The sequence below is a fragment of the Bradyrhizobium sp. USDA 4510 genome (assembly GCF_054059095.1).
On sequence record NZ_JBSSBT010000001.1, the window covers coordinates 5,724,950 to 5,948,959 of the forward strand.

General features: G+C 65.1%; 209 protein-coding genes, 2 tRNA genes and 6 pseudogenes (2 of these 217 only partly in view). 90 read left to right on the plus strand and 127 right to left on the minus strand.

From position 1 onward, the window contains the following. Window positions 1-1,985, plus strand: partial view of a malto-oligosyltrehalose synthase gene (gene treY, locus ACVMDN_RS26650; RefSeq protein WP_076823923.1) — the 3' portion only. It extends 796 nt beyond the left edge of the window; only the last 1,985 of its 2,781 coding nucleotides appear in the window; its start codon lies off the left edge, out of view; it ends in the stop codon at window positions 1,983-1,985. A gap of 9 nt (window positions 1,986-1,994) precedes the next feature. Here the strand turns inward: treY and ACVMDN_RS26655 are convergent, their stop codons facing one another. Next, window positions 1,995-2,303 carry a polyhydroxyalkanoic acid system family protein gene (locus ACVMDN_RS26655; RefSeq protein ID WP_038382949.1) on the minus strand — a complete coding sequence of 103 codons (309 nt, stop codon included), beginning with the start codon at window positions 2,301-2,303 and terminating at the stop codon, window positions 1,995-1,997. 168 nt (window positions 2,304-2,471) lie between these two features. Here ACVMDN_RS26655 and ACVMDN_RS26660 point away from each other — a divergent pair, with 168 nt between their 5' ends. After that, on the plus strand, window positions 2,472-2,636 hold the full coding sequence (locus tag ACVMDN_RS26660; RefSeq protein WP_076823921.1) for a DUF3309 family protein: 165 nt from the start codon (window positions 2,472-2,474) through the stop codon (window positions 2,634-2,636). Window positions 2,637-2,715: 79 nt separating this feature from the next. Here the strand turns inward: ACVMDN_RS26660 and ligD are convergent, their stop codons facing one another. Continuing rightward, complete coding sequence (gene ligD / locus ACVMDN_RS26665) at window positions 2,716-5,358, minus strand: DNA ligase D (protein WP_076824211.1); 2,643 nt, start codon at window positions 5,356-5,358, stop codon at window positions 2,716-2,718. Window positions 5,359-5,474: 116 nt separating this feature from the next. On the opposite strand from ligD, the gene ku reads away from it, so the two are divergent. Beyond that, window positions 5,475-6,362 carry a non-homologous end joining protein Ku gene (ku, locus tag ACVMDN_RS26670; protein ID WP_057015087.1) on the plus strand — a complete coding sequence of 296 codons (888 nt, stop codon included), beginning with the start codon at window positions 5,475-5,477 and terminating at the stop codon, window positions 6,360-6,362. 112 nt (window positions 6,363-6,474) lie between these two features. On the opposite strand, the gene ACVMDN_RS26675 is transcribed toward ku, so the two are convergent. From ACVMDN_RS26675 to ACVMDN_RS26705, 7 genes are all read right to left on the minus strand, one after another. After that, entirely contained in the window at window positions 6,475-6,717 is a 243-nt protein-coding gene (locus tag ACVMDN_RS26675; RefSeq protein ID WP_076823917.1) for a DUF6496 domain-containing protein, read from the minus strand. Window positions 6,718-6,865: 148 nt separating this feature from the next. Continuing rightward, entirely contained in the window at window positions 6,866-7,555 is a 690-nt protein-coding gene (locus tag ACVMDN_RS26680; RefSeq protein ID WP_057014875.1) for a response regulator, read from the minus strand. Next, window positions 7,552-10,263, minus strand: a complete 2,712-nt coding sequence (locus ACVMDN_RS26685; protein WP_076823914.1) for a sensor histidine kinase — start codon at window positions 10,261-10,263, stop codon at window positions 7,552-7,554. Before ACVMDN_RS26685 ends, ACVMDN_RS26680 begins: the two co-directional genes overlap by 4 nt. Before the next feature lie 39 nt (window positions 10,264-10,302). Then, entirely contained in the window at window positions 10,303-10,908 is a 606-nt protein-coding gene (locus ACVMDN_RS26690) for a K(+)-transporting ATPase subunit C (RefSeq protein ID WP_057014873.1), read from the minus strand. Window positions 10,909-11,021: 113 nt separating this feature from the next. Next, on the minus strand, window positions 11,022-13,133 hold the full coding sequence (gene kdpB, locus ACVMDN_RS26695) for a potassium-transporting ATPase subunit KdpB (protein ID WP_076823911.1): 2,112 nt from the start codon (window positions 13,131-13,133) through the stop codon (window positions 11,022-11,024). A 23-nt stretch (window positions 13,134-13,156) separates the two neighbouring features. Then, on the minus strand, window positions 13,157-14,860 hold the full coding sequence (kdpA, locus tag ACVMDN_RS26700; RefSeq protein WP_456834834.1) for a potassium-transporting ATPase subunit KdpA: 1,704 nt from the start codon (window positions 14,858-14,860) through the stop codon (window positions 13,157-13,159). Between the two features lie 119 nt (window positions 14,861-14,979). Next, window positions 14,980-15,069, minus strand: a complete 90-nt coding sequence (locus ACVMDN_RS26705) for a K(+)-transporting ATPase subunit F (protein WP_016846764.1) — start codon at window positions 15,067-15,069, stop codon at window positions 14,980-14,982. Window positions 15,070-15,561: 492 nt separating this feature from the next. Here ACVMDN_RS26705 and ACVMDN_RS26710 point away from each other — a divergent pair, with 492 nt between their 5' ends. The 6 genes from ACVMDN_RS26710 (at window position 15,562) to ACVMDN_RS26735 (ending at window position 19,977) form a co-directional block, all read left to right on the plus strand. Next, window positions 15,562-16,026, plus strand: coding sequence for a hypothetical protein (locus tag ACVMDN_RS26710; RefSeq protein WP_057014870.1), 465 nt, complete (start codon window positions 15,562-15,564; stop codon window positions 16,024-16,026). 13 nt (window positions 16,027-16,039) lie between these two features. Continuing rightward, on the plus strand, window positions 16,040-16,315 hold the full coding sequence (locus tag ACVMDN_RS26715) for a hypothetical protein (RefSeq protein WP_028332704.1): 276 nt from the start codon (window positions 16,040-16,042) through the stop codon (window positions 16,313-16,315). Between the two features lie 174 nt (window positions 16,316-16,489). Then, on the plus strand, window positions 16,490-16,744 hold the full coding sequence (locus ACVMDN_RS26720) for a hypothetical protein (protein WP_057015086.1): 255 nt from the start codon (window positions 16,490-16,492) through the stop codon (window positions 16,742-16,744). 21 nt (window positions 16,745-16,765) lie between these two features. Continuing rightward, window positions 16,766-17,695, plus strand: coding sequence for a 4-hydroxy-tetrahydrodipicolinate synthase (dapA, locus tag ACVMDN_RS26725; RefSeq protein WP_076823904.1), 930 nt, complete (start codon window positions 16,766-16,768; stop codon window positions 17,693-17,695). A 114-nt stretch (window positions 17,696-17,809) separates the two neighbouring features. Next, window positions 17,810-19,219 carry an NfeD family protein gene (locus ACVMDN_RS26730; protein ID WP_076823902.1) on the plus strand — a complete coding sequence of 470 codons (1,410 nt, stop codon included), beginning with the start codon at window positions 17,810-17,812 and terminating at the stop codon, window positions 19,217-19,219. Next, window positions 19,216-19,977 (plus strand): slipin family protein, encoded by a 762-nt coding sequence (locus tag ACVMDN_RS26735; protein ID WP_028332707.1) that lies wholly within the window; start codon window positions 19,216-19,218, stop codon window positions 19,975-19,977. Before ACVMDN_RS26730 ends, ACVMDN_RS26735 begins: the two co-directional genes overlap by 4 nt. 218 nt (window positions 19,978-20,195) lie before the next feature. Here the strand turns inward: ACVMDN_RS26735 and ACVMDN_RS26740 are convergent, their stop codons facing one another. Together ACVMDN_RS26740 and ACVMDN_RS26745 are read right to left on the minus strand one after the other, a co-directional pair. Beyond that, window positions 20,196-20,360, minus strand: coding sequence for a hypothetical protein (locus ACVMDN_RS26740; RefSeq protein WP_158074157.1), 165 nt, complete (start codon window positions 20,358-20,360; stop codon window positions 20,196-20,198). A gap of 1 nt (window position 20,361) precedes the next feature. Continuing rightward, window positions 20,362-20,637 carry a hypothetical protein gene (locus ACVMDN_RS26745; protein WP_076823899.1) on the minus strand — a complete coding sequence of 92 codons (276 nt, stop codon included), beginning with the start codon at window positions 20,635-20,637 and terminating at the stop codon, window positions 20,362-20,364. A gap of 263 nt (window positions 20,638-20,900) precedes the next feature. On the opposite strand from ACVMDN_RS26745, the gene ACVMDN_RS26750 reads away from it, so the two are divergent. Then, window positions 20,901-21,308 carry an Hsp20/alpha crystallin family protein gene (locus ACVMDN_RS26750; protein ID WP_028332710.1) on the plus strand — a complete coding sequence of 136 codons (408 nt, stop codon included), beginning with the start codon at window positions 20,901-20,903 and terminating at the stop codon, window positions 21,306-21,308. 11 nt (window positions 21,309-21,319) lie between these two features. Then, entirely contained in the window at window positions 21,320-23,698 is a 2,379-nt protein-coding gene (gene lon / locus ACVMDN_RS26755; RefSeq protein WP_076823896.1) for an endopeptidase La, read from the plus strand. A gap of 81 nt (window positions 23,699-23,779) precedes the next feature. Here the strand turns inward: lon and ACVMDN_RS26760 are convergent, their stop codons facing one another. The 5 genes from ACVMDN_RS26760 to ACVMDN_RS26780 all read right to left on the minus strand — a co-directional run bounded on the left by ACVMDN_RS26760 (window position 23,780) and on the right by ACVMDN_RS26780 (window position 27,489). Then, entirely contained in the window at window positions 23,780-24,028 is a 249-nt protein-coding gene (locus tag ACVMDN_RS26760; protein WP_028342462.1) for a hypothetical protein, read from the minus strand. Between the two features lie 151 nt (window positions 24,029-24,179). Continuing rightward, entirely contained in the window at window positions 24,180-25,835 is a 1,656-nt protein-coding gene (locus ACVMDN_RS26765) for an OFA family MFS transporter (protein ID WP_076823893.1), read from the minus strand. A 325-nt stretch (window positions 25,836-26,160) separates the two neighbouring features. Then, on the minus strand, window positions 26,161-26,430 hold the full coding sequence (locus tag ACVMDN_RS26770; protein ID WP_057014863.1) for a sulfurtransferase TusA family protein: 270 nt from the start codon (window positions 26,428-26,430) through the stop codon (window positions 26,161-26,163). A gap of 54 nt (window positions 26,431-26,484) precedes the next feature. Further along, entirely contained in the window at window positions 26,485-27,030 is a 546-nt protein-coding gene (gene mobB / locus ACVMDN_RS26775) for a molybdopterin-guanine dinucleotide biosynthesis protein B (protein WP_141339621.1), read from the minus strand. A 159-nt stretch (window positions 27,031-27,189) separates the two neighbouring features. Beyond that, window positions 27,190-27,489, minus strand: coding sequence for a hypothetical protein (locus ACVMDN_RS26780; RefSeq protein ID WP_210262749.1), 300 nt, complete (start codon window positions 27,487-27,489; stop codon window positions 27,190-27,192). A gap of 527 nt (window positions 27,490-28,016) precedes the next feature. On the opposite strand from ACVMDN_RS26780, the gene ACVMDN_RS26785 reads away from it, so the two are divergent. Together ACVMDN_RS26785 and ACVMDN_RS26790 are read left to right on the plus strand one after the other, a co-directional pair. Then, the gene (locus ACVMDN_RS26785; RefSeq protein ID WP_311988559.1) at window positions 28,017-28,274 is read left to right on the plus strand and encodes a hypothetical protein; all 258 of its coding nucleotides are present in this window, start codon (window positions 28,017-28,019) and stop codon (window positions 28,272-28,274) included. Window positions 28,275-28,489: 215 nt separating this feature from the next. Beyond that, window positions 28,490-31,021, plus strand: a complete 2,532-nt coding sequence (locus tag ACVMDN_RS26790; RefSeq protein ID WP_076823888.1) for a fused MFS/spermidine synthase — start codon at window positions 28,490-28,492, stop codon at window positions 31,019-31,021. Between the two features lie 256 nt (window positions 31,022-31,277). Here ACVMDN_RS26790 and ACVMDN_RS26795 read toward each other — a convergent pair whose 3' ends face one another. Both ACVMDN_RS26795 and ACVMDN_RS26800 read right to left on the minus strand, forming a co-directional pair. Beyond that, on the minus strand, window positions 31,278-33,227 hold the full coding sequence (locus ACVMDN_RS26795) for a molybdopterin biosynthesis protein (RefSeq protein ID WP_076823884.1): 1,950 nt from the start codon (window positions 33,225-33,227) through the stop codon (window positions 31,278-31,280). Window positions 33,228-33,236: 9 nt separating this feature from the next. After that, complete coding sequence (locus ACVMDN_RS26800) at window positions 33,237-34,358, minus strand: molybdopterin-binding protein (protein ID WP_076823882.1); 1,122 nt, start codon at window positions 34,356-34,358, stop codon at window positions 33,237-33,239. 185 nt (window positions 34,359-34,543) lie between these two features. Between ACVMDN_RS26800 and ACVMDN_RS26805 the strand changes: the two genes are divergently transcribed. Further along, a complete protein-coding gene (locus tag ACVMDN_RS26805) occupies window positions 34,544-35,755 on the plus strand; it encodes an ABC transporter substrate-binding protein (RefSeq protein WP_076823879.1) in 1,212 nt (403 codons plus the stop codon). Between the two features lie 126 nt (window positions 35,756-35,881). On the opposite strand, the gene ACVMDN_RS26810 is transcribed toward ACVMDN_RS26805, so the two are convergent. Next, window positions 35,882-36,850, minus strand: a complete 969-nt coding sequence (locus tag ACVMDN_RS26810; RefSeq protein ID WP_057014857.1) for a TAXI family TRAP transporter solute-binding subunit — start codon at window positions 36,848-36,850, stop codon at window positions 35,882-35,884. Between the two features lie 119 nt (window positions 36,851-36,969). Here ACVMDN_RS26810 and ACVMDN_RS26815 point away from each other — a divergent pair, with 119 nt between their 5' ends. Together ACVMDN_RS26815 and ACVMDN_RS26820 are read left to right on the plus strand one after the other, a co-directional pair. Continuing rightward, complete coding sequence (locus ACVMDN_RS26815; protein WP_057015085.1) at window positions 36,970-37,938, plus strand: Bug family tripartite tricarboxylate transporter substrate binding protein; 969 nt, start codon at window positions 36,970-36,972, stop codon at window positions 37,936-37,938. Between the two features lie 191 nt (window positions 37,939-38,129). Then, window positions 38,130-38,205 (plus strand) — tRNA-Ile (locus ACVMDN_RS26820). Between the two features lie 20 nt (window positions 38,206-38,225). Here ACVMDN_RS26820 and ACVMDN_RS26825 read toward each other — a convergent pair. Continuing rightward, window positions 38,226-39,023: a helix-turn-helix transcriptional regulator gene (locus tag ACVMDN_RS26825; RefSeq protein ID WP_057021007.1), complete on the minus strand. Its 798-nt coding sequence runs from the start codon at window positions 39,021-39,023 to the stop codon at window positions 38,226-38,228. Between the two features lie 161 nt (window positions 39,024-39,184). Between ACVMDN_RS26825 and ACVMDN_RS26830 the strand changes: the two genes are divergently transcribed. Beyond that, the gene (locus ACVMDN_RS26830; RefSeq protein WP_076823877.1) at window positions 39,185-39,376 is read left to right on the plus strand and encodes a hypothetical protein; all 192 of its coding nucleotides are present in this window, start codon (window positions 39,185-39,187) and stop codon (window positions 39,374-39,376) included. A gap of 246 nt (window positions 39,377-39,622) precedes the next feature. Continuing rightward, on the plus strand, window positions 39,623-39,793 hold the full coding sequence (locus ACVMDN_RS26835; protein WP_244558641.1) for a hypothetical protein: 171 nt from the start codon (window positions 39,623-39,625) through the stop codon (window positions 39,791-39,793). Between the two features lie 115 nt (window positions 39,794-39,908). Here ACVMDN_RS26835 and ACVMDN_RS26840 read toward each other — a convergent pair whose 3' ends face one another. The 20 genes from ACVMDN_RS26840 to ACVMDN_RS26935 form a co-directional block, all read right to left on the minus strand. Further along, window positions 39,909-40,094 carry a hypothetical protein gene (locus ACVMDN_RS26840; RefSeq protein ID WP_158074156.1) on the minus strand — a complete coding sequence of 62 codons (186 nt, stop codon included), beginning with the start codon at window positions 40,092-40,094 and terminating at the stop codon, window positions 39,909-39,911. Window positions 40,095-40,428: 334 nt separating this feature from the next. Further along, window positions 40,429-41,412 (minus strand): dihydroxyacetone kinase subunit DhaK, encoded by a 984-nt coding sequence (dhaK, locus tag ACVMDN_RS26845; RefSeq protein WP_076823874.1) that lies wholly within the window; start codon window positions 41,410-41,412, stop codon window positions 40,429-40,431. Window positions 41,413-41,449: 37 nt separating this feature from the next. After that, window positions 41,450-41,872 carry a hypothetical protein gene (locus ACVMDN_RS26850; RefSeq protein ID WP_057021010.1) on the minus strand — a complete coding sequence of 141 codons (423 nt, stop codon included), beginning with the start codon at window positions 41,870-41,872 and terminating at the stop codon, window positions 41,450-41,452. Beyond that, window positions 41,865-43,484 carry a phosphoenolpyruvate--protein phosphotransferase gene (gene ptsP / locus ACVMDN_RS26855; protein WP_076823870.1) on the minus strand — a complete coding sequence of 540 codons (1,620 nt, stop codon included), beginning with the start codon at window positions 43,482-43,484 and terminating at the stop codon, window positions 41,865-41,867. The genes ACVMDN_RS26850 and ptsP overlap by 8 nt, the downstream gene beginning before the upstream one ends. 1 nt (window position 43,485) lies before the next feature. After that, entirely contained in the window at window positions 43,486-43,788 is a 303-nt protein-coding gene (locus tag ACVMDN_RS26860; RefSeq protein ID WP_233475452.1) for an HPr family phosphocarrier protein, read from the minus strand. A 31-nt stretch (window positions 43,789-43,819) separates the two neighbouring features. Next, window positions 43,820-44,212, minus strand: a complete 393-nt coding sequence (dhaM, locus tag ACVMDN_RS26865; RefSeq protein WP_028163196.1) for a dihydroxyacetone kinase phosphoryl donor subunit DhaM — start codon at window positions 44,210-44,212, stop codon at window positions 43,820-43,822. Further along, window positions 44,209-44,832, minus strand: a complete 624-nt coding sequence (gene dhaL / locus ACVMDN_RS26870) for a dihydroxyacetone kinase subunit DhaL (RefSeq protein WP_057021013.1) — start codon at window positions 44,830-44,832, stop codon at window positions 44,209-44,211. Before dhaL ends, dhaM begins: the two co-directional genes overlap by 4 nt. A gap of 21 nt (window positions 44,833-44,853) precedes the next feature. Further along, window positions 44,854-45,879, minus strand: coding sequence for an ABC transporter ATP-binding protein (locus tag ACVMDN_RS26875; protein ID WP_076823867.1), 1,026 nt, complete (start codon window positions 45,877-45,879; stop codon window positions 44,854-44,856). After that, window positions 45,872-46,969 (minus strand): ABC transporter ATP-binding protein, encoded by a 1,098-nt coding sequence (locus ACVMDN_RS26880; protein ID WP_057021015.1) that lies wholly within the window; start codon window positions 46,967-46,969, stop codon window positions 45,872-45,874. The genes ACVMDN_RS26875 and ACVMDN_RS26880 overlap by 8 nt, the downstream gene beginning before the upstream one ends. Window positions 46,970-46,973: 4 nt before the next feature. Further along, window positions 46,974-47,192: a hypothetical protein gene (locus ACVMDN_RS26885; protein WP_057021016.1), complete on the minus strand. Its 219-nt coding sequence runs from the start codon at window positions 47,190-47,192 to the stop codon at window positions 46,974-46,976. Next, on the minus strand, window positions 47,189-48,166 hold the full coding sequence (locus ACVMDN_RS26890) for a carbohydrate ABC transporter permease (RefSeq protein WP_016843403.1): 978 nt from the start codon (window positions 48,164-48,166) through the stop codon (window positions 47,189-47,191). Before ACVMDN_RS26890 ends, ACVMDN_RS26885 begins: the two co-directional genes overlap by 4 nt. Then, on the minus strand, window positions 48,163-49,137 hold the full coding sequence (locus ACVMDN_RS26895) for a carbohydrate ABC transporter permease (RefSeq protein ID WP_141339626.1): 975 nt from the start codon (window positions 49,135-49,137) through the stop codon (window positions 48,163-48,165). Before ACVMDN_RS26895 ends, ACVMDN_RS26890 begins: the two co-directional genes overlap by 4 nt. Window positions 49,138-49,203: 66 nt before the next feature. Next, complete coding sequence (locus ACVMDN_RS26900; RefSeq protein WP_028335636.1) at window positions 49,204-50,562, minus strand: ABC transporter substrate-binding protein; 1,359 nt, start codon at window positions 50,560-50,562, stop codon at window positions 49,204-49,206. 674 nt (window positions 50,563-51,236) lie between these two features. Further along, window positions 51,237-52,274, minus strand: a complete 1,038-nt coding sequence (locus ACVMDN_RS26905; RefSeq protein WP_076823861.1) for a tagatose 1,6-diphosphate aldolase — start codon at window positions 52,272-52,274, stop codon at window positions 51,237-51,239. Then, window positions 52,271-53,185, minus strand: coding sequence for a sugar kinase (locus ACVMDN_RS26910; RefSeq protein WP_244558640.1), 915 nt, complete (start codon window positions 53,183-53,185; stop codon window positions 52,271-52,273). The genes ACVMDN_RS26905 and ACVMDN_RS26910 overlap by 4 nt, the downstream gene beginning before the upstream one ends. A 41-nt stretch (window positions 53,186-53,226) precedes the next feature. Then, window positions 53,227-54,300, minus strand: a complete 1,074-nt coding sequence (locus ACVMDN_RS26915; RefSeq protein WP_141339628.1) for an ABC transporter ATP-binding protein — start codon at window positions 54,298-54,300, stop codon at window positions 53,227-53,229. A 6-nt stretch (window positions 54,301-54,306) separates the two neighbouring features. Next, window positions 54,307-55,311 carry a zinc-dependent alcohol dehydrogenase family protein gene (locus tag ACVMDN_RS26920; protein ID WP_076823852.1) on the minus strand — a complete coding sequence of 335 codons (1,005 nt, stop codon included), beginning with the start codon at window positions 55,309-55,311 and terminating at the stop codon, window positions 54,307-54,309. Window positions 55,312-55,318: 7 nt separating this feature from the next. Beyond that, window positions 55,319-56,146, minus strand: coding sequence for a carbohydrate ABC transporter permease (locus ACVMDN_RS26925; protein ID WP_076823849.1), 828 nt, complete (start codon window positions 56,144-56,146; stop codon window positions 55,319-55,321). 4 nt (window positions 56,147-56,150) lie between these two features. Next, a complete protein-coding gene (locus ACVMDN_RS26930) occupies window positions 56,151-57,038 on the minus strand; it encodes a carbohydrate ABC transporter permease (protein ID WP_076823847.1) in 888 nt (295 codons plus the stop codon). A gap of 58 nt (window positions 57,039-57,096) precedes the next feature. Beyond that, entirely contained in the window at window positions 57,097-58,398 is a 1,302-nt protein-coding gene (locus ACVMDN_RS26935) for an ABC transporter substrate-binding protein (protein WP_076823843.1), read from the minus strand. A gap of 180 nt (window positions 58,399-58,578) precedes the next feature. Between ACVMDN_RS26935 and ACVMDN_RS26940 the strand changes: the two genes are divergently transcribed. The 4 genes from ACVMDN_RS26940 to ACVMDN_RS26955 are packed head-to-tail and all read left to right on the plus strand — an operon-like array spanning window position 58,579 to window position 62,412. Beyond that, entirely contained in the window at window positions 58,579-59,613 is a 1,035-nt protein-coding gene (locus ACVMDN_RS26940; protein WP_057021071.1) for a LacI family DNA-binding transcriptional regulator, read from the plus strand. Window positions 59,614-59,628: 15 nt separating this feature from the next. Then, complete coding sequence (locus ACVMDN_RS26945; RefSeq protein WP_057021024.1) at window positions 59,629-60,363, plus strand: SDR family NAD(P)-dependent oxidoreductase; 735 nt, start codon at window positions 59,629-59,631, stop codon at window positions 60,361-60,363. Continuing rightward, complete coding sequence (locus ACVMDN_RS26950) at window positions 60,360-60,620, plus strand: SUMF1/EgtB/PvdO family nonheme iron enzyme (RefSeq protein WP_057021025.1); 261 nt, start codon at window positions 60,360-60,362, stop codon at window positions 60,618-60,620. The genes ACVMDN_RS26945 and ACVMDN_RS26950 overlap by 4 nt, the downstream gene beginning before the upstream one ends. Window position 60,621: 1 nt before the next feature. Next, entirely contained in the window at window positions 60,622-62,412 is a 1,791-nt protein-coding gene (locus tag ACVMDN_RS26955) for a chloride channel protein (protein WP_076823840.1), read from the plus strand. A 10-nt stretch (window positions 62,413-62,422) separates the two neighbouring features. Here ACVMDN_RS26955 and ACVMDN_RS26960 read toward each other — a convergent pair whose 3' ends face one another. Genes ACVMDN_RS26960 through ACVMDN_RS26970 form a run of 3 tightly spaced genes read right to left on the minus strand, consistent with a single transcriptional unit; the run spans window position 62,423 to window position 65,896 of the window. After that, the gene (locus ACVMDN_RS26960) at window positions 62,423-63,145 is read right to left on the minus strand and encodes a GntR family transcriptional regulator (protein ID WP_028335658.1); all 723 of its coding nucleotides are present in this window, start codon (window positions 63,143-63,145) and stop codon (window positions 62,423-62,425) included. 28 nt (window positions 63,146-63,173) lie between these two features. Next, window positions 63,174-64,769 (minus strand): GMC family oxidoreductase, encoded by a 1,596-nt coding sequence (locus ACVMDN_RS26965; protein WP_076823838.1) that lies wholly within the window; start codon window positions 64,767-64,769, stop codon window positions 63,174-63,176. Continuing rightward, window positions 64,769-65,896: a mandelate racemase/muconate lactonizing enzyme family protein gene (locus ACVMDN_RS26970; RefSeq protein ID WP_076823831.1), complete on the minus strand. Its 1,128-nt coding sequence runs from the start codon at window positions 65,894-65,896 to the stop codon at window positions 64,769-64,771. The genes ACVMDN_RS26965 and ACVMDN_RS26970 overlap by 1 nt, the downstream gene beginning before the upstream one ends. A 120-nt stretch (window positions 65,897-66,016) precedes the next feature. On the opposite strand from ACVMDN_RS26970, the gene ACVMDN_RS26975 reads away from it, so the two are divergent. From ACVMDN_RS26975 to ACVMDN_RS26985, 3 genes are read left to right on the plus strand one after another with little or no spacing between them, the layout of a single operon-like run. Continuing rightward, the gene (locus ACVMDN_RS26975; RefSeq protein WP_225163506.1) at window positions 66,017-66,772 is read left to right on the plus strand and encodes an ABC transporter permease; all 756 of its coding nucleotides are present in this window, start codon (window positions 66,017-66,019) and stop codon (window positions 66,770-66,772) included. Next, window positions 66,769-67,578: an ABC transporter ATP-binding protein gene (locus ACVMDN_RS26980; protein ID WP_076823827.1), complete on the plus strand. Its 810-nt coding sequence runs from the start codon at window positions 66,769-66,771 to the stop codon at window positions 67,576-67,578. The genes ACVMDN_RS26975 and ACVMDN_RS26980 overlap by 4 nt, the downstream gene beginning before the upstream one ends. 21 nt (window positions 67,579-67,599) lie before the next feature. Then, a complete protein-coding gene (locus ACVMDN_RS26985) occupies window positions 67,600-68,595 on the plus strand; it encodes an ABC transporter substrate-binding protein (RefSeq protein ID WP_057021030.1) in 996 nt (331 codons plus the stop codon). A gap of 23 nt (window positions 68,596-68,618) precedes the next feature. On the opposite strand, the gene ACVMDN_RS26990 is transcribed toward ACVMDN_RS26985, so the two are convergent. The 10 genes and pseudogenes from ACVMDN_RS26990 to ACVMDN_RS27035 all read right to left on the minus strand — a co-directional run bounded on the left by ACVMDN_RS26990 (window position 68,619) and on the right by ACVMDN_RS27035 (window position 80,127). Next, the gene (locus ACVMDN_RS26990; protein WP_076823824.1) at window positions 68,619-70,127 is read right to left on the minus strand and encodes a glycerol-3-phosphate dehydrogenase; all 1,509 of its coding nucleotides are present in this window, start codon (window positions 70,125-70,127) and stop codon (window positions 68,619-68,621) included. After that, window positions 70,124-70,852: a class II aldolase/adducin family protein gene (locus ACVMDN_RS26995; protein ID WP_076823820.1), complete on the minus strand. Its 729-nt coding sequence runs from the start codon at window positions 70,850-70,852 to the stop codon at window positions 70,124-70,126. Before ACVMDN_RS26995 ends, ACVMDN_RS26990 begins: the two co-directional genes overlap by 4 nt. A gap of 17 nt (window positions 70,853-70,869) precedes the next feature. Beyond that, window positions 70,870-71,910, minus strand: coding sequence for a 2-hydroxyacid dehydrogenase (locus tag ACVMDN_RS27000; RefSeq protein ID WP_076823817.1), 1,041 nt, complete (start codon window positions 71,908-71,910; stop codon window positions 70,870-70,872). Continuing rightward, window positions 71,903-73,483, minus strand: coding sequence for an FGGY-family carbohydrate kinase (locus ACVMDN_RS27005; RefSeq protein ID WP_076823813.1), 1,581 nt, complete (start codon window positions 73,481-73,483; stop codon window positions 71,903-71,905). The genes ACVMDN_RS27000 and ACVMDN_RS27005 overlap by 8 nt, the downstream gene beginning before the upstream one ends. 2 nt (window positions 73,484-73,485) lie before the next feature. Next, window positions 73,486-74,601: an ABC transporter ATP-binding protein gene (locus ACVMDN_RS27010; RefSeq protein WP_371852070.1), complete on the minus strand. Its 1,116-nt coding sequence runs from the start codon at window positions 74,599-74,601 to the stop codon at window positions 73,486-73,488. 12 nt (window positions 74,602-74,613) lie between these two features. Next, entirely contained in the window at window positions 74,614-75,717 is a 1,104-nt protein-coding gene (locus ACVMDN_RS27015) for an ABC transporter ATP-binding protein (RefSeq protein WP_076823807.1), read from the minus strand. A gap of 4 nt (window positions 75,718-75,721) precedes the next feature. After that, a complete protein-coding gene (locus ACVMDN_RS27020; RefSeq protein ID WP_018273209.1) occupies window positions 75,722-76,579 on the minus strand; it encodes a carbohydrate ABC transporter permease in 858 nt (285 codons plus the stop codon). A 14-nt stretch (window positions 76,580-76,593) separates the two neighbouring features. After that, window positions 76,594-77,524 (minus strand): annotated as a pseudogene (locus ACVMDN_RS27025) (carbohydrate ABC transporter permease). Window positions 77,525-77,641: 117 nt separating this feature from the next. Further along, window positions 77,642-79,081, minus strand: a complete 1,440-nt coding sequence (locus tag ACVMDN_RS27030) for an extracellular solute-binding protein (RefSeq protein WP_057021038.1) — start codon at window positions 79,079-79,081, stop codon at window positions 77,642-77,644. A gap of 29 nt (window positions 79,082-79,110) precedes the next feature. Further along, the gene (locus tag ACVMDN_RS27035) at window positions 79,111-80,127 is read right to left on the minus strand and encodes a sugar-binding transcriptional regulator (protein WP_076823802.1); all 1,017 of its coding nucleotides are present in this window, start codon (window positions 80,125-80,127) and stop codon (window positions 79,111-79,113) included. Between the two features lie 134 nt (window positions 80,128-80,261). Here ACVMDN_RS27035 and ACVMDN_RS27040 point away from each other — a divergent pair, with 134 nt between their 5' ends. From ACVMDN_RS27040 to ACVMDN_RS27050, 3 genes are read left to right on the plus strand one after another with little or no spacing between them, the layout of a single operon-like run. Further along, the gene (locus ACVMDN_RS27040) at window positions 80,262-81,542 is read left to right on the plus strand and encodes an FGGY-family carbohydrate kinase (RefSeq protein WP_057021039.1); all 1,281 of its coding nucleotides are present in this window, start codon (window positions 80,262-80,264) and stop codon (window positions 81,540-81,542) included. After that, window positions 81,539-82,408 (plus strand): TIGR01459 family HAD-type hydrolase, encoded by an 870-nt coding sequence (locus ACVMDN_RS27045; RefSeq protein ID WP_076823799.1) that lies wholly within the window; start codon window positions 81,539-81,541, stop codon window positions 82,406-82,408. Before ACVMDN_RS27040 ends, ACVMDN_RS27045 begins: the two co-directional genes overlap by 4 nt. An 11-nt stretch (window positions 82,409-82,419) precedes the next feature. After that, a complete protein-coding gene (locus tag ACVMDN_RS27050; RefSeq protein WP_076823795.1) occupies window positions 82,420-83,448 on the plus strand; it encodes a class II aldolase/adducin family protein in 1,029 nt (342 codons plus the stop codon). Between the two features lie 21 nt (window positions 83,449-83,469). Here ACVMDN_RS27050 and ilvA read toward each other — a convergent pair whose 3' ends face one another. From ilvA to ACVMDN_RS27075, 5 genes are all read right to left on the minus strand, one after another. After that, window positions 83,470-85,017, minus strand: a complete 1,548-nt coding sequence (ilvA, locus tag ACVMDN_RS27055; protein WP_057021042.1) for a threonine ammonia-lyase, biosynthetic — start codon at window positions 85,015-85,017, stop codon at window positions 83,470-83,472. A gap of 330 nt (window positions 85,018-85,347) precedes the next feature. Beyond that, entirely contained in the window at window positions 85,348-86,538 is a 1,191-nt protein-coding gene (locus tag ACVMDN_RS27060) for a M24 family metallopeptidase (RefSeq protein WP_076823791.1), read from the minus strand. A gap of 18 nt (window positions 86,539-86,556) precedes the next feature. Next, window positions 86,557-87,975, minus strand: coding sequence for an MFS transporter (locus ACVMDN_RS27065; RefSeq protein WP_076823789.1), 1,419 nt, complete (start codon window positions 87,973-87,975; stop codon window positions 86,557-86,559). 18 nt (window positions 87,976-87,993) lie between these two features. Beyond that, window positions 87,994-88,785 (minus strand): alpha/beta fold hydrolase, encoded by a 792-nt coding sequence (locus tag ACVMDN_RS27070; protein WP_076823786.1) that lies wholly within the window; start codon window positions 88,783-88,785, stop codon window positions 87,994-87,996. A gap of 11 nt (window positions 88,786-88,796) precedes the next feature. Further along, on the minus strand, window positions 88,797-90,416 hold the full coding sequence (locus ACVMDN_RS27075; protein WP_076823783.1) for an FAD-dependent monooxygenase: 1,620 nt from the start codon (window positions 90,414-90,416) through the stop codon (window positions 88,797-88,799). Window positions 90,417-90,527: 111 nt separating this feature from the next. Here ACVMDN_RS27075 and ACVMDN_RS27080 point away from each other — a divergent pair, with 111 nt between their 5' ends. The 8 genes from ACVMDN_RS27080 to ACVMDN_RS27115 all read left to right on the plus strand — a co-directional run bounded on the left by ACVMDN_RS27080 (window position 90,528) and on the right by ACVMDN_RS27115 (window position 96,206). After that, window positions 90,528-91,424 carry a LysR family transcriptional regulator gene (locus tag ACVMDN_RS27080; protein ID WP_076823781.1) on the plus strand — a complete coding sequence of 299 codons (897 nt, stop codon included), beginning with the start codon at window positions 90,528-90,530 and terminating at the stop codon, window positions 91,422-91,424. Window positions 91,425-91,665: 241 nt separating this feature from the next. Beyond that, the gene (locus ACVMDN_RS27085) at window positions 91,666-93,039 is read left to right on the plus strand and encodes an aromatic ring-hydroxylating oxygenase subunit alpha (RefSeq protein WP_076823778.1); all 1,374 of its coding nucleotides are present in this window, start codon (window positions 91,666-91,668) and stop codon (window positions 93,037-93,039) included. Continuing rightward, window positions 93,039-93,554: an aromatic-ring-hydroxylating dioxygenase subunit beta gene (locus ACVMDN_RS27090; protein WP_076823774.1), complete on the plus strand. Its 516-nt coding sequence runs from the start codon at window positions 93,039-93,041 to the stop codon at window positions 93,552-93,554. The genes ACVMDN_RS27085 and ACVMDN_RS27090 overlap by 1 nt, the downstream gene beginning before the upstream one ends. A gap of 8 nt (window positions 93,555-93,562) precedes the next feature. Beyond that, window positions 93,563-93,889, plus strand: a complete 327-nt coding sequence (locus ACVMDN_RS27095; protein WP_076823771.1) for a non-heme iron oxygenase ferredoxin subunit — start codon at window positions 93,563-93,565, stop codon at window positions 93,887-93,889. Between the two features lie 37 nt (window positions 93,890-93,926). Then, a complete protein-coding gene (locus tag ACVMDN_RS27100; protein ID WP_083714857.1) occupies window positions 93,927-94,256 on the plus strand; it encodes an MFS transporter in 330 nt (109 codons plus the stop codon). After that, window positions 94,250-95,239: an MFS transporter gene (locus ACVMDN_RS27105; RefSeq protein WP_083714856.1), complete on the plus strand. Its 990-nt coding sequence runs from the start codon at window positions 94,250-94,252 to the stop codon at window positions 95,237-95,239. Before ACVMDN_RS27100 ends, ACVMDN_RS27105 begins: the two co-directional genes overlap by 7 nt. 77 nt (window positions 95,240-95,316) lie before the next feature. Beyond that, complete coding sequence (locus ACVMDN_RS27110) at window positions 95,317-95,829, plus strand: MarR family winged helix-turn-helix transcriptional regulator (protein WP_076823768.1); 513 nt, start codon at window positions 95,317-95,319, stop codon at window positions 95,827-95,829. 95 nt (window positions 95,830-95,924) lie between these two features. Next, complete coding sequence (locus ACVMDN_RS27115) at window positions 95,925-96,206, plus strand: hypothetical protein (RefSeq protein ID WP_057021052.1); 282 nt, start codon at window positions 95,925-95,927, stop codon at window positions 96,204-96,206. Window positions 96,207-96,334: 128 nt separating this feature from the next. Here ACVMDN_RS27115 and ACVMDN_RS27120 read toward each other — a convergent pair whose 3' ends face one another. The 18 genes and pseudogenes from ACVMDN_RS27120 to ACVMDN_RS27205 form a co-directional block, all read right to left on the minus strand. Beyond that, window positions 96,335-98,437, minus strand: coding sequence for an adenylate/guanylate cyclase domain-containing protein (locus ACVMDN_RS27120; protein WP_076823766.1), 2,103 nt, complete (start codon window positions 98,435-98,437; stop codon window positions 96,335-96,337). Window positions 98,438-98,458: 21 nt separating this feature from the next. Continuing rightward, window positions 98,459-99,484: a SphA family protein gene (locus tag ACVMDN_RS27125; protein ID WP_141339636.1), complete on the minus strand. Its 1,026-nt coding sequence runs from the start codon at window positions 99,482-99,484 to the stop codon at window positions 98,459-98,461. 49 nt (window positions 99,485-99,533) lie between these two features. Continuing rightward, window positions 99,534-100,553 carry a DUF1254 domain-containing protein gene (locus tag ACVMDN_RS27130; protein ID WP_143270681.1) on the minus strand — a complete coding sequence of 340 codons (1,020 nt, stop codon included), beginning with the start codon at window positions 100,551-100,553 and terminating at the stop codon, window positions 99,534-99,536. Continuing rightward, entirely contained in the window at window positions 100,550-102,013 is a 1,464-nt protein-coding gene (locus ACVMDN_RS27135; RefSeq protein ID WP_076823761.1) for a DUF1254 domain-containing protein, read from the minus strand. Before ACVMDN_RS27135 ends, ACVMDN_RS27130 begins: the two co-directional genes overlap by 4 nt. Before the next feature lie 41 nt (window positions 102,014-102,054). Continuing rightward, window positions 102,055-103,488, minus strand: coding sequence for a DUF1254 domain-containing protein (locus tag ACVMDN_RS27140; RefSeq protein WP_076824205.1), 1,434 nt, complete (start codon window positions 103,486-103,488; stop codon window positions 102,055-102,057). 15 nt (window positions 103,489-103,503) lie between these two features. Next, entirely contained in the window at window positions 103,504-104,445 is a 942-nt protein-coding gene (locus ACVMDN_RS27145; RefSeq protein ID WP_253589457.1) for an HlyD family secretion protein, read from the minus strand. After that, window positions 104,445-104,687: a DUF3302 domain-containing protein gene (locus tag ACVMDN_RS27150; RefSeq protein WP_057021056.1), complete on the minus strand. Its 243-nt coding sequence runs from the start codon at window positions 104,685-104,687 to the stop codon at window positions 104,445-104,447. Before ACVMDN_RS27150 ends, ACVMDN_RS27145 begins: the two co-directional genes overlap by 1 nt. Then, window positions 104,684-105,742: an HAD family hydrolase gene (locus ACVMDN_RS27155; protein ID WP_076823754.1), complete on the minus strand. Its 1,059-nt coding sequence runs from the start codon at window positions 105,740-105,742 to the stop codon at window positions 104,684-104,686. Before ACVMDN_RS27155 ends, ACVMDN_RS27150 begins: the two co-directional genes overlap by 4 nt. After that, window positions 105,739-107,133, minus strand: a complete 1,395-nt coding sequence (locus ACVMDN_RS27160) for a BatD family protein (RefSeq protein WP_076823752.1) — start codon at window positions 107,131-107,133, stop codon at window positions 105,739-105,741. The genes ACVMDN_RS27155 and ACVMDN_RS27160 overlap by 4 nt, the downstream gene beginning before the upstream one ends. Beyond that, on the minus strand, window positions 107,130-108,650 hold the full coding sequence (locus tag ACVMDN_RS27165) for a VWA domain-containing protein (RefSeq protein WP_076823749.1): 1,521 nt from the start codon (window positions 108,648-108,650) through the stop codon (window positions 107,130-107,132). Before ACVMDN_RS27165 ends, ACVMDN_RS27160 begins: the two co-directional genes overlap by 4 nt. Next, window positions 108,643-109,641 carry a vWA domain-containing protein gene (locus ACVMDN_RS27170; protein ID WP_076823747.1) on the minus strand — a complete coding sequence of 333 codons (999 nt, stop codon included), beginning with the start codon at window positions 109,639-109,641 and terminating at the stop codon, window positions 108,643-108,645. Before ACVMDN_RS27170 ends, ACVMDN_RS27165 begins: the two co-directional genes overlap by 8 nt. Further along, the gene (locus tag ACVMDN_RS27175; RefSeq protein ID WP_076823744.1) at window positions 109,634-110,125 is read right to left on the minus strand and encodes a DUF4381 domain-containing protein; all 492 of its coding nucleotides are present in this window, start codon (window positions 110,123-110,125) and stop codon (window positions 109,634-109,636) included. The genes ACVMDN_RS27170 and ACVMDN_RS27175 overlap by 8 nt, the downstream gene beginning before the upstream one ends. Further along, a complete protein-coding gene (locus tag ACVMDN_RS27180) occupies window positions 110,118-111,104 on the minus strand; it encodes a DUF58 domain-containing protein (protein ID WP_057021076.1) in 987 nt (328 codons plus the stop codon). Before ACVMDN_RS27180 ends, ACVMDN_RS27175 begins: the two co-directional genes overlap by 8 nt. A gap of 7 nt (window positions 111,105-111,111) precedes the next feature. After that, window positions 111,112-112,069, minus strand: a pseudogene (locus ACVMDN_RS27185) (AAA family ATPase). Window positions 112,070-112,151: 82 nt separating this feature from the next. Next, window positions 112,152-114,626 (minus strand): fused MFS/spermidine synthase, encoded by a 2,475-nt coding sequence (locus ACVMDN_RS27190; RefSeq protein ID WP_076824203.1) that lies wholly within the window; start codon window positions 114,624-114,626, stop codon window positions 112,152-112,154. A 128-nt stretch (window positions 114,627-114,754) separates the two neighbouring features. Further along, window positions 114,755-116,398 carry an arylsulfatase gene (locus tag ACVMDN_RS27195; protein WP_141339640.1) on the minus strand — a complete coding sequence of 548 codons (1,644 nt, stop codon included), beginning with the start codon at window positions 116,396-116,398 and terminating at the stop codon, window positions 114,755-114,757. A gap of 2 nt (window positions 116,399-116,400) precedes the next feature. Further along, a complete protein-coding gene (locus tag ACVMDN_RS27200) occupies window positions 116,401-117,420 on the minus strand; it encodes a formylglycine-generating enzyme family protein (protein ID WP_141339642.1) in 1,020 nt (339 codons plus the stop codon). 21 nt (window positions 117,421-117,441) lie between these two features. Next, window positions 117,442-117,693: a hypothetical protein gene (locus tag ACVMDN_RS27205; RefSeq protein WP_244558638.1), complete on the minus strand. Its 252-nt coding sequence runs from the start codon at window positions 117,691-117,693 to the stop codon at window positions 117,442-117,444. Window positions 117,694-118,440: 747 nt separating this feature from the next. On the opposite strand from ACVMDN_RS27205, the gene ACVMDN_RS27210 reads away from it, so the two are divergent. Both ACVMDN_RS27210 and ACVMDN_RS27215 read left to right on the plus strand, forming a co-directional pair. Beyond that, window positions 118,441-119,394, plus strand: a complete 954-nt coding sequence (locus ACVMDN_RS27210; protein WP_076823731.1) for an AraC family transcriptional regulator — start codon at window positions 118,441-118,443, stop codon at window positions 119,392-119,394. 174 nt (window positions 119,395-119,568) lie between these two features. Then, a pseudogene (locus ACVMDN_RS27215) lies at window positions 119,569-120,329 on the plus strand (IS5 family transposase). Window positions 120,330-120,373: 44 nt separating this feature from the next. Here the strand turns inward: ACVMDN_RS27215 and ACVMDN_RS27220 are convergent. Further along, a complete protein-coding gene (locus ACVMDN_RS27220) occupies window positions 120,374-121,240 on the minus strand; it encodes a DUF2066 domain-containing protein (RefSeq protein ID WP_076823726.1) in 867 nt (288 codons plus the stop codon). 204 nt (window positions 121,241-121,444) lie between these two features. Here ACVMDN_RS27220 and ACVMDN_RS27225 point away from each other — a divergent pair, with 204 nt between their 5' ends. Next, a complete protein-coding gene (locus ACVMDN_RS27225) occupies window positions 121,445-122,458 on the plus strand; it encodes a zinc-dependent alcohol dehydrogenase family protein (RefSeq protein WP_057021064.1) in 1,014 nt (337 codons plus the stop codon). A 249-nt stretch (window positions 122,459-122,707) separates the two neighbouring features. Here the strand turns inward: ACVMDN_RS27225 and ACVMDN_RS27230 are convergent, their stop codons facing one another. Beyond that, window positions 122,708-123,481 carry an enoyl-CoA hydratase-related protein gene (locus ACVMDN_RS27230; protein WP_026193208.1) on the minus strand — a complete coding sequence of 258 codons (774 nt, stop codon included), beginning with the start codon at window positions 123,479-123,481 and terminating at the stop codon, window positions 122,708-122,710. 104 nt (window positions 123,482-123,585) lie between these two features. Here ACVMDN_RS27230 and ACVMDN_RS27235 point away from each other — a divergent pair, with 104 nt between their 5' ends. Together ACVMDN_RS27235 and ACVMDN_RS27240 are read left to right on the plus strand one after the other, a co-directional pair. Then, a complete protein-coding gene (locus ACVMDN_RS27235; RefSeq protein WP_076823724.1) occupies window positions 123,586-125,175 on the plus strand; it encodes a gamma-glutamyltransferase in 1,590 nt (529 codons plus the stop codon). A 308-nt stretch (window positions 125,176-125,483) separates the two neighbouring features. Next, window positions 125,484-125,885 (plus strand): PaaI family thioesterase, encoded by a 402-nt coding sequence (locus ACVMDN_RS27240; RefSeq protein WP_244558637.1) that lies wholly within the window; start codon window positions 125,484-125,486, stop codon window positions 125,883-125,885. Window positions 125,886-125,897: 12 nt separating this feature from the next. Here the strand turns inward: ACVMDN_RS27240 and ACVMDN_RS27245 are convergent, their stop codons facing one another. The 7 genes from ACVMDN_RS27245 to ACVMDN_RS27275 form a co-directional block, all read right to left on the minus strand. Beyond that, window positions 125,898-126,593 (minus strand): class I SAM-dependent methyltransferase, encoded by a 696-nt coding sequence (locus ACVMDN_RS27245; protein ID WP_083714852.1) that lies wholly within the window; start codon window positions 126,591-126,593, stop codon window positions 125,898-125,900. A gap of 7 nt (window positions 126,594-126,600) precedes the next feature. Continuing rightward, window positions 126,601-127,095 (minus strand): hypothetical protein, encoded by a 495-nt coding sequence (locus ACVMDN_RS27250; RefSeq protein WP_057015167.1) that lies wholly within the window; start codon window positions 127,093-127,095, stop codon window positions 126,601-126,603. A gap of 47 nt (window positions 127,096-127,142) precedes the next feature. Then, the gene (locus ACVMDN_RS27255; RefSeq protein WP_076823719.1) at window positions 127,143-130,370 is read right to left on the minus strand and encodes an adenylate/guanylate cyclase domain-containing protein; all 3,228 of its coding nucleotides are present in this window, start codon (window positions 130,368-130,370) and stop codon (window positions 127,143-127,145) included. 80 nt (window positions 130,371-130,450) lie between these two features. Further along, window positions 130,451-131,743, minus strand: coding sequence for an NAD(P)/FAD-dependent oxidoreductase (locus ACVMDN_RS27260; RefSeq protein ID WP_076823716.1), 1,293 nt, complete (start codon window positions 131,741-131,743; stop codon window positions 130,451-130,453). A 14-nt stretch (window positions 131,744-131,757) separates the two neighbouring features. Next, the gene (locus ACVMDN_RS27265; RefSeq protein ID WP_076823713.1) at window positions 131,758-132,489 is read right to left on the minus strand and encodes an amino acid ABC transporter ATP-binding protein; all 732 of its coding nucleotides are present in this window, start codon (window positions 132,487-132,489) and stop codon (window positions 131,758-131,760) included. Then, on the minus strand, window positions 132,486-133,139 hold the full coding sequence (locus ACVMDN_RS27270; protein ID WP_057015170.1) for an amino acid ABC transporter permease: 654 nt from the start codon (window positions 133,137-133,139) through the stop codon (window positions 132,486-132,488). The genes ACVMDN_RS27265 and ACVMDN_RS27270 overlap by 4 nt, the downstream gene beginning before the upstream one ends. 171 nt (window positions 133,140-133,310) lie before the next feature. After that, on the minus strand, window positions 133,311-134,078 hold the full coding sequence (locus ACVMDN_RS27275; protein WP_057015171.1) for an ABC transporter substrate-binding protein: 768 nt from the start codon (window positions 134,076-134,078) through the stop codon (window positions 133,311-133,313). Between the two features lie 182 nt (window positions 134,079-134,260). Between ACVMDN_RS27275 and ACVMDN_RS27280 the strand changes: the two genes are divergently transcribed. After that, entirely contained in the window at window positions 134,261-134,920 is a 660-nt protein-coding gene (locus tag ACVMDN_RS27280) for a cupin domain-containing protein (RefSeq protein WP_057015194.1), read from the plus strand. Window positions 134,921-135,132: 212 nt separating this feature from the next. Further along, a pseudogene (locus tag ACVMDN_RS27285) lies at window positions 135,133-136,117 on the plus strand (IS30 family transposase); the annotation flags it as partial. A 54-nt stretch (window positions 136,118-136,171) separates the two neighbouring features. Here ACVMDN_RS27285 and ACVMDN_RS27290 read toward each other — a convergent pair. From ACVMDN_RS27290 to ACVMDN_RS27300, 3 genes are read right to left on the minus strand one after another with little or no spacing between them, the layout of a single operon-like run. After that, window positions 136,172-138,439, minus strand: a complete 2,268-nt coding sequence (locus tag ACVMDN_RS27290) for a xanthine dehydrogenase family protein molybdopterin-binding subunit (protein WP_076824355.1) — start codon at window positions 138,437-138,439, stop codon at window positions 136,172-136,174. A gap of 3 nt (window positions 138,440-138,442) precedes the next feature. Next, entirely contained in the window at window positions 138,443-139,489 is a 1,047-nt protein-coding gene (locus tag ACVMDN_RS27295; RefSeq protein WP_076824357.1) for an FAD binding domain-containing protein, read from the minus strand. Beyond that, window positions 139,486-139,983 (minus strand): (2Fe-2S)-binding protein, encoded by a 498-nt coding sequence (locus tag ACVMDN_RS27300; RefSeq protein ID WP_076824359.1) that lies wholly within the window; start codon window positions 139,981-139,983, stop codon window positions 139,486-139,488. Before ACVMDN_RS27300 ends, ACVMDN_RS27295 begins: the two co-directional genes overlap by 4 nt. Window positions 139,984-140,135: 152 nt before the next feature. Between ACVMDN_RS27300 and ACVMDN_RS27305 the strand changes: the two genes are divergently transcribed. After that, entirely contained in the window at window positions 140,136-140,768 is a 633-nt protein-coding gene (locus ACVMDN_RS27305; protein ID WP_076824361.1) for a TetR/AcrR family transcriptional regulator, read from the plus strand. A gap of 119 nt (window positions 140,769-140,887) precedes the next feature. On the opposite strand, the gene ACVMDN_RS27310 is transcribed toward ACVMDN_RS27305, so the two are convergent. The 4 genes from ACVMDN_RS27310 to ACVMDN_RS27325 all read right to left on the minus strand — a co-directional run bounded on the left by ACVMDN_RS27310 (window position 140,888) and on the right by ACVMDN_RS27325 (window position 142,921). After that, window positions 140,888-141,277 (minus strand): hypothetical protein, encoded by a 390-nt coding sequence (locus tag ACVMDN_RS27310; RefSeq protein WP_057015176.1) that lies wholly within the window; start codon window positions 141,275-141,277, stop codon window positions 140,888-140,890. 263 nt (window positions 141,278-141,540) lie between these two features. Continuing rightward, window positions 141,541-141,729 carry a hypothetical protein gene (locus ACVMDN_RS27315; protein WP_057015177.1) on the minus strand — a complete coding sequence of 63 codons (189 nt, stop codon included), beginning with the start codon at window positions 141,727-141,729 and terminating at the stop codon, window positions 141,541-141,543. A gap of 36 nt (window positions 141,730-141,765) precedes the next feature. Next, window positions 141,766-142,209: a hypothetical protein gene (locus tag ACVMDN_RS27320; protein WP_076824364.1), complete on the minus strand. Its 444-nt coding sequence runs from the start codon at window positions 142,207-142,209 to the stop codon at window positions 141,766-141,768. 373 nt (window positions 142,210-142,582) lie between these two features. Continuing rightward, the gene (locus ACVMDN_RS27325) at window positions 142,583-142,921 is read right to left on the minus strand and encodes a hypothetical protein (protein WP_076824366.1); all 339 of its coding nucleotides are present in this window, start codon (window positions 142,919-142,921) and stop codon (window positions 142,583-142,585) included. Window positions 142,922-143,067: 146 nt separating this feature from the next. Between ACVMDN_RS27325 and ACVMDN_RS27330 the strand changes: the two genes are divergently transcribed. From ACVMDN_RS27330 to ACVMDN_RS27340, 3 genes and pseudogenes are all read left to right on the plus strand, one after another. Beyond that, a complete protein-coding gene (locus ACVMDN_RS27330) occupies window positions 143,068-143,271 on the plus strand; it encodes a hypothetical protein (protein WP_016844551.1) in 204 nt (67 codons plus the stop codon). A 374-nt stretch (window positions 143,272-143,645) separates the two neighbouring features. Then, window positions 143,646-146,766, plus strand: a pseudogene (locus ACVMDN_RS27335) (efflux RND transporter permease subunit). A 281-nt stretch (window positions 146,767-147,047) separates the two neighbouring features. After that, window positions 147,048-148,211, plus strand: a complete 1,164-nt coding sequence (locus tag ACVMDN_RS27340) for an IS4 family transposase (RefSeq protein ID WP_057015126.1) — start codon at window positions 147,048-147,050, stop codon at window positions 148,209-148,211. A gap of 107 nt (window positions 148,212-148,318) precedes the next feature. On the opposite strand, the gene ACVMDN_RS27345 is transcribed toward ACVMDN_RS27340, so the two are convergent. Together ACVMDN_RS27345 and ACVMDN_RS27350 are read right to left on the minus strand one after the other, a co-directional pair. Beyond that, the gene (locus tag ACVMDN_RS27345; protein WP_076824368.1) at window positions 148,319-149,584 is read right to left on the minus strand and encodes a D-amino acid dehydrogenase; all 1,266 of its coding nucleotides are present in this window, start codon (window positions 149,582-149,584) and stop codon (window positions 148,319-148,321) included. A gap of 106 nt (window positions 149,585-149,690) precedes the next feature. Next, on the minus strand, window positions 149,691-151,019 hold the full coding sequence (locus tag ACVMDN_RS27350) for an aspartate aminotransferase family protein (RefSeq protein WP_035631725.1): 1,329 nt from the start codon (window positions 151,017-151,019) through the stop codon (window positions 149,691-149,693). Between the two features lie 160 nt (window positions 151,020-151,179). Here ACVMDN_RS27350 and ACVMDN_RS27355 point away from each other — a divergent pair, with 160 nt between their 5' ends. Beyond that, window positions 151,180-151,728 (plus strand): cupin domain-containing protein, encoded by a 549-nt coding sequence (locus tag ACVMDN_RS27355; RefSeq protein ID WP_018273259.1) that lies wholly within the window; start codon window positions 151,180-151,182, stop codon window positions 151,726-151,728. Between the two features lie 67 nt (window positions 151,729-151,795). Further along, window positions 151,796-153,328 carry a lysozyme inhibitor LprI family protein gene (locus ACVMDN_RS27360; protein WP_083714866.1) on the plus strand — a complete coding sequence of 511 codons (1,533 nt, stop codon included), beginning with the start codon at window positions 151,796-151,798 and terminating at the stop codon, window positions 153,326-153,328. A 301-nt stretch (window positions 153,329-153,629) separates the two neighbouring features. Here the strand turns inward: ACVMDN_RS27360 and ACVMDN_RS27365 are convergent, their stop codons facing one another. Together ACVMDN_RS27365 and ACVMDN_RS27370 are read right to left on the minus strand one after the other, a co-directional pair. After that, a complete protein-coding gene (locus ACVMDN_RS27365) occupies window positions 153,630-154,382 on the minus strand; it encodes a Crp/Fnr family transcriptional regulator (RefSeq protein ID WP_057015183.1) in 753 nt (250 codons plus the stop codon). A 121-nt stretch (window positions 154,383-154,503) separates the two neighbouring features. After that, entirely contained in the window at window positions 154,504-154,830 is a 327-nt protein-coding gene (locus ACVMDN_RS27370) for a hypothetical protein (RefSeq protein ID WP_456834831.1), read from the minus strand. A 203-nt stretch (window positions 154,831-155,033) separates the two neighbouring features. Between ACVMDN_RS27370 and ACVMDN_RS27375 the strand changes: the two genes are divergently transcribed. Continuing rightward, entirely contained in the window at window positions 155,034-155,438 is a 405-nt protein-coding gene (locus ACVMDN_RS27375) for a DUF4864 domain-containing protein (RefSeq protein ID WP_076824372.1), read from the plus strand. Between the two features lie 7 nt (window positions 155,439-155,445). Here ACVMDN_RS27375 and ACVMDN_RS27380 read toward each other — a convergent pair whose 3' ends face one another. Continuing rightward, entirely contained in the window at window positions 155,446-156,681 is a 1,236-nt protein-coding gene (locus ACVMDN_RS27380) for an MFS transporter (protein WP_076824390.1), read from the minus strand. Window positions 156,682-156,815: 134 nt separating this feature from the next. Next, window positions 156,816-157,298, minus strand: coding sequence for a hypothetical protein (locus ACVMDN_RS27385; RefSeq protein ID WP_456843660.1), 483 nt, complete (start codon window positions 157,296-157,298; stop codon window positions 156,816-156,818). Between the two features lie 250 nt (window positions 157,299-157,548). Here ACVMDN_RS27385 and ACVMDN_RS27390 point away from each other — a divergent pair, with 250 nt between their 5' ends. The 5 genes from ACVMDN_RS27390 (at window position 157,549) to ACVMDN_RS27410 (ending at window position 163,071) form a co-directional block, all read left to right on the plus strand. Then, the gene (locus ACVMDN_RS27390) at window positions 157,549-158,178 is read left to right on the plus strand and encodes a DUF1326 domain-containing protein (RefSeq protein WP_057015186.1); all 630 of its coding nucleotides are present in this window, start codon (window positions 157,549-157,551) and stop codon (window positions 158,176-158,178) included. A 44-nt stretch (window positions 158,179-158,222) separates the two neighbouring features. Continuing rightward, the gene (locus ACVMDN_RS27395; protein WP_076824374.1) at window positions 158,223-158,996 is read left to right on the plus strand and encodes a DUF2182 domain-containing protein; all 774 of its coding nucleotides are present in this window, start codon (window positions 158,223-158,225) and stop codon (window positions 158,994-158,996) included. A gap of 657 nt (window positions 158,997-159,653) precedes the next feature. Next, the gene (locus ACVMDN_RS27400; protein WP_028341258.1) at window positions 159,654-159,950 is read left to right on the plus strand and encodes a hypothetical protein; all 297 of its coding nucleotides are present in this window, start codon (window positions 159,654-159,656) and stop codon (window positions 159,948-159,950) included. 402 nt (window positions 159,951-160,352) lie between these two features. Next, window positions 160,353-162,485, plus strand: a complete 2,133-nt coding sequence (flhA, locus tag ACVMDN_RS27405) for a flagellar biosynthesis protein FlhA (protein ID WP_050383751.1) — start codon at window positions 160,353-160,355, stop codon at window positions 162,483-162,485. A 385-nt stretch (window positions 162,486-162,870) separates the two neighbouring features. Further along, window positions 162,871-163,071 carry a hypothetical protein gene (locus tag ACVMDN_RS27410; RefSeq protein ID WP_016848568.1) on the plus strand — a complete coding sequence of 67 codons (201 nt, stop codon included), beginning with the start codon at window positions 162,871-162,873 and terminating at the stop codon, window positions 163,069-163,071. Between the two features lie 280 nt (window positions 163,072-163,351). Here ACVMDN_RS27410 and ACVMDN_RS27415 read toward each other — a convergent pair whose 3' ends face one another. The 4 genes from ACVMDN_RS27415 to fliI form a co-directional block, all read right to left on the minus strand. Further along, complete coding sequence (locus tag ACVMDN_RS27415) at window positions 163,352-164,320, minus strand: anti-sigma factor (protein WP_076824378.1); 969 nt, start codon at window positions 164,318-164,320, stop codon at window positions 163,352-163,354. A 3-nt stretch (window positions 164,321-164,323) separates the two neighbouring features. Then, a complete protein-coding gene (locus ACVMDN_RS27420) occupies window positions 164,324-164,869 on the minus strand; it encodes a sigma-70 family RNA polymerase sigma factor (protein ID WP_028335734.1) in 546 nt (181 codons plus the stop codon). Between the two features lie 211 nt (window positions 164,870-165,080). Further along, window positions 165,081-165,500 (minus strand): flagellar export protein FliJ, encoded by a 420-nt coding sequence (fliJ, locus tag ACVMDN_RS27425; protein WP_016848565.1) that lies wholly within the window; start codon window positions 165,498-165,500, stop codon window positions 165,081-165,083. Window positions 165,501-165,608: 108 nt separating this feature from the next. Continuing rightward, window positions 165,609-166,934: a flagellar protein export ATPase FliI gene (gene fliI, locus ACVMDN_RS27430; RefSeq protein WP_028335735.1), complete on the minus strand. Its 1,326-nt coding sequence runs from the start codon at window positions 166,932-166,934 to the stop codon at window positions 165,609-165,611. 367 nt (window positions 166,935-167,301) lie between these two features. On the opposite strand from fliI, the gene ctrA reads away from it, so the two are divergent. From ctrA to ACVMDN_RS27455, 5 genes are all read left to right on the plus strand, one after another. Beyond that, window positions 167,302-168,003, plus strand: coding sequence for a response regulator transcription factor CtrA (gene ctrA / locus ACVMDN_RS27435; RefSeq protein WP_016848562.1), 702 nt, complete (start codon window positions 167,302-167,304; stop codon window positions 168,001-168,003). Between the two features lie 166 nt (window positions 168,004-168,169). Next, a complete protein-coding gene (locus ACVMDN_RS27440) occupies window positions 168,170-168,574 on the plus strand; it encodes a DUF350 domain-containing protein (RefSeq protein ID WP_057015189.1) in 405 nt (134 codons plus the stop codon). A 16-nt stretch (window positions 168,575-168,590) separates the two neighbouring features. Continuing rightward, window positions 168,591-169,025, plus strand: coding sequence for a hypothetical protein (locus tag ACVMDN_RS27445; protein WP_076824380.1), 435 nt, complete (start codon window positions 168,591-168,593; stop codon window positions 169,023-169,025). A gap of 73 nt (window positions 169,026-169,098) precedes the next feature. After that, window positions 169,099-169,353: a hypothetical protein gene (locus ACVMDN_RS27450; RefSeq protein WP_141342805.1), complete on the plus strand. Its 255-nt coding sequence runs from the start codon at window positions 169,099-169,101 to the stop codon at window positions 169,351-169,353. Between the two features lie 33 nt (window positions 169,354-169,386). Further along, a complete protein-coding gene (locus ACVMDN_RS27455) occupies window positions 169,387-170,544 on the plus strand; it encodes a glutathionylspermidine synthase family protein (RefSeq protein ID WP_076824384.1) in 1,158 nt (385 codons plus the stop codon). Window positions 170,545-170,703: 159 nt separating this feature from the next. Here ACVMDN_RS27455 and ACVMDN_RS27460 read toward each other — a convergent pair whose 3' ends face one another. The 6 genes from ACVMDN_RS27460 to chpT form a co-directional block, all read right to left on the minus strand. Next, window positions 170,704-171,576, minus strand: a complete 873-nt coding sequence (locus ACVMDN_RS27460) for a CheR family methyltransferase (protein ID WP_076824386.1) — start codon at window positions 171,574-171,576, stop codon at window positions 170,704-170,706. Beyond that, entirely contained in the window at window positions 171,573-172,739 is a 1,167-nt protein-coding gene (locus ACVMDN_RS27465) for a protein-glutamate methylesterase/protein-glutamine glutaminase (RefSeq protein ID WP_057015193.1), read from the minus strand. Before ACVMDN_RS27465 ends, ACVMDN_RS27460 begins: the two co-directional genes overlap by 4 nt. Before the next feature lie 130 nt (window positions 172,740-172,869). Continuing rightward, the gene (locus tag ACVMDN_RS27470; protein ID WP_018273268.1) at window positions 172,870-173,235 is read right to left on the minus strand and encodes a response regulator; all 366 of its coding nucleotides are present in this window, start codon (window positions 173,233-173,235) and stop codon (window positions 172,870-172,872) included. Window positions 173,236-173,298: 63 nt separating this feature from the next. Next, entirely contained in the window at window positions 173,299-173,769 is a 471-nt protein-coding gene (locus ACVMDN_RS27475) for a chemotaxis protein CheW (RefSeq protein WP_076824388.1), read from the minus strand. Window positions 173,770-173,791: 22 nt separating this feature from the next. Next, a complete protein-coding gene (locus ACVMDN_RS27480) occupies window positions 173,792-176,506 on the minus strand; it encodes a hybrid sensor histidine kinase/response regulator (protein WP_253589452.1) in 2,715 nt (904 codons plus the stop codon). Between the two features lie 202 nt (window positions 176,507-176,708). Then, window positions 176,709-177,356, minus strand: coding sequence for a histidine phosphotransferase ChpT (chpT, locus tag ACVMDN_RS27485; protein WP_057019328.1), 648 nt, complete (start codon window positions 177,354-177,356; stop codon window positions 176,709-176,711). Window positions 177,357-177,612: 256 nt separating this feature from the next. On the opposite strand from chpT, the gene cysQ reads away from it, so the two are divergent. Beyond that, window positions 177,613-178,440 carry a 3'(2'),5'-bisphosphate nucleotidase CysQ gene (gene cysQ / locus ACVMDN_RS27490; protein ID WP_076830787.1) on the plus strand — a complete coding sequence of 276 codons (828 nt, stop codon included), beginning with the start codon at window positions 177,613-177,615 and terminating at the stop codon, window positions 178,438-178,440. Here the strand turns inward: cysQ and ACVMDN_RS27495 are convergent, their stop codons facing one another. Continuing rightward, a complete protein-coding gene (locus ACVMDN_RS27495; RefSeq protein ID WP_076830784.1) occupies window positions 178,441-178,905 on the minus strand; it encodes a YHS domain-containing (seleno)protein in 465 nt (154 codons plus the stop codon). It lies immediately after the preceding gene. Between the two features lie 153 nt (window positions 178,906-179,058). Between ACVMDN_RS27495 and ACVMDN_RS27500 the strand changes: the two genes are divergently transcribed. The 3 genes and pseudogenes from ACVMDN_RS27500 to ACVMDN_RS27510 all read left to right on the plus strand — a co-directional run bounded on the left by ACVMDN_RS27500 (window position 179,059) and on the right by ACVMDN_RS27510 (window position 181,378). Continuing rightward, the gene (locus tag ACVMDN_RS27500) at window positions 179,059-179,664 is read left to right on the plus strand and encodes a DUF1134 domain-containing protein (protein ID WP_076830782.1); all 606 of its coding nucleotides are present in this window, start codon (window positions 179,059-179,061) and stop codon (window positions 179,662-179,664) included. Window positions 179,665-179,901: 237 nt separating this feature from the next. Beyond that, a pseudogene (locus tag ACVMDN_RS27505) lies at window positions 179,902-181,190 on the plus strand (hypothetical protein). Between the two features lie 113 nt (window positions 181,191-181,303). After that, window positions 181,304-181,378, plus strand: a tRNA-Val gene (locus ACVMDN_RS27510). A 215-nt stretch (window positions 181,379-181,593) separates the two neighbouring features. On the opposite strand, the gene ACVMDN_RS27515 is transcribed toward ACVMDN_RS27510, so the two are convergent. Continuing rightward, window positions 181,594-181,899, minus strand: a complete 306-nt coding sequence (locus ACVMDN_RS27515; protein WP_057019307.1) for a hypothetical protein — start codon at window positions 181,897-181,899, stop codon at window positions 181,594-181,596. 177 nt (window positions 181,900-182,076) lie between these two features. On the opposite strand from ACVMDN_RS27515, the gene ACVMDN_RS27520 reads away from it, so the two are divergent. Next, window positions 182,077-182,448 (plus strand): DUF4118 domain-containing protein, encoded by a 372-nt coding sequence (locus ACVMDN_RS27520; protein WP_057019306.1) that lies wholly within the window; start codon window positions 182,077-182,079, stop codon window positions 182,446-182,448. A 70-nt stretch (window positions 182,449-182,518) separates the two neighbouring features. Here ACVMDN_RS27520 and ACVMDN_RS27525 read toward each other — a convergent pair whose 3' ends face one another. Continuing rightward, window positions 182,519-182,659: a hypothetical protein gene (locus ACVMDN_RS27525; protein ID WP_168858519.1), complete on the minus strand. Its 141-nt coding sequence runs from the start codon at window positions 182,657-182,659 to the stop codon at window positions 182,519-182,521. Window positions 182,660-182,830: 171 nt separating this feature from the next. Between ACVMDN_RS27525 and ACVMDN_RS27530 the strand changes: the two genes are divergently transcribed. After that, window positions 182,831-183,067, plus strand: a complete 237-nt coding sequence (locus ACVMDN_RS27530; RefSeq protein WP_244558911.1) for a hypothetical protein — start codon at window positions 182,831-182,833, stop codon at window positions 183,065-183,067. Window positions 183,068-183,492: 425 nt separating this feature from the next. Here ACVMDN_RS27530 and ACVMDN_RS27535 read toward each other — a convergent pair whose 3' ends face one another. Continuing rightward, window positions 183,493-184,029 carry a hypothetical protein gene (locus ACVMDN_RS27535; protein WP_076830771.1) on the minus strand — a complete coding sequence of 179 codons (537 nt, stop codon included), beginning with the start codon at window positions 184,027-184,029 and terminating at the stop codon, window positions 183,493-183,495. A gap of 50 nt (window positions 184,030-184,079) precedes the next feature. Continuing rightward, window positions 184,080-185,627, minus strand: a complete 1,548-nt coding sequence (locus tag ACVMDN_RS27540) for an acetolactate synthase large subunit (protein WP_057019302.1) — start codon at window positions 185,625-185,627, stop codon at window positions 184,080-184,082. A gap of 388 nt (window positions 185,628-186,015) precedes the next feature. Here ACVMDN_RS27540 and ACVMDN_RS27545 point away from each other — a divergent pair, with 388 nt between their 5' ends. The 3 genes from ACVMDN_RS27545 to ACVMDN_RS27555 all read left to right on the plus strand — a co-directional run bounded on the left by ACVMDN_RS27545 (window position 186,016) and on the right by ACVMDN_RS27555 (window position 189,161). Next, complete coding sequence (locus ACVMDN_RS27545; RefSeq protein WP_038378145.1) at window positions 186,016-186,591, plus strand: L,D-transpeptidase; 576 nt, start codon at window positions 186,016-186,018, stop codon at window positions 186,589-186,591. 107 nt (window positions 186,592-186,698) lie between these two features. Continuing rightward, window positions 186,699-187,499 (plus strand): DUF2927 domain-containing protein, encoded by an 801-nt coding sequence (locus tag ACVMDN_RS27550; RefSeq protein WP_057019301.1) that lies wholly within the window; start codon window positions 186,699-186,701, stop codon window positions 187,497-187,499. A gap of 666 nt (window positions 187,500-188,165) precedes the next feature. Beyond that, window positions 188,166-189,161, plus strand: a complete 996-nt coding sequence (locus ACVMDN_RS27555; RefSeq protein ID WP_057019300.1) for a LysR family transcriptional regulator — start codon at window positions 188,166-188,168, stop codon at window positions 189,159-189,161. Between the two features lie 14 nt (window positions 189,162-189,175). Here ACVMDN_RS27555 and ACVMDN_RS27560 read toward each other — a convergent pair whose 3' ends face one another. Beyond that, on the minus strand, window positions 189,176-189,388 hold the full coding sequence (locus ACVMDN_RS27560) for a hypothetical protein (protein WP_057019299.1): 213 nt from the start codon (window positions 189,386-189,388) through the stop codon (window positions 189,176-189,178). A 441-nt stretch (window positions 189,389-189,829) separates the two neighbouring features. Between ACVMDN_RS27560 and ACVMDN_RS27565 the strand changes: the two genes are divergently transcribed. Next, window positions 189,830-190,978, plus strand: coding sequence for an ABC transporter substrate-binding protein (locus ACVMDN_RS27565; protein ID WP_057019298.1), 1,149 nt, complete (start codon window positions 189,830-189,832; stop codon window positions 190,976-190,978). A gap of 25 nt (window positions 190,979-191,003) precedes the next feature. Here ACVMDN_RS27565 and ACVMDN_RS27570 read toward each other — a convergent pair whose 3' ends face one another. After that, the gene (locus ACVMDN_RS27570; RefSeq protein ID WP_057019297.1) at window positions 191,004-192,122 is read right to left on the minus strand and encodes a M48 family metallopeptidase; all 1,119 of its coding nucleotides are present in this window, start codon (window positions 192,120-192,122) and stop codon (window positions 191,004-191,006) included. 4 nt (window positions 192,123-192,126) lie between these two features. Further along, entirely contained in the window at window positions 192,127-193,278 is a 1,152-nt protein-coding gene (locus tag ACVMDN_RS27575) for a DUF898 family protein (protein WP_141341156.1), read from the minus strand. 266 nt (window positions 193,279-193,544) lie between these two features. On the opposite strand from ACVMDN_RS27575, the gene ACVMDN_RS27580 reads away from it, so the two are divergent. From ACVMDN_RS27580 to ACVMDN_RS27595, 4 genes are all read left to right on the plus strand, one after another. Beyond that, complete coding sequence (locus ACVMDN_RS27580; protein ID WP_076830813.1) at window positions 193,545-193,919, plus strand: hypothetical protein; 375 nt, start codon at window positions 193,545-193,547, stop codon at window positions 193,917-193,919. 242 nt (window positions 193,920-194,161) lie between these two features. Then, entirely contained in the window at window positions 194,162-195,433 is a 1,272-nt protein-coding gene (locus ACVMDN_RS27585) for a cytochrome P450 (protein WP_076830768.1), read from the plus strand. Between the two features lie 30 nt (window positions 195,434-195,463). Next, window positions 195,464-196,738, plus strand: coding sequence for a cytochrome P450 (locus tag ACVMDN_RS27590; RefSeq protein WP_076830764.1), 1,275 nt, complete (start codon window positions 195,464-195,466; stop codon window positions 196,736-196,738). Window positions 196,739-196,963: 225 nt separating this feature from the next. Beyond that, window positions 196,964-198,679 carry a class I SAM-dependent methyltransferase gene (locus ACVMDN_RS27595; protein WP_076830811.1) on the plus strand — a complete coding sequence of 572 codons (1,716 nt, stop codon included), beginning with the start codon at window positions 196,964-196,966 and terminating at the stop codon, window positions 198,677-198,679. A 239-nt stretch (window positions 198,680-198,918) separates the two neighbouring features. On the opposite strand, the gene ACVMDN_RS27600 is transcribed toward ACVMDN_RS27595, so the two are convergent. Then, entirely contained in the window at window positions 198,919-199,428 is a 510-nt protein-coding gene (locus ACVMDN_RS27600; protein ID WP_076830808.1) for a MarR family winged helix-turn-helix transcriptional regulator, read from the minus strand. A 105-nt stretch (window positions 199,429-199,533) separates the two neighbouring features. Here ACVMDN_RS27600 and ACVMDN_RS27605 point away from each other — a divergent pair, with 105 nt between their 5' ends. Further along, window positions 199,534-200,433 carry an alpha/beta fold hydrolase gene (locus ACVMDN_RS27605; protein ID WP_076830762.1) on the plus strand — a complete coding sequence of 300 codons (900 nt, stop codon included), beginning with the start codon at window positions 199,534-199,536 and terminating at the stop codon, window positions 200,431-200,433. Window positions 200,434-200,502: 69 nt separating this feature from the next. Next, window positions 200,503-201,306 carry an isocitrate lyase/PEP mutase family protein gene (locus tag ACVMDN_RS27610; RefSeq protein WP_076830759.1) on the plus strand — a complete coding sequence of 268 codons (804 nt, stop codon included), beginning with the start codon at window positions 200,503-200,505 and terminating at the stop codon, window positions 201,304-201,306. Between the two features lie 83 nt (window positions 201,307-201,389). On the opposite strand, the gene ACVMDN_RS27615 is transcribed toward ACVMDN_RS27610, so the two are convergent. Together ACVMDN_RS27615 and ACVMDN_RS27620 are read right to left on the minus strand one after the other, a co-directional pair. After that, the gene (locus tag ACVMDN_RS27615; protein ID WP_057019326.1) at window positions 201,390-202,343 is read right to left on the minus strand and encodes an ABC transporter substrate-binding protein; all 954 of its coding nucleotides are present in this window, start codon (window positions 202,341-202,343) and stop codon (window positions 201,390-201,392) included. Window positions 202,344-202,522: 179 nt separating this feature from the next. Beyond that, complete coding sequence (locus ACVMDN_RS27620) at window positions 202,523-204,241, minus strand: adenylate/guanylate cyclase domain-containing protein (protein ID WP_141341152.1); 1,719 nt, start codon at window positions 204,239-204,241, stop codon at window positions 202,523-202,525. A 368-nt stretch (window positions 204,242-204,609) separates the two neighbouring features. On the opposite strand from ACVMDN_RS27620, the gene ACVMDN_RS27625 reads away from it, so the two are divergent. Together ACVMDN_RS27625 and ACVMDN_RS27630 are read left to right on the plus strand one after the other, a co-directional pair. After that, on the plus strand, window positions 204,610-205,170 hold the full coding sequence (locus tag ACVMDN_RS27625) for a thiamine pyrophosphate-binding protein (protein WP_141341151.1): 561 nt from the start codon (window positions 204,610-204,612) through the stop codon (window positions 205,168-205,170). Next, entirely contained in the window at window positions 205,170-205,763 is a 594-nt protein-coding gene (locus ACVMDN_RS27630; RefSeq protein ID WP_076830756.1) for a thiamine pyrophosphate-dependent enzyme, read from the plus strand. Before ACVMDN_RS27625 ends, ACVMDN_RS27630 begins: the two co-directional genes overlap by 1 nt. 111 nt (window positions 205,764-205,874) lie before the next feature. Here ACVMDN_RS27630 and ACVMDN_RS27635 read toward each other — a convergent pair whose 3' ends face one another. Then, entirely contained in the window at window positions 205,875-206,798 is a 924-nt protein-coding gene (locus ACVMDN_RS27635) for a LysR substrate-binding domain-containing protein (protein WP_028334965.1), read from the minus strand. A gap of 152 nt (window positions 206,799-206,950) precedes the next feature. Between ACVMDN_RS27635 and ACVMDN_RS27640 the strand changes: the two genes are divergently transcribed. The 6 genes from ACVMDN_RS27640 (at window position 206,951) to ACVMDN_RS27665 (ending at window position 212,543) form a co-directional block, all read left to right on the plus strand. Then, entirely contained in the window at window positions 206,951-208,120 is a 1,170-nt protein-coding gene (locus ACVMDN_RS27640) for an acyl-CoA dehydrogenase family protein (RefSeq protein ID WP_076830754.1), read from the plus strand. An 11-nt stretch (window positions 208,121-208,131) separates the two neighbouring features. Next, window positions 208,132-209,232, plus strand: coding sequence for a CaiB/BaiF CoA transferase family protein (locus tag ACVMDN_RS27645; protein ID WP_057019286.1), 1,101 nt, complete (start codon window positions 208,132-208,134; stop codon window positions 209,230-209,232). Between the two features lie 27 nt (window positions 209,233-209,259). Further along, entirely contained in the window at window positions 209,260-210,114 is an 855-nt protein-coding gene (locus ACVMDN_RS27650) for an FAS1-like dehydratase domain-containing protein (protein ID WP_057019285.1), read from the plus strand. 103 nt (window positions 210,115-210,217) lie between these two features. After that, the gene (hisC, locus tag ACVMDN_RS27655) at window positions 210,218-211,270 is read left to right on the plus strand and encodes a histidinol-phosphate transaminase (protein WP_076830803.1); all 1,053 of its coding nucleotides are present in this window, start codon (window positions 210,218-210,220) and stop codon (window positions 211,268-211,270) included. Between the two features lie 86 nt (window positions 211,271-211,356). After that, window positions 211,357-212,247 (plus strand): MBL fold metallo-hydrolase, encoded by an 891-nt coding sequence (locus ACVMDN_RS27660; protein ID WP_076830751.1) that lies wholly within the window; start codon window positions 211,357-211,359, stop codon window positions 212,245-212,247. 107 nt (window positions 212,248-212,354) lie between these two features. Further along, the gene (locus ACVMDN_RS27665; protein ID WP_038386258.1) at window positions 212,355-212,543 is read left to right on the plus strand and encodes a Rossmann-fold NAD(P)-binding domain-containing protein; all 189 of its coding nucleotides are present in this window, start codon (window positions 212,355-212,357) and stop codon (window positions 212,541-212,543) included. Window positions 212,544-212,562: 19 nt separating this feature from the next. On the opposite strand, the gene ACVMDN_RS27670 is transcribed toward ACVMDN_RS27665, so the two are convergent. The 4 genes from ACVMDN_RS27670 to ACVMDN_RS27685 are packed head-to-tail and all read right to left on the minus strand — an operon-like array spanning window position 212,563 to window position 215,569. Continuing rightward, window positions 212,563-212,856, minus strand: a complete 294-nt coding sequence (locus ACVMDN_RS27670) for a putative quinol monooxygenase (RefSeq protein WP_057019283.1) — start codon at window positions 212,854-212,856, stop codon at window positions 212,563-212,565. Between the two features lie 35 nt (window positions 212,857-212,891). Further along, on the minus strand, window positions 212,892-214,259 hold the full coding sequence (locus tag ACVMDN_RS27675) for an epoxide hydrolase family protein (protein WP_076830748.1): 1,368 nt from the start codon (window positions 214,257-214,259) through the stop codon (window positions 212,892-212,894). Further along, on the minus strand, window positions 214,256-214,906 hold the full coding sequence (locus tag ACVMDN_RS27680) for an isochorismatase family cysteine hydrolase (RefSeq protein WP_076830745.1): 651 nt from the start codon (window positions 214,904-214,906) through the stop codon (window positions 214,256-214,258). The genes ACVMDN_RS27675 and ACVMDN_RS27680 overlap by 4 nt, the downstream gene beginning before the upstream one ends. Before the next feature lie 57 nt (window positions 214,907-214,963). Then, complete coding sequence (locus tag ACVMDN_RS27685) at window positions 214,964-215,569, minus strand: VOC family protein (RefSeq protein ID WP_076830743.1); 606 nt, start codon at window positions 215,567-215,569, stop codon at window positions 214,964-214,966. Between the two features lie 122 nt (window positions 215,570-215,691). Here ACVMDN_RS27685 and ACVMDN_RS27690 point away from each other — a divergent pair, with 122 nt between their 5' ends. From ACVMDN_RS27690 to mdlC, 4 genes are all read left to right on the plus strand, one after another. Further along, window positions 215,692-216,189: a winged helix-turn-helix transcriptional regulator gene (locus tag ACVMDN_RS27690; RefSeq protein ID WP_141341155.1), complete on the plus strand. Its 498-nt coding sequence runs from the start codon at window positions 215,692-215,694 to the stop codon at window positions 216,187-216,189. 112 nt (window positions 216,190-216,301) lie between these two features. Further along, window positions 216,302-216,685 (plus strand): tautomerase family protein, encoded by a 384-nt coding sequence (locus tag ACVMDN_RS27695; RefSeq protein WP_016848571.1) that lies wholly within the window; start codon window positions 216,302-216,304, stop codon window positions 216,683-216,685. A gap of 128 nt (window positions 216,686-216,813) precedes the next feature. Beyond that, window positions 216,814-217,701, plus strand: a complete 888-nt coding sequence (gene blaBJP / locus ACVMDN_RS27700) for a BJP family subclass B3 metallo-beta-lactamase (RefSeq protein ID WP_076830738.1) — start codon at window positions 216,814-216,816, stop codon at window positions 217,699-217,701. Between the two features lie 264 nt (window positions 217,702-217,965). After that, window positions 217,966-219,594, plus strand: coding sequence for a benzoylformate decarboxylase (gene mdlC / locus ACVMDN_RS27705; RefSeq protein WP_076830735.1), 1,629 nt, complete (start codon window positions 217,966-217,968; stop codon window positions 219,592-219,594). Window positions 219,595-219,718: 124 nt separating this feature from the next. Here the strand turns inward: mdlC and ACVMDN_RS27710 are convergent, their stop codons facing one another. Further along, complete coding sequence (locus tag ACVMDN_RS27710; RefSeq protein WP_057019275.1) at window positions 219,719-221,263, minus strand: 4-hydroxyphenylacetate 3-hydroxylase family protein; 1,545 nt, start codon at window positions 221,261-221,263, stop codon at window positions 219,719-219,721. 91 nt (window positions 221,264-221,354) lie between these two features. On the opposite strand from ACVMDN_RS27710, the gene ACVMDN_RS27715 reads away from it, so the two are divergent. Further along, window positions 221,355-221,969, plus strand: coding sequence for a TetR/AcrR family transcriptional regulator (locus tag ACVMDN_RS27715; RefSeq protein ID WP_229190944.1), 615 nt, complete (start codon window positions 221,355-221,357; stop codon window positions 221,967-221,969). 113 nt (window positions 221,970-222,082) lie between these two features. Here ACVMDN_RS27715 and ACVMDN_RS27720 read toward each other — a convergent pair whose 3' ends face one another. Both ACVMDN_RS27720 and trhA read right to left on the minus strand, forming a co-directional pair. Beyond that, window positions 222,083-222,877 carry an SDR family oxidoreductase gene (locus ACVMDN_RS27720; RefSeq protein ID WP_076830800.1) on the minus strand — a complete coding sequence of 265 codons (795 nt, stop codon included), beginning with the start codon at window positions 222,875-222,877 and terminating at the stop codon, window positions 222,083-222,085. A 148-nt stretch (window positions 222,878-223,025) separates the two neighbouring features. Beyond that, a complete protein-coding gene (trhA, locus tag ACVMDN_RS27725) occupies window positions 223,026-223,721 on the minus strand; it encodes a PAQR family membrane homeostasis protein TrhA (protein WP_057019273.1) in 696 nt (231 codons plus the stop codon). A gap of 194 nt (window positions 223,722-223,915) precedes the next feature. Between trhA and ACVMDN_RS27730 the strand changes: the two genes are divergently transcribed. After that, window positions 223,916-224,010: the start of a YcjX family GTP-binding protein gene (locus ACVMDN_RS27730; RefSeq protein WP_076830732.1), read on the plus strand. The gene runs 1,369 nt beyond the window's last position; 95 of the gene's 1,464 nt are visible here — the first part of the coding sequence; it begins with the start codon at window positions 223,916-223,918; its stop codon lies off the right edge, out of view.

Sequence of the window (224,010 nt, forward strand, 5' to 3'; positions counted from 1 at the left end):
ACTACAAGCTCGGCCACTGGCGGCTGGCGTCCAGCGACATCAACTATCGCCGCTTCTTCGACGTCAACACGCTGGCCGGCCTCAGGGTCGAGGACGCCGCGACCTTCGAGGCGAGCCACAACCTCGTGAAGCGGCTGATCGCCGAAGACCGGCTGCAGGGCCTGCGGCTCGACCATATCGACGGCCTGCGCGATCCCGCGCAGTACTTCCAGCGGCTGCGCCGCCTGATCCGCTCCGCGCAGGGCGCGAAGGCCAGGCCGTTCTACATGGTGATCGAGAAGATCCTCGGCGAGGACGAGAAGCTGCCGAAATTCAGCGGCGTTCACGGCACCACCGGCTATGAATGGATGAACACGATCAGCCAGGCACTGGTCGACGGTCGCGGCCTCGATCCGCTGAACGAGATCTGGCGCCAGATCAGCAACCAGTCGCCGAACCTGACGCCAGTGTTGCGCGAGGCCAAGCAACGCGTGCTGGAGACACTGCTCACCAGCGAATTCACCGTGCTGGCGCGGCTGCTCGCGCGCATTGCCAGCGGACACTACTCGACCCGCGACTTCTCCGGCGACAGTCTGCGGCAGGCGCTCGAGCTCTATGTGCTGCACTTTCCGGTCTATCGCACCTATCTGACCGCTTCCGGCCCCGCCGCGCATGACCGCACGCTGATCAGCGAGACCATCGAGCGCGCTCGCGCCGACTGGTTCGCCGCCGACGAGGGTATCTTCGATTTCCTGCGCGATGCCTTGACCATGGACCTTTTGCAGCCCGGCCGGCCGCCGCATGGCGCGCCGCGGGTGCGACGCTTCGCGCTGAAGGTGCAGCAATTCACCGGGCCGATGATGGCGAAGTCGCTGGAGGATACCGCCTTCTATCGCTATCACCGGCTGCTGGCGCTCAACGAGGTTGGCGGCGATCCGGCGGCGGGTGCGATCGCAGCGGAGGCCTTTCACGCCATGATGCAGGCCCGCGCCCGCGAATGGCCGCACGGCATGACGGCGACCGCGACCCACGACACCAAGCGCGGCGAGGACGCCCGCGCCCGCATCATGGCGCTTGCGGAAATCCCCGGCGAATGGACCAGCGCGGTGGCGCGCTGGAAGGTGCTGAATGCGCCGCATCTGGTGCTCGACGGCGAGATGCGCGCGCCATCGGCGACGTTCGAATACATGCTGTATCAGGCCCTGCTCGGCGCCTGGGATCCCGATGATGCGTCGCTCGCCGCCCGCATCCAGGCCTACGCGCTGAAGGCGGCGCGCGAGGGCAAGCAGGAAACCAGCTGGCTCAATCCGCACCAGCCTTACGAGGCCGGCGTGAAAGCCTTCATCGAGCGGATCCTCGATCGCAAGACCTCGCCGGAATTCCTCGATGCGCTGGGGACGCTGGCGCAACGGACCGCGTTGATCGGCGCGCTGAATTCGCTCAGCCAGATCACGCTGAAGGCAACCATGCCGGGCGTGCCGGATTTCTACCAGGGCACCGAAAGCTGGGATCTTTCGCTGGTCGACCCGGACAACCGCCGCCCGGTCGACTTTGCCGAACGGGCGGGAATGCTCGCAGCACTGGAGACGCCGGATTGGGATGCGCTGGCGCAAGACTGGCGCGACGGCCGCCTCAAATTCGCATGGACGCGGCATCTGCTCCGGCTCCGCAACGAGATGGCCGATGTGTTCACCAGCGGCGACTACGTGCCGCTCGCGGTCAGCGGCCCGCACCGCGATCACGTCATTGCCTTCGCGCGGCGCCATGGCCGCGAGGCGGCCATCGTTGCGGTGGCAAGGTCATTCGCCCCGTTCACGCAGGGCGGCCGCAGCTGGCCGCGCCCCGAGGCTTTTGAAGGTGAAATCGACGCGGCTGGATATGCGCTCAGGGATGGCGCAACCCGGATTCAGCTCCCGGAACTGTTCGGCAATCTGCCGGTTGCCGTGCTCAAGACAAAGGTCGCGGGGACGAAACGCACCGCAAGGCCGGCCCGCTCGCACGCCTGACGTCCTGCGTCAGCGCTTGGTCAGCAGCAATTTCCCGCGCTTCTGGATCGCCACCTGCGCGACCTCGGCGAACCGTTGCAGCAGCCACGGCAGCGTCACCTCGACGCGCACATGGGCATCCTCGACATCGACATGCCCGGCCGCGACCTGCCCCAGCGCCCGGACACGAAAGCTCATCCGGTTGTCGTCCCAGCGCTCCTCGTCGACGCTTATGACCGGCAGGTTCGCCGTCGCGCGCGACAGGCCCGTTTTCAAGCGGCGCATCGCCTCGTCGCGGCCGAGGCTATGGGGTATCGAAACGATCAGCGGCGCCGACATTGCGATGCACTCCTCCGTGGGTTTGGTTGATGTAGTTCTGTTCCAAGGCAAACGGAAGAACCACACAGGTTTATCACAGCGCCAACTCCGGAACCTTCACAGTTACGGGTTGTTTTCCTTCCCGAAGGGCAGAAACGAGACGGGCCCGCGGGGCTGAGGAGACGCTAGATGTCAATTGGAACGATCATTCTCATCATCCTGGTCATTGCGCTGCTTGGCGGCTTCAGCGGCATCGGCGGCGGACCGTTTTACGGTACCGGCTATTACGGCGGCGGCGGGCTCGGCCTGGTCGTCGTGATTCTGCTGATCCTGCTCCTGATGGGACGACTGTAGCCCTTGGTAGCGTTGCGTCCTGCCGATATCGACGACCAGCATCACCCGCGAAAGCGGGTGGTGCTTCGTTGGACGGCGCTTACTTGGCCGCGAGCTTCTTCATCGCCGACTTGATCGACGACGCTGCGTCCTCGTAGCCATCCCAGGCCTTCGTCTTCGCGAGCAAGGCCGGCACGGTGCGCAGCGTGAATTTCTTCGGATCGAGATCACCGCGCAGCTGCGGCCAGGTCAGCGGCATCGACACTGTCGCCCCCGGACGCGCCCGCGGCGACAACACCGCGACCGCCGTCGACATCCTGTCGTTGCGCAAATAGTCGAGGAAGATCTTTCCCGTGCGCTTGGCCTTGGACATGTTGATCAGATAGCGCTCGGGATCGTCCTGCGCCATCCACTGGCAGACCGCCTGTGCGAACGCCTTGGCTTCCTTCCACGTCACCTTGTCCCTGCTGCCTGCGAGCAGCGGTGTGACGACGTGCAGCCCCTTGCCGCCGGTGGTCTTGCAGAAGCTTTCGAGGCCGACCGCGGTCAGCCGTTGCCGCATGTCCTTGGCGGCGTCGATCACGTCGGTGAATGCAACATCGGGCGCGGGATCGAGATCGAACACCAGCCGGCCCGGCGTGTCATAGGCATCGGGCGCGCAATTCCAGGGATGCAGCTCGAGACCGCCGAGCTGCGCGACTGCTGCCAGGCCCTCGATCTGGTCGATCTGCAAATAGGGTTTACGGTCGCCCGAGACCTTCGCAAGCTTGAGCAGTTTTGATGTGCCGGCCATCGCATGACGCTGGAAGAAGGTCTCGCCCTTGATGCCGTCGGGCGCACGCACGATCGAGCACGGCCGGCCCTTGAGATAGGAGATCATCCATTCGCCGACCGCCTCGAAATAGTTCGCGAGGTCGAGCTTGGTCACCGGCTCGCCATCGCCCGCATCGGGCCACAGCGCCTTGTCCGGGTGCGAGATGACGACGCCCATCACCTCGCTGGACGCCTTCCCGGTACCCTTCTTCGCCGCGCCCTTGGCCATCGGCTTCACCACTTTGGTTACAACCGGCCGCTCGGCCTCGACCTCGTGCGCCGGCTTGTCCTGGCGCAGGCCCTTGAAGGCGGCCTGGCGGATATTGCCGGCGTCGGTCCAGCCGGCGAACTCGATCTCGGCGACCAGCTCCGGCTTGAGCCAGTGCACGTCGCGGGTCTTCTTCGGCGCGTCCTTGCCGCCGAACGGGTTCTTGTCCGCCTCCGCCGCCTTCAGTGCCGGCATGATGCGGCGGACCGTGTCCTGGCCGAAGCCGGTGCCGACGATGCCGACAAACGCCAGATGATCGCCGCGATAGACGCCCGCCATCAGCGAGCGAAATTTGCCATTGGTGGTCTTCCAGCCGCCGAGCACCACCTCATGGCCGGCGCGGATTTTTGCCTTGGTCCAGTCGTCGGAGCGACTGGAACGGTAGGCGCCGTCGAGCCGTTTGGAGACGATGCCTTCGAGGCCGAGCTTGCGCGCGGATTCCAGCACCGCCTCGCCGCGCTGCTCGAAATGTTCGACATAGCGGATCAGAGGGTTCTTGCCCTTGCGCGCCGCGAGCAATTGCTTCAGCCGCGTCTTGCGCTCGGCGAGCGGCAGCGGGCGCAGGTCCTCGGTGCCGGCGAACAGCAGGTCGAACGCGTAGAAGATCAGCCGATCCGTCTTGCCGTCGGAGAGCGCGGCCTGCAGCGTCGAAAAATGCGGCGTGCCGTTCTTGTCGAGCGCGACGATCTCGCCATCGATCAGCGCGTCGGGCAGCTTCTCCGCCTCCTTCACGATCGCGCCGAACTTGGCGGTCCAGTCGAGCCCCTTGCGCGTCTTCAGCACGGCCTCGCCGTCTTCGACGCGGAGCTGCACGCGGTAACCGTCGAACTTGATCTCGTGGCACCAGCCCGTGCCATTGGGTGGAGACTCCACCGCGGCGCAGAGCTGCGGCGCGACGAAATCGGGCATCTCCGATACCTGCTTCGGTTTCGCCTGCCGCGTCACTTTCAGCCGCTCCTTGGGCGCCGGCGCCTTGGTCCTGGCGCGCGCGTCCGCAGCCATGCCGTGGTTGGACTGCCAGACCGCGTCCGCCTTGGCCTTGCCGTTGCCCTTGGCCAGCATGAACGGCTTCGGCGCCCGGCCCTTGCCGGCCGCGATCTGCGCCATCGAGCGTCCGGAGGCGACCGAACGGTCCTCGTCGAGGATCTCCTCGCCGTTGCCGTCAACGGCATATTCGTCGCGGTGCTTGATCAGGAGCCAGTTGGTGCGCTTGCCGCCAAAGCGGTCGCCCTTCATCCGCACCAGCACCCAGCTGCCGTGCAGCTTGTCGCCCTCAAGCGTGAACTTCAGGTCGCCCTTCTTGAAGCCGCGCTCGGGATCGTCCGATTCCCAAGTGCCGCGATCCCACAGCTGCACCGTGCCGCCGCCGTACTGGCCTTCGGGAATGGTGCCTTCGAAATCGCCATAGTCGAGCGGATGATCCTCGACCTCCACCGCCAGCCGCTTGTCATGCGGATCGAGCGAGGGCCCGCGCGTCACCGCCCAGGACTTGAAGACGCCGTCGAATTCGAGCCGCAGATCGTAATGCAACCGCGTCGCGTCGTGCTTCTGGATGACGAAGCGCCGCTGCTTGCTCGGTGCGACCTTGACGTCGCCCGACGGCTCGTTGGTCTTCTCGAAGTCGCGCTTCTTGCGATAGGTGGACAGGTTTCTCAGCGACACAACAAACCTCGGCAAACCCTCGGCGCAAACGACGGCCGCCGCCTCCGTGCGGCCATCAGGAACCAAAACCCACGGTATCCGTTCAAGTTCCAAACTCAAGCTGTTTGGAGGCGATCATGGCCGCTCCCCGCGCCTACTGGAAAGGCACGCTCAAGCTCTCGCTGGTGTCATGCCCGGTGGCGCTCTACCCGGCCTCGACCGCGGTCGAGAAGACCCGCTTCCACATGATCAACCGGGAGACCGGCAACCGGCTGAAGCAGCAGATGGTCGATACCGAGACCGGCGACGTTGTCGAGGGCGATCAGAAGGGCCGCGGCTACGAGGTCAGCAAGGGCAAATATGTCGAGATCGAGAAGGACGAGCTCGAAGCGGTGCAGATCGAGAGCAACCATACCATCGACATCGACAGCTTCGTGCCCGAGGGCGAGATCGACAAGCGCTATCTCGACCACCCCTACTACATCAGGCCCGACGGCAAGGCCGGCGTCGACGCGTTCGCGGTGATCCGCGACGCCATGAAGGATCAGGACCGCGTCGCGCTGGCGCGGATCGTGCTGACCAACCGCGAGCATGTGATCGCGATCGAGCCGCTCGACAAGGGCATGCTCGGCACCACCTTGCGTTACCCCTACGAGCTGCGCGACGCCGACGATTATTTCGACGACATCAGGAGCCCGAAGGTCACGAAGGACATGATCGAGCTCGCCGGCCATATCCTCGACAGCAAGGCCGCGCATTTCGATCCGTCGAAATTCAAGGACGAGTACGAGACCGCGCTGAAGGCCCTGGTCCGCCGCAAGGCGGCCGGCAAGCCGATCAAGGCCGCCGAGCGCGAGGAGAAGCCAAGCAACGTCGTGAGCCTGATGGACGCGCTGCAGCAGAGCCTGAAAGGCGGCAAGAGCGGCGCAAGGCGCTCGCGCTCCACCGCGCGCCGCCCGACCCCGCATCGCCGCGCCGCCAAGAAGGCGCACCGGTCAAGCGCGCGGCGACGCAAGGCGGGATGAGATCTCTCGTCCTTGCGAGCGCAGCGAAGCAATCCATCTCTCCACATACGCGGAGGGATGGATTGCTTCGTCGCTACGCTCCTCGCAATGACGGATGGATGCAACTCGTCCGCTACTTCTTCTTCGAGCTCTTCCGCTTCTTGGCAGTCTTGCGCTTCTTCGCCGTCTTCTTCTTTGACGACTTCTTCGGCACTTTCCTGCCCTTGGCGCGTGCCTCGGACAAGCCGATCGCGATCGCCTGCTTGCGGCTCTTCACCTTCTTCTTGGAGCGGCCGCTGCGCAGCGTGCCTGCCTTGCGTTTCTTCATCGCGCCCTCGACATCGCGCGATGCCTTCCGCGAATATTTCCTTGCCATGGGTTTTCTCCCGGTGAGGGAAAACAAGCCTCGATGGCAGCGAAAGTTCCGTTTGGTGTCGTCGGACGCCGGCACCAACGTAGCCCGCATGAGCGCAGCGACATGCGGGAGATGCCCCGGATATCGCTTCGCTCATCCGGGCTACCTGTTAGTCCGCCGCGCGCAGCCGATAGCCGATGCCGGTCTCGGTCAGCACGAATTGCGGACGCTCCGGGTCGGCCTCGATCTTCTGGCGGAGCTGGCGCACATAGACGCGCAGATATTGCGCGTCGGTCAGTTCGTCCCACAATTCCTTCAAGAGGAAGCGGTGGGTCAGCACCTTGCCGGCATGCTGAACCAGCACGCGCAACAGGTCATATTCCTTCGGCGACAGCTTGATCTCTTTGTCGCCGACCTTGACGATCCGGCGCACCAGATCGACCGAAAGATCGCCGGAGCGAAACACCGGCCGCTCGCCCTGCACCTGCAACTGGTGCCGCAGCGCCGCGCGCAGCCGCGCCAGCAATTCGTCCATGCCGAACGGCTTGGTCAGGTAGTCGTCGGCGCCGAGATCGAGCGCCTGCACCTTGCCGGCCTCGTCGCCGCGGCTCGACAGCACCACGATCGGCACGCTCTCGTTGCGGCCGCGGATCATGCGCAAGAGGTCATGGCCCTGAATGTCGGGCAATCCGAGGTCGAGGATGATCAGCGCCGGTCCCTCACCCAGCATCTCCAGCGCCAGCTTGCCGTTGGATGCCTCGAGGATGTCATAGCCCTGCGTGCTCAGCCCCATCCGCAGCAACTTGCGGATCGGCGGCTCGTCGTCGATGACCAGGACCTTGATCGGCGTCGCGTTCATGCAGCAGTGTCCAGCGCGTTGGTGTCGGCAGGGATCGGCAGGCGGATGGTGATGACGGCGCCGCTGCGGTCGGCGCGGTTGGCCGCCGCGATCGTGCCGCGCATCGCCTCGACGAAGCCGCGCGAAATCGCAAGCCCGAGGCCGGTACCGGGACGGACATGGTCGCCCTTCTCGGCGCGATAGAATTTGTCGAACACGCTTTCGAGCTCGGCCGCGGGAATCCCGTTGCCTTCATCGAGGATCTGCAGCGCGATGGTGTCGCGATCGCGGGCGCCGCGGATCGAGATCGTGGTGTCCGACGGGGCGTATTTGGCAGCGTTGTCGAGCAGGTTGAACAGCACCTGCTCGAACAGCACGGCGTCGAGCTCCAGCATCGGCAGATCGGCCGCGAGCTCCAGCGACACCCGGTGATGCACCAGGATCTTGCTCGCCCGCCGCAGCGCGCTGCCGACGATCTCGCCGACATCATGGCGCGCCGTGTTCGGCACGATCGCGCCGGATTCCAGCTTGGTCATGTCGAGCAGATTGGCGATGAACCGATTCAGCCGCTCGGACTCGTCGATCACGGTGGCGAGCAGATCGTGCTTCTGCGCATCGCTCAGGTTGGCGCCGAGGTCGCGCAGCGCCGAGGCCGAGCCGAGCACCGAGGCCAGCGGCGTCTTGAGATCGTGCGAAATCGAGGTCAGGAGCGCGCCGCGCAGCCGGTCGGATTCCACCGTGCGCTTGACGCGGTCCATGTCCTCGACCAGCAGCACGCGCTCGATCGCCAGCGCGCCCTGATCGACCAGCGCATCGAGCAGCCGGCGCTGGTCCGGCGTCAGCAAGGGCCCGGTGCGGTCGTCGTCGATGCCGATCACCCCGATCGGGCCGCGGCCGGTGCGCATCGGCAGGAACAGCCGTTTTCCCCCCGGCAGCGTGTCGGAGCCGCGGCCGGCCGGACGGTCGTTGCCCCAGGCCCAGTTGGCGGCGGCAAGATCGGCCTGGTCGAGCTGATCCTCCGGCGGATAGCCGCTCTTGACGGTCAGCATGCCGTCCTCCGGCAGCAGCAGCACCACGCGCACCTTGAGCATCAGCGCAATCTGGTAGGCGGTCGCCCACAGCACGTCGTCCAGTGTCGCGGTGCCGGCGAGCTTGCGGCTGAAGGCGTAGAGCGATTCGGTGGTGCGGACCCGGCTGATCGCGGTGTCGGCCTGGGTGCGCACCCGCGCCGCGACGTTGGAGACCAGCAGCGCGATCAGCATGAAGAAGAAGAACGCCGCGACATTGGTCGGGTCGGTGATGGTGAAGGTATAGACCGGCGGCAGGAAGAAGAAATTGTAGCACAGCGAGGCCGCGACGCTCGCCAGCAGCGACGGCCCGAGGCCGTAGCGCGCCGCGGCGCCGACCACGGCGGTGAGGAACACGAGGTCGACATTCTCGATGCCGAAGAACGGCTGGATCAGCTTGGCCGCGCCGAGCCCGAGCGCCGCCAGCAGCAGCGCCATCAGATAGGGCCGCGGATTGAACGGCTCCTGCCGCTGCGCGGTCTGCACCGCCGCCTTGCCGACCGGCAGCTCGTCGCCGGCGATCACGTTGACGCTGATATTGCCGGCGCGGCGCACCAGATCGTGCACCACGGACCCATGCGTCAGCTCGAACCAGCGCGAGCGCGTCGACTTGCCGATGATGATCTGGGTGACGTTGTTGGCCTGGGCGAAATTGATGACGTCGTCGGCGATACGGCGGCCGACGCCGGGCAGCGTCAGCGCCTCGCCGCCGAGCGATTCCGCGAGCCGCATGGTGTCGGCCAGCCGGTCGCGCTGCTCGTCGGAAAGTTGCAGGCTGCGCCGCGTCTCGATGCTGACCGCGGTCCATTGCGCATGCAGCCGGTCGGCGAGGCGCTTGGTGTAGCGCACGAGGCCGGCCGCGCGCGGATCCTCGCTCAGGCAGACCAGGATGCGCTCGCCGGCGGCCCAGGGTCCGGCAATCGCATTGGCCTGCATGTGGTTGAGCAGCTGCTCGTCGACCCGCTCGGCCGTGCGGCGCAGCGCCAGCTCGCGCAGCGCGGTGAGATTGCCGGGCGAGAAATAGTGTTCCAGCGCCCGCTCGGCCTGCTTGGGCACATAGACCTTGCCCTCCTTCAGCCGCTGGATCAGGTCGTCGGGCGTCAGGTCGATCAGCTCGATGGCATCGGCGCGATCGACCACCGAGTCGGGCACCGTCTCGCGCACCCGTACATGGGTGATCTGCGCGACGACGTCGTTGAGGCTCTCGATGTGCTGGATGTTGATCGCGGTATAGACGTCGATGCCGTGCGACAGCAGCTCCTCGACGTCGAGATAGCGCTTGGGATGCCGGCTGCCCGGCGCGTTGGTATGGGCGAGCTCGTCGACCAGCGCGAGCTGCGGCCGCCGCGCGATCAATGCATCGAGGTCCATCTCCTCTAGCGTCTGGTCGCGATAGGTCAGCCGCTTCCGCGGCAGCACCTCGAGACCCCTGAGCAGCGTCTCGGTCTCGACCCGACCGTGGGTTTCGACGACGCCGACCACGACGTCGACGCCCGCCTTCAGGCGGGCGTGGGCGCTCGAGAGCATCTCGTAGGTCTTGCCGACGCCGGGGGCGGCGCCGATGAAGATCTTCAGCCGTCCCGATCGATCGGTCTCCCGGCGCGCCGCCTCCAGCAGCGCATCCGGCGAGGGTCGTTTGTCAGGGTCGCGCTGATTGGCCATACCGCAATATAGTCATCCTGCGAGGGGCAGCCTACTCTCCTATTTTGGCTTTGCCGCGTCGAGCGCCAGGTTGAGCGCAAGAACGTTAACACGGGGCTCGCCGATCACGCCGGCGAAGCGGCCCTGCGTGTTCTGCGTCACCAGCTCACGCACTGCGTCCTCGGACATGCTGCGCGCTTTGGCGACCCGCGGCACCTGGAACAGCGCGGCGTCCGGCGAGATATCCGGATCGAGCCCGCTGCCCGACGTGGTCACAAGATCGACCGGCACGCTGGCGGACGGGTTCTCCGCCTTCAGCTTCTCGACATCCTCCTTGACCCGGTCGTTCAGCGCCTTGCTGGTCGGGCCGAGGTTGGAGCCGCCGGAATTGGCCGCGTTGTAGGGCGCCGGCACTGTCTTCGTGGAGTCGTTCGGATCGGGCGCGACCGTCGCCGACGGCCGGCCATGGAAGTATTTATCTTCCTTGAACTCCTGCCCGATCAGGGCGGAGCCGATCACCTTGCCGTCCTGCTCGATCAGGCTGCCTTGCGCCTGGCGCGGGAAGATGACGCCGGCGATGCCGGTGATGGCGAGCGGATAGGCAAGGCCCGTGATCGCGGTCAGCAGGACCAGCACGAGGATGGCGGGGCGGATTTCTTTCAGCATGACTGGTCTCCTAAATCTCTTTCGTCATTGCGAGCGAAGCGAAGCAATCCATGGATCGGCATAACGGATGGATGGATTGCTTCGTCGCTTCGCTCCTCGCAATGACGTTGTGGTTAAGCCAGGCCCAAAGCGGCGACGACGAGGTCGATCGCCTTGATGCCGATGAACGGGATGACGATGCCGCCGAGACCGTAGATCATCAGGTTACGGCCGAGCAGCGCGCCGGCACCCACCGCGCGATACTTGACGCCCTTCAGCGCCAAGGGAATCAGCGCGATGATGATCAGCGCATTGAAGATGATCGCCGACAGGATCGCGCTTTGCGGACTCGCCAGGTGCATCACGTTCAGCACCTGAAGCTGCGGATAGAACGCGAGGAACATCGCCGGGATGATCGCAAAGTACTTCGCGACGTCGTTGGCGATCGAGAACGTGGTCAGCGCGCCGCGGGTCATCAGCAGCTGCTTGCCGATCTCGACCACCTCGATCAGCTTGGTCGGGTTGGAATCGAGGTCGACCATGTTGCCGGCCTCGCGGGCGGCCTGCGTGCCGGTGTTCATGGCGACGCCGACATCGGCCTGCGCCAGCGCCGGCGCGTCGTTGGTGCCGTCGCCGCACATCGCGACCAGCTTGCCCTTGGACTGCTCGTCGCGGATCAGCTTGAGCTTGTCCTCGGGGGTTGCCTGCGCCAGGAAGTCGTCGACGCCGGCCTCGGCCGCGATCGCGGCCGCGGTCATCGGGTTGTCGCCGGTGATCATCACGGTGCGGATGCCCATGCGGCGCAGTTCGGCAAAGCGCTCGCGGATACCGCCCTTGACGATGTCCTTCAGGTGCACGACGCCGAGCAGCTTGCCGTCCTTGGCGACGGCCAGCGGCGTGCCGCCGGCCTTTGCGATCTCGTCGGCGATCGACTGGATCTCGCGCGCTTCGGCGCTCATCGTCGCCGCGAGCGCGCGGACGGTGTTGCCCGAGGCGACGGTGCGGGGCGAGCCGCCGTCGATATAGGCAAGGATCGCGTCCACCGCGCCCTTGCGGACCGACGACGTGCCGGCATCGATGCCGCTCATGCGGGTCTGCGCGGTGAACGGCACGAAGGTCGCGGCAAGCTCATGCATGTCGCGTCCGCGGATGCCGTATTTCTCCTTGGCGAGCACCACGATCGAGCGGCCTTCCGGCGTCTCGTCGGCCAGCGAGGCAAGCTGCGCTGCGTCGGCGAGGTCCTGCTCGGCGACGCCGCGGATCGGACGGAATGCGGTCGCCTGGCGGTTGCCGAGCGTGATGGTGCCGGTCTTGTCCAGCAGCAGCGTATCGACGTCGCCGGCAGCCTCCACCGCGCGGCCAGACATCGCCAGCACGTTGAAGCGCACCAGGCGGTCCATGCCGGCGATGCCGATCGCCGACAGAAGCGCGCCGATCGTGGTCGGGATCAGCGTCACGAACAGCGCCACCAACACCACGACCGAAATCGAGCCGCCGGCATAGGCCGCATAGCTCGGGATCGTCACCGTCGCGAACACGAAGATGATGGTGAGGCCGGCCAGCAGGATGTTGAGCGCGATCTCGTTCGGCGTCTTCTGCCGCTCGGCGCCCTCCACCAGCCTGATCATGCGGTCGATGAAGGTCGAGCCCTGGGCTGCGGTGATGCGGACACGGATCCAGTCCGACAGCACCTGGGTGCCGCCGGTGACCGCGGAACGGTCGCCGCCGGACTCGCGGATCACGGGCGCGGATTCACCCGTGATCGCGGCTTCATTGACCGAGGCCACGCCTTCGATCACCTCGCCGTCGGACGGGATGTTGTCGCCGGCCTCGACCAGCACGACGTCGCCGACCTTCAGCGAGGTGCCGGGCACCATGCGATAGGTCCGGTCGGTGCCGGTGAGCAGCTTGGCCTGGCTCTCGGTGCGGGTCTTTTTCAGCGATTCCGCCTGCGCCTTGCCGCGGCCTTCGGCAACGGCCTCGGCGAAGTTGGCGAACAGCACCGTGAACCAGAGCCAGAGGATAATCTGGAAGGTGAAGCCGAGATTGGCGCTGCCGGTGACGAGGTCGCGGACGAAGATCACCGTGGTCAACGCGGCCACGACCTCGACCACGAACATCACGGGGTTCTTCGCCATCAGCCTAGGATCGAGCTTGACGAAGGCCGAGCGGATCGCCGGCACCAGGATCTTCGGGTCGAACATGGTCGACGCCGTCACCTGCTTTTGCAGTCTTGTGGTTTCCATGGTTGTCACTCCGGACAATTCGATCAGAACAGGGTGTTGGCGTTCATGGCGAGGTGCTCGACGATCGGCCCGAGCGCCAGCGCCGGGAAGAAGGTGAGACCGCCGATGATCAGGATCACGCCGATGACGAGGCCGACGAACAGCCCGCCGGTGGTCGGGAAGGTGCCCGCCGAGGCCGGGATCGACTTCTTCTCGACCAGCGAACCTGCAATGGCCATCGCCGGCACGATCATGAAGAAGCGGCCGACGAACATCGCGGAGGCGAGCGTCAGATTGTAGAACAGGGTGTTGCCGGTGAGGCCCGCGAAGGCCGAGCCGTTGTTGCCGGTCGCCGAGGTGAACGCGTACAGCACCTCGGTGAAGCCGTGCGGGCCGGAGTTCGCCATCGAGGCCACCGCCGACGGCAGTACCACGCCGACCGCGGTCCAGCCGAGATACATCAGCGGCAGCACCAGGATCGCGAGCATCGCCATCTTGACCTCGCGCGCCTCGATCTTCTTGCCGACATATTCCGGAGTGCGGCCGACCATCAGGCCGGCGACGAAGATCGCCAGCACGACGAACAGCAGCATGCCGTAGAAGCCGGCGCCGACGCCGCCGATGATGACCTCGCCGAGCTGCATGTTGATCAGCGGGATCATGCCGCCGAGCGCGGTGAAGCTGTCATGCATGGCATTGGCCGCGCCGCAGGAGGCGGCAGTCGTGACGACGGCGAACAGCGAGGACGCGACGATGCCGAAGCGGACCTCCTTGCCCTCCATGTTGCCGCCGGTGAGACCGAGCGCGTGCAGCGCCGAGGTGCCGTTGGCTTCCGCCCAGTAGGTGACGGTGACGCCGGCGACGAACAGGATGCCCATCACGGCGAAGATCGCCCAGCCCTGGCGCTCGTTGCCGACCATGCGGCCGAACACGTTGGTCATGGCGGCGCCGAGTGCGAAGATCGAGACCATCTGCACGAGGTTCGACAGCGCGGTCGGATTCTCGAACGGATGCGCGGCGTTGGCGTTGAAGAAGCCGCCGCCATTGGTGCCGAGCATCTTGATCGCGACCTGCGAGGCCACGGGCCCGAGCGCGATGGTCTGCTTGCCGCCCTCCAGCGTGGTGGCGTCGACATAAGCGCCGAGCGTCTGCGGCATGCCCTGCCAGACCAGGAACAGCGCGTAGACGACGCAGATCGGCAGCAGCACGTAGAGCGTGCAGCGCGTGACATCAACCCAGAAATTGCCGACGGTGCGCATCGACGAGCGGGTGAAGCCGCGGATCAGCGCCATCGCCAGCGCGATGCCGGTCGCCGCCGACAGGAAATTCTGGTGGGTGAGGCCGACCATCTGGACCAGATAGGACAGCGTGCTCTCGCCGCCGTAGTTCTGCCAGTTGGTGTTGGTGATGAAGGAGATCGCGGTGTTGAAGGAAAGGTCCTCGGCGACCGCCGACTGTCCGGCCGGGTTGAACGGCAGCACCGCCTGCAGCCGCATCAGGCCGTAGATGATGGCGAAGCCGCCGACATGGAACAGCAGCATGGCGACCGTATAGGTCAGCCAGTGCTGCTCGCGCCGCTCGTCGACGCCGCCGACCCAGTAGATGCCGCGCTCGACCGGGCGCAGCACGGGCGCCAGGAAGGTGCGCTCGCCGTTGAACACGCGGGTCATGTACCAGCCGAGCGGTTTGACCAGCGCGGCAACGATCGCGCAGAACAGAATAATTTGAATCCAGCCGATGACGGTCATTGCGTCAAACCTTTCGAATGGGAGCGAAGCGCAGCATCGACGCGAACAAGCCGAGCAACAGCCCGGTCAGCATCGCGTCGGCTAACAGAATTGTGCAAAGCGCTGACATCGCGGGCCGCCTAGAAGCGTTCGGGCCGCAGCAATGCGTAAGTGAGGTAGAACAGCAGGCCGAGCGAGACGAGGCCGGCGAGCGAGTAATCGAAGATCATCGCCGCCTCCGTTACAGCCGTTCGCAGGCGTAGGCGTAGCCGATGCCGGCCGCGAAGAAGCCGATCGCAAGCGCCGCCATGAGAATGTCCATCATGTGAGACTCCTATGCGTCACAGGGCGCGGGCCATTGCATAGGCGTCCCGCGCCGGATGGCCGTGAGGTGCCATCCGGGACATAGGTTTTCGAGAGGTGGCGAGTAAGGACGTTATAGGAATCCTATAAGTGCCACGAGCTGCGCAGCCGTCGTCCCGGCGAAGGCCGGGACCCATAACCACAGGGCCGAGTTTTGTGATGGCTGGGCCCAGCGCGACACGAAAACTGAAATCGGTGGTTATGGGTCCCGGCCTTCGCCGGGACGACGTGTCTTTATGGAATGCCTATATCTCCGTCCCCCGCCTCATCTCGTTTTCAAATGGCACTCCGGCCATTTTGAGCGTGCGGCCAATGCCTTGAGCTTGGATTTCTTGGGCCGCGCAAGACGAGATGACGCCATGTCCGTACTTTCCCAGAACACCTCCATCGATCTCGGCGACCGGCTGCGCGACGCCTATGCGGTGACAGCCGAATTCATGGCCGACATCATCAGCCAGACCTGCCGGCGCTTTCCCTCGGTCGGACAGAGCGGCAAGACCCGCCAGGTCGAGCGGCTGATCCAGTCGGGCGCCTGGACCGACGCCGCGATCGCGCTGCTCGATCTGGAACTGCCGCAATGGCAGATCCGCCGCCTGGTCTATGACGAGGGCGAGTGGCACTGCGCATTGTCACGCGAACGCGAGCTGCCGGACTGGCTCGACCAGTCGATCGAGACCCACCACACCGATCTTGCACTCGCGATCCTCAGCGCCTTCGTGGAGGCGCAGCGCATCTCGACGCCCGATAGCCGAACCAGCGTGCCGACCGTCCGTCGCGACACGCGCGCGCTGTACGAGCCGCTGTTCGTCGACAATATCGGCTGACGGCGGCGCGGCCGTGGACACCAAACAACTGCCGCGGCAGCTGCAGTCGGTCCAGGTCATGGTCCGCTTCGGCTTCCGGCTTGCCATCATGATCGGCTTTGCCGTGTTCGCCGGCGCCGGCTTCGGCAAGGGCCTCGTCACGCTGTTGTGGATGTCGGCCGTGATCTGCGCCTTCGCCGGGATCGCCAAGCGCGAAATGCCGTTTGCCGCAAACCTCAATCACTGGGACGAGATGACCGCCTATGTCGCGCTGTGCGCGCTCGGCACCGGCATCGTCCAGCGCCTCTAGACCATCCTCACAAATCCTATGCCGCTCCTATGAAGTCGCTGCTCGCACGCGCTCGATTTCATATCCCGCAAATCAGACATTGATCGCGTGACCGTGACTGAAGCGTTTTCGAGCGAGCCGGATACCGGTTCGCGCGAGGAAAACGCGTCAGAAACAAAAAGAAGGACCACCACCGTGAAACTCGTCGAACCTCCCTCGTGTAGCGCCGCGTCCACCGTCGTCTTCATCGGCCGCAACCATCGCGGCCAGTGGGTCGCCCAGCAACAGAACGGCCTCTATGGCGGCCTGTTCGTCAACCGCGCCCAGGCCGTCAAATACGCGCTGTTCGAAAACGGCCAGCATCCTGAAATGATCGTCGAGCTTTCGCGTGAGATCGAGCTCGATATGCGCGGCGAGACCGCGAGCTTTCCCGCGATCCGCGTGGCGTGAGCCACCCATGACTTGACAAACATGACCTGGCAAACGGCTGCGAAAGCCGACACGGCCGGATGGCTGTCGGGCTTCATCCCCGATCTTCCGACCCCCTTCAACCATCGGGGCGAGATCGACGTGGACGCGTTCGGCCGGCTGTGCGAGCGCCAGATCGCGGCCGGCGCCACCGCGCTGGTGGTCGGCGAGACCGCAGGTGAAAGCGCGACGCTGGAGCCCGCGGAACGTGCGCAGCTGGTCCGGATCGCGGCCGGCGTCGCGCGCAAGCGGGTTCGCATCATCGCCGGCGCCGGATCGAACGCGACCGATCGCGCCGTCACATTCACCCGGGCCGCGGAAGCGGCCGGCGCCGACGCCGTCATGTCGGTCGTACCCTATTACAACAAGCCTATGCCACGGGGCACGGCGGCGCATTTCCACGCGGTCGCCGCGGCCACCACGCTGCCCGTCATCCTGCACGACATTCCGTCGCGCACGGTCAAGGGCCTTGCCAACGAGACGCTGCTCGAGCTCGCCGCATCGCCACGCTTCGTGGGATTGCGCGATGGCAGCGGTGACGTTGCCCGGCTGGCGCGCCTGCGCTCACGCCTGCCGGCGACATTCCGAATGCTGACCGGCGACGACGCCTCCTCGTTGGCCTGGCTCGCCGCCGGTGGCGATGGCTGCATCTCGGTCGTGACAAACGTCGCGCCCGATCTGTACGTGGCCGTTCACAGGCATTTCCGCGAGGGACGGTTGTATCAGGCGCGGGAGTTGCACCAGCGGCTGGTGCCGCTTGCGACCTTGCTGGAGCGCGAGCATCCCGCCGCATTGAAGTTCGCGCTGTCGCTTCTGGGATTCATGCCGCCGACGACGCGGCTGCCGATCGTGCAATTGAACGGGTCGGCAAAGGCCGAGGTCTCGCAGGCGATGGCTGAGCTTGCCGACGAGTACCTCGCAGCCGCGCATTGAGGTTTGCCGACCCGACGGAAGCCATCGCAATGCACAATGCGATGAGCACACGGTGCCCGTGACGCGGCGCCAACTTGAGGTTCCGAAACGGCGCCCCATATCCACGGCAAGGGAGTGCTTGCCGTGCACACCACCTTCAAGGCGGCCCTCGTTGTTGCGACCGTCCTGGTCGCTCTGGTTGTCTCCATCCGTCCCGGTCCGGCCGCGGACAACAGCCATCTTGGCCTGACCATTTCAATCGACGGGGCAATTGGGCCGGCAGCGGCCAGCTACGTCAAGGACGGCCTGGCCAAGGCCGCCGAGCGCCACGCCGAAATTGTTATCCTGCGTTTGAATACGCCGGGCGGCCTCAGCACCAGCATGCGTGAGATCATCGCCGACGTGCTGGCCTCGCCCGTTCCCGTGGTCGGCTACGTTGCGCCATCCGGCGCCCATGCCGCGAGCGCCGGGACCTATATCCTCTATGCGACCCATCTCGCGGCCATGGCGCCCGGCACCAATATCGGCGCCGCGACGCCGGTGCAGATCGGCGGCCCGATACCGGGGCTGCCGGGCAGCACCCCGGACAAGGGCGACAAGGACCAGAAGGACGGCGGCCATCCGTCCGAAACCAAGGATGCCATGACGGCGAAGGTGACGAATGATGCCGTTGCCTTCATCCGCAGCCTGGCCGAATTGCGCGGCCGCAATGCCGACTGGGCCGAGAAGGCGGTGCGCGATGCCGCCACCCTCTCCGCCAACGCAGCGCTGCAGGCCAACGTCATCGATCTCACCGCGCGCGATCCGGCCGACCTGCTCAGGCAGGTCGATGGCCGGACCATCGAGCTTCCCGGCGGCAAGACGCAACGCCTGGCGACCACGGACACCGCGATCGAGGCCATCGATCCCACCTGGATCGCGCGCGCGCTTGCGGTCATCACCGACCCCAACATCGCATTCATTCTCCTGATGGTCGGCATCTACGGCCTGATCTTCGAGTTCATGTCGCCCGGTGCCGTGGCGCCCGGGGTTGTCGGGACGATCTGCCTGCTGCTCGGTCTGTACGCACTCAACATGCTGCCGATCAACTACGCGGGCTTCGCCCTGATGCTGGTCGGGATCGCGCTGCTCGCAATCGAAGCCTTCAACCCGACCGTCATGATCGGCCTCGGAGGAATAGTCGCCTTCGTGCTTGGAGCAGCCATGCTGTTTCGGATCGAGGCGCCCGGTTACCGGCTGTCATGGCCGGTCATCGGCATCATCGCCGCGATGTTCACCGGGCTCATTCTCGTCGTGCTCGGCGCGCTCCGCCGGGCGCGCAAGGGCCCGGTGCGGATCGGTGCGCAAGCCATGCGCGGGCTATCGGCCGAGGTGCTCGACTGGTCCGAGACCACGGGTCACGTCTTCACCAACGGCGAACGCTGGCAAGCGCGCAGCACCGAGACATTCACGGCGGGAGACACGGTCGAGGTCGCCAACATCATCGATTTGACGCTGGTGGTACGGCGCACGCCGGCCTCTCCCGGCGAGGGAGGTAAGGCATGATGCTTGATTATTTCACCTATGCGGCGATCGCGCTGCTGATCATCGTATTCCTGACCCAGGCCGTGCGCGTGCTGCGCGAATACGAGCGCGGCGTCATCTTCACGCTCGGCCGTTTCACCGGGGTGAAGGGCCCGGGGCTCATCATCCTGATTCCGGTGGTGCAGCAGCTGGTGAAGGTCGATCTCAGGGTGGTGGTGCAGGTGGTGCCGCCGCAGGACGTGATTTCGCGCGACAACGTCTCGGTCAAGGTCAACGCCGTGCTCTACTTCCGCATCGTCGATCCCGAGCGCGCCATCATCAAGGTCAGCGACTACATGGCTGCGACCAGCCAGCTTGCGCAGACCACGCTGCGTTCGGTGCTCGGCAAGCACGAGCTCGACGAGATGCTGGCGGAACGCGACAAGCTGAACGCCGATATCCAGGAGACCCTCGACAGGCAGACCGACGTCTGGGGCATCAAGGTCACCGGGGTCGAGATCAAGGATATCGATCTCAATGAGACGATGGTGCGGGCGATCGCCAAGCAGGCCGAGGCGGAACGGCTGCGGCGCGCCAAGGTGATCAACGCGATGGGCGAGCAGCAGGCCGCCGAGAAGCTGGTCGAGGCCGGCCGGATCCTCGCCCAGGAGCCGCAAGCGATGCAGCTGCGCTACTTCGCGGCGCTGCACGACATTGCCGGCGAGCGCTCCTCGACCGTGGTCTTCCCGCTGCCGATGAACCTTCTCGATCACCTGGCGCCGCGACGTGAAGCGACGTGAACTGGTTTGGGAGTAGAAACGACGGTCGCTCAAGGTCGGCGCGCTCGGGATCGTGGGTCTCGTAGGCGCCGCGGCCTCTGCACGTCACTGCGAGCCAACGGGCCGCGCGAACGTGCGCCCGATGACAGGCTCCGCGAAGCAATCCATCGCGCCACATGCGGAGATATGGATTGCTTCGTCGCCATGCTCCTCGCAATGACGCGGATGGGTTCGGGGGCTTAACGCCCGCGATGCTTGGCCCGCCACGCAGGTCCCGGACCGCGCATGTAATGCGCCTCGGGCCGGTAGCCGCCGATCGGCTCCTCGCCGATCCAGGCGAGGAATGCGAGCAGCCCTTCTGCGGCGCGGCGCGGCAGGGCAGCGATGAACAAAACTGTGCGCATCTCAGTAGTCCCACTTCTCGCCGAGCACGACCGGCGCCCGTGGATATCTCTCGGCGTCGCCGCCGAGCATGCCGACGTTGAGGTTGGTCCGCGCCCAATCCTCGTGGCCGCGATGCAGCAGCAGCTCATTGCGGAGCCGATGAATCTTGGCGGCGGCGATCGCACGGTGAACAGTCCTGAAGACGAGGCCGATCCGCCGGAACGTCCGCCGCAGCATCAAGGGCATGGCGCCGGCCGAACCGTGCGGCCGGGCATCGTGGTAATGGAGCAGGGTCATGTGCCACCTTCCCGTTTGGCGGCGCGCGCGAGCGCACCGCATCACGGCAAAAGATGCGGGGAAGGCCGTAGGAATTCGAGAGCAGCCGCGGTCCTGTCACATAGCCGCGGCATAAGCGTCCGGCTGCGGTCCGTGCACCGCCGTCATGCCGCGAATCGCGACATTTCGGACAATTTTACCCTCGATCAGCGGCGCGAGGGGCAGGTTTACGGTCGGCGGCAAGACCGGTAACCTTGCCTCCCAATGCGACGTGGAGAGTGCCCATGCGGCCCAAGGATCAGATCAACTGGATGCTGTCGGATGCGATCGAGGCGCTCGCCCGCGCCGAACGGCTGCACCAGAGCTTCCTCAATTTGCACCCGCGCGCGGGAAGCACCGAGCCGAGCTGGGAACCGCCGACCGACGTGATCGAGACCGAGGATGAAATCCTGATCCTGGTCGCGTTGCCGGGGGTCGATCCCGACGAGGTCGAGGCCGCGCTCGACGGCGGCACGCTGGTGATCTCCGGCCGCCGCACCCTGCCCCCTGAACTCCGCAACGCCCGTATCCTGCGCCTCGAACTGCCGCAGGGCCGGTTCGAGCGCCGCATCGCGCTGCCGACCGGCCGCTACACGATCAGCCGCTTTGCCGCGCATGGTTGCGTCGGCCTGCGGCTCGGAAAGTCGAGCTAAAGGATTTCGACATGGCTGCCTCAGACGTTTCAAGCCCAGCTTCAACTTCGACGCCGATCCCGAGCGACGCGCTGATCATCGTCCCGGTGCGCAACACCGTGCTGTTTCCGGATGTCATCATTCCGATCACGATCGCCCGGGCGACCTCGATTGCCGCGGCCCAGCAGGCGGTGCGCGAGCAGCGGCCGATCGGCATCCTGCTGCAGCGCGATCCCGAGACCAACGATCCCGGCCCCGACGGGCTTTACCGCGTCGGCACCACAGCCAACATCGTGCGCTACATCACCGGTGCGGACGACAGCCACCATCTGGTCTGCCAGGGCGTGCAGCGCATGCGCGTGCTCGACTATCTGCCGGGCACGCCGTTCCTCGCGGCCCGCGTGCTGCAAATCCCGGAGCCGACCACCACCTCGCCCGAGATCGAGGCGCGCTTCCTCAATCTGCAGCGCCAGGCTCTGGAGGCCGCGCAATTGCTGCCGCAAGTGCCGCAGGAGCTGATCGCCGCGCTGCAGGGCACCACCTCGCCGGCAACCCTTGCCGACCTTGCGACGTCCTACATGGACATCAAGCCGTCGGAGAAACAGGACATCCTGGAAACCATCGATCTCGTGGCACGGATGGACAAGGTGTCGCGTCACCTCGCCGAACGTATCGAGGTGCTGCGGCTGAGCCAGGAGATCGGGCAGAAGACCAAGGCCGTGTTCGACGAGCGGCAGCGCGAGGCGATCCTGCGCGAGCAGATGGCGACGATCCAGCGCCAGCTCGGCGAAGGTGACGGCAAGGCCGCGGAAGTCGCCGAGCTGACCAAGGCGATCGTCGAGGCCAAGATGCCGCCGGAGGCCGAAAGCCAGGCGCAGAAGGAACTGCGCCGCTACGAGCGGATGCCGGAGGCAGCGGCCGAATCCGGCATGGTGCGCAGCTATCTCGACTGGCTGATCGATCTGCCCTGGAGCATTCCGGAGGAGAAGCCGATCGACATCGCGGAGGCGCGCAAGATCCTCGACCAGGACCATTATGGCCTCGAGAAGATCAAGAGCCGCATCATCGAATATCTCGCGGTGCGCAAGCTCGCGCCCGGCGGCAAGGCGCCGATCCTGTGCTTCCTCGGGCCGCCCGGGGTCGGCAAGACCTCGCTCGGCCAATCGATCGCGCGCGCGATGGCGCGGCCGTTCGTCCGCGTCTCGCTCGGCGGCGTGCATGACGAGGCCGAGATCCGCGGCCATCGCCGCACCTACATCGGGGCGCTGCCTGGCAACATCATCCAGGCGATCAAGAAAGCCGGCGCACGCAATTGCGTGATGATGCTGGATGAGATCGACAAGATGGGCCGTGGCATCCAGGGCGATCCGTCGGCCGCGATGCTGGAAGTGCTCGACCCCGAGCAGAACAGCACCTTCCGCGACAATTATCTCGGCGTGCCGTTCGACCTCTCGCGCGTCGTCTTCATCGCCACCGCCAACATGCTCGACGGCGTCCCCGGCCCGCTGCTCGACCGCATGGAGCTGATCAGTCTCGCCGGCTACACCGAGGACGAGAAGCTCGAGATCGCCAAGCGCTATCTGGTCCGCCGCCAGCTCGAGGCCAACGGCATCAAGGCCGAGCAGGTCGAGATCGATCCGGATGCGCTGCGGCTGATCATCCGCAGCTACACCCGCGAGGCCGGCGTGCGCAACCTGGAGCGCGAGATCGGCAAGGTGCTGCGCAACGTCGCGGTGCAGATCGCCGAGGGCAGCACCAGCCACGTCACCATCGCGCCGAAGGACATCGTCTCGCTGCTCGGCCAGCCGAGGTTCGAGAACGAGATCGCGATGCGCACCAGCATCCCGGGCGTTGCCACCGGGCTGGCCTGGACCCCGGTCGGCGGCGACATCCTGTTCATCGAGGCGTCGCGCACGCCGGGCCGCGGCGCGTTGATCCTCACCGGCCAGCTCGGCGAGGTGATGCGCGAGAGCGTGCAGGCCGCGCTAACCCTGGTGAAGAGCCGGGCCTCGCAGCTCGGCATCGACCCCGGCGTGTTCGAGAAGAGCGACATCCACGTCCACGTTCCGGCCGGCGCGACGCCGAAGGACGGTCCGAGCGCGGGCGTTGCGATGTTCACCGCCCTCACCTCGCTCCTGACCGATCGCACGGTGCGCAGCGATACCGCGATGACCGGCGAGATCTCGCTGCGCGGCCTGGTGCTGCCGGTCGGCGGCATCAAGGAGAAGGTGGTCGCGGCCGCGGCCGCCGGCCTGACCCGGGTGATGCTGCCGGCGCGCAACAAGCGCGACTTCGACGACATCCCCGCCGGCGCCCGCGCCAAGCTGGAGTTCATCTGGCTCGAACGGGTCGACGAGGCGATCGCAGCCGCGCTGGAGGCCGCCAAGACGACGCCCGCCGCCGCGGAGTGACCGCGTCTCGAACGCAACAAGAGGGCGTGACAGCGATCGCCGTCACGCCCTCTTGCGTTGCAGATAGCGGAGCGGTGCCGCTCAGCTCTTGCCCATGCATTCTTCGATGTAGAACCAGCGGTCGTCGCCGGTCAGGCCCTTCGACTTCACCTCGGCGCGGCAAGCCTTCAGCTTTGGCTTGTTGGCCTTCCACTTCGCCTTCATGTCCTTCAGCTTCTGCATGGTCAGCTTGACCTTCGACGGCTTGGCCTCGGTGGTCTGGGCTGACGCGGTGTGCAGCGAGCCGGCGAGAAGCAGGGCGGCCACAAGACAGCTTGCGGTACGAAACATGACTGAAATGTCCCTTGATTATCTGTTGATTTGAACGGCGTAGAGCTTCTTGTTTGACGCGTCTTCTTCACGCGAACCGGCATCCACTTCGCTCGAAAACGCTTCAGGCCGCGCGGGATACCAGATGGCCCGCGCGCGGCCTGAACTGCGATCAGAGGATTTTGACCGCGCTGAGCAGCGTCATGTAGACGCCCCACGCCAGCGGAATGCCGACGAACAGCCAGAACAGCGCCGCCTTGGCGTCAAGCCCGCCGAACCCGATCCCGTAGGAACCATGCGGTCCGGCCGCCGCGGCGCTGGCGCTCGCATCCTGCAGTTTGGCAACCTCGGCGTCGCTCATATGCCATTTCGCATCGACCGGCTTGATCAGGTAGTTGCAGATCAGGCCCGCGATCAACATGGCGCACAGGATGTACATCGTGGTGTTGTAGAGCTGGTCGCGCGGCACGCCTGCGGCCAGCTGGAACTCACGGATGTAGTTCACCACGACAGGACCGATGATGCCGGCGGTCGACCATGCCGTCAGCAGACGGCCGTGGATGGCGCCGACGAACTGGGTGCCGAACATGTCGGCGAGATAGGCCGGCACGGTGGCGAAGCCGCCGCCATACATCGACAGGATGATGCCGAAGCCGAGCACGAACAACAGCTTCGATCCCATCGCGGCGAAGGTCGGCGCCAGCGCGTAGAGCGCGATGCCGAGGATGAAGAACGTGTAGTAGGTGTTCTTGCGGCCGATCTTGTCCGACAGCGACGCCCAGAAGAAGCGGCCGCCGATGTTGAACAGCGACAGCAATCCGGCAAAGCCGGCCGCGATCGCCGCGATCTGCGCCTTCTGTCCGGCATCGAGCTGGTTGAAGCCGACATTGGGCAGGCCGATCAGCTTGCCCGCGAAGATCTCCTGCAGCATCGGCGAGGCCATGCCGATCACGCCGATGCCCGCCGACACGTTCAGGCAGAGCACCCACCAGATCAGCCAGAATTGCGGCGTCTTGTGCGCGTTGTCGAGATGGACGTGCTTGCTCGAGATCATCGCGTTGGCCTTCGTCGGCGGCGTCCAGCCTTCGGGCTGCCAGCCGGCCGGCGGGATGCGATAGCGGAACGCGCCGATCATCATGAACACGAAGTAGATCGCGCCCATGGCGAGGAAGGTCTCCCAGACGCCGACCGAGGTCGGGGTCTTGAAGTAGTTCATCAGCCTGTCGGCGAGCGGGGCGCCGATCATCGCGCCGCCGCCGAAGCCCATGATCGCCATGCCGGTCGCCATGCCGCGCCGGTCGGGGAACCATTTCACCAGCGTCGACACCGGCGAGATGTAGCCGAGGCCGAGGCCGACGCCGCCGATCACGCCGGAGCCGAGCCACATCAGCCAGAGCTGGTGCGTGTAGACGCCGAGCGCGCCGATCACGAGACCGCCGGCCCAGCACAGCGCCGCGACGAAGCCGGCCTTGCGCGGACCGACCTTCTCGAGCCAGCCGCCCCAGATCGCGGCGGAGACGCCGAGCAGCACAAAGAACAGCGTGTACATCCACCCGAGGCTCGCGACCTTCCAGTCGCAGGTGGTGGTGAACAGCTCCTGCACCAGCGAGATGTCGGGGCACGCCTTCGGCGCGGTCAGGCCGATCGCGCGCGACAGCGGCAGCCAGAACACCGAGAAGCCGTAAGCCATGCCGATGCACAGATGGATGCAGAGCGCGGCCGGCGGCACCAGCCAGCGGTTGAAGCCGGCGGTCGCGATTGTATGTTCCTTGTCGAGGAAACCTGCGCTTGTCGCGGATACGCGTCCGGCACTGCTCACTGTGGTCATTGACACCTCCCCTGCAGTCGCCATTACGACAGGCGCATCTGCGTCTTCGATCCCGTCTCAACCCATTGCGGCCAGCGTCAGCCGGCAGCTCCGCACATTTCCTCAATGCGTCGGGACCAACCACGCACATTCCGGAAATGCTAACCCCCAATACGGCCGGATATGCCCGGCCGTGCAGCCCGTGATCTGGGCACGGGCCCAGTCGTTGTCCGTCGATGCGCCCACACTCGAGCACAACGCCATCACCACAAGCCGGCGGACATTATCAATTCGCGCAGAATGGAAAATAGGTGTCGATAGGCAAAAGGTAGATATCAAGCTGCATCTAGCGCGTACGCGGCAACGCAGCATTCGAATTGCCTATCGCTCCATTGATCTTCTCGATCAAGAAAACGATCCGGGCGTCGCTTCGTTCGGTGATCTCGACCTTGTCGCCGGTCTCCTGGATGAGGGCCGGGATATCGATCACCGAAAGCGGATCGGTGCAGTGCACCTCGAGGAAATCTCCCGCCGTCACGCTCCGGAGGGCCTTGCGCGTCTTCAGCGCCGGCAGCGGGCATTTCAGGCCGGTGAGATCGAGCTTCGTCGTTGTCATGGTTCGACCATGGCGAAGCCGTCCTGCATCGTCAACGCCGCCTCCCCGTCCACGTCAGCCTTCGGCCGGAGCCGACGCGAGCACGTCGTCGACGGGAATCGCGGCGCGCAGCATCAATTCGGCAACGTCCTCGATGTCGTCGAGATGCGCGACCGGCAGCGTGGTTGCAACGGCGACATCGCTGGCAATCCCGACCACGCGCGGGTCGTCGGGAAACAGCAGCGGCTTGCCGTTGGCGGCGCGGTACACCTCGATCTTGTTGACCGGCTCGCGCTTGAAGCCTTCGACCACGACCAGATCGACCTGCGCCATCTTGGCGAGCAGCTCCGGCAGCCGCGGCTCATCGGCGCCGCGCAGCTCGTGCATCAGCGCCCAGCGCCGCGTCGAGGACACCAGCACCTCGGTCGCACCGGACTGCCGGTGCACCCAGGAGTCCTTGCCGGGCACGTCGACATCGAATTCATGGTGGGCGTGCTTGATTACGGAGACGCGCAGGCCGCGGCCCAGCAGGCAGGGGATCACCCGCGACAGCAGGGTGGTCTTGCCGGCACCGCTCCAGCCCGCGAGGCCAATCACTTTCATACGCGTCTCCGAAGACATGCCAATCGTTAGGGTATCCACGCCCGCGGTTCCGCCCGACATGGATGGCCGGGACCAGCCGTGACGGCGGAAAGCCGCGACTTGCGCCCAACGCTGCTTATATCAGCCTTGGAGCAATGTCATGCCAGGCTCGCCGGCGGATGAGGATGGGCTGGCGCGCTAGAGGACCGCCCTCGGAAACTCCTGCAGCAGCTGCGCCCACAGCACCGCGAACGCGATCAGGCCACACCCAAACGCCGCGGTGAATCTCGGCAATCGGCCGATGGCGACGAGCAGCCAGGCCGGCAGGAAGAACAGGCCGAACACCATGCCGAGCGGAAAGACCGCCAGCCACTGGAAGCCGGTACCGTCGCCAGGCGGCACATGGGCGATGGCGTAGAAGGTGTAGAGCCAGAACAAGGTGCCGGCCGCCGCGACGAGCGCGGCAATCTTACGGAAGTTGGCGGTGTCGAATGCCATGATGGATTGGTCGCCGCAATCGGCGAACCCGTTCACGGGCCGCCGCGCAAGTTGGGCTCGGCGCGCTATCCCGCAGGGTCAGTCGTTTCGTTGACTGACAGGCCGCCCCGGCTTGGCCAGCCTTGCCGATCGGCTCTCTCTCGGGGGCTGGTCACGCATCCGTAGCCTCTTCCGCGGCCGCTGCGTATCGACTGCCAGCACTTCTTCCAGCGTTGTATTCCTAAAACGAAGCCTTCTTAACATCGCTCCGCTCCTCGAGCGGGTGGGAGCCCCATCGGTCGCTCAACCACCGACATCCACAACAGGGCCCATGTCGGTGACAAGAGATAACCAGCGACGGGACGGTTTGCTCCAATGCATGTTGCAGCCCCCGCTCACGTCACGCGCGATCCCGCTATCCAGCGGATTTACCTCGAAATTTCCGATACGCAGGGCGATCGGAACACGATAATGTGCAGCATGGAGGACTATGTATGCCTCGCTCGCCTTCGATTGTGCCGCATTCAATCGATCACGACACCTATCTGGTGCTGAACGATTTTGGCCGACTGGGCCGTGCCTGGAGCGAAACCGACGAAGAAGGCACTGACCGGAAAACGCTGATCCGCCGCCTGCTGGATGACCAGTACAGCCGTCCGGTCCGCATCGTGGCCTTCAATACCAACGAAGGATGGTCGCGCGACGTCACGACCGACATTGCCGACGAGCTTCGGCGCCGTTTCGTCGAATACGAAGAGGTCCCGCGCTCCGTGCTGGAGTTCGTGGAGACGGCGATGCGGCATTGAGCTGGATCCGCAACGCAAAAGGCCCTCTCACAGCGCGATCGTTCGGCCCCCTGCAAGCATCCGCCAAACGGCAATTTTACGAGCAATTTCAACGGGATCCGGCGGCCGCGCAGCGCCGCTCCGCCATAAGGCAATATTAAGAGCATTCGCCTTACCTGTTCTCCGTTCAACGGGAGAGCGGTCCAGTGCGCAATCGTGGTGACGTTCGAGACGCCGTGAGCCTGAAAAACCGGGTTCTGGTCACGGCGATCTTTCTGGCATCGGGCGCGGCATCGCTGATCCTGCAGGTTCTCTGGTTCAAGCAACTGCAATTCGTGCTGGGAAGCGCGACCGTCTCCGTCAGCGTCACGGTGGCAAGCTTCTTTTTCGGTCTCTCGCTGGGCAGCGCCCTGGGAGGCCGGATCGCCGACACCGTCAGCCGCCCGCTGAAAATTTACGGGCTGCTCGAACTCGCCCTCGCCCTCGTTTCTCTCGCGGTCACCGCGTTTCTGTCGCATTGGCCGACATGGGTGGGCTGGCTGTCACCGATGCTGGATCTGGAGTCGCCATTCCGGCTGCCTCTCATGGTCGCCGTGTCGCTCGCCATCCTGTCGCTACCGACGATGTTGATGGGCGCGACCCTGCCCTTCCTGGTGAGATTCCTGACCCGCACACAAACCGACCTCGCCAATCGCATCGGTCTGCTCTACGGGTTCAATACCCTCGGCGCCGCCATCGGCACCCTGGCGGTCGGCTTTGTGCTGATGGGCCTCTGGGGCATCGCGGGATCAAGCCTGGTTGCGGCAGCGCTGTATGTCTGCGTCGGCGTCGTTGCCCTGTTCGTTGCGCGCGGCGCAAGCCCGCTCTTGCCGGTCGCGGCACAGGCGCCGGTGCAAACCGCCGCGACCGCGCGTGGCAGGACGTCGATCCTGATCTGGATTTTCGCGTGCTCCGGTTTTGTATCGATCGCCTATGAGGTCGTCTGGTTCCGATTCCTGACCAATGTCAGCACCTCGAGCGTCTACGCGTTCTCGGGCATGCTCGGCGTTTACCTGCTGGGGCTCGTGATCGGCGCCCTGATCTGCGCCAGGCTACTCGCCCCCCGCAAGGATCAATTGCTGCGATACTTCGCCGTGACGCAGCTGCTGATCGCGGTTGCAGCCACGCTGACCGTCGGAATGCTCGGCAAGGCGCGGACCATGGGAGTAGCGCTGTCTCCCATCGTATCGGGCCTGCTTCCAGTCCCGGTGCAGGAGCTGTTGGGGGGTGACGTTTCATTCTTCCTGGTCTGCGCTGTTGCGCTGTTGCTGCCGACGACGCTGATCGGCATCAGCTTTCCCCTGGCCAGCGAGCTGACCGTGATGCAGATGAGCGCGCTCGGCCGCAGGATCGGCACGCTCTACGCCTTGAACACGATTGGCGGCGTCGTGGGCTCGCTGGCGGCGGGCTTTCTGCTGATCCCGTATCTGGGCAGCCAGGGCGCGCTCACCGCGCTGATTGTCGTGAACGTCCTGCTGTTCGTCGCGACCACCGTGTCGCAGCCGGATCTTCTGAGAGAAAGGAGCCTGTGGCGGCAGGGGACGATCGCCGCGAGCGTCATAGCCGTAGCACTGCTGCTCTTCACTCCGCACTATCTGGAGCGGGTCCTGACCGCGATCGAAGGCGCCAATGTGCTCGAGTTGCGGGAAACCCGGCAAGCGACCTTTGCGGTGGTCGAGTATCGCGAGAAGGCGGCTGGCACCTATCAGCAGTTGGTGGTGAATTCGAAGAGCTACGCCAACAACCGTCCCGAGGGCAGACGCTACATGGCCGCGATGGGGCATTATCCCGTTCTGCTGCACCAGGGCCCGGTTGAAACGGCTGTCGTCATTTGCATCGGGACCGGAACCACGGTGGGAGCGGTGAGCACCCATGAAGAATTGCAATCCATCGACGCGGTCGATCTGGCATCAACGGTGTTCGAATTCGCGCCCCGCTTCGTGCCGATCAACAAGCAATTCTATCAAAATCCCAAGGTCCATCAGATCGTCGCGGACGGGCGCCACTTCCTGCTGGGGACCAAGGAGACATTTGACGTCATCACGCTCGAGCCGCCACCGCCCCATGATGCCGGCGTCATCAACCTCTACACGGAGGAATTCTATGCGCTGGCAAAGCAGAGGATGCGTCCCGGCGGCGTTCTCGCGCAATGGGTGCCGCTGGATTTCAACCGCGGCATCCTTCCGAAGATGATACTCAAGGCCATGATGGGCCAGTTCAAGCATGTCTCGCTGTGGCTGCCGTCCAGAATGGAAGGCGTGGCGATCGCCTCCGATGAACCGTTGAACATCGATCCGCACGAGCTCGCCATGCGCATGTCGAAGCCCGCGGTGGCTGAAGACCTGACGGCGAACGGCCTCGGCTCGCCCGAGGATTTCCTGGCGACATTCATCGCCGCCGATGAAAAACTCGCGGCCTTTGTCGGGGATGTGCCGACCCTCACGGATGATCGGCCGCGTCTCGAATATTACAACTGGTATCCGCTGGGTTCGGTCAGCGTGGACGAACTGAAGCGCCTCCGCGAGCCGGTGGAAGCCTATCTTGCCGACCGTTCCATCGACGAGGCCCGTCTCGACACCGCGCGCACGGTGGCCAATGCGATCCTGGACGAGCACAAGGCCACGGCCGACGGCGACAAGTCCGCCGCCCGGGCCGCGCTTCGCCTGGCCGTCAAACTGGACCCGGACAATTCCTACGTCGACTTCCTGGACCGCAAGCTGAGCGAGTGATCAGGGTGCCTTCGGCACACCGCATCAGGAAGTCCCCGAATGTCGCGAGAATGCGGATGTTTTGACTCACAGCTAGCGCAACAAGCTCAGTGTCGTCCCTGCGAAAGCAGTGCGAAAGCAGGGACCCATAACCACAAACGCAAATTGTTACGCGATGCTGGAACGGCGAGGCCCGCCTGTAACGCCCGCCGCGGCGTATGGGTTCCTGCTTTCGCAGGGACGACAGCTGTGATGGTGCGGCAGAGCGGCACACCGGCTACGCCGGCCTGAACCCCGCCTTCGTCAATGCAGCCCGCCCTTCATCCGACGCCAGTGCGTCGAGAAAGGCCTGCACTGCGGGCCGCTGCTTGCGCGCCGTCACCAATGCGAAGTCATAATGCTCTTCGGCGAGCGGTATGAAGCCGAGTCCGGACGCATCGGCGACCGGCGCGATGGTCATGCCCCAGTCGGCGCGGTGCTGCGCCACCGCGGCCGCAACCGCATTGTGCGAGCGCGGCTGATTCCAGTAACCGTCGGGCCGGCTGCCCGCCAGCAAGCGATCGATCAGGATGCGGGTGCCGGCGCCCTGGTTGCGGTTGACCATGATGCAGGCGGGATCGGCGAGCGCGGCGCGCACCGCCTGTTCTGCACTCAAGCCGGCAAAGCGCGTGTCGTCCTTGCGAAACACGATGCCCTGCATGCGCCGCCAGCCCGGCACCAGTTCGAGCCCGTCGGCCAGATACGGCGTGTTGTAGGTCTCGGTCTTGTCGTCGAACAAATGGATCGGGGCGAGATCGCATTCGCCGCGCTTGGCGGCAGCGAGCCCGCCGAGGCTGCCGACCGCGATCGAGCGCACCACGAGACCGGCATGCGCCAGCGGCGCGGTGACGAGATCGAGCCCGGTGCAATGGCTGCCGACGATGACGAGATCGGGCACCCGCACATGCGGCGTGAACAGCGTCACCTCGGCCTCGCTGCCGGCCGGCAACTGGTCGGCCAGCGCCTCGATCTTCAGGAAGCCGTCGGCCTGCGCGAACGAGGTGATCGCGCCCGAGCCCTTGCCGCCGGGATAGGCGATCAGGCCGTCGGCGCCCTCGACCAGCGACACCATCACGAACTCGGTACGCCCGAGCTCGGAGGCGATGCGCACCGGCACCTTCGCCGCCACCTTGGCATCCGATCGCGGCGGCAGCCCGGCCATCCGCCGCAGCACCGGCACGATCATGTCGTGGAAGGTGAACATCGCCGAGGTCGGAAAGCCCGGCAGGATGACCACCGGCTTGCCGTCGCACACCGCAAGGCACAGCGGCTTGCCGGGCTTCAGCGCCACGCCATGCGCGATGATGCCGGGCTTGCCGAGGCGAGCGATGATCCGGTGCGAGACGTCACCCGCGCCCTTAGAGGTGCCGCCCGACAGCACCAGCATGTCGCTGTCCGCCAGCGCCTTGCGCATCGCGGCCTCGAGCGTCGCCTCATTGTCGGCGATCGCGCCAAGGAACGACGCGTCACCGCCGTTCTCGGCAATCGCCGCGGTGACGATCGCACCATTGGTGTCGTAGATCGCGGCCGGCCGAAGCTTCTCACCCGGCTGCACCAGTTCGTCGCCGGTCGAGAGGATCGCGACGCGCGGACGGCGCGTCACCGCAACCTCGGCGATGCCACAGGCCGCGAGCATGCCGATCTCGCGCGACCCGATCATCGTTCCCGCGCGCAGCAGGGCCTCGCCGCGCGCGATGTCGGAGCCGGCATAGGACACGAACTGGCCGGGCGACGCCGCACGCCGGACCTCGATGGTGCCGTGGCCGGCAGGCTGGGTGTGCTCGACCATCACGATGGCATCAGCGCCGCGCGGTACCGGACCGCCGGTCGCAATCGCGGTTGCAGTACCCGGGAGCACCGGCATGGTGGGCGCGGTCCCGCACGAAATCGTCTCGTCGTTCAGCGCGAGCTGCACCGGCGCGGCCTCGCCGGCGCGCGCCAGATCGGCCGAGCGCACCGCAAAGCCGTCGACATTGGAGCGATCGAATGGCGGCACGTCGATCGGCGCCACCACGTCCTCCGCCAGCGCACGGCCGAGCGCATCGGCGAGCAGCCGTTTCTCGGACGGCAATTGGCGCGGGAACAGCGCCGCCTCGAAGCGCGCGAGCGCCTCCTCGCGCGACAGGATGGTCAGGAACTGGTCCTGCTCGACGGAAGGGTTGGGTTTCGGCGTGAACGTGTTGCTCATCTCGGGAACTCACTCCCGCAACATATAGGCATCGACCACCGTGCCCGCACCAAAGCCCTCGGCATCGCCAGGCACGATCAGCAGGGCTTCGGCGCGCGCGACGGCATCGAGCGACAGGTCGCCGATGGCAAGTGCCGCCCAGGAATCCTGTTGAGTACCTTGCGCACGTATCAGCAGCACGACCTCGGCAACGCCGACGCCGGAGGCGATCTTGCGTTCCAGCGGCAGCGCCAGTGTTTTGCGCGCGCGCCGGCCCGACAGGCGGTCGAGCAGGGGAAGCGCAATCGCCCACCAGGCCGCGAAAGCCTGATCCGGCGCGCCCGGCAAGGCGACGACCGGCGTTGTGTGGATACGGCCGACCGCTGCGGTGCGCCCCGGTTGCAGGGCAATGCCGTGCGCGATCAGTGCGCCACGCGTTGCCAGCGCATTCACCGCGGCATCGGTGTGACCAACGCCGGTGCCGCCGATCGTGACCATCAGATCGCAGCCGTCTGGTTCGAGTGCGTTTGCAATCGCCGCCACATCGGGTGCCGCCTCGATGCCGACGACCTCAGCGCCCGCGAGGCGCGCGGTGTCAGCGATCAGTTGTGCGGTCAGCTCACCATTGGCGACGTTGACGATGCGAAGCCGCGGCCGTCGCACGCGCAACATCTGCAGTCCGGCCGCGCGCGCGAGCAGCAGGCCGCGCGGCAGCAGCGGCTCCCCTGCTGCGATCACGGTGCGCCCAACGGCGATGTCGCTGCCGACACGCCTGACGCCCTGCCCCGGGATTGCTTCGGCGAGCACCTGCGCAAGCGGACCGGAGGTATCGACGGCATCGGCATCGACCACGCAGTCGGTGCCATCAGGCATCGCAGCGCCTGCCGCCACCCAGACCGGAGGTTCGGCCAGCGGCAACGGCGCATAGGACGACGCGCCGACCAGGTCATTGGCGCGCATCGCCCACCCGTCGCTGACCGCGACATCGCGCGGCGGATAGGCGCGCAAGGCCGGCATCTCGGCCGCAATGCAGCGCAAGGCGTCGGCCGGCGGCAACGCGATCGGCTGGACCGGCCCGACGTCGCGCAGCACGGCAGCCAGTGCCGCAACGAGCGGGGTGAGCGAAGGCGGAAGGCGCTGGGCGGTGACCATGGCCCGCTATGAACTGAATCGGCCCCGAAAGAAACTGTCTCTCGCCGCACCGGGGCTGCGTCATTAGACCGATGGCGCGTTGACGCGGTCCCCAATATAGTTGCAAAAGAAACCAATATGACCGGGTCGCCGAAGGCCCGGCACAACCAATAATGGCCAATGCGCCAATTCAGGAGGGAGACAGAATGAAGGCCACCAGATTAGCCATGTTCGGGACGCTCGCAGCCACGCTGCTGGCCTCCCCGAGCGTATCGGCGCAGGTATCCGACGACATCGTCAAGATCGGCGTGCTGACCGACATGAACGGCCCCGCCTCGACGCCGACCGGCCAGGGCTCGGTCACCGCCGCGCAGATGGCCGTCGACGATTTCGGCGGCAAGGTGCTCGGCAAGCCAATCTCGGTGATCGTCGGCGATCACCAGCTCAAGCCGGATATCGGCGCGACCATCGCGCGACGCTGGTATGACGTCGATCAGGTCGACCTCATCGTCGACGTGCCGGTCTCGGCGGTCGGGCTCGCGGTGCAGAACATGGCCAACGAGAAGAAGAAGCTTTTCATCACGCATTCGACCGGCGCGACCGATTTCCACGGCAAGTTCTGCTCGCCCTACGCGATACAGTGGGTATTCGACACCAGGGCGCTCGCGGTCGGCACCGCGCAGGAGGTGGTGAAGCGCGGCGGCGACAGCTGGTTCTTCATCACCGACGATTATGCGTTCGGTCACTCGCTGGAGAAGGACGCCTCCGCGATCGTGACCAAGAACGGCGGCAAGGTGCTCGGCGCGGTGCGGCCGCCGTTTGCGACGCCCGATCTGTCGTCCTTCATCCTGCAGGCGCAGGCCTCGAAGGCCAAGATCATCGGCATTGCCGGCGGACCGCCCAACAACACCAACGAGATCAAGACCGCCGCCGAGTTCGGCGTCTTCGCCGGCGGGCAGCAGATGGCGGCGCTGCTGGCGCTGATCACCGACATCCACTCGATCGGGCTGTCGGCCGCGCAGGGCCTGCTGCTGACCACCTCGTTCTACTGGGACATGGACGACAAGACCCGCGAGTGGTCGAAGCGCTATTTCGCCAAGATGAACCGGATGCCGACGATGTGGCAGGCCGGCGTCTACTCCTCCGTGACCGCCTATCTGAACGCGATCAAGGATGCCGGCACCGACGATCCGCTCAAGGTCGCGGCCAAGATGCGCGAGAAGCCGGTCGAGGACTTCTTCGCCCGCAACGGCAAGCTGCGCGAGGACAATCTGATGGTGCACGACCTCTGGCTGGTGCAGGTCAAGACCCCGGCCGAGTCGAAATATCCGTGGGACTATTACAAGATCCTGGCCAAGATCTCGGGCGAGGACGCGTTCGGCCCGCCGGACCCGGCCTGCGCGATGGCGAAGAAATGACGACCGAAGGTCGTCATTCCGGGGCGATGCGTCAGCATCGAACCCGGAATCTCGAGATTCCGGGTTCGCGCTTCGCGCGCCCCGGAATGACCTCTGCATAGACGCGATAGCGCGTCCATGCAGAAGTCATTTCGCCGCCCCGATCTCGCGGAAATATCTGAGCACGCCGGGGTGGATCAGGTTGATATCAGGCGCGGCGGCGAGCGTGTTCGCCGCCGTGGTCTCGCACGCCTGGGCGAGCTTCGTGCAGAAGGTCGCTTCGATGCCGTGCAGCGTTTTCGCCAGCCGGTAGGCGACGTCGTCGGGCAAGGTCTCGCGCACCAGGATGTAGCTCCAGGAGCCGACCGAAGAGATTGCCGCGGTCTGCTTCGGATAGCTGCCGGCGGGGATCGTCAGCGGCTTGAGGAACGTGTGCTTGGCGCGGATGCGGGCGATCTCGTCCGCGGTCGGCGCGATGAAGCGCGCGCCGGTGGCGCTCTCGGCCATCTTGGTGAAGCCGGGCCAGCCGATGCCGGCGCCCCACAGTGCGGCGGCGCGGCCATCCTCAACCATCGCGGGCCCGTCGCCGGCGCGATCGAGATAGATCGACTTGAAGTCCTCGTCCTGCTTCAGCCCGATGCCGTCGAGGATGTAGCGCGACAGGATCGGCAGGCCGGAGCCCTTGGCGCCGAACGCGACGGGCTGGCCGACCAGGTCCTGGATAGTCTTGTAGGGACTGTCCGCGCGCACCACGAACATGCCCGGGCTCGAATACATCGCGGTGAGGATCTTCAGCTTCGTGGCCTTCGGCCGGCCGATGCCCATGAAGGCTTCATAGGACGGCTCGCCCGCCACGGTCGCGATATCGACGTTGCCGGCCTCGAGCAGCGGGATGTTCTCATTGGAGCCCTTGGTGTTGCGCGGCTCGATCGACAGCGTCGGGTCGGCCGCATTCATCACCTCGGCGAAGGCATTGCCATAGAGCGGAAAGCCGCCACCCGGCGTCGCCGTGGCGAAACTGATCGTGGTCTTGGAAATGGTCTTGCTCCCCTCTTGCGCCGCCGCCCCGTCCGCGAGCAGCAGCGCGCCGGCGCACATCATAACAGCGAATTTCATCCCGAGCCTCAAGCATTCCACACGAACCCGACTATCGTCGCACGGGCGACGTCGTAGGCAAAGCCAGCGTTTTGTGAAACCATGCCGGCAACAGTCACAAGAAAATGACGGGAGAGACGATGATCCAGTTCGCGCGTGTCGCCTTGCTTGGTTTGATTTGCTGCCTCGCCTCGATTGCCCCCTCATCCGCATCCGACTATCCGAACCGCCCGGTGCGCTGGGTGATCGGGTTTGCCGCCGGCGGTCCGGTCGACATCGTCGCCCGCATCATGAGCCAGTGGCTGTCGGATCATTTCGGCCAGCAATTCATCGTCGAGAATCGCACCGGATCGGGCGGCAACATCGCCGCCGCGGCCGCTATCAACTCGCCGGCTGACGGCTATACGCTGTTGTTCGTCGCGCCCAACAATGCGATCTCGACCTCGCTCTACAAGAAGCTGCCGTTCGACTTCCTGCGCGATACCACCCCGGTCGCGAGCATCATGCAGCTCACCAACATGCTGGTGGTCTCGAACGCGATGCCGGTGAAGACCGTCCAGGAGTTCATCGACTACTGCAAGGCCAATCCGGGCAAGATCTCCTATGCCTCTTCGGGCAACGGCACCTCGGTGCACATGTCGGCCGAGTTGTTCAAGGCGATGACCAAGTGCGACATGCTGCATGTGCCGTATCGGGGATCCGCGATCGCCTTCCCCGACATCATCTCCAACAAGGTGCAGCTGATCTTCGACAATCTGCCGTCGGCGCTGGAGCAGGCCCGCGGCGGCAACGTCCGCGCGCTCGGCGTCACCTCGCCGAAACGCTGGGCGAGCGTGCCCGACGTGCCGGCGATCGCCGAGACCGTGCCGGGATTCGAGGCGGTCGGCTTCTACGGCATCTCGGCGCCGAAGGGCACCCCGCCCGAGATCGTCGATGCGCTCAACAAGGCGGTCGGCGAAGCGCTGAAGGACCCCAAGCTCGTGGCGCGCCTCGCCGAGGTCGGCGGCATCCCGAAGCCGATGGCCCCGGCCGAATTCGGCAAGCTGGTGGCCGACGAGACCGAGAAATGGCGCAAAGTCGTCGAGTTTGCAGGCGTCTCAGTGGATTAGGGCGCCGGTCGCCAGAAAGACGGAGGGCCAGGCAGGATGGCTGCCGGCCGCTGTTCCAGCATGCCAGCCGCGAGACGTGGCTGCCCGGCGGCGATGGCAGGGACGCGGGGGCGGCATTGCCGAAACCGCAGCCAGCCTGTAAACGGAGCCCGCACCGTTGCCGGCCGCGCCCCACGGCCCGCAAGGCGGCGGGGCCTGTAGCTCAATGGTTAGAGCCGGCCGCTCATAACGGTCTGGTTGCAGGTTCGAGTCCTGCCGGGCCCACCAGCAAATCAACTGTAAGTTCGTTATCGCAGCTTGCCGAGCCACAGCGCGGTGAGCGCCGAGCGATTACGCACGCCGAACTTGGCGTAGATCGACTTGACGTGGAAATGCGTGGTGTTCGGACTTTGGTCAAGCCTCTGCGCGATCTGCTTTTCCGTGTGCCCGTCGAGCAGTGCGAGCAACACCCTGCGTTCAGCAGGTGTCAGGGGTGCATTGGCGATGAGCAGGCCGTGGCTGAGCAGTTGCTGACGGTGAAACCATCTCAACCCGCGCATCACGAAGCCCAGACGCTGGCCGTCCTGTGCCGAGAAGCGAGGGGCCTCCGCATCGCGAAATACGAACAGGCGAATCCTCACGTCGTCGTTGAGCGCAATGCGCACGGAGATGCTGTCGGCGAATCCGACGTCCAGATAGTGCCGCCGATAGTGCTCGCCCTCGAACCATTCCGGCGGCAGCGCTTCGAACAGCAGGCGGACCCGGAACGGCTCATCTCCCGACATGGAAAGGATCTGAGACAGGTCGACGTCGCGGGACCAGAGCGTATCGAACTGCTTCTGCACGGATGCTGCCACCGCCGGTATCGGGTCCAGCACCCGGACGAGGCGCGGACGCCAACCGAGCAAGGGATCGGCCCGCTTCGGCGACGGCAATCGCACGACCACACCCCATAGCACATTGCGTGCCGACAACATGGTACGCAGTGCGGCTAGCAGATGTGTCAGTGCGGCGTCGCCGTCGCCGACGGAAAACTCGGCCAGCCGATCCCAGAGTGCATAGACATCTTGATTCTGCGGATTGGTGGAATCCGTGGATAGATACATGTCCCCCCCCCCGAAACGAGTGCGCAGATCACCGACCTTCGAGCATAGGAGACACCGGACCACCTTTCTAGGTAGTTCCCAGACGCATCAACTGGCGAGATATTCAGTGCGGGTGTTGGGAAGACTGGCCTTCTCACCGTCACGATATTCGGAGATTAACGATGCGCACAGCAACGGGCGCGCGCCGGCTTGACACGCCCGACGACGACCGGACGCAGCGGCGGTGGCGTCTCGGCTTTTTCATCGCCCTATTATGCGCCGTTTTGATTGCACTCGCGGCCTTCACGCAGGAGCAACCTGCTAAAGCGTTGATCCGCCCCACTGGCCCGCTGCCGGCGATCAACATTCCCTGATCGAGGCGCTGTTGGCGCACCATTTGCCTGGAGCCGAGATTTCATTTGCATTGGAAATTGTGGATCCAGACCGTTCACGATCGGGCATCTTTGCTCATGCTGATTTCGGTTTGCCTTTGGCCCTGCTTTGTCTGGGCATTCTGGGAGATCGAAGAAGCCCCCGTCGCCGAGAGCCGAATCGCGGGCTCGTGCGTGAAGCACGATGCTCGCTGACGCCCAGTCATTAACCAACTCCTGGAGATCATCATGCGCGCCGCTGCAGCTGCTGCGATTGCTAACGCTTTTGTCCGGGTATTCCCCGCATCGTCATTGCAGGCAAACGTCCTCAAGGAGACCGCGTTGTTCTGTGGAGCCGCCCTCTTGGTGTGGCTGCTGTCGATGACTTATGGGCTGGATCTTAGTGCCGGATTCTTCTAGCCGATCAGCATCTGATTTTGCGCTTGCTTCGGTATCCAAGCCCGTTGAGCCACATGTGCAGGGCTCGTCGCGCTCTTCAGGGTCAAGTTCATAGAAGGACGCGGAAATGCGCTGCTCAGACGTTTTGCTCTGCGGCTCGAAATCCTGGGTTGAAGCCGCCGGCTATCTCGCATCTCTTCTCGTCTTCGCCACGTTTTGCATGAAGACGATGCTCCAGCTCAGGATCACGGCCATCTTGAGCAATGTCGCGTTCATCGCATATGCGTTCTTCGACGGCTTGTATCCAATCCTCATCCTTCACTCGGTTCTGCTGCCTCTTAACGCTGTCCGAACAGTCCAAATGCTCCGCATCAGGCGAATTGTGGAGCAAGCATCCAGGAGCGAATTCACAACCGAACCGCTATGCCCGTTCATGGTTGCAGGTTCGAGTCCTGCCGGGCCCAGCAATAAATCAATGGCTTGGCACTCACGATCGCCGAAGCCCTTGTCTCCTCCACGCAAAAAAGATGCCGCGCCCGAAGGACACGGCAAGTTTCAGGGAGGGTGAACCGGCAGACTTCCGGTGCATGCCTGAGACCCCGGCCCATCGTCGATCGGGGCGCAATCTGAAAATCAGCGGCCGCCCACCACAGCAGTCACCATTTCAATGCGGCCGTACGCACGGGATGATCCCAGAGCCCGGTGGTCTCGCTGTCGAGCAGGCTTACGGTGAGCGAGCAACCCGCCATGTCCAGCGATGTGACATAGCTGCCAACCAGCGAACGGGCGATGCGCAGGCCCCGCTCCTCGAGCATCCGGCGCGTCGCGTTGTACATCAGATAGAGCTCGATCGTCGGCGTGCCGCCGAAGCCGTTGACGAGCAGCAGGGCCTCGGAGCCCGCGGGCGCCGCGAGATCGCCGGCGATCGCTGCCGTCATCTCCGATGCGATCGCATCGGCCTCTGCGAGCTTGACGCGGCGGCGGCCAGGCTCGCCGTGAATGCCGACTCCCATCTCCATCTCGTCTTCGGCAAGTGCAAAGGTCGGCGTGCCCGCAGCCGGGACGGTGCAGCTGGTCAGCGCAACGCCCATCGAGCGCGTCTGTGCGTTGATGCGCTCGCCGAGCGCCACGCAGGTCTTAAGATCGGCGCCCTTCTCGGCCGCGGCGCCGACGATCTTCTCGACGATCAGGGTGCCGGCGACGCCGCGCCGCCCGGCGCTGTAGGTCGACTTCTCGACCGCGACATCGTCATCGGTCACGATGGTGGCGATGCGACCCTCGGCGATCTCGGCTGCCATCTCGAAGTTCATGCGGTCGCCGGCATAGTTCTTGACGATGAACAGGACGCCGGCATCGCCCGCGACCGCCTGTGCGGCCTCGACGATCTGGTCCGGCGTCGGCGAAGTGAACACCTGGCCGGGACAGGCGGCATCCAGCATGCCGTAACCGACGAAGCCCGCATGCAGCGGCTCGTGCCCGCTGCCGCCGCCCGAGACCAGCGCAACTTTCTTCGAGTTCAGCTCGCGGCGGCGGACGAATTTGCGCTCGGCGCCCAGCACAACCAGATCGGCGTGCGCGGCCGCGAAACCGTCGAGGCTTTCGCCGAGCACGTTGTCGACCGAATTGATGAACTTCTTCATGGTGTCCTCCCCGCTTGGTCCGTTTGGCGTTTCTCGCCTATTTTTCCCGCATGATGTCAATCAGTCGCCGCGTGAACTCCTGGAGCAGCGTGTCAAGCTCGGCGTTGCGCTTGGTGCTGCCGAGGTCCGGCAGATGCAGCGTCAGCGTCCGCTCGTGCGAGCCTTCGCTCAACCGGCCGACGCGGCGCGGATGTGCGCGCGCATAGGCGCGAAGGAAGGCTGCCTTCGCCTGTGGCGGGAAGTGGCAGACATCGAAGATCGTGTTGAGATGCTGCACCGGGATCGGCACCGGATATGCGGGATTGCTGATCTGGCTGACGAAGCTGCGGTTCTTGCCCATGGCATGGGCCAGTCGAAGCCGCATGCCGGACGGGCGGCTCTCAAGGACTTCCTTGAAGATGCGCTTGTAGACCGCAACCGCGCCCGCTTCGGGCGCTTCATCGGCCGCCGTGTCAGCCAACGCTGCCTCCGCTGCTCAGCCGGTCAATGGTGTGCTTGATCTGCGCCAGCGCCGAGGCGTTCACGGACAATTCGCGCAGTCCGCAATTCAGCAAGGCGGGCAGGCAGCGCTGATCACCGGCCATGTCGCCGCAGAGGCTGACACTGATGCCGGCGCGGCGGCCGTGCTCCGCGGTCCGCGCGATCAGTTCGAGCACTGCGGGATGCAGAGGGTCCATCAAGGGGGCGAGAGCTCCGTTGGAACGATCGCAGGCCAGGACATATTGCGCGAGATCGTTCGAGCCGATCGAGAAGAAGGCGGCCTTGAAGCTAGATACCGCAAGGGCCGCCGCCGGGACTTCAACCATGATTCCCAGATCGGGAAGCATTGCGGCAATGCCGTCCGCCTGCAAGCGCTGCACGGCATCGGCGAACAGCTTCCGTCCCGCCTCGAGCTCGTCCGCCGAGGTGACCATCGGGAACATGACCTTGAGATTGCCGCGCACCGCGGCCCGCGCCAGCGCGCGGAGCTGAACCGCAAAGATCTCGGGCCGGGCGAGGCACAGGCGCAGGCCGCGCACCCCGAGGAACGGATTGGCTTCGCCGTCCACCGTGAAGCCCGGCACCGGCTTGTCGCCGCCCGCGTCAAACGTGCGAATGGTGACCGGTCGCCGGTCTGCCCAACGCAACACCGCATCGTAAGCCTGAAACTGTGTCTCTTCGTCGGGCAGGCCACCGCGCTCCGTCAGCAGGAACTCGGTGCGCATCAGGCCGATGCCGTCGGCATATTGCGCGTCGGCATGCTCGAGATCCTCGACGCGCTGGATATTGATGAAGAGCTTGATCCGCTCGCCGCGCCAGGAGGCTGTCGGCCGCCGCAGGATTGCGCGCGCGGATGCCCTGCTCTTGAGATGGCTGTCGCGCCGCTTCTCGAAAGTACGGACCTGTTCGGCATTGGGATCGAGTTCCAGCATCGCGCCTTCGCCGTCGAGCAACGCCATGGTGCCGATGTCTGGAATTGAACCGAGCTGCACCACCATCGGGATGCCGCGCGCGCGCGCCAGCATCGCGACATGGCTGGTCGGGCTGCCGCGCAACAGCGCCAGGCCGCCGCCGCCGGACCAGTCAATCTCGAGGAATCGCGATGGCGGCAGATCGTCGGCGCAGACCACGCCCCCGCTCGGGATCTTCAGCGGCTGCCCCTGGTCGCCGCGCAGAATGTGGACCACGCGGTCGCGCAAATCCGCAAGATCGGAGGAACGCGCTTTCAGATAGTCGTCCGGTGCGGAATTGTAGTCGGCGATGTGCGCGTCGAGCGTCGAACGCCATGCGACATCGGCCGGACGTCCCTCGCCGATCGACGCGAAGATCGCCTCGATCAAATCCTCATCCTCCAGCAGCGCAACCTGGAATTCGAGAATCTGCGCAGCTTCGCCGCCGGCGCTGGCGGCAAGATCCGCGATCTGGCCACTCGCGACGTCGATCGCATTGCGCAAGGCCAGCGCCTCCTCGACCAGTGTGCCGGCCACGCGCTCGCCGGCCGCGCCCGCATCGACACGGACAAACGGGCCATGGGCAAAGCCGATCGAGGCGGTCCTGCCGCGGTAGGCCAGACCTGCAGCGCCGCCCTGCATGCTATGGTGCTCCATCCGGAAAATCGCTTGCGATCAGATCGACCAGCGTCGCGACCGCAGCCTCGGCATCGCTACCGGAGGCCTTGATCTCGATCGTGCTGCCATGTGCCGCGCGCATTGCCATGATCTTGGCCACGCTCTTGGCATTGATCCATTCAGGCGCGCCCGCGACCCGCACCGAGATCTGAGCCTGGAACTTCTTGGCGAGCTTGGTCAGCTTGACCGCGGGGCGCGCGTGCATGCCAACCGCATGCACCAACCGCACACTGCCGGTGAAGATCTGTTCGTCCGCTTTATCAAGCATGCTCATCATCCATCATCGCTTCCCCGCCGGCTCAGTCGGCAGAGAGTTCCTCGGCCACGGCCCTGACCTGGGCCAGCGAGCTGCCGCCCGCAGCTTCGGTCGCCGCCATGACGGCGCCCTCGACGATCGGGGCGTTGCAGACGACAACGAGATCACGCCGCGCCGGCTCCAGCATTTCGACCGCCATTTCGCTGTTCGTCTCGGCGCCGCCGAGGTCGACAAGCACAGCAACGCCTTTTGATGACCAGGCATCGTTGATGGCGTCGATGATCAGCGGCACGCTGGTGCCGAGACCACCATCGGGATTGCCGCCGCAGAAGGCGACCTTGACCTCGCTGCCGACCATCTGCCGCACCATGTCCGCGGTTCCCTTGGCGATATCCCGGGAATGCGAGACGATCACGATCCCTACGGTATCGGTCATTGCCGCGCCTCCAGGCCAGCGCACACAGCGTGCAGCAGAACGCAGCTCGATCGTGCCCCCGGATCGACATGACCGACGCTGCGCGCACCGAGGAACGACGCCCGGCCCTTGGTGGCTTGCATCGGCACTGTGCGCTCAACCGCTTCAGCCGCGGTGATGCGCACCCGCTCGATCAGATCGGGCTGGCCGGCGCCCGCTTTCAGTGTCTCCAGCACCGGAACGAGCACATCGAGCATCGTCTTCTCGCCGGCCTGCGAGCGGCCGCGCGCGCTCACCGCGTCCACTCCGCTACCGAACACGTCGGCGAGATCGTCGGGCAGGTGTTTGTCTTGCGACAGCGCCTCGCCCGCGGCGAGAAAGAAACTGCCATAAAGCGGGCCGGAGGCGCCGCCGACCGTCATGACAAGGGTCTTGCCAATCGCCTTGAATGCCTCGTTGAGCGGCTGCGCCGAAATGGCATCGAGCTTGCCGAGCACGGCTTCGAAGCCGCGCTTCATGTTGGTCCCGTGGTCGCCGTCGCCGATCGCCTGGTCCAGGCTCGTGAGCTCCGGCGCGCTGGCGATGACCTGCTCGGCGGCCGCCTTGAGCAGCGACTTGAATGTCTCCGGTTGCACAGACATCTATCTGAACCTCTCGCTCCCCTATTGGACCATCGCGCCGATGCGTTGCCCCGCCCGGTCGAAACACAGCGGACGCACCAGTTGCAATTCAACCTCCTGGCCGGCCCGCAGCGGTTGGTGCGGATCCGCCAGCGTCACCAGCGTTTCGCCCTTATAGTCGAGGTGAACGTGATTCTGCTCGCCGAGATGCTCGACGCGATGCACCCGACCGACCATCTGCCCGCCGTTGCGCGCGGCGATCTGAAGGTGCTCGGTGCGGATGCCGACCGTCTCCGTTTCCGGCGGTATCGCCACATCGGACAGCAGCCGTGCGGGCAGGAAATTGATCTGGGGCGTCCCGAGCCGCGACGCGACGTAGCTGCTGGATGGATTTTCGTAGACCTCCCTCGGCGTGCCGAGCTGAAGCAGCCGGCCGTCCTTGATCACGCCGATCCTTGACGCCATCGTCATGGCTTCGACCTGGTCGTGGGTCACATAAAGGATGGTCGCGCCGAGCTCGAGCTGGATCCGCTTCAGCTCGAGGCGAAGCTCGGCGCGGAGCTTTGCATCCAGCGACGACAGCGGCTCGTCCATCAGATAGATCGAGGGATCGCGCACCAGCGCACGGCCGATCGCGACCCGCTGCATCTCACCTCCCGACAGGCGGGTGGCACGATTATTCAGCTTGCTGGCGATGTGCAGGAGCTCCGCGGTCTGCTCGACACGCTTCCGGATCAGCGGCTCCGGCACGCGCCGTGCCGGAGAGCGCAGCGGGAATGCGAGGTTGTCATAGACCGACAGATGCGGATACAGCGAATATTGCTGGAACACGAATGCGATGTCCCGTGAACCCGGCGGATCATGCGTCACATCGCGCCCGCCGATCATGACCGAACCGGCGTCGGGGCTCTCGAGCCCGGTGATCAGCCGCAGCGTCGTGGTCTTGCCGGCACCGCTCGGCCCGAGCAGGACGAGGAACTCACCGTCGTTCACGGTCAGCGAGAGGTCGCGCACTGCCTCCACCGCGCCGAAGCGCTTGCTGATGTTGCGTAAGCTGACGTCAACCATGGCGCCCCCCCTCCTCGCCGGCGGTCCTGATTGCAAGGCCGCTGCCGGCATCGAACAATGAGAGCCGACCGGAGTTGAATTCGAGGCCGACGGTCTCTCCGATCTGCACCGAGGCGCTCGACGGCAGCCGCGCCGCGACCCGTCCATAGGCCGTGTCGATCGTGACGATCTGCGTCGTGCCGAGATATTCCGCGCCGAACACCTCGCCGCGAACGGATCCGGCGTCGGTGAATCGAATATGTTCTGGACGAATCCCGAGGGCCAGCGCAGCGCTGGGGCGGTCCTCGCGGATCTCGGGCACCACGAGCCTGGTGTCGTGAAAATTGATCGCCCGGTCACCAGATCGCAGGCCGCCCTCGAAGCGCAGGAAGTTCATCGGAGGCGAGCCGATGAAGTCGGCCACGAACATGCTGGCGGGCCGGTCGTAGACCTCCTGCGGCGTGCCGATCTGTTCCACGCGCCCCTTGTTCATGATCGCAATCTGGTCGGCCATCGACATCGCTTCGAGCTGGTCGTGGGTGACATAGACCGTGGTCGCCTTGATGCGATCGTGCAAATCGCGCAGCTCGCCGCACATCAGATGACGAAACTCGGCGTCGAGCGCGCCCAGCGGCTCGTCCATCAGGAAGGCCTTCGGGCGCCGCACCATGGCTCGCCCGAGCGCGACACGCTGGCGGTCGCCGCCCGAGAGCTTTGATGTCTTGCTCGACAGCAGATGCTCGATCCGCAGCATCCGCGCGGTCTCCTGCACCCGCTCGCGAATCTCGTGCCGCGCCATGCCCTGGCACTTCAGCGGGAAGCCGATATTCTGCCCGACATTCATATGCGGATAGAGCGCGAACAGCTGGAACACGAACGCAATATCGCGGGCGGCGGCGCGGTGGAACGTGACGTCCTCCCCGTCGAGCAGGATCTTGCCCTCGGTCGGCAGCTCGAGGCCAGCAATCATGCGTAAGGTGGTGGTCTTGCCGCAGCCGGAAGGGCCGAGCAACGCGAAGAAAGTGCCGTCGTCGATGGTGAAGGTCGACCCTTCCACCGCGGTGAACTGATCGAACGACTTGCGAAGATTTTCGATGCGGATCTGAGCCATGTCCCTATTCCGGAAAGTGGCTGACGACGACGAAGCCTACCGTGCCGGCCAGAATCGTCACGAATGAATAGCTGTAGAGATCGATCGAGAAGGGCTGCACCAGCATGAAGATGCCGCCCCCGATCAGGGTCATCGCAACGGCCTCCCAGCGCCCGCGGCTGAAGAAGCGGTGCAATGTCCCCTTGGTTCCCTTGGCCTCCTTAACAACAGCTGAACCGCTCATTTGCGCACCGCTCCGAAGGTGATGCCGCGCAACAGATGCTTGCGGAGCAGCACGGTGAACATGACGATCGGGACGACGAACAGCGTGGTCGCGGCGGCAACCGCCGGCCAGTCCTGCCCGCCCTCACCGATGATGAAAGGGATGAAGGGCGGCATGGTCTGCGCCTCGCCGCTGGTCAGCAGAACCGCGAAGGCGTATTCATTCCAGGAGAAGATCAGGCAGAAGATCGCGGTCGCCGCAATTCCGGTGACGGCCTGCGGCAGCACCACCTTGCGCAGCGCCTGCAGTCGCGTGTAGCCGTCGACGAGGGCCGCCTCCTCGTACTCGCGTGGGATCTCGTCGATGAACCCCTTGAGCAGCCAGACCGCGAGCGAGACGTTCACGGCGGTATAGAGCAGGATCATTCCGAGCCTGGTGTCGGTCAGGTTGAGCTGCCGGTACATCAGATAGATCGGGATCGCGACCGCGACCGGCGGCATCATCCGCGTCGACAAAATGAAGAACAGGAGATCGTCCGCCAGCGGAATGCGGAAGCGCGAGAAGGCGTAGGCCGCGAGCGTACCGAGGAAGACGGCGAGGAAGGTCGAACCGAACCCGATGATGAGCGAGTTGACGAAGCGCGGGACGACTTTGGACGGTCCGGCAATGACCATGTCATGCTTGCGGACCAGCTTGTCATACCAGGTCTCCGGGGGCGGCAACTTGGCGATGAAATCAGGTGTCTGGCGGGTGCGCACCGTGAACAGGTTGACATAACCTTCGAGCGTCGGCTCGAAGATCACCTTGGGCGGATAGGCGATGGCATCGCTTTGCGACTTGAAGGCGGTGGCGACGATCCAGACCAGCGGCAGGATCGTGATCAACGCATAGAGGATGACGAGAGCACCAGCGAATGCCTTGGTGCGCGGCGAGGCCTCGACGATCGAGTGTGCGCTGGATCTGGCCAGGACCGATTTGGCTACGGCAGCGGTCATCGTTGCTTCACCTTGTTGAGCGCTTTGACGTAGATGTTGGCGGCCCCGAACACTGTCACGAACAGGATGATGGCGAGCGCGGACGAATAGCCGGTGCGCCACTTCTCGAATGCCGCACGCTTCAGCGTGATCGATACGAGCTCGGTGGTCGACCCCGGCCCTCCCGAGGTCAGCAGGTTGACCATGTCGAACATCTTGAAGTTCTCGATCGCGCGAAACAGCACCGCCAGCATCAGGAACGGCACCGTCATCGGCAGCGTGATCGACCAGAACTGCCGCCAGGCCGAGGCACGATCGACTTCGGCCGCCTCATAGATATAATCCGGGATCGAGCGCAGCCCGGCGAGACAGATCAGCATCACGTACGGCGCCCACATCCAGGTGTCGACGAGCACGATGGTCCATGGCGCGAGCGCGACTTGCCCTGTCATGCTGAAAGAGCTCGGCGGCACACCGGTGAACAAGCTGATCAGATAGTTGAACGGGCCGATCTGCGGCTGCAGCAGCAGCGTCCAGAAATTACCGACAACCGCCGGCGACAGCATCATCGGCAGCAGGATGATCGTGGTCCAAAAGCTGTGGCCGCGGAACTGACGGTTGATCAGAAGCGCGAGCCCAAAGCCGACCACGACCTGCAAGGCGACCGAGCAGATCACGAATTGCGCGGTGGTCTGGAGCCGGAACCAGACGTCCTCGTCGTTGAGTATGTCGCTGAAATTGTCGAGCCCGACAAACCGCAGCGGCAGATAGGACATGCTGAGGTTGAGGCTGGTGAAGGACAGCCGGATCATCCAGACCAGCGGAAAGATGTTGATCGCGAGCAGCAGCGCAATCGTCGGCGCGACGAACAGCCACGCGATGGTCCGGTCGGACAGACCATGGCCGCGGCGCACGGCGCGGGATTTGGCGGGCTCGCTCACGCCCGGGATCGTAGCATGGTCGGGTTGCAGGATCGTCGTCATCTTGTCCATCGGCTGGTTCGTCTTCCCCGAGGCTGACCTCGGGGAAGCCAGTTCAGTTGGGACGCGGCGTTCGGGCTATTGCGAGGCGACTTGCTTGCCCTGTTCCTTGAACACCTTGGTCCAGTCCTTGACCAGGAGATCGAGCGCCTGCTGCGCCGTGCCCTTGTCGGCGACGACGTAGTCGTGCACCCGCTTCTGCATATCAAGCAGCAGCTGGGCGTAGGACGGCTCGGCCCAGAAGTCCTTGACGATACCCATCGACTCCAGGAATTGCGGCGCGAACGCCGCGCTCTTCGGGAAGTCCGGCGCGTCGACCACCGCCTTGAGCGCCGAGTAGCCGCCGATCTGCCACCATTTCTGCTGCACGGCGGGCTGCGCGAACCACTTGATATAGGCGAGCGCGTCGTCCTTGCGGTCGGAGGTCGCAACCACCGAGATGCCTTGTCCGCCGAGCTGGGTGAAGTGCCCGTTCGGGCCAGCCGGATTGACGAAGAAGCCGATCTTGTCGCCGCCCACATTCGGATCCTTGTAGAGGCCGGGGAAGAAGGCGAACCAGTTCATCTGCATCGCCACCTGGCCCGACTTGAAGGCATCGAGCCCTTCCTGCATGTAGGCGTTGGTCATGCCCGGCGCGGTGCAGCACTTGTAGAGCTCCTTGTAGAATTCGAGCCCCTTGGCCGCCTCGGCGGAATTGACGATGCCCTGCATCTGGTACGGCTTCTTCGGATTGTCGTAGCTGAAGCCGTAATTGTAGAGGACGTTGGTCACGCCCATCGTGATGCCTTCGGAGCCGCGCTCGGTGAAGATGTAGGCGCCGTAGACCTTCTTGCCGTCGATCTCGCGGCCCTGGAAGAACTCCGCGATCTGCTTCAACTCGTCATAGGTTTTCGGCGGCGCCAGATCACGACCGTACTTGGCCTTGAAAGCCGACTGAATGTCGGGCCGCGAGAACCAGTCCTTGCGATAGGTCCAGCCCACGGCGTCGGCCATCGCCGGCAGCGCCCAGTAGTTCGCCGAATTCTTCGGCCACTGCGAATAACCGACAACGGTCGCCGGGACGAAGTCGTCCATCGAGATGTGCTCTTTGTCGAAGAAATCGTTGAGCTTGACGTACCACTTGTTCTCGGCGGCGCCGCCGATCCACTGGCTGTCGCCGATGATCAGGTCGCAGAGCTTGCCGTGGGAGTTGAGCTCGTTGAGGAAGCGATCCGCGTAGCTCGTCCAGGGGACAAACTCGTACTTCATCTCGATGCCGGATTGCTTGGTGAAATCCTTGCCGAGTTCGACCAGCGCGTTGGCCGGATCCCATGCCGCCCAGCACAGCGTGAGCTGCTTACCCTGGGCCGCAGCTTCGCCTCCGCCAAATATCCCCAGCAGCGCCGCCCCGAGAACCGTGGTGGCCGCTGAGCTTCTCAGCCAATTGAATGTCCGCATATCCGTTTCCTCTCTCGTTGAAGCGTCCAACCCGCTCAGCGCGCCCTGCCGGAGCGACGCCAAGACCCTGAAACCGAGTTTGAGGAGCGATGAGTGAAGGACGAGACGGACCGCTGCCGGAGACGGCTCCGGCATGGCTTGGGCTCCTCCTGCACATCGGCGCTCGATGCGCGATGTTTAGTTTTTGTATTACTAAACGTAGTACTAAATTTTTTGGCCCGTCAAGCCGGTTCTCGCGACCTTGGCGAAAATATTCCCGACGCTCGCACGCGCAAGCGTCGACGTTTGCAATGCAGCAAATTTCCCCATAATTGCAGCGAATGCGGCGAACAACGATTGCCGATCTGGTCCGGAGGACGCAATTCGGTCCGTCCCGATAACAGGGAAGCCGGAAGGTCAGCCGCAGCCAGCATGTTTAGTATGCGACTTTACTGAACGTTCAACAAAGCGATTGGGCGCGCGAGCAGCCTCAGCTTCGGCCGAAATCCGCCATTGCCGCGAACCGCACCGGTTTCGCGCCAGAAAACGACCTCACCAAAGCGCGACGAACGCCATCGAACTCAAGCATGGTGCAGCTTGATCAACGAAGCTGATCTTGCTCCGCCGCTCACAACGGTCTGGTTGCAGGTTCGAGTCCTGCCGGGCCCACCAAGACACGTGGAGCCGTCACCGTTTCAATAGGCGCGCGCGAAGTCACCCTCCTGCTTGATGTCAGTGAATACCGGAAAGCGCGCCTTCCACGGCGTGCCCTTGGCCGTCGTCAGCTTGTTGAGCCGCTCAAGCACGCCGAGGCCGTCCTTGCGCAGGCTCGCCGAAACCGCCCCAAGGTCCGGGAAATTCTTCAGGACGGCATCGAGCCAGATGGTGCGACCGGCCAGGAAACCGCCCGCGCCCGCGGCATAGGCGAAGTCGAGGACGCGTTCGAATTTTTCCGGCGCGGCGCCGCCCGACAGCAGGACCCAGGGAATGCTCCGCTCGCGGCAGATATCGCCGATTGCATCGAATTCCTTCTGCGCGGCCTTGGCTTCGGCGCTGCCGTCACGGGCCGGCAGGCTGTTGGCCGCGAGGGGACTCTCAAGCTTCAGGAGATCGACGCCGTATTCGGGCTTGGCAAACTCGCGCACGCTATCGATGACGAGGCTCGGCAGCTTGCCGGGCGATTCCACATAATCGGCGGTGTGATTGGCGCTGCCAAGGAACGGATAGACCAGCAGTTCAAGAACATAGGGAACGTCGTGGCGGGCGCACTCCTCGCCAATCTCGCGCACGAAGCGCTTCTGATGCTCGTTGACCGCGGCGTCCGCATCCGGCCGATACCAGGCCAGCACCTTGACGGCGTCGCCGCCCATGGCGCGAATTTTCTCCACACTCCAGTTGGCGATCGCGCGCGACTTGCGACCGCCCGCGGTCTCCTCGACGCGATGCTCCTCCAGCGTCATGATCAGGCCGCAGCGCGGCGGCAACAGATCGATCGCTGCGGGCACGGCAAAATTCGGGTCGAACAACATCGAGCTGCAATGCGGTGCGAGGTTCTCCACGAGGAGCCGCTTGGCCGCCGTGACGTCGGAATATTCGACCTGATCCCGCGTGATTCCCTTCGCCTTCGCAATGGCATCGAACAGCGGCGGCCGCTGATCCAGCGCGACCATGCGAAAGTGGCCTTCCGCGTCAGCAAGGCGGCCCAGCCCGCGGTTCTTTCCAATCGTTCTCATGGCTTCGTCCTCATGAATGCAAGACAGTCGTTGATGGTGGGGATTCCGTTGCGGCCACCGGCGTGGCGACATTTCATCGCGGCCGTGGCTGCAGAAAACGCCATGGCGTTGCGCACATCGAGGCCGACGCCGATCGCAAGGGCATAGGCGCCATGGAAGACGTCGCCGGCGCCGGTGGTATCGACGACATCGACGGCATAGGCGGCGCGCCGGTGCAGCTGGCCATTCTCGTACCAACTGACGCCACCCTCGCCGCGCGTGACGGCGATGACACTGCAGCCCAGCCGCGCCAGTGCTGCGAGAGATTCGTCTTTGGCAGATCCGGCGAAAGAAGCGAGCGCAGGCTCGGAAAAGATCGCGTGGTCGGTCAGGGGCAGCAGTCGCTCGAATACCTCGGCATCAGCCATATCGCCGTCGAGCACCGTCGGAATGCCGCGCGCACGCGCCTCGCGAAACAGCGTCGCAGCACCCTCCACCCAGCGCGGATCCGCCAGCACCGAGGATGCGCGAGCGACGGCTTCAAGCGGAAGCCAATCGGCCGCTTCCGGAAAGAGACCACGGAAGTTCACGATCTGCCGCTCGCCCGAACTGTCGACGATGATCCCCGAGACCGATGAGCGGCCATCAGGGAACAGCCGGAAATTCTCGACGTCGACGCCTTCGGCCGCAAAAGCCGACCGCATCTCGTGCCCGGCGGCATCGTCCCCTGCCCGCCCCCAGAACGCGACGGAGGCACCGAGCCGTGCGACCGCGACCGCGGCATTGGCGGCCATTCCGCCGCCAAGGGTACCGTAGTCGATGGACTTTATCTTCTCGCTGTTGCCCGCAAAGAGCCGATCGACGCGCCAGACCTGATCGAGCGCGGATAGCCCAAGGCAGATCACCTGGACAGGCCTGGCCTCGGACGCCACGTCTGCGAGCGCCGAAAGAGCTGCTATGTTCGCCGACGCGCTCACCGCAAAACCTGCCCGTTCGCTGCATCGAACAAATGCGTCTTGCCCGGCTGCGGCCGCAAACTGAGGCGATCGCCGAGCTTTGGTCGCAGCGCTGGATCGACCCTTGCGATCGCGGAGACGCCGGCGAGATCGAAATGGATCAGGGTATCCGAGCCGAGCGGCTCGACCAGCTTGACGTTGATGGCGATGCCGTCTGCCGCATCGGTCGTGACGGCAAAATGTTCAGGACGGATGCCGAGCACGGCATTTCCCGCCTGCTGCAGACGGCTTGCGGCCTCACCGTCCAGCGGCACCGCCGTTGCGCCTTGCGAAAGGATCGCGCGCTCCTCACGCCATTCGACCGGGAAGAAGTTCATGGCGGGCGAGCCGATGAAGCCGGCGACGAACTGGTTGGCCGGCCGCTCGTAGACCGTCTCCGGCGTGTCGTATTGCTGGATCGTCCCGTTCTGGAGCACCACGATCCGGTCAGCCATCGTCATGGCCTCGATCTGGTCATGGGTCACGAAAACCATGGTGGTCTTGAGCTCCTGCGATAGCGCCTTGATCTCGGCCCGCACCTGTCCGCGCAGTTTTGCGTCGAGGTTGGACAACGGCTCGTCGAACAGGAACGCCTTGGGATTGCGCACAATCGCACGGCCCATGGCGACGCGCTGGCGCTGTCCGCCGGAGAGCTCCTTCGGCTTGCGGTCGAGATAGGGCTCGATGTGCAGGAGCGCGGCGGCACGCTTCACGCGCGCATCGATCTCCGCCTTCGGCGTTCCCCGCAACTCCAATGCGAACGACATATTGTCGTAGACGCGCATGTGCGGATAGAGCGCGTAGTCCTGGAACACCATCGCGATGTCGCGCTGTGCAGCTTGCACGCCGTTGACGCGCTTGTCGCCGATGTAGAGGTCACCCGACGTGATCGGCTCGAGACCCGCAATGATTCGCAGCAGGGTCGACTTGCCACAGCCGGACGGCCCCACGAAGACGACGAATTCATGGTCCGCGATCTCCAGATTGAGATCGGGGATCACAGTGAAACTGCCGTAGCGCTTGACGAGGTTGCGGATCGAGATCGAGGCCATGATCGCTTAATCCAGCGCCAGTACCGGCTTGATCAGCTCGCCCCTGGCAAAGCGGGCGAAATTCTCAGGCAGGGCCGACAGGCCGAACTCGCCGTCGACGAGGACGCGGTATTCGTCCTTGAACTTGCGCAGCAGCTCGATGTTCGGCTCGAAATCCGAGACCGGAAAGTAGAAGGTCCGGATCATGTAGAAGTCCTTGCGGCGGAACACCTTGCCCTCCTCGATGGTCCAGGGCGCGGCGTTCTCGCCGACCAGCACCAGCGCGCCGCGCGGCAGGACAAGCTCGATGCCGAGATTGCGCGCCGCATGCGCGCCGGAGCATTCCATGATGAGAGCAAAGCGCTTCGAGGTGTCGCCCACGGGATACGCCTTCGCGCCGAAGGATTGCGCGATCTTCAACCGCGTCGCATTGGGGTCGGCAACGTAGATGTCGTTGTAGCCGAACGCACGGAGCGCCAGCACGACGCCGAGGCCGACCGGCCCGGCGCCCATGACAAGAACAGGTCCGGCCTCACCGGGCGTCACCACGCGGCTGACGAAACGCACGGCGTGGCCCGACGTGCCGATGGTGTCGAGCAAGAGCGGCGCAAGGCTGTCCTCGATGTCATCGGGCACCGGCAGCAGGCAATTTTCCGGCACCGGCACGTATTCGGCGTAGCCGCCCGGCCGGTTCCAGCCGATCAGGCTGGAGACCTCCAGGCACATCTGGGTATCGCCGCGCTTGCAGGCCGCGCAATGGTCGCAGTGGAGTGGAATATAGACGGCACAGCGGCGACCATGTAGCCGGTGACCCGGCTGCTCGACCACGCCGAAAATCTCATGGCCGGCGGTGAACTCTGCGCCCTTGTGCCAGAGCTTGAAGTCAGAACCGCACAGCGCGGTGCGCGAAACGCGCACGAGCACTTCACCTGTGCCGGCGTCAGGCATTGCCACGCGCTCGATGGTGATGCGGTCGCCGCCGTGGAAGACCGCGGCCTGCATGATCGAATTCGGACGGGGTGACACGTTCATCAGATACCTAGCCTTTCACCGCACCGAGCGTCAGTCCGGACACCAGCCAGCGCTGAACCAGGGCAGCCAGCACCAGCGGCGGCAGTGCGATCAGCGTCGCCGCGGCCATGAGAGCGCCCCATTGCGTCGAGCCTTCGCCGATGAAGTTGAAGGCCGCCGCGATCAGCGTCTTGGTGTCGCCGTTGGACAGCACCAGCGCAAACAGGAAGTAGTTCCATGAGAAGACGAAGGCGAGGATCGCCGAGACGGCGACGCCGGACGCCACCAGCGGCAGCGCGATGCGCCAGAGGATGCGCGTGACGCTGCATCCGTCGACCTGCGCCGCCTCGAAGACGCTGCGCGGGATGCCGTCGAAGGATGGCAGCAGCACCCAGATCACGATCGGCAGTGTGATGACCGCGTGGCTCAGGATCAGCGCCGTGTAGGAGCCGATCATCCCGACCTGCCGGAACATGACGTACCACGGCAGCAGGAACAGCGTGCCCGGCGCCATGCGCGCCGCGAGCGTCAAAATCGCGGGCCATGAGATCCGTGTCCAGGAGACGGCGAAAGCGGCGGGGATGCCGAACAGTAAGCCGAGCGCCGTCGAGCCGACGGTGACGATGAGGCTGTTGAGCGCATAGCTGAGGAACGGCGTGGTCTTGGTCAGCTCGAAATAATTGTCGAGCGTCGGCGTGAAGATCAGCGTCGGTGGATAGGCGGTGACCTCGAACGACGGCTTGAACGAGGACAACACCATCCAGACCGTCGGCGCCATGATGAGCACGCCGGCGAGCACGAGCTGCACGGTGTTGAGCCAGCGGATCCAGCGGTCGGTGTTGGCGGCATCCGTCATGACATCACCACGCCACGGCGCCGCGCAGGCGGTTGAAGGCGAGCACGGCGCCGAACACGATCGCCGTGAGCGTCAGCATCAGGGCGCTGGCGTAACCGATGTTGAAGAATTCGAAGCCGACCCGGAAGCCGTAGATGTTGAGCGTGTTCGAGGCGTTGCCGGGGCCGCCCTGGGTCGTGATGTAGATGATGTCGAAGAAACGCAGGAGATCGACGCTGCGCAGGATGGCCGCGGTGACGATGGTCGGCAAGAGCAGCGGCAAAGTGATGCGCTGGAAGGTCTTGAACGGCGATGCCCCGTCGATCTGCGCGGCCTCGTAGACGCTCGGCGGCAGGGATTGCAGGCCGCCCAACACGATCAAGGCGACGTAAGGCGTCCACTGCCAGCTGTCGATCAGAGCGACGGTCGGGATAACCCAGGTCGGCGACGCCAGCCAGTCCGACGGCGGCAGGCCGAACGACTGGAGGATGTAATTGGCCGCGCCCAGCGAAGGATCGAGGATCACCAGCCACATCATGCCCGCCACCACTGGCGGCATCATGAACGGGGAGATGAACAGCGAGCGCACGATTCCCGGCAGGCGCCTGGCGTGAAACAACACCAGAGCCAGCCACACGCCGAAGACGAGTTGGAGCACCAACGATAGCACATAGAGCGCTATGGTGATCCAGAGTCCGTGCCAAAACTCGTAGTCGGAGATCAGCTTTGAATAATTGGCGAGGCCCGCAAAGGACTGCTTGCCGGTCGAGGAGAATGTCTGGAAGCCGAGCCAGATCGTATAGACGACCGGAAACGCGATCATCGCGACCGTAAAGATCACGGCCGGCGCCGAGAGCGCCGTCATTTCCAGCTTCTGCCGGTCCTGCGTGAGTGTCGCAGCCGCGTCCGACATGCGTCCGTTTCCTTGAGAGTGAGGCGCCGGCAGGCATAAGCCTGCCGGCATCAAGCGGTTACTTCTGGGCGATCAGCGCATCGAGCGCCTTGTCGGCATCGGCACAGGCCTGGTCGATCGGCTTCTGCTTCAAGATCAGGTCCTGCACGGCCTGGCCGATGAACTCGCGCGATTCCGGATTGGCGATGATGGGATAGCCGACCTCGGAGGAGCCCTTCGTGGCCAGCACATCGAGCGCAGCCTGCCATTCCTTGCGGACGGGTTCTTCGTCGATCCATTTGCGGTACTCAGGATCCTTGGCAACCGACGGCCGCGGCGGGGCAATGCCCTGGAGCGCCATTTTCTTCTGCACCTCGGGGCTGGTTGCCCACTGCACGAAGTACCAGGCCGCGTCCGGCTGCTTGCTGTGCGAAGACACCGCCATGCCCCAGCCGATCGTGGTCGGCACCTGGCCGGCCTCGCCTGCCGGGAACGGCAACAGGCCGGTGTCCTTCAGGCGCGCGCCGCCCTCCATCACCGTGCGCAACTCATTCGAGGATTCGAATGCCATCGCGGCGCGGCCGCTGCGGTAGAGCGCCGAAATCTGCTGGAAGCTGTAGTTGACCACACCCGGCGGACCGAAGTCGCGCAGCAGCCGGCTATAGGTGTCGAGTGCTTCCTTGCCCTTGGCCGAGCAGAGGTTCGACTTGCCGCCTGCGATGTAGCTGCCTCCGACGTTGTGCAGCATGTTGCTGAAGGTGTAGGCGACCGCGGGCTTGAGGCCACGCGAGACAAAGGGCGTGACAGCGCTGTCGCAGGTCTTGATCTTCTCGGCCGCCGCCTCGACATCCTTGATGGTCTTCGGCGCCTCAATGCCGCACTTCTTGAAGATGTCGGTGCGGTAATAGAAGATCGGACCTTCGATGTTCATCGGCATGCTGGTCAGCTTGCCGCCGAAGGTCGCGGCCTTGAGCAGGGCCTGGCTCAACCCGGCCGGGTCGTATTCCTTGGCCACCTCGTTCTTGGCCATCGCAGTGAGATCGCCGTACCAGCCGGCCGCGGCGAACTGCTCGCCCTCGCGCGAAGGCAGCGTCATGAACACGTCGACCTCGTCGCTGTTCGCATTCATGACGGTGACCAGACGCTGGCGCATCTGTTGTTCCTGATAGCCGTCGACCTTCAGGGTCATGCCGGTCAGCTTCTCGAAATCGGCCTTGTAGGTCAGCAGTGCCTGCGCGACCGGATTGTTATTGGCGAGAAAGGTGACGGTCCTGCCCTTGAACTTCATCCAGTCGAAATCGGCCGCATCAGCCTGCGCGCTGACGGCGACAAGCGCGAGAACGGGCAACGCGACGTGCGTCGCGAGCATCCTGACCTTCATCGAACTCTCCTCCCGGCTGGCCGCCTTAAGCTGGGGCCATTTTGAACGAGGCTTGAAAACGGTTACAATCTAGACCTCACATCGGTTGTGTCAAGCAATGGACAAACCGGATATTCTGCGGCAAATTTACGAGATTACCGCTACCACGCGGTTTGCCTCATCGAATGTAACGTTACATTGATACGATTGACCAACGCCAAATCCGTGAAACAGGGCATCCGCGCCGTCGCAGCCCGTGCCGGCGTCTCAACGGCCTCGGTGTCGCGCGCGCTCAACAATCCCGATGCGGTGAGCCCTTCCCTGCGGGCGCGCATCGAACAGGCCATCGACGCGCTCGGCTACATTCCGCATGCGCCGGCGCGCATCCTGTCGTCACGGCGCTCGCGCACGCTTGGCGCGATCGTTCCGACCATCGACAACACGATGTTCGCGCGCGGCATCGCCTCGCTGCAGCAGTATCTCTCCTCGGTCGGATACATGCTGTTTCTCACCACGAGCGGCTACGATCTCGACGTCGAATTGCAGCAAGCGCGCAATTTGATCAGCCGCGGCGTCGATGGACTTGTGCTGCGCGGTGATTGCCATCACGAGGGACTGCGCAAGTTGCTTGCGGACAACGCGGTTCCCTTCATCAATGTCGGCATCTACCAGCCTGATCGACCCCACCCGTGCGTCGGAACCAACAACGAAGCGGCCGCCCATCGCGCCGCTGCGCATGTCATCGAGCTTGGCCACCGCCGCATCGGGATCGTCTCGGCGCTCCAGCGCAACAACGACCGCGCCAGCGCTCGCGTCGCCGGCTTTCGCCGCGCGCTCACCGAGAACGGCCTGGAGCTTCCGCCGCAATGGCATGTCGAGGTGCCCTACACGCTGGATGACGCGCGCGAAGCGGCCCGCTATCTCCTCAACCTGAAGGATCGTCCGACCGCCGTCGTCTGCGGCAACGATGTGATCGCCTACGGCGTGTTGCTCGAGGCGGAGCGCGATGGATTTTCGGTGCCGCGTGACCTGTCGGTGGTCGGCTTCGACGATCTCGACTGGAGCCGCCACTTGCGGCCGAGCCTGACCACGATCCACGTACCGACCGGAGAAACCTGGCAGCGCGCCGGGGAATATCTGGTGCGCAGCCTCGCCGGCGAGCAGACCATCATGCATCGCGAGATCGACTTCTCCCTGGTGGTCCGTGAATCGACGGCTCCCCCTCTCAAATCCTGAAGCGAGACCCCTCCAATGCGCTCAAACTTCTCTCTTGCGTCCGACTTCCATGCCGTGGTGATCGGCGGCGCCGGCGACATTGGCGCCGCAATCAGCAATCAGTTTTGCGACCTCGGCGCGACAGTGACCGCAACGGCGGCCAACGAGACCGATCTGGCGCGCACTTTGCTGAAATCGCGCGCCGGCCTCACACTCGCGACGCTCGACGTCACGAACGACGACGCTGTCGCTTCTTTTGCCCGACAGCAAAAGCGCGTCGATGCGCTGGTCAACTGCGCGGGAATCCTCGCCCGCGACAAGGAATACGAGATCGAGACCTTCATGAAGGTGCTCGACGTCAATCTCACGGGCACTTTTCGAACCTGCATGGCGTTCCGCCCGCTTCTCACCGAGAGCAAGGGCTCGATCGTCAATCTTGCCTCGATGAACGCGACCTTGGCGCTGCCGCGAATCCCGGCTTATTGCGCCAGCAAGGGCGGTGTCGTGATGCTGACCAAGGCGCTCGCGTTGGCATGGGCCGAGCAAGGCATCCGGGTCAATGCGGTTGCGCCCGGCTATATCGAAACGGCGATCAATGCGGCCGGCCGCACCGATCGCGCGCACTATCAGCGCATCGCCGACCGCACCGCGTTCAAGCGCTGGGGTCAGCCGGAGGACATTGCGGGAGCCGTCGCATTCCTCTGCATGCCGGCATCACAATATGCGACCGGCACCGTCGTCGCGGTGGATGGCGGGTTTCTTGCCGGATGAGCCAGGAAACCAACGGATACGGCCTGCATAATGTCGCCGGAAATGTTTGGGAATGGTACGAGGACCGCCTCGCACCGTCGGGAGTCCCCTTGAATCGCGAGCCTGCACCGAACCGCTCGACGCGCGGTGAATCCTGCCTCGAGTCCCACGGCAGCCGCCACCGCTTCGCAGCGCGAAACCCGAACGCGCCGGTCGGCTCGTCGGGCACGACCGGCTTCCGTGTCGTGCGCACCGGGCAGCTGCGGGATTCGGCATAGGATGACGCTGGCGACAAATGCCGCGAAGCCGGCCCCTGCTCCCGGCACCCGTCTGTTGCCGCAGTTCTTGCGCAATTTCGTGCGCAATCGCGAGACCGGCCTCGTGCTGGTCGGCATTGTCGTCGGGTTGCTGAGCGGCGTCCTCGTTGCCGCGATCTCGGGCCTCAGCCAGGCTTCGCACGCGCTGCTGTTCGACATTCCCCTCGACGCACATCTGAGCGCCACCGGCGTGATTTCCTGGCAGCGCACGCTGCTGATCCCGGCAGTTGGCGGCCTGGTCCTGGCGCTGATCGGGCTGTACTTCGCGCGGCGCGTCAAGGGACAGCAGCTCGCTGACGCGATCGAAGCCAACGCGCTCTATGGCGGCCGGGTGTCGTTCCGCGGCAGCCTGCTGATCTCGATCCAGACTCTGCTGTCCAACGGGTTCGGCGGATCGGTCGGACTGGAAGCGGGATACACGCAGATCTGCTCGATGTTTGGCTCCCATGTCGGCCAGCGCCTCGCCGCCCGCCGCAACGACATGCGGCTGTTGGTGGCCTGCGGCGCGGCGGGGGCGATCAGCGCAGCCTTTTCGGCTCCACTGGCCGGCGCCTTCTATGCCTTCGAGGTCGTGCTGGGAGCCTACACCTCGGCCGCCCTCGTGCCCGTCATCGCCAGCGCCGTCACGGCCTGGCTGGTGGCGCGGGGGTTGACGCATCAGTCCTTTCTGATGGTGCCGGGCTTCCCATCGCCCGTGTCCGTCGAGATGATCGGACAGACCGTGCTGATCGGCATCATTTGCGCATTCGTCAGCATCCTCGTCATGCTCGCGGTCGCATTTTCCGAACGTTGCTTTCAGCGGGTCACGCTTTTCAGCGGCTTCGTGCGCCCGATCCTCGGCGGCCTGCTGCTCGGCGGCCTCGCCCTGCTGACGCCGACCGTGCTCGGCGCCGGCCACGGCGCAATGCAAATCCTGCTGGTCAGCAATCCGAGCTGGCTCCTGCTCACGACGACCATCGTGCTCAAGATCCTGGCATCGGCCGTCTCGCTCGGCTCCGGCTTTCGCGGCGGACTGTTCTTCGCCTCGCTGCTGCTCGGCGCGCTGATCGGGCAGCTCTACAGCGTCGTGCTGACCGGCCCCTTCCCCACGCTCGCGCTTCAGCCCGGCACCGCCGCCATCGCGGCTCTCGCCGCACTCGGAACCGGCGTACTGGGCGCACCGTTCAGCATGGTTTGTCTCGCGCTCGAAATCACTGGCGATTTCTCCGTGACCGTCGGGGCGGTGGTCGCATCATCGGTCTGCGCGCTCATCGTCCGCGAGTTGTTCGGCTACAGTTTTGCGACATGGCGCTTCCACCTGCGCGGCGAGGTGATCCGCGGTCCGCAGGACATCGGCTGGGTCCGTCAGATGAGCGCGGCCTCCCTGATGCGCGCCGACTTCGAGAATGCGCTGACGACCATGCCGATCGGCGAGGCGCAGAAGCTGTTCTCGCCGGCGCAGGTCCGACAGGTCGTGCTGCGCGATCCGAACGGCAGCTATGCCGGCATCGTCGCGGCGGCGACGCTGCATTCCGTCACCAATCGGGACGACGATCCGCTCGGGTCGCTGGCCCAGCAGCAGGATGAATACCTGCTTCCGAGCACGTCGGTTCGCGAGATCCTGAAGGCCTTTGAACGGAGCGAAGCCGACGTCCTCGCGGTCATCGACCGTGCCGACCATCGCGTCACGATTGGCACCTTAAGCGAATCCCATGTGCTGCGCACCTATGGGGAAGAGCTCGAACGCCGGAACCAGGAGCTGTTTTCGCGGTGATGCTTGCGCGCTATGGCCTTAGATCCATATCGATCCGCACAAAATCGCCGCGATAGGTGACTTCACCGAGATAGATCACGGTGCGATCGCTCGCCGTGAAGACACGGCGGACTTCGGCGACCGGCGAATTCAAAGGCACGCGCAGCAGCCGCGCCGCCTCGATGTCCGCGGTTCCGATGGTCAATGTCTGGCGGGCGCTGGCGATCGCCGGATCCCTGAGATCGTTGAGGATCGGGATCACCGTCTCGTTGCGAAAGCGCTTGGGAGACCTGCGAAAGATCTTCTCATCGAGATAGATGGAAATGACGCAATAAGGCTGCTTCTGGCGCGAGTGCAGACGGCGCATGAAGACATATTTCTCGGCCGGCTTGCCGTCTTCGGGAAGCAACGGCGCGTCGCTCCGGCTTTCCGAGATGTTGATGATCTCCGGCGAGGTGTCGCGGTACATGTCCGCGAGATCGGACAGTGTGGTCTCGACCTTGAGCCAGCGGTCCTGTCGCACAGTCCCGGTGACGAAGGTGCCGCGGCCCTGCTGCGCCTCGATGACACCGTCGCGGGCGAGCAGTTCGACGGCCTGCCTGATGGTAACGCGCGAGACGCCGAACTCGGCCGCCAGATCCTCGTTGGCCGGCAGGCGAAAACCTTGACTCCAGACACCGCGCGCAATCCGCTGGCGAAAGATATCGGCAATCTGCGCGTATTTGGGGACGTGACTGTCGGAACTCAATTCCATCTCGCCCTCCGGAAATCAAGCGGCCCAATCACGGCATGACAAGGGCTGCACCGCGTTCCCCGATCATCAGGCTGGTCGCATTGGTGTTGGCCGAGGTGATCTGCGGCATCACCGAGGCGTCGATCACGCGCAGCCGCTCGACGCCGCGCACCCGCAGCTGCGGATCGAGTACTGCCCGCTCGTCGCTGCCCATGCGGCAGGTGCCCACGCAGTGAAACACCGTGCCGCCGGTGTTGCGCGCAAACTCCCACAGCCCGGCATCGTTACTTGCGGCCTCGCCCGGCACCATTTCGACGTCCCAGAGCGGGCGGAACGCCTTTTGCTGATAGATCTCGCGCAAGATCTTCAGGCCGGCAACAATGGTCTTGCGGTCGATCTCCTCGGCGAAATAATTGGGCGCGATCAGCGGCTGCTCGAACGGATCGGCCGAGCGGATCGCGAGCTGTCCGCGCGACCGGCCGTGGCATTGCCAGACCGAGGCCGTGAAGCCGGAATAGCTGTGGAGGGGTTCGCCGGGCTTGTCGACGGAGAGCGGCATCACGTTGAACTGCACGTCGGGACGGCCGCCGACCGCATATTCGGTACAGGCCGCTCCGCCCACCTGTCCCGCCCCCACCGTCAACGGCCCTCGCCCGGCCAGCATCCATTGCAACCCCATCTTCGCGAGTTCGACAGGATGGCGGACCTGGTCATTGAGCGAGATCCGCTCCTTCAGGCGCACGATCAGCCGCGCCTGGTAGTGGTCCTGCAGATTGGAGCCGACTTCGGGCGAGTCGGTGACGACGGCAATGCCGTGCTTGCGAAGCAGGTCGGCCGGACCGATCCCGGAAAGCTGGAGGATCTGCGGCGATTGCAGCGCGCCGCCCGACAGGATCACCTCGCGATCGGCTGTCGCGCGATGAACCTGCCCTTTGCTGATCCACTCGACGCCGGTCGCGACGCGGCCGTTGAAAGTGAATTTGCTCACCTGCGCATGCGTCATGATGGTGAGGTTGCGCCGGTCGGTAATCGGTCGAAGAAAGGCGGATGCCGAGCTGGTCCGCCAATGCCGCCCGATGCCAAGCTGATAGGAACCGACTCCGAGCGTCGTCGCGCCGTTGAAGTCGGGATTGCGCGGCAACCCGAACTGCACGCCCGCCTCCACCCAGGCCCTCGACGCCGGATTGTCGTTCCGGAGGTCGGAGACCTCGAACTCACCGAGGCCGCCGTGATACTGGCTCTCGCCGCCGCGATAGCGCTCGTAGCGCCGGAAATAGGGCAGGACGTCGCGATAGTTCCAGCCGTCGGCGCCGAGACGTTCCCAGTCGTCAAAATCCTCGTGCTGGCCGCGGATGAAGATCAGGCCGTTGATCGACGACGATCCGCCGAGCACGCGGCCACGCGGCCAGACGATGGCGCGGCCGCCGCTTCCTTCCGACGGCTCGGTCTTGAACAGGCGCGAGAAGCGCTCGTCGTAGATGGTCCGGTAATACCCGACCGGCAGCTTGAGCCAGAAATTCCGGTCCGATCCGCCGGCTTCGAGCAACAACACGCGGCAGGCAGGATCGGCCGACAGTCTGTTTGCGACCACACAGCCGGCCGCCCCCGCACCGACGATGATGTAATCGTAGCCAAGCCCCGACATCACGCGGTCCGGTATTGTTCGATCGAGGCAAGATCGGGCGCAATGCCGAGACCCGCCTCGTCGCCGAGCTCGATCATTCCATCGCTGACGTGAAGCACGGGGCCGCAGAATTGATCCCGCAGCGGGTTCTCGTTGCTGTCGACCTCCAGCAATCCCTCGCCGCCGACGCCCGCCAGCAGATGCGCCGACGCCAACAGGCCGATGCCGGCGCCGAGATAGTGCGGACAGAACATCTTGCCTGACGTCAGGATGTCGCGGGCGATGCCGGCGCAAGCCGAAAGCCCGCCCCACTTGGCGATGTCAGGCTGGACGACACCGAGAACCGGCTCGCTCAGCACCTCGGCAAAGCCGGCGTAGCTCGCGATGTTCTCACCGGCCGCGAGCGGAAAACGGATCGTCTCGTGCAGCTGCTTCCATTCCTGCCGCGGACGGTCCGCGCGGATCGGCTCCTCGAGCCAGGCAAGGCCGAACGGCTCCAGCTGCGGCGCGTGCTCGAGCGCCTGCGCGATGGTCCAACCCTGGTTGACGTCGGCCGCAAGCATGCCATCGCCGACGACGCGGCGCAGCGCGGCGAGATTGGCCTGGTCGCCTGCCGGATCGAAGCCGATCTTCAGCTTCAAGGCGCGATAGCCGCGGCCGAGCGCTGCTTCCGCCGCTCGCTCCGATCCGACCGGATTGATGCCGCTGGCGTAGACTTTTATCCGCTTCCGCGATCCGCCGAGCAGTTTCCACAACGCTACGTTCCGGCGGCGCGCATGGAGATCCCAGACGGCGAGATCGATGCCGGCGATCGACTGCGCGAATGGGCCCGCTTCGCCGGATTGCAACGCGAGCACCGAAGTTCCCTGCGTCAGCCGCTCGAATGCGGCACCAGGTTCGCTTGCCCTGAATCCGACAAGCGCCGGTGCCAGGACCTCATTGACCAGCCGAACACGATGCTCGGCGCCCGGCGCGGGAAAGTTGCACCAGACCTCGCCCCAGCCCACGTAACCGTCCGTGTCCTCGACCCGAACGAACACGGCAGGCCGGTCCCCCATCCGCCCGAACGAGGTGATGACCGGTGTCGTCAGAGGATAGCGAAAGCCAAAGGCCTGGACGCTCCGGATGGTGAAAGGCGGCGGTGTCATGCGCGGAAACCTGCGGCGCCTATGACCAAAGCGGCGCTTGTATGGTCATCCTATTTATAATATGACTTGGGCAAACATCAACTGCAATCTGGGTGGACGCGTCGAATGGACGGAGCTGGCGTGAGACGCTTTGGTCTCGGGTTGATACCGTGGGTCGGTGCGATCCTGCTCTGGTATGCCGTGCGCTGGAGCGGCTTCGTCAACGCATCGCTGATCCCCGCCCCGCACCAGGTCGCCGCGAAGTTCGTCGAGCTTCTCACCAAGGAAGGCCTCCTGATCGACATCTTCGCCTCGACCAGGCGCGTCTTTTTCGGCGTCTCGCTTGGAATTCTGGTCGCGGTGCCGGTCGGCTTTCTGCTCGGATGGTATCGCCCGGCCCGCACCTTCGCCGACCCTATGATCAACTTCTTCCGCGCGCTGCCGCCGATCGCGCTGATCCCGCTCGTCATCGTCTATTTCGGCGTCGACGAGCTCGCAAAGCTCGTCATCCTGTTCTACGCCTCGTTCTTCTCCGGCGTGATCGTCATGTATGAGGGGGTCTCGCAGATCACCCCGCTCTATATCCGCGTGGCGCAGACGCTCGGCGCCAATCAGGCGGAAATCTTTCGCAAGGTGATCATTCCCCTCACCGTTCCGCACATCCTCACCGCGCTGCGGGTCGCGCTTGGCGTGGCCTGGGCGACGCTGGTGGCATCCGAACTGATCGCGGCCCAGCGTGGGCTTGGCGCCATGATCCAGAATGCATCGACCTACTTCCTGCTCGACGTCATCTATGTCGGCATCATCTGCATCGGCCTGATCGCGCTGATCATGGACATGATCCTGCGCAAGATCACCGCCCGGTTGCTGGTCTGGCAGGATCGGGCCATCGCATGACCACGCGTGCACAGTTCGACAAGGTTTCGCTTGCCTTCGAGACCCCGAAGGGACGCCTCAACGTCGTCGAGAATGTCAGCTACGATATCAACGATGGCGATTTCATCGCGGTGATCGGCCCTTCAGGCTGCGGCAAGACCACGATGATGAGCATGCTCGCGGGCTTCCAGAAGCCGACGACCGGAAGCGTGCTGTTCGACGGGCAGCCCGTCACGGGTCCCGGTCCCGAGCGCGGCGTCATCTTCCAGGAATATGGCGTCTTCCCGTGGCTGACGGTGAAACAGAACATCGCTTTCGGCCTGACGCTCCGAGCCAATCACGTCGCGGCCGGTGAGCGCGATTCGATCTGCGATCACTATCTCGGCCTGATGGGGCTGTCCGACTTCGCCAACTCCTATCCGAAGCATTTGTCCGGCGGCATGCGTCAGCGGCTCGCGATCGCGCGGGCTTACGCGGTCAAGCCGCAGTTCCTGCTGATGGACGAGCCGTTCGGTGCGCTCGACGCCCAGACCCGTTCCAACATGCAGAACCTGCTGCTCAAGGTGCTCCAGACCGAAGGCAAGACGGTCATGCTGATCACCCACTCCGTGGAGGAGGCGATCTATCTCGCGTCCCGCATCGTGGTCGTGACCGCGCGGCCGGCGCGGATCAGGCAGATCATCGACGTGCCGTTCGCCTATCCACGCGATGAATCGATCCAGGAACGGCCCGAATTCGGCGAGCTGCGAAGCTATATCAAGCATCTGGTGATGGACGAGTATCGCGCCCAGCAGGCGCAGATGCGTCCGGTCTCATTCTCGGAATAACAACACAGCGGAGGACGACCTATGGATCGGCGACAATTTCTGACCACGACGGCCGGGCTTGCCCTGGGGTCCTTCACCGCCGCAGCCCCTGCGATTGCTCAGGCAAAAACAAAAGTTCGTGTCGGCTATCTGCACACCGTTGCCGTCGACGGCCAGATCTGGACCGGCATGGACCGCGGTTCCTTCGAAAAGCAGGGACTGGATCTCGAGCTGCGGCAGTTCAATACCGGCCTCGAAATCTTCCAGGCGCTGATCGGCGGCAGCCTCGACGTGCTGGCGACGGGCGCTGTGCTCTCGAACTTCCCCGCCCGGGGCCAGGGCAAGGTCTTCCTCATCAACGACATCGAGGTCGCGACCGCACAGCTCTGGGTGCGCGGCGATCAGGGCATCAAGTCATTCGAGGACCTGAAGGGCAAGCGGATCGCAACCGCGACCGGCACCACCGCGCATGTGTTCCTGGACACCGCGCTGCGCGCGAACAAGGTCGATCCCAAAGCGGTCGAACTCGTCAACCAGACCATGCCGGCCGCCGTAACCGCCTTCATTTCAGGCGCGGTGCCCGCCGTCGCGCTCTGGGTGCCTTTCAACGTGACGGTTCGCGACAAGGTGCCGGGCGCGGTCAAGCTCGCCGACGCCTCAGCCTATTATCCAAAGGCCGCGATCATCGGCGGCTGGGCCGCGGCCAATGACTATTACGAGCCCAACAAGGAAACGCTGGCGAAGCTGATCCGTGGCTGGGCCGATGCCAATGACTACATCATCGCGAACAGCACCGAAGCGATGGAAAAGCTGCAGAAGGGCCATTACAGCCAGACGCCGATGGCCGACATCGACGAATCGTTCAAGGCGCAGAAGATGTTCTCGTCGCGGGACTGGAAGCGGATGTATTCCGACGGCACGGTCACCAACTGGCTGCAGCAATCGACCGACTTCTTCATGGCCAATGCCGGCATCAAGGACTTTACCCCGGCAAGCAAATATTTCGATCCGAGCCTATATTTGAAAACGATTGCGTGACGCACCTGGACGCAAATCGCGTCCTAGAGGTAGCTCTCGAACGCGACCCGCTGCGCGGGCGTCAAGTGCAGGCCGTGCTTGGTGCGCCGGTCCAGGAAGTCGGCAGGCTGCCTTGCCCACTCATTCTCGCGGAGATACGCCGCTTCGCATTCATAGAACTCGCCGCCGAAATGACGGCCCAGGTCTGCGGCGCTGCGGACCGGACCCAGCAGCTGGCGCGCGCGCGTCCCATAAAGACGGGCATAGTGATGGATGAGCGTTCGCGGCAAATCGGGATAGTCGCGTGCCAGCCGATTCGCGAATTCATCGAAACTGCCGCCGATGTCGCCACCCGGCAGCGGCCGATCCGCGGTCCAGGCCGACGACAGCTTCGGAAACCACGGCGCGAGGCGCTGCAGCGCCTGCTCCGCCAGCCGGCGGTAGGTCGTGATCTTGCCGCCGAAGATCGACAGCAGCGGCGGCACATCCTGCGCGCCGTGAACCTCGAACACATAGTCGCGCGTCACGGCCGACGGATTGTCGGCGTTGTCGTCGTAGAGCGGCCGGACCCCGGAGAACGCGTGCACGATCTCGCCCGCTTGCGGCGGCGTTCGGAAATAGCGGCGCAAGACCTGCAACAGGTAATCGGTCTCGTCCTCTCCGATCGCGACGTCCTCGGCGCGGCCGTGATAGGGAATGTCTGTGGTGCCGATCAAGGCGAGATCGTCCTCATAGGGATTGACGAAGATCACCCGGCGATCGCTGTTCTGCAGCAGATAGGCCTGCGGCCCGCTCCAGAATTTCGGCACCACGATATGGCTGCCCTTGACCAGCCGTACGCTCTGGGCCGAGTTCAGGCCCGCCACGCCCTGGATGACATCCTGAACCCACGGCCCGGCGGCGTTGACCAGCGCGCGCGACCGCACGACCTGCGTTGTGCCGTCGTCGCCGTGCATTTCGAGCAGCCAGGTCTCGCCGTCGCGGCGCGCGCGCACCGCCCGCGTGCGCGGCAGGATGCAGGCGCCGTTCTGTGCGGCATCGATCAAATTGAGGATCACCAGCCTGCTGTCATCGACCCAGCAGTCCGAATATTCGAAGCCTCGCCGGAACTCCTGACGCAGCGGCGCGCCCTCCGGAGCGTGGGACAGATCCAGGCTGCGGCTCGCCGGCAACTGCTTGCGGCCACCGAGATGGTCGTAGAGCAACAGCCCGGTGCGGACCAGCCACGCCGGCCGCTGCTCCGGCGAATGCGGCAGCACGAAGCGCATCGGCCAGATGATATGCGGCGCCGACGCGAGCAGCACCTCGCGCTCGATCAGCGCCTCGCGCACCAGGCGGAACTCGTAATATTCGAGATAGCGCAGTCCGCCATGGATCAGCTTGCCCGAGCGCGACGAGGTGCCCTCGGCGAAATCATCCTTCTCGCAGAGCAGCACTTTCAGTCCGCGGCCGGCGGCGTCGCGGGCGATGCCGGCACCGTTGATGCCGCCACCGATGATGGCGATATCGACCAGCCCGTGATCCGTACCTGCGACCGGCGCAGTGCCCGTCATCGCTTGCTGCTGCGCCTTTTCTCGGCGCGGCGCGGCGCCGCCTTTGCGGTCGCGCGGGCCTTGTTCGGCTTCGGCGCCTGCAGACCGTAAGTGGAGAACCCCTTCGCGGTGTCGGCAATCTCCTCGTCGGTCAGGATGACGCGCGAATCGAGCGCCAGCGAGAGGTAGTACTGACGCGCGATGGTCTCGAGCTCGACCGCGAGCCACATCGCCTTGTCGAGATTGGCGCCGAGCGCGATCATGCCGTGATTGGCGAGCAGGCAGCCATTGCGGCCTTCGAGCGCCGCAATCGCATGATCGGACAATTCCTTGGTGCCGTAGCGCGCATAGCCGGCGCAGCGGATTTCGGTGCCGCCGAACGCCGCCATCATGTAATGGCAGGCCGGGATCGGCTTGCGCGCGATCGCGAGCACGGTCGCGTAGGTCGAGTGGGTATGGACGATGGCGCCGACATCGGGCCGGGCGCGCGTGATGTCGAGATGGAAGCGCCATTCGGTGGACGGCTGCAGCGGCCCCTCCCACGCACCATAGTCGCCCTCGAGCAGCATCGAGGCGATCATCTCCGGCTTCATCGAATCGTAGGGCGTCGCCGACGGCGTGATCAGCATCCGGTCCTTGTAGCGGGCGGAGATGTTGCCCGATGTCCCCTGGTTGAGACCCGACGCATTCATCCACCGGCACTTGGCGATGATCGCCTCGCGCAACTGTCGTTCCTCACGGGTCATACGAACTGCCTTTCTCTTCAGCACGGATTGCGTGGCGGCTCGCCGGCCAGGAAGCGACGAACCTCTTCGGCCGCCTGTCCGGCGGCCACGGTGACGGTACGCACGGAGGCGCCGGCGATGTGCGGCGTCAGCGTGACGTTGGGAAGTCGCAGCAGCGGCCAGTCCGCCGGAACCGGCTCGACCGCGAAGGTGTCGAGCATGGCGCCGCCGAGATGCCCCGATGCCAGCGCATCATGCAGCGCTTCGTAGTCGACCAGCGGACCGCGCGCGGTGTTGATCAGGAACGCGCCCGGCTTGATCCGTGCCAGCGCCTCGCGCCCGATGAAACGGGTGGTCTCCGGCGTCACCCGGGCGTGCAGCGTGACGACGTCGGCGCGGCCGAGCAATTCGCCGAGCGCGACATGCTCGACGCCGTCATTGCGGTCCTGCGCGCTGAGCTGGACATAGGGGTCGGCGACCAGGATCTTGCAGCCGAATGCCTTCAGCAGCTTGACCACGCGGCTGCCGATCGCGCCGTAGCCGACAATGCCGACCGTCATCTCGCCGAGCTCGCGCCCGGTGCGATCGGCGCGATAGAGATCGCCGCGCCATTCCCCGCCTCGCAGCGCCTCGTGACCACTGCGGATCAGGCGTGTCTCGGCCAGAATGGCGCCGATCGTGAACTCCGCGACCGCACCCGCATTGCGGCCGGGCGTATTGACCACCAGCACGTTGTGGTCGCGCGCCGCCTGCATGTCGATGTTGACCGGGCCGCCCCGCGACACCGCGATGAACTTCAGCTTCGGCAGCCGCTCCAGCATCGACCGCGAGATCGGCGCCAGATGGGTGACGAGCAGTTCGGCATCGCCGATGAAGCCGATGATCTCGTCGGGCTGCCCCATGAATTCCTTCAAGCCATCGAGCTTCGAGCCGGCGTAACCGTGTTCCATCGGCTCGTCCGGCCAGGGCTGCTCCAGGGTGCGAATGTCGAGGCCATCGCCGCAGGCTGACCGGATGTGCTCGGCGAACACCGAGGGCAGCATGAAGCGGTCGCCGACAATGGCGATGGACTTAGACATGATCGCCTCCGGCGCGCAGCGCAGCGAGTTGCTTCCAGACCGGCCGCGACGCCAGCCTTGCCTCGAGATAGGTCGGGAAGATGCTGGCATAGCGCTTCGCCAGCGCAGCGTCCGGCGATTGCGGCGCACTTAGATGCGGCGCGACCCACTGCTCGGCGCAGGCGCGCATGTCGGGATAGGCATCGATCGCGACCGCCGCGATCATCGCAGCGCCCGCGGCGCCGGCCTCGGCGCGGCTGCAGATCCGGACGTCGCAATCCAGCGCGGCCCCGAGGATGGCGCCAAGCGCACGGCTCTTCGCCGCGCCGCCTGTGATCCTGACATCGCGCGGCAGCGACCCCATCGCCGTGTAACAATCCCGTGCGGCGAAGGCCAGGCCCTCCATCACGCCGCGCATCAGGTCGCCATAGCGGTGGCGCGACCGCAAGCCGAAGAATTGCGCGCTGGCCTCATGCGCGACGAACGGACCACGCTCGCCGGCATCGGAGATGAACGGGTGGAACAGCACCTCGCCGGGCCTCGCCCGCAGCACCTGATCGTCGAGCCGGCGGATCAGTTCGGCGCGCGTGCGCGTCACGCCTTCCGCCGCCAGCATGTCGCAGGCGAGATCGAGCATCCAGTCAATGTTCAGCGTCGCCGCCATGTTGGACTGCATTTGGGCATAATGACCGGGCACGGGGAACGGCATGGTATAGCCGGTTGCCTCCCGATTCAGTGTCACCGCGTCGGCGCTCGGTACCAGCCGCATATGCATGCCGGTCGACCCGATGATGGTGCAGCCGACATCGGGTGACGGATCGTAGAGCCCGGCGCCGAGCGCATTGCAGATCACGTCCACATAGCCGAGGCAGACCGGCACACCTTCCGGCAGGCCGATCTCGATGGCGGCGGCCGCGGTCAGCGGATGCGTCATGACCGCGCCGTCAACGACCGGCGGGAACAGGCGCGTCAGGTCGGCGATACCGATCAACCGCGCGGTCTCTGCGTCGAATGCTCGCTTGCGGAAATCGCCGCAGGAGAACGTGGCTTCCGACGGATCGGTTGCGCGTTCACCGGTGAGCAGGAAATAAAGCCAGTCCTTGCAGTGGAAGGCCGTGGTCGCGCCGGCGATCGTGTCGGGCATGTGGGCCTGCAGCCACGCCAGTTGCGGCCCTTGCTGGCAGGCATTGAGCCCGGAGCCGGTTCGACGGTAAAGGATCGCGTTGTGCTCGCCGCCGCGAATCGCCTCGACCAGCCGCCCGGCGCGCGAGTCGAGCCACAGCAGCGCCGGCGCGACCGGCCGGCCGTCGTCATCGATCAGCCAGGTGCCGTCGCCCTGCCCGGTCACCGCGACGGCCGCGATCCGCGCCGACAGGTCAGGCACGGACTTCGCCAGCGCACGAATGACCGCGACCGTATCGCTCCAGGTCTGCGCCATGTCCTGCTCGACATGGCCGCCGGCCAGGCTGCTGTACGCATTCGGCCGCGAGACATCTGCGAGTTGCTCGCCGGTCAGCGTGAACGCCACCGCCTTGATCAGGGAGGTGCCGGCGTCAATGCCGATGATAACGTCGCGGCTGGCCGAAGCGGTCATCGTCACGCTCCCTCCGCATGGCGAATGTAGGTTCCGTCGCTGCCAAAGATGTGCAGGTGACGCGGCTCCAGCGCAAACGAGATGATCTCTCCCGGCCGCGCGGCGACACGGCCCGGTATGACCGCGATCAGCATGCGGCCACCGCAATCGCCGGCGACATGCGATTGATCGCCGAGCCACTGGTTGGAGACGACCTTGACCCTGACGTCACCGGTCCCGACCACGATCTTCTGCGGACGAATGCCGATCCGCACCTGCGGCGTGGCCGCGAGCGTCTTCGCCGCCTCAACGTCGAGTCCGGCGCCGGCGATATCGAAACCCATGTCGGTTCCGACCGACAGACGGAAGCCACCATCGGACCGCGTCACCTCGGCGTCGAGCAGGTTCATCGGCGGCTCGCCGATGAAGCTTGCAACGAACAGATTGGCCGGTCGGCCCTTCAGCTCCTTCTCGCTGGCGAACTGCTGCAGCAGGCCGCCTTCCATGACAGCGATGCGGTCGGCCAGCGCACTCGCTTCGGTCTGGTCGTGGGTGACGAAGATCGCGGTCATGCCGCGCTCGGCAAGCAGGCTCTTGATCCGGCCGCGCAGCACCGCGCGCAGCTGCGGTTCGAGCTGCCCCATTGGCTCATCGAGCAGATAGAGATCGGCGTCGCGCACCAGCGCCCGCGCCAGCGACACGCGCTGCTGCTGGCCGCCTGAGATCGCGCGCGGATAGCTGTCGAGGATGTCCTCGATCTCGACCAGACGGGCGATCTCGCCGACGCGACGCGTCACCTCGGCTCGCGGCAACTGGGCAGATTTCAGCGCGAACGCGATGTTCTCGCGGACCGTGAGCGGCGGATAGAGCGAGTAGCCCTCGAACGCCATCGCGACCTTGCGCCGCGCCGGCGGCAGCTCGTGGATCCGCCGCCCGCCGAGCGCGATCGATCCGGCGGAGACGTCCTCGAAGCCTGCGATCATGCGCAATGTCGAGGTCTTGCCGCAGCCCGACGATCCCAGCAGTGCGACGATCTCGCCTTTTTCGACCGCCATGTCGAGCGCGCGCACCGCGTGCACCGGCTCCTTGCCGCGGCTGCGATAGACCTTGTCGATGCCCCGAAGCTCGAGCATGTCCATGACCATTCGCTCCTATGCCGCCTTGAGCCGGTGCGACGCCCCGATCCGCAGCCCGGTGGCGCGATCGAACAGCATCGCGGCGTCGGGCGCAAAGCGAACGAAAATAGCATCGTCAGCCGCGCCTTGCGGCGCATCCGGCGGTAGCGCCGCCAGCCACTCCGTGCCGTCGGCAAGACGGAGCAGCAGCACCGCCTTCTCGTGCATCGGCGTGATCGCGAGAATGCGCGCCGGGATGGCGTCGTCGGTGGATGCAGACGAGACCACGAGATCCTCAGGCCGGACGCCCAGCCAACATGCACCGGCAGGTGCTGCGCCATCGGCCGCGCCGAGCCGGATCCTGGCGCCGGCGATGTCAGCCGACAGCATGCCGTGCTCCGCTACTGGCGAGACTTCCGCGAGGTTGACGGTCGGATCGCCGAACAGGCGCGCGACCGCGACCGATGCGGGTTGGGCATAGATATCGGCAGGCGTCGCGACCTGCGCGAGCCGGCCGTCGATCAAGACCGCGATGCGGTCGGCGATCGCCATCGCCTCGCGATAGTCCTGGGTGACGTAGAGCACGGCGGCGGTGCCACGCCGCAGCAGGTTCGGGAGCTCGAGCCGCATCTCGTAGCGCAGCTTGGCGTCGACATTGCGCAGCGGATCATCCAGCAGCAGCACATCCGGATTGCCGATCAGCGCCCGCGCCAGCGCCGTGCGCTGCTTCTGTCCGTTCGACAATTCGCGCGGCGCGTGACCGAGCACGTGCTCGATCTTGAGCAGCCTGCTGATCGCGGCAACGCGGACGGCGACATCGCCGCCGCCGGCCCTGGCGCGCAGGCCGCTTGCGATATTGTCGCGGGCGGTCATGTGCGGGAACAAGGCAAAGTTCTGGAATGCCATGCCGATCCCGCGCCGCTCGGGCGGAGCACCGACGACCGAGCGGCCGCCGACCAGGATGTCGCCGTCGTCGGGCTCGAACATGCCCGCGATCATGCGCAGCAGCACGGTCTTGCCGCTGCCGGACGGTCCGAACACCGCCACGATCTCGCCTGGCTCGACCGCCAGCGACAATCCGTCGGCGGGCCGTGCCGCACCGAATGCTTTGCTCACCGAGTTGATCTCGAGACGCGCCATTGGATCAGCCTTTCACCGCGCCGAGCGAGAGACCCTCGACCAGGTAGCGCTGTGCATAGAGCGCGAGCAACAGGGTCGGCGTCACCGACAGCACGATCGCCGCCGCGATCTGGCCGTACTGAATACCTGACGCGGTGACGAAGGCGAGCGCGCCGACCGTCACCGGCTGCTTGTCGGCGGAGGCCAGGATCAGCGCGAAGACGAAATTGTTCCAGCAGAAGATGAACGACAGCAGCCCCGCCGCGGCGATCCCCGGCCCCGCCAGCGGCACCGCGATCCTGGTGAAGGCCTCGCGCCAGGAATGCCCGGCCAGTCGGTAGGCATGCTCGATATCAGGGCTGATATCCTCGAAATAGCCGCGCACGATCCACAGGATCAGCGGCAGCGCGATCAACTGATAGACCCAGACGATCCCGAAATAGGTGTCGTTCAGTCCGAGCTCCTGGTAGTACAGCGACAGCGGCAGCAGCACGAGCAGCGGCGGCGCAAAGCGGAACGACAGCAGCGTGAAGGCGATGCTCTCGCCGAGGCGGAATTTGAAGCGCGCAAAGGCGTAGGCCGCCGGCACGCCGAGCAGCAGCGCCAGCAGCACCGCCGCGCTCGACAGCACGACGCTGTTGAAGAGGTTGCGCATGAAGGAGATCTGCAGATTGCCGGCCGCGGTGCGCAGCTGGCCGGAGATCAGCGCCTCGTAATTGGCAAGCGTCGGCTCGAACAGGATCCGCGGCGGGATCCGCAGGATCTGCTCGTTGGTCTGGAACGACATCAGGAAGATCCAGACGATCGGAAACATGAAGAAAATCAGGATCAGCGTGAGCGCCACGCCGCGGAAGATGCGACCGGCAAGGCTGGAATGTTCCATCGCGCCCCTCCCCGTCACGCGTGGCCGTGCGCACGCTCGCGCAACCGCAACCAGTTCTTGATGAAGATATTCGACAGGATGTTGGTAATCAGCCAGAGGATCATCAACAGCGCCGCCGATCTGCCGACATTGGTGTACTGGAAGAATTCCAGATAGGCCTGCACCTGGAATACCATCAGCCGGTCACCCGGCCCGCCCTGCGTCATCGCATAGATGATGTCGAACTGCTGGATCGAATCGAGCAGCCGGAACAGCGACGCCGTGATGATGTAGGGCGCCAGCATCGGCAGCGTGATGCGGAAGAACACGAAGCTCGCCGGCACGCCGTCGAGTGCAGCGGCTTCGAACGGCTGCCGCGGCAGCGAGCGCAGCCCCCGCCAGCAGCAGGATCATGATGAAGGGCGTGTAGACCCAGACATCGACCAGCACGACCGTGAACAGCGCACTCGATGGATCGGAGGCCCATTTGAAATCGGTGACGCCGAACAGGCCGACCAGATAGGACAGGATGCCGAAGCTCGGATTGGTCATCAGCTTCCACATCAGCGCGGCGATCGCCGGCGCCGTCATCAGCGGCAGCAGCAGCATGATCGACACTGCGTTGTGGAAGCGGGTCGGCCGGCGCAGCAGCAGCGCGATGCCAAGACCGAGCAGCAGCTCGAGCACGACCGTGACCACAGTATAGGTGATCGAGACGCGGAACGTATTCCAGAACGCCGGGTCGGACAGGAAGTCGATGTAGTTTCCGACGCCGATGAAGCCGCGCAGATGAGGCAGGTTCAGCCGGTAGCGCTGCAGCGAGTAGACCGCCGCGGTCACGAACGGAACCAGGATCGCCACGCAGACGAGCAGCGCCGGCAGGCTGAGCAGATAGGGCAAGAGGCGCACGCGCGGCCTTGGTTTGGCCGGCGCTGCCTGCGCGTTCGTCTGGAGGAGTTGGACCATGCTCATGATGATAAGAGATCGCGTTCGGCTGGCAAACGCCGCCGGCTCGGATGGGACAAGGGTCCGAGCCGGCGGATGGGTGCGGTGCGGGGGATCAGGCACCGCACAGTTGATCCGTCAGCCGAGACCGGCCTGCTTGAGCTGGCGGTTGATGCTGTCGGCGAGCTTGTCGAGCCCTTCGTCGACGCTGACCTCCTTGGCCACCATCTTCTGCAGCGAAGCGGCCCATTCCGTCGTCAGGTCGAAGAACAGCGGCTGCGCCGTGAAGTAGATCTTGGCGCCGGGCGACGACATGTCGTGCTGCTCGAGATAGCCGGGATAGGATTTCGCGATGCGGTCGCGGAATTCGCTGTCCTTCCACACCGATGCACGCACCGGATTGACGAAGTCCATCTTGCGCGCGCCGAACAGATCGTGCTCGACGGATGCCGCCCACTGCATGAACAGCCAGGCCGCCTCCTTCTGCTTGGAGAAGCTCGACATCGCGAGCGACCAGATCCAGACGTTCGGGGTCGGCGCCTTGGCGGCCGGATTGGCCGCGAACGGCGCATAGCCAAGATGCCCCTTCTCCTTGTTGTCGCCGCCGTTCATGAAGTAGCCGAGGATGTCGGCGTCGAAGATCATGCCCGAGGCGCCGGCGCCGAGATCGGTGCCGACCTGGTACCAAGTGTAGGTCGACCAGTTTTTCGGGCCCGAGGTCTGGATCATCTTGACCCATTTGTCGTGGAAATCCTTCGAGGCCTTGGTGTTCATCGCGGCCTTCAGCTTGCCGCCCTCCATCACGAAATCCTTCTGGCCGAAGTTCGAATAGGCAGACAGGAAACCGGGATGGATGGTCGCCCAGGAGCGCGAGCCGCGCACGCCGACGCCGTAGGGACCGCCGGCGTCCTTGGTGATCTTGGCCGCGACCTCCAGCATCTCGTCGAGGTTCTTCGGCGGCTTGACGCCGACCTTGTCGAAGACGTTGCGGTTGTAGGTGATGTTGTTGAGCTCATAGCCCCAGGGGATGCACCACTGCTTGGCCTTGCCCGTGCCGAGCTCGGAGCCGGCGACGCCGTCCCACGCGGTCGAGGCGCGCAGGCCCGGAAGCACGTCGTCCCAGGCGAAGGCCGGATTGGTCTTGGCGGGGTCCTTGATGTAGGTGTTGAGGTCTTCGATCCAGCCCGCCGGACCATAGGTCCAGGTCATGTAGGCGCCGGTCATGAAGGCATCGTACTGGTCCGACTTCGACGACAGCGCCGCCGTCACCTTGTCGAAATAGACGTCCTCCGGGAAGATGTCGTAGGTGACGTTCATGCCGGTGAGCGTCTTGAACGCCTCGATGTCGCCGATCATCGCGTCGACATAGGGGTGCTTGTTGAGCAGCAGCTTGACGCTCTTGCCGCTCTGGGCCTTCCAGTTGAAGTCGGCGGCCATCGCCTTCGACATGGAGGAGGCGAAAGCGGCGTTGGCGGCGATCCCCGCGATGCCGAGCTTGGCGGCGCCGTCCAGGAGATCGCGGCGGCTGATGCGTTTGGCAGCGTAGGAGTCGAACAGATTCTTCTCGCGATCGAACATGTATTTCCTCTCCTTGTTGACGCTTTGTTTTATGTGTCCTTCCGGGTCTTGCTTCTTGTCTTGCCGGATGTGGTCTCCGGCTTGTCGGTGGCGAGCGCCTTTGCGGTCGCTTCGTCGATGATGAGGCCGTGCAGAACGCCGCTGCGCAGCACGCCGCGCAGCGCGGTCACCTTGGCCGGCCCGCCGGCGATGGCGACGATCCGGTGCTTCCTGAGGTCGGGCATGCTCATGGAGGTAGCGCGGGCCGACAGATCGGTGTCCAGCACCGTTCCGTCGGCGCTGAAGAAATGCCCGAGCAGGTCCGCGCAGGCGCCGACACGCTTCAGCTCGACGACCTCGTCGGGCTTGATCATGCCGCTCGACACCAGGAAGCCGTCACGGCTGACCTGGCCGATGCCGACGAACAGCAGCGAGGCCTTGCGCGCCAGCGCGAAAACGTCGGCGATGCCGAATTGCTGCATCAGCACGGCGCGGTCGGCGACCGAATTGGCGAACACCGGCACCGGCAGCAGATAGGCTTCCGCGCCGGTGCGCTCGGCGAGCTTGTGAATCACATCGAACGGATTGGCGGCAAATTTCCGCGTCAGTCCGCCGAGCAGCGACACGAATTGCGCGTCGCGCGCCGGCGTCTGCGGCATCTGCTCCACGACCGCCGCGAGCGTGCGGCCATGGCCGAAGCCGATCACCTTGTCCTGGCCGCGCTCCAGGATCTGGCGCAGGAAGCTCGCGCCTTCCAGCGCCAGCGCCTTCAGCGGCAGATCGCCCTCGCCGAGATCAGGCGCGACGCGGCAGAACGAGAGGCCGAAGCGCTGCGCGAGATCGTTCTCGAGCGCGACGCATTCGGCGACCGGCCCCTCGACGAACACGCGGATCATGCCCTCGCGGCTGGCGCGTGCGATCAGGCGATGCGCCTTGGTGCTCTGGATGTTGAGGCGGTCGGCGACCTCGGACTGGGTGAGCCCCGCCGCGAAATACAGCCACGCTGCGCGCGTCGCGAGCGACGCCTCGCCGTCGATCACCGGCAGCCTGTCGGGCGGGGGTGCCATATCAGGAAAAGTCCGCTTGCAAATTTCTTCACGTACTGCAAAAAATTGCAGAGGCCGAACGGGGCGTCAATCCCCCAAACGTGCTGCAGCGCAACCAACGTCGTCGCGCGCGCACCAGAGAGCGATGAGGTCGCATGGGAGGTCTGTATCTCGGCATCGACGTCGGAACCGGCGGCGTGCGCGCTTGTGCAATCGATGCGCAGGCCGCCATCCGCGGCTTTGCGTCCGTCGCGCTGGCTGCACCGCGCGTCGACGGCAACGCCATCGACCAGACACCAGAGCTGTGGTGGCAGGCCGCGACGGCGGCCATCCGCAAGCTCGGCGAGACCGTCGCTCTCGGCGACGTCACGCGCATCGTCGTCGACGGCACGTCGGGCACGCTGTTGCTGGTCGACGCCACCGGCCGCCCCTGCTCGCCGGGGCTGATGTACAATGATGCCCGCGCCACGCGTGAGGCGACGCGCGTCGCGGCGGTCGCCCCGCGCGAGAGCGGCGCGCATGGCGCGAGCAGCGCGCTCGCCAAGCTGCTCTATCTGCAGAATGACGGCTATGTCGGCGATGCGCGCCACGCCGTTCACCAGGCGGACTGGATCGCCGGCCGGCTCGCGAACCATCACGGCATCAGCGACGAGAACAACGCGCTGAAGCTCGGCTACGACCCGGTCGCGCGCGCCTGGCCATCCTGGCTCGAACAGCTCGGCGTGCGCGACGATCTGCTCCCCGAAGTGCTGGTGCCGGGCACGCCATTTTCCGAGATGGATCCGCAGATCGCGCGGTCGCTAGGACTGCCGCTCACGGCGCAGGTCTCCGCCGGCACCACCGATGGCGTTGCGGCCTTCATCGCGACGCGCGCCGACCAGCCGGGCGATGCCGTCACCTCGCTCGGCACGACGCTGGTGGTGAAGCAGCTTGCGACCCAGCCGATCTTCGCGGCCGACCAAGGCGTCTATTCGCACCGGCTCGGCGAGCGCTGGCTTGCCGGCGGTGCCTCGAACTCCGGCGGCGCGGCGTTGCTGGTGCATTTCACCGCCGCCGAGATGGAGCGGCTGACACCGCAGCTGACGCCGGACCAGCCGACCGGGCTCGACTACTATCCGCTGCCAAAGCCCGGCGAACGCTTTCCGATCGCCGATCCAGCGTTGGCCGCGCGGGTCACGCCGCGTCCTGCGGAAGATTGCCGCTTCTTCCAGGGTCTGCTCGAGGGCATCGCGTCGGTGGAAGCCCTCGCCTACCGCCAGTTGGCGCGGCTCGGTGCGCCGCGCCTGCGCCGCGTCATCGCCATCGGCGGCGGCGCGAAGAACGACGCCTGGACCAGCATCCGGCACCGCGTTCTCGGCGTTCCCGTCTCGGTCGCCGAGCAGACCGAAGCAAGCTACGGCGCCGCGCTGCTCGCGCTGAACGGAGGCCCGTCATGAAGGCCGACGCGACCGCGATCGCCGGCCTTCACGCCATCGCCGACCGCTTCGATCATGTGCTGCTCGACCAGTGGGGCACGCTGCATGAGGGGCTGGCGGTGTTCCCCGCGGCGCTGGAGTGCGTGGCGCGGCTGCGCGAAGCCGGCAAACGGATCCTGATCCTGTCCAATTCCGGCAAGCGCGCCGGCAGCAACCAGCGGCGGCTCGCGACGCTCGGCCTGCCGCCCGATGCCTATGACGGCGTGTTGTCCTCGGGCGAGGTCACCTGGCGCGGCCTGCATGCGCGCGAGCAGGCTCCCTTTGCCGAGCTCGGACGGGCCTGCTTCCTGATCTCGCGCGACGGTGACCGCTCGATCGTCGACGGCACCGACCTTGTGGTGGTCTCGAACATGCGCGAGGCCGATTTCATCCTGCTCGGCGGTCTCGACGATGATGCGGCCGAGCCCGAGCGATGGCGTGAGCCGCTGGCAACCGCTGCCGCACGCCAACTGCCGATGCTGTGCGCCAATCCCGATCTCGTGATGTTCGGCGTCGCGGGCCTGATCCCCGCGCCGGGCGCGCTCGCCGCATTCTACCATTCGCTCGGCGGCACCGTGCTGTTCGTCGGCAAGCCGCATCCGCCGATGTTTGCCGCCGCGCGCGATCAATTGGGACGGCCGCCGCCGGACCGGATCCTCGTCATCGGCGACTCCCTCGATCACGATATCGCCGGTGGACGCACCGCCGGCATGCTGACCCTGCTGATCGGCTCCGGCGCCCACCGCGCGACGCTTGCGCAGGCGAGCGATCTGCCGCGAGCGATCCAGACCGTGGCCGGCACAGCGGCGCGGATGCCGCACTGGACGATGGACTATCTGACCTGGTGAGAGCAGCCCCGATGCGACCGCCTCAAATGCTGGATGAACTGCGCCGCATGTCGGCACGCGTCGGCAGGAATATCCTGCTGGTGCAAGGCGCCGGCGGCAATTCGTCGGTCAAGGATGGCGACGTGCTGTGGGTGAAGGCGTCGGGTACCTGGCTCGCCGATGCCGAGGACAAGGAGATTTTCGTGCCGGTCGCCTTGTCGGCCGCGCGCGCGGCGCTGCTGCATGGCGACGAACGCGTGCCGCTGGCGCCGAGCGCCGGGACGACGCTGCGCGCCTCAATCGAGACTTCGCTGCATGCGCTGATGCCGCAGCGGATCGTGCTGCACGTCCATTCCGTCAACACCATCGCATGGGCGGTGCGCACCGACGCCCGCGACGAATTTGCCCGGCGCCTGGACGGACTGGCCTGGCGTTACCTCGACTATCGCCACCCGGGGCTGCCGCTCGCACGCGCCGTCAGCGACGCGATCGCCGATGATACGGTGGACGTCCTGATCCTCGGCAATCACGGCCTGGTGGTCGGTGCAGCCAGCTGCGACGCGGCGGAGGCATTGGTCGCCGACGTCGAGCAACGTCTCACCCTCGAGCAGCGCAGCGCGCCGGCGGCAGATCATGACGCGATCCGCACGATCTGCGCCGGCACCAATTATCGCCTGCCGCGGGATCCTCGCGGCCACGACATTGCCACCGACCGCTACAGCCGCGCGATCGCGACCAGCGGCTCGTTGTATCCTGATCACGTCGTCTTCCTCGGCCCGGGCCTGCCGGTCCTGGAGCATCGCGAGAAGCTGAGCGCCATGATCGCGCAGACCACCGCGAACGGACTGCCGCCGCCGGTTGCGCTTCTCGTCCCCGACCTCGGCAGCCTTATTCGCGAGGATGCGAGCGACGGCGCGGAAGCCATGCTGAGCTGTCTCGCATTGGTCACCTGCCGCCTGCCCCTGACCGCACGGGTCAATTATCTGACCGCAGAGAACGAGCATGCGCTGCTGAATTGGGACGCCGAGCGCTATCGCCAGCAACTGACGGCCGATCGCTGATCGACAGAGACGTTCGTCGCTTCATCCCTTCTCGGCGGAAAGAAACAGGCGATAGGCCGGATTTTCGCTCTCGTTCCAGTAGGGATAGCCGAGCGCATCCAGCGCCTGAACGAACCGAGCGCGCTCGTGAGGCTTGACCTCGATCCCCGCCAGGATGCGCCCATAGTCGGCGCCGTGATTGCGATAGTGGAACAGCGAAATATTCCAGTCGGGCGCCAGGCTCTCGAGGAATTTCAGCAGCGCGCCCGGACGCTCCGGAAACTCGAAGCGGTAGATGACCTCGTCCTTGAGCAGCGGAGCGCGACCGCCCACCATGTAGCGCACATGGTCCTTGGCCATCTCGTTCTCGCTCAAATCGAGGATCGGATAGCCTTCGCGCCGAAGCAGCTCCATGACCTCCCGCTTCTCGGCCTCGCCGCGGCTCAGCGCGATGCCGACAAACAGTTGCGCCGGCGCGGTGGTCTCGGCAAAGCGGTAGTTGAATTCCGTGATCGCGCGCGAGCCGAGGATGCGGATGAAGTGCCGATAGCTGCCCGGCTTCTCCGGCACGGTCACGGCAAGCAGCGCCTCGCGATGTTCGCCGACCTCGGCGCGGTCGGCAATGGTGCGCAGCCGGTCGAAATTCAGATTGGCCCCGCTGTTGACGGCAATCAGGCTTCCGTCGCTGAGTGCGCCGCGCTCGGCGTAGGCCTTGAGGCCGGCGAGCGCCAATGCGCCGGACGGTTCGGCAACCGATCGCACGTCGTCGAAGATATCCTTGATGGCGGCGCACATGGCATCGGTGTCCACCGTGACGACCTCGTCGAGCAGGTCGCGGCAGAGCCGGAAGGTCTCGGTTCCCACCTTGCGGACGGCGACGCCGTCGGCGAATAGTCCGACCTGATCCAGCGCGACGACGTTGCCCTTGGCGAGCGCGGCCGCCATCGACGCAGCGTCCGCCGGCTCGACGCCGACGACCTTGATCGAGGGGTTGAGGAATTTCACGAAGGCGGCCACGCCGGCCGCCAGTCCGCCTCCGCCGATCGGCACGAAGATCGCCTCGATCGGATCGGGATGCTGGCGCAGGATCTCCATCCCGACCGTTCCCTGGCCGGCGATCACATCGGGATCGTCGAACGGATGCACAAAGGTCAAGCCACGCGCAGCCTCGATCTCCCTGGCCTTGGTTTGCGCGTCGTCGAACGTATCGCCATGCAGGACAACGTCACCGCCCAAGCGCCGGACGGCCTCGACCTTGATAGCGGGCGTCGTCCTCGGCATCACGATCGTCGCCGGAATGCCGAGCTTGCGCGCCGACAGCGCCACGCCCTGCGCATGATTGCCGGCCGACGCGCAGATCACGCCCTGTCTTCGCTGCGCGTCCGGCAACCTGACGATCTTGTTGTAGGCGCCGCGAAGCTTGAACGAGAAGATCGGCTGGAAGTCTTCCCGCTTCAGCAACACGTTACGCGACAATCGCTCCGAAAGCCGCGGCATGGGATCGAGCGGCGTCTCGACCGCCACGTCGTAGACACGGGCGGTCAGGATGCTTTGGGCGTAGTCACGAAGTGCGTCGGCGGCAGCGGTCATCGGGTCGCTTCTGTCGATGGGGAGGCAATCGATATCGGTTGCACCTTACCATCGTCGGCGCCGACCCGGCGAGCGGACGGCACGGAGCCGCCGCTGCATCCAGTTCGAAGCATCGCATGAGGGGAGGCTGGCGTGAAGCAAAGACCGCCGCTGCCAAAATATCGAAAACAACCCCATGCACAGTAGCCGGCGGCGGCCAGACTCGACCGAGCCACTTGACACGTCGGGCAACTCAGGGGTACATTTCTAGTATTCCGAATATTGCCAAACGCCTCCAGCGCTGCGGCTGAATCCGTGGCTTAGCCAAAATACCGCCCTGCACTGACCGCTTCAGGCCATGGGACGGGCCGAATTCCACCCCCTGCCATGGTCACCGGGCGCTTCCCAGCCCGATTCGGAGACGATCAGCGTGTCCTCGAGCTTGATGTAGCCGCGCGTTGGATGCAGCAGTGCGGTCTCGATCGAGATCACCATTCCGCGTTCGAGCGGCCGGTCGGCGTCGTACGGCGCGTAAGGAACCGGGCCGTTCGCGGTCAGGCGCGGCGCTTCGTGACTGACGAGCCCAATGCCGTGTGCGGTGAAGTCGAGCACGGCGCGATGCGGCGAGGCTTTGACGGCCGCCTCGCCCGCCGCGATGATGTCGCCACCCATGGCGCCCGGCCGGATCGCGCGCCGGGCCAACTGCTGGACGTCCTCGATTTCCTGTAGCAACTCGCGCAGCTCGCTGTCAGGTTCACCCAGGATGCCCATGCGGCTGAGGTCACCGATGTAGCCCCGGTAGTTTCCGCCGGAATCGATCGAGATCACGTCGCCTTGCACGAGACGCTGGCTGGAAGGCGCGCGGTTATGGCTCTTGCCCGCGGCAATCAGGCAATATTCGAAGACCAGATCGCGCTCCTGCTCCTCGCGGCGCAGATGGGCGACGACGTCGTGCTTGGTCATGCCCGGTGCGCAGCCACTGAACGTGGCCATCATCGCGTCGACGACCCGTTCGGAAGCCTCTCTGATGAGGTCCAGTTCGGCGGGAGACTTTACGGCACGCAGACGTTCCAGCGTGAAATGGACCTCGCGGAACTCGACGTCGCCAAGGCCGGCATGCAGATGATCCCTGGCATCGGCCGGCAGGAAGCCTGCCTCGATGCCGATGCGCCTGGCGGAGCCAGCGAGCTTCCTCACATGATCGATGACGAGGCCGATCGCATCGATCGTTCCCCACGCCTCCGCCTTGACAATCGGCGTCCATATCCGTCCGAGCGCGTGCTCGAACTTTTCCATGCGGTTGCCGATGTAGGCGGAATTTTCCGGGTGTCCTTTCTGATAGACGAACACCGGCAGATAGCGGCTGGTGCCGATTGCCTCCATGACGTCGAAGAAGAAGAAGCGATATCCACCGAGCAGATACTGCACATTGTGACGCGAGGTGACGATCAGGACGTCGAGCCCCGCTTCATCCATCAGCCGATCGAGCTTTGCAGTATCGAACGGCGCCGCCGTTGCGATCGTGTCGAAAGCGTTGTCCATGGTATGACCTTTCGTCTTTCACTGTCCCGCGGCCGGTTTTGCGGCCAGCGATTTCGGTGCGGCGCTCGCGCTCGCGTTTTCGCCAAACAGAACCACCGGGCGCCCGTGCGGCTCGACGCCGAGGAACGTGAAGGCAAGGCCGATCAGGAGGCCCGCGCCGGCAAGAAAGCAGAACGCCGGCGTCACCGCCGCGGCGGTCGCACTTGGATGCACGAGATTATCCGCGCCGGCGATCAAGGCGAGACACAGGGGACCTACGATCTTGCCGATCCCATTCGAGAGCTGGGCAAGGCCGACTGCGCGTCCCGAGAGCTGAACCGGGAAGATTTCCGCCGGATAGGGTCCGATGTTCGAAAATCCGCCATCGAAGAACACGGCGCCGACGATCAGGAAGACCAGGAACAACGGTACCGAGCCGGCAAAGTCGTTGTGAAAATAGGCGGCGAGCGCCAGCGACGCCGCGGTGCCGTAGCCCATCAACTGACCACAGGGCTTGCGGCCGATCCGATGGGCGAGGAAGGCGAAGCCGGTTCGGCCGAGCACGCCGGCGAGGCTGACATAGATGAACATCTTTGCCGCATCCTGGGGCGCGACGCCGAGCAGAAGCGCCACGATCGTCGGCCCCCACAGGAACACACCGTAATTCGCCGTGCTGGCGCCGAACCAGATCAGGACCGTCAGCCAGAAGCGCCGCTGCTCGGCAAAGAGATCGGCAAATGTCGCCGGGCTCGCCGGCGGCAGCGCAGGCAGCACGAAGGACTCGCCACCGACCCGGTAGAGTTTCCGGATGCTCGCCTGCGCCTCGCGCACGCGGCCCTTGCTGATGAGCCAGCGCGGCGATTCCGGCATGATGATCATGGTCAGAATTCCGAGGAGGATCGGCAGGAAGCCGACCGCCGCCAATCCGCGCCAGCCGACCAGCGGCAGCAGGAAGCTCGCCGTCACCGATGCCGACAGCACGCCAAAGGCGACCGGGACGACCACGAGACTCGTGACCAGCGTGCGATGGCGGGTCGGTGCGAATTCGACGATGGCAGGAACCGCCGCCGCCGCGCCGGCGGCAAGGCCGAAGCCGACGAAGAAGCGCAGGATCGCAAACGCAACCCAGCCGTCTTCCGGAATGAACGCGATCGCACCCGAGGTCAGGCCGCAGAGCAGAACGCCGGATATCGCCAGCGGCTTGCGCCCGAAACGATCCGCGAGGACGCCCGCGACGAACGCCCCCAGCATCGCCCCCATGCCGGCGCTCATCAGCATGATCGAGGTCTGCCCGAACGTCAGGTGCCATTTCGGCGCCAGCACCGAGACCAGAAATCCGACCACAAAGAAATCGAAGAAATCGACCACGCCGGTGACGGCGAAGATGATGATCGATAGCCAATAGCGCGTCGTTACCGGCGCTTCGTCGAACGGCACTGCGCTCGTTTGCTCCGCCATGGTCTCCCCCTGTTGTTGTCAAGCCGCCTTCTTGTTTGAATTCAGAAATGCCGTCACCGCCTCCGCCACCCGCTCGGGGGCCTGGATCGACGCGACATGGCCGACGCCTGCGATGGTCCTCGTCTCGACGCGCGCAAGATCGCGGGCGAGCGCAAATGTTTCGACATTCGGGATCAGCCGGTCATCACCGCCCGCCAGCAAGAGCGTCGGGCGATCGAAGCCGGTCAGATCGGCGGCGACAGGCTGCGCAAGCAAGGCGGCGCGGCGCGCCTTCTGTCCCTCGTCGCGGCTCGAGCCGCGGAAGATCTCGATCAGCTCGGGCCTCGTGCGCAGGTATGCCGGCGGAAAGAAGAATTCGGAAATCTTCGACGCATTGGCGATGGTATCCGCGCGCCAGGAAGCGAGCTTGCGGAACACATCCGCATTGACGTCGAGTGGACTTCTGTTGACCTTCCAGGTGCTGCTCAGGATCAGGCGGTCGATGCGATCGGGATGACGGGCCGCCAGCACCTGCGCGATCTGCCCACCCAGCGAGGTTCCGAAGACATGGGCACGATCGTAACCGAGCCCTCCGACCAAGGCCGCGGCGTCGTCGGCCAAATCGGCCAGCGAATAGGACGACGGAGGGTTTCGGGTGGCACCGGAGTCGCGCTGGTCATAGGCGATCACCGTGAAGTTCGCCGCAAGGACAGGCGCAAGGCCGTCGAACATTGCATGATCGGCCTCGCCGCCATGCAGCAGCACGATCGGCTCGCCGCGCCCGGTTTTCTCAAACGCCGTGACGATGCCGTTGGACTCGAACGATTGCATCGGGGTCCCCGCTAATGCAGCAGCGTTGAAAGCGCGCCGGCCAATTCCTTCGCCGGATCCGACGGCAGCCACGGCATTCGCCAGGCCACGTGGCCATCGGGGCGCACCAGCACGGCGCCGCGCATGCCCAGTTGGAATCCGTCCGCCGGATCGGCCGACGGCAACTGTTTCAGCGACAGCGGCAAGGCGGTCTTCTCCGACACCTGCTTCCCCGCCTCCAGCCACTCGCCGCCGAGCGGCCCCGTGACGACGGTGAACTGCTTGTCGAACCAGTCGAGCGTCGATTTCTTGCGCGAAGGTTCGAGCCACATATGCGGAAATCGCGCGCCGGGACGATCCGTCGGCGTGTAGTAGCGGGAGTTCAAGGCCTTCGCGACGGTGCCATCGGGGATCACCGCGCCCTCCTCGTAATTGTGGCCGAGGTTCTGCCCGATGCTGTGCAGGTGATTGTCCATGTCGTTGATCCAGAACCTGATCCGGTCCGGATCGCGCGATCGCACGGCGTCGTCGGTCAGCCCGAATCTCAGCCGATTGCCGTAGCTGAAATTGGCATTGGATTGCGCGATCGGACGTCGCTCGCTGGAATAGCTGTCGAGCAGCTTTTCGTTCGCAAAGCCCTTCAGCACGAAGGCCAGTTTCCACGCGAGGTTATGCGCGTCCTGAACGCCGGAGTTCAGGCCGAAACCGCCGGTCGGCGGAAAGCGGTGTGCGCAGTCGCCGACCAGAAACACCCGGCCCTTTCGAAAGGTCTCGGCCACCTGCATGCTGACCCGCCAGATCGAGCAGTTCAAAAGCGTGACATCGAGATCGGGAATGCCGACATGGCCGCGCGCGATCTCGATGAACTCCTGGTCGGTCCAAGGCCGCTCGCGATCGTCCTTGGTCAGGCCGATTTGCGTCACGGTCAGCCAGCGATCCCGGCCATTGGTGTTCAGGATGCCGGCGCGCGGCAGGTCGGGCTTGTCCGGGACGATGATGAAGCCGGCGGCCTCGCGCGCGATCGGCAGCCGCGACAGATCGGCACGCCAATACTCGTTCGACATCACCGCAAGCGTCGAGGGCCCGACCATCTCGATCCCGGCGCTGCGCCGCGTCTGGCTGCCCGCGCCATCGGCGGCGATCAGGTAAGTCGCCATCCATCGCGTCACCTCGCCGGTCTTTTCGCAACGTGTCGTGACGTTGACGCCGCTGTTGGTCTCCTCGAACGATTCACAGGACGTGTTGAACAGCACCGTGGCGTGTTTGGACTTTTCGACCACCCGCAGGATTTCCTCCTCGACGGCGTCCTGGGCGACCAGGCTCTTCCAGGCGGGCGTATGGCCGACATTCGGTTCGGGCCGGGTGCGGCCGAACTCGTGTCCCGCGATGCTGTCGAGGAACACGAACATGTCGGAATTGTCCTGCAGGCCGCGGTCGCGGATCGCCTGCTCGATTCCCCATTGCCGGAAGATCTCCATGGTGCGGACCCAGCAGCCGCGCGACTTGGGATGATCCGTCGTCGTCGGGCTCTTCTCGACCACCACGCAGTCGATGCCGAAGCGATCGAGCAGCAGCGACATCGCAAGGCCGACCGGCCCGCCGCCGGCAATGAATACAGACGTCTGGCGTGCCTCATCGGTGGCGATGCCCATCCTCGTCTCTCCTCCGTTTGATCGTTGCGAGAAGACTGCTCCATTTTTTTGGTATCTCACAAGAATATGTTTGATATGGTATCCATCTCGATTTGAGATGGAGTGCCAGTCATGGACCTGCGGCAGATCCGCTATTTCGTCGCCGTCGCCGAGCGTGGCGGCTTTGCCGCCGCAGCGAGCACGCTGAACGTCGCCCAGTCGGCACTCAGCCGCCACGTCAAGGAACTCGAGGACGAATTGGGCGGCGCCTTGCTCGAACGCGGCGCGCGCGGTGTCTCGGTCACGGAATCCGGCAAGGTGCTGCTCGCGCGGGGGCGCTGGCTGCTCGGCACAATCGACGACATCAAGGCCGAGGTGCGCACGGAAAACCGCGAGCCCAGCGGTACGGTGCGGATCGGCGCGCCGCCGAGCCTCGGCGATATCCTCTACCCGCCGCTGGCCCAGGCCTTCGTGACGCAGTTTCCACGCGTGCGACTCGAACTGAGCGAGGGCCTGACCGAAAACGCGTCCGAACGCCTGCTGCGCGGTGAGCTCGATCTGGCGATCGTGACGACGCCGTCGCCCAACGACCATCTCGACTATGAAACGCTGGTCGTCGAGCAGGTGTTCCTGATCGGACCGTCTCGCGATCCGCTGCTGAAGCGCGGCCGGCTGACCCGCAAGGAATTCGACGCCTTGCCGTCCGCGGTGGCCCCGCTCAGCCGCAACCCATTCCCGTCGACCATGCTCTGCGCGGTGCGGGTCGATAACAGCACACCGATGAAACGCATGGTGGCATCTGGCCTCGGCTACGCGCTGCTGCCCTTCTCCGGCATTCACCAGGAGGTGGTTGCCGGCGTGCTGTCGGCGGCGCTGTTGCCGTGGATGCGCGCCGAACGCGTGCTGGCGCTGCCGCGCGGACGACCCGTGAGCCGGGCCACGCGTGAAGCGATTGCGGCGCTGAAGAAAATCTGCCGCGCCCTGATCGACGCGGGAATTATCCTGACCGCGCCGGCGCGCAAGAGCTAAACCCGCCGCTCCACGCAAGCGGTCTGCTCATTCATCGCTGCCCGACGCACGGGCCGTATCCGTTGCGTCCGGCTGCAGCTTCCGATCGACCAATCCGTCTTGACCATGGTTGTCATGACAACTATAGAGTCATTCCAAGATTGGCGATCAAGCCGGCTGTTCCCGCCGTGAAAAGACGCGAGCCGTGAGCGGCTCTGCGGGCGACTTTTCGCGGCCGGCGGTTAGTCGAAGGGAGGACGTTATGAACGCTGCTTCGCAGACCCATGCGGCAAGGCTGAGCGAGATTTCCCGGCTCATCGACGACCGCCCCGGCGAACGCATCTTTGAAGTCGATCGCCGGATCTTCACCGATCCGGACGTGTTCGACGCCGAGCTGCGATATATCTTCGAAGCCACGTGGAATTTCATCGGCCTGGAATCCCAGGTCGCTCGTCCCAACGATTTCGTCACCACCCATATCGGCCGGCATCCCATTCTGGTGATGCGGAGCACTGAGGGCAAAGTCGGCGCCTTCCTCAACACCTGCCGGCATCGCGGAACGATCGTCTGCCCGTTCAAGCAGGGCCGGCAGAAATTCCATGTCTGCCGCTATCACGGCTGGGCCTACGACTCGGGCGGACGCAACATCTCCGTGACGGAGGAAGCGAGCGGGCAGTATCCGCCGTCCTTCTCGAACAGCAATCACGACCTTCTTCCGGTCGCGCGGCTGGGCTCGTATCGCGGATTCCTGTTCGCGAGCCTCTCCGCCGACGTTCCGCCGCTGGAGGAATTTCTCGGCGACACCCGCGCGTTCCTCGACCTCATCATCGATCAGAGCGACAGCGGTGAGGTCGAATTCGTGCCGGGCGCCAGCACCTACACGTTCGATGGAAACTGGAAGCTGCAGTTCGAGAACGGTCTCGACTACTATCACTTCGCGACCACACACAGCTCCTACGTCGATATCCTGAAGAAGCGCAATGCAAGCGCCGGACCGGATGCCGGATTCACCGCGGAGCCGGAAGGCGAGCAGGAAGGGCAAGGCAGCTTCAGCTTCGATTACGGTCACGCCGTCAACTGGTCGATCAAGCGCACGCAGCTCTATGGCCGGCCGCTCGGCATGGATCCGGCGCGTCTCGACGCGGTGCGGCAGCGCGTCGGCAGCACCCGCGCCAAATGGATGCTGCGCCAGCGCAACCTCACGATTTTTCCGAACCTGCAGGTCATCGACATCCTGTCGGCGCAGGTGCGAACCTGGCGGCCGCTGGCACCCGACAAGACCGAGATGGTGTCGCATTGCCTTGCTCCGGTCGGCGAAAGTGCCGCGGCGCGCACGCTTCGCATTCGCAACTACGAAGACTTCTTCAATGCCTCCGGGCTGGCAAGCTCGGACGACAACGTCATGTACGAATTCTGCCAGACCGGCTATGACGCGACGACCGCCGCGCCCACGCAAGGTTATCTGCGCGGCATCGCGGAGGTCGGCCACGGCGAGAGCGCGCACACGCGCGAGCTCGGCATCACCCCTTCCGAATGGTCGTTCGGCCCCACCAGCTTCGGCGGCGAGACGAATTTCCATCCCGGGTATCGCGAGTGGCGCAGGCTGCTGCAGCACGCTGCCGGGGAGACGGCGTGATGGCGGCCGACGCAATCAAGCAAACCGATGCCCGCGCGGTCGCAGCCGCGGTCATCTTTCGCGAGGCCCGCCTGCTCGACACCGGCGAATGGGCCGACTGGGTCGCGATGTACAGCGAGGATGCCGTCTATTGGGTGCCGGCCTGGCTCGACGAGTACACCACCACCAATGATCCCGACACGCAGGTCTCGTTGCTCTACCACGATGCGCGGCGCGGACTGGAAGAGCGGATCGCGCGCATCGAGTCGCGCAAATCGATCACCGCGCTGCCGCTGCCGCGCACCGTGCACCAGATCTCGAACCTGGAAGCGTGGGAAACCGGCGCCGATCAGATCACCTGCCATTCGGTGTTCTCGGTCCACGTCTACGACCCGCGCATGGCCAAGGAACATCTGCGGCACGGGCGCTACGAGCACACGCTGCGGCGTGACGGCGAGACCTGGAAGATCGCGCGCAAGGTCATCACGCTGGTCAACGACCGCGTCCCGACCGTGCTCGATTTCTACAGCATTTGAGAGGGCACATGACGGACGATCAGGGAACCTGGCACGAAGCGGCCGCACTCAGCGCGCTGAACGAAGGCGAGCCGTACGGCATCGAAATCGGCCGCCACCACATCGCGCTCTATCGCGTCGGCAATGAGTACTACGCCACGAGCAACATCTGCACGCATGCGGAGGCGCTGCTGTCCGACGGCATTCTGGACGGCTGCGAGATCGAATGCCCGCTGCATATGGGCCGCTTCGACATCAGGACCGGCGAGGCGCTGACCAGCCCGGTCGAGATCGACATCCGGACCTATCCGGTCCGCGTGGCGGGCGACAGGCTCGAAGTCTGCCTGCCCGCATAAGACGACCATCAAAAATCAAGAATCGGGGGAAACAGGGATGACCGAAGTCGTGATGGACAAGGCGGCGATGACGACCGCCGATCCGCAGATCGAACGCACCACAATCCGCAAGGTCGCGCTGCGCCTGATGTGGTTCGTCATGGCGATGTATTTCCTCGCCATTCTCGACCGCGGAAACATCTCCTTTGCCGCGCTGCAGATGAACAAGGAGCTCGGGCTCAATGCCGAGAAGTTCGGCATCGCGGTCGGCATCATGTACTTCACCTATTCCATCTTCGAGATCCCGAGCAATCTCATCCTCAGCAAATACGGCGCGCGCGTCACGCTGACGCGGATCGCGATCCTGTGGGGCATCGCCCGATGCTGATGGCATTCACGCAGGGCCCGCTCAGCCTCTATGCATTCCGCGGCTTCCTCGGATTTGCCGAGTCCGGCCTGTTTCCCGGGGTGATGCTGCTGCTGAGCCTCTGGTTTCCATTCAGCTACCGCGCCCGCTACAACGCGATGTTCAACTATGCGGTGCCGATCTCCTATATCTTCGCCTCGCTGATCTCCGGCGCGATCCTCGAGCTGAACGGGGTGTTCGGCATCTCGGGTTGGAAATGGCTGTTCATCCTCGAAGGCCTGCCGCCCGTCATTCTCGGGATCGTCGGCATCTTCTATCTGACCGACCGCCCGCAGCAGGCGAGCTGGCTGTCGACGGCGCAGCGCAACTGGCTGACCAGCGCGCTGGAGCGCGACGCCAAGGCGACCGGGGTGGTGCATGCCGAAGGCGTGCTCAGGACCATCACCAAGCCGATGGTGCTGCTGTTCGGCCTGTGCAATTTCGGCCTGTTCTGCGGCCTGGCTTCGCTGTTTCCCTGGCTGCCGCAAATCATCAAGTCGTTCGGGCTGCCGAATTCACAGGTCGGTTTCGTGACCGCGATCCCGCCCGTCGCCGGCCTGATCGGCATGATCGCGTTGTCGCGGCACTCCGACCATGTCGGTGAGCGCTTCTATTATGCGGCCATGACCTTCGTGATCGCAGCGGCCGGCTTCGCGATGGCGGCCTTTTCAACATCGCCGGTCTGGATCATCATCGGATTCATGGTTGCCAATGTCGGTGTCTATGGTACGCAGGCCGTGTTCTGGACTATTCCCCAGTCCTACATGTCGCGGCAGAGCGCGCCGGGCGCGATCGGCCTGGTCAGCACCATCGGCAGCATCGGAGGCGCCACCATCCCGATCGTGATCGGACGCGCCAAGGACGCCTCGGGCAGTTTCACCACCGGATTCCTCGTGGTAACAGGCGTTCTCCTGGTCGCGGCGGCGTTGGTCCTGATCGCGCGCACTCAACTCGTGAAAGAATGAAGAGCCGGACTGGCGCAAACCGCAACAGAGCCCCTGACCCGCGCCGCGCCGCGCAAGGGAACACGGGCTCGGAGCTGGTGATCGATTTCGAACGTTACGTGCCCACGGTGCTGTCCAGCCTGGTCGCGAAGTTGCGCGCCAATGCCAATGCCTTCTTCCCGCAAGCCTACGGCGTATCGCTCGCGGAATGGCGGGTGCTGTCCTTTCTCAGGGAGCATGAACCGGCAAGCGCCTACGACATCTGGACCAATGCGCAACTGGACAAGGCCGTCGTCAGCCGCGAGACGGCCTCGCTGAAGAAAAAGGGCCTGATCGAGCTGACGCCGGTGCGAGGCAGCGCCCGGAACCGGACCGAGATCCGGCTGACATCGCAGGGCGTGGCGCTGCTCGACCGCAGTCTGGATGAAATCCTGCGCCGGCACAGCAACCTCACGGCCGGTCTCGACGCCAAGGCGCTGGAGAGCTTCTTCCGGGTCGTGGCGCATATCGAGCACCGCATCCCCCACATGGCCGACCAGACCTCGAACGCCGTGCCGGCCCATGCGCCGGTCAAACGCATTGCGAAACGGAGGCCGCCGACCGGCGCCTAGCGACACTTGTCCGGTGAGGAACCCCGCGTAATTTATGTTTCAGTAAGCAAGTTGTAGCTAGGATCGATCAGTGAGTTGCGTATGGGAGACTTCCAGTGATCGACTTTGACGAACTTCGTAGTATCGCCGCGGATGTTCGTATCTTTATCGACGCGTCGGAAGACAAGGGTGGCGCCTTGAAGGCCATCATCGAGGCCTACGACGTCGTTCTGGGGATTTTCCCGGCCGGCCAGGGAATGGATCTTCACGTGGTCAAGGGCAACGAGGTCCTCAATCACATCGCGCAGACCCAGGCATCGTCGGGCTTTACCCACACCGCCATCGCATTCCAGACCCGTGAGCAGGCTGTTGCGCTTCAGCAACTGATGGCCGCCTAGCCACCGGCGTTACGCGCCCCTGTTGCGGGGGCGGCCGAAACGATCGCATCGGCGATCGCGCAATCTCGATCGACGACCGAAGCGGCCCTGGAAGATCGAGGGTCGGATCTAATTCCTCTCCCTGCATCTCAGGGCACCGGTAGATCAAACAACGGTTGCTGAACCGCGTTGCGCAGCCGTTCGGCATGGTACTGCGCGACACAATCCCAGGGGTACTCGACCAGGAAATCGGCAATGCGCAGCGCCGCCGCGGCGGGCTCCGCGTACCGGATCGAACTGTAGACGGCTTCCCAGCGCGCGCAGAACGTCAGCTCCGAATCGCCGCGTTCGCCGCACAGCTCGTAGACCGTGATCGCGTCGGCAAAGCCCTTCGGCCGGATCTGGTCGACGCTGCGGAACGCGAATCTGTGTTCGGCACGCGCCTTCACGGCTGCACTCACCAGGACCTGCGTGCCGTAGTTCTTGTTGAGGCCTTCGAGACGCGAGGCCAGATTGATGGTGGCGCCGAGCGCGGTGTAGCTCATGCGGGCGGCGGAGCCGACATTGCCGACCACGGCATCGCCGAGATGCAGGCCGAACCGCGTGCCATAGGCCGGCCAGCCTTCGCTGCGGAAAGCCCGGTTGAGCTCGGCATTGCGGTGAACGCAGTCCAGCACGGCCTCGCAGGCATGAACGACGTGATCGGGATCCTCGTCCGGCGCGTTCCACAGTGCCATCACGGCGTCGCCGATGAACTTGTCGATGGTGCCATGGTGTTTCATGATCGCCTCCGACATCGCGGCGAAATAACGCGAGGTGAAGATCATGACTTGCGAGGGGTCCGCCTTCTCGGTCTTCGCGGTGAAGTCGGCGACGTCAGTGAAGAGAACCGTGACCTCGCGCCTGATACCGCCGAGCTGCAGCGAGGCTCCGGACTGCATCAGCTGACGGACGATCGGCTGAGGAATGAAGCTTGAGAAGTTGCGTACGACGGTGCGCATCGTAAACACCGAGCGGCCCAGTTCATCGATCTCGTCGATGGCCGATTGCATCCGCGGCCGGTCGGCGAGCTGAAAGCGCTGGATCTCGTCGGTCTGCCGCGCCAGCTCACGCAGCGACCGGGCGAGCAGCGAGCCGAGCCAGAACGCGAAAGGGAGCATCGCGATCACAAAGCCGAGCGCGATGGCGAACAGCGCGCGCCGCTCCGAGATGATCTTGGCGAAAAACTCGTCGAGCGGGGCGACCACCGCGAGGTGGATGTTGGCCGCACCGGCCGTCTCGATGCGGTGAAAGGCCGCGACAAGGGTCCGTCCGTCGGCGTCGGTGAAGAACTGCTGGGCGAGCCCGTCGCTGCGCCAGGACTGGATCGCCGCGGACAGGCCGGGAAGCTTGAGGACGTCGATCCGGGGCAGTGCGTCGCTGCGTTCCGTCATCAGCTCGCGCATCTCGGGATGGCCGACGATGCGGTCGGCGTCGTTGAACAGGAAGGCCAGCCCGGATTTTCCGAGCTTTTGCCGGCTCAGCATCTCCTCGAGGCGATTGAGCAGCAGGTCGGCGGCCACCACCCCGCGGCGGCCCTCCCTGAGCGGCGTGCGCAGCGTGTAGCCGGGCTCCCCGGTCGCGTAGAACACATAAGGCCCGGTGAGCAGCGTCTTGCGATCCTTTAAGGCATCGACATACCAGGGACGCCGCCGCGGGTCGTAGCTATGCGGCCCCGCCACCTCGGCGACCTTGGTCAGGTTTTCGGACAGGAACAGCGTCACCGGCGCCGCGGCGGCCGCGCCGGAGCGGGCAATGACGACGACGCGGTAGACGGCGTCGGCGGCGACATTCAGCGCCGTGCGGAATTGCGGCTTGGCGCGATCGATGACGTCCATCTCAAGAAAGGAGCCGTCTTCGTACCCGACATAGAGGTTGAAGATCTGCGGATTGTTGCGCAGCATCGAGGCCAGCAGGGCGTAGAGCCTGACATTGTCGGCGACGTCGGCCTCCTGGATGGCCGGAATTCCTGCCAGGATCTCGAGGTTGTCGCGCACATTCTTGAACTGCGCGTCGATGCGATCGGCGCCGATTTGCCCCACCTTGTCGATGAAGGTGCTCGCGGCCATCTGCGTGATCGACGAGACCCGCCTGAAACTGAGATAGACCAGCGTCAGTCCGACCACCAGCACCGCGGCGATGACCACCGTGATGATCGAGGTGCGGAAGCCGATACGAACCGGCCCCCGGCCGGTCTCGCGCGCATCACTCATCGAGCTCGTCGTTCGCCTCCGCTAATATTTGCGCACGATCGGCTTCGTCGGTGTAGTAGCCGGCGCGGCCGGCGAGAGCTGGAACGTCACCCACGCCGTCCACCCTTCCGGCCGGTTCTCTGCGGCGAAATCCTTGTAGCCACGAAGGTTCAGATAGCCCTGATAGCCGTCGGCCACCGGAAAGATGAATCCGACCTGCGGGCCGATGCCCGCGACGCGTCCCTTGAAATCACCGAGCTTCGCGCCGGCACCGCTGTCGCCGGTGAGTTGCTGGAAATAGTAGCCGGCGACACCGACATGCACATTCTTGGCGACGAACTTCGAAAGTCCCCAGTCGACGTGGAAGTCGATGCCGTTCTGGTACTGCAGATCCTTGTTCATTCCATTGTAGGTGACGCCCGCCAGCACCGAGAACTCCTGGCCGGATTCAGGATTGAGATAGGTATAGGCGCCGCCGACATCGATCGCAGTGAATCCGAAGCTGAGATTGGCGAGGCGACTGCTGTCATAGGTCCCGCTCGGGATGTTGCCGAAGATGTAGACCATCTCGTTGTTGACACCCTGATTCCATTTCAGCGTGCCCTGGTAGAAGACATCGGAGACCGTGTTGCGGTTGTCGGTTGCGACGCCCGAGACCGTATTGCCCCGCGGCCCCGTCAGTGTCGCGTCGACACCGACGCCGACATTTCCCGGCGCGGCAAGGAAGGTTACGGCGGCCTGGCCCCCGAGCACGGACTGAGCCCAGGTGTAGGTAAATCCTTCCACGAGAACGTCTGCATGCGCGTTGAGACCAGCGACGACCGATCCGGGCACCCGGTTGCCGATCACGAAATTCTTGCCCGCGTTGGCGCTTTGGTCGAGGTGAATGTAGATCGTCTCATACGCCCAGCCGGGCATGGCCGGTGCGGCGGTCAGGCTTGCGAACGCGCCGGGCAGCCAGAAGCTGACCCCGCCGGAATCGGCCAACGCCGCGCGCGGCGCTGCCGACAGTGCGAGTGCGCCAGCTATGCCCAGTGCGGCGCACCTGTGATTCTTGACCATCCTCATCCTGATCTCCCCACTTCGTTCAGGCCATCGTAGCGGATTCGCGCGCGCTTCAGTTGACCGCCTGCGCCTCCGGGAACTTCCATTTGCCGTTCAGGATTTCCGCCCGCGGCCGGTAGAGCCGGACCGTGTAATTCCAGCCCTTCATGGTCGGCAGGCAGTTCGGGATCTTGCCGTCGCAGCCGCCGAATTGGACCGCGACGGAGCCGTCGGGGCCCTTCGCGCCGGTGATATTGTTCAGCGTGTAGGCGTCGTAGGAATTCTTCTCGAAATATCCCTTGGCGTTGTAGACGCTGATCGACCAGAAGCCGTCGACCGGGACGTCGCGGACGGTCAGCTTGTAGACCGTCGTGCCATCATTCTTCGTAGGCGTGATGCTCAGATAGGTGGCGTCCTTGTCGGGATTGCCGCCCCAGCCGGCGGCCGTGCCGATCAGATGCCTGACAGGATCGACGTGCCCCTTGGGTCCGAAAGCATGCGCAAAGCCTCCGGTGTAATCATTGAGCGCAAGCAGCGCTTCGCGAATGGCTTTCTGGCTGGCGGGGTCCCAGTTCGGAAGTTCGAGCTTGCCGGTGCCTTTCTGGCTAACCTTGATGGCATCCTGCAGCGCGTGGACCTGTTCGAGATCCTTCGGATCGTTTGGATTGACGAGCGTCCGAATTCCGACCACCGCGTAGCGCGTGCCGACGTTGTCGCGCGTCAGCGTGCGCTTGCCGGCACCGTAATAGACCGCGGGCACATAATGATCCTCGCTGATCACCTGCAGTGCCATATAGCGCTTGCCAGGGTCCGGCATCGTGATCGTCACCGGCCCGGCGTCGAGGTCGAACACCCCTGATGTATAGAGCGTATCGCGGTTGAGCCGGATGACGGTCTGGTTGTCGATGCTGGCCGGCTCGCGGCGATGGTTGAGCTTTCCGAGGCCGACCCCCTTGGCGAGATTGCCCAGATAGAGATCGGACTCGGCGCGGGCAAAATTGTCGACCGTGACAGGTACCGGCGATTGCGCGAGCGATGCACTTTGGCCCACGAGGCAAAGGACACCACCAAAGAGGAAATTCCGCAGCATCATTTCATGCTCCCGACCGTGGCAGCCTTCACCTCGGTGAAGTCGCCCGGCTTCCAGCTCTTGTCGAAGGCCGCTGCTTCCGGCCCATAGATGCGAATATAGGCGAACCAACCCTTGCCGGGTTGTGTCTTGATCCAGTGCGCCTCGTGGCCTGTGGGCGCGTCAGGGCCGAAATAGAGCTGCGCCGGTGCGCTGCCCTTGATGTCCTTCAGCTCGAACATCGAGCGCAGCGCGCCACGATCCTGATCGGTCTGCACCTGCGATCGCGTCGCCGTGTCATAGACGGTGACCGACCAGAACAGTTTGCCGGGCACCGGCTGCGGCAACGACAATGTGTAGTTCTTGCCGCCGTCGAGGAAGGCGCCGGTAGCGTCGCGCACGCTCATCCAGTAGAGCGAGCCAGCGCCGGCGGTCCGGCGGAACATCGCCGGCGAGGTGACGATCGCCTGCGCGAACCAGCGGTCGCGCGCCTCGAGATCCATGCCGGCCGGCGTCTCGAATTGCGCGCTGCCCGGCGTCAGGCCGACCCACTCCCATTTGCGATCCGGCCAGTTGATACGATCGGGCCGTGCGCTGTCGAAGGCCGACACCAGCATCTGGTCGCGCCCAGCCTTGGCCGCACGCGCGAGGATGTCGGTCATGCGCGCGTCGGGCGCGAACGGCTTGCCCTTCTCGATGCCAAGTTCGGACAGCAGCCCATACATCGGCAGGAACGACGGAACGATCGGCTCCTCGTCGACAATCCGCTTGAGCACCTGCCAGAACTGACCGTTGTCTTCCCAGCGCAACGAGGAGCTGTCCAGCTTCTCCTTGGTCGTATCGACGACTGCGAGATTGCGGTTGCTGCCGAGCGGATGGACTTTTAGCGCACGCAACGCATCCATCGCCTTGTTGACGTCGCCGCCCACCGGCAGCGCACGGATCGCCAGCAGGTTCTTGTAGGATTTCGAGCGCGCCACGTGATAGCCGGCCGGCACCGCACCCTTGTAGTCCGGCGCCAGCACAAGATGCTTGCCGCCCTTGCCGGCATCGGGCCCGGGCAACCCCATATCAAGCACCCAGCCCTGGTTGTGGTCGTTGACGAGGCCGATATAAGGTCCGGGCGGAATCTCGATGACGACCGGCCCCTTGCTCACGTCGATCACGCCGGAGCCATAGGGCGTATCAGAGTTCAGCGTGAAACCGACCTGACGAGGGCCCGCGGCGGCGATGCCGATCTTCTCGCCGTCCTTGATGCCGACCTCACGGTTGCCGTTGAAGATGCCTTCGACCGACACGGTCGGATACCAGAACCGATAGGCGGTGATCGCCCGCTGGAAGTCGGCGTCATCGCGTGCGCGCCTGGTCGTATCCGCCGTCGGATAGCCGCGCTCGAACGCGTAAGGCGCTTGGGTTTGCGCCGACGCCGGGATAACGCAAACGAGCCCAATGGCGGCGGTGGCGCGCAAGAGACGGACCTTCATCACGCAACTCCCTGTTGTACCGATAACTGATTTCCGGCGCTTCATTTCGTTGAACCGCCTGTTGTGATGGCGATCCGCTCGACGTCGGGCAGCTTCCACACCTTGTCGAAAAATTCCTTCTTTGGCGCGTAGAAGCGCGCCATCAGTTCGAACTTGCGCGCGGGGTCGGTCGGCAGCCAGTTCGTCTCCTGTCCGGTCGGAGCCGCCGGCCCGATATAGATGTCGACTGAGCCATCCGGGTTCTTCTTCAGGTCGGGGATTTGCGAGGACCGGCTGGCCCGAGCGACGTTCTTGATCAACGCATGGGTCGCGCGATCGTAGGCGGTCACCGACCAGTATTGTGCGACCGGAACATTGGCCGGAACGTTGAGGCGATAGGTCTTGCTGCCGTCGAAGGCATCGCCCGCCTTGTCGCGGATCGAGATCGCATAGAACTGACCGGCGCCCAGGCGCTTGATGCCGATATAGGCGTAGCTGTAAGCGAGAGCGCGGCTGTCGGTCGGGTATGCGTTCGGATCGGCGAACCCGTCGGAGTAGGCCTTGACGACGTCCGGCGGCGCCGGGAACGTCCAGCGGCTGGTCTCGGAGAAGAACGGCGGCAGGCCGGCGTCGTATTTCGCCGCCAACCAGGCACCCGCCTCCTTCGCCGCCGAAGCAAGCACCGTCTTCATCGCCTCGGACGGAGCGAACGGCCTTCCCTTCTCGATGCCGATCGACTTGAGGCTATCGATCATCACCCGATCCCGGTCGATCCACGGCTCGTCCTGTATGATCCGATTCAGGTGCTCGAAGAAAGCCGCGTCGTAGCGAATGGTGGAATCGAAATCGGTGTCCTTCACGTCGCTGAACACCGTCGCCGGCGGGCTGGCCGCCTGCGCCAGGGAATAGACCTTCATGCGCTTGCCGTAGGCGATCGCGGCCTGGACGTCGGCATCGCCGTGGCTCTTGAGGTTGGAGCGCAGAAGCATGTAGCCGCCGAACGTGTCGGACTGCAGCGCGATGTAGCCGTCGGGCTTCGGGCCGTTGTAACCCGGCGGCAGAATCAGGAACTTGCCGCCGGCACCCTTGTCGACGCCGAGCAGGCCGGCATCCTCGAGCGGCATCTGCCAGACCGTGACGATATTGCCGTTGAACGATCCGTTCGTATCGTTAGGCGGGAGATCGAGCACGATCGGACCATTCCGCGTGTCGAAGAACGTCATGAAGTACAGCGCGTCCGGATTCGGCGTCAGCGTCTGGTTGTGCCAATCAAGCGGACGCCCCCAATAGATCACCTGCCCCACCTTGCCCGGCGTCCTGGTCAGCATCTCCTGCCGCATCAGGTCGGTGTTGACCGCGGGAATGCCCCAGATCACGGCCTCGACAGCGCGGCGTTCGATCAGGCGGCGATTCAGATCATCGCTGGACGGCGTTTGGGCATATGCCAATACGGTCGCCATCATCAGCGCAAGTCCTCCGGCGATCAATGGCTTCATGACAATCTCCATCACTCAAAACGGATTCACATAATTGACGATCGCGAGCTGCCGCAGGATCACGCGGCGCACGACGTGGGTCGGCTTCAGATGGTCGGTGTAGATCGCCGCCGTTCCGGTCGAGCCGGCCGGCAGACGGTTGGCGAACGCGGCATCATCGAGCTTGACGCGCACGACGAACGGCACCGCCTCGATCGCCTTCGGCGCAACGGCGGTGCCCGAAGTCGTGGCCTGGCCGGTCGCGACCGCCTGCAGCACGCTTTCGACCTTGCCCGTGTAGATCTGCCCGGGCGCAAACTTGAAGGTGACCTCGACCTCCTGCCCGGGCGCAACGTAGCGCGCATCGATCTGATTGATCTCGACGCCGATGATTGTGTTCGAGGTGTCGATGAACGCCATCACCGGCGACAGCGGCAGGTTCGCGACCCGCGCGCCCTTGCGCAGCGCGAGGTTGGTGACGTAGCCGTCGGCCGGCGCGCGGACCACCGTCTTGTCGCTGTTCCACTGCGCGGCCTCGAGCTGGCCACTGAGCTGATCGACCTCGGACTGCCGCTGCTCGACGTCGAAGCCGCGCCCGGCGTCGCGTTCGTAAAGCGTCGTCATCTGCGCAAGCCGCGTCTTCGACAGCTTGAGCTGCGCCGTGATCGCCTTGACCTGCGCGTCATAGGGCGTCGGATCGATCTTGAAGAGGACGTCGCCGGCCTTCAGCGGCACGTTGGCGACGACGGGCACCTCGGTCACCTCGCCCGCGACGTCAGGCACGATCGACACTGCGTTGCGCACGACCAGCGCCGAGCCCTGCGGCGCGCCCCAGCCCATCGGCACCAGCAGGCCGAACAGCAGCAACACCAGCACGATGAAGGGAGACGCCTTCCAGAACAGGTTGAAGCGCACGATCTTGAAATGCACCAAGAGGAACAGCAGCACCAGATAGACGTTGAAGATCGCGACACCCATCACGCATCTCCCGCCCGGCGCGGCGCCGGCACATCGACATAGGCCCAGATGAACGCGATCGGCCACAGCGCAAAGCCGCAGATCAAGGTGATCCAGCCGGCGACCATCACGGCCTGCGCATAGGGGTGATTGCGCGATTTCGCGATGTGCCCGGGCAGCCAGCCGGCGATGCAGAACACGCCGATCGCGCTCGCGACCAGGATGACGAGCACGATCCAGGCGAAGATGTCGTAGCCGCTCATGGCTTCGCCTCCGTCGCGGCGCCGGCCGCGGTCAGGGGCGGAAAGACCTCCTTCCAGTCCTGCTTCATGTCGACCACGGTCCAGCCACCCGCGCTGGCGGCATCCAGCGCCTTGTCGAGCTTGCCGATCCTGGATTGCCGGTCGTAGGCATATTCACGAACCGCATCCGTGTGGTGCACGATGCCGGCGAAGCGCGCGCCCGACCCCGCCACGGTCCATTGCAGCATTTGCAGGTCGCCATCCGAGTTGCCGAACGCAAAGATCGGGCGGCGGCCGATGAACCGGTTGATGCCGACCGGCTTGCCCGGGCCGTCATCGATGAACTCGACCTTGGCTTCTTTCATCAGCACGGGCTTGCCGTCGGCGCCGATCTGGAATTTCACCACGCCGGACGAGCCGACCACCTGCTCCGGCGGGATGCCGTAGACCCGCTCCATCCACGGCCGCATGAATTCGACGCCGCCGCCGGATACGACAAAGGTCTTGAAGCCGTTGGCCCTGAGATAGGCCAGCAGCTCCAGCATCGGCTGGTAGACCAGGCTGTCATACGGCCGGTTGAAGCGCGGATGCCTGGCGGTCGCGAGCCAGTCGCGCACCGAGCTTGCGAACGCATCGGTGGTCATGCCGGCATGCGTCGCCATCACGATCTGCAGGAGGCCCTTCTCGCCGCTCGCGGCCAGCGCCTTGCTGTCCTTCTCGATAAGCGCCTTGAAGGGTTGCCGCGTCTTCCAGTCCGGATGCTCCGGCGCCATTGCCTTGACGCGGTCGAACGCGAAGGCGAGCTGGAAGTAGAACGGCTGCTCGGTCCACAGCGTGCCGTCATTGTCGAACGTCGCGATCCGCTCAGCCGGCGGCACGAAGTCTCGCCCGCCCTGTGTCGTGACGCGCGCGACGAAATCGACGATCGCCGATTTCGCCGCGCCGTCTTTCCAGGACGGTAAGGGATCGACCTGGCTCAGCGCGCGCGCCGGCGCCAGCGCGCTGAGCGGCAGGGCGATCAACGCGATCAGCAGCAATCTCTTCGAGACGGCAAAGGCACCAACATCGCGGCTCATCTCGCAGGCCTCCTCTGCCGGTTGAGCGACAGCACACGATCGTCAACCGGATTGAGTTGTCCCGGCGCCCTGTGCCTTGCGGCGCGCGCCGTCTCGTGTCGTATGCTGCGCCGGGCACCGCCGATGTGGCGCAGCAGCCGGTGCGGTGACCAGCGCACCGCGCCGGCAGACGGCGCGAACAGCTCGCGCTCGACCGCGCCGATCTCGTCATCGAGCGCGGCATCATGGGCGACGGCCTTGAACGCCTCGACCGTATGCTGCGGCGCGACCGGCTCGAACCGCTGCAGCCAGTCGAGCAGCGCGAAGTAGACCGCCTTGGCATCGCCACGGCGCGCGGCGCGCCGCAGCTCGCTGAAGGCGAACGCTTCCGAGCGGAGATAGGCCTCGCGACGCCGGCGAAGACGCGCCGCGATCGCCCGCACCATCCGCGGCATCAGCCAGCCGAGCCCGGCAAGCGCCAGGAGCACGAGCGCGATCGACAGCCAGTGGTCGGCGACGACATCGCGCAGCGCGCCCCATGACCGGCGCGGGCCGGAGGTGCCGACGGAGGACGCAGCGCCGGCTGCGGGGTTCGCCTCCACGTGCAGCGTCACCGGGTCGAGATGCGCCACATCGATGCTTTGCGCGCCGGTGTTCCACCAGCGCAGGTCGATCGGCGGCAGCACATAGTCGCCGGCCTTCTCGAGCATGTAGACGCCGCTGTCGGTGCGCGCCGAGGACAGCACATCGGTGCGCCCGTCGGTCTTGTCCTGGAGCGACGGCTGCGCAGGATAGAGCTTGAGTCCGTCGAACGCGGTGAACTTCACCGGCGGCAGCAGCATCGCGGGAATGCCTTCGGCCTTGACGGTGACGGTCCGCGTCACGGCGTCCCCGGTCTTGAGCTGATCCGACGAACGGTTGACGGTCTGCTCGATCGACAGATTGCGCGCGGCCAGGAACGGCTGCAGGGCGGAGGCCGCGTCCGGGATGAAGGCCTCAAATGCGATCGGCGGCAGCGCGAGTGTGGCCTCGCGCGTCGCCGGCGGCTCGGCGGCGTATTTGATGGTAATCGCCTGGCCGGCGATCGCGTAGCTGCCCGGCTCCTGCGGATGGATGGCGAATTCGAACCGGACGCCGGCATAGGTGAGGCCGTCCCGCTGCTCGTTTTCATTGATGCTCCGCAACTGACGGGTCACGGCATTGCGGACCTGGAAGTCGGGCAGCTCGGGTGGCGCCGTCATGTAGTTCGGCGCCAGCACGTCGATCCGCAGCGTGGCCGCCTGCCCCACCACGACGCGCGGCGGATCGATCGTCACCCGCAGGATCGGCTCCGGCGCGGTTTGCTGGGCGAGCGCCGCGCAGGGTATCAGCAGTCCGATCATCAGGGCTACGGCGGCGAGCGGGTGCCTCATGGCTTCGTCCCCGCCGGCCGCGTCGCGTCCTGGATCGCAAATTTCAGCTTGAGGAAGTCAGCCGGCGTGGTCTGGACCTGACGCATCCAGGCTTCGGCGGCGCCGGCCGTGGTGAGATCCGTCGGCTTCACCTCGATCCGCTTGCCGCCCTTCTGGGTCGGGTCGACCCGCATCTCGTCGGCCTTCTCGTCCGGCGGCGCACTGTCGTCCTGCTCCTGCTTCTTCCGCTTCTCCTCTTTCGCCTTCAGCGCCGCCACCACGATGGCACGGTTGGTCTTCGCGGCGACATGGCCGGGCGCGACCTTCAGAACCTCGTCATAGGCGGCGATCGCCTTCTCATAGGCGTGGTTCTGCGCCTGGGCGTTAGCCAGCGCAAAGCGTCCCTCGAGCGTCTCGACATGCGCGAATTCCTGCGCAGCCGTCAGGAAGTCGAACGCCCGATAGGCGACGATGCCGCGCCACATCGGATCGGAGAAGCGCTTGGCCGCGGTCGTATAGTCGCCGCGATCGAAGGCGATGCGTCCTTGCTGATCCGGCGTCAACCACAGGTCGGCAAAACGGCGCGACTCCTCCGCCCTCGCGGACGACACGTGCGACAGACAGACGAAGGCGACAACCCAGGCCACCGTCGTGCCGCGCCGGAACCAGAGCAGGCTGAGCAGTGCAATCGGCAGCAGCAGCCAAAAGCCCTCATCGCGCCATTGCGTACCGAACGCGTCACCCTGCGCGGCCTGATAGCGGGTTTCGATCCGGCGCTCGAGCGCCGCGATGTCGGCGTCGTCGATGCTGACCTGGACGACGTCCGAACCGAGCCCGAACCTTTCGCCCTTGTTCGGCGTGACGCTCAGCTTGACCAGGCCGTTCCGTCCGGCAGCCTGACGAACCGCTCCCTCCTCGTCACCGCCGTCGTCGGCGACAAGCAGGATCGTGCCGGGCACTGTTTCGGTCGCGAGCGCCTCCGCGGCGAGCGCCACCGCCGCGACCGCGTTCTTCCCGGGCGACGGCATCAGGCCCGGGGCAAGCGCGGCGAGGAAGGGTTCGATGACGGCGCGATCGTCGGTCAGCGGCATCACCAGATGCGCGGTGCCCGCATAGGCGATCAGCCCCGTGCGCGCGCCGGCGCGCGCCGCAAGCAGATCCCTGATCTTCTGCTTGGCGCGTTCGAGCCGCGTCGGCGCGACGTCGCTCTGCCCCATCGTTGCGTCGAGCGACAGCGCGATCATCAGCGGCGCCTTGTCCTCGACGAAGGGCGGCAGCTCACGCCGCCAGGTCGGGCCCGACAACGCGACGATGCCAAGCGACAGCGCGGCGGCGACCAGATAAAGCGGGCTGACGCCACGCCCCGTCCCCGGCTGCACGATGAGATGGTTGAGCAGATGCGGCGCGATCACCCCGCCCCATTGCGCCTGCGGGCTCTGCCGCCACCGCACCCATGCGAAGACGGCAGCAACGGGAATCAGCGCGAGCAGCCACAGCGGCCGCAGCAGATGGAAGGGAATCGCGGCCGCGTCATGCATGGCCGATCGCTCCCCTTCGTCCCAGCCCGCTTTCCAGCGACAGGCCGAGCCACAGCAGCAGCGACAGCACCACGGCGGCGCCGAGCGGCCACTGGAACAGCGGCTGCTTCGGCCGCCATGACAGCGTATCGAGCTTGGCCGGCGCGAGACGGTCGATGTCCGCGTAGATCGCCTGCAACTGCGCACCGTCCTCGGCACGGTAGAAATGGCCGCCGGTCGTGGCGGCGACCGACCGCAGGACGCCGAGATCGACGCGGTTCTCGCCGGTCGCGGCCGGATCGCCGACGCCGATCGTGTCGATCACGACGCCGTTCTGGTGCGCGATGTCGGCGGCATGCTCCGGAGGGACGCGGCTCGCCGTGTCGTTGCCATCCGTGAGCAGGACGAGAAGCTTCTCGCGCGCCTTGCTGGCCTCGAAGGTCTTGATCGCAAGCCCGATGGTGTCGCCGATCGCAGTCTGCTGTCCGGCCATGCCGACCTCGGTCTGCGCCAACAGCGCGGTCGCGGTCTGCAGATCCTGCGTGAACGGTACTTGCACATAGGGCCTGGTGCCGAACAGCACCAGCGCGACGCGGTCGCCGTGCCGATGCGCGATGAAATCCGCGACCACGCGCTTGACGCCGTCGAGCCGCGTCAACGTCGCGCCATCGCTGCCGCGGAAGTCGCGCTGGTCCATCGAGCCGGAGATATCGATCGCGAGCATCAGATCGCGCGCCGAAACCTCGCGCGTGACGGGATCACCGACCCATTGCGGCCGCGCCAGCGCCGCGACGACGAGCGCCCAGATCAATACGGCCGTCACCATCTGGATGCGCCGCCGTTGCAGCACGACGGCGCCGCGCTGCGGGGTCTGTCCGGTTGCCGCCGCAAGGCGGTCGAAGAACGGCACCATCACCGAGGCCTGCCGCGCGCGATACGGCGGCAACAGCCACCACACCAGGATCGGCAGCGGCAGGAGCGCGAGCATCCAGGGCCATGTGAACTCAAACATGGTGCCCCCTGATCCAGCGCCGCACCAGATCCTGCAGCGCCGTTAGATCGCCGGCATCCGCCGTCGTCCGCCCGTACGGCGCGGTCGCGACCAGCCGTCCGGCGCCTTGCGAGAATTCGTCCCCGCCATAGCTGCGGTCGAGGAACGCAAGCCAGCCCGCGCCGGCAAGTGGCGCGATGGTTTCGCGCGGAAAGGCATCGAGCGCGGTCTGCCGCACCAGCAGCGCGAGGCTCGCGGCCATTCCCTCCGGGACGCCGCCTTGTGTCTGCAGCAGCCGGTCAAGCTCCGCGAGCGCCGCGCGCCGATAGCGGTTGGCGCGGAAATGTCGCAGCAGGCGCCACGCCGCGACGGCGACCCCTGCGGCAACCAGCACGATCACGATCCGCGACGCCCATGTCGCCGGAAGCAGGCTCACCGACGGGGGCAGCGGGATATCGATCAGGCCCGCGACGGGATCCACAATGACGGGTTGGGGATCAGCCAAGAGCCGCCTCCGCTCGGGCGTGACCGCCACCGCGTCCGTGCCGGGCCGGCAGCCCGCCCAGGAGACGCCGGATTTGCGGCGCCGTTTCCTCGGCTGTGCTCAGCGGCAGCACCGGAATGCCAAGCTCGCGCGTCCACGCGAATACGCCGCGCAGCCGCTCCTGCGACGCCTGCGCGATACTCTTGCGGACGCTCTCGCGACCAACTTCGAGCTGAATCTGCAGCTCGCCATCGGTGACGGTCATCCGGCTCGAGGCCGGCAAATCGCTTTGCAAGGGATCGTGGACCAGCACCGCGACCACGTTGTTATGCCGGGCGATCGCCCCGATCATCCGGCGCGTCGCGCTATCGGCGCCATCGAAATCGCTGATCAGGATCACGGTTGCGTCATGCATCGTCCGCCGCTCGGCATGTTCGAGCGCCCGGTTGAGCATGCCTGACGCCGGAACGATGCCTCGGCCGACGCCGAGCGCCTGGTTCTGCGCGACGATGGTGGACAATATCTGCAACACCGTCGCGCGACTGCGCCGCGCCGCCAGCTCGACGACATCGCTGTCATTGAACACGATCGCGCCAATCCGGTCGCCGACGCCGAGCACACGCCAGGCGCCGATCGCGGCGGTCTCGGCCGCGGTGACCGACTTCATGGCGCGCCGGCTGCCGAAGAACATCGACAGCCGCTGATCGACCACGAGCAGAGCCTGACGGTCGCGCTCCTCGTTGAAGACGCGCACATGCGGCTTCTGCAGCCGCGCCGTGACCTTCCAGTCGATCTCGCGGACATCGTCACCCGGGCGATAGTCCCTGATCTCCTCGAAGTTCAGCCCGCGGCCGCGCATGCGCGAGGCGAACCGGCCCGACAGCAGACTATGCACCGGCTGGCGCGGCAGGAACGAAACCCTGCGATCCCGGAATTCGAGCGCGATCAGATCGTCGAGACCGACGTAGACACCGGGCGTTCTGGCTGATGTCTCCGTCATCACGGCCTCACGCTGCAGCGACAAGCTCGGTGATTTTGTCGATCACCTGGTCGGGGCTGATGCCCTGCGATACGGCCTCGTAGCTCAGGATCAGCCGGTGCCGCAGGCAGTCGTGGATGACGGCGCGGATGTGGTCGGGCGTGACGAAATCCTGCCCGTCGAGCCATGCCCGCGCCCGCGCGCTGCGGTCGATGGCAAGGCTGCCGCGCGGGCTGGCGCCGATCTGGATCCATTTACTCAGGGGTTCGCCGTAGCGGCCGGGAAACCGCGTCGCATAGATCAGGTCGACGATATATTTCTGTGCGAGGTCGGAGACGAAAATGCCATCGAGCTCGCCGCGCGCATCGAGGATCGCCTGCTGCGGCACCGGCGGCGGCTCGGCAGCTCCGGCTTCCGGCTTCCGCGCATTCTCGGCGCGATTGAGCTTGATGATCTCTCCTTCGGTCGCCTCGTCGGGATAGGTGATCACGACATGCATCAGGAAGCGGTCGAGCTGCGCCTCGGGAAGCGGATAGGTGCCCTCCTGCTCGATCGGGTTCTCGGTCGCGAGCACCATGAACAGGTCTGGCATCTTGTAGGTCTTGCCGGCAACGGTGACCTGACGTTCTTCCATCGCTTCCAGCAGCGCCGACTGCACCTTGGCCGGCGCGCGGTTGATCTCGTCCGCGAGCACGAGGTTGGCGAAGATCGGCCCCTTCTGGAACTGGAACTGGCCGCCCTTCTCGGTCTGCAGGTAGATCTCCGCGCCGGTCACGTCCGACGGCAGCAGGTCCGGCGTGAACTGCACGCGCGACAGGTCCGCGGCAAGATTCTTCGCCAGCGTCTTCACCGCCCGCGTCTTGGCAAGCCCCCGGCAGGCTTTCGATCAGGAGGTTGCCGTTGGCCAGCAACCCGATCAGCATGCTCTCGACCAGATGATCCTGCCCGAGCACCGACTTGCCGATGCGCGCCTTGAGATCGAGCACGGCGTCGCGCGCCGCGGAGTCCTTGGCGGTTCGCCGCGCCGGGGCGGCCGCTAACTGTGTTGCGGCATGGTCTGACATTGCACTACGGCTCCTTGGACCCCGTAAACCACCGGTAATAGGGGTTTCGCCTCGCCGCTTGGCTCAGGCTCGCCATCTCGCGCGCGTAAGCCTGCCTGTTGCCCGCATAGGCGCTGAGGCCGGCACGATAGAACGCATCAAGATCTCGCCTTTCGCTCAGCAGCGAGGCGGTGAATTGCTCGTCCGCTCCCTTGAGCGGCGGTTCGCTACGGTACTGCCAGATGTGCGAAATCGTCCGGCTGAACTCGTCCGGACGAACCCATGTCGCGTATTCGATCCGCGGCCTGTCGTCCGTCACCGCCGGCGCGTCCGCCGCGTAGCGCACGAGCCCGTCGCGGTCGGTGATCCAGGTTGCGATCAGCGCCGCGACCGAGTTGACGCCGACCGCGGAAAGCGCCGCAGACGTCTCGGGCTGATTGAATCTCGCGCTGATGCGCTCCGCATCCAACTGAATCGGACGACGCGACCCGACAAGCAACATTTCATGCAGCTCCGATGTCCACAGAGACGCGTACGGAAACACATCGATGAAGCTGCGAACCAGTGCGCGCGTGTCCTCGTCGTTCTGCGTTGGCAGCGGCAACCACTGCGCGACAATCCCGTCGTCGTTCAGTCGCGACGAAGCCAGACGATAAAAATCGCGAGAATAGAGATTGACGACGCCCACCGCCGATGGCGGCGGTGGCTCCAGCGTGATCAGGTCGTAGGTCTGGCTCTCGCGCTGCAGGAGGCGACGGCCGTCGCCCAAGCGCTTCTCCAATCCCGGGTCGGACGCGGCGTTGAAGGTGCCGTCGAACATCGGAGCCGCACGAAGGACCGCCGGGAGCAGCTCACCCACCACCCTCCTGTCGAGAGCAGGGAATTGCGAGAGAGCACCGGCCGTGATGCCCGTGCCGTAGCCGATCACCAGGGCTGATTTCGGCTCGCCATTGTGAATGATGAGAGGCAGGAGCGCTTGCAGCCGCATGTAGCGCAGCGACGGCATGGCGTCGCCGGAATTGGATACGCCCTGGATATAGAGCCGGCGGAAGCGGCCGGTGTTGACCACCGCAACGGTCCCACCCGGGCTCTCTTCATAGAACATGATTTTTCCCGACCGCGCTGCCGGCAGCAATTGGGCCAATCGGTCGGACGGCGTGGCGACCGCAGCGACGATGCAGGCTGCGCCGACCGCGAATGCCAGTCCAAGACCGGTGCGGCTCGAGCGACCGCCCCAGCAGGCCAAGACACCCAGCAGGCCGGCACCGATTGCGAGCAATGCAAGTGTGTGGACCAGCCCGAGCCAGGGCAGAAGCACGAAGCCGGTGAGAAGCGCGCCGCCCACACCGCCCAGCGTATTGACCGCCACGACGGCACCAACGTCCTGCCCGATATGCGCATCCCGCACCACCAGACGCAGCGCCACCGGAAAGGCCGCCCCGAGCAGCAAGGTCGGCAGGAATACGATGCAGAACGCTGCCACCGCGAAGCGGGCGCACATGCCGGCGAACTGGCTTTCGGTAAGGCGGAGCACGAACGCCTCGGTCGCCGTCTGCGCGACCACGAGCCAATGGCCAAGTGCCGCGATCTCGATCAAAGCCAGGAAACCGGCGGCGGCGATCAGAAGGCCAAAGACACTCCAGGGATCGCGGATCCGGTCGATTACCCGCGCAACGATCGCGGCACCCGCCGCAAGTCCCGCGAGGTACGTCGCAAGCACCACGGAAAACGCGAAACTGCGCGTACTCATGAACTGAACGATGGACTGGGACCAGACAACCTCATAGCCGAGGGCAATTGCGCCGGCGGCGGCATAGAGGGCAACGGCCAAGCCGACCCGGCGCGGTTGATGCGCCGCCGCGCGGCCGGCAGGCTTGATCCTCGCCGACGCCAAGGGAATCCGGCCAAGCACCGTTGCCCCCGCCGCCGCGAGGGCATTGAGGGTCGCCGCCGCGATCGAGGTCCCTTGCACCCCGAACAGCGGAATGAGGACAAACATCGGCAGCAGAGCGCCAAGAATCGCGCCGGCCGTGTTGGCGGCGTATAGCCGGCCGCCGACGCGGCCGGCATCGCCGGAATTCTGCAGCACCGCACGCACAAGGACCGGCAGCGTCCCACCCATCAGAAGCGGGGCGATGCCGACCAGAACGAACACCATGGCCCATGCGAGCAAGCCGCTCGCGCTCTCGATCGCCACGAAGACCGGCGCGATATTCGCCAGGATCAAGGTGGTGGCGACGCCGGTTATGCCGATGCCGATCTCGATCGCGATGTAGAGTTTCGCCGGCTGGCTGGCGCGGTCAGCCCTTCCACCAAAGATCAGGCCGCCCAACGCCAGGCCGGTAAAGAAGGCGCTCACGGCGGTCGTGATGGCGTAGACATCAGCGCCGACCACGAGCGAGAGCTGCTTGATCCAGATCACCTGGTAGATCAGGCCGGCGGCACCCGAGACGAATGCCAGCGCCGCTGCGACAAGCCTCCGGCTCGCGCCGGCGTCCAGATTCTTTCGGTGTGCTCGGGTCGCGGTCGATGCAGACCCTATGCTCGATCGAGCATCCATCCGCTAATCCCCTTGGATACAGTGCGAGACAGGCCGATACCACTGGCCTGTCTCGCAGGGCCTCGCGACTATTCGAGACCACGCTTCTTGAACGATTCATCGACCTTCTTGTCGACCGCACGACGAATCTGGTCGATGCTGAAGCTCGCAATCCGCTGGCTTGGCGGATATTCAACAAGGGTCTGCAGGAACGCTGCCGCCTTGATTTGTGCCTGAGCGATCATGTACGCGTTCTCTACCCGCCATTGATCGTACATGCTGCCCGATATCTCCGCGTGTTCGTACGGATCCATGCGCAGATTGAATATCTTTGGCACGCGCAAAGGCGTGAACGGGTGGGCCCAGACGTCGAACTGGCCGGGCTGATCCTGCCGTTCAAAGGTATGTTTCCAATCGCCGTTTCGCATCGCAACGAGATCACCGTCGTCGTTGAAGTAGTAGAACTCGTTGCGTGCGCTCTTGTCGGCCTTGCCCGTGATGTAGTCGAGCTGGTTGAACCCGTCGAGGTGATTGCGGAAGGTGGTCGAGCCGCCTTGCGGCTGCCAGCCGGTGAGCAGGCGATCCTTCACCCCGGGATCGCCGGCGGCGGCAAGGAGCGTCGGGAACCAGTCGAGACCTGACACGATTCCGTTGGCAACCTCGCCTGCCTTGACGTGGCCGGGCCAACGGATCATCGCCGGCACACGGAACGCGCCTTCCCAATTGGTGTCCTTCTCCGACCGGAAGGGCGTCGTCGCTGCATCCGGCCAGGTGAACGCGTTCGGGCCGTTGTCCGTGCTGAAGACGACGATCGTGTTGTCTGCGATCTTCAGGTCATCGAGCGTCTTGAGCAGCTTTCCGACGTTCATGTCCATCTCGACCATGCCGTCAGCGTATTCATTGCCCGGCATGCCGCTTTGCCCGCGCATCGAGGCACGAACGTGGGTAAAGATGTGCATGCGAGTGAAGTTCATCCAGGTAAAGAACGGCCTGTTGGCCTTTGCCTGTCGCGTGACGAAATCGATCGCAGCACCTGTAGTCTCGTCATCGACTGTCTCCATCCGCTTCCTGGTAAGCGGGCCGGTATCCTCGATCTTGCCGTCGGCGGAAGCTTTGAGGACGCCACGCGGCGAATAGGCTTTGACGAAAGCTGCGTCGTCCTTCGGCCAGTATGGCCGCTCGGGCTCTTCTTCGGCGTTAAGATGATAAAGATTGCCGAAAAACTCATCGAAGCCGTGATTGGTCGGCAGGTATTCATCACGATCGCCGAGATGGTTCTTGCCGAACTGACCTGTGGCGTAGCCGAGAGGCTTCAGGGCCTGCGCGATAGTTATGTCGCCCTTCTGCAAGCCGACCGGTGCTCCCGGAATACCGACTTTGCAGAGGCCGGTCCGCAGGCAGACCTGTCCGGTGATGAAGGTGGAGCGGCCGGCGGTGCAGCTATTCTCGGCATAATAGTCGGTGAAGATCATGCCTTCATTGGCAATGCGGTCAATGTTCGGTGTTTTGTAACCGACCAGCCCGCGGGTATAGGCGCTGATGTTGGACTGGCCGACATCGTCGCCGAAGATCACGAGAATATTCGGCTTGGCCGCGTTCGGCTGCTGCGCTGACGCGGGAGACCCGGCAAATGGCGCCAGGCTTGTCGCGACCAACGCCGCCGCGAACAAGCCACGAAGCAGCCCTCCGCGACTACCGGACTGCCTGGCAACGATATTGCTCTCATCGCTCATTCTTACGCTCCTTGCTTGTCGAACGGTTTTTGTGACGATTGAGAATCGGGTCGGCGCACCACGCAGCGAAAGCCGACATGGCTGGTCGAGGTGTCGACCGGCTCGGCATGGCGGGCGGCAGGGCGATACCGGCGACAGTAATTCGGTGCGCACAGATGCGAGCCGCCCTTGAGAACCTTGCGCGGGATCTTGATCGCGGGCTGGGCGGGGTCGTAGCTCGCCTCCTCGCGGCCGCCGCGCGGATTCTGCGGGATGCAGCAGGGCTTCGCGGCGTCGGCCTCATGACGGGCGGACCACCAGTCGGCGGTCCACTCCCAGACATTGCCGATCATGTCGTGGACGCCGTAGCCATTGGGCGGAAACGCGGTCACCGGCGAGGTCCGGTCGAAGCCGTCCTCGCAGAGGTTCTGAATCGGGAAATTGCCCTGCCAGGTATTGGCCATGTGCTTGCCGCCGGGCGTCAAGGCGTTGCCCCAGGCGAACTCCTCGGCCTCGAGCCCGCCGCGCGCCGCGAACTCCCACTCGGCTTCGGTCGGAAGCTCCTTGCTGGCCCATTTGGCGTAGGCGAGCGCATCGGCATAGGCGACGTGGACCACCGGATGGCTGCCGAGCACGTTGATGTTGCTGCGCGGGCCGTAGGGGCGGCGCCAGTTCGCGCCCTTCATCAAGGTCCACCATTGGCTCCAGTCGCGCAGGGTGGTGACGCGGCGCGGCGGCTGAAACACCAGCGAGCCGGCGTAGAGCATATGCGGCAGCGCACCCGGATATTGCGCAGGATCCGGCGGTCGCTCGGCGACCGTGATGTGCCCGGTCTCCCGCACGAATTCGCGGAATTGAGCGTTGGTCACCGGGGTGCGGTCGATCCAGAAGCCGTCGACCGAGGCGCGATGCGCCGGCGCCTCCTCGGGATAGTGATGGTCGGAGCCCATGCGGAACGTGCCGCCGGGAATCCAGACCATGTCGTCGGTCTGGACGCGGTCGTCACGCTCTCGTTCAGCGGAGGCGATCTCTACCCGGGACATGGCGATGCACCTCTTTGGGCATTACCGCGAGCAGTAGTCCCAGAAGCCCTGTGTTCGAGACGGGTCGGTGTAGTACCAGCACATGCCCGCTGCCGGTGCCGGTCCCGCCCAGGCGGCTGCGCTCGCCGCGCTGACGAACCCGATCGCTGCGCCGGCCGCGACCGCGCCCCCGACCGGCCAGCCGTACCAGCCGGGCCGCGCCCAACCTCCCGGCCGCGGTCCGACCCAGCGCGTGCCGCCGCCGTGCCAGCCGGGGCGAACGCCCGGCCCCACCACCATCCGGCTCCGGTAAGCTACCGCACCGCCGCGTGGTCCGACGGCAACGCCGCCCCGGCGCGCGACAGCGCGCACCTGCACAACGTTACCGCTGCCTTCCTGCTGTGTGATGATCGGCAGTGAAGCGGAAGAGCCGATGCTGACCGCCGACGCCGGGCCTGCTTGCGCGACAATCGCGGCTGCTCCAACGAGCGCCAGACGGAAAATCCTGTTGAAGATCGGAGCCTTATGATCTCGGTGACCGAACGTCGTGCATGATTGCATCGTGCCTGAGTGCATTGTCGCGCCCTTCCATTTTTCTGTGCTGCACTTTTCGGCAGCGTTGATCCGTCAGGTCTTCTTCCCTTTCTCCTCCGTTGCCAATCCATGTGCACACTTGCATGCACAGTGCTCTCCATCGTGCCTCGTTCCACTGGACGTTGTCACGAGCGAATTCTGCTGTCAGTTCAAACGATAGCGAAACGCACTATACAAGTGATGTGCACTTTGTGCCAATCTCAACCCCGAGGCGTGCAGGCTTAACGAAAGATGCTCCAATTCGATCAATCCGATCCGGTCGGCCTTATTGCTTTCTCGGAAAAACAAGCGAAAATCCGCACGTTTGCAAATCCGCATCACGATCTCGCCATGCGAATCAAACCAATTTAGGCACATTGTCGCGGGGCACACTTTTTGTACCGACTTGCACCGACTTCAAGCATTTGGTTTTAGTAGATTAATCGCGCTGCAGTTGTGAACGTGGATATGGGCCAACACCTGACGGTTAGCACCGGCGAGCTTGACGGCTTCGAGGGTCTTTACGATGCCGTCAAAGGCTCGCATGTCGATGTCATGCAGCTTGAGCGCGGCAAGTTGCGCGGCACATTGTCTCACGTCGGGATCGGTGATTTTTCGCTCAGCATCGGCGCATTCAATGTCGGGGTCCGCACCCAGCGCATCTCGACCGATCCCAAGCTGATCATCGGGATGCTGCTGAACGCGACCGACCGTGTCACGCATTGGGCGTTCGACATGCAGCCGGCCGATGTGCTGGTGATTCCGCCGTCGGTCGAGCATGACGGGGTCTTTCACAGCGCTTCGTCCTACGCGGCCATCCGCTTCGACCTCTCCGATCTGCCCGACATATTCGGCGGCGAGCCGCGGCTCGCCGACGCCGAAACCTGGCAGGCGAAGAACCACTTTCGCGCCGACCCCACGATCGGCATGGGCGCGGCGGACAAACTGCCGCGGATCGTCGCGCACCTCGCGCGCTATCCGGACGCCTTGACGGACGCGTCGGCCGACTTCTGGAGGCGCGCGATCGTCGACTGCGTGACCGCAACGGTCGTGACATCGCTGCCGCCCGACGGAACGAGCTATCTGCCGTCGGCGATGCGCTTGGTGCGCCATGTCGAGGACTATCTGCACGCCGCGGGCACGCGCCCGGTCCACGTCTCGGAAATCTGCACCGAGCTTCGGCTGTCGCGACGCAGCCTGCACCGCGCCTTCCACGAGGTGTTCGGGGTCGGCCCGGTGACTTTCCTGCGCTACAAGCGGCTCTGCATGATCCGTTCGATCCTGCGCGAAAGCACCCCGGACCAGACCACCGTCTCCAAGGTTGCGATCGAACAGGGCTTCATCGAACTCGGGCGCTTCTCGCAATATTACCGCGCGATGTTCGGGGAGTATCCGTCGCAGACGCTTGGCTACGCCGGGTAGAGCGTTTTCGAGCGAAGTGGATACCGGTTCGCGTGAAGAAAACGCGTCAAAATGAGAATCTAGAGCCCCGTTCCGATTCAATCGGAACGGGGCTCTAGGACCGATCGACATTCAGGATTCCCAAGCGGTTTGATCGCTGATTCATAGAGTTCCGTGATTCGAGACACGGAGCAGATGGTGGCGGCGAAACGATATGAGCTGACGGAGGCGCAATGGGCGAGGATTGCGCCACTGCTGCCGGGGAAAGCTGGCGACCCGGGACGTACGGCTGCGGACAATCGACTGTTCGTCAACGGATGTTTGTGGGTTTTGCGATCGGGCGCACACTGGAGCGACCTGCCGGAACGGTACGGCAAGTGGAAAACGGTGCATCAGCGCTTCAGCCGCTGGTGCCATGCCGGCGTCTGGGAGTGCGTGTTCGCTGCTCTGACCGCCGATCGCGACAACCAGTATCTGATGATCGACAGCACCATCGTTCGCGCCCACCAGCAGGCGACGAGCGGAAAAGGGGGGCCAAAGATCAGGCGCTGGGGCGTTCCCGAGGTGGACTGACCACCAAGATCCACATGCTGGCTGATGCGCTCGGCCGTCCGCTCCGCTTCATCGTCACGGCTGGGCAAGTTAATGACATCACCCAGGCGCCGGCACTGCTCCACGGCCAAAGCGGCGATGCCGTGCTCGCCGACAAGGCCTATGACAGCAACGCCCTGCGTGCGATCATCGCGGAAATCGGCGCAACGGCGGTGATCCCGTCAAACCGCACCCGCAGGATCATCATTCCGCACGACGCCGACGCATACAAACAGCGCAACCGCATCGAGCGCTGCTTTGGCCAGCTCAAACACTTCCGACGCTTGGCAACCCGTTATGACAGGCGATCTGACAACTTTACCGGCTTCATCCATCTCGCTGCCGCAATGATCTGGATGCAATGAATGTCGATCGGTCCTAGCGCGATCCAGCCGCTGCGCGCGCAAGCTCATTTCGATCGCCCCGGATCGCCATTGCCCGACAGCACCTGCGCGGCGCCGCCGATGCCGCGGAGGAAGGCTTCATCGAAGGTGACGCCGCGAAACTGCCATTTGTAATCCTTGCCGTGCCAGGCCATCCGCCATTGCGTGGCCCAGCCGAGATCCTTGTCGTCCCAGACCAGCCGACCGAGCAGGGTGGCCTCGCCTTGCGCCGCGACGATCGAACTCAGCTTCGCCGGCGGCGTCTTCAACAGTTCGGCGGCGGTGAGGTTGGCGCTCGTCAATGCCGCTGTATCGGGCAGCACGAAGCGCATGCCGCGTTTTCCGGCCGCAGCCGCAAGCGCGTCGCGTTGCAGGTCGGACTGCGTCCCGTCGGATGTGACGACGTAGTCCTTCGGGCCGTGCTGCATCTCGGCGAAGACGCCGAGCACCGGTCGCTGCGACCGCCACGGCTTGAGACCGAGCCTGGCGAGAATGCCGTCGATCTTCTTCTCGTCGAAATTCACCGTCAGGTCGTAGGGCCGGTCGCGGGTGCCCTGCTCGTCATGATGCGGCTTGCCGGCATATTGATCGTGATAGTCGAAACTGCTGACGAACGCCTTGGCCTTCGATTTGTACGCGGCAAGCCGGTGGTCGCCTGCCAGCATTGGCTGACCGGAAACCTTGATCAGGACGTCCTCCAGACACGCCCCGAAGCCTACGATGCGGTTCGGCTCGCCCTGGCCGGTGACGACGGTTTGCGCGCGGTAGAGGCTGTCGTCTGCTGCGGCCATCGCACCACCGCAAGCGATCCATGCAGCGGCAAGCAGCACGCGAACCGCGCCGCGTGCGAGCGTGGCGAGCAGATCGCGCTTCGTCTCAAGCAAGGCAGCCATGGTCACCTCCGCTCGGTCACTTCATTGACGGCTCAGATTGGCGGTATTTCCCGGTCGCGCGCCAGCGCGTTCGGGCATGGGCGCCATTCCATCAATCCCACTGCGCGCTATGGCCACGCGCGGCAGGCCTGACATATGCTCAGCGCATGCGTGGCAGCGCCGCGAGCGCAGCCCAAGACAAGAGCACCGAGCAGGAGACGTTCCGTGAAATGCTATGAGTTGCAAGGCCCCGGCGGCGTCGACGCGCTGGCGCTGGTCGACAAGCCGGTTCCGCAAGCCGGCCCGGGCGAGGTCCTGGTGCGGCTGAAGGCGGCGACGCTCAACTATCGCGACCTGCTCACGGTCAAGGGCGGTTACGGCTCGCGCCAGAAATTTCCGCTGGTGCCGGTCTCCGACGGCGCCGGCGTGGTCGAGGCGGTCGGCGCCGGCGTCAGGACCTTCGCACCCGGCGATCGCGTGATCGGCAGCTTCTTCGAAAGCTGGCTCGCCGGCGAGCCGAGCGAGGCGCGGATGCGCGCGGCGCTCGGCGGCAGCGTCGACGGTGTGCTGACCGAGTACCGGGTCTTCCCCGCGCATGCGCTGGTGCGCACGCCGGATCATCTGAATGATATCGAGGCCGCGGCACTGCCATGCGCCGGCCTCACGGCGTGGAGCGCGGTGGTCAAGCTCGGCGACCTCAAGCCGGGGCAGACGGTGCTGACCCAGGGCACCGGCGGCGTCTCGCTGTTCGCGCTGCAATTCGCCAAGATGTGCGGCGCCCGCGTCATCGCGACATCCTCCAGCGACGCCAAAATCGCGCGGCTGAAGCAGCTCGGCGCCGATGTCACGCTTAACTACAAGTCCACGCCCGATTGGGGCAAGAAGGCGCGCGAACTCACCGGACGCGGTGTCGATCTCGTCGTCGAGGTCGGCGGCGTCGGCACGCTGAACGAGTCGATCCGCGCCACCAGGATCGGCGGCACCATCGCCTTCATCGGCGTGCTCGCAGGTCCCGCCGCGTCCGACACGCGGCTGCCGCTGATGGTGATGCAGCAGCAGCGGCTGCAAGGCGTCACCGTCGGCTCAATCGAGGATCTGCAGGCGCTGTGCGACGGCATCAGCCTGCACGGCGTCAAGCCTGTCATCGACAAAGTGTTCGCGTTCGACCAGGCCAAGGCAGCGTTCGCCCACATGGCGAGTGGCGCGCATTTCGGCAAGATCGCGATTGCGATCGGCTAGCACGCCCACGATCAAGGCCTGGAGCATCCTGAGATTGCGCCGAACAGCGACGGCGCTGCGCTCCCTCGCCCCGTTCTTACGGGGAGAGGGTTGGGTGAGGGGCTGCCTCCGCATATGTCTGGTGATAGCTGTATTCGCGGAGACTCCCCCTCACCCGGAACGCATCGAACGATGCGTTCCGACCTCTCCCCGCACGCGGGGCGAGGTGAAGCGGAGCTCGCCGCTCGATTTAGGTAAGCTCATCCCGCTCTAGCGTCCCGTGAACTGAGCCTTGCGTTTCTCGACGAAGGCCTGGCGGCCTTCCTTCGCGTCGGCGCTCTCGCGGATCACCTGCTGGAGCTCGATCTCACGCCGAAACTGATCGGCGTAGCTGGCGTGCTCGCTCTCCTCGAGGAGCTGCCGCGTCGCGACCAGCGCGCGCGTCGGTCCGTCCGCGAGACGACCGGCGAGCGCCTTCGCCTCGTCGAGCAGTTTGGCATCGTCGACCACGTCGCGCACCAACCCCCACTCCTTGGCCCGCTCGGCCGGCAGCGGCTCGTTCAGCAGCATCAGGTCGAGCGCGCGCTGGCGGCCGATCAGGCGCGGCAACAGCCAGGTCGAGCCGAGATCCGGCACCAGGCCGATCCGGCTGAACACCTGGATGAAGCTCGCCGAGCGCGCCGCCAGGATGATGTCGCCGGACATCGCGAGGCTGAAGCCACCGCCGGCCGCGACGCCGTTGACCGCGACCACCACCGGCACGCGGCATTCGCGCAAGGCCTGCATCGCCGGCCAATAATGCCTCATCACGCCGGTGTAGATGTTGTCGCCGAGCGACTGGAACGCCTTGAGGTTCTGCCCGGAGCAGAAGCCGCGTCCCTCCCCGGTCAGGACCAGCGCGCGGATGTCCGGATCGAGGCTCATCTCGCCGACGGCGCGCGCGAGATCGCCGAGCAGTTCCGGCGTCATGGCGTTCAGGCTCGCGGGATCGTTGAGCGTCAGGATGCCGACCTTGCCGTCCCGTTCACGCTTCACACCAGTCATTTTCCGCTCCCTGAAATTGGTTCTTGTTGTTGCACTGACAGTGCCATGCTTGGCATGCTACGCCAACGTGTCCCACCCGCAACAAGAACAGCGAAAGCAACGCCATGTCCGACCAGTTCTCCAACTCGCAAGTGATCCGCAAGCCGGCCGTCAGCGCCAAGGGCGGCATCGTCGCCGCACAGTCGCGCCGGGCGGCCGAGGTCGGCGCGGAGGTATTGGCTGCGGGCGGCGATTGCGTCGACGCCGTGATCGCAACCACCTTCGCGCTTGGCGTCGTTGAGCCCTGGATGAGCGGCGCCGGCGGCGGCGGCGCGATGGTGCTCTATCGCGCCAAGGAGAACCGCGTCGAGGTGATCGACTACGGCATGCGCGCGCCCGACGGCCTGCGCATCGAGGATTATCCGCTGACCGGCGGCGCGGCCTCCGACCTGTTCCCCTGGGCGCGGGTCAAGGACGACCGCAACCTGCACGGCCCCGGCTCGATCGCTGTGCCCGGAGTCGTTGCCGGCATGGAGGAAGCGCATCGTCGCCACGCCAAAATGCCGTGGAAGGACCTGCTGGCGCCGAGCGTCAAGCTCGCCGGCGAGGGCCTTCTGGTCGATTGGTGGACCACCGCGATGATCGCAAGCTCCGCCGCCGATCTGCGGCGCTATCCCGCCAGCGCGGTGGCGTATCTGCAGGATGGCCTGCCGCCGAATGCGCAATGGGGCATCAGGTCGGTGGTCCGCATGCCGCAGGACAGGCTGAAGGCCACGATGGCGCAGCTCGCCGCGGCCGGCCCGCGCGATTTCTACGAGGGCGATCTGGCGCGCAGCATCGCCGACGACATCCAGGCCGCCGGCGGCACGCTGTCGGTGCGCGACCTCGCCGCCTTCCGTGCCCATCTGCGCGAGCCGTTGAAAATTCCCTATCGCGGCGGCACGGTCTATGCGACGCCGGAGCTGACCGCGGGTCCGACCATGGCGCGCACGCTCGGCCTTTTGCAAAAGGCGCTGGCGCCCGCGCAGGGCGGTCCGGATGCGGCGGCCTACGCAGCCTATGCCGAGGCGCTGCAAGCCGCCTATCGCGAGCGGCTGAAGGACATGGGCGACGTCGACGGCCGCCGCGCGCTCGGCGCCGAAGCAATCGCGCCAAGCTGCACCACGCATTTCTCCGCGGTCGACCGCGACGGCAACATGGCCGCGGTGACGCAGACGCTGCTGTCGACCTTCGGCTCCAAATTCGTGACGCCGAACACCGGGCTGACCATGAACAACGGCATCATGTGGTTCGATCCGACGCAAGGCAATCCGAACTCGCTCGCGCCCGGCAAGCGCTGCCTGACCAACTACACGCCGGTCGTGGCGCAGGCCGCCGACGGCCGCACGCTTGCCGCCGGCGCATCGGGCGGCCGCCGCATCCTGCCGGCCGTGTCGCAACTGCTCTCCTTCGTGATGGATTTCGGCATGGATCTCGACGCCGCAATCCACCAGCCCCGGATCGACGCCAGCGAAGGCGCCGTGGTGATCGGCGACAAGCGCCTGCCCGCGAGCGTGCGCGAGGCGCTGCGCGGCCGCTTCGACTTCGAGGAAGCCCGCATCCAGACCCTGCCGATGAAGTTCGCCTGCCCGAGCGTCGTGCTGCGCGACGGCGCCACCAACAGCGGCGTCACCGAGCCGTTCCAGCCCTGGGGCGACGCGGTCGCGGAGGGGTGAGTTATACGCACGACTCCTTCTCCACCGTCGTCCCGGCGCAGGCCGGGACCCATACGCCGCAGCGAGAATTGTGGATCGCGCTCGTCGTTCCAGCATCGCGAAACAACGACCATCGGTGGTTATGGGTCCCGGCCTTCGCCGGGACGACAGTGAATGTGTTGCACGACCTGTGAGTCACACGCTCGCATTCTCGCGACACGATCTGCAAAAGGTCGCGCCACTCAGTGATTTGCCGCCTTTCGCCACCCGCGCCCGCGGACATTGCATGAGCCAGACGCTCTGATACTTTTGGACCGACAACAATTGCGGTGACCGGCTTGAGTGAAGCAAGCGCAGACGTGCCGCCCGGCGCGCAACTTCTTGGGCGCGAGTGGCTGGGCTTCGACGGTGAAATCGCCACAGTCCGTTTCGAGGCGCAACCCTTGTTCACCAACCGCCATGGAACGATCCAGGGCGGTTTCCTTGCCGCGATGCTGGATTCAGCCACCGGTCTCGGCGCCCTCGCAGCGCTGCCCGCAACGCGGACCGTCGTGACGAGGACCCTCACCACGCGGTTTCTCAAACCGGCGCGCGTCGGCCCGATCACGGCCAAGGCGAAGGTCATCTCGCAGACCGACCGCGACATGATCGTCGAAGCCGATCTGATCGACGCCAGCGATGTAACGGTCGCCAGCGCCACGGCCGAGTTGCGGATTCTGGACAAGCGATAGTCCGCAGCCCGATCAGCAATCCCTACATCGCGCCAGCAGGGTGACTTCGTTCAGTCCGTAGCCGTCGACGGTCTCGACGGTGCAGCCAAGCTCGCGTTCGCAATAATCGATCCACGCCTCGGGGCTGGTGCAATAGAGCTGCACCGGCGACGCATCGGCGGCCGCCGTGCCTTCCGTCCCGCCGGTAACGAAGTTGACGCTGAAGCCGCGCAGGCTGGCGCGGCGCAGGTCGGCCAGCATCCCGGCGACAAATGCCTCCCAGGATCGGCGGCAGCCGCCGACATCGACATTCATGATGCCGCTCGCGACCGAATAGGTCGCGCGACGCAGGCCGCCCTTGCCGACCTTGAAGCGGCGCCCCGGCGCCGAGAAACGGCGGCGCGCGCGGCTGATCATGGCGAGCGACAGGTCGATCCCGAGATAGTCGATCTCCGCTTGCGGATGGCGCCTTGCGAGATAGGCGCACAGCGCGCCGTATCCGCAGCCGATGTCGTTCAGGCTGAACGGTGCGGAGAAGTCGCAGAGCTTCAGCAACTGGACGAAGCGCAGGTCCTGGGTGGCCTGGCAGGACCAGTCCACTCCGCGCGGGGTGGCGCCGTATTTGGCGACCCGCGCGCTGTAGTAGGATTCGACATCGGCATAGAGGTCGGAGAACCGCGCCCGGTCGCCTTCGGCGCCGACACCTGCGGTCTCCGCTGCGATGCTCACGTCTTGCTCATTTCTTGGCTTTGGCCCGCCGCTGCTTCGCCATCGCAGCAAGCTCCTTGCGGGCGACCTGGCTTGGCTTGGTCGGGATCGACAGAACCCGATACGACTGGGTCGAGTAGATCAGCGGCGTATGGCCATCGGCTGCAAACGTCACCTTCGGATTTTCCTTCATGGCGTGAACGCTAACGAGCACCGGCAGATACGGACCCTGCGTGAGCGCCTGCCGGAACGCCTGGACCACCCGCTTGTATCCGCTCACATTGGGCTGATCGGAAGGATAGTCCTTCAGCGTGCCGAGGAAAGTATACCAGCGCTTCCGCTCGACCCGGTCGGCCGGCTCGATCCCGATCAGCCGGAACGACTGTTCGAGGGGATGATTGGGAGAGAAGATGTCGAACTCCTTTTGCAGCTCCACCATCTCCATGATCCCGCCGGGACCAAACCGCTTGTTCAGCAGATCAAGGACATCGCGCGTCGTATCGTCTTGAATCATCCGTCCCATTAAAACCCCCTCAGTACCTTGTTTCCAGAAATGAAAAATCGTCGCGTCTAGCGTCGCTCAAGATGCAATCGAAGCTGATCGAGTTGTGGTGTGAAATAGACTGCCCCCGAGACATCGAGCAGATTCTGAGCGCCGCCGACAATCTCGTCAAGCTCCTCATGTGACGTGCTGCCCAAGGCGCAAATGATCAGGCCGCGCAGCACGGTCGCGTGCAACTCGGCGACGCGATCGGTCCTTCGCCGCGCGACCATCAGCGCCTCGTCCACCGCTTGCAGGGCCGCATGGTGGTCGGCGGCGCGATAGAGCGCCTCGGCCAGATCCGCCAGCATGCGCGCCTCGAATTCGAGGCCGGCTCGCGCAGAGCGCGCAAAGTCGATCGCTTCCTGAAGCTGGGCGGCGGCAACCTTGAAATCGCCCGCGGCGCCGCTGGCGAGGCCGGCGCTGGCGAGCGCCGCGACCCGCAGATAGGGCGTGCCGGACTGCTCGGCCAGTTCGGCGATCCTCGCCGCATGCGGCTTGGCGAGTTCCGGCCGGCCGCGGCTCCAGCCCATCTCCACCATCGCAAAATGCGGAATGAACTGCACGACGGCGGCGAAGCGCTCCGGCTCGGCCCGCAGCACCTCGGCGATCCGCCGTTCGGCTTCGTCGAACCGGCCGAGCCGCACCAGAATTCTGGTGCCGAGACACCTGATCCAGTGCTCGACGTCGAAGCCGAGAATCTGGTTCGGGTTGAGGCCGAGTGTGACGTTGTTGTGAAAACCGCCCTGCTCGGCAATCGCGGCAACCGCCACCTGCCCGGCGTCGAGCGCCTCGGCAAGACGACCCGACAGGAAGAACGCCTGGCTCAGCATGGCGTTGACCGTCGCAAACCGTCCGACGTCCCCGGTGCCGGAGGTGAGCTTCAAGGCGTCCTGCACGAGATTGACATAGTCGTCGGCCGCCGCGGTCGCGGCCAGGATTCTGCCGTAGGCGCCGAGCAGGATCGGCTCGTGCACCGGGTCCGCCGCGCGTGCGTATTTGATCGCCTCTTCGGCGTAGGGCTTGACCTCTTCGGCGGACATGCCCTCACGCCAGCCGAAGTTGAGGATCTGGCCGCTCGACATCGCTCGCAGCCGATCGACATATTCGGACGGGGGCTGGTCCTGCAGCAGGGCGCGAACCTTTTTCCAGCTTTTCATTGCCTCGGCGGAGTTGGTCTTGCCGATCCAGCGCGCCGCACGCTGCAAATGGGTGACCGCCTCCAGCGGCTGGCCCGCGGCCTCGTAGTGATAGGCGAGCAGCCCGGCAAACTCGTCGAGCTTGCCCCAGTCGAAGCCCTCGATGGCCTTGGCGACAGTCGCATGCAGCGTGGTCAGCCGCGACCGCAACTGGGTTGCGTAGGCGACCTCCTGGATCAATGGATGGCGAAACGCCAGCAGTCCCTTGTCGTAGGGCGGCAGGTCGTACAGCAGTTCGGCCTGGCGCAGCTGCGCGATGGCGTTCTGCAAATCGTCGTTCGGCAACGCCGCGACCGGACGCAGCACCGACATCGCGACCAGCCGGCCGATCACCGCCGCCGTCTCCAGCACCTGCTTGGCGATATCCTCGAGGTGATCGATGCGGGCGGCCACGACAGCCTGCACCGTTGCGGGCAGCGGCACCGCATCGACGCCATGCTTGAGCCGGTAGTTGCCGCGTTCGCCCTCGACATTGCCGCGCTCCACGACGGTGTTGGCAAGCTCCTCGATGAAGAACGGATTGCCCTGCGCGCGTTCGATGACGTTGCTGCTCAGCGAGGCCAGCGAGGGATGCCTGCCGAAATGCTCGCGGAGCAGCTCGTTCGAATCGGACCACGGCAGCGGCGGTATTGCGATCTGACGGTAGTGCGAACGCTGCATGAAAGGTGCCGTGAAGCCCGGCCTGAAATTGACCACCAGCAACGTCGCGGTGCCGACGATGGCATCGACCAGCGTCTCGACGAACTCTTCGCTCGCGGCATCGATCCAGTGCAGGTCCTCGATCATGACGACCGCCGGCGTGTCGCCGGGGCGCGCATGCACCAAGGTTCGAACGAGATCGAGCAGTTGCAGCCGCAGCGCGCGCGGATCGAGCTTCGGGGCCGGATACGCCGGATCAGCCAATCCGAGGAATTCGAGCAGCACCAGCAGTTCCTGCTCCGATGCGGCCATCTCGGCGAAGCGGTCGATGACGCGACGCCGGGATGTCTCGATCGGCTCCTTGGCGCGGATGCCGAAGATGTCGCGCAACAGCTCGAGCACGGGCTGGAACGGTGTTGCGCGGCCATGCGCCAGCACGCGGGCCTCGTAGACGCGAATGCCCTTGCGGCGGCAGTTTTCGGCGAACTCGAAGCAGAGCCGGCTCTTGCCGATGCCGGCGTCGCCGACCATGCCGACGACCCGGCCGTCGCCGCCAACTGCACGCGACAGCTCATGCTCCAACGCCGCCATCTGCTCGGTCCGGTTGACCATCGAGGTCAGGCGGCGGCCGCTGCGGAAAACGTCGCTGGCGGGCGCGCTGAGCAGCCCGGTCAGCCGAAAGACCTCCACCGGCATGGAGATGCCGCGAATGGTCTGCATGCCGAGCGGCATGACCTCGACGAATTGCCTGGCGCCGAGATAGGTGTCCCGCGTGATGAGGATCGCCCCCTCATCGGCCATCTGCTCCATCCGGTTGGCGATATGGACGTTGGCGCCGGCGGCGTCGTAGGTCTGATAGATTGTGTTTTCCACCGTTTGAACGACGACTTCGCCGGTGTGCAGCCCGACCCGGATCTGCATGCCGGGATCGGCGAGCCTGGCCACCGAATCCTGCATGGCGAGCGCGGCGAGACAGCCGCGGACCGCATGATCTTCATGCGGGCGCGGCGGCGCGCCGAACAGCGCCATGACGCCGTCACCCTGGATCTTGTTGACGATGCCGTCGTAGCGGTGGACCGCTTCCTTCATCAGGTCGAGCACCGGCTCCAGCCGCCGCATCCCGAGTTCGGGATCGCCGAGGCTGTCGATCAGATTGGTCGAGTTGCGGATATCGGCAAACAGCAGAGTGAGGTTCTTGCGTTCGCCGCCCTTGGTGCTCAGCGAACGCAGCAGCCGCTGCGAGGGCGCGTCGGGACGGACGCTGCCCGCGGCGAGCGCGGTGCCGCAGCGGCCGCAGAAGCGGCTGGAGGGCCCGTTCACATGCTGACAGGAGTCACATTTGAGGCCTAATGGCGCACCGCAATCTTCACAATAATCGTTGCCAGCCCGGTTTGCGCGGCCGCATCGCTCGCACTGCATGAACAGCCTTTCAGTAAAGACTGCGAATATATCCGACGCGCGAGATTAGCCCAGCACATTCTGTAATTGTGTTAAATGCCTCACACACCAAGGCGGTCCCGCACCCGGCCGGTCAGCACGGCCGTGATGACGCCGACCCGCCAGAAGGCGTGCATCGGGATCGGCTTGATGCCGGTCACGGGCATGTCGATCTCGGCCTTGGGGCCGCCGATCAGCCGGCGCGCCAGCTGTGCGCCCATCGCGGTCGAGAGCGCGACGCCGCGGCCGTTGCAGCCGAGCGAGATCAGCAAATTCTCCGCGGGCTCATGGACATGCGGGTAGTGATCGGCGGTGATGGCAAGGCGGCTGTTCCAGCCGTGGGTCCAGCTGACGCCCTTGAGCTGCGGCCATAGCCGCTCGGCGTAACGGATCAGATAAGCGACGTCGGTCGGCTTGCTGATCCAGCGCATCGGGCCGCGGCCGCCCATCAAGAGCCGATTTTGCTGGTCGATGCGGTAATAGACCGTGATGTGGCCGCTTTCGTAGAGCACCGGCCGGGTCGGCATGATCGCGCGCGCGATCGCCTCGGACAGCGGTGCCGTCGCCGCGATCGACGAGAACACCGGCACGATGCTGCGGCGAAGCGCCGGCCAGAGATCATCGGTAAAGCCGTTGGTCGCGAGCAGCACCTTGTCGGCGAGCACGACCGCGCGCGGCGTCTCGATCCGCCAGCGGCCGCCGTCGCGGCGCAGCCGCAGCGCCGGGGTCTCGCCATGGACGGCGGCGCCAGCCCCGATCGCGGCGCGCGCAAGACCCCGCGCATAGCTCAGCGGATGCAGGTCGCCGCCGCGCGCATCCAGCATGGCGCAGAGGTAACGGTCGCTGCCGGTCATCTGGCGCATCTCGGCGGCGTCGAGCAGCTTCGCCGGCATGCCGCGCCGGATGCATTGCTTCGCCGTGGTCGCGATCGCCGCTGCGCTGGCCTCGTTGTAGGCGGCGCGCAGCGTGCCGTTCTGCCTGGCCTCGCAGGGGATCTGGTAGCGGCGGATCAAGTCATGCGTGAAGTTGGTGGTGCCGTAGGAGAACTCGATCATGCGGCGGCCGAGATCGGTGCCGAAATCCTGCTCGATCTGGTCGGGGTCGTGCTTCAGTCCCGGATTGGTCTGCCCGCCATTGTTGCCGGAGGCGCCCCAGCCCGGCTCCTGCGCTTCCAGCACGGTCGCCAGCACGCCCTGCTCGGCGAGGTGCAGCGCGGTCGACAGGCCGGTGAAGCCGCCGCCGATGATCGCGACCGGTACGCTCTTGTCCGCTGTGAGCTGAGGCGTCGGCGTCGCCTGCACCGCGGTGTCGGCATAGAGGCTCGGTGGCAGCGGCAGGCGAATAGGCGCGTTCATTACAGGTGACCTGCTCACAGCGGATGCAGCACGCGGCGCAGGAAATCCTGGGTGCGCGGGTGCTCGGGTTGGTTGAGGACGGATTTGGCGGCGCCCTGCTCGACGATGACGCCGCCGTCGATGAACAGCACGCGGTCGGCGACGTCGCGGGCAAAGCCCATTTCATGGGTGACGACGACCATGGTCATGCCGTCGTCGGCGAGCTTGCGCATCACCGACAGCACCTCGCCGACCAGTTCCGGATCGAGCGCGGAGGTCGGCTCGTCGAACAGGATCGCCTTCGGCTGCATCGCCAGCGCCCGCGCGATCGCGACGCGCTGCTGCTGACCGCCGGAGAGTTTTGGCGGATGCACCTCCGCCTTGTCGGCGAGCCCGACCTGCGCGAGCAGCGCGCGGCCGCGGGCGATCGCCTGCTCACGCGGCTCCTTCTTCACATAAAGCGGCCCCTCGATGACGTTCTCGAGCGCGGTGCGATGTGGGAACAGGTTGAAGCGCTGGAATACCATCGAGACCTGGGTGCGGATCGCCACGATCGAGCGGTCATTGCTGTCGACGCGCGCACCTTCGACGCTGATTTCGCCGCGATCGTAGCTCTCGAGCCCGTTGATGCAGCGCAGGATGGTCGACTTGCCGGAGCCGGACGGGCCGATGATGCAGACCACCTCGCTCCTGGCGACGGAGGCGGTGATGCCCTTCAGCACCTCGACCTTGCCAAAACTCTTGTGGACGTCGCGGAGCTCGATCATTTGCGGTTCGCCTTGTTCTCGAAGTGCCGAACCAGCAGGATGAGCGGAATGCTCATGGTGAGGTACATCAGCGCCACCAGTGTGAACACGCTGGTGTTCTTGAAGGTCGAGGAGGCGATCAGCTTGCCCTGCAGCGCCAGCTCGGCCACCGTGATGGTGGACGCCTGCGAGGAATCCTTCAGCATCATGATCATGATGTTGCCGTAGGGCGGCAAAATGATCCTGACCGCCTGCGGCAGCACCACGCGGCGCATGGTGAGCCACCAGCCCATCCCGATGGTCTGCGCCGCCTCGATCTGCCCCTTGTCGATCGCCTCGATGCCGGCGCGGAAATTTTCCGCCTGATAGGCCGAATAGGCGATGCCGAGCCCGATGATCGCGGCCTGCAGCGCCGACAGCGCGATGCCGAAATCTGGCATCACGAAGTAGATGTAGAACAGCAGCACGATGATCGGGATGCCGCGGATCACGTTGATCAACGAGGCGCTGAGCCCGACCAGGACGCCGATGCCGGACACCCGCATCAAGGCCCACACCAGCCCGAGCACGGTCGAAAGGACGAGCGAGCCGACGGTGACGACGATGGTCAGCCAGACACCCTGCAGCAGGATCGGCACGAACTCGACGGCGTCATGAAAGAATTTTTGCATCGGCTCAAACGTATCCAGTCCCGACACTATTCGAACGTTACCTCCGTCATCCTGAGGAGCGGCGTCTTCGCCGCGTCTCGAAGGATGTACGGCCCGGCTGGTGGCCGTCGACCCTTCGAGGCTCGCTTCGCTCGCACCTCAGGATGACGGATCACTTCGGGACATGAATACTCACGATGCGTTGGCCTTCTGGCCCCACTTTTCTAAGATCTTGGCGATCGTGCCGTTCGCCTTCAGCTTGGCGAGCGAGGCATTGATCTTCGCGAGCAGCTCCGTGTCGCTCTTGCGGACACCGATCGCGACGGTGCCGACGGTGACCGGCTTGTAGCCGTCGACCAGCCGAACGTCGGCGAAATTGCCCTGCTGCAGATTGTAGGCGAGGATCGGATAATCGGCGAAGCCGGCCTTGAGACGGCCCGCATTCACGTCGCGCAGGATGTCGGGAATGGTGTCGTAGACCTTGACCTCGCTGAACAGCCCGGTCTTCTTCAGCGCGTCGACAAAGGCAGTACCGACCTGGGCGCCGACCACGGTGCCCTTCAGATCCTCCTGCGAGGCATAGGCCTTGGTGTCGGCCTTCGGCACCACCAAACCTTCACCGTAGGTGTAGACCGGCTCGGAGAAGTCGATCACCTCCTTGCGCGCGGCGGTGGCGAACATCGCGGCCGCAATGATGTCGATCTTGTTCGCGGTCAGCGAGGGAATCAGCGCCGAGAACTGCATCGGCTCGATCTGCACGGTAAAGCCGGCGTCCTTGCCGATCTCGGTGGCGAGATCGACCATGATGCCCTGGATCGAGTTGGACTTGGTGTCGAGGAAGGTGAAGGGAATGCCGGTCGGGGTCGAGCCGACCTTCAGCACCTGCTGCGCCCCTGACGGCGCGATCAAGGCAAGGGCAAGCGCCGCCACCGCGGCCTGGACGAGACGCTGAAACGACATCGCAACACCTCCCGAAGCTGGCCTTGGCGCCGCATCGCCCGCGCGTTTCGGGCTTTTGGTTGCGGTCGACGCCGTTCCGGCCTATTTTCACCAATATGAAATTGTGGTCACGAAACCGCGGCCAATGCAAGCGGTTTTCATGCACATGAAGGAAGCGGACTGACGTGAGCGGCGGCAAGAGAATGCGTAAAGGCGCGGCAGCGAAGCCCGCAACGGCACGCCGCGCGGCCAAGAAACCGGCCAGGAAACCGGCCGGCAAGCCGGCGGAGCCGGCGATGGATCTCGCGGTCGGACGCCGCATCCGCGACCTGCGCCGCAGCAAGGAAATGTCGCTGGAGGTGGTCGCCGCGCGCACCGATTTGTCGATCGGCTTCATCAGCCAGATCGAGCGCGGCCTGTCGTCGCCCTCGCTGCGCGTGCTGGCGACATTGGCCGACGTACTCGGCGTCGGCATCGCCGCGCTGTTCGGCGCGACGCCCAGGGATGACGGCGCCGGCGGCATCGTGACCCGCGAGGTGCAGCGCGCCGAGCTGAAGCTGTGGCGCACGGGAATTTCAAAGCAGCTGCTGAGCCCGGCCGGCAGCGAGAGCCGGCTCAACCTGTTCCTGGTGCATCTCGAGCCCGGCGGCAACACCGGCGACGAGTTCTATACCCATGACGGCGAAGAGGCCGGCCTCGTGCTCCAGGGCGAGATGACGCTGACGGTGGACACGGAGACCTGGACTCTGAAGCAAGGCGACAGCTTCAGATTCGCGAGCCGGAGGCCGCACCGGTTCTCCAATCCCGCGCGCGATGCGAAGGCCGTGGTGCTGTGGGTGAACTGCGTGACGGCGGCGGGGTGACGGCCCCACTCTCTCCGCCGTCGTCCCGGCGAAAACCATCCAGCGTCGTCCCGACCTAGTGCGCAATTGCGCACGGGGGCCGGGACCCATTACCACCAATCTTGATTGTCGAAGGGGAAGCGGCCCCAGCGTCCTGCCATAACTCACATTCGTGGTTATGGGTCCCCTGAGTTCACAAACGAAGTGCAACACTTCCTTGAGGAGGTGTTGCCATGGGGCGGACTTACAAGCAGCTCTCTCTGGACGACCGATGCGAGATTGCCTGCCTATCGGCCAATGGCAGCTCGGTCCGGCAAATCGCGGCAGCTCTGGATCGCTCGCCATCAACGATCTCTCGGGAACTGAGGCGCAATCGGGGGAGCCAGGTCGGCTACAAGCCGAGCTATGCCCAGCACCAGATGCGAGCGCGGCGCTGGACGGGCGGACGCCTCGAACGGGAGCCCGGCCTGCGCCGCGCGGTGTTGCAACGCCTTCGCCGCGGCTGGTCGCCCGAGCAGGTCGCTGGCCGGCTGGCCCGCGAGTACGGGCGCAAGGTGATCTCCCACGAGACCATCTACCGCTTCATCTATCGCCAACTCAGGCGCACCACGGACTTCAACTGGCGGCGCTATCTGCCGCGCGCCAAGAGCAAGCGCGGCTGCCGCGGCAAGCGGGGCGGCAGCCCCGCAAGCTTCATCGAAGGCCGTGTATCCCTGGCAAATCGGCCGCTCGAAGCGGCCGACCGCAGCGTGCCCGGACACTGGGAGGCCGACCTGATGATGTTCTCGAAATACGGTCAGGCCGTGCTGACCGTGCATGAGCGCACCTCGCGGCTGCTGCTCGGCATCCGCCTTGCCAGCAAGGTCGCGCGCGGTGTCGCCCGCCATCTCGTGGGCTTCTTCGCGCCCCTTCCACAAGAGCTGCGCCAGAGCGTTACCTTCGACAACGGCACCGAGTTCGCCGGTCACCTGGCGCTGCACCGCCTCTCGATCGCGACCTTCTTCTGCGATCCCCATGCCCCCTGGCAGAAGGGTGGCATCGAGAACGCCATCGGCAGGATGCGCCGCTTTATTCCCCGCAAGACGGATCTCGTAACCCTCTCGACCGCCAGATTCCGCCAGTTCATCGCCGCCTACAACAACCCCGCGCAAATGCCTTGACTACCGCACGCCTGCCGAGTCCTTTGCTCAAGTGTTGCACTTCGAATGTGAATCCACCTCCCGGCTTTCGCCGGGACGACACCTGTTATTACAGCCCTCACGTCAAGCCGCATCACTTCAACCCCATCACCACTTCCTCGATCTTGATCGGGAAATTCCGCACGCGGATGCCGGTGGCGTGGAAGACGGCGTTAGCGACGGCGCCGGCGCTGCCGGTGATGCCGATCTCGCCGACGCCCTTGATGCCGAGCGGGTTCACATGGGGATCGTGCTCGTCGACCGTGATCACCTCCATCGGCGGCACGTCGGCATTCACGGGCACATGATACTCGGCAAGGTTCGCATTCAGGATGCGGCCGGACCGCTTGTCCATCACCGCCTCCTCGTGCAGCGCGAACGAGAGGCCCCAGATCATGCCGCCGCGCAGCTGGCTCTGCACCATCAACGGATTGATGATGCGCCCTGCGGCGAACGCGCCGACCAGCCGCGTGGCGCGGATCTGGCCGAGCTCCGGATCGACCTTCACCTCAGCAAAGACAGCGCCATGCGCGTGCATCGCATATTGCGATTGCGCCGCCGGATCGGCCGCACCCGTGCCGGAGGCCTCGACCTCGGCAACGCCAGCGCGCGCCAAGATCTCGGCGTAGCTTTCGTTGCGCGCGTCATCGTCGCGGCGATGGAGCCGCCCGGCCCGCGCCACCACGCCGGCATTGCCGGCGCCGAACAGCGGCGAGCGCTCATCGGAGGTCGCAAGCTCGGCGAGTTTTGCGATCACCGCCGCACCGGCATTGTGGATCGCGGCACCGACCGTTGCGGTGTGCGCGGAGCCGCCGGCGATGCCGGCATCCGGCAGGTCCGACGTGCCCGACAGGAACGAGATCTGCCCGAGATCGAGCGCGAGCGCATCGGCCGAGATTTGCGTGAGCGCGGTCCAGGCGCCCTGCCCCATGTCATGCGCGCCGCTCTCCATCACGCCGCGTCCGTCGGCGCGGATTACGGCGCGGGCATTGCCCTGGAACATCAGCGCCGGGAAGGTCGCGGTGCCCATGCCCCAGCCGACCAGAAAGCCGTTCTCGTCGCGCATCTGCCGCGGCTGCAGCGGACGCCGCGCCCAGCCGAAACGTTCGGCGGCCTTGGCGTAGCACTGCCGCAGCGCCTTGGAGGAAAACGGCTTGCCGGTGGTCGGCTCGACCTCGGCATAATTCTTCAGCCGGAATTCCAGGGGATCGATGCCGCAGGCGAACGCCGCCTCGTCGATCGCGCTTTCCAGCGCGATCGATCCGGTAGCCTCGCCCGGCGCGCGCATGAACAGCGGCGTGCCGGTGTCGACGCGCACCGCCTCATGCGCGGTGCGGATCGCCGGGCTGGCATAGAGCGTGTGCGAGGCGTCCGCCGCCGGCTCATAGAAATCGTCGAAGCTCGACGTCGTGACGCGCGCCTCGTGATCGAGCGCGGTCAGCAGACCGTCGTCACCGGTGCCGATCCGGATGCGCTGGCGGGTCTGCGGACGATGGCCGACCGGGCCGTACATCTGGCTCCGCCGCAGCACCAGCTTAACCGGACGCCCGACAAGCTTCGCCGCCATGATGCCAAGCACCTGCGGCCCGGAGACCAGGCCCTTGGAGCCGAAGCCGCCGCCCAGGAACGGGCTGTTGATGTGGATGTTGCCGGGCGGAACGCCGAACAGGCCGCCGATCCGCATCTGCGCCATCGCCATGCCCTGGCTCGGCGTGTCGAGGAACAGGCGGTCGCCGTCCCACACCGCGACGACCGCGTGCGGCTCCATCGCGTTGTGGTACTGCGCGGGCGTCTCGTAAGTTGCGTCGATCCGCTTCGACGCCGCGGCAAGGCCAGCATCGATATCGCCGTGCCGGACTTCGGCGGGATTACCGATGCCGACCACCGGCGGCGCGTAGGCTTCGCCGGCGTCGAGACCGACACGCGCGATCTCGACCTGATAGCGCGGCGACAGCAGCGCGGCGCCTTCGGTGGCGGCCTCCAGCGTCTCGGCGATCACGACCGCGATCGCCTGGTTGGCGTAGCGCACCTCGTCGCTCTGCAAGAGCTCCATGCGGAAGGCGAACGGATTGCCCTTGGCGTCGGGGTCTTCGGCGAGCTCCGGCTTGTGCGCCGGCGTCATCACGTCGATGACGCCGGGGTGGCGCTTGGCGGCGGCGACGTCGAGCGCGGTGACGCGGCCGCGCGCGATGCAGCTGGTCGCGATCACGGCATAGACCATGCCGGGCGGATGATTGTCGGCGGCATAGCGGGCCTTGCCGGTCACCTTCAGCGTGCCGTCGGTGCGGGTCAGCGGCTGGCCGATATTCGAGCCGTGCCTGAGATGGGCGGGGTCGCGGGTCAGATTGAGTTCAGCCGTCATGCGTTACGCTCCTGCAACGGATGAGAAGGGAGAGCCCGGCAGCGCGGGAATGCGATCCGGGGTGCCTGCAGCAGCAAGGGTGAGCGCGCGCACGACGATGCGCTGCGCGAGCTCGATCTTGAAGGCGTTGTCGCCGGACGGTTTTGCGCCCGCGAGCGCGGCGCGCGCCGCCTCGCGATAGGTCGCCGCATCCGGCGCGGCGCCCGCGAGCACCTGCTCGGCCTCGCGCGCTCGCCACGGCTTTGCCGCGACGCCGCCGAGCGCCAGCCGCGCCTCGCGGATCTTTCCATCCTCGATGCGCAAGCCGGCCGCGGCCGAGACCACCGCGAACGCGTAGGACGTGCGCTCGCGCACCTTGATGTAGCGGGCATGCCCGGAGAAGCCTTGCGCTTCGGCCGGTAGCCGCAGCGCGACGATCAGGTCGCCGCGCTCCAGCGCGGTCTCGCGCTCCGGCGTCTCGGCCGGCAGACGGTGCAGCGCCTCGAGCGGCAGCTCGCGCCGGCCGGTCTTGCCCTCGATCTCGACGACGGCGTCGAACGCGACCAGCGGCACGCAGAAATCCGACGGATGGGTTGCGATGCAGCCCTCGCTCCAGCCGAGCACCGCGTGCAGGCGGTTCTCGCCCTTCAGCGCGTCGCAGCCGGCGCCCGGCCAGCGCCGGTTGCAGGCGCTGCCGGCGTCGTAGAAATAGGCGCAGCGTGTCCGCTGCATCAGGTTGCCGCCGACGGTCGCGGCATTGCGCAGCTGGGCCGACGCGCCCGACAGCAACGCCTCGGCGACCGCCGGATAGTCGCGCGCAAACTCCGCGTCATGCGCGAGATCGGCATTGCGCACCAGCGCGCCGATCCGCAAGCCGCCGTCGGCCAGATGCTCGATGCGGTCGAGCCCCGGCAGACGCGTGACGTCGACGAGAAGGCTCGGCCGGCTGACGCCGCCCTTCATCAGGTCGAGCAGATTGGTGCCGGAGGCGAGATAGCTCGCGCCCTTCTCGGATGCCGCCGCGATCGCGTCCGCGACGCTGGCCGGCCTGACATAATCGAAGTTCATCATGCGGAGCGCCTCTGCTTGGTCGCGTTGATGTCGGCCTGCGCCTCGAGCACGGCCTCGGTGATTCCTTGATAGGCCCCGCAGCGGCACAGATTGCCGCTCATGCATTCGCGCACGCGCTCCGGATCGTCGCCGGCCTGGCCTTCCTGGATCAGGCCGATGCCGCTCATGATCTGGCCCGGCGTACAGAAGCCGCACTGGAAGCCGTCATGGGCGATGAAGGCGGCCTGCACCGGATGCAGCTGGTCGCCGCGCGCGACGCCTTCGATGGTTGTGATCTCGGCGCCGTCATGGCTGACGGCAAGCGCGAGGCAGGAATTGATGCGGCGGCCGTCGACCAGGACGGTGCACGCGCCGCACTGGCCGCGGTCGCATCCCTTCTTGGTACCGGTGAGGTCGAGCCGCTCGCGCAACAGGTCGAGCAGGGTTACGCGGGGGTCGTCGACGGCAATTTCCCGGCGGACACCGTTGATAGTGAGGCTGAGTGGGAGATTCATGCAGGGCTCCGATCCGTGTATGGTCGGTTTGAATCGAGGCAACGGAAGCCCGTGGCCGCCGATGCAGGATCGGCGCGCCTTGTCAGGCCCGGTGCTGGTCGCCATATACGGAGGCATCCTCCGTTTACAAGGGAGGGTGAAAAGAAAAAGCGATGGCCGCTCGATCACCAGAAATTGCACGCAAGCCCCGCGCCGACGCCGTGCGCAATCGCGAGCGCGTGCTGGAAGCGGCCAAGGCCGTGTTCTCGGCCGGCGGCAGCGAGGCGAGTCTCGAGGCGGTGGCGCGCCATGCCGGCGTCGGCATCGGCACGCTCTATCGCCACTTCCCGACGCGCGAAGCGCTCTATGAGGCGGTCTACCGCCGCGAGGTCGAGCAGCTCGGCGATCTGGCCGAGCAACTGCAATGCGCGCCCGAGCCGGTCGAGGCGCTGCGGCGCTGGCTGCGCGCTAACGTGGAATTCGTCGCCACCAAGAAGGGCATGGTCGCAGCACTGGCGCTGGTCGCTCACGGCTCGACCGAGCTGCACGCCTATTCGTTCGACCGCCTGACCAAGGCGATCGGCACCCTGCTCGCGCGCGCGGTCGCGGCCGGTGCGATCCGTGGCGACATCAGCGCCGAGGACGTGCTGCGGGCGCTGATCGGCATGTGCTACATGCACGACCAGCCCGGCTGGCAGACCACTGCGCTCCGGCTGTTGGACGTATTCGTGGACGGCTTGCGGGTGCAGCCGGTCGGCACAACGGCAAAGCCTGCGAAGAAAGCCAACCCAAAGCCGTCGCGCTGACCTTACCCATCGTAGCCCGCATGCGCGCAGCGACATGCGGGACCGACTGCCCCGGATGTCGCGGAGCCTGTCATCGGCGGGCCATCGCGCGACCCGTTGGCTCAACGGGCTATGCTTGTTCAGGCCTCCATGTTGAAGAGGATGCCGAGCGGCAGCCGGGGTCCTGCCGGATTGACATGAAGCACCGCATCGATGGTGCGCGCGGCCGGGGATGACGGCTTCATCCAGTCAAGATGACCGGCGAGCCAGGATCGCGGTTCCGCAGCCAGCACGATCGCCGCCCCCCAGTCATCCAGCGGATTGTCGCGGGCCAGCGCCTGCTCGCGGCCGGGAATGGTTGTGCCGGCGGCGCCCATCAGATGATGCAGCACCGCCTTGGCAAGCAGGTCGTCGAAACGTCCGTCATCGACCCGTTCGCTCCCGACCGCATCGATCGCAAAAACCCGCGTCGGCTTCGGCGCGACTGACCGAATGTCCGGCGCGACCGGCGGCACAGAGGATGCGCGCACATAGCGCGGCGTCGGCGGCGTCGATCGTTCGCGAGAAATGCGCCCGGCCGGCCACCGTGGGTCCCTCGCCCGCGATGATGTCGCAATACACCAGCGCGAGCGCCGCGGCGCTGCGGGCCGCAGCGTCGGACGTTGACCTCGCGATTTCGGCAACAAGATCCTCCGCGCCGCGAGGCGCATGCGGGGGCAGCTCAAACTCATGGGCACGCATCGATCGCTCTGCTGTTGATTGCCGCCCGCCCCACGATGGCGGCGGCCACCGCTCAAGGACGTCCGGTGCGTGGCCGCAGCCACCGCATGATGATTTCATGCGGTGTTCGACGGCTGCTGCGCGGCAGGTCGTGCCGCTGCAGCGACGCCGTTGCAAAGGCGGCCGCCTGCTCGCTGGATTGCCGTTTCTCGCGCGCCAGCAACATCCATTCGCGGATCACGGCGCGTCGCACCTTGGACATGGTGATTTCCCCTCGCGATAAGCCGCGTTCAGCGCGTCAGGCCGCAAGCTGCAGCGGATGGGCTTGCGACCTCCGTGCCGACAGCGCGCAGCCGTACTGATGCACGATGCCCTGCTCGACGACGAAGCCGCGCCGCTCCAGCGACGCCCGCAGGCTTTGGTTGGCCGAGGGCTTCTGGGCATCGACCCACACCACCAGCACCGCACGGGCGCTAAGGACATTCGTCAACCAGTCCAGCGCCGGCTCGAGCGAGAGAAGCGTGCGCCGCCGCCAATCGACCAGCGCAACGTCGTACTGACCGGCGGGGCAGCCGCAATTGCCCGACGCCGCCGCGCGCGCGTAGCCGCGCCGCTGCAGCTCGAACATCAATTCCATGCTCCTCGTGCCGGCCACGACGATGTGCTGTTGCGTCGTGCAGCCGGCAAGCGCGATCATCGGCTCGATGATCCGGTCGCCGATAGCAATCTGAAGCGAAGACATGACATCACCTTTCGGTTCGCTGCCGCGCTCGCGGCCGAACCTCAACGGTCTGGCCTGCACGCGAGAGCGTCTGCGTCGGGCTCAATATCTTCAGGGCGGGATATGAATTCGAGAGCGCCGCGGGCTCTACGGCATATGAGCCGCATAAGCCCGCGCCGGATGCGATGGCTGCGGTCGCTGAGCACGGTGGCCGCGCAAGTGTGCTAAAGTGCACAGACGATCAGGTTGGCATTCGGTTAGATCGTCGCATTGCCAAGCCTGGTACATACATATCTGTTCATATTCGCGATCCAGCCCGGCCATCGCGCCGGGCTCTTTCGTCGCCGAACGCGACCGTAATGAAAAACCCCGCGCTGAGGCGAGGCTTTCGCGATCACCGCGGATTGGTCCGCGTTCCGCTGTTGTTGCCGGGAAGGTTTGAAGTCCCGGTCCCGGTCGCGGAATTGTTGTTTGGGTCGGTCCAGTAGTTCGGCGTCGAGGTGCCTGGGTTGTTCATGTTCCCGGTCGTGCTGCCGGGCGGATTGCTCATTCCCGAGCCGGTTCCCATCCCGGTGGTGCCGCCGGTGCCGGTTCCTGTGCCGGAGCTTCCGGTCCCCGCGCCTGCACTTGCACCGCCGGCCGATCCGCCACCGGCGCCGCCACCCTGCGCGAAGGCGAGCGATGTCGACAGCATCACGGCCGCAGCCAATCCGATCGTTGCCAGTTTCTTCATGTGAGGTCCTTTCCTGGTTCGACCGGAAGCAACGTGGACCGCAAGGCGCACGTTCCTGCACGGCGGGACACACATCCGGCGCGGGCTCGCGAGGAACATGATGCTGGCTGTCCTGTTGAGCGGAATAGCGTTCCCGGAGGTGCGCGATGAAGACGCTTCAAATGCAGCACGAGATCACGGCCGAGCTGGAAAGACGATCCGGTGTCACTGGCCTGAAGCTGATCCGGCTCAAGGGCTATACGCCGAGCTGGGATCTCGGCGGCACCCGCGAGACCGCCCTGGACGAGGCGAAGGAAAAAGAACTTCGCGACATCGTGACCAGGATGCAGGACGAGTTCGACATCGCCTAGGACCGCTGCACGAGCAAGTTGCATTGGACAAGCCGCGGCTGAACAATCATAACGCCCCCTCGTGGCGTCGAGCCAACCGCGCGCGCAATAATATGTCGTCCCACGATATATTCTGCGCCAGCGACATTTTTGACGCTTCCCAAACGGCGATAACGGCACGCGAATTCCGGCCATTGAACGAACGTCGAATGTGCGATCCGACGTTTCCATTCGCGGCATGCCCCGGAATGATTATGCTGGCCAAAAACAGGTAGACAGCTCCGCGATCTGCCGATTGGCCATGGCGAGGAAAACGCGCGTTCGCGCTCGAGCTTTCGAGGACGACTCCCGACCTTCGGTAAAAGATGCGCCTGCCGTTCATTTGGATCGCAGAAATGAACGAGAGCATCTCATCTCGGTTTATCCGCTACCCGATCGGCACCTCGCTGCTGATGGCCGGCATTCTGTTCGTCGGAATGGTCGCCTATCCCCTGTTGCCGGTCGCGCCGCTGCCGCAAGTCGACTTTCCGACCATCCAGATCTCCGCAAGTCTGCCCGGCGCCAGCCCGGAGACCATGGCCTCCTCGGTTGCGCAGCCGCTGGAGCGGCAATTCGCGCAGATTCCGGGCATTGCCCAGATGACCTCGACGAGTTCGCTCGGGTCGACCGCAGTCACCATTCAGTTCGATCTGAACCGCAGCATCGACGGCGCCGCCAATGACATCCAGGCGGCGATCAATGCCGCAGGTGGCCAGTTGCCCAAGAACCTGCCGACGCCGCCGACCTATCGCAAGGTCAACCCGGCGGACTCGCCGATCCTGCTGCTGTCGGCGACCTCGGACACCCTGCCCCTCATCACCGTGAGCGACGCGGTCGACGCCCAGCTCGGGCAGCAGATCAGTCAGATCTCGGGCGTCACCCAGGTGTTCATCGGCGGGCAGCAGAAGCCTTCGATCCGCGTGCAGATCGATCCCGCCAAGCTGGTCGCCAAGGGGCGCTCGCTGGAAGATATCCGCGGCCAGATCGCGATCACGACGGTCGACAGTCCGAAGGGCAACATCGACGGCACGAGCCGTGCCTACACGATCTACGCCAACGATCAGTTGCTGGATGCCAAGGACTGGAATGACGTGATCATCGCCTACCGCAACGGCGGCCCGTTGCGGATTCGCGACATCGGCCAGGCCGTCGCCGGGTCGGAGGACATGAAGCGGGTCGCCTGGGCGGACGGCAAACGCGGCGTGTTCCTAGTCATCTTCAAGCAACCCGGCGCCAACGTCATCGGAACGGTCGACAGGATCACGGAGCAGCTTCCAAGGCTCGTCGCCGCGATTCCGCCCGCCATCAGATCAAGATCATCAGCGACCGGACATTGACCATCCGCGCCGCCGTCGAGGACGTTCAGATCACGCTGCTCATCACCATCGTTCTGGTCGTGATGGTAATCTTCCTGTTCCTGCGCAGCTTCTGGGCCACGGTGATTCCGGCCGTCACGGTACCGCTCGCGCTGCTCGGCGCCTGCGCGCTGACGTGAGTGTTCGGCTATACGCTCGACAACCTTTCGCTGATGTCCCTGACGATTGCGGTCGGCTTCGTGGTCGACGACGCCATCGTGATGCTGGAAAAGCGCGATACGTCGAGCAGGGCGCGCGGCCGCTCGCCGCGGCATTGCAGGGCGCCGGCGAGATCGGGTTTACCATCCTGTCCATCAGTATCTCGTTGATCGCGGTGCTGATCGGGCTGCTGCTGATGGGTGGCGTGATCGGCCGACTGTTCCGCGAATTCGCGGTGACCCTGGCGATGGCGATCTTCGTCTCCCTGGTGGTGTCGCTGACGCTGACACCGATGATGGCATCGCGCTTCCTGCGCGCGCATGGCGAGACGAGGCACGGCCGGCTCTACCAATGGAGCGAGGCGGCATTCGACAGGATGCTGCATGCCTATGAGCGAGGGCTTGATCGGGCGCTGAGCTGGAGCCGGACCACGCTCTGCATCTTCTTCGCGACGGTCGCACTGTCGGTCTATCTGTTCCTGATCATTCCGAAGGGATTCTTCCCGCAACAGGACAATGGCTTCCTGAACGCGGAGATGGCCCAGGATATCTCTTTCGCCGACATGGAGCGGCACCAGGAAGAACTCAGCAGGATCGTTCGGGCCGATCCCGCGGTGGAGAGCATGGCCGAGTTCATCGGCGGCGGCGGCACCGCGCTGAATTCGGGTCGCATGTACATCACGCTGAAGCCGCGCGAGGAGCGCGACGCGAATGCGCAGCAGATCATCGCGCGGCTGCGGCCGAAGCTCGAGGCGGTCGAGGGAGCACGTCTCTACATGCAGGCGTCCCAGGACGTCCGGCTGGGCGGCCGCGCCACGCGGACGCAGTTCGAATACACGCTGCAGGATGCAAAGCTCGACGAGCTGAACGAATGGGCGCCGAAGATTCTGGCCAGGATGAAGACGCTACCGGAACTGCGCGACGTCGCCACCGACCAGCAGACCGAGGGAACGACGCTGACGCTGACCATCGATCGCGACACCGCGTCGCGCTTCGGTATCCAGCCGCAATTGATCGACGACACGCTGTACGACGCGTTCGGCCAGCGCCAGGTGACCCAATACTTCACCCAGCTCAACAGCTATCACGTCATCCTGGAGATCCTCCCCGAATTGCAGGGCAAGCTCGACACGCTCAACAAGCTCTACATCAAGTCGCCGACCACGGGGGACGAGGTGCCGCTCTCCGTGTTCTGCAAGTGGACCACTATTCCGGTGCGCCCGCTCGCGATCGCGCACCAGGGACAGTTTCCTGCGACCACGATCAGCTTCAACCTCGCGCAAGGGGTGGCGCTCGGCCAGGCCACCGATGCGATCCAGAACGCCGTCGCCGATCTCGGTGCTCCAGCCACGCTCAGCTCGAGTTTCCAGGGCACCGCGCAGGCCTTCCAGCAGTCACTGAGCTCGGTGCCGCTGCTGATCCTGGCCGCGCTGGTCGTGGTCTACCTGATCCTCGGCGTGCTCTATGAGAGCTACATCCATCCGCTCACGATCCTGTCCACGCTGCCATCGGCCGGGGTCGGCGCGCTGGCGATCCTGATGGCGTTCGGGTTCGATTTCAGCCTGATCGCGCTGATCGGCATCATCCTCCTGATCGGGATCGTGCAGAAGAACGGCATCATGATGGTCGACTTCGCGATCGCCGCCGAACGCGAGGAGCATCGGTCGCCGCGTGAATCGATCCGGAAAGCGGCCCTGCTGCGCTTCCGCCCGATCATGATGACGACGATGGCGGCGCTGCTCGGCGGCGTCGCGCTGATGCTGGGCACCGGAACGGGATCGGAAATCCGCCAACCGCTCGGCTATGCGATGGTCGGCGGCCTGATCGTGAGCCAGGCGCTCACGCTGTTCACGACGCCGGTCGTGTATCTCTATCTCGACCGGTTCTCGAATGCGCTGTCGAGCTGGACGGCAACGAAGCGCGACGACGATGTCGAACCGCCCGTGAAGAACGCCGCCGAATAGTGCGTGACGAGATTGGGGCAAAATCGCAGCCGCGACGGTGCTGCGCTCCCTCTCCCCGTTCTTACGGGGAGAGGGTTGGGGTGAGGGGCCTTCTCAGCGTATTCGGCGACAGCCGCGTTTGCGGAGATTCCCCCTCACCCGGAACGCATCTGACGATGCGTTCCGACCTCTCCCCGCGCGCGCAGGGGTGTCCGGGGAATGATTCACTGTGTCGCGGTGCATGCTCGGCAGGACCGAGGCAAATCGGTCTTTTCTGGTTGTCGAGACACAGAGGGCCGAGCATGCGATATCGCGGTAGCATTTTTGGAAGGCTGCTTGAACCGATCAATCGACGGCAGTTTCAGACGGTTGTGGATCGTCTGGACGGGGATGCCTACGACAAGTCGTTCAGGAGCTGGGATCATCTGGTGGCGCTGATCTATGCCCAGCTTAGCGGCAACAGCAGTCTGCGCGGGGTGGTGACTGGCTTCAACGCCAATTCGCAGCATCACTATCACTTGGGAACCGGCAAGCTGTCGCGCTCGACGTTGTCCGATGCCAATGCCCGCCGTCCGATCGGCATTTTCGCGCAAACCTTTGCGGCGCTGTCGGCGATGGCGCGTCGCCAGCTGCGGAGTGAAGGCATGGAGATGGTGCGTCTGATCGACGCCAGTCCGATCCCGCTCGGCAAGGTCTGCAGTTGGGCGACGTGGAACGGCCGCATCCGCGGCATGAAGCTGCATGTCGTCTACGACCCAAGGAGCGATGTCCCGACCTGCGTCGAGATGACGGCCGCGAACGTCAATGACATCGAGATCGGCCGACAGACCCCAATCCAGCCCGCCACCACCTATGTGTTTGACAAGGGCTATTGCCGTTTCGACTGGTGGCAGAAGATCAATGATAGCAAGGCTTTCTTCGTTACCCGGGCGAAGACGAGCATCCGTCTTCGCTCGCTCAGGCATCGCGCCATCCGCAAGCGTAACGGGGATGGCTTCGAAATCCTTGCCGATGACGAGGTGAAGCTCACCAGCAAGGGCGATTCGCGCCTTCCAATCCCGCTCCGCCGCATCAAGATCAGACGCGAGAAAGGCGGCAAGATCACACTCCTGACCAACGACCTTGCCCGTAGCGCCGTCGAGATCGCCGCCCTCTACAAGAGCCGATGGCAAATCGAGCTGCTGTTCCGCTGGATCAAGCAGCATCTCGATATTCGCAAGTTCCTCGGCGCCAACGACAACGCGATCCGCCTTCAGGTGCTCGCTGCGATGATTGCCTACCTGCTGCTGCGCATCGCCGCTCACACCAACTGCATCAAAATGCTCCCGCTCAGGTTCGCCGAACTCGTCGGCCAGCTCCTGCTCACGCGTCGATCCCTCGCTGCCATCGACAAACCTCCGCCCATCAACCCCAGCCGTCGGAAATCAACCATCTCACCTGACCAGATGGAGCTCCGCTATGCCTGAATTTCCCCGGACACCCCTGCCGCAAGCGGGGCGAGGTGAAGCGGAGCCCGTTGCTCGACTCAAAATAAACTCATCTTGCGCCAGCAGCTCGCGTACAGCGATGCGGCCTACCCGAACCTGACATCGTAGCGCTTGATCGACAGCTCCTTGGTGCCGATCTCGGGCTTCTTCCCCGAGAGCATGTCCGCCAGCACCCGGCCCGAGCCGCAGGCCATGGTCCAGCCGAGCGTGCCATGACCGGTGTTGAGGTGCAGATTGGCAAAGCGCGTGGCGCCGATCACCGGCGGGCCGTCCGGCGTCATCGGGCGCAGCCCGCACCAGAAGGTGGCCCTGGGAAGGTCGCCGCCGCGCGGAAACAGGTCGGTCAGCGAATGATCCAGCGTCGCGCGCCGCGCGGCGTAGAGCTTGGTCGAATAGCCCGAGATCTCGGCGGTGCCGCCGACCCGGATGCGATCGCCGAGCCGGGTGATCGCGACCTTGTAGCTCTCGTCCATCACGGTCGATTCAGGCGCGCCGGACGCGTCCCTGATCGGCACGGTGATCGAGTAGCCCTTGACCGGATAGACCGGCAGCGAGATGCCGAGCGGCCGCAGCAGGATCGGCGAATAGCTGCCGAGCGCCAGCACATAGGCGTCCGCCGTCATCATCCCGGCGCTGGTCGCGACGCCGGTGATCCGGGTCGCGTCCGCATTCAGTCCGTCGATGCCGACATTGAAGTTGAAGCGAACGCCGAGCTTCTCGGCTTCCAGCGCCAGGGCCTGCGTGAACATGTGGCAGTCGCCGGTCTCATCATGCGGCAGCCGCAGCCCGCCGGCGAACTTTTCCTTCACGCCGGCCAGCGCGGGCTCGGCGGCGATGCAGCCCTCGCGGCCGAGCACCTCGAACGGCACGCCGTACTGCTTCAGCACCGCGATATCGTCGCCGGTGTGATCGAGCTGGGCCTGCTCGCGAAACAGCTGCAGCGTGCCGCGCGCACGCTCGTCATAGCGGATGCCGATCTCGCTGCGCAGCGCCTGCAGGCAGTCGCGGCTGTATTCCGCGATCGGGATCATCCGGCTCTTGTTCACCGCGTAGCGCGCAGTCGTGCAGTTGCGCAGCATCTTCAAGAGCCAGAGCCACATCACGGGATCGAGCTTGGGGCGGATCACCAGCGGGCCGTGCTTCATCAACAGCCACTTCACCGCCTTGACCGGCACGCCGGGGCCGGCCCACGGCGATGAGTATCCGGGCGACACTTCGCCGGCATTGGCAAAGGAGGTTTCCAGCGCGGGCTTCGGCCGACGGTCGATCACCGTCACCTCGTGGCCTGCGCGTGCAAGGTAATAGGCAGAGGTGACGCCGATCACGCCACTGCCGAGAACAAGGACCTTCACTTTTCCTCACATCCTGCAGCGAAAACGCAATCGCCGCTGCGAAACCACTCTGCTTCGCAACGGCGACAGCAATTTGTAGAGCCAGCTAATATCTAGCTAGCAATTATCAGGCCACGCGCTTGATGGAGTCGCCGAGGATCGAGACGATGTCGTCGATGTGCGACTTCTCAACGATCAAAGGCGGCGACAACGCCAGCGAGTCGCCGCTCATGCGGAAGTAGAGGCCGCGGTTGAAGCAATCGACCATGATGTCGTAGCCGCGCGCGCCGACGACACCATCGCGCGGCGCGACTTCGACCGCACCCATCAGGCCCTGGTTGCGGATGTCGACCACGTTCGGCAGGCCCTTCAGCGAATGCAGGGCATCGCGCCAGTAGTCGGCGAGCGAGGCGCCGCGGGTCAGCAGAGCTTCGTCCTTGTAGATGTCGAGCGTGGCAAGACCCGCCGCGCAGGCCACCGGATGCGCCGAATAGGTGTAGCCGTGGAACAGCTCCATGGCGTTGTCCGGGCCGACCATCAGCCCGTCGTGGATCTGACGGCTGGTGAACACCGCGCCGCACGGCACGGTGCCGTTGGTGATACCCTTCGCGGTCGTCATCATGTCGGGCGTCACGCCGTAGAAGTTGGCGGCGAACGGGGTGCCGAGGCGGCCGAAGCCGGTGATGACCTCGTCGAAGATCAGCAGGATGCCGTGCTTGGTGCAGAGCTCGCGCAGGCGCTGCAGATAGCCCTTCGGCGCCGGCAGCACCGCGGTCGAACCCGGCACCGGCTCGACGATCACCGCCGCGATGGTGTCGGCGCCATGCAGCGCCACCATCCGCTCGACATCGTCGGCGAGCTCGGCGCCGTGCTCCGGCTGATCCTTGGCGAAGGCGTTGCGGGCGAGATCGTGGGTATGACGGATGTGGTCGACGCCGGGCAGATGGGTCGCGAACTGGCGGCGGTTGGCGACCATGCCGCCGACCGACATGCCGCCAAAGCCGACGCCGTGATAGCCGCGCTCGCGGCCGATCAAGCGGGTGCGGCTCGGCTGGCCGGCGGCACGGTGATAGGCCAGCGCGATCTTCAGCGCGGTATCGACCGATTCAGAGCCCGAATTGGTGAAGAAGACGCGATCCAGCCCCTTCGGGGCGATCTCGGCGAGCCGCTCGGCGAAATCGAACGCCAGCGGGTGGCCCATGTTGAACGAGGGCGCGAAATCCAGCGTCGACAACTGCCGCTCGACCGCGGCCGCGATCTGCGGGCGGCCGTGGCCGGCGTTGACGCACCACAGGCCGGCTGAGCCGTCGATCACCTGCCGGCCGTCGACCGAGGTGTAGTACATGCCCTTGGCGGAGGAGAACAGCCGCGGCGCCTTCTTGAACTGCCGGTTGGCCGTGAACGGCATCCAAAACGAGTCGGTCTTGATGGTGTTCGGAATCTGATGAACGGTCACGGCGGCGCTCCATTGCTGACTGATGCTAGTCGGACCACTCTTCCAGGCACTCAACAAGTCCTTTTCTGCCGCAGCGCAAGCCATTGATCTTGTTGAGGCGGTCTGCCAAGATTTGTTCGATCCGCAACACCTGCAACAAAGATTTGCCAAGGGGACTGCCATGAGCGTCGACATCGGCGGTCGGCTTCGATTCATCCGCGCGCGGCACAAGCTGTCGCAGCGCGAACTCGCCAAGCGCTCCGGCGTGACCAATTCGACGATTTCGCTGATCGAATCCAACCAGATGAACCCGTCGGTCGGCGCCCTGAAGCGCATCCTCGACGGGATCCCGATGGGGCTTGCCGAATTCTTCGCGATCGAGCCGGAGCGGCCGCGCAAGGCGTTCTATCGCGCCGACGAGCTGACCGAGATCGGCAAGAAGCCGATCTCCTATCTGCAAATCGGCGACAGCCTGTTCGGCCGGGCGTTGCAAATCCTGAAAGAGCGCTACGAGCCCGGCAGCGACACCGGCCGGGTGCCGCTGGTGCATGAGGGCGAGGAAGGCGGCATCGTGGTCTCGGGCCGGCTCGAGGTCACGGTCGACGACGAGCGGCGGGTGCTCAACGCCGGCGACGCCTATTACTTCGAAAGCCGCCGCCCGCACCGCTTCCGCTGCATCGGCGCCAAGCCATGCGAGGTGATTTCGGCCTGCACGCCGCCGACATTTTGAACCCGGCGCGCGCGGCGGGCGACCCAAGCCGCAGGGGCCGCATGGCGCGGCCGTGCGGGTGACGTCGATGCCTTGCTCTCCACGGTTTGCGGCCGCCGTCGCGGCCATCGCGGTCCTTGCATCCGGCCCGTCCGTTGCGTTGGACGATGATCTGCGGGCATCAAGCAGCGGGCCGACCGCGATCAGGCTGTGCGGCGATGGCGGCGACGGCACGATCAAGATCGCGGACTGCAGGAAGGCCGGCACCGAAAGGCTGGTGACGCAGATCGACCGGGCGTTCGACGTGGCGCTCGGCAAGATACCTGCGAACATCAAGCCGCTCTTGAAGCGCGACCAGGCCTGGTTCAACGAGATGATCATCGACGCCGCCGAGGTGCTGGCCGATAGCGACGCGGACGAATTGAAGGAGAGCTTTGCGCAAGCCCTGCGCCGCCGCGCCGCCGCGCTTGAGGGAATGGCATCCGGCCGTCCCGGCTTCGCCGGCAACTGGGTCAACGCTTTCGGCAACATCACGCTGACGCCTGCCGGCGGCGGCGCCTATCGCCTCGCCGCCGATCTGCGCGGCGACTATGGCGGCGACCGCAGGCGAAGCTGCAAGCTCACCGCCGACCTGAAGCCTGCGGGGAGTGGCTGGCTCGCCGGCACCGTGGCGATCAATACGGACACGGCGGCCGACAAGCCGAAAGCCGACGCTGCGGCCGCTCCCGCCAGGCCGCCGTCAGTCAAACTCCGCCGCCAGGGCGAGACCTTGCGGATCGTCGGCAGCATCGACGACGAGGAGTGGGACGGCTTCGTCGACTGCTCGTCGATGTGGCAGGTCACCGGCAGCTATTTTGCCGCCGGCAAGGATACGGCATCCGACCGGGCGGACACCGCCTTCGTCGTCCCGACCTTCGACTGCACCAGGCCGGAGACGGCGACCGACGAGGAAATCTGCGCCGACCCTGATCTGGCCGACAACGACCGGCGGCTGAACCGCGCCTGGAAGGCGTTGCAGCCGCACCTCGACGAAGCGACGCGGCGCGCGCTGATCGACGACCAGCGCAACTGGGTGAAGAGCCAGGCGCAGCAATATCCCGAATTCCTGCACCCGGCCTGGAACAAGCAGAGCTCCCAGGTTCACTTCACCGTCGATGCCCGCGACCACGTCGACGAATTGCAGCGCGAACGCCTGGCGCTGCTCGAAGGCTTTGACGACAAGCGCAGCGGACTTGCGGGCATCTGGCTCGCCCATAACGCCATCATCAAGATCACCACCGAGAGCAACGGTACCTTGAAGGCGACGGGATGGAAGTGGGACCAGGGCGACTGGAAGGCCGGCTGCGACTACGAGATGACGGGCAAGATCGTCGGCGGCACGTTCCGCTCCGACGAGCAGCGCAAGAACCCGGACACGCTCGAGCGCGACCACGCCATGCTGATCGTCAACCGGCAGGACGATCTGTTCGCGAAGAAGCGCTACTCGAACAAAGATGGCACCGAGAACAAGGACGCCGACGAAGCGAAGTGCAAGCGCCGGCTTGACAATTCCTCGACCGCGCGGCTGTTTCCCGCCCGTCCCTCGCCGGACATCGATAATTTCAAGGGCTCGATCAGATAGAGCGTCTTCAGGCGAAGTGGATACCGGTTCGCGTGACGAAAACGCGTCAAGACAACGATCCAGAGACCCGTTCCGATTCAATCGGACCGGAATGGCTCTGATCACACGACAGTATCACAGATCGCGCGTCTGCCGGTCGCCCCACGCAATAACGGCGGCAATGGTGGCGAACATCGCGGTGACCGCGATCATGACGAGGATGGTGTCGAGAGGCATGGGTCGTCTCCTGCATGTGATGGAGAGACCTAGCGCGCCTGCGCGCGCATCGCCTTGTGCTGGATCAAAAGCCGACGCCGCAGCGTCAGCTCGCGCCGCTCAGCTTGAGCCGTTCGAGGTCGAGCAGCCGCACGCCATCGGGCACGATCAACACCACCTTCTCGCGCGCAAGGCGGGTCAGCGTGCGGCTCACCGTCTCGATGGTGAGACCGAGATAGTCGGCGATGTCCTGCCGGCTCATCGGCAGCGGCACGGTAACGGACACGCTTCCGATCCGGGCGTATCGCGTCTGCATGTGGAGCAAGAATGCAGCGATCTTTTCCTCGGCACTGCGCCGTCCGAGCAGCAACATCTGGTCCTGCGCCAGGCTCAACTCGTGCCCCGCGAACTCATGCAGGCGGCGCAACAGATGCGGCTTGCCGTCGACATAGGCGAGGAACGCCGATCGCACGAAACGGCAAACCGCGACGTCGTTGACCGCCTCCGCGGTGACGCCGTAGCGGTCCTGAAGCGCAAGTCCGAGGAAGTCGCCCGGCAGCGCGAAACCCACGATCTGGCGGCGGCCGTCGGGCAATGATTTGTAGAGCCGCACGACCCCGTCGGTGACATTGAACACGCTGCCCGCCAGCGCACTCTGCTCGAACAGCGTCGTTCGTGCCGGAACCTGCTTTGCCTGGCTGATCCGGTCGAGCTCCTCGAGTTCGGACGGCTCCAGCGCAGCGCAGACGCTGAACAGCCTGACCTTGCAGTCCTCGCAACCATTCGTGGCGCGGCCGTGCCTGCAGTCGGAACGCGTCGCGCCTGCACAGGAATCCTGCAGTGGCTCGGCAATGCTCATGGCTTCGGGTGTCCGCTTGGTTAGGTGCGTGGCACTATCAACCCCGATTTGATCTGGATCAACCGCCGGCGGCATTGATGCAGATCAATGCTGCGCCGCGCTTTCCCCAGCAGTTTCGCCATCATCGGGGAATCCGGCGATGAACGAGCAATTCCAGGCACTTCCGATCGACCATCAGCATGCGATCGTGGCCTATCCGCTGGTGTTCATGCATGATGCCAGTATTACCACAGATCAGTGGCTGCGGTTCGTGCGCCGGCGCTGCCGCGGCAGCTCGCCCGAGACCGGGCTGATCGCGATTCGCGATCGCCGCGGCGTGATCCATGCCCTGTTCAGTTACCGCATCGACAACGACCTGCGCGTCCGCAAGCGGCTCAGCATCGGCGACCTGATCGTCGCGCATCTGCCCGGCTCGCGCATCGACGACGCGTTGCCAGATCGTCACCATCGAGCAGCCATTCGCAACGCGTCATGCGCGGCACGCCGGATGCCCGACTGCCGAGGCGCTGCGGCACCATCGGCGCGTCAACTGACATCGCGCTGCGTGGCCGTTCGGAGCCAGCCGCCGAATGCGCCTGCTCCGTTGCCGCCGTGGTCGTGCGGGAGTAGCCTTGCGGCGGCTGGAAGGTCGACTGTCGACGGTGCCACCGCATGCGCATCATCCTGATGTTCGTCGCTATTCTGCTCGGCTCGCTCGCTCCCGCAGCGGCCGACGACGTCGGCGCCGCGCAGGCCGTGATCCGCGCGCAGGAGCAGGCGTTCGGCCGCGACGACGCCGCGGCGGCCTATTCGCATGCCGCGCCGGCGATCCGGCAGATCTTTCCGCAAGCCGACATCTTCATGTCGATGGTGCAGAACCAATACGCGCCGGTCTATCGGCACAGGAGCTTCGAGTTCGGCGAGGCGCGCAGCGACGGCGGCCGGATCGCACAGCGCGTCCATATCGTCGACGCCAATGGCGAGGCGTGGGAGGCGCTCTACACGCTGGAGCGGCAGGCCGACGGCAGCCTGAAGATCACCGGCTGCTCATTGCTCAGGGCCGGCCAGGCGGTGTGATCGAGAATTACGCCAGCGCCACCCGCTGCCGCGAGCGCATCATGAGCAGCAGAATGATGCTGACATTGAGCAGGTTCCAGGCGAGGCCGTTGGCGAAGGCGGCGGCATAGGAGCCGGTGGCGTCGAAGATCACGCCCGAAATCCAGCCGCCAAAGGACATACCGAACACCGAGGCGAAGATCACGATGCCGATCCGCGTCGCGGCCTCCGACGCCGGCATCGCCTCGCGCACGATGATCGCGTAGCTCGGCACGATGCCGCCCTGGAACAGGCCGAACATCGCCGAGATGATGTAGAGCGAGGTCAGGCTGTCGAAGAACAGATAGAACAACAGCGCCGCGCCTTGCGCGATCGAGCCGATCAGCAGGGTGCGGATGCCGCCGATCCGGTCGGCGAGGAAGCCGGAGCCGATCCGGCTGATGATGCCGAAGCCGAGCATCAGCGACAGCATCTCGGCGCCGCGCGCCACGCCGTAGCCGAGATCGCCGCAATAGGCGACGATATGGACCTGCGGCATCGACATCGCCACGCAGCAGGAAATCGACGCCAGCGACAGGATCGCGGTCAGCGCGTTGGTGGAAAGCTTGAGGTCGACCCGCGGTGGTGCCGCGTTGCCATGGCTGCGCCTGGTCGCTGCGCCCATCAACACGCGCAGCACCATGAGTGCGAGCAGCATCGAGATCGCGGTGAAGATGCCGATTGCAATATGGGTGGTGCGCCAGCCGACACTCTGCATGCCGAAATTGACCAGCGGCGGCCACACCGTACCGCCGACGTAATTGCCGCTCGCGGCGATCGCGACCGCGAGGCCGCGGTAGCGCTCGAACCAGTGCGACGCCTCCGCCATCAACGGGCCGAAGGTCGCCGCCGACGACAGACCGATGGCAAAATGCAGTAGGATGAAGGCCCAGATCGACGGCGCGTAGCCGGCGCCGACATAGCCGAGGCCGAGGATGCCGATCCCGGCGCCGATCGCCGCGACGATGCCGTAGCGGTCGCTGATCTTGCCGGTCACGACCTGGCCGAGGCCGAAGCCGAGCATCACCATGGTGAAGGCGAGCGAGGCCGTTCCGCGGGTCGCGCCGAAGTCGGTCTGCACCGCCGGCAGCGCCACCACGACCGACCACATGCCGACGCTGCCGAGCGAGCCGATCACCACGGCCACGACAAGGCGCAGCCACGCCCGGCGCGAGTCGGGAATGAACGTAGCGACTTCAGGGGAAAATTCAGAAGAAATTACCACGGCAGGCGGAACTTCGTCGGCATTTGCCTCCGGGTCAAGCCACATTGCCGAGAGATTAGGCATGCGCCAGCAAGGGGACGCCGCCCCTTGAAACGGCACGCTCCGCGGCGGATTCGCGCGCGGCTAGCGTCGCATCAATTCCCGAAGTTCGGGTCCTGCGACTGGAACGGGCCGCATTCGGCGCGTTTCGCAAACCGCTGATCGAAATCGACCGTGCCCCCGCCCACCGGAATCTGTGTCGGCGGCAGTCCCCTTGTGTACTGGTCGACGGTCACCATCTTCTTGTCCGCGCTCATCGTGACGCGAACCGGCTCAAGCGGCTTGCCCTTGTTGGCCTCGGTCAGGTCGAGCGCGTAGTAGCCGATCACCGTCTGGCCGGCGCGCAGGCCTTGGCCTGCCAATGCAACCGATAGCGGTAGATAGACCTCCATCCTGACGCCTTCGCCGTCGCACGCCAGCATGCGCATCATGGCGGCGTCCTGGCCCGGAGGCTTTGCGGCAGCACCCGTCGCGACGGAAAGGGTGACAGCCGCGACAGCCCCGAAACCACCAATCCAGGGTTTGCCGGTCGTCGCCGCCGCACGGTCTCCTTGGCTTGTCATGGAATCCCCCGACACGAAGCGACTTGCTCGGTATTTCGTCTGACGTCGAGGCTGGGACGTTCAATCCCGGTCCGTCCTCCCTCCCCGATCGGCGCCTCCGTGCGCCGCCGCGGCGATGTTTGGGCGATCGGGCGTCAGCGCTTCCTGTACCGCCGGACCGGTTGCTGCTATGATCCCGGCCTACTTGAACTGATCCGGTTTTTTTGAAGCGGAAGGCATTCTGAAGCGCCTGCATTGATCACCGACAGTCATATGGAGGTTTGCCATGGCTTCTGACTGGCGTCTCGAAGGCGAATGGATCAAGAACTGCAATTGTGCGTTTGGCTGCCCCTGCGATTTCAATGCGCTGCCGACGCATGGTTCCTGCAAAGGCATGGTCGGCATGCGGATCACCAAGGGGCATTTCGGCAGCACCAAGCTCGACGGCCTGGTGTTCGCGGCAACCGTCGACTTTCCCGGCGCGCTTCACGAGGGCAACGGGCAGATGCAGCCGATCATCGACGAGCGCGCCACGGCGGAACAGCGCGAAGCGCTGTTCAACATCCTGTCCGGCAAGAATTCGGCCGAAGGCACGCTGTTCCAGATCTTCAGCCTGATCGTGACCAAGATCCATGATCCGGTGTTCGTGCCGATCGAGTTCTCCTTCGACAAGAACGGGCGCGTCGCCAAGCTCGTCGCCAAGGGCGTGCTGGAGACCGAGGTCGAGCCGATCAAGAATCCTGTCACCGGCACGCCGCATCGCATCCAGGTCGTGATGCCGGAGGGGTTCGAGCACAGGGGGGCCGAGGTGGCCTCCTCCAACATCCGCTCGACGGGGGCGATCAAGTACGAGACCAAGGGCTCGCACAGTTCGCTCGCCAACGTCGTGCAGACGCCGGACGGCGTCGCGGCCTGACACAGCCGGGCGCGGTTCGGCCGTTCGGCTGCTGGGATCCCAACATGAGCGAGACATCGGCGCTCGAAAACGTCCTGCGGCATGACCGCCTGATCTTTGCAGGCGGCATCGCCGCGGTGATGGCGCTGGCCTGGGCCTATCTCCTGGCCGGCGCCGGCATCGACATGAGCATGGCTGATATGCCGATGGATCCGACGCCATGGACGCCTTCCTATGCCGTGCTGGTGTTCGTCATGTGGTTGACGATGATGGTCGCCATGATGATCTCGAGCGTCGCGCCGATGGTGCTGCTGTTCGCCGCCCTGAAGCGCAAGCAATCGGCAACGCCCTCTCCCTTCGCTGAGGCCTGGATCTTCCTGTGCGGCTATCTCGCGATCTGGGCCGGCTTTAGCCTCGCCGCGACGCTGGCGCAATGGCAACTCGACCTCGCCGGCCTCTTGTCGATGGCGATGGCTGCTACCAGCGCGACGCTCGCCAGCGGCGTCCTGCTGCTGGCCGGGCTCTACCAGTTCACGCCGCTCAAGCGCGCCTGCCTGCGCTACTGCCAGAGCCCGGTGCTGTTCCTGAGCCGGCACTGGCGACCGGGCACGGCCGGTGCGCTGCGCATGGGGCTGCGGCACGGCCTTTATTGCCTCGGCTGCTGCTGGTTCCTGATGGCATTGCTGTTCGTCGGCGGCGTGATGAACCTGCTCTGGATCGTCGGCATCACCGTCTACGTCGCCTGCGAGAAGCTGCTCCCGGTCGGCCACCGCCTCAGCTATGCCGCCGGCGCCGCGTTGATTGTGGCGGGACTGATCGTGCTCGTGCATACGACTTGAGAAAGTGTCCGGACGTGTAGGAATATCGATCGCGCGACGGCGATCATCCTGTCGAAGAAGATTGAAAGCAGTGCGAGCTGGTTCACACTTGCCAATCGTCATCCGTGCCAAGATCGTTCGGACGGTGGATTGTGCGTCGCAGGCCGGCAGCGCTGCTTGTGACGGAACTGACGAGCGACAGACGCTCGCGTGCTGGCGTCAAGCCAGATGCCCCACGCCCCCGGCCGTCGCACCGAGAGAACCGCATGCATTTCATCGGAGGTACATCATGCATACCTTGCCCGCAGAATGGCTACCCGTTTCAACTGCGCCAGCAGACCGGGATCTCGAAGTCTGTGTCCTGGACTATGATGGAATGGTCCATGCGCTCGTGTTCCCCTGCCACAAGGACGGCGCCGACTGGGTCGTTGGTTCAAATGACCACGTCCATGTTCAACCGACGCATTGGCGCAGTTGGACTGAGCCCGCCTAAAGCGGGCCTCTGCACCGCCGGGCGGACCCGGCGCAGGGCCGCCGGGGACGCTCCATGGCGCCCGGACGAGTTACCGCCATCGCGCCGCACGGGCACGAGCCCCGGTGCGGCGTCAATCTCGCGCCAGCCCATGAAATCGGCTAGACTTGTCGCGTGAGGTTCAAGGGTGGGCCAGGAGGCTCGTCATGGAATCACACGTGATCCCCTTTGAAAATCGCTGGACCAACGGCAAGCATGCCTGGGAGTGGCACTGCGAGCTCGAGCGGCTGGGCGTGCCGACGGTCCGGACGATGTACTGCGAGCATGAAACGCACCGTCGCAACAAGTCGGCGGTGGTGTTCGACATCCCCGCGGGCTTTGTCCACGACTGGCTGGCCTTTCATGACCGGCGCGCCGCCCGGCAGCAGTTCTTGTGGCGCGCCAGTGTCATCACGCTCGGCATCATCGCCGCATCGGGCGTCGTGCTCGGTGCGCTCAGATAGAGGCCGCAAGGCCTGCGGCCTCATCCGTGGCCATCCTTCGAGACGCCCGCCTTTGGCGGGCTCCTCATCAGGATGACGCGTTGTTGCGGGGCAAAATCCTGGTCTGGACCCTCATGGTGAGGGCGGCGCATCTTGACCACGAGGCCCTCTCACCCCGGCCGCGAATCCCCCTGCCGGCGCCTGCGACGACCCGTGCGGTCGCGCGAAAGCCCTTATTAACCCTTTGCTAACCATACACCCGGCAAGAATTGCCGAGTGAAGTCGAGTGTCGTCGAACGCGTCTAACGGGTGGAGATCCCCGTGAACGCCAGCGCGGTGCCTCACTTTCGGAACGGCGGCCCTGCGGCCGTCGCGCAGACGCTTGGCGGCCGCAGCCGCCAGTCGCGGGGGAGAGCGGCTACCATGGTCGACGTCACGGCGGGTCAGGGCACGGCAGGCAAGAGCGGATTGCCGAGCCTCGGCGAGATCGGCGACATCCTGAAGCGCGGCGATATCGCGCTGGCGATCGGCGTCCTCACCATCCTGGTGGTGCTGATCCTGCCGCTGCCCTCGATCGTGCTCGACCTTTTCCTGGCGGTCTCGATCACGGTCTCGATCCTGATCCTGATGACCTCGCTGTTCATCCAGGCGCCGCTGGAATTCTCGTCGTTTCCGACCATCCTGCTGATCTCGACCATGCTGCGGCTGTCGCTGAACATGGCCTCGACCCGGCTGATCCTGAGCCACGGCCATGAGGGCACGGCGGCCGCCGGCCACGTCATCGAGGCGTTCGGCAACTTCGTGATGGGCGGCAACTTCGTGATCGGCATCATCGTGTTCGCGATCCTGGTGATCGTGAACTTCGTGGTCATCACCAAAGGTTCGGGCCGCATCGCCGAAGTCGCCGCACGCTTCCAGCTGGACTCGATGCCCGGCAAGCAGATGGCGATCGACGCCGACCTCTCCGCCGGCCTGATCGACGAGAAGGCCGCCAAGGAGCGCCGCAAGGCGCTGGAAGACGAGAGCGGTTTCTTCGGCGCCATGGACGGTGCCTCGAAATTCGTCCGCGGCGATGCCATCGCCGGTCTTTTGATCGTCGGCATCAACATCGTCGGCGGCATCATCATCGGCGTCGCCCAGCAGGGCCTCTCCTTCAGCGAAGCCGCCCGCACCTACACCGTGCTGACGGTCGGCGACGGCCTCGTCACCCAGGTGCCCGCGCTGATCGTGTCGACCGCCGCCGGCCTCCTGGTCTCCAAGGCCGGCATCACCGGCGCCGCCGACAAGGCGCTGATGCGCCAGCTCTCCGGCTATCCGCAGGCGCTCGGCATGTCGGCCGGCGTGATGCTGGTGCTGGCGCTGCTGCCGGGCATTCCGACGCTGCCGTTCCTGGCGCTGGGCTCCGGCGCCGCGGTGCTAGCCTGGAACGCACGCAAGCAGAAGCGGGCTGCGAAGGCGGCCGAAACGGCAGCAGCCGCCGCCCCTGCTGCAGCCGCGGCCGCCGCCGCTGCGGCCGCGGAGGAGCCGATCGCCGCCGCGCTCAAGATCGACGACCTCAAGATCGAGCTCGGCTACGCGCTGCTGCCGCTGGTCAACGGCCCCGACGGCACCGACCGCCTGACCGAGCAGATCAAGGCGCTGCGCCGCTCACTGGCCATCGAGATGGGTTTCGTGATGCCGGCGGTGCGCATCCTCGACAACGTCCAGCTCGAAGCCAACAGCTACGTCATCAAGATCAAGGAAGTCGACGCCGGCACCGGCAAGATCTGGCCGAGCCAGTTCATGGTCATGGACCCGGCCGGCAACCAGGTGCAACTGCCCGGCATCCACACCATCGAGCCGACCTTCGGCCTGCCGGCGACCTGGGTCGACGCCGGCCTGAAGGAAGAGGCCGCGCTGAAGGGCTACACCGTGGTCGACGCCGCCACGGTGCTGTCGACGCATCTGACCGAGCTGCTCAAGACCAACATGGCGGACCTGTTGTCCTACGGCGAGGTGCAGAAGCTCTTGAAGGACCTGCCGAAGGAGCAAGGCGAGCTGATCAAGGACATCGTGCCGGGCCAGGTCACGGTGTCGGGCATCCAGCGCGTGCTGCAATTGCTGCTCGCCGAGCGCATCTCGATCCGCGATCTCTCGACCATCCTCGAAGGCATCGCCGATGCGCTGGCGTTCTCGCGCAATCCGGCCACCATGGTCGAGCACGTCCGTGCCCGGCTGGCCCGCCAGATCTGCGCGCAAAACACCTCGCCGAACGGCTATTTGCCGCTGATCGCGCTGTCGGCGCGCTGGGAGCAGGCGTTTGCGGAGTCGATCGTAGGCACCGGCGACGACCGCAGCCTGGCGATGCAGCCCTCGAAACTGTCGGAGTTCATGACCGCCGTGCGCAACGCCTTCGAGCAGGCGGCGCGCGAGGGCGAGGCGCCGGTCCTGGTGACGTCGGCCGCGATCCGGCCGTTCGTTCGCTCACTGGTGGAACGGTTCCGCTCGCAGACCACCGTCCTGTCGCAAGCCGAGATCCATCCCAGGGCCCGGCTGAAGACGGTCGGCAGCGTCTAGAGCCTGTTGTTCCGGAGCGTTTTCTGCACGCGGGACGGGCGTCCAGCTCGCGCGAAAACGCGCTAGCGGCCGCAAATCACTTGGGTTTTCGTCTGTGCTTTCTCGCCACAGGCAACTGATTTATGCAGACAGGTCCGGAACGGCCCTATCTGGGATGCAGCATCCCAGCACAATCCCAAGACACTGATATTAAATAGCTTTAATGCGCTTTGGATTACCAAAGGGTCATTTTTGATCGCGCCCGATCACGTCTCATCACGGCCTTGTGATGGCCTCTAGGGAACGGAATCGGCAAATCCTACGTTAGCGGGGCACGAGACGTTGAACCGGACAACAGACCGAACCGACAGATTTACTGAGAGCAGGAAGGCGGCAGGAGACTTCCATGAACCACTCGATCTACAGCGCCGATCGTATGACGCACCTGAAGATTGTGGTCGTGGCGTTGTTCGCCGGTATCCTGGTCGCGGGTTTCGGCATCGCGGCACATAATTCGTCGGATGAGGGATACACGCAGACGGCGCGGGTCATGAAGGCCGGCAAGCCCGTCGCGATCACCAGCTCCAGCAACTCGCTGGTCCGCTAACAGGAGAGTTTCACGAATTCACGTAGTGTTCTTTACAGCCCCCCAAAGTCGCTGCGTGGATATTTAAGACCCCCAACTACCCCCAAGTTGACTATCGAAAACGCCCGCTCCCCACGGGCGTTTTCTTTTTTGCGGGTGGTCGACGCGACATCTTATCCACGTCATTGCGAGCGCAGCGAAGCAATCCACTGTCACCGCTCGTGCGGAAGGATGGATTGCTTCGCTGCGCTCGCAATGACGGACGGCCACCATCGGCAACCTCTGACGATGGGCGGCCGGCCTATCGCGGCGGCGAAGCCGACGCGCCCGGCACGGTCTCGATCAGCTTGCCGGTGAAGATCGGCGCCGAGGTCGGCTGGCCGTTCGGCGAACCGCCGGCCTGTTCCACCGTCACCGCGTAGGTGGCGCCGTTGATCACGTCGGGATCGTAGCCCGACAGCACCGGGCGCGCGGTGAAATCATCGGCGCCGATCACGCCGAGCGAGCGCGGCTGCGGCAGCTTGTCGGAGATCAGCCAGAGCTCAAAGCTCTTGCCGGGCTCCGACGGGGCGCCGACCTTGCGGACGGTGAAGTTCTTGGTGGCGCCGTCGATGGTCATGATGAAGGCCGGCCCGCCATTCGGCCCCTGCAGCAGCGCGACATATTGCGCCGACGGCGTCAACGCCGGCGCCGGCGTCTTCACTTCGACGGTCTGGATGCGCGGCTTCGGCCGGATCGCATTCGGCAAGGCGTCGGGCTTGTAGATCTGCAGGCCGAGCGTCACCAGCAGCGCGGCCGCGATCGCGGTCGCGGCCGACGCGATGCCGCGCCAGCGTTTCACGCGGCCCGTCAGCGCGGTCACGTTGCGTTCGTCGAAGATGACCCGCGGCGGTCGGGCCTCGGGCAGCCTCCGGGGCTCGGGCGACTGCGCAGGCTCCGGATCGAACGCCGAGCCGAATTCGGGATCGTCTGTGACTGGCGAAGGCGGCGGCGTCATCGTCGTGGCCGGCGTCTCGGGCAGCACCAGCGGCGCCTGCGGCGCGCTCGTGGGGCCGATCGCCGCCTTGATGTTGTCCCAGACCACCGGACGCGGCTCGACCAGGCCGACCATCTGATTCAGCGGCCCGAGCCTGAACTGCCAGGCCTGCACCAGCGCTGCGAACTCGCTGTCGACGGCCATCATGGTCTCGACCTGCGCGCGCTCCTCGGCATCGAGCGTACCGAGCGCATATTCCGCGGCGAGCGCGATATGGTCTTCGCTATAGGCCATCAATCAGAGTCCAAGACACTCCCGGATATCCATCAGGCTGCGGCGCAGCCAGGTCTTCACCGTGTTCACCGGCGTCTCGAACTTTGCGGCGAGTTGCTCGCGGCTCCAGCCGTTGTAATAGGCGAGCAGCACGAGCTTCTGACGATCCGGCTCCAGACGACCGACGCACTCCAGCAATCGCTTCAACTCTTCCGTCATCTCCCGTCGCGCCAGCGGATCGGGCTGGTCGGCTGCGACCTCCATCGCCGCCGGCTCTTCCTCCAGCGAGGCCTCGCCGCGCTTGCGCACCACGTCGATGGCGCGGTTGCGCGCGATCGACGTCATCCACGTGATCGGGGACGACAGGGCTGGGTTGAACTGCCCGGCGCTGTTCCAGATCTTGACGTAAGCCTCCTGAATGACCTCCTCGGCGAGGTCCTGTCGCCGCAAGATACGGAGCACGACGCCGAAGAGTTTCGCGCGGGTCGCGGCGTACAGCCGCTCGAAGGCGGCCTCATCCCCCTTGGCGACGGCGGCGATCAGCCAGACCAGCTCAGCCGGCGTCAGCATCTTGCGCCCTCCAAGCCCCGATCCCCCATCGCGTCATTGCCACCGTGCTGCCGATCATCCGTCCTGACCGGTGGTAGCATATTTTGGGACACCACGATCCGCCAAGGGGCTAACAAGTGGCCGGCAAGTCGGCGGCTTGTGGACAGCGCCCAGCAAAAAGCCCGGGCGATCGGCCCGGGCTCTCAATCTGGTCAGCGGAGGGAGCGAGGGTTCAGGCGATGACGCCGAGACGGGCCCGCATCAGGCCGATCGAATCCATGTCGGCTTGTTCGCGAGCGCTCTCCTCCGCGCGTTCGCGCGCCTGGTCGCGCTCGTCGAGCAGCTCGACCTTCTTCAATTCCTCGAATGCCTCCGACAGCAGCGCCTTGGCGTCGTCCAGCTGGGCGCGCAGTTCGTCGGCCGAACGGGTCAGGTTCTCGCGGCGCTGGATCGCGGCCTTGGCATAGGTCGGATAGGCGAAGTGCGTGGGGTCGTTGATCCCGGCGCGCTCCTGCTCGGTCTGGATCTCGCGCTCGAGCTCGACCGACATGCGCTGGAAGTCGGCGATCATGCCTTCGATCTGGGTAACCCGACGGCGCTTCTCGTCAACCTGAAATTTCTTCAGACGGATCAGCGTTTCACGTGACTTCATCGACTCATACTCCCCAGAAGTCCCAAATCTGAACGCGGGACAGAGCCGGCTCCCCGCTGGGCCCCGCCGGCATAGCTATGGTGTGCCGGCGATGATGGCCTGACAAAGTTAGCGTTCCGTTTCCAAACCCGACAGGATTTGAGCCAGTTGCCGGTAGCCGTCGGGAAGGCTGGTGGACTCGTCCTTGGCCTGGCGCAGGTAGGCCTCGAGTGGCTCATGCAGCCGGATCGCCTCGTCGACCTCCGCGCTGGAACCCGGCCGGTAGGCCCCGAGCCGGATCAATTCCTCCATGTCGGCATAGGTCGCCATCACCTGCCGCGCCTTGTTGATGTAAGGCAGGAAGTTGGGGTCGGCCGACCGCGGCATGGTGCGCGACACCGACTTGAGGATATTGACCGCGGGATAGCGGCCGCGCTCGGCGATCGCCCGCTGCATCACGATATGGCCGTCGAGGATGCCGCGCACCGCGTCCGCGATCGGCTCATTGTGATCGTCGCCGTCGACCAGCACCGTGAAAATCGCGGTGATGGTGCCGTCGCCGGTGCCCGGCCCTGCCCGCTCGAGCAGCTTCGGCAATTCGGTGAACACGGTCGGCGTGTAGCCCTTGGCGGTCGGCGGCTCGCCCGCCGAGAGGCCGATCTCGCGCTGCGCCATCGCAAAGCGCGTCACCGAATCCATCAGGCACAGCACATCCTGGTCCTCGTCGCGGAAATATTCCGCGATGGCGAGCGTCAGATACGCCGCCTGGCGCCGCATCAGCGCCGGCTCGTCCGAGGTCGCGACCACCACGACCGAGCGCGCCAGCCCCTCCTCGCCGAGATCCTCCTGGAGGAATTCCTGCACCTCGCGGCCGCGTTCGCCGATCAGCCCGATCACCGAGATCGCGGCATCGACGTTGCGCGCCAGCATCGACAGCAGCACCGACTTGCCGACGCCGGAGCCGGCGAAGATGCCGAGCCGCTGGCCGCGGCAGCAGGTCAGGAACGTATTGAGACCGCGCACGCCGAGATCGAGCGGCGGGCCGACCCGCTTGCGCGAATGCGCCGGCGGCGGCGAGTTGCGGTAGGACATCGGCGAGGCGCCCTGCACCAGCGGGCCCTTGCCGTCGATCGGCTCGCCCATCGCGTTGACGACGCGGCCGAGCCAGGCCGGCGACGGCCGCACCTGGCTCGCCGCATTGGCGATCACCGCGCGGCAACCGCGCCTCACGCCATCGAGCCCGCCGAACGGCATCACCACCGCGTTCTCGCCGGAGAAGCCGATCACCTCGGCGGGGATGAAGCGGCCCGCGCCGACGTCGATCACGATGCGGGCGCCGACCGACATCGCGTGAATGGGGCCCGCGATCTCGACCATCAGCCCGCGGACGCCGACCACGCGGCCATAAATATTGACGCCGTCGATGTCGCCGATCTGCTCCGCGAGCGCCTTCATTGCGAAAACCTTAAGTTTCCGCTTTTTTGCTCCGGCCGCTTAACTTCGTGTTTACCCGCATCATTAATCATTGCGTCACTGTCTTTGGTGACTGAGGTCGCTTGCCCATCAGAAGAAGGGCGAGTCGCGAGAGTCGGTTAGGCCCGTCTCTTAATGTGGAAACTGAACGGACGCGGTTAGGAAAAGCTTCTTCTACGCAATATCTTAGGGCGATTCGACAAAAATTGCACGGTTAGAGCTTGCGCGGAGGAATCAGTTTTTGTTAACCATATCTCGTCAGGATCCGAATCAGTTGTTCAAAGGCGTTTTGTGAGTGCCGCAAGTGCGGCCGACCTGACGCCCGGAGCGGCGACTATAGGGGACTGGCATGCGCGTTTTGCTGATTGAAGATGACAGCGCCGTCGCGCAGTCGATCGAATTGATGCTCAAGTCCGAGAGTTTCAACGTCTACACGACGGACCTCGGCGAAGAGGGCGTCGATCTCGGCAAGCTTTACGACTACGACATCATCCTTCTCGACCTCAACCTGCCCGACATGTCCGGCTACGACGTGCTCAAGCAGCTGCGGGTGTCGAAGATCAAAACTCCCATTCTGATCCTCTCCGGCCTCGCCGGCATCGAGGATAAGGTCAAGGGTCTCGGCGTCGGCGCCGACGACTACATGACCAAGCCCTTCCACAAGGACGAGCTGGTCGCCCGCATCCACGCGATCGTGCGCCGCTCCAAGGGTCACGCCCAGTCGGTCATCCAGACCGGCGATCTCGTGGTCAATCTCGACACCAAGACGGTCGAGGTCGGCGGCCAGCGCGTGCACCTGACCGGCAAGGAATACCAGATGCTGGAGCTGCTCTCGCTCCGCAAGGGCACCACCCTCACCAAGGAAATGTTCCTCAACCATCTCTACGGCGGCATGGACGAGCCGGAGCTGAAGATCATCGACGTCTTCATCTGCAAGCTCCGCAAGAAGCTCGCCAATGCCTCCGAAGGCCGCAACTTCATCGAGACCGTGTGGGGCCGCGGCTACGTGCTGCGCGAGCCGCACGAGGCCGACGAGCGCATTCCCGCCTGACCTTCCGGGCCCGCAGAGAACCGCAAGGTTCGCTCCTTTCGACCTGAACCCCGCCGCAAATGGCGGGGTTTTTGTTTGGATTGAACCGGCTCTCGGCATGCGCCGACCAAGGGAACGTGCAATCCTGCCTCGCGCGAATCCCGACGAACTCCCGGACCGCCCCGACATGATCCTGCAATCCCTCGCCGGCCTGCCGGCGTTCCTGGTCTATTTCTGCACGGCGCTGATCGCCGTGGTCGCCTACCTCTTCGTCTACACACGCGTCACACCGCATGACGAATTCCAGCTGATCCGCGACAACGATCCGGCGGCGGCGATTGCGCTGGGCTTAAGCCTGCTCGGCTTCGTGCTGCCGGTGGTCAGCGCGATCGCCCACTCCGCCAATGTGGTGGACTGCCTGATCTGGAGCATCATCGCGCTGATCGTGCAGATCATCGTCTATTACATCGTGAAGATCCCGGTGCCGAACCTGTCGGGGCGGATCGCCTCCGGCGAAATGGCGCCGGCGATCTGGCTCGGGCTGTCCTCGCTGGCCGCAGGCGCGCTGAACGCGGCCTGCATGATCTACTGAGCCGTTGAACCAAACCATGGCGCGCAAACCGAACCCGGACTTCGGCAAACGGCGACCGGTCGTGCCGGCGGTGCCGACGCCGCCGCGGCCGGATGCGCCATCCAAGCGCACCAACCACGTCGCGCTGCTCTTGATGGGAACGCTCGCGGTCGGCGGCAGCGCCTACGCGCTGATGCCGCGGCCGAATTGCCAGCCGGTGCCGCCGACACCGCCGGGCGTCACCGCACCGGGCGTCGTCACACCGGTCCCGCCACAACCAGGCGTCGACTGCACAACGCGCAGCTCATCGTCCGGATCGGGCGGCAGCAGCGGCTCGTCGCGCAGCAGCTTCTACAGCGGCAGCCCGTCGTCGAGCGGCACCTCCTCTTCCTCGAGCTCGTCGTCTAGCTCGTCGGTGAGCCGCGGCGGCTTCGGTTCGTTCGCGCATGCTTTCGGCTTCAGCGGCAGCTGATGCATGTTGCCGTGTCATCGCCGTGTCATCGCGCTTTCGCTTGCCCGGCGAACGCAGCTGATGGAAACTCGCCATGGCTCCGCAGACGGCAAGGCAGGGATTGGCGTTCATGAAACGCTCGCGCCGGGTATGGCTGAAATTGATGGGAAGTATCGCGATCGGCGCGGCGTCGATCGGCCTGACGCCAAGCCATGCCCGCAGCCACCACCATGCAGGACACGGAACGAAGGGAAAATCGGCGGAACGGTTGCCCTCCGGCGGCTTCGGCGGCGCGCCGCGCACCATCGCCCGCTACGGCGACGACGATCCGTCGCATGGCGGAAGCTGACACCAGGCTGACGAGCGAACGCGGTTTCCCCTCATGCAACGCATCGCATTTCCCGAACGCGACGATTGGCGGACGACTGCCGAGAACGCCGGCTTCACCTTCCACACCATCGACGGCGAACGGTACTGGGACGAGCGCGCCTATTACGCCTTCACGCTGGACGAGATCGAGCGCGCGATCGAGGCGCCGACCGGCGAGATCGACGCGATGTGTCTCGAGCTCGCCGGACGCGCGGTCAGGGATGAACGCTATCTGCGCCGGCTGAAGATACCGGAGGCGTACTGGGATCTGATCGCGGCAAGCTGGCGCCGCAGGAATCCGAGCCTGTACGGCCGGCTCGATCTCACCTTCGACGGCCGCGGCCCGGCCAGGCTGCTCGAATACAATGCCGATACGCCGACCTCGATCTTCGAGGCCGCGGTGTTTCAATGGACCTGGCTCGAACAGGCGATCCAACGCAACATCATCCCGAAGCGCGCCGACCAGTTCAACTCGATCCACGACCGGCTGATCGAGGCCTGGAAGAGGATCGGCGCGACCCACCCGCTGCATCTCACCGGACTGACCGGAAATCCCGAGGACGCCGGCACGCTCGCCTATCTCGAGGACACCGCGGCGCAGGCCGGGCTGAAGACCACGCTGCTCGACATCGAGGAGATCGGACTGCGCGACGACGGTCAGTTCGTCGACCTCGACGAACGCCCGATCGCGCTCGCGTTCAAGCTCTATCCGTGGGAGTGGATGTTCCACGACGCGTTCGGCAAGAACCTCGCGACCGCGCCGACGCAGTGGATCGAGCCGCCATGGAAGGCGATCCTCTCCAACAAGGGCATCCTGCCGCTGCTCTGGGAGATGTTCCCGAACCACCCCAATCTGCTGCCGGCCTATTTCGAGGACGACCCGCAGGCCGCCCAGCTCGGCACGTCGTTCGTGCGCAAGCCGATCTATTCACGCGAGGGCGCCAATGTCGAGCTGGTCAGCGCCGGCGTCACGCTGGTCGCCGAGCAAGGCCCCTACGGCGCCGAAGGTTTCATCCGCCAGGCGCTGGCGCCGCTGCCGAATTTTTCCGGGCAGTATCCGGTGCTCGGCAGCTGGCTGGTGGACGGCACGCCCTGCGGACTCTCGATTCGGGAAGACGAGAATCCGATCACCGGCAACACCTCGCGCTTCCTGCCGCACGCGATTTTGTAGTTCATGAACGTTGAAAGAACGCGGCTCTGTCGCCGTCATCCTGAGGTGCGAGCGCTTGCGAGCCTCGAAGGATGCACGGCCCCGCTGGTGGCCGTCGACCCTTCGAGACGCCGCTTCGCGGCTCCTCAGGGTGACGGGGTTAAAGCGAGATGTCTCGTCTCACCGCGCAGCGGACGCAACCGCCTTCAGCACATGCAGCGCGGCGCCGGCGCGCGCGACTGGCGCAGTGTTTGGCTGATAGAGCCCGCGCCGGTCGGGATATGGCCTGAACAGGTTGGTGATGCCGACCACGGATTCCGCCGCGCCAAGCGCCAGCACGCCGTCGGGCTCGAGCATCCGGGACACCTTGCCGAAGATACCGGCCTTGGTCTGCTGATCGAAATAGATCAGCACATTGCGGCAGAAGATCACGTCGAAGGTGCCGAGATGCGACAGGTCCTGCAACAGATTGAGCTGGCGGTGCTGCACCATGCCGCGGATATCGGCGTTGAGCTGCCAGAGCTCGCCCTTCTGCACGAAATACTTGACCAGCAGCTGGATCGGCAGGCCGCGCTGCACCTCGAACTGGCTGAACAAGCCGGCCTTCGCCTTTTCGAGCACCGCCTGCGACAGGTCGGTGGCGATGATCTCGATCCGCCAGCCGGCAAACAGCGCAGTCATCTCCTTCAGCAGCATCGCGATCGAATACGGCTCCTGCCCGGTCGACGACGCCGCGCACCAGATGCGCAAGCTGCGGCGCGCCGCGCGCGTCTGCGCGAGCGCGGGCAGCACCGCTTCCTTCAGATGGTCGAACGGGATCTTGTCGCGAAAGAAGAAGGTCTCGTTGGTGGTCATCGCTTCGACCACCTCGGATGTCAGCAGCTCCGCGCCACCCTTCATCCGCTGCACCAGCTCGGGAATCCCGGCGAGGTTCGACCGGCGCGCCAAGGGCAACAGGCGGCTCTCGACGAGATATTGCTTGTCGGCGGAGAGATCGAGGCCGGAACGGTCTTTCAGCAGCTTACGCAGATACTCGTAGTCCAGCGGCGTCACGAACGGTCTCCCGCAAATACCCGAACAAGCTTCGGTGCGATCTGATTGAGCGGCAGCACCGCGGCGCAGATGCCGGCATTGACCGCAGCACCGGGCATGCCCCACACCACGCTGGTCGCTTCGTCCTGGGCGATCACGCTGCCGCCGGCGGCGACGATGTCCTTGCCGCCGCGCATGCCGTCGGAGCCCATGCCGGTCAGGATCACCGACATGATGCTGCCCTGCCAGACATCGATCGCGGAGGTGAACATCGGATCCACCGCGGGCTTGCAGAAATTGACCGGCGGCCCGTCGTCGAGCGCGATCGTGGCATCGACGCCGTGGCGGGCGACGCGCATGTGGCGCCCGCCGGGCGCCAGATAGATCTGGCCCGGCTTGATGCTCTCGCCGTCGATCCCCTCATGCGCCGGCCGCTTGCTGGTGCGCGCCAGATGCTCGGCGAGAATGGTCGTGAAGGTCGGCGGCATGTGCTGGGTGATCAGCACCGGGAAGCGATCGATCACCGGGCCGATCTCGGCGACCAGCGTCATCAGCGCCTGCGGGCCGCCGGTCGACGAGCCGATCAGCAGCACCTTGGGCGGCAGCAGGCCGAACGAACGGCGCGTGGCCTGGGCCGGCGCTGTGTGCGCAGCAGCGGGCGCCAGCGGACGCGGCCTGTCATGACCGGGCGCAAGCGGCGGGCTTGCCATCGAGTGCAGCGGGTTGCGCCGCGCCTTGGCGCCGAGATGACGGATCTTCTGGATCAGGTCGTGGCGGAAGGTTTCCGCGGCGGTGGCCTCGCGCGTGCTTTCCGGTTTCGGAATGTAGTCGGACGCACCGAGCGAGAGAGCCTTCAGGCTGATCTCCGCGTTGCGGCGGGTCAGCGTGGAGGCCATGATGACGACGAGATCGCGCTTCTTCGCCAGCAGCTGCGGCAGCGCCGAGATGCCGTCGAGGTCGGGCATCTCGATATCGAGCACCGCGACATCGGGGTTGATGCGTTCGAGCTGGTTGACGGCGTCGAGGCCGGTGCGCAGCGAGGCGACGACTTCCATGTCGGGCTCGGCGCCGATCCAGCGCGAGATCATCCCGCGGATCACCACGGAATCGTCGACCACCATCACCCGCACCTTGTCGGAACGGGTCGATGTCGGGACCGCAGTACTTGTCAACGCAACACTCATGACTTCACCAGCGACGCAACACGACGCACAACAACCGTTGAGCCGAAGGCTTCTGCCGCCGGATCGAACGAAGAATCTAAGTCAGCATGATCTTCTCGGAAAACCGGTTCCCATTTTTCCGGATCATGCTCTAAATGAGTCCGACTTCCTGGAACTTCGCGGTGACGATGTCCCGGTCGAACGGCTTCATGATGTATTCGTTGGCACCGGCATGCAGCGCGCGTGCGATATGCGCGACGTCATTCTCGGTGGTGCAGAACACGACCTTGGGCTGATCGCCGCCGGGCATGCGGCGGAGATTGCCGAGAAACTCGTAGCCGTCCATGACCGGCATGTTCCAGTCGAGCAGCACCGCTTCCGGCATCGCGCGCTTGCAGGCCTCGAGCGCCTTGGCGCCGTCCTCGGCCTCGACGATCTGGAAATCGAGCCCTTCCAGAATGCGGCGGGCGACCTTGCGAATGACGCTTGAGTCATCGACAACAAGACAGGTTCTCATCTGCGACCTCTACTTCCTCATCCCCGGTGGGATGTTTCAGTTCTTCAGTTCGGGCGGCCCTGTTCACGCCGCTTTGGCGTCGGGCACCAGTTCGAGCACGCGATCGATATCGAGGACGACCATGAGCTGGCCGTCGAGGCGGTGGACGCCGCCGGCGAGCTTGGCCATGCGGGGATCGAGGTTGACCGGATTGTCCTCGCGGCTGTTTTCGGAGAGCCGCAGCACTTCGCCGATCTGGTCGATCAGCAGGCCATAGGATTCGCCGCGCTGGTCGACGCCGACCGCCATCGGAGGCTTACCGTCGTCGGCCTTCGGCAGCCCGAGCCGGGCGCGCATGTCGACCACGGTGACGATACGTCCGCGCAGATTGAGCACGCCGGCGATCTCGCTGGAGGCCAGCGGCACCCGCGTCAGCCGCTCCGGCATGAACACGTCCTGCACCCGCGAGATCGGCAGGCCGAACAGCTGCCCGCCGATCACGGCGGTGACGTATTCGGCCATCGCGCCTTCGCTGGTCTCGGTCTTGCTGGTCATCGATCCCTGTCCTTATCCCGTGTCAGGCCGCGCGGCGCAGTTCGGCGGTCTGCTCTTTCAGCGCCGCGATCAGCCCGGGACGATCAAACTTGGCGACATAGTCGTGGAAGCCGGCCTGCCGGCCGCGCTCGATCGCCGCCGGCGACACCATCGCCGACAGCGCGATGATCGGCAGCCCGATCAGATTGTGGTCGCTTCGGATGTTCTCGGCGAACTCAAAGCCGTTCATCTCGGGCATCTCGATGTCGGTCAGCACGACGTCGAAGCTCTGTCCCGAACGCAGCGCGGCGAGCCCTTCCTGCGCGCCGCCCGCGGTCCTGACCTTGTAGCCGGCGGCCTTCAAGACCGGCGCCAGCATGTTGCGGAAGAAGGCTGAGTCATCGACCAGCAGCACCGACTGCGCCGAGGCCGACGGCCGCATCTCCTTGCGCGAGAACCAGTCGGCGAACGCCATCGGCAGGAAGTGGCCGACGTCGATCACCTCGGTGGCCTGGCCCTTGATCACGGCCGAACCCAAAATGCCGTCCTGCGAACCCGCAACCTCGATGTTGAGCCGCTCCTCGACGATGTCGATGATCTCGTCGACCACGAGCCCCATCGAGCGTCCGTCGTCGGCGAACACCAGGATCGGCTGCGAGCCCTGCGACTGCACCTCGACCCCGGCCATCTGCACCAGCGGCATCAGCTGCTCGCGGTACTGCACCATGTAGCGGCCGTTCGAGAGCTCGATCTTGTCGGTTGCGATCTCCTCCAGCCGGGTGACGAGGCCGAGCGGCACCGCCTTGGGCTGCGAGGAGCCGGCGCGGAACACCAACAGCGAGGTCAGCTGCTCGCCGCTTGCCGCGTGGGCGTTCGCATTGTCGTCGGCGAGGTCATGGGCCGAGGAGCCGGACGCGCCGAGGGCTTTTGCAATCCCGTTGGGGTCGATGATCATGATGACGGCGCCATCGCCCAAAATGGTGTTGCCGGAGAACATGTCGATGTGCCGCAGTTTTGTGGACATCGGCTTGACCACGATCTCCTCGGTGTGGAACACGCCGTCGACCACGATGCCGAAGGTCTGGCTGCCGACCTGCGTGACCACGATGAAGCCGTTCTCGGCATCGGTGGTCGTCGCGCCGTCGTCGATCTTCAAGAGCTTCTTGAGGTGGATCAGCGGCAGCAGCTTGTTGCGCAGGCGCAGCACTGCGGTGTCCTTGATGCGCTCGATGCGGTGCTCGGAGTTGGCGCGGGCCCGCACCAGCTCGACCACGGACAATTGAGGAATCGCAAAGCGGTCGCCGCCGGCTTCCACGATCAAAGCGGAGACGATCGCCAAGGTCAGCGGGATCTTGATGGTGACCGAGGCGCCCTCGCCGGCCACGCTCTTGATGTCGATGGTGCCGCCGATCTGGTCGATATTGGTGCGCACCACGTCCATGCCGACGCCGCGGCCGGACACCGAGGTGACTTGGGCCGCGGTCGAGAAGCCCGGCGCGAAGATGAACTTGTGGATCTGGGCCTCGGTCATCTTCTCGAGCTCGGCCTCGGTGACGAGACCGTTCTGGAGCGCCTTGGCCTTGATCCGCTCGGTGTTGAGCCCGCGGCCATTGTCGGCGATGCAGATGATGATGTGGCCGCCCTCGTGATAGGCGGAGAGGCGAATGGTGCCCTGCTCCGGCTTGCCGGCGGCGACCCGCTCGGCGGTGGTCTCGAGCCCGTGATCGGCGGAGTTGCGCACCATATGCGTCAGCGGATCCTTGATCAGGTCGAGCACCTGGCGGTCGAGCTCGGTGTCGGCACCGTGCATCTCGAGCTCGATCTGCTTGCCGAGCTCGCCGGAGAGATCGCGGACGATGCGCGGCAGCTTCTGCCAGGCATTGCCGATCGGCTGCATGCGCGTCTTCATGACGCCTTCCTGCAGCTCGGCGGTGACGTTGGAGAGCCGCTGCAAGGGCACCTTGAACTCGGTGTCCTCGTTGCGGCGGGAGATCTCCAGCAGCTGGTTGCGGGTCAGCACCAGCTCGGAGACCATGGTCATGAGGTGTTCGAGGGTGTCGACATTGACCCGGATCGACTGGTTGGCGATCTTGTCGCCTTCCTGGACGTCCTCAGCGGCCGCCTTGCGGGCCGGCTTCTTCACAGCCTCGGCCGGCTCGGTGGCGGGAGCCGCAGCGGCAGGCTTCGCGGCCGGCGCCGGTGCGGCGACTTCGGTCTCGGTCTCGCGGAAGGCGCGCTCGAGCTCGTCGAGCGAGACCTCGCCCGGACGCAGCGGACGCTCCAGCGTCTGCACCACCAGCGTGCCTTCGGTCATGTTAGCCTGCACGGACGGAGCTTCGACGACAGGCACGTCCTCTTCAGCGGCAACCGCCATCGCCGCCATGCCGTGCTCGACCATCGCCTCCAGCTGATCGATCAGATCGCGGTCATTGCCTTCGGGCTCGGCCTCGGTCGCCTCGAGCCCTGCAAGGATCTCCTTGATGCGGTCGATCGAGGACAGGATCAGCGTCACGGCTTCCGCCTTCACCGGCATGCCGTCGCGGAATTTGCCCATCAAGGTCTCGCCGGCATGCGCCAGCGCCTCGAGCCGCGGCAGCCCGAGGAAGCCGCAGGTGCCCTTGATGGTGTGCACCAGCCGGAAGATGTTATCCAGGATCTTCGCGTTGTTCGGATCCTGCTCGAACTGCACCAGCTGGTTGTCGACCGTATCCAGGCTCTCGCTGCTCTCCGTCAGGAACTCGCGCAACAGATCGTCCATGAAACCAACCTTCGAAAAACGCCGAAAACGCAGCGGCGCGCAACATCGACGCGCCTGACGGAACTCAGGTCAGCTTCTCCGCAAAGCGTTTAAGTTTGGTTGAGCAAATGGAAAGGAACGGGATCAACAAAGAGATAAGGCCGCGCGATCGAATCGCGCGGCCGGTCGTAACCTTTGATTAATGATATCGGCGCGGCCGCGGTCAGGACGCGGCAATGATAACCTTGTCGCCGTCGAGCGCGAGCGTCACCTTCAGCCCGCAGGCTTCCGCCAGCAGGCGGGTGTAGTGCGGTTGCACCGCATGCGCATCGACCGTGTTCGGCGAGGTCGCATTCAGGAGATCGACGATGTTCTGCGGCACGCGCGCATTGAAGCCCGCAGCCGTGATGCGGAAGCTCATCGCCTCGCCTTCGCCGACCGGATCGATCGTGAGCGTGCCGCCACGCGGGATCGTCTGCTGCGCGATGACCAGCATGTTCAAGAGCAGCTTGACCCGGTTCTTGGGCAGGAGCAGCCGCGGCAAATTCCAGGTCAGCGTCACCTTGCCGTCCTCGATATGCCCCTTCGCCATGTTCTGGGCATCGCCGAGATCGATCTGCGCGCCGGAGGAACCGGCCGCGCCGAACGCCAGCCGGCAGAACTGCAACCGCGCCGAAGCGGTCTTGGCGCTCTTGCGAATCAGATCGAGCGCGAAGTCGCGGTCTTCGGGCTTGGGATTGTCGTCAAGGACCTCAAGCCCATTGACGATCGCGCCGACCGGACTGATGAGATCGTGACAGACCCGCGAGCACAAGAGCGCCGCGAGTTCGAGCGCATCGGGAGCGGGACCGGGAGACGAAGTGCCAGACATCTATTGTTTCCTGGAAAGCCGCACGCCGACCGAGGAGTGCGAATCACGCATGCCTGTCGGCTTGATACACCGCGCAGACGGATGCTGCCAGCTTGCGGCGGGACTGATAAAGCATGATCCGAAAAAGTGGAAACCGGTTTTCCGAAAAGATCATGCTCAAACAAGGAGATGAGATCATGATGCGATGCTCCGTCATCGCATCATGATCTCAGGGAACACAAACAGGATATGCGACCCGCTGACATGAGACCCGCACATGAATAAGGCAAAGCCGTCCCTGATCGGCTGCGAGGCCGCCGCGACGCTGCTCGAATCACTGACCGAACTGGTGATCCGCGCCGGCGACGCGATTCTTGCGGTCAATCGTTCGACGATGAATGTTGCCGGCAAGGACGATGGGTCGCCGGTCACCGAGGCCGATCTCGCCGCCGACCACATCATCGTCGAAGGGCTGACGCGGCTCGCGCCGCAGGTGTCGCTGCTGTCCGAGGAGCGCGTCCATCTGGCGACGCCGCCCTATAAAGACAGTTTCTTCCTGATCGATCCGCTCGACGGCACCAAGGAGTTCGTTGCCGGCCGCAATGAATTCACCGTCAATGTGGCGCTGGTCACGCAAGGCGTGCCGCTGCTCGGCATCGTCGGCGCACCGGCGCTCGGGCTGATCTGGCGCGGCATCGTCGGCAAGGGCGCGGAGCGGTTGACGCTGCAGGGCGGCGCGGTTTCGCAGGCGGTGCCGATCAAGACCCGTCCCTGCCCGCCGCGCGGCGCGCCATGGACGGTGGCAGTGAGCCGCTCGCATGGCGATGCGCGCACCGAAGCCTTCATCGACGCGCGCGGCAACGCGGTCCGCGCCGTGCTGGGCTCGGCGGTCAAATTCGGCCGTGTCGCCGAGGGCGAAGTCGATATCTATCCCCGCCTGTCGCCGACATCGGAGTGGGATGTTGCGGCAGGTCACGCGGTCGTCGTAGCGGCCGGCGGCAAGGTCACCGATTCGAAGGGAAGCCCATTGCATTTCGGGCTCGGCCGCGAAGACTTCCTGGTGCCGGAATTCATCGCCTGGGGCGACCCGGCCGCGGCGCCGTGATCACTGCGCGAGATTGTCTTCCAGCTCCGGCCAACGCGCCGCGGCTTCCTTCAAAAAGCGCGCGGGATCGGCGGCGAACGCGTCACGGCTGCGTTCCCGGTTGAACAGGTAAAGCCTGTTCCCGACGACGGCCCAGAATCGCGGATTGCCCGCGCAGGTGACGCCCCGCACCAGATCGGTCGGATCGTAACCGCCGAATTGCGGGCCATAGATTTCGGGATGCGCCACGAACGAAGCGCGGTTGCCCTCGTTGCGGAAACGCCAGACCACGCCGTTCTCCGCGGCCTCGAATTCCGGCCGCCCCTGGGTGGCGGCGGCGTCGGTGAAATAGGCGACGGGATCGAATCCCTCGATCGCCAATCCGGAGTAGCGGTTCGTCACCACGCGCTCGGTTGTGGTGGCCTGAACAGGCAAGGAGGGCCAGATGGCCGCCAAAATGCCCGCCAACAGGCCGAAAAACGCCATCCCCCGGCACGATCCATATCTTTCCTGCCGTTGTGCCGTCATAGTTGATACCGATAACATCCGAGTCGAGGGGACACCGGGCGCAACCTAGAGCCGTGCCTGTTGGCATCAGGTTAAAGGGCAGCGCCCGGATTTCGATAGCAGGGGTTCTTAATGACTTTCGCATCACGCCTTGCCGCGGTCGCGTTTGCCGCGCTGATGTGCTGGAGCGCAGGGGCGTCCGCGCAGCAGGGCCCGCCACTGCAATATCCGCCGCCACAGCGTGAGCCGACCCCGTATACTTACGGGCCCGACGAATTGGTCAATGCCGGACACAAGTTCTTCGGCAATGTCTCGCGCGGACTCGCCTCGGTCATCGAGCGCGCCGTCAGCCAGTGGGGCCTGCCCAATGGTTATGTGCTCGGCGAGGAAGGCTCTGGCGCCTTCGTGGCCGGGCTGCGCTATGGCGAAGGCACGCTCTACACCAAGAACGCTGGCGACCTCAGGGTCTACTGGCAGGGTCCCTCGGTCGGCTTCGACTGGGGCGGCGACGGCGCGAGGACCATGACGCTGGTCTACAACCTGCCTTCGACCCAGGCGATCTATCAGCGCTTCGTCGGCATCGACGGCTCGGCCTATATCGTCGGCGGCTTCGGCATGACGGCGCTGACCGCCAACAACATCGTGCTGGTCCCGATTCGCTCGGGCATCGGCTTGCGGCTCGGCGCCAGCGTCGGCTATCTCAAATTCACCCCGCGCGCGACCTGGAACCCGTTCTAGGGCGTTTCCAGCCGAGCGGACGCCGGTTCGCATCAAGAAGACGCGTCAGGACAGAATCTGGAGCCTCGATCCGATTCAATCGGAACGAAGCGCGAGGTCGCAGCCCTGATCGGGCGATGAGGCCGGCGCTCCGGCACGGTTAGCAATTCAGGTTAACGCGGCAATCGGGCTGGCCTTTGGCCGGTCCGCCGTGGCATTGTGATTAACAAATTCCTTCTTTTCTTGGAGTGACCCTTCATGATCGAGCCGATCATGTACGCGGCGATCGGTTTCCTGATCTCGATGCTGTGCGATGCGGCCTGATGATCGTTCCGCTGGTGCACAACCGGGCGGTGCGGCTGACCACGCGCCGCATGGAGGCGGCCACCCCGCTGTCGATGGCCGAGATCCAGGCCGACAAGGACCAGCTCCGCGCCGAATTCGCGATGTCGGCCCGCCGGCTCGAGATGAGCGTCGACCAGCTCAAGAGCAAGACCACGAGCCAACTCGCCGAGCTCGGCAAGAAGACCGATGCGATCAACCGCATGAAGATCGAGCTCGGCGAGAAGAACGCCGCGATCTTCGCGCTGGAAGCGCGCGAAAAGGCGATGAAGGATCAGCTTCGCGCCACCGAGGAAGAGTTCTCGGCCAAGACCGAGCTGTTGCGCAACGCCGAGCAGGCGCTGACCGACAAGCAGGGCGAGCTCGGCAAGATCAACGCCGAGCTCAACGACCGCGCGATGACCGCCGACAGCCGCCAGATCGAACTGGTCGCGGTGCGGACCCAGGTCGAGGAGCTGAAGAACCGGGTCGGCGATGCCGCCAGGGAATTCGCGGCAACCGAAGCCCGCCTCGCCCAGGAGCGCAGCCAGTCGGAAACCGCGACGCGCGACCTCACCGACGCGCGCGGCCGGGTCGAAAATCTGAGCCAGCGCGTCACCGATCTCGACCGCCAGCTCGTCGCCCAGGTCAAGGAAGCCGAGATGCTCGGCAACCGGGTCAACGACCTTGAGACGCGGCTTGCGACCCAGGGCAAGCTGCTTGCCGAGCGCGAATTCGAGAACGGCCAGTTGAAGCAGGCCAACGCCGCCGCCGAGCGGACCGTGCAGGAGCTGCGCGAGGAGATCGCAGCAGTGGGCGGCGGCAAATCCTCTGCGCTCGACAAGCTGCGGCAGGAGAAGGCTCAAGTCGAGGAGGAGCTGCGCACCGTCAGCGACGAGCGCGGCAAGCTGCAGCGCGACATCAACGCGATCCAGCAGCAGGCCGAGAGCTCCTGGGCGACCGAGCGGATGGAGAATGCGCTGCTGCGCGAGCGCATCAACGACATTGCCGCCGAGGTGGCCAAGCTCGCGATCCAACTCGAGGGCCCGAATTCGGCGATCGAGGCCATGCTGGCGGCGGAGCCGACGGTGCCGGCCAAGGCGGCTGCCAAGCCCGCCAACGGCGTCTCGCCGGGCAGCGGGTTACCCGAGGGCGGCGGCACGCTCGCCGAGCGCATCCGGGCGCTGCAGTCACACGCCTCCCGCGCCCGCCAGCAAGGCGCCTGATTCCCGCAGGGTTTGGCTTGACACCCCTACCCGGCACTTCGTAAATCGCACGCTCTGACGAAGCGCCTTAATCGACCGGCCGCCGACCAGCGGCCTTTGGCACGTCACATCCCGGACGCATAGCTCAGCGGGAGAGCGTTCCCTTCACACGGGAGAGGTCCAAGGTTCGATCCCTTGTGCGTCCACCATCCTGCCTCCTGAACTCTGCCAGGTGCGAACGATTGTCGACATTCTGCTGTCCTCCGGGACCGCCTCACAAAAATGTCGAAAACAACCCCATGCAAAGTAGCCGAGGCGAGCCGGATCAACGGGTTACGCCATTTCCGAATTTTGATTAACTCGTCGCGCAAAACACCGGCAGGCCAGCGGCGCCGATCTCGGCGATGCGGCCCGGCATTCCGGCTCACTGCCGGCGGCGCTGCGGTGCGGATGACGGCTTGGCGTTGCGCCGGCTGAGCTCGCCGAGCAGGTCGCGAACGGCGCCGTCGAGTTCGTCGGGTGGCGGGATGGCGTGATCGGCGTGCTGCGTGCCGGCCCGCCGATACCAGCCGGAGGCGGAGCTGTCGTCATTCGCGGCGCGAACCTGCGGCGCACGAACGTGAGCGCGCGAGGCGGATCCCCGCCGCCGGCGCGAGATCAGCTCGCGTGCGCCGTACCCCGAGATGAAACCGATCCCGGCGACGAGAGCGACAATCAGAAGCTCAAGCATCGTGTTGCCCCCAATCACCGTGCCGCAATGCAATATGCGCGACAATGCGGCGGCGGCTTGACCGGGCCGGTTCCTTTTCACTGTATCGAGCACAACCCTGCCCCTCGGAATCGTACGGGGTTTTGTTTGCAGGCCTCCTCGGCTACCTTCCCGGAACTCGCGGGGGCCGGAGTCTGGATGCGCAAGGGCAACGACTACATTTTGAAGCTGCGGCCTTGGTCGTTGTCGACATTCGTCGTCGCCCTGCTTGCGGTGGTGCTGGCCACCGCGACCCAGGAGATGTTCTCGAGCTTCGGCATGCAGTTCTATTTCGCGGGCTTCGTGCCGGCGATCCTGATCGCCGGCCTGATGGGCGGCGCGCCCGCCGGCGCGTTTGCGACCATCATCACGGTACCGATCGTCTGGTGGGCGTTCATGCCGCCCTATTTCGAGTTCGGCTGGCCGACGGCCGGCGACTATGACAGCCTGGCGATGTTCCTGCTGTCGAGCGCGCTCTTGGTCTGTTTCTCGCAGCTCTATCGGGAAGCGCTGGCAATTCTGCGGAAGTAGCGGACGACCCAGGCCGTGGCCCGGCCGCCGGCGATAGCGCACCGGTTGCCTTGTCGTGGATCGTTCGCTCTCAGATCCCGAACATCCAGATCGCGACGATGGTGGCCAGCGTTGCCACGCCGCTGATGGTCCAGCCCGCCGCGTAGAAGGTGTCCTCGGGGGCGGTGTCGAGCACCGTATTGGTGGTTTCCGTCATTGACCGCCAGCGCATGGCGTCTCTCCTCGGAACTCCTGCCCGGCCAGATAACGCGGCGCCCGGTTCCCGGTTCCGCGGCGGCCATGCCGATCACGCAGAGCTCACGGATTGCTGATCGGTGCCGCGGAACCCTGCGACATTCTGTCCCGTTGAGGCTCGCCGGAAACCAACTTGGGAGAACATCCGATGCGAACACTGATCCTCGCCGCCACCGCCCTTGCCTTCGTCTCGTCCACCGCGCTCGCGCAGGACAAGGCGGGCGGCAGCCCGGCCCCCGCCGCGCAGAGCGGCGACACCGCGACCAAGGGCGAGGCGGCCAAGGCGCCGAAGAAAGCGAAGAAGATCGCCAAGAAATCGAGCGCCAAGACCGGTGCCGCCGCCACCGGCGCTGCCCCGACCGGCAGCGATGCCACCAAGCAATAAACAGAAACAATCGCGCTCGGTGATCCAACTGGCGACCACGGACTTGCCGAGCACGGACTTGTCGAGCACGGAAAAGGCCGCCCGAAGGCGGCCTTTTTACTGTCTCGGTGCGGATGTTGCCTCGGCCCGTCGCGTCGCAATCGAGTGCGCCGACCACCTCGGGCAGTGGAAAGTTGGGGCAGTGGAAGTTGGATCAGTGCAGGCTGGACCAGCGAGCGTTGGACCAGCGAATTCAGGTGCGGGAGGGGGAGCGAAAGAGTTGCGGAGCTGATAATCCGCACCGCCATCGGATCGTTCTGAAAATTGACCACCAGCTCCAGGAATTGCTCCACCTCCCGCACCTTCTGTTGTGCCGCGCGTGCAGGGGCGACGCATGATCCAAACGGGCTATCACTGCAAACGCGAGGAAAGATTCATCGATAGACTTAATGCGGAGCGCCATTGTCGCGCCTGTTCGCGAGCCCGCTCTCGCGTAGCCGCTCGGCAAACCAGAGCGATGTCGCGCTATCGATGGCTCCGCCGGCATAGACCTCGGTAAAGCTCACCCCGCCTTGTCCGACGATCACCAGCACGCCCATCGCATAGGCAAACCAGACATTCGGGTCGGTCAGCGCCTGCAGCTTGCGCTGATCGTGCTCGATCGGCTGGTGATTGCTGTCCTTGCGCAGTTCGATGGCCAGGAGATTGTTCGGGATGTCGCGCTGATGCACGACGATATCGGGATAGATCGACTTGCCGAGATGGTCGTCGGTCGAGCTCCCTGAGCCGCGCGGCAGCCGCAGCGTGCGTTCGCCGAGCCGGTCGTAGTTGCAATCGACCTGCCAGCCGGAAAATTGCCGCTCGACATAGACCGCCAGCCGGTGAGTGAGCGTTCGCTCGCCGAGATCGCGCTCCAGCAGGAACATCTCCTGCGCATAGAATTCCTCCACGGCGGCGATCACCTTGTTCAGCTCGGTCTGCATCGACGCCTCCGACTGGACTGGGCCGCCGCCGCGGCCTTTCAGCTACGCCTCTACATATGCACTTCGATCAGCCGCGGTCCCGGCTCCGCGACGGCTTCCGCGAGCGCCTTGTTGAACTCGTCGGCGGTCGTCACCGCCCTGCCCGGTACCCCCATGCCCCTGGCGAGTGCGACGAAGTCGAGCGTCGGCCGATCGATCTTCAGCATGTCCTGCGCCCGCTTGCCCGGCTCGCCGGCGCCGACGCCGTCGAACTCGCCGCGCAGGATCTGATAGATGCGGTTGGCGAACACGATGGTCACGACGTTGAGCCCTTCGCGCGCCTGGGTCCACAGCGACTGGATCGTGTACATCGCGCTGCCGTCGCCGACCATGCAGATCACCTTGCGGTCCGGACAGGCGACCGCCGCGCCGGTTGCCACCGGCGTCGAGAAGCCGATCGAGCCGCCCATGTTCTGCAGCCAGTCATGCGGCGCGGCCGCCGCCGTCGGCGGGAAGAAGCCGCGGCCCGTGGTGACGGATTCATCGACCATGATGGCGTGCTCGGGGATCGCGCACGCAATCGCCTGCGCGATCGTGGCGTGGTCGAGCGCACCGGTCGGCTTGACCAGTTCCTGCAATTGCTGCGGCTTGACGTCCTGCGCGGTCGCATGCAGCGCGCCCGCGAGCGCCTCGAGCGCCGCGACCGAATTCTCGCCCCAGGCGGTCATGCGATGCACCTCGCAGCCTTCCGCCTTCAGCATGCTCGGCTTGTTCGGATAGGCGAAGAACGCCACGGGATCGTTGGCCTCGACCAGCACGATGTGACGGAATTTCTTCAGGATCGGCAACGCCTGCTCGATCACATAGGGAATGCGGTTGATCGAGAAGCGGCCGCGGCCGCGCGCCATGCGCGGGTGATAGGTCTGGCCCATCACCGTGCAGCCGGTCTTGCCGGCGATGCGCTCGGCGAGCGCCAGCCCGTGCTCGGTCAGCGCGCTGCCGGTGACGAGCAGCAGCGTATGCGCGGCATCGCCATGCAGGATTTTCGCCGCGGCATCGACCGCCTGCGGCGAATAGCTCGGACGCTGCGTGTCCACGGGCACCTCGGCGATGCCGTCGGCTTCGTTCCAGGCGGTGTCGGCCGGCAGGATCAGGGTCGCGATCTGCGGCGGCGCGCTCCTGGCGGCGGCGATCGCAGCCGCGCCGTCGGCGGCGACCGACTTGGCATCCGGCGAGGTGCGCACCCAGGACGACATCGGCCGCGCCAGGCCCTCGATGTCGGATGTCAGCGGCGCGTTGTAGCCGATGTGGTACGTGGCATGCTGACCGACGATGTTGACGATGCCGGAATGCGCCTTCTTGGCGTTGTGCAGATTGGCAAGGCCGTTGGCGAGGCCGGGCCCGAGATGCAGCAGCGTCGAGGCCGGCGTTCCCTTCATGCGGAAATAACCGTCGGCCGCACCGGTCACCACGCCTTCGAACAGACCGAGCACGCAGCGCATGCCCGGGACCTTGTCCAGCGCCGCGACGAAATGCATCTCCGAGGTGCCGGGATTGGTAAAGCAGACATCCACGCCGCCTGCGACCAATGTCCGCACCAGACTTTCCGCACCATTCATGCTCTCGCTCCCGTTTCGAGATGTTCTTGAGGTCGCTCAGAGTATGATCCGATCCGATTGAATCGGATCATGCTCGTATCCTTTTGTTTGGTCGCATTTTCTTCACGCGACCCGGTGCCCACTTCGCTTGAAAACGCTCCAGCTTTTGTTTGGTCGCGCTTTCTTGACGCGAACCGGTACCCACTTCGCTCGAAAACGCTCCAGATCAACCATTCTTCAGCCGCGTCGTCAAAGGCTTGGCCGGACAATGCAGGTATCGCTTCCGATCTGTTGCCTTTTTAAACCGTGTTGTTCGAAAATGCCTGAGGTCACGGCTTCGTCGCTTGCGAAACGCCGGCAATTGTGGCCTCTCTGACTGCATATTTGATTGTTCGCGAGGACGACGACCATGCGCCCGATTGCCTTGATGTTTGCCGCGCTCACGATCCTGGCAGGTGCCGGCCAGGCCCACGCCCAGTTCTTCGACTCTCGCGGCTATCAGTCCGAAGCCCCGAGCTTCTTCGGCGGCGGCGGCGCAAGCCCGATCCCGCGCACCACCGTCAACTACCCGACCAACTACGCCCCCGGCACCATCGTGGTGAACACCGCCGAGCGCCGGCTCTATCTGGTGCTGGCGAACGGCCAGGCGCTGCGCTACGGCATCGGCGTCGGCCGCGACGGCTTCCGCTGGAGCGGTGTCCACCGCATCTCCGCAAAGAAGGAATGGCCGTCGTGGACGCCGCCGTCGCAGATGCTGCGCCGCCGCCCCGATCTGCCGCGCCACATGAACGGCGGCATCGAGAATCCGCTCGGCGCGCGCGCGATGTATCTCGGCTCGACGCTCTACCGCATCCACGGCTCGAACGAGCCGGAGACGATCGGCCAGGCCGTCTCGTCGGGCTGCTTCCGCATGACCAACGACGACGTCACCGATCTCTATGGTCGGGTCTCGGTCGGCACCACCGTGGTGGTGAAGAACAACTGATCGCGTCGATTTCAACGGAACCAGGCGCCGCCATTCGGCAAGATCGCTGATCCCGCCGCCTTGATCCCTCCTTGCGCTGCCGCAAACCTTGCGGCAGCGTTGTCACAATGCCCCAGCACCGTCCTTCGATCCTCGTCCTTCTTGCCGCAACGCTCGCCGCTTGCCTCGCTGATGCCGCGCTGCCCGCGGCCGCCACCGAGGTACCGGCGATCGCCGCGCGCCAGCGCAACGAGAAGAAGGTCTTCACCGACGCCGAGATCGTGGAGGGCTTTCTGAAAACCGCGTTCGGCGCCGAATATCATCTCGCCGGGCGGGTCGACCGAATCCGCAAGTACGACAGTCCGGTGCGCGTGTTCGCCGACGGCAGCCGCGCCGACCGCAAGGTCCAGCTCGCCAGGGTCGTCGCCGACATCCGCAGCAAGGTGCAGCATCTCGACATCGCGATAACCGAGAACAACGAAGCGGCCAATGTCGTGGTCAAGCTGGTGCGCGACCGCGAGCTGTACCGCACGATCGCGACTTTCTACGGCCAGGAGCGCGCCAGGGAGATCCGCTCCTCGCTCGACCCGCAATGCCTGTCCGGCTTCCGCAAGAACGAGAACTACGAAATCGAGCATTCCGACGTGATCCTCACCGTCGACAACGGCGATTTCGTCTTCCTCGACTGCGCCTATGAGGAGCTGTTGCAGTCGCTCGGCCCGATCAACGACACCGCCACCGTGCCCTGGACCATGTTCAACGACAACGTCTCGATGGGCTATTTCGACGTCTACGACCAATATCTGCTCAACCTGCTCTACGACCCCCGCATCAAGCCCGGCATGACCGTGCAGGAGGTCAAGGCCGTGCTGCCCGCCGTCCTCGCCGACGTCCGCGCCTGGGTGGCGAAGGTGAACCATCTGGAGTGAGGGTGGCGGCCTCCGTCGATCGGCGCACACGCTCGCGGCATTCACAGCCGTCGTCCCGGCGAAGGCCGGGACCCATACGCCGCAGCGGGTGTTGTGGATGGGACTCGTCGTTCCGACATCGCGCAACAATGAACTTCGGTGGCAATGGGTCCCGGCCTTCGCCGGGACGACGATGAAGTCGGAAAGCAGTCCAGGTCCCCTCATCCTGAGGCGCACTCGCGCATCTCGAAGGATACACGGCCACAGTCAGGCCGTCGTGGTTCGAGACGGCCGCTGCGCGGCCTCCTCAGCATGACGGTGATGGAATGAGCGCGCGATCTCCCCAATCGTCGTCCTGGCGAAAGCCAGGACCACCGCACTTGATGATGAACGAGATCGCGGCCACAGCATCGCGCAACAATTGACATTTGGGGTAATGGGTCCTGGCTTTCGCCAGGACGACGAGGATGGTTCTCGCGCGAGGTAACGTAGCGTCATTGCGTAGTCCTCGCCCGGCTTTGACCGGGCGATCCAGTATTCCAGAGACAGTCATTGTTGAACCGCGCGCACGAAGGCATGGTTGCGTGGCGGCGGTCCTGAATTCTCGCATTGGTTGTATTATAATCGCATGACAATGCACGGCGCAGGTCGGATGCGCGCCAAAAAAGTGTGCTATAAGCACGTGCGATGATCGAGCTTCCCCGTACCCAGGCCTTGCGTTGCTTCATCACGGTTGCCCGTGAAGGCACGGTATCGCGCGCAGCGGCGATGCTGAAGCTGACCCAGCCCGCGGTCAGCCTGCAGCTGAAGGCACTCGAGGAAAGCACCGGGCTGCAGCTGTTCAACCGCACACCTGCCGGATTCACCCTGACCGAGGCCGGCGCCGCGCTGCTGCCGCTGGCGCACCGGGCGGTGGCGGCCGCGTCCGACTTCAAGGCGATGGCGGACTCGCTGAACGAGGCACAGCGCGGCACGCTGCGCGTCGGCACCATCCTCGACCCCGAATTCACCCGGCTCGGGCCGTTCGTGCGCAGCCTTGCGATGTCCTCGCAGCGCACCGAAGTCTTCCTGCGTCATGGCGTGAGCGACGACGTGCTGGCGCAGATCGGCCGCGGCGAACTCGACGTCGGCTACTATGTCGACGCCACGCCGCAGGACCAACTCGTCCATCACAGCTTCACCGAACGGACCATCGTCGATGGCCGCTACCAGCTCGCCCCGCTGCTTTGCTACGACTACCGGGTGATCGCACCGATCGCCTGGCGCGATCGGGTGATGGGCAAGGGCTGGGCCGAGCTCGCCGAGCTGCCCTGGCTCGCGACACCGCCGCACTCCGGCCACCGGCGGCTGCTCGACGACATCTTCCGCCCACTCGGTGCATTGCCGAAGCGGATCGGCTACACCGACCAGGAAGAGGCGATGATCGACTTCGTCGAATCCGGTCTCTGCCTCAGCCTCGCACGCGACAACGTGCTGGCGCCGCGGATGGCGCGGCCGCATCAGTTCGTGGTCGCCGACAAGGTGAAGCTGACCTGCGATCTCTCCTTCGCCAGCCTCGCCGCCCGCCGCCAGGAGCCGGTGATCGCCCATGCCTTCGCAAGCGTGCGCGCGGTGTGGAATATCAAGCCGACGATCGCCGGCGCCGGTCCGACGCGGACACGGAAGGTCGCGAAGAACGTGTGACGCAGACGCTCGGCTTAGGCCGCGGCGACCAGCGGTCTCGTCATGTCAGCCATCGTGGGCACCAGCGACGGCGCTTCACACTCCTGCAGAGCGAGCTCGTTGACCAGTTCGCGCAGCCTTGGCGGCAGATCGGCGTAATCGCCGCGCAGGGCATGGCGCAGCCGTTCGCCAATCTCTTCGCAGATGGCGCGCGCGTGCTCGGACGCAATCGGATGAGGCTCAATCATGGACGTGGACCGCCGGCGATGACCGCGCGCCGTCCAACTGCACTTCCGCAACCACGGATCCCGCATGTGCACATGCGATCAAGACGAGGATCCGAACAATACTGGACATGTTCGTACTCCCTTTTCTGATCCTTCAATAACAGCGAGACGTTGCCGCCCGATTAGGGAAACTGGTTCCCGCGGCCTTTAAGGGAGTGGTAAACGCGAAGTTTCAGGACCGAACCGAAGCTGGGTCAGAAATTTGGCCGGGCGCAGTCGACCCAACCGATCGCGGACAATTTGAGGCCTCGGGCCGCAGAGCGCGCGAACCTTGCCCGAGCGCAGTCCGGTGTCCCCAATCAGGGGGACAGACGGATCGGGCGGAATCAATATGATGCGCGACCGGACGGCGGTCGGCTATCATCGGCCGCAGATAAAAAGAACCTGCTGGGAGGAGTTGCAATGAAGCTGGCCATGGCCGGACTGTTGACATTTGCGAGCGCGATCCTGATTGCGCCGGGCGCGCGTGCCGACATCAAGGTCGGCGTCGTGGTGTCCGGATCCGGACCGGGCTCGGCGCTCGGCCAGCCGCAGATGCGCACCATCGCCGCGCTGCCGAAGGAGATCGGCGGCGAGAAGGTCACCTATATCGCGCTCGACGACGAGTCCGATCCGACCAAGGGCACGCAGAATGCGCGGCGCCTCGTGATCCAGGACGGCGTCGATATCCTGATCGGCTCCTCGCTCACCCCGGTGACCATGCCGATGCTCGACGTCGCCGTGGAGAGCAAGACGCCGATCATCTCGCTCGCGGCGGCGACCGCGATCGTGCAGCCGATGGACGACCGCCGCCGCTGGGCGTTCAAGGTGGTGCCCAATGACGACCTGATGGCGGCGGCGATCCTGAAATACATCGCCAAGTCCGGCATCAAGACGCTCGGCTATATCGGCGTCTCCGACGGCTATGGCGAAGGCTACTACAAGGAGGTGTCGCGGCTCGCCCCGCAGCTCGGCCTCACCGTGACGACGCATGAGGTCTATGCGCGGGCCGACACCAGCGCGATGGGCCAGGCGCTCAAGGTGATCGCGACCAATCCGGAAGCGGTGTTCATCGCCTCCGCCGGCACGCCCGCCGTACTGCCGCAGGAGGCGCTGCGCAGCCGCGGCTATGCCGGCAAGATCTTCCAGACCCATGGCGTGGCCTCGGAGGAGTTCATCAAGCTCGGCGGCGCCAATGTCGAGGGCGCGATCTTCACCGGCGAAGCCTTCACCATCGCCGACGATCTGCCGGCGAACGATCCGTTCCGCCAGGTGCGTGACGAGTTCGTGTCGTCCTACGAGAAGGCCAACGGGCAGAAGCCGAACATCTTCGGCGCGCATCTGTGGGACGCCGTCACGCTGTTCAAGCGGGCGGCGGCGAATGCGCTGAAGACCGCAAAGCCCGGCACGGCGGAATTCCGCGCCGCGCTGCGCGACGAGCTCGAGCGCGGCAAGGACGTCTACCTGAACAACGGCCTCTCGACCATGAGCCCGACCGATCACAACGGCTATGACGAGCGTTCGGCGTTCCTGATCAAGGTCGAAGGCGGCAAGTTCAGGCTGGTGAAGTAGCGAGGGAGCGTCGGCGGCTGCGCCATCACACCTTGCCGGCGCCGCTGCAGATGCCCTTCAGCGCCTGCCATTCGGCCGATGACAGCAGCGGCGGACCATCGGGGCGGCTGGCGGCATCGGCCTTGTCCATGCGCGCGAGGCGGTCCTCGGTCAAGGGATGGCTGGAGACGAGCGAGAGCCCCTTGCCGCCCTCCTTGCCGGTGACGCGGAACATCAGTTCGCCCATCGGCTTGGCCGGACGGCCGAGCTTGTGCATGGTCTCGATCGCGAAGCTGTCGGCGTTGGTCTCGGCGTCGCGCGAATAGGACGACGTCACCAGCGAGCGCGAGGCGAAGATCAGCGCGCCGGAGCCGGTGACGTCACCGAACAACAGCCCGATCAGGAACGAGGTGCCGCCGTTGTGGATCAATTCGCGCATGCTGTCGCGGTGCCGGAGATGGCCGAGCTCATGCGCCAGCACGCCGGCGATCTCGTCGGGGTTCTCGGCTTTTTCCAAGAGTCCGTCGAACAGATAGACCTTGCCGCCGGGCAGCGCGAAGGCGTTCGGCACCGACGTCGCCAGCACGCCCGACTGCACCGACGTATCGAAGCCTGCGGACTGCCGCAACTTGCCGACCAGCTTCGCGAACGCCGCCTGGCCGGCCGGATTGCTGCACGGCTTGCCGTCGAACAGCACCTTGACCTGCGCCTCCGCGACATCGCCGATGCGACGCTCGAACGAGTCGGGCACCAGCGGCGTCAACCGCTCGGCGGCGAGCGGCACGCCGAACAGCACCACCAGCACGATCGACACCGCGGCCGCGAGCGACCAGCCGACGATCGCGGCGACGCCCCTGCGGTTCGGCAAATCCGCCTCGAGCGTGTCGCAGCGCGCGACCAGCGCGGCGATCAGCCCGGCGTCGCGGATGTCGAGCCGCGCCAGAGGCGGTGCGGTCAGGCAGCTCAGCCGCAACAGGCCGGACGGGCTGTCGGCGCGGCGGATGTCGTGAAACACCCAGCGCGCGAGCAGTGCGCCGTCTTCGCGGATCTCCAGTGCGTCGGACAGTCTGAGTGCGACGATGCGCCGCCGGTTCGACAGGCCGTCGAAGAAAACGCCGCCGGGAGCCGGCGCCGCGGAATTGGTCTGACCGGAATCGGATTCCATGGAGCTAGAAGCCCCCGACGTCGAGGCCATCGGCAAAGCCTTCGCCGAGCGCGTTGGCGAGCTCGCCGCGCGCGGTGACGTTGGCGGCCGCCTGGATGTTGTGCACGATGGTCGAGGACAGCACCCGAACCCAGAGATCGCGCATCAGATAGACGCGCAACACCACGTTCAGCGCCAGCGCAAACGCGAGATAGCCGATGCCGAGCAGCACGATCAGCGGAATGCTCTTGGCGAACGCCTCGGTCCTGAAGAAGTCCGCGATCGAGGAGCCGTCCATGCTGGCGACCAGCAAGGTGCAGAGCGCGAGATAGGCCGCGAACACCGTGCCGAGCAGCACGACCCAGCCGATCACCTTCCAGTACAGGCCGATCAGCGCGCCGCGGCGGAGCGTGGATTCCAGCCTCACGTCGCCGAAGCGGATTCCCGACAGCCACCAGCGCCACTCGACCGCCTTGAACGCGGCATAGGCGAACGGGGCGAAGATCGTGCTGTAGAGCGCGAACGGCATCAGGACCCAGAGCCACCAGCCCCGCGCGAAGAACTCCCAGCCGCGGCCGTCGAACGAGCCTTGAAGGTCGCCGTAATAGGAGTGCCGCATCTTGTAGCGTTCGAGCGCGGCCTCGCGCCACGGCAGCGCGAGACCGAGCGTGATCACGACCAGCACGCCCCAGAGCGAGGCCTTGAGCGCATAGACCCAGCCCGAGCCGCTCATCCAGAAGCGGACGCCGCGCCACACCGTGCGGGTCAGGCGGTAACGCCGCGCGCGATAGATCGCGAACTGGCCGAACAAATAGAAGAAGGCGACCAGCGGCAGCGAGGCGAACGCCTTGAAATGCTCCGCCTCGATGCCGATCAGGAAATAGCCGAGATAGATCGGCACCAGGATCGCGAGCGCGACCAGGAAGCCGATCAGGAGCTCCTTGCCGCGGCCGGTATATTCCGGCGCGTCGCCATCGATCTGGCTGTTCGACCACAGATGACGGCGGATGTCGGTGGTGAGCCAGAACCGGTAGAAGCCGACCGTGACCAGTTCGAGCCCGGCGCCGCGCGCGACCAGGCGAAAGAACTCCTTCCGGTTCCCTGAAAACGCCACCGGCATCGGCGGCGGGGCCGGTTGCGGAGGCGGCTGCGGCGGACCCAGCGGGGTCCAGCTCATGTCGTTCACGGGATGGCTCCTGGCGGGACAATCTCTGGGTATCAAAAGCACAGATTTGTCGTCGCGAGTGTGATCCAGGTTTCACACAAGGTCGAGATCGTCGGCCGATTTTTGGCGGGATGCGGTTGGCCATGCCTTAACGGCAATGCCGGAAAGCGCGCAGTCCTCGATCAACGGCCGGCGTCGAACCCCAGGGCGGCAATGACATACTTAACGATCAGGCGATGGAGGCGAAGCCGCCGCCGCAAAGCGAGGAAATCGCAGCGATGACCAGATGGATCTTGTCGGCATGCCTTCTGGCGCTCACGGCAGCTCCGGCCGCTGCCGTCGACGTGCGGCTGGATTCCTATCGCAATCCAAAGAGTGAGAATTTGCGTATCTTCAATCACATGTACCTCGACGGCGTCAGGGGCGGCCTGATGGCGTCCAATGCCTGGCTGAAACGGCATGGCGGCCAATTGTTGTTCTGCATGCCCGACGACCTCGCACTGAGCAGCGAGCAGACCGAAGAGATCATGCTCAAGTCCGCCGACAAGCGGTCGGCGAAAGGTGAGATGGTGATCGCTCTCCTGCTGCTGTGGGGGATGCAGGACACCTACCCCTGCGAAAAGCCCGCCGGCGAGAAGACCGGCAGTCAATAAACGGCGCCGGCACCGTTCGCACGCCGCCGCCCGGCCAAATCAAACGCCGTTTCAAACGGGCGTGGTCGCGGCCGCGGTCCCTTCCCCACCGGAAAAGCCCGGATTCGGCCGCTTTGGCCTGACATCAATGCGGCCAAATGCGCGTCGAGAGCCCTTGCGCAAACCGCGGAATGAGAATGTAATTCGGTAAAACATGCCGCGCCGGCCATGCCCCGGCAGCTCAAACGGTTGAGGAGCCGCTCATGCACGGGACCATCGATCTCGTCGACAACACGAATCTGGACGCCGCACGCGAACGCGCCAATTCGCTTGCGCTTTCGGACTACGATCCCGGCAATCCCGAGCTGTTCAAGACCGATACCTTCTGGCCGTATTTCGACCGGCTGCGCCGCGAGGACCCGGTGCACTACTGCAAGGACTCGATGTTCGGTCCGTACTGGTCGATCACCCGCTACAACGACATCATGGACATCGAGACCAACCACTCGGTGTTCTCCTCGGCCGCCTCGCTCGGCGGCATCACCATCCGCGACGTGCCGCCGGATCTTCGCCGCGAAAGCTTCATCGCGATGGACCAGCCGCGCCATTCGGCGCAGCGCAAGACCGTGGCGCCGATGTTCACGCCGACGCACCTCGACGAGCTCGCCACCAACATCCGCAAGCGCTCGACCGAGTGCCTCGACAATCTGCCGCGCGGCGAGGTGTTCGACTGGGTCGACAAGGTCTCGATCGAGCTGACGACCCAGATGCTCGCGGTGCTGTTCGACTTCCCCTGGGAAGACCGCCGCAAGCTGACGCGCTGGTCCGACGTCGCGACCACCCTGCCCGGCGCCGGCGGCCTCGTCGCCACCGAAGACGAGCGGCAGGCCGAGCTGATGGAATGCGCGAGCTATTTCGCAAGGCTGTGGATGGAGCGCGCGAGCCAGCCGCCGAAGAGCGATCTACTCTCGATGATGGCGCACAGCGACGCCACGCGGAACATGGACCCGAAGAACTTCCTCGGCAATCTGATCCTGCTGATCGTCGGCGGCAACGATACCACGCGCAACACGCTGTCCGGCAGCATCTATGCGCTGAGCAAGCATCCGGAGCAGTACCGCAAGCTGCGGGAGAACCCGGCGCTGATCGACAGCTTCGTGCCCGAGGTGATCCGCTGGCAGACGCCGCTCGCCCATATGCGGCGCACCGCGCTCGCCGACTACGAGTTCCGCGGACGCCAGATCAAGAAGGGCGACAAGGTGGTGATGTGGTACGTCTCGGGCAACCGCGACGAGGAAGCGATCGAGAAGCCCTACGAGTTCCTGATCGACCGCGCCCGGCCGCGCACCCACATCTCGTTCGGCTTCGGCATCCACCGCTGCGTCGGCCTACGGCTCGCCGAGCTGCAGCTCAAGATCATCTGGGAGGAGATCCTCAAGCGCTTCGACACCATCGAGGTGGTGGAGGAGCCGCAGCGGGTGTATTCCAGCTTCATCAAGGGCTACGAGACGCTGCCAGTGCGCATCGCCGCCTGACGCGTCGCGAGCCAACCGGGATCAAGAAACATGAACGTCCAGACCGCCATCCGTGCCGACCGGGCCGAGTTGCTGCGCCAGGCCCGCGAGGAAGCGTATTCGACACCGCTCAAGGATTTTCATCCCGGCGCGCCAAAGCTGTTCCAGAACGACACGCTGTGGCCGTGGTTCGAGCGGCTGCGCAAGGAAGAGCCGGTGCACTACTGCACCAATGCGCCGATCGAACCGTATTGGTCGGTGGTGAAGTACAACGACATCATGCATGTCGACACCAGCCACGGCATCTTCTCCTCGGACTCCACGCTCGGCGGCATCTCGATCCGCGATGTGCCGCCCGGCTACGACTATCCGAGCTTCATCGCGATGGACCAGCCGAGGCACGCCCATCAGCGCAAGACCGTGTCGCCGATGTTCACACCCACGCATCTCGACGAGCTTGCAAAGCTGATCCGGCAGCGCTCGGCCAGCGTGCTCGACAATCTGCCGCGCAACGAGACCTTCAACTTCGTCGAGCGCGTCTCGATCGAATTGACCACCCAGATGCTGGCGACGCTGTTCGACTTCCCCTGGGAGGAGCGGCGCAAGCTGACGCGCTGGTCCGACGTCTCCACCGCGCTGCCGAAGAGCGGCATCGTCAACTCGCCGGAGCAGCGGCGGCAGGAGATGGACGAGTGCTACGCCTATTTCTCGAAGCTCTGGAACGAGCGCGTCAACGCCCCGCCGCGCAACGACCTTTTGTCGATGATGGCGCATAGCGACGCCACGCGGCACATGGACCCCGACAATCTGATGGGCAACATCATCCTGCTCATCGTCGGCGGCAACGACACCACGCGCAACACCATGAGCGGCTCGGTGCTGGCGCTGCACGAGCATCCCGACCAGTTCAGGAAGCTGAAGGAGAATCCCGCACTGATCGACACCATGGTGCCGGAGGTGATCCGCTGGCAGACGCCGCTGGCGCATATGCGGCGCACCGCGCTTGTCGACACCGAGATCGGCGGCAAGACGATCAGGAAGGGCGACCGCGTCGTGATGTGGTATGTCTCCGGCAACCGCGACGACGAGGTGATCGATCGTCCGAACGAGTTCATCATCGACCGCCCGCGGCCGCGCATCCACCTGTCGTTCGGCTTCGGCATCCACCGCTGCGTCGGCATGCGGCTCGCCGAGCTGCAGCTTCGGATCGTCTGGGAAGAGATGCTGAAGCGCTTCGACCGCATCGAGGTGGTCGGTGAGCCGAAGCGGGTCTATTCCAGCTTCGTCCGCGGCATCGAGAACCTGCCGGTGCGGATCCCGGGCTGAAGCCAGATTGTCCTTGGCCACAAAGACGATCGGCCCTATGTCTTCCCGGGCGTGGTAGTTGATGCACCGCGTCTTGCAGCTCGGGCCAGTTGACGGAACATGAACCGAAAAGAGCGGCGTGCGGCCGGGAAGCAACGGGACGCGTCCAGCAAAAACGCACCTGCCTTCGGTTCCACGGGTGTCAGCATTGGCGGCCTCGCCGCTGAGGCCAGCCGCTTCTACGGGATGCGACGCTTCAACGAAGCGCAGGAGATCTGCCGGCAGCTTCTCGCGCGCGATCCTGGCCATGTGCAGAGCCTCAATCTTCTCGGCCTGATGGCGCAGGCTGCCGGCGATCACCGGGCTGCAGCAAAGATGTTCACCAAGGCGATTGCCTCGGACGAGGTCAATGCCGCCTGCCATTACAACGCCGGCAACTCCTACCAGGCAATGGGCAATCGCAGCAAGGCGGCCGCGCATTTCAGCAAGGCGCTGGCGCTCGGCATGGACGCGAAGGCGGTCGGCTTCATCCTGCAGAGCCCGACCGTCACCACCTATGCCGGGCGGATTGCAAGCAAGTGGCCGCTACCGGTCACAAGCGTCGAATTGTTCGGCAGCGAGGGTGTCGCCCCGCTCGCGAACGACCTGTTCCTGCGCTGCGCGATGGAAACCACCACGCTGGCGAGCATGCGGCTTGAGGTGCTGTTCGGATATGCGCGGGCCGAGCTGTTGCGGCTCGCGAGCAAGCCGGATCAGGATGACGTCGACGACGATATCGTAGCCTTTGCCTGCGCGCTCGCCCGGCAATGCTTCATCAACGAACATGTCTATGCGCAGACCGGGGCGGAGAGCGAAGACGCGGGCGCGCTGCGCGACCGGTTGCTGCAGGACCTGGCATCAGGCGCTGCGATCGCGCCGCTCACGCTCGCCGCTGTCGCCGCTTACTTCCCGCTTCATGCCTTGCCGACGGCGGACGCGCTGCTGCGCCGGGATTGGCCCGCGGCCGTCGCCGGCCTGTTGCGGGTGCAGCTTCGCGAGCCGCGCGAGGAGATCGAAGAGCGCAGCGCTATTGCAGCGCTCACTCCGATCACGAACGACATATCCGTCGAGGTGATGCGCCAATACGAGGAAAATCCCTATCCGCGCTGGACCGTCAACCCGTTGACGGCCTTCGCGGCCGATCGGGCGCGGGGAAGGACCGTCGCAACCGCGGACCAGCGAGCCGAACGGGATATCCTGATTGCCGGCTGCGGCACCGGCTCGCACGCGATCCAGATCGCGCAGGTCTATCCCAACGCCCGCCTGCTCGCGGTCGACATCAGCAGGACCAGCCTTGCCTATGCGCGCCGCAAGACGCGGGAGCTCGGCTTGCGCAACATCGAGTATGCGCAAGCGGACATCCTGGAATTGGCCTCGATCGATCGCACCTTCGACAGCATCGAGTCGGTCGGCGTGCTGCATCATCTTGCCGACCCCTTGGCCGGCTGGCGCGTGCTGGTCTCGCTGCTGCGGCCGGGCGGCACGATGCGCATCGGGCTCTACAGCGATCTGGCGCGCCGCGTCATCGTCGAGGCCCGCGATCGCATCGCGGCGCGCAATTATCGCGCCACCGCCGGCGACATCAGACGTTGCCGGCAGGACATCTTCCGCGAAGCCGACAAATGGAAGCCGCTGATCGGCGCCAAGGATTTCTACAGCATGAGCGGCTGCCGCGATCTGCTGTTCAACGTCATGGAACACCGCCTGACGATTCCGGCGATCGCGGCATTCCTGAACGAGCATGGCCTGTCGTTCGAGGGGTTCGAGCCGTTTGACGATCCGGCGGTCCTCGACCGATTCCGCAAGCAGTTTCAGGGCACGGCCGACGAGACCAATCTCGATCAGTGGCACCGCTTCGAGGTCGATCATCCCGAGACTTTCTGGGACATGTACGTGTTCATGGCGGGCAAGAACGCGCGCTGACGGCAAGCTGCTGGAGCGTGAGGAGATGAGGTCGAATAGCGGCCGCGGTGGCACCGCGCTCCCTCTCCCCGTTCTTACGGGGAGAGCGTTGGGGTGAGGGGCACTCTCCGCATAAGCGGTGATAGCTGTGTTTGCGGAAACTCCCCCTCACCCGGAACGCATCTAGCGATGCGTTCCGACCTCTCCCCGCACGCGGGGCGAGGTGAGCGGAGTTGGCCGCTCGATTCAAAGTAACCTCTCTAGCGCGCGTGCTGACCCTTGCTGGTCGGCAACGGGCAATTGGTGCAGACCCGGTCGTCGCACATCCGGCAGATCGTGAAGCGATCCATCTCGGATGTGTCCTGCCTTGCCAGCAGCTCGCGGATCAGCGTTGCGAGCTGCTTCCGCTCAGCGACCGACAGCACGTCGAGCAGCGACGTCACGGCTGAAATCCGCGACGCCAGCAGTTCATTCCGGGACGCAGCGCCCGATGCCGTCAGGTGCAAGGCGACTTCGCGGCCGTCCTTGCCCGCCCGGCGTTCGACAAGCCGATCCGAAACCAGCCGATCGACCAGGCGGACCGTTCCGGAGTGCGACAGGCCAAGGATCCGCCTCAGCTTGTCGTTGGTCATGCCCTGGCCATAGCCGATGACGATCAGCGCCGCGGGCGTTTCGCCGCCGCGACCGACGACCTCGCGCGCGCCTTGCTCGATACGATCCATGACAGCGAGCGACAGCGCGCCCAGCAGATTAGCGATTCCGTGTTCCATGCCGGGAATAATATGTGCGTTGCGCACAAAAACAACTTGACCATATATGTGCGCTGCGCACATATTTGCCCGGGAGCGCAACGACGACACAAATGGAGAGCAGCGATGACGACCCGAAGCACCGCACTGGCAACGCGTGACGCCGCCGGCAGCGAACCCGCCCTGAAATACGTGCAGGCCAACGGCGTGCGATTTGCCTATCTCGAACAAGGCAGCGGACCGCTCGTCATGTTCATGCACGGCTTTCCCGACAATGCCTGGTCGTACCGAAAGCAGCTGCAGGTGTTCGCGGATTCCGGCTATCGCGCGGTCGCGCCGTTCCTGCGCGGCTATGCGCCGACGGAGATTCCGGCCGACGGCATTTTCGATCCGATCGCGCTGGGCCAGGATCTCGAAGCGTTGATCGCGGCGCTGAGCGAAGACGGACGGGCCTACGTCGTCGGCATGGATTGGGGCGGTACGTCAACCTTCCAGGCGCTAGCTACGGCGCCGTCGGCGATCAAGGCCGCGGTGGTCATGAACACCGCGCACCCGATCACAATCACAAGCCTCCGGAGCGATCCCGATGCCGTTCGATCGGTTTTCCATGTCTATTTCTTCACGGTGCCTGGCGCTCACTCGGCGGTCAACATCGAGGGACTTCCCTTCGTCGACTACCTTTGGAAGCTGTGGTCGCCGACCCTGCAGAACGACGAGCATCTCCGTTCGGTCAAGGAGACGCTCAGCTCTCCCGGCACCATGAAGGCGGCGCTGAAATACTACAATGGCCTGGTCGATGCGGGAGTTGCGGGCCGGCTACCGATCAACGACATGCATACACCGACGCTGACAATCTATGGCGGCAACGATCCGACGGCGCGGTATTCGATCAAGGAAGAGCCGCTCTTCAAGGGACCACATCGGCGCATCGTCCTGCCCGATGTCGGCCACTTCCCGCACCTCGAGCGTGAGGCCGAGGTCACAGGTCTGATCATGGACTGGTTCACAACGCACGCCGCCGACTGAACGGACGCCACCACCTGCGGCCGCGTCAGCCACACCATCCTTCGAATTCTCTGACCAGGAGTGCGCGCAATGGACGCCACGACACAGCAGCACTACGCCGAAGCGTTTCACCGACTTCACAAGCAGGGCGATCCGCTCGTCCTGTTCAACGCCTGGGACGTCGCCACCGCCAAGGCGATCGCGAAGGCCTCGCCGGCGGTGGCGACCAGCAGCGGCGCGGTCGCATCCGCGCTCGGCTACGCCGACGGCGAAAATGCCCCGCTCGACATCGTGGAAGGCCTGGTCTCGCGGATGACCGCGTCGGTGACGGTTCCGGTGTCGATCGATCTGGAGGCGGGTTATGGCGACACGCCGGATGCCGCCGCGCATTCGGCGGCAAGGATCCTGAAGGCCGGCGCGATCGGCATCAATATCGAGGACGGGCTTGTTGGCGGAAAGCGGCAGCTCGCCACTCCGGAGCAGCATGCCGCGAAGATCAGGGCGGTGCGGGACGCCGCGCAGAGACTCGGCGTTCACCTCTTCATCAATGCGCGAACCGATCCGTTTCTGCTGAAGTTCGGCTCGCCCGAGCAATGTCTGGATGAGGCGGCGCGACGTGCGAAGGTCTATGCCGATGCCGGCGCTGATGGAATTTTTGTACCGGGGCTCACCGACCTCATGCTGATCGAGAGGTTGGTTCAGCTGACGCCCCTGCCCGTCAACATCATGGTGACGCAGGGCGTGCCCGAAATCGGGGAGCTCGCCCGCGCCGGTGTTCGCAGGGTGAGCCTTGGGCCGTGGCCGATGATGGCGGCAATGCGTGTCATCGGACAGGCGGCCGCCGCGGTCGCCACGAGCAAGCAATACGGCGCGTTTCTACAGCCCGGCAGTTGAGCACGTGAGCGCACGCGATGTCACGGTCCGGCCGGACCGTTCAGTCCGTGCCGGCCGGACTACCGGGTTCTTGAACGAATTAGTCACTCGATCACTTCGTCTGCGCCGCTGACGACTGAAGCAGAGAACTCGTGGCCGAGCAGCTTGGCGGTCTTCAGGTTGATGACGAACTCGACCTTGGTGACCAGCTGGACCGGAAGATCGGCAGGCTTCTCACCCTTCAGAACCCGGCCGGCATAGACGCCCGCGCGTCGATGCGACTGCACGAAATCTCCGCCATAGCTCATCAAGCCTCCGGCTGTCGGGAAATCCCGGGTCTGCGTAATTGCGGGAACACGATACTTCAGTGCGAGATCGGCCAATCGCCGGCTGCGAAATGCAAAATAGGGATCGGAGGTGAAAACAAGCGCGTTTGTCGAATCTCTCTCTACGGAAGCAAATACGGCTTCGAACTCCTCTTCCTTGCTTGCCCTCGATATCTGCAGATGGACCCCTAAAGTTTCGGCAGCGGCCTGAAGCTTCTGCAGTTGCGAGCTGGCGGTTGGACTTGTCGGGTTGGTCACGACCCCCAACGTTTTCGCCGCCGGCAGAAGTTCGTGCATCAACTCGAGCCGCTTCGGCGACACGTCGACGCTCAGGCTCGAGATTCCCGTGATGTTGCCTCCCGGCCGCGACAGGCTGTCCACCACACCCAGCTGAACGGGGTCGCCGCCCATCTCGAAAACGATCGTCTTGGTGACGCCGGCAGCTTTGGCGGCAAGCGCGACGGGGGCGCCGCCGGGCGCAACCACCACATCGACGTCGCGCGCGATCAATTCGCCGGCCAGTGCAGGTAACCGGGCATATTGCCCATTGGCCCATCGATATTCGATCGCAACGTCGCGGCCCTCGACAAAGCCGGCTTCACGAAGTCCCTGGTGGAAAGCCTTCAGCCGGCTGCCAAACAACTCCGGCGATTCCGGACAAAGATAGCCGATCACAGGCATCGACGGCTTCTGCGCCCGCGAGGATGTGGTCCAGGCCGCGGCGGCAGCCATCAACAACAGGACCTCGCGCCGGCTGCCGCGTCCGTGGGATGCTGCTGCACGAGAATGAGCGCAACTCATGCTCTATCGACCCGCTGGCGTTCGCCGTCGGCGGAAGTATATCCCACGATCCGAAACCAGTCGCCAATGGACTGCACCGAACCGCTCCGGCCGGCATCGGCCAACACACATCAAGAAGATATTCCGAACACCGGAATGGCGTCATCGAAGCCCTTGATTTGGCGACTCCCGATATCCTCCAGGGAGCGCTTGCCTCTGACGCTTGCGGCGGTCCCTGCGTCCATCAGGATTTCCCGATCTGCGGCAGATGCGCACAGGCGGGCGGCGAGATTCACGACACTGCCGATGGCCGTGTAATCGAGCCGGTCTTCGTAGCCGATCCGCCCAACCGTCGCCGATCCACTGGCAAGCCCTATTCCAAAGCCAACCTGGTAGCCCCGCGACCGCCAGCCGCCGATCAAGCCTTGCACGTGCTTCTGCATTTCGGTCGCAAGGTCGACGGCTCTCAGCGCCGGCTCCTCGACCGGCACGGGTGCGTTCACCAGCACCATCAACCCGTCTCCCGAGAAGCTGATGAGGGTTGCTTCGAACCGCGCAATGACCCTGCCCAGAACCTCATAATATTCGGACAGCACGCTCATGACTTCCTCGGGAGCGACGCCCGCGGAAAACGCGGTGAACCCGCGCAAGTCACAGAACACAACGACGACGTCGGTGCGGCGGCCATCCAGCACGCTGTCATCGCCGGCACGATCGACGAGATCGGCGACTTGAGGCGCGAGAAACCGCTTGAGCTTCGCGATCCGCTCCTGGTGCTGCTGCGCCAGCGCGAGCTCGCCGGCCATCCTGTTGAAGCTGCTTGCCAGGCGCTGAAATTCGTCCCCGGTCTGGATCGAAATGCGGTGCTCGAACGATCCGGCGCCGATCCGCTCCGTCCCCTCCTCGAGCAGCCTGATCGGCTCGGTCATCCGGTGCGCGAATGCATAGGCGAGCAGCCCTGCAAATACGGTGCTGCCTGCGAGAAGCACTGTGGTCCGTCGCAACGCGGCATAGATCGGGGCGTAAGCCTCGGAGAGCGGCTGCGCCACGACGACGGTCCAATCGGGACCCGCCACCGGAGCCGCGCGGGCAGCAACCGGACGTCCCTGTCCGTCGCGGCCCGTTGCAAAGCCCGCTCCCGGGCCGATCGCGTCGCGTATGGTGCGAAACGGCTGGGAGGTTGTTTCTTCCAGCCCCCGGAGGACGAGGCTGATGTCGGGATGGGCAATGAGGCGGCCCGGCCGGTCCAGCACGAAGGCGAGGCCCGTCTCTCCCACCTTGATCGCCGATACGACATCCCAGATCAGCTTGAGATTGACTTCGGCGATGACTGCGCCGACCGCGGATCGGTTACCCACGAGCGCAATAGTCAAATACGGCTCTGAGCCTCTGTTGTAGCTGACATCGCTGAACCAAACCTGGCGTGCGTGGGCGCCGACCAGCGCAGGTTCAGCCGATCGGTCGATACGACTTTCAATTCGATTGAGGCCGACCCGTGAGACGTAGAGACGCTCCAACCCATTGTTGTCGATGAGTGTCAGGCTGACGACGGCCGGCGCTTGACGAAACAGACGCAACGCATCGGTTCGGCGTCCCTCATCGACCTCGTCGGTCCAGGGAAGCTGGACCAGCCAGCCGAGCTGGCTTGCAATGTCGGAGATGAAGTTATGAATTTCAGCGGCCGCGGAAGCCGCCTGAACACCGAGCAACTGGTCCAGCCTTGCGCGCTGATCGCGGTAACCGAACCAGGCTTCGATCGACCCGTTGATCACGAGCGGAAGCGCGACGGCCAGAAACAGTGCGAGAAAATACTTTGGGAAGAGGCCGCGAAACCGATCTCGGACAATCATGCCCTGATCCCTGAAAATGCGACGGATATATCGATATGTCGAAATGAAGCCTTGAAAATGAAGCCTGGCGCTGCCGCCAACCGGCGTCTTCTAGCATAGAGCGTCGTTTTAGGCCGTAATGGGGCTGTCGTTCGACCCGACCAAAGGACGCAGCCGGCTCCGGCCGCCATTTCGCTTGCGTCGGCCCTGCAAAACCTTGGGCCCTATAAAATTCCGGCATAGCTGGGCGAGCCAGATGCGAAGAGAATAAACCCCTGACCTGGCTTAAAGCCAGCGGTGTGAGGACGCGCCCATGCGCGTCCCTTGTATTGACGCGTTTTTCTTCGCGAACCGGTACCGGTTCGTTCGAAAACGCCACCGCCGAGGCCATGATGGACCAGATTGCCGTTCACCAGGACAGCGCGACCAGCCGGGACTGGCCGGTTGCGATCTACCGCACGCTGAAGAGCTTTGGCGTGGCACAGGTGTCCTACGTTCCCGATGCGGGACATTCCAAGCTGATCAAGCTGTCGCACGCCGATACCGACATCAAGACCACGGTGCTGACGACAGAGGAAGAGGGCGTGGCCCTTTCGGCCGGCGCCTGGCTCGGCGGCGATCGCGCGGTGCTGTTGATGCAATCGAGCGGCGTCGGCAATTGCGTCAACATGCTGTCACTGATGGCGAGCTGCCGTTTCCCGCTGCTCACCTTGGTGACGATGCGCGGCGAATGGGCCGAATTCAATCCCTGGCAGATCCCGATGGGCCGGGCGACGCCGCAGGCGTTCGAGATCATGGGCACCACCGTGCTGCGGCTGGAGAACCCCGATGATGCCGAGGAGGTGATCTCGGCCGCCGCCTCGCTCGCCTATGACGGCGACCAGCAGGTCGCGGTGCTGATCTCGCAGCGGATGATCGGCCGCAAGAAGTGGACCAGGGAGACGCACTGATGTCGGCATCAACAGGCACTCTCGATCGCCGCGCCGCCGTGAATGCGCTGCTTGCCGACCGCGGCGAGCTGCTCGTGATCTCCGGGCTCGGCTCCTCCTCCTACGACGTGTTCGACGCCGGCGAGCATCCCGGCAATTTCTATCTGTGGGGCGCGATGGGCGGCGCGGCGATGGTCGGGCTCGGCCTCGCGCTGGCGCAGCCGAAGCGCCCGGTGCTCGTGATCACCGGCGACGGCGAGCAGCTGATGGGGATCGGCAGCCTGCTGACGATCGCGACCAAGCAGCCCGGCAATCTCTCGATCGCGGTGCTCGACAACGGCCATTTCGGCGAGACGGGCATGCAGCCGAGTCACTCCGGCCTCGGCGCCAGGCTCGAGGTGATCGCTGATGGCGCGGGCATCGGCAATGTCTGTGAGATCGCCGACATGGCCGGTATTGAGAAATTCCGCACCAGCCTGCGCGATCTCGGCGGCGGCCCGCGGCTGGCGCGCATCCGCATCGCCGCCGGCGAGGTCGAGCGCGCGCTGCCGCCGCGCGACGGCACCTACCTGAAGAACCGCTTCCGCGGCCATCTCGGCTTCAAGGTGAGCTGAGAGCAGAATGCGTGCGACCCCGTCATTGCGAGCGAAGCGAAGCAATCCATCGCGCAGCATTCGCGGACGGATGGATTGCTTCGTCGCTATCGCTCCTCGCAATGACGGAACTCAGGCGAGCTGGATATCCCAGAGCCCCTCGGCGCGCAGCGCAGCGACCTCATCGCGCAACAGCTTCGCGATCAGCGTCATCGCGTTTGAGCCGGGATGCTCGACCGGCGAGGCCAGGGTCAGCTCGCGCCGCGGCGCCGGCCGCGCGATGGCGGCGGTCTCGAGCCGACCCTCCGCCACCTCGGCGCGCACCGAGGACGGCGGCAGCAAGGTATATCCGAGCCCCTCCTCGACCAGGCTGGTCAGCACGCGAAACGAATCCGCCTCGAGCTTGACGTCGAGATCGATCTTCTTCTTGGCCGCGGCATGTTCGAGCAGCGCACGGAGGCCGTGCGAATGACTTGGCAGCACCAGGCGCTGGCGCATCAGCCAGCCGAAGTCGACTTGCTTCTTCGGCTTCAGCCCGCTGCCGCGCGGGCCGACCGCGACGATGCTGTCGCGGCCGAGGCTCTGCACCGCCAGATGCAGATCGACCGACGGGCCATAGATCACGGCAAGGTCCATCTCGCCGCGATGCAGCCACTCGATCAGATGGCCGCTGTAGCTCTCGACGATGCAGAGCGAGATGCCGGGATAGCGCTCCACCGTGCGCCGCGCCAGCCGCGCCGACAGCACGCAACTCACCGTCGGCACCAGCCCGAGCACGACGCGCCCGGACGGTGCACCGCCGGCGGACTGGATGTCGTCGCGGATCTGGTCGATCTGCCGCACGATACCGCTGGTGCGCGCCAGCAGCAGCCGGCCGGCATCGGTCAGCACCATGCCGCGACCGTTGCGCGTGAACAATTCGGTGCGCAGTTCGTGTTCCAGCAGCTTGATCTGCCGGCTCAGCGCCGGCTGCGCGACCCGCAAGGTATCGGATGCCTTGCTCAGGCTCCCGAGTTCCGCGACACACGCAAAGGTCCTAAGCTGGCGGAAATCCATACTTGCCAATCCTGGAAGGCAGGTTCATACGCTATAACAAAACAGCATAGGGAGTTTACCGGGGCCCCACAACTGCGGGCGTTTTCTTCACGCGAACCGATTTCCACCTCGCTCGAACACGCTCTGGCGCAACCTCTCGGCAAGACGAAACAATGACCGCACACGAACAACACATCGACGACCATTCCGACATCCGCGATGCGGTGGCAAAACTCTGCGCGCAGTTTCCAGGCGAATACTGGCGCAAGCTCGATCGCCAGATGGCCTATCCGAAAGAGTTCGTCGATGCGCTGACGGAGGCCGGCTATCTCTCGGTGCTGATCCCCGAGGAATATGGCGGCGCCGGCCTGAAGCTGTCGGCGGCGGCGGCGATCCTGGAAGAGATCCAGCGCGCCGGCTGCAATGGTGGCGGCTGCCACGCTCAGATGTACACGATGGGCACCGTGCTGCGGCACGGCAATGACGCGCAAAAGGCCAAGTATCTGCCGAAGGTCGCGACCGGCGAGTTGCGGCTGCAGGCGTTCGGCGTCACCGAGCCGACCAGCGGCACCGATACCTCGTCGCTGAAAACCTTCGCGCGCCGCGAGGGCGACCATTACGTCGTCAACGGCCAGAAGATCTGGACCAGCCGCGCCGAATATTCCGACCTGATGGTCCTGCTGGCGCGCACCACGCCGAAGGAGCAGTCGAAGAAGCGCACCGACGGTCTCTCGGTGTTTATCGTCGATATGCGCGAGGTGAAGGGCAAGGGGCTGGAGATCCGCCCGATCCGCACCATGATGAACCACGCCACGACCGAAGTGTTCTTCACCGACATGAAGGTGCCGGCGGAGAATCTGATCGGCGAGGAAGGCAAGGGTTTTCGCTACATCCTCTCCGGCATGAATGCCGAGCGCATCCTGATCGCCGCCGAGTGCGTCGGCGACGCGAAGTGGTTCATCGCCAAGGCGACCAACTACGCCAAGGAGCGCAGCGTGTTCGGGCGGCCGATCGGGCAGAATCAAGGCATCCAGTTCCCGGTCGCCAAGGCCTATGCCTCGATGCGCGCGGCCGAATTGATGGTGAAGGAAGCCACCCGCAAATATGAAGCCGGTCTCGACTGCGGCGCCGAGGCCAACATGGCCAAGATGCTGGCGGCCGACGCGTCCTGGGAAGCGGCCAACGCCTGCGTGCAGACCCATGGCGGCTTCGGCTTTGCCGAGGAATACGACGTCGAGCGCAAGTTCCGCGAGACCCGGCTCTATCAGGTGGCGCCGATCTCGACCAATCTGATCCTGTCCTACGTCGCCGAGCACGTGCTCGGCATGCCCCGCTCCTACTGAGTTGCTTGATCATGCTGCCGCTTGAGGGATTGACCGTCATCGCCGTCGAACAGGCGGTTGCCGCGCCGTTCTGCTCGTCACGCCTCGCCGACGCCGGCGCCCATGTCATCAAGATCGAGCGGCCCGAGGGCGATTTCGCCCGCGGCTACGACGCCGCGGCGAAGGGCCAGAGCAGCTATTTCGTCTGGCTCAACCGCGGCAAGGATTCCGCCGTGGTCGACCTCGCCACCAAGGAAGGCCGCGCGCAGCTGGAAGAGCTGATCGCCGGTGCCGACGTGCTGCTGCAGAACCTCAAACCGGGCTCGATGGACAAGCTCGGCTTCTCGCGCGAGCGGCTGCGCAAGGATTATCCGAAGCTGATCATGTGCACGATCACGGGCTATGGCGACACTGGCCCCTATGCCGACCGCAAGGCCTATGACCTGTTGATCCAGGCCGAGAGCGGCCTTGCCTCGATCACCGGCGGCCCGGAAGGCGCCTCGCGCGTCGGCATGTCGATCGTCGATGTCGCAACCGGCGCCACCGCGCATGCCGCGATCCTCGAGGCGCTGATCGGCCGCGGTCGCACCGGAGACGGTGCCGACATCCGGATCTCGATGTTCGACGTGATGGCCGACTGGCTCACCGTGCCGCTGCTCAATGCCGAGGACGGCAAGTCGCCAAAGCGGATCGGCCTCGCCCATCCCTCGATCGCGCCCTACGGCGTGTTCCGCTCGAAGGACGGCAAGGAGATCCTGATCTCGATCCAGAGCGAGCGCGAGTGGAAGACGCTGTGCGCCAAGGTGCTGGGCCAGCCCGGCCTGCCCGACGATCCGCGCTTTGCCAATATGGTCGAGCGCGTGCGCAACCGCGCCGTTACCGACCAGATCGTCAGCGACAGCTTCGGCAAGCTGACGCGCGAGGAGTTGCTGGCGAAGCTTGCCGAGGCCGACATCGCCTTTGCCGAGGTCAACAGCATGGACGACCTCGCGAAACATCCGCATCTGCGCCGCGTCGAGGTCGACACGCCGAACGGCAAGGTCAGCTATCCGGCGCCGGCCGCGATCGTGGTCGGCGAGGACAGGCACTACGGCAAGGTGCCCGCGATCGGCGAGCGCACCAGACGTTCCTGAAATCCCTCCTGCCCGGGCAACACAATCATGAGCGACAAACTCGACCTCGATCATCTCCGCCAATGGATCGGCAAGACCACGGAGGCCTCCGACGTCGTCACCAAATATCTCGTGATGGGGCTGCGCGCGACGCTGTTCCAGGAGATCGGCGAGCCGAAGGCCGGTGACGCCGCGCCGTGGACCACGCATTGGTGCCTGGCGCAGCCGGTGTTTCCGATGTCGCAGCTCGGCCCCGACGGCCACCCGACCCGCGGCGGCTTCCTGCCGCCGGTGCCGCTGCCGCGCCGGATGTGGGCCGGCGGCGAGCTCGAATTCTTCGACAGCTTGCGCATCGGCGATGAGGCCAAACGCACCTCGAAGATCGTCGACGTCACGGTCAAATCGGGCTCGACCGGCACGCTGTGCTTCGTCTCGGTCAATCACGAGGTAACGACCTCGCGCGGGCTTGCGGTGCGCGAGCGGCAAGACATCGTCTATCGCGAGATGACGAGCACGCAGGGCGCTGCGCCCGCCAAGGAGCCGCCGCCTCCACCGGTCGCGCAGCATCGCGAGAGCCACGTCTCCGACCCGGTGCTCTTGTTCCGCTATTCGGCGCTGACTTTCAACGGCCATCGCATTCATTACGACCGCGACTACGTCACCAAGGTCGAGGGCTATCCTGGCCTGATCTTCCACGGCCCGCTGCAGGCTTCCTTCATCGTCGAGTTCGCCGCCAAGCTGCGCGGCGGCAAGCCGCCGAAGAAGCTCGCCTATCGCGGCGTGCAGCCGCTGTTCGAGGGCAGCGAGTTCTCGATCAATGCCAGCGACAAGGACGGCGGCATGGAGCTGTGGACCGCGAATGCCGAGGGCCAGCCGACCATGAAGGGCACGGCGACCTGGTAACGCGCGAGCACGACGCCTGTCATAACGCGAGGGAATAAAGAGGCGCTTTCATCAGCGCCTCGTATTCCTTATTGTGATCGCGTTCATCCCTGGATCGCAGATCATGAGTCGCTTCTGGAGTTCGGTCGTCCACAATCTGTCGCCATACGTGCCCGGCGAGCAGCCGAAGATCGACGGCCTCATCAAGCTCAATACCAACGAAAACCCCTACCCGCCGTCGCCGCGCGCGGTGGCGGCGATCACAGCGAACACGGATCGCCTGCGGCTCTATCCTGATCCGCGCGCAACCGCGCTGCGCGAGGCGATCGCGAGGCGTTACGGCGTCACGGCGGACGAGGTGTTCGTCGGCAATGGCTCGGACGAGGTGCTGGCCCACGCTTTCCCGGCGCTGCTGAAGCACGACGCGCCGCTGCTGTTTCCCGACATCACCTACAGCTTCTACCCGGTCTATTGCCGCCTCTATGGCGTCAGCTGCGAGCAAGTGCCGCTCGACGCCGCGATGCGCGTGCAGCTTGCCGACTACCGGCGGCCCGGCAGCGCAATCCTGCTGTGCAACCCCAACGCACCGACCGGCACCGCGCTGCCGCGCGCCGCGATCGAGGCGCTGCTCGCCGAGCATCCCGACCGGCTCGTGGTGGTCGACGAGGCCTATGTCGACTTCGGCGCCGAGAGCGCCGTGCCGCTGGTCGCGCGCCGCGACAATCTGCTCGTCATCCAGACGCTCTCCAAATCGCGCGCGCTGGCCGGCTTGCGCGTCGGCTTCGCCATCGGCCAACGCCCGCTGATCGAGGCGCTGGAGCGCGTCAAGGACAGCTTCAACTCCTATCCGCTGGACTGCTTCGCGATCGCCGGCGCGGTCGCCGCCATCGAGGACGAGGCGTGGTTCGAGGAGACGCGGCAACGCATCATCAGGAGCAGAGAGGCGCTGGTCCGCAGCCTCATTGAGCTGGGGTTCGAGGTGCTGCCGTCGCAGGCGAATTTCGTGTTCGCCCGCCATCCCAGCCATCGCGGCGCCGATCTCGCCGCGAGGTTGCGCGAGCGCGGCGTGCTGGTGCGGCATTTCCAGAAGCCGCGGATCGAGGACTTTTTGCGCATCACGGTCGGCACCGACGATGAGTGCGGCCACCTGATCGGCCTGCTGCGCGGCATGGCCTGATAGCCGTTCACCAACTTGCGATCGACGGCGCCACCCTGCATAGTGACCGCGCGTTGGGATGCACGGTTCTCCGGGAAGGAGCGGTCATGCGATTTGCGATCGGCGACGCAACCGTCGACGTCATCGTCGACGACGACGATTTCGGCCTTCCGCTCGCCGAATTCCTGCCCGGATACGATCGCGGCTTGATCGAAGCGCATCGTGCCACGCTGGAGCCGGTGTTCATCGACCTCGCCCGGGGCGTCGCGAAACACGCGATCCAGAGTTTTGTGGTGCGAACCGGCGGCCGAACGCTGCTGATCGACGCTTGCATCGGCGAGCACAAGGACATCCCCGAGATTCCGGCCTGGCATCGGCGGCGCGGCAGCGGCTTCCTTGATCGGCTGCGCGCGAGCGGCATCGACCCGGCCGGCATCGACGTCGTATTCTGCACCCATCTGCATGTCGATCACGTCGGCTGGAATACGCGCCAGGACAACGGCCGCTGGCAGCCGACCTTTCCTAACGCGCGGTATCTGTTCGGCCGCCGCGAGCTTGCCGACTGGATGACACAGCATGATGCCGGGCGTGCCCCGCCGATCCACGCCCGCGCCCTGGAGCAGAGCGTCATCCCGATCGTCGAGGCAGGCCGTGTCGATCTGGTCGACGATGGCCATCAGTTGGGACCGGGCCTGCGGCTGGTCCCGCTGCCGGGCCACACCAGCGGCCAGATGGGGCTGATGGTAGACTACGCACAACATCGCGCGATCTTTTGCGGCGATGCCGTGCACAATCCGGTGCAGATCTTCCAGCCCGATCTGTCGACATCATCCTGTGCCGACCCGCAGCTCGCGCGCGAGACGAGGACGAAGATCCTGGCAGAGGCTGCGGACAGCGGCCGCCTCGTCATACCCGCCCACTTCCGCGGCCCGCGCTGTGCTCATGTTCGTCGGGACGGCGGTGGCTACGCGCCGGTACTCGATGCGCGGCATGGGTAAGATGCAACACCCGGAGCCACAGCTCACCGGGTGAAAGCCGGGTGTATCATCCGGCCCCTTGGAACCGAATGCCGGCTTGCGCGTTCCCCGCCCTGACGGAGGACGCCATGCTTAGAGATGAACAGGTCGCGGTTCTCTGCGACATCGCCCAATCCATTGCCTTCGCTGACGACGTGCAAGGCGAAGTCGACCGGCTCATCAGGGAGGGATACGTCGCCAAGGACGGCGACCTCTACGAGCTGACGCCGAAGGCCGAGAAGGTTTTGTCCGAGCGCGGCGCCTGCCTCAAGGCGTGACGCCGCTCGCGGCAGCTCCCTAGGCGGCAGGCGTGCACCGCATCGCTGATATCTTGATGCCGAGCCCTGCGCTCTCCTCGCGGAACTGCGCGATCGACCGCGCATTGCGGTGCGCCTCGAACGCGGCGTCATCCTGATAGACCTCGTAGATCAAGAGCTTGGCGGCATCCTCGCGCGGCACCAGGATCTCAAAATTCAGTGTGCCCGGTTCATCCCTGAGCGACCGGGCGCCATGCGCTGACAGCAGCGACAGCGCGTGATCGCGCTTCTCCGGCGCCACCTCGACGGTGGCGATCGGTGCAAGTTTCGACATGACGAATCCGCCTTCGGTTCTTTTGCACGTTCAGATCAGCTGCGGAGCGGCCGAAACGCGTCGCGAATTTCCCTGCTGAAGATGTCGGGCTGCTCCCATGCGGCGAAGTGGCCGCCGGCTTCAGCCTGATGGAAGTAGATCAGCTTGTGATAGGCCTTCTCCGCCCAGCTCCGCGGCGCCACGAAGCTCTCGCCGGGAAATGCGGTCACCGCGGCGGGGATCGCGACATTGGCAGGCAGATAAAGGTTGGTCTTGTTTTCCCAGTACAGGCGGCCCGAAGAGATCGCCGTGTTGGTCAGCCAGTAGAGCGTGATGTTGTCGAGCACGTCGTCGCGGGTCAGTGCGCCGGCGGAATGCCCGTTGACCTCGCGCCCGAGCACAGCTGATTGCATCGCGGAGGCCGGCTGGGCATAGCCGTCGCCGTGATCGAGCAGCCAGGCGGCGAGGCCGGCCGGCGAATCCGCAAAGGCCGCAAGCGTCTGCGGGCGCGTGCCCATGATCTGCGCGTAGGCCCGCCGTTTCGCGAATTGAAGCTTGATCTGGTCGAAGGCGTGCTGCTCCTCCGCCGACATATTGTCCGGCGCAGGGCCGCCGGTGATGACCGCCTTGAAGACCTCGGGCGGAACGACACCGGGCAGATTGACGTGGATGCCGAGCAGCTCCGGCGCACCAAGCTTGGCCATCTCATTGGAGACCGGCGAACCCCAGTCACCGCCCTGCGCCACGAACTTGCTGTAACCGAGCCGTTTCATCAATTGCACCCAGGCCCGTGCGATGCGCTGGGGATCCCAGCCGACCGTGGTCGGCTTGCCGGAGAAGCCGTAGCCCGGCATCGACGGGATCACGAGATGGAACGCGTCCGACGCACTGCCGCCATGCGCGGTGGGATTGGTCAGCGGGTCGATGATCTTCATCTGCTCGATGACCGAACCCGGCCAGCCATGCGTGACGATCAGCGGCAGCGCATTGTCATGTTTCGAGCGGACGTGAATGAAGTGAATGTCCACCCCGTCGATTTCGGTGATGAACTGCGGCAGGGCGTTGAGCCGCGCCTCCACCTTCCGCCAGTCGTAGTCGGTCTGCCAGTAGCGGACGAGATCGCGCAGCATCGCCTGCGGGACGCCCTGGGAGTCGTCATTGACGGTTTCCTTGTCGGACCATCGGGTTGCGGCCAAACGGCGGCGAAGATCGACAAGGTCTTCCTCGGGAATGTCGACGCGGAACGGGCGGATCGCATCGCTGGTGGCCGCTGCGGCGGGATGCGCGGGGAACAGGCTGGCAGCACCGGCAGCAGCCAGGCCCAACGCCGCGCCCGTCAGCAGCCTGCGCCGGTCCTGGTCGATCGCTTCCTGGGTCGATTGGCTTATCGCAATTGCAACGGGCGTCTTCGATGGCGCGCTCATTTGACAGTCTCCTTGGAATGAGAGGCCGCCGGCAACGCCGCGATCGCCTCCTTGGTTGTCAGGATGGAATGGGCGTAGGTCGGGCCATTCAGCTCGTGAGCGGCGTGCATCATGTCGTGCGAGAAGGCGGCGGTGGCATCGCGCACCAGCGTCACGTGGTAGCCGAGCTCCATTGCGAAGCGGGCGGTCGATTCGATGCAGGTGTTGGCCAGCAGCCCGACCACGATCACATGCGTGACGCCCTTCTGCTCCAGCAGGAAATCGAGATTGGTGTTGGCGAACCCGCTCTGCCCCCAATGCTCTTGGGCGATCAGGTCGCCAGGCTTGGGCGCAAGGTCCGGATGCCATTCCCCGCCCCATTCGCCGCGCGCAAAGCTATGGCGCTGCATGATCAAGCGTTGAGTCGGATTGGGATGATCCCAATCCTCATAATCGCCCGGCTCCCAGCGACGGTGCGGGACGATCACCACCTGGATGCCGGCGGCCCGGACCGCGCCGTCGAGCTGGCGCAGATTGTCGAGCAGCCCGACCTCGTCGGCGATAGGCTTGATGCGCGGAAAGACCATGCCGCCCTCAGAGAGGAAATCATTGTAAGGATCGACGAGGAGCAGCGCGGTCCGCTCGCGTGGATAGGTGATCTGGGACATCGATCGCTCCTTGGCTATCAGGCGGCCGGTTGGATTTGCTTCAATGACGAGCTCCGTTCACTCGGGCAGCGGCTTGCCGGCCTGTTCGCGGACCATGTACTCGGCGTACCAATCGGGCCAGTTCGCATCGTGGCCGCCGGTTCGCTTCTCGTGCTCGCCATGGGCCATAGCCGCGCGGCGCAGCGCGGCAGCAAGATCAGCCGATGAGGAGAAATTCGTACTGTTGCCGTCGAATCGCCCGGGCAGGCGTTGCGTCACCTGCTGCAGCAGCCAGACGTTTCCGTCGGGATCGTTGAACGTGGCGAGCGACCCGTAACTCGGCCGCTCCGGGTCCGGCCCCTTGATGCGGCCTTCCGCGCCGCGGTGAAACACCTCGCTGACATCGGCGCCACGCGCGATCAGCTCGGCGCGCGCCGCTTCGATATCATTGACGATCAGGAAGCGCGGCAGCGCGGGTCCCGAGCCGAGATGGATCGACGTCGGCGAACCCGGCGGCGTTAGCTGCACGGCGCGCGAGCCGTCGGGCCTGACGAAGTCGGCATCAAGCCGCCAGCCCAGGTCCTGATAGAAGCGCTTGGCGCGATCGACATCCGAGACGGGGATGACGACGACCTCGAGCTTCAAATCGACTTTGGCCGCTGTCGGCCCCGGTTCGGTGGTCATGGCTCACTCCTTGGCGATGACAGATCGGGCCATCGACGGCCCATTGCATTTGCGATGATGTCGGGTCATATTACTATGAAAATCATAGTCTCAAGCCTGATGAAGAAAACGTGATGACGAAAATGAAGGACAACACGGCTGACCAAACGCTCTGTCCTGTCGCTCGCGCCGAAACCGTCGTGGGCGACCGCTGGACAGTACTGGTTCTGCGCGAACTGTTCGCGCGCAATCATCGCTTCGAGGAGATTCAGGCGCAGTCCGGCGGCACGCCGCAGATGATCACGGCACGGCTGAAAAAGCTGGAAGCGGACGGCCTGCTGACGCGGCGCGTCTACAACAAACGCCCGTTGCGCCACGAATATCACCTCACCGAGAAGGGCGACGCGTTCTTTCCGGTGCTGATGGCGCTGCGCGCCTGGGGCGAGACCTGGTGCAAGTCACCGCGGGAAGGCCGCGCAATGAACTACACCCATCGCGTCTGCGGCAAGCCGGCCGGGCTCGGTCCGGTCTGCGAGTCCTGCGGCGAGCCGGTTCATCGCGCCGACATGGTGGGCGAGCGAACTCCCAAATACCAAAAAGAGCGAGATGCGCGCTGGGAGGCCTTCAAGGCGACCCGCTGAATTCCCCGACGCCGCCGGCGCAAGCGGACGACGCGAGAGCCTTCGCACCGCCGCAGCGTCTCGATCACACGGGGCCGATCCGGCCGAGCCTCGCACAACACAGGAGACCACCATGCCATTCGTTCGCATCGACCTGAAGCGCGGCAAGTCCGCCGAATATCGCAAGACGCTGGGCGAGATCGTCTACAAGGCGATGCGCGAGGTGATCAACGTGCCCGAGAATGACAAGTTTCAGGTCATCACCGAGCACGACCGTGGCGACCTGAACTACGCCGACAACTATCTCGGCAATACCTACAGCGACGATCTCATCTTCATCCAGATCACCATGAATGCCGGGCGTACCGTCGAGATGAAGAAGGCGTTCTACAAGCGGATCGTGGACGACTATCAGAGCCAGCTGCAGGGACGGCCGGACGATGTTGTCATCAACCTCGTCGAGGTCGCCAAGGAGAACTGGTCGTTCGGTCACGGCATCGCGCAATACGCGAGCTGAACGCAGAACAGGAATGCGCCGGACGGACGGCCGTCAGCCCTGCGGCTTGCCGTCCGCAGCTTGCGGCCGGCGTCGCCAGCACGCATAGTGCCGCCCGTGCACGAACAACAACAAACAGGGAGGCAACCATGAGGACGATCGCAGCCGCGCTGTGCGCGCTCACGCTGATCGCAACCGGTGCGCAGGCACAGACGCTCAAGGACTTCGTGGCTGTTGTCATGAAGAAATGGACCGCGCCGTTCGAGCCGTTCCAGCTCATCGACAATATCTACTACGTGGGCACTGACGGGATCGCGGTCTACATCATCAAGACGTCGCAAGGGCTGATCCTGATGGACACGGCGATGCAGCAGTCGACCGGCATGATCAAGGACAACATCGCCAAGCTCGGCTTCAAGGAGGGCGACATCAAGATCATCCTCAACACCCACGCCCATCTCGACCACACCGGCGGCTTTGCCGAGATCAAGAAGGAGACCGGCGCGCAACTGATCGCCGGCGAGCGCGACAAGCCCCTGCTCGAGGGCGGCTATTATCCGGGCGACGAGAACAACGCCGATCTCGCCTTTACGCCGGTGAAGGTCGACCGCACCGTCAAGGAAGGCGACAAGGTGACGCTCGGCGATGTCACGCTGACCGCGCACACCACCCCCGGCCATTCGCCCGGCTGCACCAGCTGGGAGATCACGGTCAAGGATGGCAGCCAGGCGCGCAACGTGCTGTTCTTCTGCAGCGGAACGGTGGCGCTGAACCGGCTGGTCGGCCGTCCGACCTATCCCGGCATCGTCGACGACTACCGCTCGACCTTCACCAAGGTCAAGGCGATGAAGGTCGACGTGCTGCTCGGGCCGCATCCGGAGGTCTACGCCATGCAGGCCAAGCGGGCGCAGATGAAGGACGGCGCGCCGAACCCGTTCGTCAAGCCGGGCGAAAATGCCACCTACGTGGCCGGGCTGGAGCAGGATTTCGACAAGCAGCTCGCCAAGCAGACCGCTGCGCTGCAGAAGGCCAATTAGGTAGTCACCCGGTCATCCTGAGGAGCGCGTAGCGCGTCTCGAAGGATGAACGGCCCCGCCGTGGCCGTCGATCCTTCGAGACGCGCGCAAGCGCGCTCCTCAGGATGACGGGATAGCCGCCTACGCAAATTTGCAGCCGTTGCCGCGGCAACTATGCGCGCAGCGGCTTGACATCGTCAGGCAATCCATCGACAGGTGGATTGCCTTTCCGCTTTTGCCGCCCGCAATGACGGAACGTAACAAGACAGAAATGGGAGCCGCCCGATGTCCTCGCGCAAACCCGCCGCCAGCAAAGGCAAGACTGTCACCGTCAAGGATGCCACCTTCGGCCTGCTTCGCGCATGGGGCATCAAGAAGGTGTTCGGCAATCCCGGCTCGACCGAGCTGCCGTTCCTGAGCGACTGGCCCGACGACATCGACTACGTGCTCGGCCTGCAGGAGGCATCCGTCGTCGGCATGGCCGACGGCTACGCGCTGGCGACGCGCAATGCCGGTTTCGTCAATCTGCATTCGGCGGCCGGCGTCGGCAACGCGCTCGGCAACATCTACAACGCCTATCGCAACCAGACCCCGCTGGTGATCACCGCGGGCCAGCAGGCGCGCTCGATCATGCCGCTGCAGGCCTTCCTCTATGCCGAGCGGGCCTCGGAATTCCCGCGGCCTTACGTGAAATTCGCGGTCGAGCCGGCGCGCGCCGAGGACGTGCCTGCCGCGATCGCGCGCGCCTATTATGTCGCGATGCAGCCGCCCTGCGGGCCGACCTTCGTCTCGGTGCCGATCGACGACTGGGCGCATGCGACGCAGCCGCTCGACGCGCGCCAAGTCAGCCGCGAGATCGGCCCCGACCTGTCGGCGATGCAGGCATTGGGGGCCGCGCTCGGCGAGGCCAAGCGCCCTGCCCTCGTCGTCGGCCCGGCCGTCGATCGGGCCGAGGCAGTCGATCTCATGGTGAAGGTCGCCGAGAAATCAAAAGCCTCGGTCTGGGCCAGCCCGTTCTCGGCGCGCTGCTCGTTCCCCGAACGGCATCCGCAGTTTGCCGGCTTCCTGCATGCCGCGCCGGGCCAGCTCTCCGATGCGCTGCGCGATCACGATCTCGTCGTCGTGGTCGGCGCGCCGGTCTTCACCTTCCATGTCGAGGGCCATGCCGCGATCTTCGACGGTTCGACCACGATCTTCCAGATCACCGACGATCCGGACGCCGCCGCGATGACGCCGACCGGCCACAGCATCGTCGCGACCATGAAGCCCGCGCTGACAGCGCTGCTCGAGATGCTGCTTGAGACGAAACGCACCGCGCCGACTGGCCGTGTCCTGCCGCCGGCTCCGGCCGCCGGCGACCCGATCCCTGCCGAATACGCGCTGCATGCGCTCTCGGCCGCGATGGGGCCGTATGATGCGCTGGTCGAGGAAATACCGTCGCATCGCCCGCTGATGCAGAAGGCGATGCCGATGCACGGCCAGGACAGCTTCTACACCATGGCGAGCGGCGGCCTCGGCTACAGCCTGCCGGCAGCGGTCGGCATGGCGCTCGGTCGACGTCAGGGACGCACGGTTTGCCTGATCGGCGACGGCTCGGCGATGTATTCGATCCAGGCGCTGTGGACATCGGCGCAGCGCAAGCTGCCGCTGACGGTCGTCGTGCTGAACAATTCCGGCTACGGCGCGATGCGCTCGTTCAGCCAGGTGATGCAGGTGCGCAACGTGCCGGGCCTCGATCTGCCCGGCATCGATTTCGTCAAGCTCGCCGAAGGCCTGGGCTGCGACGCCGTGCGGGTGACGAAATCAGCCGAGCTCGCCGGCGCCTACCAGCGCGCGCTGTCGCATCAAGGCACCAGCCTGATCGAGGTGATGGTCGATTCCGCGGTGCCGCTGCTCTACACGCAGAAGAGCTGAGCGGCAATCTCGCCACGTCATTGCGAGCGAAGCGAAGCAATCCATCTTTCGGCAAGTGGAGATATGGATTGCTTCGTCGCTGCCGCTCCTCGCAATGACGACTGGACATATATTCGCAACCTTATTACGAGGGCATTGGATCGCCGAGCATGGGCGCCGCTGACGGCGTCGGCACCTCGCAGCCGGAGGCGCAGCAGCGTCCGGGCTGCTTCGACACCCGTTGTCCCTGGTCGACGAGGTCGCGGCCGAGCAAATTCTCGACCAGCTCGGCCTTCTCCATCACCGGATAGTTGCGCCAGATCTCGCGCTTCATCGCCTCCGGCGAGCCGCCGCCGTGCAACGAGATCACTGAATACCAGCCGGCTTCGTGCGAGACGGTGAGGTCCTCGATCAGCCGCGCCACCTCGGCGCGCTGCTCGGCCGGGATATCGGGACGTCCGCCCATGACAGCGGCAAGCGAGGCGCGCGTTTCCGGATTGTGATCCTCGTCGGGACCCGGCAGCGCGACGATCAGCCCGCCGGAGACGTAATGCGCGACGCGGTGCATGTCGTAGATCTTGGTCGCCAGCAGCAGCTTGCCGATGTTGGAGAACACCGCATCCGGCATCACCGAGCCCGCCGGATCCTTCGTGCAGTAGACCGAGGAGGCGACGCCGCAGGCATAGAAACTCTCGGTGATGGTGATCAGCTCGACCATCGCCTCGCGGATATGCGCATGCTTCTCGGCATCGAGCCCGTTGGCCTCGATCATCAGCGCGCCGGCGCCGATAAGGAGATCGCCGAAGCCGGCGCGGGCGCCGATGCAGGAATGCCGGTGATGCGTCGCGTAGGAGGTGGTGAGGAAGCCGCCCTCCTCGGTCTCGCCGGCGAGGAACACGCGGTCATGCGGCACGAACACGTCGTCGAACATCACGACGCCGACCGACTGACCGTACTTCGCCGAGAATTTCGCCGCGGCATCGCCGGGCCGGCCGGCCGGACGCGCGACGATGGTGACGCCGGGCGCATCGACCGGCACGGCGCAACAGACGGCAAAATCCTTGTCGACAGGCACATGGGTGCGGCACGGCATGACAAGGAATTCGTGCATGTAAGGCGCGCCGGTCACGATCGCCTTGGTGCCGCGGATCACGATGCCGTCGGGCCGGCGCTCCTTGATATGGACGTAGACGTCCGCATTGGCCTGCAGGCCGGGACGCTTGGAGCGGTCGCCCTTCGCATCGGTCATGGCGATGCCGAGCGTCAGATCCTGGTCCTGAACCTCGTGCAGATAGTTGAGGAAGCGCTGGCTGTAATCGGTGCCGTGGCGATCGTCGGTCAGCCTGGTCGCCTGAAAGAGACCGTTCAGCGCATCATGGGTCAGGTAGCGCTGCGCGCAGCCCGACGTCCTGCACACCAGCCGCACCGCCTCGAGCTTGTCGAGCAGGTCCTGCGAGCTCCGATCGATGTGGAGCATGCGGTTGACGGTCTTGCCCGAGGTACCCTGCCGCGCCGTCATGATCGGCACATGCTCGGGCTGTAGCGCGAAATCATAGGTCACGCCGACGCCTGCCACGCCGGGCGCCAGCAACGGCTCGTCCGCGACGCTCGCAACGGCCGCGCCGTTGATGAACACACGCGGTTTGTAGCGGCGCAGGGATTCCCGGTAGTCCGCAGCCGTCATCAGCATGGCGCTTCTCCCTTGCTCATTTATTCTAACACTGTTAAATTATCTAACGCTGTTAGAATTGAGTCAAGAACGGATTTGCCGGGCCATGCAGATGCGCGAGAGCAGGAAGGAAGCGGTCAGCCGCCACAAGCGGGAGCTGATCCTCGACGCGGCGCGCAGCGTGTTCGCGGAGGAAGGCCTCGAGGGCGCGAGCCTGCGTGCGATCGCGACGCGGGCCGGCTACACGCCGGCGGCGCTGTATTTCCATTTCGATTCCAAGGAGGCGATCTACGCCGAGGTGCTGCGGCAATCGCTGGCCTCGCTCGGCGAAGCCGTCAGTGCGGCGGTCGCGACGACGCGCGGCGCCAAGCAGAAGCTGCACGCAGCAGGCATGGGCTTCTTCCGCTATTACGCGGAGAACCCGCGCGACCTCGATCTCGGCTTCTACTTGTTCCGCGGCGGCATGAAGCCGGCCGGGCTCGGCCATGACCGCGATCACGCGCTGAACGCCGCGCTGGAGGCGGCGCTGCATCCGATCGCCGAAGCCGCAGAGGCGCTCGGCGCCTCCAGGTCGAAGGCGAACACGGTGATGGTGGACTGCTTCGCGCATGCGACCGGCCTCCTGCTGCTATTGCACACCGGCCGCATCAGGATGTTCGGCGCCTCGGCACCCGATTTGATGGATGCCTATCTGCGCGACAGGATCGCACAGATCGCAAAGGAGTGAGGCGCCTCAGTTGCGCGGCCGATATCGTAGCTCGGATGAAGCGCAGCGAAATCCGGGATTCACGCGCGCACGTTCGACCCGGATTACGTTTCGCACCATCCGGGCTACAGGTCTCACTTCCCGTGCGCTTCCCGCATCTTGGCCTGGATCTTGGCCATGCCGCCGATCCAGCGGTCGTAATTCTCGGTCTTCTTGCGCATGTAGCCGAGCACCTGCGGATGCGGCAGGATCAGGAAGGTCTCCTGCTCGATGCCCTTGAGTGCATCCTGCGCCACCTGCTCGGCGGAAAGATCGCCGTCGCCGGATTGCGGGCCCTTCGGGATCGAGCGCAGCATGTTGGTGTCGACGCCCTGCGGGCAGAGGATCGAGACCTTGATGTTGTCGGCGCGGTGCGAGATCGCGAGGTTTTCCGCAAAGCCGACCGCGGCGTGCTTGGTGGTCGAATAGGCCGGGCTGCCGACCTGCGACAAGAGGCCCGCGGCCGAGATCGTGTTGAGGAAATAGCCGCCGCCGCGCGTCTTCATGCGCGGCACCAGATGCCGCGCGGCATAGACATGCGCCATCACATGGATCGCCCAGCTCCGCGACCACGGCTCGTCCGAGGTGCCGCCGGCGTTCACCGACAGCGGATCGAAGCCGCCGCCGATGCCGGCATTGGAGCAGAACAGCGCGATCGGGCCGAACATGCGCTCGGTCTCGTCGATCACATGCAGGATGTTCTTCTCCTGCCCGACGTCGCATTTGAAGGCGGCACCACCGACCGTGGCCGCGACCTTCTCGGCCGCGCCATGATCGAGGTCGACGACCACGACCTTCGATGCGCCCGCGGCATGGAACGCCTCGCACAGCGCCTTGCCGATGCCATTGCCACCGCCGGTGACCACCACAACCTTACCTGCCACCTGCATGGCCATCCTCCCGATATCTTGATTTCAGCGCATGATCCGGAGAGCCGGTCTCATGTTCAAACAGAGGGATCATGATATCCCATCTTTTGCCGATGCATGATCTTTTCGCGAGGCCGGCCCGGCCCTGTGCGTAACGCTGGCGGACCGCTCAGCTCGCCAACACGACGTCGAACACGGCCGTGTAGTGGCAGGCGGCCCCGAGCAGCACGAAGCAGTGCCAGATCGCGTTCTGGAAGCGCAGCCGCCGCCAGGAGTGGAAGATCACGCCCAGGCTGTAGAGGATGCCGCCGGCCAGCACGAAGCCGAGCGCCATCGCCGGCAGTGCCTTCACGACGCGGTCGTAGAGCATGATGCCGCTCCAGCCCATCGCGAGATAAAGCCCGATCGAGAGTCGGTCGAAGCGGCCGGGATAGCGCAGCTTGAGCCAGATCCCGACGATCGCCACGCACCACACCCCGACCAGCAGCGCGATCGCGAAGGTGCTGTCCTTCAGTTCCACGATGAACGGCGTGTAAGTCGCGGCGATCAGCAGATAGATCGCGGAATGATCGAAGCGCCGCAGCACCCATTTGGCGCGCGACACCGGCCACAGATTATAGGTCGCCGACAACACCAGCATCGCGAGCAGGCCGGCGACATAGACCGACACCACGGCGATGTCGAACGGGCCGGCATAGACCGCGGTCAGCACGATCAGCGCGGTGGCGGCGACCAGCCCGAAAGCGACGCCGACGAGATGGACGACGCCGTCGGCGATCAGCTCGGCACGGTCGTAGTTCCACAGCGCGGCGCCGGCCGCGTGGATCGAGGTCGAGGCAAGTTGCTTCAGGCGGAAGACCGTCATGCAGGCTTTCCCGTGGGCCGATGGACGATGGGTAGCGCGGGTGGTCTGACGCGTTCAATTCCCCTGCCCCCCGACAACCCCTCGCCTGCAAAGGCGCCGGAAATGTGAAGCTTGATTTTGGCCCGATAATCGCCACCTTGCGGGTGATCGCCCGCCCCTTTTGGTCCCTCCTGCCGGGTTTTCGTTAACCCTCCATGGCCCCCAGCTTCACTGATATCGTCGAGGAAGCCCGTCTCTCGGCGCGGGCGCTGCTCGACTATGGCGAGGGCTTCTTCAACCCGACGGTGCG

What these genes read in the sequence shown, in the direction of transcription:
- ACVMDN_RS26655 (WP_038382949.1), bottom strand. Translation starts at nt 2,303, where the DNA reads ATGTCGGCGCCGCTGATCGTTTCGATACCCCATAGCCTCGGCCGCGAC.
- ACVMDN_RS26660 (WP_076823921.1), top strand. Translation starts at nt 2,472, where the DNA reads ATGTCAATTGGAACGATCATTCTCATCATCCTGGTCATTGCGCTGCTT.
- ku (WP_057015087.1), top strand. Translation starts at nt 5,475, where the DNA reads ATGGCCGCTCCCCGCGCCTACTGGAAAGGCACGCTCAAGCTCTCGCTG.
- ACVMDN_RS26675 (WP_076823917.1), bottom strand. Translation starts at nt 6,717, where the DNA reads ATGGCAAGGAAATATTCGCGGAAGGCATCGCGCGATGTCGAGGGCGCG.
- ACVMDN_RS26680 (WP_057014875.1), bottom strand. Translation starts at nt 7,555, where the DNA reads ATGAACGCGACGCCGATCAAGGTCCTGGTCATCGACGACGAGCCGCCG.
- ACVMDN_RS26685 (WP_076823914.1), bottom strand. Translation starts at nt 10,263, where the DNA reads ATGGCCAATCAGCGCGACCCTGACAAACGACCCTCGCCGGATGCGCTG.
- ACVMDN_RS26690 (WP_057014873.1), bottom strand. Translation starts at nt 10,908, where the DNA reads ATGCTGAAAGAAATCCGCCCCGCCATCCTCGTGCTGGTCCTGCTGACC.
- kdpB (WP_076823911.1), bottom strand. Translation starts at nt 13,133, where the DNA reads ATGGAAACCACAAGACTGCAAAAGCAGGTGACGGCGTCGACCATGTTC.
- kdpA (WP_456834834.1), bottom strand. Translation starts at nt 14,860, where the DNA reads ATGACCGTCATCGGCTGGATTCAAATTATTCTGTTCTGCGCGATCGTT.
- ACVMDN_RS26705 (WP_016846764.1), bottom strand. Translation starts at nt 15,069, where the DNA reads ATGATCTTCGATTACTCGCTCGCCGGCCTCGTCTCGCTCGGCCTGCTG.
- ACVMDN_RS26710 (WP_057014870.1), top strand. Translation starts at nt 15,562, where the DNA reads ATGTCCGTACTTTCCCAGAACACCTCCATCGATCTCGGCGACCGGCTG.
- dapA (WP_076823904.1), top strand. Translation starts at nt 16,766, where the DNA reads ATGACCTGGCAAACGGCTGCGAAAGCCGACACGGCCGGATGGCTGTCG.
- ACVMDN_RS26735 (WP_028332707.1), top strand. Translation starts at nt 19,216, where the DNA reads ATGATGCTTGATTATTTCACCTATGCGGCGATCGCGCTGCTGATCATC.
- ACVMDN_RS26740 (WP_158074157.1), bottom strand. Translation starts at nt 20,360, where the DNA reads ATGCGCACAGTTTTGTTCATCGCTGCCCTGCCGCGCCGCGCCGCAGAA.
- ACVMDN_RS26745 (WP_076823899.1), bottom strand. Translation starts at nt 20,637, where the DNA reads ATGACCCTGCTCCATTACCACGATGCCCGGCCGCACGGTTCGGCCGGC.
- ACVMDN_RS26750 (WP_028332710.1), top strand. Translation starts at nt 20,901, where the DNA reads ATGCGGCCCAAGGATCAGATCAACTGGATGCTGTCGGATGCGATCGAG.
- lon (WP_076823896.1), top strand. Translation starts at nt 21,320, where the DNA reads ATGGCTGCCTCAGACGTTTCAAGCCCAGCTTCAACTTCGACGCCGATC.
- ACVMDN_RS26760 (WP_028342462.1), bottom strand. Translation starts at nt 24,028, where the DNA reads ATGTTTCGTACCGCAAGCTGTCTTGTGGCCGCCCTGCTTCTCGCCGGC.
- ACVMDN_RS26765 (WP_076823893.1), bottom strand. Translation starts at nt 25,835, where the DNA reads ATGACCACAGTGAGCAGTGCCGGACGCGTATCCGCGACAAGCGCAGGT.
- ACVMDN_RS26770 (WP_057014863.1), bottom strand. Translation starts at nt 26,430, where the DNA reads ATGACAACGACGAAGCTCGATCTCACCGGCCTGAAATGCCCGCTGCCG.
- mobB (WP_141339621.1), bottom strand. Translation starts at nt 27,030, where the DNA reads ATGTCTTCGGAGACGCGTATGAAAGTGATTGGCCTCGCGGGCTGGAGC.
- ACVMDN_RS26780 (WP_210262749.1), bottom strand. Translation starts at nt 27,489, where the DNA reads ATGGCATTCGACACCGCCAACTTCCGTAAGATTGCCGCGCTCGTCGCG.
- ACVMDN_RS26795 (WP_076823884.1), bottom strand. Translation starts at nt 33,227, where the DNA reads ATGAGCAACACGTTCACGCCGAAACCCAACCCTTCCGTCGAGCAGGAC.
- ACVMDN_RS26800 (WP_076823882.1), bottom strand. Translation starts at nt 34,358, where the DNA reads ATGGTCACCGCCCAGCGCCTTCCGCCTTCGCTCACCCCGCTCGTTGCG.
- ACVMDN_RS26805 (WP_076823879.1), top strand. Translation starts at nt 34,544, where the DNA reads ATGAAGGCCACCAGATTAGCCATGTTCGGGACGCTCGCAGCCACGCTG.
- ACVMDN_RS26810 (WP_057014857.1), bottom strand. Translation starts at nt 36,850, where the DNA reads ATGAAATTCGCTGTTATGATGTGCGCCGGCGCGCTGCTGCTCGCGGAC.
- ACVMDN_RS26815 (WP_057015085.1), top strand. Translation starts at nt 36,970, where the DNA reads ATGATCCAGTTCGCGCGTGTCGCCTTGCTTGGTTTGATTTGCTGCCTC.
- ACVMDN_RS26825 (WP_057021007.1), bottom strand. Translation starts at nt 39,023, where the DNA reads ATGTATCTATCCACGGATTCCACCAATCCGCAGAATCAAGATGTCTAT.
- ACVMDN_RS26830 (WP_076823877.1), top strand. Translation starts at nt 39,185, where the DNA reads ATGCGCACAGCAACGGGCGCGCGCCGGCTTGACACGCCCGACGACGAC.
- ACVMDN_RS26835 (WP_244558641.1), top strand. Translation starts at nt 39,623, where the DNA reads ATGCGCGCCGCTGCAGCTGCTGCGATTGCTAACGCTTTTGTCCGGGTA.
- dhaK (WP_076823874.1), bottom strand. Translation starts at nt 41,412, where the DNA reads ATGAAGAAGTTCATCAATTCGGTCGACAACGTGCTCGGCGAAAGCCTC.
- ptsP (WP_076823870.1), bottom strand. Translation starts at nt 43,484, where the DNA reads ATGCAGGGCGGCGCTGCAGGTCTGGCCTACCGCGGCAGGACCGCCTCG.
- ACVMDN_RS26860 (WP_233475452.1), bottom strand. Translation starts at nt 43,788, where the DNA reads ATGCTTGATAAAGCGGACGAACAGATCTTCACCGGCAGTGTGCGGTTG.
- dhaM (WP_028163196.1), bottom strand. Translation starts at nt 44,212, where the DNA reads ATGACCGATACCGTAGGGATCGTGATCGTCTCGCATTCCCGGGATATC.
- dhaL (WP_057021013.1), bottom strand. Translation starts at nt 44,832, where the DNA reads ATGTCTGTGCAACCGGAGACATTCAAGTCGCTGCTCAAGGCGGCCGCC.
- ACVMDN_RS26875 (WP_076823867.1), bottom strand. Translation starts at nt 45,879, where the DNA reads ATGGTTGACGTCAGCTTACGCAACATCAGCAAGCGCTTCGGCGCGGTG.
- ACVMDN_RS26880 (WP_057021015.1), bottom strand. Translation starts at nt 46,969, where the DNA reads ATGGCTCAGATCCGCATCGAAAATCTTCGCAAGTCGTTCGATCAGTTC.
- ACVMDN_RS26885 (WP_057021016.1), bottom strand. Translation starts at nt 47,192, where the DNA reads ATGAGCGGTTCAGCTGTTGTTAAGGAGGCCAAGGGAACCAAGGGGACA.
- ACVMDN_RS26890 (WP_016843403.1), bottom strand. Translation starts at nt 48,166, where the DNA reads ATGACCGCTGCCGTAGCCAAATCGGTCCTGGCCAGATCCAGCGCACAC.
- ACVMDN_RS26895 (WP_141339626.1), bottom strand. Translation starts at nt 49,137, where the DNA reads ATGGACAAGATGACGACGATCCTGCAACCCGACCATGCTACGATCCCG.
- ACVMDN_RS26900 (WP_028335636.1), bottom strand. Translation starts at nt 50,562, where the DNA reads ATGCGGACATTCAATTGGCTGAGAAGCTCAGCGGCCACCACGGTTCTC.
- ACVMDN_RS26905 (WP_076823861.1), bottom strand. Translation starts at nt 52,274, where the DNA reads ATGAGAACGATTGGAAAGAACCGCGGGCTGGGCCGCCTTGCTGACGCG.
- ACVMDN_RS26915 (WP_141339628.1), bottom strand. Translation starts at nt 54,300, where the DNA reads ATGGCCTCGATCTCGATCCGCAACCTCGTCAAGCGCTACGGCAGTTTC.
- ACVMDN_RS26920 (WP_076823852.1), bottom strand. Translation starts at nt 55,311, where the DNA reads ATGAACGTGTCACCCCGTCCGAATTCGATCATGCAGGCCGCGGTCTTC.
- ACVMDN_RS26925 (WP_076823849.1), bottom strand. Translation starts at nt 56,146, where the DNA reads ATGACGGATGCCGCCAACACCGACCGCTGGATCCGCTGGCTCAACACC.
- ACVMDN_RS26930 (WP_076823847.1), bottom strand. Translation starts at nt 57,038, where the DNA reads ATGTCGGACGCGGCTGCGACACTCACGCAGGACCGGCAGAAGCTGGAA.
- ACVMDN_RS26935 (WP_076823843.1), bottom strand. Translation starts at nt 58,398, where the DNA reads ATGAAGGTCAGGATGCTCGCGACGCACGTCGCGTTGCCCGTTCTCGCG.
- ACVMDN_RS26945 (WP_057021024.1), top strand. Translation starts at nt 59,629, where the DNA reads ATGCGCTCAAACTTCTCTCTTGCGTCCGACTTCCATGCCGTGGTGATC.
- ACVMDN_RS26950 (WP_057021025.1), top strand. Translation starts at nt 60,360, where the DNA reads ATGAGCCAGGAAACCAACGGATACGGCCTGCATAATGTCGCCGGAAAT.
- ACVMDN_RS26955 (WP_076823840.1), top strand. Translation starts at nt 60,622, where the DNA reads ATGACGCTGGCGACAAATGCCGCGAAGCCGGCCCCTGCTCCCGGCACC.
- ACVMDN_RS26960 (WP_028335658.1), bottom strand. Translation starts at nt 63,145, where the DNA reads ATGGAATTGAGTTCCGACAGTCACGTCCCCAAATACGCGCAGATTGCC.
- ACVMDN_RS26965 (WP_076823838.1), bottom strand. Translation starts at nt 64,769, where the DNA reads ATGTCGGGGCTTGGCTACGATTACATCATCGTCGGTGCGGGGGCGGCC.
- ACVMDN_RS26970 (WP_076823831.1), bottom strand. Translation starts at nt 65,896, where the DNA reads ATGACACCGCCGCCTTTCACCATCCGGAGCGTCCAGGCCTTTGGCTTT.
- ACVMDN_RS26980 (WP_076823827.1), top strand. Translation starts at nt 66,769, where the DNA reads ATGACCACGCGTGCACAGTTCGACAAGGTTTCGCTTGCCTTCGAGACC.
- ACVMDN_RS26985 (WP_057021030.1), top strand. Translation starts at nt 67,600, where the DNA reads ATGGATCGGCGACAATTTCTGACCACGACGGCCGGGCTTGCCCTGGGG.
- ACVMDN_RS26990 (WP_076823824.1), bottom strand. Translation starts at nt 70,127, where the DNA reads ATGACGGGCACTGCGCCGGTCGCAGGTACGGATCACGGGCTGGTCGAT.
- ACVMDN_RS26995 (WP_076823820.1), bottom strand. Translation starts at nt 70,852, where the DNA reads ATGACCCGTGAGGAACGACAGTTGCGCGAGGCGATCATCGCCAAGTGC.
- ACVMDN_RS27000 (WP_076823817.1), bottom strand. Translation starts at nt 71,910, where the DNA reads ATGTCTAAGTCCATCGCCATTGTCGGCGACCGCTTCATGCTGCCCTCG.
- ACVMDN_RS27005 (WP_076823813.1), bottom strand. Translation starts at nt 73,483, where the DNA reads ATGACCGCTTCGGCCAGCCGCGACGTTATCATCGGCATTGACGCCGGC.
- ACVMDN_RS27010 (WP_371852070.1), bottom strand. Translation starts at nt 74,601, where the DNA reads ATGGACATGCTCGAGCTTCGGGGCATCGACAAGGTCTATCGCAGCCGC.
- ACVMDN_RS27015 (WP_076823807.1), bottom strand. Translation starts at nt 75,717, where the DNA reads ATGGCGCGTCTCGAGATCAACTCGGTGAGCAAAGCATTCGGTGCGGCA.
- ACVMDN_RS27020 (WP_018273209.1), bottom strand. Translation starts at nt 76,579, where the DNA reads ATGGAACATTCCAGCCTTGCCGGTCGCATCTTCCGCGGCGTGGCGCTC.
- ACVMDN_RS27030 (WP_057021038.1), bottom strand. Translation starts at nt 79,081, where the DNA reads ATGTTCGATCGCGAGAAGAATCTGTTCGACTCCTACGCTGCCAAACGC.
- ACVMDN_RS27035 (WP_076823802.1), bottom strand. Translation starts at nt 80,127, where the DNA reads ATGGCACCCCCGCCCGACAGGCTGCCGGTGATCGACGGCGAGGCGTCG.
- ACVMDN_RS27040 (WP_057021039.1), top strand. Translation starts at nt 80,262, where the DNA reads ATGGGAGGTCTGTATCTCGGCATCGACGTCGGAACCGGCGGCGTGCGC.
- ACVMDN_RS27045 (WP_076823799.1), top strand. Translation starts at nt 81,539, where the DNA reads ATGAAGGCCGACGCGACCGCGATCGCCGGCCTTCACGCCATCGCCGAC.
- ACVMDN_RS27050 (WP_076823795.1), top strand. Translation starts at nt 82,420, where the DNA reads ATGCGACCGCCTCAAATGCTGGATGAACTGCGCCGCATGTCGGCACGC.
- ilvA (WP_057021042.1), bottom strand. Translation starts at nt 85,017, where the DNA reads ATGACCGCTGCCGCCGACGCACTTCGTGACTACGCCCAAAGCATCCTG.
- ACVMDN_RS27060 (WP_076823791.1), bottom strand. Translation starts at nt 86,538, where the DNA reads ATGGACAACGCTTTCGACACGATCGCAACGGCGGCGCCGTTCGATACT.
- ACVMDN_RS27065 (WP_076823789.1), bottom strand. Translation starts at nt 87,975, where the DNA reads ATGGCGGAGCAAACGAGCGCAGTGCCGTTCGACGAAGCGCCGGTAACG.
- ACVMDN_RS27070 (WP_076823786.1), bottom strand. Translation starts at nt 88,785, where the DNA reads ATGCAATCGTTCGAGTCCAACGGCATCGTCACGGCGTTTGAGAAAACC.
- ACVMDN_RS27075 (WP_076823783.1), bottom strand. Translation starts at nt 90,416, where the DNA reads ATGGGCATCGCCACCGATGAGGCACGCCAGACGTCTGTATTCATTGCC.
- ACVMDN_RS27080 (WP_076823781.1), top strand. Translation starts at nt 90,528, where the DNA reads ATGGACCTGCGGCAGATCCGCTATTTCGTCGCCGTCGCCGAGCGTGGC.
- ACVMDN_RS27085 (WP_076823778.1), top strand. Translation starts at nt 91,666, where the DNA reads ATGAACGCTGCTTCGCAGACCCATGCGGCAAGGCTGAGCGAGATTTCC.
- ACVMDN_RS27090 (WP_076823774.1), top strand. Translation starts at nt 93,039, where the DNA reads ATGGCGGCCGACGCAATCAAGCAAACCGATGCCCGCGCGGTCGCAGCC.
- ACVMDN_RS27095 (WP_076823771.1), top strand. Translation starts at nt 93,563, where the DNA reads ATGACGGACGATCAGGGAACCTGGCACGAAGCGGCCGCACTCAGCGCG.
- ACVMDN_RS27100 (WP_083714857.1), top strand. Translation starts at nt 93,927, where the DNA reads ATGACCGAAGTCGTGATGGACAAGGCGGCGATGACGACCGCCGATCCG.
- ACVMDN_RS27105 (WP_083714856.1), top strand. Translation starts at nt 94,250, where the DNA reads ATGCTGATGGCATTCACGCAGGGCCCGCTCAGCCTCTATGCATTCCGC.
- ACVMDN_RS27120 (WP_076823766.1), bottom strand. Translation starts at nt 98,437, where the DNA reads ATGAGTGATGCGCGCGAGACCGGCCGGGGGCCGGTTCGTATCGGCTTC.
- ACVMDN_RS27125 (WP_141339636.1), bottom strand. Translation starts at nt 99,484, where the DNA reads ATGAGGATGGTCAAGAATCACAGGTGCGCCGCACTGGGCATAGCTGGC.
- ACVMDN_RS27130 (WP_143270681.1), bottom strand. Translation starts at nt 100,553, where the DNA reads ATGATGCTGCGGAATTTCCTCTTTGGTGGTGTCCTTTGCCTCGTGGGC.
- ACVMDN_RS27135 (WP_076823761.1), bottom strand. Translation starts at nt 102,013, where the DNA reads ATGAAGGTCCGTCTCTTGCGCGCCACCGCCGCCATTGGGCTCGTTTGC.
- ACVMDN_RS27140 (WP_076824205.1), bottom strand. Translation starts at nt 103,488, where the DNA reads ATGAAGCCATTGATCGCCGGAGGACTTGCGCTGATGATGGCGACCGTA.
- ACVMDN_RS27145 (WP_253589457.1), bottom strand. Translation starts at nt 104,445, where the DNA reads ATGGGTGTCGCGATCTTCAACGTCTATCTGGTGCTGCTGTTCCTCTTG.
- ACVMDN_RS27150 (WP_057021056.1), bottom strand. Translation starts at nt 104,687, where the DNA reads ATGAGCGGCTACGACATCTTCGCCTGGATCGTGCTCGTCATCCTGGTC.
- ACVMDN_RS27155 (WP_076823754.1), bottom strand. Translation starts at nt 105,742, where the DNA reads ATGAGCCGCGATGTTGGTGCCTTTGCCGTCTCGAAGAGATTGCTGCTG.
- ACVMDN_RS27160 (WP_076823752.1), bottom strand. Translation starts at nt 107,133, where the DNA reads ATGAGGCACCCGCTCGCCGCCGTAGCCCTGATGATCGGACTGCTGATA.
- ACVMDN_RS27165 (WP_076823749.1), bottom strand. Translation starts at nt 108,650, where the DNA reads ATGCATGACGCGGCCGCGATTCCCTTCCATCTGCTGCGGCCGCTGTGG.
- ACVMDN_RS27170 (WP_076823747.1), bottom strand. Translation starts at nt 109,641, where the DNA reads ATGTTTGAGTTCACATGGCCCTGGATGCTCGCGCTCCTGCCGCTGCCG.
- ACVMDN_RS27180 (WP_057021076.1), bottom strand. Translation starts at nt 111,104, where the DNA reads ATGACGGAGACATCAGCCAGAACGCCCGGTGTCTACGTCGGTCTCGAC.
- ACVMDN_RS27195 (WP_141339640.1), bottom strand. Translation starts at nt 116,398, where the DNA reads ATGAGCGATGAGAGCAATATCGTTGCCAGGCAGTCCGGTAGTCGCGGA.
- ACVMDN_RS27200 (WP_141339642.1), bottom strand. Translation starts at nt 117,420, where the DNA reads ATGTCCCGGGTAGAGATCGCCTCCGCTGAACGAGAGCGTGACGACCGC.
- ACVMDN_RS27210 (WP_076823731.1), top strand. Translation starts at nt 118,441, where the DNA reads ATGGGCCAACACCTGACGGTTAGCACCGGCGAGCTTGACGGCTTCGAG.
- ACVMDN_RS27220 (WP_076823726.1), bottom strand. Translation starts at nt 121,240, where the DNA reads ATGGCTGCCTTGCTTGAGACGAAGCGCGATCTGCTCGCCACGCTCGCA.
- ACVMDN_RS27230 (WP_026193208.1), bottom strand. Translation starts at nt 123,481, where the DNA reads ATGACTGGTGTGAAGCGTGAACGGGACGGCAAGGTCGGCATCCTGACG.
- ACVMDN_RS27235 (WP_076823724.1), top strand. Translation starts at nt 123,586, where the DNA reads ATGTCCGACCAGTTCTCCAACTCGCAAGTGATCCGCAAGCCGGCCGTC.
- ACVMDN_RS27250 (WP_057015167.1), bottom strand. Translation starts at nt 127,095, where the DNA reads ATGGGACGGATGATTCAAGACGATACGACGCGCGATGTCCTTGATCTG.
- ACVMDN_RS27255 (WP_076823719.1), bottom strand. Translation starts at nt 130,370, where the DNA reads ATGCAGTGCGAGCGATGCGGCCGCGCAAACCGGGCTGGCAACGATTAT.
- ACVMDN_RS27260 (WP_076823716.1), bottom strand. Translation starts at nt 131,743, where the DNA reads ATGAACGCGCCTATTCGCCTGCCGCTGCCACCGAGCCTCTATGCCGAC.
- ACVMDN_RS27265 (WP_076823713.1), bottom strand. Translation starts at nt 132,489, where the DNA reads ATGATCGAGCTCCGCGACGTCCACAAGAGTTTTGGCAAGGTCGAGGTG.
- ACVMDN_RS27270 (WP_057015170.1), bottom strand. Translation starts at nt 133,139, where the DNA reads ATGCAAAAATTCTTTCATGACGCCGTCGAGTTCGTGCCGATCCTGCTG.
- ACVMDN_RS27275 (WP_057015171.1), bottom strand. Translation starts at nt 134,078, where the DNA reads ATGTCGTTTCAGCGTCTCGTCCAGGCCGCGGTGGCGGCGCTTGCCCTT.
- ACVMDN_RS27280 (WP_057015194.1), top strand. Translation starts at nt 134,261, where the DNA reads ATGCGTAAAGGCGCGGCAGCGAAGCCCGCAACGGCACGCCGCGCGGCC.
- ACVMDN_RS27290 (WP_076824355.1), bottom strand. Translation starts at nt 138,439, where the DNA reads ATGACGGCTGAACTCAATCTGACCCGCGACCCCGCCCATCTCAGGCAC.
- ACVMDN_RS27295 (WP_076824357.1), bottom strand. Translation starts at nt 139,489, where the DNA reads ATGATGAACTTCGATTATGTCAGGCCGGCCAGCGTCGCGGACGCGATC.
- ACVMDN_RS27300 (WP_076824359.1), bottom strand. Translation starts at nt 139,983, where the DNA reads ATGAATCTCCCACTCAGCCTCACTATCAACGGTGTCCGCCGGGAAATT.
- ACVMDN_RS27305 (WP_076824361.1), top strand. Translation starts at nt 140,136, where the DNA reads ATGGCCGCTCGATCACCAGAAATTGCACGCAAGCCCCGCGCCGACGCC.
- ACVMDN_RS27315 (WP_057015177.1), bottom strand. Translation starts at nt 141,729, where the DNA reads ATGTCCAAGGTGCGACGCGCCGTGATCCGCGAATGGATGTTGCTGGCG.
- ACVMDN_RS27320 (WP_076824364.1), bottom strand. Translation starts at nt 142,209, where the DNA reads ATGTCTTCGCTTCAGATTGCTATCGGCGACCGGATCATCGAGCCGATG.
- ACVMDN_RS27325 (WP_076824366.1), bottom strand. Translation starts at nt 142,921, where the DNA reads ATGAAGAAACTGGCAACGATCGGATTGGCTGCGGCCGTGATGCTGTCG.
- ACVMDN_RS27330 (WP_016844551.1), top strand. Translation starts at nt 143,068, where the DNA reads ATGAAGACGCTTCAAATGCAGCACGAGATCACGGCCGAGCTGGAAAGA.
- ACVMDN_RS27340 (WP_057015126.1), top strand. Translation starts at nt 147,048, where the DNA reads ATGCGATATCGCGGTAGCATTTTTGGAAGGCTGCTTGAACCGATCAAT.
- ACVMDN_RS27355 (WP_018273259.1), top strand. Translation starts at nt 151,180, where the DNA reads ATGAGCGTCGACATCGGCGGTCGGCTTCGATTCATCCGCGCGCGGCAC.
- ACVMDN_RS27360 (WP_083714866.1), top strand. Translation starts at nt 151,796, where the DNA reads ATGCCTTGCTCTCCACGGTTTGCGGCCGCCGTCGCGGCCATCGCGGTC.
- ACVMDN_RS27365 (WP_057015183.1), bottom strand. Translation starts at nt 154,382, where the DNA reads ATGAGCATTGCCGAGCCACTGCAGGATTCCTGTGCAGGCGCGACGCGT.
- ACVMDN_RS27370 (WP_456834831.1), bottom strand. Translation starts at nt 154,830, where the DNA reads ATGGTGACGATCTGGCAACGCGTCGTCGATGCGCGAGCCGGGCAGATG.
- ACVMDN_RS27375 (WP_076824372.1), top strand. Translation starts at nt 155,034, where the DNA reads ATGCGCATCATCCTGATGTTCGTCGCTATTCTGCTCGGCTCGCTCGCT.
- ACVMDN_RS27390 (WP_057015186.1), top strand. Translation starts at nt 157,549, where the DNA reads ATGGCTTCTGACTGGCGTCTCGAAGGCGAATGGATCAAGAACTGCAAT.
- ACVMDN_RS27395 (WP_076824374.1), top strand. Translation starts at nt 158,223, where the DNA reads ATGAGCGAGACATCGGCGCTCGAAAACGTCCTGCGGCATGACCGCCTG.
- ACVMDN_RS27400 (WP_028341258.1), top strand. Translation starts at nt 159,654, where the DNA reads ATGGAATCACACGTGATCCCCTTTGAAAATCGCTGGACCAACGGCAAG.
- flhA (WP_050383751.1), top strand. Translation starts at nt 160,353, where the DNA reads ATGGTCGACGTCACGGCGGGTCAGGGCACGGCAGGCAAGAGCGGATTG.
- ACVMDN_RS27410 (WP_016848568.1), top strand. Translation starts at nt 162,871, where the DNA reads ATGAACCACTCGATCTACAGCGCCGATCGTATGACGCACCTGAAGATT.
- ACVMDN_RS27415 (WP_076824378.1), bottom strand. Translation starts at nt 164,320, where the DNA reads ATGGCCTATAGCGAAGACCATATCGCGCTCGCCGCGGAATATGCGCTC.
- ACVMDN_RS27420 (WP_028335734.1), bottom strand. Translation starts at nt 164,869, where the DNA reads ATGCTGACGCCGGCTGAGCTGGTCTGGCTGATCGCCGCCGTCGCCAAG.
- fliJ (WP_016848565.1), bottom strand. Translation starts at nt 165,500, where the DNA reads ATGAAGTCACGTGAAACGCTGATCCGTCTGAAGAAATTTCAGGTTGAC.
- fliI (WP_028335735.1), bottom strand. Translation starts at nt 166,934, where the DNA reads ATGAAGGCGCTCGCGGAGCAGATCGGCGACATCGACGGCGTCAATATT.
- ctrA (WP_016848562.1), top strand. Translation starts at nt 167,302, where the DNA reads ATGCGCGTTTTGCTGATTGAAGATGACAGCGCCGTCGCGCAGTCGATC.
- ACVMDN_RS27440 (WP_057015189.1), top strand. Translation starts at nt 168,170, where the DNA reads ATGATCCTGCAATCCCTCGCCGGCCTGCCGGCGTTCCTGGTCTATTTC.
- ACVMDN_RS27445 (WP_076824380.1), top strand. Translation starts at nt 168,591, where the DNA reads ATGGCGCGCAAACCGAACCCGGACTTCGGCAAACGGCGACCGGTCGTG.
- ACVMDN_RS27450 (WP_141342805.1), top strand. Translation starts at nt 169,099, where the DNA reads ATGGCTCCGCAGACGGCAAGGCAGGGATTGGCGTTCATGAAACGCTCG.
- ACVMDN_RS27455 (WP_076824384.1), top strand. Translation starts at nt 169,387, where the DNA reads ATGCAACGCATCGCATTTCCCGAACGCGACGATTGGCGGACGACTGCC.
- ACVMDN_RS27465 (WP_057015193.1), bottom strand. Translation starts at nt 172,739, where the DNA reads ATGAGTGTTGCGTTGACAAGTACTGCGGTCCCGACATCGACCCGTTCC.
- ACVMDN_RS27470 (WP_018273268.1), bottom strand. Translation starts at nt 173,235, where the DNA reads ATGAGAACCTGTCTTGTTGTCGATGACTCAAGCGTCATTCGCAAGGTC.
- ACVMDN_RS27475 (WP_076824388.1), bottom strand. Translation starts at nt 173,769, where the DNA reads ATGACCAGCAAGACCGAGACCAGCGAAGGCGCGATGGCCGAATACGTC.
- ACVMDN_RS27480 (WP_253589452.1), bottom strand. Translation starts at nt 176,506, where the DNA reads ATGGACGATCTGTTGCGCGAGTTCCTGACGGAGAGCAGCGAGAGCCTG.
- chpT (WP_057019328.1), bottom strand. Translation starts at nt 177,356, where the DNA reads ATGTCTGGCACTTCGTCTCCCGGTCCCGCTCCCGATGCGCTCGAACTC.
- cysQ (WP_076830787.1), top strand. Translation starts at nt 177,613, where the DNA reads ATGAATAAGGCAAAGCCGTCCCTGATCGGCTGCGAGGCCGCCGCGACG.
- ACVMDN_RS27495 (WP_076830784.1), bottom strand. Translation starts at nt 178,905, where the DNA reads ATGGCGTTTTTCGGCCTGTTGGCGGGCATTTTGGCGGCCATCTGGCCC.
- ACVMDN_RS27500 (WP_076830782.1), top strand. Translation starts at nt 179,059, where the DNA reads ATGACTTTCGCATCACGCCTTGCCGCGGTCGCGTTTGCCGCGCTGATG.
- ACVMDN_RS27515 (WP_057019307.1), bottom strand. Translation starts at nt 181,899, where the DNA reads ATGCTTGAGCTTCTGATTGTCGCTCTCGTCGCCGGGATCGGTTTCATC.
- ACVMDN_RS27520 (WP_057019306.1), top strand. Translation starts at nt 182,077, where the DNA reads ATGCGCAAGGGCAACGACTACATTTTGAAGCTGCGGCCTTGGTCGTTG.
- ACVMDN_RS27525 (WP_168858519.1), bottom strand. Translation starts at nt 182,659, where the DNA reads ATGCGCTGGCGGTCAATGACGGAAACCACCAATACGGTGCTCGACACC.
- ACVMDN_RS27530 (WP_244558911.1), top strand. Translation starts at nt 182,831, where the DNA reads ATGCGAACACTGATCCTCGCCGCCACCGCCCTTGCCTTCGTCTCGTCC.
- ACVMDN_RS27535 (WP_076830771.1), bottom strand. Translation starts at nt 184,029, where the DNA reads ATGCAGACCGAGCTGAACAAGGTGATCGCCGCCGTGGAGGAATTCTAT.
- ACVMDN_RS27540 (WP_057019302.1), bottom strand. Translation starts at nt 185,627, where the DNA reads ATGAATGGTGCGGAAAGTCTGGTGCGGACATTGGTCGCAGGCGGCGTG.
- ACVMDN_RS27545 (WP_038378145.1), top strand. Translation starts at nt 186,016, where the DNA reads ATGCGCCCGATTGCCTTGATGTTTGCCGCGCTCACGATCCTGGCAGGT.
- ACVMDN_RS27550 (WP_057019301.1), top strand. Translation starts at nt 186,699, where the DNA reads ATGCCCCAGCACCGTCCTTCGATCCTCGTCCTTCTTGCCGCAACGCTC.
- ACVMDN_RS27555 (WP_057019300.1), top strand. Translation starts at nt 188,166, where the DNA reads ATGATCGAGCTTCCCCGTACCCAGGCCTTGCGTTGCTTCATCACGGTT.
- ACVMDN_RS27560 (WP_057019299.1), bottom strand. Translation starts at nt 189,388, where the DNA reads ATGATTGAGCCTCATCCGATTGCGTCCGAGCACGCGCGCGCCATCTGC.
- ACVMDN_RS27565 (WP_057019298.1), top strand. Translation starts at nt 189,830, where the DNA reads ATGAAGCTGGCCATGGCCGGACTGTTGACATTTGCGAGCGCGATCCTG.
- ACVMDN_RS27570 (WP_057019297.1), bottom strand. Translation starts at nt 192,122, where the DNA reads ATGGAATCCGATTCCGGTCAGACCAATTCCGCGGCGCCGGCTCCCGGC.
- ACVMDN_RS27575 (WP_141341156.1), bottom strand. Translation starts at nt 193,278, where the DNA reads ATGAGCTGGACCCCGCTGGGTCCGCCGCAGCCGCCTCCGCAACCGGCC.
- ACVMDN_RS27580 (WP_076830813.1), top strand. Translation starts at nt 193,545, where the DNA reads ATGACCAGATGGATCTTGTCGGCATGCCTTCTGGCGCTCACGGCAGCT.
- ACVMDN_RS27585 (WP_076830768.1), top strand. Translation starts at nt 194,162, where the DNA reads ATGCACGGGACCATCGATCTCGTCGACAACACGAATCTGGACGCCGCA.
- ACVMDN_RS27590 (WP_076830764.1), top strand. Translation starts at nt 195,464, where the DNA reads ATGAACGTCCAGACCGCCATCCGTGCCGACCGGGCCGAGTTGCTGCGC.
- ACVMDN_RS27595 (WP_076830811.1), top strand. Translation starts at nt 196,964, where the DNA reads ATGCGACGCTTCAACGAAGCGCAGGAGATCTGCCGGCAGCTTCTCGCG.
- ACVMDN_RS27600 (WP_076830808.1), bottom strand. Translation starts at nt 199,428, where the DNA reads ATGGAACACGGAATCGCTAATCTGCTGGGCGCGCTGTCGCTCGCTGTC.
- ACVMDN_RS27605 (WP_076830762.1), top strand. Translation starts at nt 199,534, where the DNA reads ATGACGACCCGAAGCACCGCACTGGCAACGCGTGACGCCGCCGGCAGC.
- ACVMDN_RS27610 (WP_076830759.1), top strand. Translation starts at nt 200,503, where the DNA reads ATGGACGCCACGACACAGCAGCACTACGCCGAAGCGTTTCACCGACTT.
- ACVMDN_RS27615 (WP_057019326.1), bottom strand. Translation starts at nt 202,343, where the DNA reads ATGGCTGCCGCCGCGGCCTGGACCACATCCTCGCGGGCGCAGAAGCCG.
- ACVMDN_RS27620 (WP_141341152.1), bottom strand. Translation starts at nt 204,241, where the DNA reads ATGATTGTCCGAGATCGGTTTCGCGGCCTCTTCCCAAAGTATTTTCTC.
- ACVMDN_RS27625 (WP_141341151.1), top strand. Translation starts at nt 204,610, where the DNA reads ATGATGGACCAGATTGCCGTTCACCAGGACAGCGCGACCAGCCGGGAC.
- ACVMDN_RS27630 (WP_076830756.1), top strand. Translation starts at nt 205,170, where the DNA reads ATGTCGGCATCAACAGGCACTCTCGATCGCCGCGCCGCCGTGAATGCG.
- ACVMDN_RS27635 (WP_028334965.1), bottom strand. Translation starts at nt 206,798, where the DNA reads ATGGATTTCCGCCAGCTTAGGACCTTTGCGTGTGTCGCGGAACTCGGG.
- ACVMDN_RS27640 (WP_076830754.1), top strand. Translation starts at nt 206,951, where the DNA reads ATGACCGCACACGAACAACACATCGACGACCATTCCGACATCCGCGAT.
- ACVMDN_RS27645 (WP_057019286.1), top strand. Translation starts at nt 208,132, where the DNA reads ATGCTGCCGCTTGAGGGATTGACCGTCATCGCCGTCGAACAGGCGGTT.
- ACVMDN_RS27650 (WP_057019285.1), top strand. Translation starts at nt 209,260, where the DNA reads ATGAGCGACAAACTCGACCTCGATCATCTCCGCCAATGGATCGGCAAG.
- hisC (WP_076830803.1), top strand. Translation starts at nt 210,218, where the DNA reads ATGAGTCGCTTCTGGAGTTCGGTCGTCCACAATCTGTCGCCATACGTG.
- ACVMDN_RS27660 (WP_076830751.1), top strand. Translation starts at nt 211,357, where the DNA reads ATGCGATTTGCGATCGGCGACGCAACCGTCGACGTCATCGTCGACGAC.
- ACVMDN_RS27665 (WP_038386258.1), top strand. Translation starts at nt 212,355, where the DNA reads ATGCTTAGAGATGAACAGGTCGCGGTTCTCTGCGACATCGCCCAATCC.
- ACVMDN_RS27670 (WP_057019283.1), bottom strand. Translation starts at nt 212,856, where the DNA reads ATGTCGAAACTTGCACCGATCGCCACCGTCGAGGTGGCGCCGGAGAAG.
- ACVMDN_RS27675 (WP_076830748.1), bottom strand. Translation starts at nt 214,259, where the DNA reads ATGAGCGCGCCATCGAAGACGCCCGTTGCAATTGCGATAAGCCAATCG.
- ACVMDN_RS27680 (WP_076830745.1), bottom strand. Translation starts at nt 214,906, where the DNA reads ATGTCCCAGATCACCTATCCACGCGAGCGGACCGCGCTGCTCCTCGTC.
- ACVMDN_RS27685 (WP_076830743.1), bottom strand. Translation starts at nt 215,569, where the DNA reads ATGACCACCGAACCGGGGCCGACAGCGGCCAAAGTCGATTTGAAGCTC.
- ACVMDN_RS27690 (WP_141341155.1), top strand. Translation starts at nt 215,692, where the DNA reads ATGAAGGACAACACGGCTGACCAAACGCTCTGTCCTGTCGCTCGCGCC.
- ACVMDN_RS27695 (WP_016848571.1), top strand. Translation starts at nt 216,302, where the DNA reads ATGCCATTCGTTCGCATCGACCTGAAGCGCGGCAAGTCCGCCGAATAT.
- blaBJP (WP_076830738.1), top strand. Translation starts at nt 216,814, where the DNA reads ATGAGGACGATCGCAGCCGCGCTGTGCGCGCTCACGCTGATCGCAACC.
- mdlC (WP_076830735.1), top strand. Translation starts at nt 217,966, where the DNA reads ATGTCCTCGCGCAAACCCGCCGCCAGCAAAGGCAAGACTGTCACCGTC.
- ACVMDN_RS27710 (WP_057019275.1), bottom strand. Translation starts at nt 221,263, where the DNA reads ATGCTGATGACGGCTGCGGACTACCGGGAATCCCTGCGCCGCTACAAA.
- ACVMDN_RS27715 (WP_229190944.1), top strand. Translation starts at nt 221,355, where the DNA reads ATGCGCGAGAGCAGGAAGGAAGCGGTCAGCCGCCACAAGCGGGAGCTG.
- ACVMDN_RS27720 (WP_076830800.1), bottom strand. Translation starts at nt 222,877, where the DNA reads ATGCAGGTGGCAGGTAAGGTTGTGGTGGTCACCGGCGGTGGCAATGGC.
- trhA (WP_057019273.1), bottom strand. Translation starts at nt 223,721, where the DNA reads ATGACGGTCTTCCGCCTGAAGCAACTTGCCTCGACCTCGATCCACGCG.